Below are 230,686 nucleotides of genomic sequence, written 5' to 3'. Positions count from 1 at the left end.
GATCGCCGGCCCGGGCTTCATCAATTTCCACGTCGACGAATCGGCCTGGCGCCGCCTGCTGCGCGAAGCGCTGGCCGCCGGCGCGCACTACGGCCGCAACGACGGCGGCGCCGGCCACCGCGCCGGCGTCGAGTACGTGTCGGCCAATCCGACCGGCCCGCTGCACGTCGGCCATGGCCGCGCCGCGGTGATCGGCGACTGCATCGCGCGCGTGCTGGCCGCCAACGGCTGGAACGTGGCGCGCGAGTTCTACTACAACGATGCCGGCGTGCAGATCAACAACCTGGCGATTTCGACCCAGGCGCGCGCGCGCGGCATCGCGCCGGGCGACGAAGGCTGGCCGGAAGACGGCTACCGCGGCGACTACATCGCCGATGTCGCCCGCGCCTACCTCGACGGCGCCACGGTCGAGGTCGACGGCCACGCCGTGACCGGCGCCGGCGATGCCGACGACCTCGACGCGATCCGCCGCTTCGCCGTGGCCTACCTGCGCCGCGAGCAGAACGGCGACCTGGCCGCCTACGGCGTCGGTTTCGACGTGTATTTCCTGGAAAGCTCGCTGTACGCCGACGACAAGGTCGAGGAGACCGTGCGCGAGCTGATCGCGCACGGCCACACCTACGAGGAAGGCGGCGCGCTGTGGCTGCGCAGCACCGACTTCGGCGACGACAAGGACCGCGTGATGCGCAAGTCCGACGGCACCTACACCTACTTCGTGCCCGACGTCGCCTACCACCTCAGCAAGTGGCAGCGCGGCTACGAGCGCGCCATCACCGAACTGGGCGCGGACCACCACGGCTCGCTGGCGCGCGTGCGCGCCGGCCTGCAGGCGCTGGATGCGGGCATCCCGCAGGGCTGGCCGGAATACGTGCTGCACCAGATGGTCACGGTGATGCGTGGCGGCGAGGAAGTGAAGCTGTCCAAGCGCGCCGGCAGCTACCTGACCCTGCGCGACCTGATCGACGAGGCCGGTTGCGACGCGGTGCGCTGGTTCCTGATCGCGCGCAAGCCCGACTCGCAGCTCACCTTCGACATCGACCTGGCGCGTTCGCAGTCGATGGACAACCCGGTCTACTACGTGCAGGTCTCGCATGCGCGCATGTGCGGCCTGATGCGCCAGCTCAAGGAGCGCGGCCTGTCCTTCGATCTGGAGCAGGGCCTGGCCCAGCCGCTGGATCTGGACGACGACGCCCTGCGCGAGCTGGTCTCCACCCTGCTGCGCTACCCCGACGTGGTTGCCGCGGCCGGCCGCGATCTGGAACCGCACCAGATCGCTGCGTATCTGCTGGAGTTGGCGCAGACCTTCCAGACGTATTACAACGACCACCAGTTCCTGGTCGACGACGACGCCGTGCGCAACGCGCGCCTGGCGCTGGCGACGGCGACGCGCCAGGTGCTGGCGAACGGTCTGGATCTGTTGGGCGTCAGCGCCCCCGAGGTGATGTAAGTGGCAGCACGACGCGGTAAATCGCAAGCGAAGCGCAATCAGGGCAACAGCGGCGGCCTGCCCGGCTGGGCCTGGGGCGTCATCGGCGTCCTGCTGGGCGTGGTGCTGATCCTGTCGGCGCCGAAGTTCCTCAAGTCCGACGGCGACGGCTTCTTCCGGCCCAAGCCCAACCCCGACGCGCAGCCCGCGCCGGTGGCGGTGGCCGAGGACGAAACCGTCGCGCCCGACGGCGACGCCGCGCCCACCCAGGCCAAGCCCGCCGCGGACGCGCCCAAGCAGGGGCCCGAATACGACTTCTACACCCTGCTGCCGGGCAAGGAAGTGCCGCTGACCGACGCCGAGCTGGCCGCCACCGAGCGCGCCGAAGCCCAGCGTCTGGCCCAGCAACAGAAGCAGCAGGCCGCGCAGGCCGCCGCGCAGAACGCGACGACGCCGGCCAACCCCGCCACGCCCACCGCCGCCAACACCGCCGCCGCGTTGCCCAAGCCGGTCGATGCCGGCCCCGCCACGCCGGCCGCCTCCGCACCGGCTGCCAACACCGTGGCCACGGCGGCGCCCGCCGCCGCAGGCAACGCCAGCGCGGCAGCGGCGACGCCCGTGGACGACAACACCCGTTACCTGCTGCAGGCCGGTGCCTTCCAGGCGTCTGGCCAGGCCGAGGAAATGAAGGCCAAGATCGCGATGCTGGGCTTGGGCGCGCGCGTGGAAGAAGCGCAGATCGGCGGCAAGACCGTCTATCGCGTGCGCATGGGGCCCTACGGCACCGCCAGCGACCTCGCCGATGCCAAGCGCAAGCTCAGCAGCGGCGGCCTGCCGGGCCTGGCGATCAAGGTCAAGTAAGCGGCCTTCGAAGGATGCGGCGCGCTTTCGGCGTGCCGCGACATCGGCAAAGCGCCGCGCACCGCCTGCGACGCCTCGAGGGTGCGGTTGTCGCCGCACCTCACGACTGGAGCAGCGCGCGCGGCTGCAGACTTACGGACCCTGTGGCCATAGGGCCGTAGGATGCGCAGAGCCGCAGGCGAACCGCATCGCCGCCGCCCTCGGCACCGTGGACGCAACGCCGCGCCCCCTGCCGGACTCACCGCCTTCGCCGTTTAAACGCGAGCCACTAGCCCGCAAGCGCGAGCGCGGTCACAGCCCGCACCGCCGACGCTTTGCGATCCACGGCCTCGCGGTAGACTCGCCCGGTTCGCAGCAGGGTGAAGCATGGACAAACGCGTACTACTGGGCTGCATCGCCGCACTGTCGGTGCTGTTGCTGGGTGGACTGGCCGCGCAGCTGGCCGGCGCCAACAGCGACGGCGGGCAGATCTTCCACACGCCGCTGGGACGGGTGCCGCTGGGCGACGTGCTGATGGTGCTGCTGGCGATGACCGTAGGCGGCGCGATCGCGCGCAGGAAGTTCCGCGCGGTCGCCGTGCTGATGGTGCTGATCGTCTGGCTGGCGATCCTGACCGTGCTGGTGGCGATGATCGCCCCCGACAGCCCGCCGCCGATGGCGTCGCTGCCGGCGATGCTGAAGTACAACGGCGTCGCGATCGTGTTGAACCTGCTCGCAGCCTGGGCGGGTGCGAGCCTGGGGCAATTCCTGGCCGCGCGCCGCTCGCGCGGCGGCGACGCGGCTTCGGCCTGAGCGACGCGGCTTCGGCCCGAGTCGATCGCGGCTCACGCCGCTCCCACAGAAAGCGAAACATCGCGTTGTGCTTTCCCCCCATGAAACGCCGCGCCCGGGCCTGTCCCTGCGAAACGCCACACCTGGGCCTCCCCCTTTGAAAAAGGGGGATTGAGGGGGATTTGCTTTTGAAGTCGCGGCTACGGCGCATGCCGAAAACAGACCGCGGTATCGCACGGCGACGCGGTATCGCGACGATGCGATTATCGGCGCGGCCTCGGCCTGAGCCGATAGCCGCTACGGTCAGCTGCGCTTGATCGCGATCAGCGCCGAAGTATCCGACTCGCCCATGCCGCGTTCGATCAGTTCGGCGTAGTCGGCCAGGGCCTGGTCGATGGTGGTGGTGCGGATGCCGCTGTCGCGCGCGATCGCCTGCACGATGCGCAGATCCTTGAGCATGTGCGCGCACTTGAAGCCCGGCGCGAACTCGTCGCGCAGCATGGTCGCGCCGCGCTTGTCGAGGAACCAATTATTGGCCGCGCCGGCCAGCAGGGTCGGCAGCAGCCGCTCCGGATCCAGGCCGAGCTTCTCGCCCAGGGCCAGGCCTTCGCAGACCGCTTCGTTGATGCCGGCCACCAGCACCTGGTTGACCGCCTTGGTGGCCTGGCCGGCGCCGGTGCCGCCCATGTGGCTGATGCGGGCGGCGTAGGACTCGATCGCCGGGCGCGCGCGCTCCAGCACGTCGGCGTCGCCGCCGACCATCACCGACAGCTTGCCGTTGCGCGCGCCTTCGACGCCGCCGGACACCGGCGCGTCGAGGAAACCGATGTTGTGCGTGGCCAGCATCGCCGCGCAGCGGCGCGCGGTGTCCACCGCGACCGTCGAATGGTCGACCACCACCGCGCCGGCCTTGAGCACGTCGGCCAGCGCGGCGACGTTTTCCAGCACGTCCGCGTCCAACGACACGCACAGCGTAACCACGTCGCAGTCGGCGAAGTTGGCCGCCGAGCGCGCGGCGCGCACGTCCAGCTCCGCGGCCAGCGCGTCGGCCTTGGACTGGGTGCGGTTGCCGACCGCGGTGAGCAGGCCCTTGCCGTGCACGTAACGCACCATCGGCGCGCCCATCGCGCCCAGGCCTATGAATCCGACTTTCATTTCAACCTTCCGTCCCGTGAGGGTGTTCAGACCTGCCATTCGTAAATCGTCAGTCGCGACGCTCCGACCCGATGCAGCGGGTCGGCGTGGGCCAGCGCGGTCGCCGCGTCCAGGTCCGGGGCCAGCAGCACGTAGGCGCCGCCGCTCTTGTCCGAGAACGCGCCCGAGCGTTCCAGCCGGCCTTGCTCGCGCAGGGCGGCGATGAATTCGCGGTGCGGTCCGATCACGCTCTCGTCGAACGCGGGCTCGCGCATCGCCAGCACCAGGTACCGCTTCATGCTCGCGCCGTCGTCGCTCACGCCAGCGGCGCGTCGCTGAGATAGGTGTAACCGGTCAGACCGGTTTCCAGCGCCTCGTTCAGGCGTGCGGATTCCTCGTCCGACAGCCCGGCCGCGGCGACCTTGTCGCGGTAGGTCTGGCGCAGATCGGACAGGCGGTAGCCGACGTAGTCCAGCATCACGTCGGTGGTGTCGCCGCGGCGCTGCTGCGCGATCCGGTAGCCGTCGCCGTCCACGCGCACTTCCACCGCGTCGGTGTCGCCGAACAGGTTGTGGATGTCGCCCAGGATCTCCTGGTAGGCGCCGACCAGGAAGAAGCCCAGGCGGTAGCTCTGCCCGTGCTTGAGGCGGTGCAGCGGCAGCGAGCTATCCAGGCCTTCGTTCTCGACGTAGGTCTTGACCGTGCCGTCGGAATCGCAGGTCATGTCGGCCAGGATGCCGCGACGCTCCGGCGTCTCGTTCAAGCGCTCGATCGGCACGATCGGGAACACCTGGTCGATCGCCCACACGTCCGGAATCGACTCGAACACGCTGAAGTTGACGAAGTACTTGTCGACCAGGCGGTCGTTGAGTTCGTCCAGCAGCTCGCGGTGGCTCTTCTCATCGTAGTTCAGGCGCTGACGCACCGCGTGGGCGATCGCGTAGAACAGGTCGTCGATGCGCGCGCGGTGGACCAGATCGATCTGGCCCAGGGCGTACAGCGACAGGCCTTCGCTGTGATGGTGCTGGGCTTCGTGGAACAGTTCCACCGCCGGGCGCCGGTCGAGTTCGTCGTGGATCTCGCGCAGATGGCGCACCACCGTCGGCTCGTCGTCGTGCGGCTCGGGAATGCGGCCTTCCGGCGCTTCCTCGACCTCCGACACGTTGGCCACCAGCACCGCATGGTGCGCGGTCATCGCGCGGCCGCATTCGGTGACCACACGCGGCGGCGTCAGGCCGTGCTCGACGCAGGCCTCGGCCAGCGGCTGGACGATGCTGTTGGCGTATTGGCCGATGCCGTAGTTGATCGAGCAATAGCCGCGCGAACGCGTGCCCTCGTAGTCGATACCCAGGCCGCCGCCCACGTCCATGTAGCGCACCTGGGCGCCCAGCTTGGACAGCTCGACGAAGTAGCGCGTGGCCTCGCGCATGCCATTGGCGATGTCGCGCACGTTGGAAATCTGCGAGCCCATGTGGAAATGCAGCAGCTGCAGGCAATCGCCCATGCCGGCGTCGCGCAGCTTCTTCCACAGGTCCAGCACCTGGCGCGGCGACAGCCCGAACTTGGCCTTGTCGCCGCCGCTGTTCTGCCACTTGCCCGCGCCCAGCGAGGCCAGGCGCATGCGCACGCCCAGGCCCGGCTGCACGCCCAGGGCCTGCGCCTCTTCGATCACCAGGGCCAGCTCGGAGGGCTTCTCGACGACGATGAAGGTCTCCATGCCCAGCTTGCGGCCGATCAGGGCCAGGCGAATGTACTCGCGGTCCTTGTAGCCGTTGCAGACGATCAGGCCGCCGGGCCGGCTCAGCGCCAGCACCGCCATCAGCTCGGGCTTGCTGCCCGCTTCCAGGCCGAAGCCCTCGCCGCGGTGCGAGGCCAGCGTACCGGCCACGCCCTGATGCTGGTTGACCTTGATCGGATATACCGCGGTGTAGCCGCCGCTGTAGTCCCAGTCGGCCTGCGCCTGCGCGAACGCGGCCTGCAGCTTGCCCAGGCGGTCGCCGAGGATGTCGGGGAAGCGCACCAGCACCGGCAGCTTGGCGCCGTTGGCGCGCGCGGCGTCGACCACCTCGGGCAGCGGAATCGCCGGCCCGCGCTCGCCGTGCGGCCGCACCACGACGCGCCCGGCCGTATCGACGTCGAAGTAGCCTTCGGACCAATGCGGGATCGAGTAGGTCTTGCGGGCCTGATCGAGCGACCAGTCGGACATCGGCGTGGCACCAGTGGGGCGGAGGGGACGCGCATTCTACCGCCCCCATGCCTCCATCCCGGCCATCGCTGCCTGAACGGACCGCGGACGCAGCCGCAGCCGCTCCGGACGCCCGCCGGTTCAGCCGCGCACGTACACCCGTGCGCCCGGCACGGCCTTGATCCGCTTGGCCAGCGCGCGGTGGCTGGACGCGTGCAGGACCACGACGCTGCCCGGCAGCTCCAGGCCGTCGAGCACCTGCTGCAGCATGCCGCCCTCGGTCCAGGCCACACCGCGCAGCTCCAACAGCACCAGGTAATGCGGAATGCCGCTGTCGTCGCCCTCGATCTGCTTGCGCACGATCCAGGCCTGTTTGACCTTGCCGGAGGCCTGTAGCCCGGCGACCGCGCCGCGCAAGTCGTCGGCACCCAGGCCGTGTTCGAGCAGTCGATCCTTCTTGGCGTCGACCTGCTCGCGCGCGAGCAAGGCGCCGTCGCGGCGCTGATACAGCGCGGTCAGGCGCTGGACCGCGGCTTCGAACGCGGCCTCGTCGCCGACGCGCCGGTGGTGTCCCATCAGCATCGGCAGCGCCTGCTCGGCCAGGTCGGGGTCCAGCGCCAGCGCGCGCTCCAGGTGCTCCACGCCCTCGGCGTCCTCGCGATCCAGCAGCTTCGCGCCCAGCCGGGCACGCGTGAGCGCGTCGTCGGGCCGCTCGGCCAGGGCCGCGCGGTACAACGGCACCGCGTCGGCTTCCTCGCGCAGGCGATCGACCAGCATGGCGTACTCGCCCAGTTCGGCGCCGGCCAGCGCGTCCACGCGCGCCTCCAGCTCCGACAGGCGCGCCTGGTCCTGGCCGTGCGCGTCGTGACGCTGGCGCCAGGACTCGGCGACCTGCTCGCGCCACTGGCGGCTGAAGCGCTCCTCCAGCGTCGCCTGCAGCGGCCCCAGCAGCGCTTGCGCCGCCGTCTGCGCCGGCGCCGGCACCGCGGCGGGCGTCTGGCCCAGGGCTTGCAGGCGCTGGGCCAGGGTCGGGTGGGTGTCGTCCAGGCCCGGCTGCTCGTTGAGCAGTTCGTCCAGCCGCGCCGGCTCGTCGCTGTTGACCGCGGCGAAGCTGCCGGCCATATCGCGGTACAGCGCCTGCGGCGGCGCCGGCTGCGCGGTCACGCTGCGTTCCACGCCGGCCCAGAAATCGCGCTGTAGACGTAGGCCGCCCAGCCCCACGCGCTGCAACGCCTGCGCCATGGCCGGCGCGCCGGTCACGCGCGCGGCGGTGGCGTCGGCGTCGTACTCCTGCGCGCGCGCCAGCACGAAGCTGTAGGCGTCGAAGTACGGCGCATACCAGTTGAAGAAGCGCAGAAACACCGCGCCCATGCGCGAACGGCGTTGCGACAGCTCGCCCAGGAACCGGCACCAGCTCGCGCGCACCCGGTAGATCCAGCCCGAGAAGCGGCCGTGGCCGCCGCCGAAATGGCCGAATTCGTGCGCCACCACCGCGGCGAACTGTTCGCGGCTGAGCAACTGCATCAGCGGCAGGCCCAGCACCAGATAATGCGTGTGGCCCAACAGCCCCATCAGCCGCGGCACGCTGGCCGCGCCGGCGTTGAGGTTGGGATCGATCAGGATCTGCTTCAGCGGCGGCGCCCCGGTCTGCTCGCGCAGGCGCTCGATCTCGGCCCGCAGCGCCGGCGCCTCGTCGGCGCCCAGCACGTAGCCTTCCGGCGGCTCGAACTTCACCCACAACGCCTTCAGCACGAACCAGCCGAACGCGACCGGAATCCAGATCACCTTGATCAGCTTCAGCAGCAGCACCGGACTGATCGCCAGCAGCGCCACCACCAGCCCCACCGACATGCCCAGCGCCAGCAGCACCGTGCCGCCCAACACCGCGAACCCCAGGCCCGCCAACAGGGCCAGCTTGAACTTGTAACGTCCCGGCGCTTGCTGCGCTTCGCGCTCCAGGCGCTCGACCAACCCGCGATACCGTGCAACCGATGCCATCCCTGCCCCCTGATGCGCCCCCCGCGCCCGCCGCTATTTTAGGCCAGGCCGGGCGCCTCACGCCGGGTCCGCTACAATGCCGCCCCCCGTCCTGGCGCAGCGCCCGCACGCCGCGGCGCAACGCAAGCCGTCATCCACGCCGGTTATCTTGGACGGCGCGTCCCACCTTTCTGGAACCACCCGCATGAGCAGCTCCGACACCTGGCATTACGAGAATTTCGAGCGCGCCGGCTCGGCCATCGGCTACCGCATCACCCGCAAACTCGACGAGGTCCAGTCGCCGTTCCAGAAGATCGAGATCTTCGAGAGCACCGACTGGGGCAACCTGATGCTGATCGACGGCGCGATGATGCTGACCACGCGCGACAACTTCCTCTATCACGAGATGATGTCGCACCCGGCGCTGTTCACCCACGCCGCGCCCAAGAACGTGGTCATCATCGGCGGCGGCGACTGCGGCACGCTGCGCGAAGTGCTCAAGCACCCCGGCGTCGAAGAGGCCGTGCAGTGCGATATCGACGAGCAGGTCACGCGCATGGCCGAGAAGTGGTTCCCCGAGCTGTGCGAGCGCAACGGCGACGCGCGCGCGCAGCTGCTGTTCGACGACGGCATCGCCTACATGGCCAACCGCGCGCCGGGCAGCGTCGACATCATCATCGTCGACTCCACCGATCCGGTCGGTCCGGCCGAGGGCCTGTTCAACAAGGCCTTCTACGAAAGCTGCTTCCGCGCGCTGCGCGAGGACGGCATCCTGGTGCAGCAGTCGGAATCGCCGCTGGTGCTGCTGGACCTGATCAAGGAAATGCGCGGCGAGATGGGCAAGGCCGGTTTCGCCAGCTTCCAGACCCTGCCGTTCCCGCAGCCGTGCTACCCCACCGGCTGGTGGAGCGCGACGCTGGCGCGCAAGCGCGCCGGCGGCTTCGAGTTCCGCGACGCCGACGCGCGCGGCAAGGGCTTCGACACGCTGTATTACAGCGCCGACATCCACCGCGGCGCGCAGACGCTGCCGCCGTTCGTGGCCCAGGCGTTGGGCGAGGGCTAATCGCGCACGGAGCCCGGCTCGGCCCAGCTCCGTACACGAGTTGCACGTAGGAAATCGCGGGGGCCGGCATCGGCCCCCGCGTCGTTTCCGGCGCCTGAATCAGCGGAACGCCGCCATCGCCGCCGCGCGCTCGCGCATGACGCGCTCGTTGTTGCGGGTGCTGGTGCCCAGCGGCCGGCTCACGCCGCCCGACACGTAGTTCTGGTCGGTGGTCGAGAAATAGCCGATGCGCGGCTGCGGGTTCGAGTTCACCGCCATGATCGTGCGGAAGTTTCCGGCCGAGTTGACGTAGCCGTGACCGTACGAGAACGGCGTGGTGGTCGGGTCGTTGTCGTGACGCGCGCCGAACAGATGCGCTGCCTCGTGCACGAAGGTGAAGGTGCTGCAGGAATGGTTCTGCACGAAGAATCCGTTCGCCGCGCTCGCGCCGATCGCCGCAGCCTGGCCGCACAGCAGGCCGCTGGGGCTGCTCAGGCCGTCACGCACCACCAGCGTCACCAGGTCGGCGGCGGTGTTGTTGCGCTCGGTGGTCGAATAGGCGTCGTACCAGCCGTCGCTGGTGCCCTTGATACGCGACACCAGCGTGCTGGAATCGTTGGTGGCCTGGCCCTGCGTGGGGAAGCGGACGCCGGCGCTCTCGAACTTCACGGTCAGCGCGTTGTTGGCGAACGCGGTGTTCGATTGCGCGATGAAGAACGCGGCGCGGTCGTTGGCCGAGTTCTGCCCGCCCAGCTCGCTCACCGCTTCGGGCGTATAGACCTGCAGGACGCGGATGATGGTGTCGGCGAGCAGCGCGTTGGCCATCGGGCGCGCGACGGTGCCGCGATCGGGCTGCTGCGGCAGATCGGAATGGGCCGGCGTATCGTCGGCGCCTTCCAGGCTGGCCGGATCGCGCTTGACCAGGAACTGCTGCGCCCCGTCCTCGGAAGTCAGCACCTCGTAGACCTCGCCGGTACCGGTGGCGATCTGGCCGGTCACGCGCTGGCCGCGCACCACGAACAAGGCCGTGGAGGGCGGTACGCCGCCCAGCTTGAGCTGGCCGGTGGGCAGCAGCGCGTCGGCGCCCGACCAGACCACGTCGCCGGCGGACGTGCGATAGGACTTGGCCAGGCGCATGTGCAGACGCGCGCCCTCCGGCATGGTCAGCATCAGCTCGCGCTGCGCGCCGGTCAGCACCTTGCGGTCGATGGACACCGAGGCGGCCCACTGCGCGCTCTTGCCGTTGATCATGTGGTTGACGCTCGCGGGCACCGCGGCCGCGGCCGCCGCATGCGACGAATGCGCCTGGAACAGTTCCGGCACCGCCGCCGATTGCGCGCCCGCCACGTTGACCGTGGCCGCGACCAAGCCGGCGATGGACAAAGCCAAGATTGCCTTTTGCATGTGAGTCTCTCCCTAGAACACTGCGGTGATGGGTGGCATCGGCGGCGACGAAGCTGTCGCCCGACGTGTTCGTGGCCGGATCGGTGGTGGTATCGCGCGCGGTTTCGGAATCGCATCGACGCGATCGAATCGCCGAGAACGGCCAGAGCTTAGGCGTGCGTCTAGCGGCTATCTGCTCGGCGTCATGGGGGAATTCACCCGTAAAGCACGCTGCGAATCACAGATTTCAGTATTGAGTCGGCCGTCTGCGCGCGGCGGTGCCAAGGCCGTCCAGCGTCGGACGGTCACCGACCGCATGCGCTCTTTTTTCGGCAGTGCTATCGCGCCGAATCGATCGGCACTCTTTGTGCGCACTAGACGCACTCGTATTGCAGCCGCCCCTGCCCGGACCAAGCTAAAGCCCCAAGAGTCGAAGCCGCCGCAGGCTCCGCTACGTGCGTTTCTGGCTCAGTGGGCGCGCGGCTTGGCGGGTTTCGGTGGCGGAAGCCGCGGCGGCGGCGGCCATCTGCTTTCGACGAAAGCGCGTCCCGCGAACAAGGGGCTGCGTTCCAAGGCGATGCGACCGTCCAGAATCTTGCGCAGTTCGGCGATGGTCCCACCGCCCTGCGGCGACGCGCCGCCCAGATGGATGACCGTGCCGCTGTTGGCCCACCAACCCGGTTTGGCCTGCTCGACGAAGGCGGCGTAGTAGTGGCCGGTGTCCAACCGCGTTCCGCCGCATGGCCCGGTGTAGTAGCGAATACTCGGCGAGATCGGCGCGCTACCGCGCAGGACGTTCAGCACCCGGATATCGCCGTACACCGTACCTTCGACCTCCTTCGGCGGCGACGCCAGGCGGGTGGCCTTCAGTTGGAACACGAACACTTGCTTGGCGGCGTAGGCGGTGCCGCCGTCCAACGGCGCGGCAGGCGAACAGCACCATGCCGGCGTCGCGATCGCCGCCAACGGCCAGACCAGCCAACGCGCCAGCGATCGTAAAGCGTGGGTTCGATAGTTCGCGTTCATTCCGTCTCCACCGTGCGCGCCTGGGCGCTATCCTCGACGCTTCTCGGTCGCGGCAGCGGACTAACGGTACTACGGGCCAGCGCCGATCCAGTGCATCGCCGCCCGATTGAGCGCATAGCCGCCCACCGTCAGCAGTGCGAACAGCAGCCCGGCCAGTACCAGCGGCTTGGCGCCGGCTTGGCGGATCGCGCCGATCTGGGTGCGCAGGCCCAGCGCGGCCATCGCCATCGCCAGCAAGGCGGTGTCCAGGCGCACGATCGCATCCACCCAGGCCGGCGGCAGCGCCAACCAGGAGTGCACGGCGCTGACGGCGATGAACGCCAGCGCGAACCAAGGCACCGTCAGTTGGGCGCGCGCGCCCTCGCCGCGAGCGACGCGCGTGGACAGCAGCAACAGGAACGGCGCCAGCAGCATGACCCGCAGCATCTTTTCGACGACGGCGGTCGCGGCCGCGGTTTCGCCGATCGCGCGTCCGGCCACCACCACCTGCGCCACCTCGTGCACGGTCGAACCCACATACAGGCCGTAGGCGTGTTCGCTCAGGCCCAGGTAGGGGTACAGCCAGGGATACAGGAACATGCCGACGGTGCCGAACACGACCACCGTGGCCACGGCCACCGACACCTGGTGCGCACGCGCGCGCAGCACCGGTCCGGTCGCCATCACCGCCGCCGCGCCGCAGATCGCGCTGCCGGCGCCGATCAGCATCGCGGTCTCGCGGTCCAGTTTCAGCCAGCGCGTGCCCAGCCACACCGCCGTCGCGAACACGCCCGCCACCACCACCGCGTCCACCGCCAGGCCGGCGACGCCGACCGCGGCCAGGTCGTGCAGGCTCACGCGGAACCCGTACAGCACGATGCCCAGCCGCAGCAGGCGGCTGCGGCATAGGTCCACGCCGGGGCCGGCGACCGCAGCCACACGCGCGAAACCGGTGTTGCCCAAGGCGATGCCGAGCACGATCGCCAGGGTCAGCGCGCTCAAGCCCAGGTGCCGCAGCGGCGCCCATTCGGCCAGCCGCCAGGCCGCGGCGGCCAGCGCGGCCGCCAGCGCCAAGCCTGGCGCCCACACCTTCGCGCTGCGCCAGGCCTGCCACGAGCGGGCGGCGGGCGGGACGGCGGTTTTCGGTAGGGACGACACGGCTGTGCACTCCGGCGCGCGGCGCGCCTGGCGAAATCGGCGCCACCTTAGGCCGGCGCGGAACTAGCGTCCAATACATATAATTCAAGAATTCATGAATTGGACTCATGCCATGAACCTGCACCTGCTGCGCAGCTTCCTGACCGTGGTCGAGACGCAGAGCTACTCGCGCGCGGCGCAGGCGCTGTTCGTCAGCCAGTCGGCCGTGTCCAAGGCCGTGCGCGAGCTGGAACATCAGCTAGACCTGCCGTTGGTGGAGCGCGGCGCCGACGGCAAGACGCCGCGCGGCGTGGTGCTGACCGAACATGGCCGCGCCGTGTTCGAGCACGCGCGCGCGATCTTCGCCCTGGAGCGCGCCGCCAGCGAGGATGTGCGCGACCGCGTCGAACTGCGCCAGGGCCGCCTGCGCATCGGCGCCAGCACCACCGTGGCCGCGTACTGGCTGCCGCGCACGATCGCGGCGTTCGCGCGCCGCCACCCGTCGCTGGAACTGGAACTGGTGGTCGGCAACACCGACGACATCAGCCGCGCGCTGGTCGACTGCCGCATCGACGTGGGCTACGTCGAGGGCGAAGTGGACGATGCCCGCATCGCGGCCTCGCTGTGGCGGACCGAACCGCTGTGCCTGATCGGCGCGGTCGAAGGGGCGGCGACGCCCGCGCGCGCGAAGCGCATGTCGCCGGCCGCGCTGGCGCGGCAGACCTGGCTGCTGCGCGAGCCGGGATCGGGCACGCGTCAGGCCGCGCAGGCCTGGTTGGATGCGCAGGGCATCGCGCCCGCGCGCACGATCGAGATCGGCAGCAACGAAGCCATCGCGCGCGCCGTCGCAGCCGGCGCGGGCATCGCGCTGCTGCCGGAAACCGCGGTCGCCGATCTGTTGGCGATGGGCCGGCTGCGCGCGCTATCGCCCGCCGGCGGCGGCCAGGCCGCGAGCCGCCGGCTGTTCCGTCTGGAGCTGGCCAATCGGCCGCGAGCGCCGGCCTTGCGCGCGTTCCTGGCCTTGGATGCCGACGCGCCCCGGGCTGCGGACCGCCGCCGGGCGAACGGCTGAAGCCATCGCCCCAGCGACGATCAATCCGCGTGCAGCACCCGCATCGGGTGCACGCGCGCAGCACGCAACGCGGGCGGCAGGCTCGCCGCCAAGCCGGCCAACGACAGCGCCAGCAGCACCGCGCCTATCGCCAGCGGATCGGCGGCGCCGACGCCGAACAGGAAGCGCTGCAACACCTGCGACAAGGACACCGCGATCGCCACGCCGATCAGCGAACCGATCGCGACCTGCAAGGCGGCTTCCTTCAACACCAGCCGCAACAGACGCCGCGGCGGCGCGCCCAGGGCGGCGCGGATGCCGAACTCGTGCTGGCGCGCGGCCACCGCCACCGCCATCACCGCGTACAGGCCCACGCAGGCCAGCAGCAGCGCCATCGCCGCGAACACACCCACCAGCAGCAGGTTCAACTTCTGCGTGCTGGTGGTGGCCGCCACCACCGCCGCCATCGGCAGCACTTCGGCGATGGGCTGGGTGGATTCGACCTCGGCGACCGCGGCGCGGATGCCGGCCTCGAAGGCGCCGGGCTCGCCGCGCACGCGCAATGCGAACCGCAGCGGCGCGAAATCGCGCAGCAGGGTCCAGATCGCCGGCGGCATCTGCGCCAGCGGCACGTAGATCACCGGCGGCGCCGGCTGGTCCGGACCGAACTGACGCACGTCGCCGACCACGCCGACCACGCGCATCGCCAGCAAGGCGCCATCGGCGTCGGCCAGGCTGCGCACCACCGCACCGATCGGCTGCGCGCCCAGGTACTGGCGCGCGAACGCGGCGCTGACCACGCACACCGGCTCGGCACCGGCGCTGTCCTGCGCGGTGAGGCCGCGCCCGGACACCACCGGAATGCCGAACACCTGATCGAAGCCCGGGCTCACCGGCCGGTACTGGGGCGACACCGTCTGGCCGTCGGCCAGGGTCGCGGGCAGATTGAGTTGCGAACCGGTGGGTAGGTTGGTGGACACCGCCACGCGCTCGACGCCGGGCAGCTGTTGCAAGCGTTCGCTCAGGCGCCGGCTCAGATCCTCGACCGCGCGCAGATCGGGGTGGCTCTCGCGCACCGGCGACAGCGAGAACGTCGCCACCGACGCGCTCTGGAACCCCATCGGCACCGAGGCCAGCGCCAGCACGCTGCGCGCGAACAAGGCCGCACCGATCAGCAGCACCACCGCCACCGTGGTCTGGGCGATCACCAGCACCCGGCCCAGGCGGCTCGCGGCGCGGCTCCAGCCGGTGCGGCCGCCGCCGACCAGTTCGCGCCCGAGCTGCGCATAGCGGCCGCGCCACACGCTCAGCCCGGCCGCCAGCAAGGCCACCGCCGCGCCCGCTACCAGCGCGAACACCGCGCCCATTGCGGTGAAGCCGACATCGGCGCCGCGCAACCACTCCGGCGGCACCAGGCCGCCGAGCAGGCGCAGGCCCAGCCAGGCCAGCAGCATGCCGATCGCGCTGCCCAGCAAGCCGACCAGCGCGCCCTCGGCCAAGGCCGGCAGCGCCAGACGCAAAGCCGGCGCACCCATCGCCGCGCGCACCGCCATGTCGTGGCTGCGCGCGATCGAGCGCAGCACCATCAGATTGGTCAGGTTGATCGCCGCGATCAGCAGCACGCACAGGGCGGCGCCGAAGAACAACCACAGGGTCGAGCCGGAGGCGCCGGTGTACAGCCCGATCAGGGGTCGCGCGTCGTAGCTCTGCTGCTGCAGGTAGCGGAACCCGTCCTCGCCGATCTGCCCGCGCAGCGCCGGCAACGCGGCGCGGATGCGCGCGTCGACCTGATCGGCGAATGCACTTACCGCGACGCCGTCGTTCAGGCGCGCGACGATGTATTCGTTGGTGCCGGTGTTGCTGCTGTCGGCGGCCAGCTGCATCGGCGCAAGCAGGTCGAAGCGCTGCGGCCAGGCGAAGCGCTCGGGCAGCACGCCGACCACCGTCATCGGCTTGCCTTCCACACGCAGAGTCTGCCCCGCGATCGCCGGGTTGCCGCCGTAACGCGTCATCCAGAAAGCATGGCTGAGGATCACCGCCGGCACGCCGTCGACGCGGTCCTCCTGGGCGTTGAAGTTGCGGCCCACCGCCATCGGCAGCGCCAGCGTATCGAGGAAGCCGCGATCGGCGCTGAGCAAGGTGCCCACCACCGCTACGCCTTCGCCAGAGAGATTGGCGCTGCGCGGCTGCGCCGACACCAGGCCCAGCGCGGCCACGCCCTGCGCGCCCTGCAGACGCTGGTACAAGGCCGGCGCGCCGATGTTGCTGTCGCCGTCCTGCTTCATGCCGGCGGTGACCAGGCGATCGGCCTGCGCAAACGGCAGCGGCCGCAGCAAGGCCTGGTCGAGCAGGCTGAACACCGCCGCCGTGGTCGCGATGCCCAGCGCCAGCGTGCCCGCGGCCAGCAGCAGGAAGGCGGGCTTGCGGATCAGGTTGCGCCAGGCCTGCGCGACTTCGGCCAGCAGCACGTCGGGTTTGGTCGCCATGTGCGCCTCAGGCCTGGGCGAGCAGGCGCGCGGGCAGCTCGTCCTCGCGGCGCTGGCGCTCGAAGGTGTCGGCGTCGACGACGCGGCCGTCGAGCATGTGCACGATCTTCTGCGCGCGCCGCGCGAAGGCGACGTCGTGGGTCACCATGCACAGGGTCGACCCGTTGCGGTGCAGGTCTTCCAGCAGGCGCATCACCGCCTCGCCGTTGCGGCTGTCGAGGTTGCCGGTGGGCTCGTCGGCCAGCAGCACCGCCGGCTGGCCGACCAGCGCGCGCGCGACCGCCACGCGCTGCTGCTGGCCGCCGGACAGCTGGCCGGGGTAGTGGCGCAGGCGGTGGCTCATCTCCACCCGCTCCAAGGCTTCGCGCACACGGCGGCGGCGTTCGCCGCGGTCCAGGTCGTCGCGGTAGGTGAGCGGCAATTCGACGTTTTCCTCCACGCTCAAATCGGCGATCAGATTGAAGGCCTGGAAGATGAAACCGATCTGACTGTTGCGGATGCGCGCGCGCTGCACCGGCGCCAGCGCCGCCACGTCCTGGTTCTGCAGCCGGTATTCGCCCCCGCTGGGCGCGTCCAGCAGGCCCAACAGCGACAGCAGGGTCGATTTGCCGCAACCGGACGGGCCGGTGATGGCGACGAAATCGCCGGCGTGGATGTCCAGGGCGATGTCCGAGAGGGCATGGGTTTCCAGCTCGTCGGTGTGGAACACCTTGTTGAGGCCGCGCAGTCGGATCAACGGTGCGGCGTTAGTCAGCGGCGAGGTGTCCATGGTCCGTCCTGGGCTGTCGTGGAAACGGCGCGTCACTGCGCCGTGGGTCGCGGGCGCGGGCCCGCGGCGATGGGGTGATGGCGGGATGCGCGCCTCACTGCAGGCGCAGCTCGTCGTACTGCTGCCATTGCGCGGTGTCGGACAGGATCGCCTGATCGCCCGGGTTCAGGCCGCTGCGCACCTGGATGCGCTCGCTGGACGCGGCGCCGTAGGTCACCCGCACGCGCCGCGCGACGTCGTCGCCCGCGCGCAGCACGAACAACTCCGACGCGCCGTCGGGTATGGCCTGCGCGGGCCGGCCGATGCTGAGCACGTCCTGCAGCTTGTCCAACACGATGCGTCCGTCCACCGACAGGTCCGGGCGCGCGCCCTTGGGCAGGGCGCGGTCGAAATGCACGTCCACGGTGACCTTGCCGTTGCGCACCGCCGGATCGATGCGTGCGATGCGGCCCTGGACCACGCCGTTATGGGTATCGACGGCCGCGGCCAGGTCCAGGCTGAGATCCTTGGCCAGCACCTCGGGTACCTGCAGGCGCGCGATCAACTCGTCCGGACGCGCGACCCGCGCCAGCGCCGCGCCCGCCTCGACGCGCTGGCCGGGCTCGACGTTCAATTGCTGCAAGGTGCCGGCGATGCCCGCGCGCACTTCCAGCGCCTGCGCCTCCTGCTCGGCGATCGCCAGCGCGCTGGCGGCCTCGTCGCGACGCGCCTGCGCGGCCTGCATCTGCGCGGATTGATTCTGGCGGAACGCATCCACGCGCTGGCGCTCGATCTGCACCAGTCCGCGCTCCTGATCGGCGACGATGCGGCTCTGGCTGGCCTCCAGCTTCGACATCACGCCTGCGGCCTCGGCGCGTTCCTGCGCCTGCGCGCGCATCTGGCTGATCTGGTAAGTCGACTCGGCCTTGGCCAACGCGGCCTGCTGATCCAGCAGTTGCGAGGTCAGTGCATTGCGCTGCGCCGCCATCTCGGCCTGCGCGCCGGCCAGCGCCGCGCGCGCTTTCTCGCGCGTGGCCAGCACGGTGGGATTGCTCAGGCGCAGGATCACCGTGTCGGCTTCGACCTTGGCGCCGGCCTCGACCAGCACGTCCTGCACCACCGCGGTGGTGTCGGCGGCGATCCAGCGCAGGTTCTTGGGGATCAGCGTGCCGCTGGCGCGGATCTCGCGCAGCATGTCGCCGCGCTGGGCGGTGTCGATCCACAGCGCGTTGCGCTCCACCGACGGCGAGGCGCTGCCCAGGTTGAACACGCCCAGCACCGCGACCAGCAGTGCGGCGCCGCCCACGCCGAGGATCAGCTTGCGGCGCGGCGAGGGTTTGGGTTTGGGCTTCTGGATGTCCATGCGGTCTTGCCTTTACTCCACGTACGCGGGCGAGCGCATCGCCCCTTTCATTGCGCGGCCCGTCGGGGCGCGCATGCCCTCGCCCGGCGACCAACGGCGCAACGGCGGCGCGATGCGCGACATCGCCTAGGCCACCGCCGCGTCGACGTCCGGCGCCAGCACCATCGGCGCCGCGTGCCGGTTCAAATCCAGGATCTGGTCGAAATGCCGCGCCAGCTCGATGTCGCCGTGCATCACCGCCACCAGGGTCTTGCCCTGGGTATGGCGCAGGATCATCGAAAAGAAGCGTCCACGGCTCTCGTCGTCGAGGTTGGCCAGCGGCTCGTCGAACACGTAGTAGTCGACCTCGCGCGCCAGCGCCATCGCGATCTGCAGCTTGCGCTGCTGACCGGCCGACAGCAGGTACGGCTGCTGTTCGGCCACCGTGTCCAGGTCGCAACGCTGCAGCCATTCGTCGACGCGCTCGCCGGCCATGGCTTCCAGGTTGTCGCGCACGCTGCCGGGGAAGAAGCCGGCTTCGGTGAACTGGCAGCTGATCGCGCCGCGCGGCGGCAGCGAGACGATGCCGCTGCGCGGCGCGCGGAAGCCGCACAGCATGTCGATCAGGGTCGACTTGCCGCTGCCGTTGGCGCCGACGATCAGCAGGCGCTGGCCGCGCTGCAGGGTGAGGCTGAGGTTCGAAATCAGGCGGCGCTCGCCGATGTCGAGATCGACGCCGTCGAAACGCACCGGACCGTGCGGCCGCGCGGCCGCCGCTTCGTCCATCGGCGCGATCGCAGCCTGGGCGAACTCTTCCAGGCGCTGGGCCACGCCGTCCAGCCGCGCGAGCTGCGGCGCCAGATCGATCAGGCGCTGGATCGCGTTGACCGCGCGCCAGTACGCGCTCATGAAACTGAAAAGCCCGCCCACGGTGATGCGCTTGGCCATCACCGCCACGCCCGCGGCCAGCAGCACGGCCATCTCGGCGTAGGACAGCGAGATGCCGCTGGCCATCTGGAACAGCGACGAATGCCGCGCCACGCGCATGCGCGCATCGACGTTGTGCTGCAACGACGCGTCCAGCGCGCGGTGCGGCAACTGCACGCCGGGCACGGTGTTGACCTGGCGGTAGCTGCCGATCAGCTGGCCCAGCGTATCGCGCAGCTGCGCCTCGGTTTCCTGCACTTCCGCGCTGGATTGCGAGATGCGCTTGCTGTAACGGCGCGCCAGATACAGCAGCAGCGGCACGATCAGGCTGATCGCCAGCGCCAGCTGCCAGGACAGCCACAGACAGACCGCCAGCGCGCTGACGAATCCGACGATGGCGCGGTAGATGTCGATGGCCGTGTCCAGCACGCCGGCCATTTCCTTGGACTCGTCGAGAATGCGGCCGTGGTAGTAGCCGTTGTCGTGCTTGCGGATGTCGTCGTAAGGCTGACGGAAATACAACTGCGCCGAGTTGCGCATGTTGCCGCTCATCACCGCCAGCCGTACCCGCGTCTTGATGATGACGTAGACGTAGTCCAGTACGCGCGTGGCGGTGTAGAACGCCACCGCGCTGCAGCCGATGGTGATGAACAGGCGCAGGTTGCCGCCGTCCAGGCTGTCGATCAGCCATTTCATCAGCAAGGGATCGCCGGCGGTGGACACCACGGTCTGCAGCGTGGCGAACGCCAGCAGCACCAGCATCACGCGTCCGTGTTGGCGGAACAGCGCGACCAGCAGCGTGCGTACGCGCGGCGGCACGATCATGGGCGCGGTCCGTCGGCGCGTTTGGCGCGCAGCAGCGGCAGGTCGTGCAACAGGCGTTCGCCGCCGTGGCGCAGACGATGCAGGAAGCTGCCGACGCCGGCGGCGCCGTAGGCGTGGTCGCAGCTCAGCCGCAGCAGGCCGCGCCCCGGGAACGCGATGCTGCGCTGCCCGTGCACGCGGTAGTGGCCGATGCTGTGCGCCAGCGCGTTCGCGCGCGCCAAGTACACCGCCTCACCGGTCAACTGGTGCATATCCAGCATGAATTCGCCGATGCCGCTCATTCCTTCGACCTGGCCCGGTAGTACCGTGAATCGGCAGTAGCAGCCTTCGGCCGCCTGCCGCGCCCATCGTCCGTAGCCCTCATCCTGGCACAGGACGGCGAAGCGGATAAGGGCCGTGCCCACGCCGCTGCCGCCGTGCAGCCAGTAGGGCTCGTCGGTGCTGTGGCCGACGGCGCGCGCCCAGCGCAGCGGGCCGTCGCCGGCGATCGCGTGCAACACCTCGGTGTCCATGGCCCGGCGCGCGCAGTCGATGTAGCGCGCGTCGCCCAGGCTGTGGCCCAGGTACAGCAGGGCCAGGGCGGTGCCGCTGCCGCCGTAGGCATAGCCCAGCACGTGCTCGCCGCGCTGCATCTGCGAGGGCCAACGGGTGCCGGCCTCGTCGGTGATCGCCTGCGCGAGCAGGCCCTCGCCGAGGCGGTGCGCCCACTGCAGCGCCCGCTCGTCGCCGGTGCCCGCGTGCAGCTGCAGGCAGGCCATGGCCACGCCGGCATCGCCCTGGAAGATCGACGCGTCGGTGCCCAGCAGGGACGACTGGCAGGCCGATTCCAGCAGGTGCAGGGCGCGGCCGGGATCGCCCAGGCGCAGGTAAACGCAGGCCGCGCCAGCCAGCCCGGAGTACAGGCCCGGCGGCAGGCGCTCGGGCTGCTCGGTCTTGGCGTCGAACCAGGCGCGCTGTTCGGGCGTGCACTCGCGCCCGCGCAGGGCCCGGTACAGCAGCGGCCCGCCGGCGCCGTAGGCCAGGCTGATCGGATTGCGGTTGAACATCTCCGGATCGCCCGGCCACAGCTGGTCCTGACGCTGCGGGTGGCAGACCGCGTCGATGAAATCGTCGATGCCCTGCAGCAGCTCCTGCAGATCTTCCGCGGGCAGCTCGGCGGGCGGTGCCGGCACTCGCTCGGGATCGGCGCCCTCGCGTTCGCCGTAAGCGCGGATGCGCTCGAACGCGCCGCGCGCGGTCTCCGGTTCGGCCTCCCACAACGCGCGGATCGCCTGCGGCACCTGCGCCGGCAGCGAGGCCACGCCGCTCAGGCAGTCCAGCAGCGCATCGACGTTGCGCTTTTCCAGGTCGAACAGCGACTGCATCGGCAGGATCATGCTGTACAGCACCATGCCCAGCCCGAACCAGTCGTCGGCGGTGCTCAGCTTCAGCTCCTGCTGGCGGCGCTGATGGCGGAAGCCCGGCGTGGACCACTGCGCCGCGAACGCTTCCGGCAGATCCGCGTCGCGCGCGTGCGCGCCCTCGAAATCGATCAGGCACACCGCCAGCGTGTCCGGATCGACCAGGATGTTGTTGGGCGACAGATCGGCGACGATCACGTCGCGCGCATGGATCGCCTGCAGGATGTCGATCAGCTGCAAAGCGATGACGGCGAACTTGCGGCAGAAGGTGCGCGCGGTGTCCTCGCCGCCGTCGAACGGCAGCAGCGACACGTCGTGGCGCGCGCGGAACTGCGCCAGCGGCATGCCGACCACATGGCTTTCGACCATGTAGCGGTGTTCCCACTGGCCGAACATCTCGATCGCGGCGACCACGCCCGGGATGCCGTCCAGCCGGCGCAGCACGTTGTATTCGTGTTCGAGCAAATGGATGGCGTCGATATCGACCGAGTCGGCGCGGAAGTGCGCGGTATGCGGGCGCGCCTCCTTCAGCACCACGGTGTCGCCGGTCTGGCGATCGAGCGCGCGATAGACGCCGCCGGCGTTGGAGAACGTCAGCGCCTTCTCGACCTGGTAGCGGTCGTTGAGCAGATGCTCGCCCTGGTGGCGCGGCTCGTTGGCGAACGGATCGGTCACCCACGGCGGCAGGCGGAAGTACGGCAGGCGCTCCTCGCGATAAGGCTGCCCGTCCGGCGCGGTGAGATCGCTGGCGCTGCCGCCGTCGATGGTCAGGCGCGACTTGGACAGAATTTCGCCATAGCGGTAGTAGACGACGCCGCGGTCCTTGTAGCGCCGATCCGACAGGATGTAAGGCCCGTCGAATCCGTCGGTGGCCACGTGCAGCGCGTCGATCAGGCGCAGGAAGACGTCCTGGTCGCCCGGGTACACCGTCATCAGCTTGCCCGCATAGCCGCGCGGGTAGTGCTTGGAGCCCATCACCGACAGCATGCGCGGATCGCGCGCGGTCTTGAACGGCACGTCGTGCGCGTAACAAACCGGCGCGGCGGCGCGGATGATCTGGCTGGCCAACGCAGGCGTGCCGGAAAGATGGATCTTGAAACCCTGCTGCGGGAACACGTGCTGCGGCGAGGACACCGACAGCCAGACGCCGTTGCGGCGTGCGTTCCAGTGCTCGGGTAGGGCCTCGCTCACGGCTTGCTGGAAGGTGTCTTCCCATTCCAGGTTGACTACGTCTTCGAAGAAGCGCCGGTCGACGAGCGTGTAGAGCATGTGCGAGTCCTTTCGCGTGCAGTTGCTGAGCGTTCAACCGGCGATCCTCGCCGGCGAAAGGGCTGGCACCGGCGGAGCCGATGCCAGCCTGACCGCATTAGAACGCGGCTTCGACCTTCGTCTGCTGGCCGCCGCAGTGATTGCTCACCGAGCTGCCCGAGGTGCAGTTGACGCTGGCGCCGCTGTTGCCGGCGGCGGAATCGGTTTCGACTTCCATCGCCTGCAGAGACAGGATCATATCCATGTTCGACTCTCCTTGTGTATTGAACTTCCGCCGTCGGACGACGACGGATCCTGCCCACTTCGCATCCATGTGTGCGCGCGCGACGCTACGCGGGCCGATGGAACCTAATGAAGACGGATTCGCGATGTCAAGAGATCGTGAACGAAAATTTTTATCGCGTTGATCGACACGCGCATCGCGCGAATGCGTGCACGCATCTCAAATCGCTGAAAACAAGCGACATATCGCGCCATTCACGCAATTCCGCCTAGCGCGCTCGCCGCGCACCATGCGCACGCGAACGCGTTCGCGCTTGTTGCAATGCAAGATGAGAACTCACAGCCGAAGGTTGGATGCATTGCGCGAACGCGGATTTCTCGCGCGCGCGTTCGTGCGCGCGTACGTAAAACGAAGACGATCTCCCCACGCTTCGAACGCAGAAAAACGAACATCGCGACTGGATGCGCGCCCACAACGCCGATTGAAAAATGCATACGCTCGCAATCGCTGCGCGCACTCGCACCGGATCGCGCGCGCGCAGGTGATTGAATGGCTTGGCTCTGCGTTGCCGCACGGGATCACGGCGCCGCGGCGGACTGGCCCGCGGTCGTGCCAATCGAAAGCTGGCATTCGACGCCACGCGCGCGCATGCCTGTGCACGAGGCGGCGATCGCTGTCGCCTTCCATATATATAGGTGCGAACCGTCCGGGCTGCGGCCGCCGCGGTAACGCGGCGTCGTTACCGCGCGGCGGCGTATCGGTCGCTCAGGACAACGCGGCTGTCGCACGACCTCATGGCGGCGCGACAGGCAATCACGCGATGGCGGAATCGGGCGCCGCGGCACCCGAAGGCGCGAGCGGCCGACAGGCAAGCACCGTTTCCGAGATTCGGACGACGGCCTGAGGCAGGCCGCCGCGCAGCGAAGGTCCGCGCGTCGGTCCCGCGCACTCCGGCTTTACAACGCGTCGCCGTCCATCTCGCCGGTGCGGATGCGCACGGCGCGCTCCAGGTCCCAGACGAAGATCTTGCCGTCGCCGATCTTGCCGGTGCCGGCGGCCTTCATGATCGCCTCGACCACACCGTCGACCTGTTCGTCGGTCACCGCCACTTCCAGCTTGATCTTGGGCAGGAAGTCGACCACGTACTCGGCGCCGCGGTAGAGCTCGGTATGGCCCTTCTGGCGGCCGAAGCCCTTGACCTCGGTGGCGGTGATGCCGGCCACGCCCGCTTCGGCCAGCGCCTCGCGCACGTCGTCCAGCTTGAACGGCTTGATCACCGCCATGACCATCTTCATCGTCGCTCTCCGGTTTCTGATCCGCGCCCTGGGCGCGCCTCGTCTGGGCGGCAGCATAGCCGAGCCGCATCGCCGGCCGCGCGCCCGGCGGCATTCACGCCGTCTTCGCCCGGGCGCGTTCGAGGATGGGATACCTCGCGTCCACGACCACGACCGTGGTGTAATGCCTCACCGCAATGTCGGATTTTTCTGACAGCGCGGCGCGGCCCGCACCGACGGCGCCGTCCCGGCCACGAGGCCATGCTGGCCACGTCCCCCGGATAGAGTCCCGACCGATGATCGACCTGAACCATATCGACGACCTCGCCCGCCGCCTGGGCTCGCTGCTGCCGCCGGGCGTGCGCGACGGCCGCGAGGAAATTCAGCAGAACTTCAAGGCCGTGCTGCAGAGCGGGCTGGCCAAGCTCGACCTGGTCACGCGCGAGGAGTTCGAGGTGCAGCGCGCGGTGCTGCTGCGCACGCGCGAAAAACTGGACGAACTGCAGCGCACCGTGGCCGAGCTGGAAGCCCAGCTGGGCCAATCCGCCCCGCCCCAGCACTGAGCCGCCGCCATGAATCTGGCGATCGCGCACAGCCGTGCGCGTACGGGCGTGCGCGCGCCCGCGGTTCGGGTCGAAGTCCATCTGGCCGGCGGCCTACCGGCCATGTCCATCGTCGGCCTGCCCGAGGCCGCCGTGCGCGAGGCCAAGGACCGCGTGCGCGCGGCGATCCAATGCGCGCAGTTCGAGTTCCCGGCGCGGCGCATCACCGTCAACCTGGCGCCGGCCGACCTGCCCAAGGACGGCGGCCGCTACGACCTCGCGATCGCACTGGGCATCCTCGCCGCCAGCGGGCAAATTCCGCTGGAGGCGCTGGGCGAGTACGAATTCCTGGGCGAGCTCGCGCTCACCGGCGAGCTGCGCGCGATCGACGGCGTGCTGCCCGCCGCCCTGGCCGCGGCCGACGCCGGCCGCAAGCTGGTGGTGCCCGCCGACAACGGCGCCGAGGCCGCGCTGGCCAGCCGCGTCGAGGCCATGACCGCGCGCACCCTGCTGGAAGTCTGCGCCATGCTGTCGGCGCGCAAGGCGCTGCCCGCCGCGGTCGCCGTGCCCAGCGTCCGCACGCCGGGGCCGGACTTGGCCGACGTGCGCGGCCAGAACCAAGCGCGCCGCGCGCTGGAGATCGCCGCCGCCGGCGGTCACCACCTGCTGTTGATCGGCCCGCCCGGCAGCGGCAAGACTCTGCTGGCCACGCGGCTGTCCGGCCTGCTGCCGGAAGCCGACGAAGACGAAGCCCTTGAGGCCGCCGCGATCGCCTCGGTCAGCGGCCGCGGACTGGATCCGGCGCGCTGGCGCGAACGCCCGTTCCGCTCGCCGCACCACACCGCCAGCGCGGTCGCCCTGGTCGGCGGCGGCACCGAACCGCGTCCCGGCGAAATCTCGCTCGCGCATCAGGGCGTGCTGTTCCTGGACGAGTTGCCCGAATGGGACCGGCGCGCCCTGGAAGTGCTGCGCGAACCGCTGGAGTCGGGCGTGGTCACCATCTCGCGTGCCGCGCGCAGCAGCGAGTTCCCGGCGCGGTTCCAGTTGATCGCGGCCATGAATCCCTGCCCCTGCGGCTGGGCCGGCGACCGCAGCGGCCGCTGCCATTGTGGCATCGACGCGATCCGCCGCTACCGCGCGCGCGTGTCCGGCCCGATGCTGGACCGCATCGACCTGCACATCGAAGTGCCGCGGCTGATGCCCACCGAGCTGCGCACCGACGCGCCGCCCAACGAAACCAGCGCGCAAGTGCGCGAGCGCGTGGCACAGGCGCGCGAGTTGCAGCGCAGCCGCGCCGGCAAGGTCAATGCGCAGATGACCCAGGCCGAGACCTCGGCGACCTGCCGCCTCGAAGATCGCGACCATGCCCTGCTGGAGCGCGCGGTGGAAACCCTGCAGCTGTCGGCACGCTCCACCCATCGCATCCTGCGCGTCGCGCGCACCATCGCCGACCTGGCCGGCAGTCCGCGCATCCTCAGCACGCACCTGAGCGAGGCGATCGGCTATCGGCGTGCGGACAGAGGCGCGGCGATGCAGGCGGCGTAGCGCTACGGCGACCGCCGCGCTGGCGGCGCCACGCCGGCACGACAACGCCGCAACGAAAACGGGCGGCCACTGGCCGCCCGTCGGGTTCCGCATTCGCGGCGTATCAGTTGGTCTTGATGCCGCCGTGCGTGTCCATGCTCCTGCGCGCGGCTTCGCGCTCGTCGCGCATCTGCGCGACGGTCTTGCACACGCGCTCCTTGCGCGTGCTGCCCAGCACCGGGCGGCGCTCGCAGACCAGGCGTTCGTCGTCGGCCTTGTTGATCGCGGCCTCGATCCATTCCAGCGCGTTGAACACTTCGACCTTCTGGTTCTCGTCCAGCTCGTCGGTGGACTGCTTGCCGTCGATCATGCGCAGCACTTCGCTCTGCTTGGCCAGCAGCTCCGAACGCGTACCGGCGGGCAAGTCCTTGTAACGACCGGTGCGCGCTTCCACGCCCGCGCGGATCTCCGCCTGCTGGCTGCGAATCGACTCGGCCTGCAGCGCCTTGCGATCGGCCGAAGCGTACGCCGCGGGCGCGAGCAGGCAGGTCAGTACCGTGGCCAGAACTAGATGCTTCATCGACATTACAGCGGTCCGTGGATTTGGGACTGCCGAAAGTACTTTGCCGAATCGGCGCTGTCGACTGCCTGTAGGCACGGTTCGTACGCCCGTCTTATGCTTGCGGGCACCGCTTATCCGTGCGCTCGCGCGTTCAGGTTTCCGATCGGCCCGGACGGCGCCGGCGCCGTCCCGCGCGGGCGTGTCGCGTCCCGATCCGGCCTCAACGGCGATTCTGAATATCGCCCCGATCCAAGGCCCCGCGGGCCGCGTCGCGGGCCTCGCGCTCTTGCGCGGCGGTGCGACAGACCCGGGTCAGCCGCGTGCTGCCGATGGTTTTCTCGCGCCGACACACCATGCGCTCGTCCTCGGCGTCGTTGATCGCGGCCTCGATCCATTCCAGGCGATTGAACACCTCGACCTGCTCGTGCGGACTGAGCTCGGCGGAGGTGGTTTTCCCCTCCACCATCGCCAGCACCTCGGCCTGCTTGGCCAGCAGGTCGGCCCGGGTGGCGGCCGGCATGTCCTTGTAGCGGCCGCGCTGCGCGATCACATCCTCGCGGATCTGCGTTTGTTGGGCGGTGATATCCGAGATCGCCAACGGCGGACGGCCAGCGGCATCGGCCGCGCCTGCAGCCGTGGATGCCAGCCACAAGACGCCAAGCAACAACAAACCACGCATGAACTCGCCCCCTTCGCATCCGCTCATTCGGACCGGATCACGCTATCGGCGGCATGGGGTTCTGTCGATTGGCAAGTTTCGTGGAAAATTTGTCGACGCAAGGCACCAAAAATACGTCGACAATCTCAGCCCGCTGGAACGCGTCAGATTTCCCGCCCGCCGACCTGACGCGGGCGACGGTCCAGGCTGCGACCGGCGCGCTCTTTTTCCTTGCGCTCGTCGGCCACGGTGCGACAGGTGCGGACCATGCGGTTGCTGCCCAGGGTGCGCTCGATCCGACAGATCATGCGCTCGTCCTCAGTGTCGTTGACCGTGGCCTCGATCCATTCCAGGCGGTTGAACACTTCCACCTGCTCGCGCCGGCTCAGCTCGGCGGTGCTGGCCTTGTCCTCGACCAGGCTGAGGATTTCCACTTGCTTGGTCATCAGCTCGGCGCGGGTGGCCAGCGGCAGCTGGCCGTAACGGCCGCGGCGCGCGATGTCGTCGGCGCGGATCTGCTTTTGCTGTTCGACGATCGCCACGATCGGCAACGGCGGCGGTGCCGACGCGCGCTCGCGCGCGGCCGCGGCGGGTACCGCCAGCAACAAGGTCCCTATGGCCAACGAACGCATCGCCACCTCTCCAGCCCGCGCCCATTCCGGGCCCGATCACTCTAACGGCGAGGACGGCGGCGGTCGATGGCTGGATGGGATCGCGCGCGCGACGCCGACGCGGCACCGGCCGGTCGCGCGCTCGGACGCGGCGCGGATCTGGCGCTGTTCCTGCAGGATCTGGCCGAGAAGGCCGACATTGGCGGTAGCGGCGGAGGCGACGCACGGCATGAGCGCCGGCGTCCATACAAGCGACATTTTCACGATGCGCCTCCTAGCGGGCTCGACGCGCGGCATGCGCGCCGAGCCCGCCAGGCGTTACTGGCGCACGTCGCCGTTTTGCATGCGTTCGCGGGCCGATTCGCGCTCAGCGCGCAACTGACCGACGGTCTTGCACACGCGCTCCTTGCGCGTGCTGCCCAGCACCGGGCGGCGTTCGCAGACCATGCGCTCGTCGTCGGCCTTGTTGATCGCAGCCTCGATCCATTCCAGGGTGTTGAAGACGTCGGTCTTCTGCTCTTCGTTGAGCTCCTGGGTCGACTGCTTGCCCTGCATCAGCTGGAACAGGTGGTCCTGCTTGGCCAACAGCTCGCCGCGCGTGTTGGCCGACATTTCCCGGTAGCGGCCGCTGGCGGCCTGCACGGCGCTGCGGATTTCGGTCTGCTGGGAGCGGATCGATTCGAACTGCAGCACGCCGCGATCGACCGACGCGAACGTGACAGGGGCCACCAGCAACAGCGACAAGGCCCAAACGCGGAACTTCATAGTTCGACTCCTGGAGTGCGGACAGCCGGATTGCGGATGCCCGACGTTACGCCCGCGAAATGTGACCTTCAACCAATCCCGGGCGCGCGATCGGCGCCGCTGCCGGCCGCAGAGCGGGGAAATAAAGTCAATGGCAACAATCACTTGAGCGCAGAACACCCCGGCCTGCGGACGGACCGGCGGCCCTTGCACGATCCCGCCCCATTGCGATCAGCCGTGCCCGCCCTGCGCCGAACCGTGGCCGCCTGGCGGCCCCGCGCGCGTGGCGCCGGGGCCGGGCAGGACGGACGGCCGAGGTCCGCCGGCACCCCATTCATACAAGGACGGGCTTCGGCGTCGCGGACTAGCCCGCGGCCGGCGCCCACACCGCGCCGCCGGGGTCGAACTCGGCCGTGCGCAGGTCGGCGGCGCGCCAGCCGAAGCCGCACACCGCCAGCGGCCCCTCCTCCAGCGGGTCCAAGGCGAAGCCGCGTTCGATGTCGACCTCGTTGATGGCGCAGGTGACGAACGCGCCCAGGCCCAGCTCGGTCGCGCTCAGGTACAGGGTCTGCGAGAGGTGGCCGCTGTCCAGCACCAGCGCGCGGTAGGCCTTGGCGTGATGGCGGTACTTCCAGAAACAGCGCGCGTAGCGCGGCGCCAGCACCGCCAGCACCGGCGCGTCGGCGAACCAATGCTGGCCGGCCACCGCGGCCAACGCGAACGCGCCCAGGTCCGGCGGCGACGGCAGCGGTTCCAGCGCGTGGGCGACCGGGTGGTAGTGGTACAGCCCGGGCGCGACGCCCTCGACGCGCTGCACGATCAGGTAGGCCTCGGTCGCGTGCAGGCCGCCGGCCGACGGCGAATGCTTCTTGAGGAAGGCCGCGTCGTCGTGGGTCTGCAGCTGGGCCTGGGCGGCGAAGCTGCGCACCAGCATGTGCGCGAACAGCTCACGCGGCAGCGCGCGTTCGCGGTCGAAGTTGCGGCAGGTGGCGCGGCGCGCGAGCAGTGCGTCGAATTCGCCCGGCGCGATTTCCGGCAGGCCGATGCGTTGCGCGGCCGGCACGCGTTCGTGCACCGGCGGCGGCGGCGCGCCCAGCTTGTCGCGCAGGCCCGACACGGTGGTCAGCTCCTTGGCTTCCATGTCGGCCACGCCGTCCACGCCGTCCCAGCGCGCCAGCCGATGAAGCATCGCCGCGGCCGGCCACCAATGGCCGTCGCGCAGGCGTTGGTCGCGTTCGCGGTGGTGCGCGTGCGCGGGCGCGTCGCCGATCAACAGGCCGACCTCGAGCAGGCGTTGCGTCGTGCTCGCGGGCCAGGCATCCGCCGCGCTCCATTCGCCAGGACTGAGCTGCCCCAACAGTTCGCGCTCGTCGGCGTCGATCTCGATTTCGCCGTCCAGGTGCGGCGCCAGCGCCAGCCAGCGCCGCTGCCGGCGCAGTCCGGCGCCGCCGGCCAGCAGGGATCGCAGATCGAAACCGACCTCCTCGCGCGGCTCCATGAACACCACCGCGCAACGCCTCACCTGCATATTCCACTCCCGCGCTGCATTTTTTAAGGAGTTTGAGGTTGTCCCCTACGTGCGACAAGGATAGATTCGTCGCCTATCGGGGCCGCAACAGGCTCTGCTAGGGGGAGTACCGATGGGCAACGACAACACCAAGGGGCATCCGCCTCTGGATCCGAAGGTCGCCGACAAGCTGCTCGACAAGCTCGGCAACGACGATCATTTCCGCGAGCTGTTCGTTCAGGATCCGGCCGCGGCACTGGGACGGGTCGGTCTGGCGCCGGCGCAAACCAAGGCCGCGCTGTCGGATTCGAGCTGCATGATGGTGGCGAACATCGCCCCGAAGGAAGAAATCCAGGCGTCCCGGGATGAGCTACGCAGCTACCTGACGTCGCAAGACACCCACACCGTGGTTCACTGCTTCGAAGCGGGCAGCGTCGCGTCCAGCCTGCGCGCCAAGTAAGGCGGCAAGGTCTCGCTCGTCCAGGCGCGGCGGAAGGCCTCGGCTTCCCGTCGCGCTTCGTCCGGACGACCCAGACCCAGCAAACGTTCGGCCGCGTCCAGCGGCGCCAGGCTGGCGTCGGCCACGCTCATCGCCTGCAGGGCCTGGCCGCCCAAGGGCTCGATATAGGCCAGGCCGCGGTGCGCGGCCAGCCAACGGTCCTGCTTCAGCGCTTCCTCGGCCTTGCCGGCATCGCGCAGCGCATCGCGCAGGGCGACGCGCAGCTGGAACGGCTCGGTGCCGTCGATTTCGCGCGCCAGCAACGAAGCCGCTTCGGCCGGCTTGCCCGACAGGCGCAGCTGCTCGGCCTTGGCCACGCTCAGCAGCTTGATCGCGCCGGCATGGCCGGACTCTTCGGTCATCGTGCTCAGCTTGGGCAGCAGGCGTTCGCCGATGGCGCGGTCGCCGGCGCGCTGGCCCAGCCGCACCGCGGCCAGGGCCATCACCAGCAGGTCGTCGCGATCGGCTTCGCCGGCCGGGTTGGCGGCGTCGGCGACGATGGCGTCGGCCAGCGCAGCGATCTTGGCCGGCGGCACCGACTTGGGATCGCGCAGCAGGTCGGTCCAGTAGTCGGCAATCGCGAACGGGTAGCGCAGCAGCGGATTGGCGCCGCTGGCGGCCGCCGCGGCGCGGTCGGCGCTGCGCTGCGCGTCGCTCAGGCGGCCCTGGTCCAGCGGGATCGAGATGCGTTCGAACTCGTTGACCAGCGCGCCCAGGCTGCGGTCGTTGGCGGGCAGCGCGGCGAGGATCTTTTCCGCCTCGGGATAGCGGCGCAGGGTCGCCAGCGCGGCGGCGTGGCGGCGCGTGGGCGGGTACTGGCCGGCGGTTTCGGCCTGCTTGAAGCTTTCCAGCGCCTGCGCCGGACGCTCCTGCGCCAGGTAGACGCGGCCCTTGAGCTCCATGGCGATGTCGCGCAGCGCATTCTGCGGCGCCGAGAACGCCTGCGCGCCGCGCAGGGCGGCGTCGTAGCGGCCGGAGGTGAAATCGAACCAGGCCAGCCGGCTCTGGCCGGCGTAGTAATCGGGGTACAGGCCGGCCAGCAGCTTCCACTTCGGCGCCGCGCGCCGCGAGGGCTGCGGACCGAACTCGGCCGCCCACGCATCCAGGTACAGCGCGTCGCGCGCGGGCAGGTGCTCGCGCAGCGCCAGCGCGCGGGTCAGCGAGGGCTTGGCGGCGGCGTTGTCGGCGTTGCTCACGTACACGCGCATCACGCCCATGTGGGCGAGGGCGAAGTTCGGGTCCAGCTCCAGCGCGCGCTGGAAGTACTGCAGCGCCTCGGGGAACTGGCGCTTGGCGTAGGCCTTGGTGCCCAGCGCGTAGGCGCGCAGCGCGTCGAGGTTCTTGGTGGTCACCTGCGGCAGCGGCGCGGAGTCGTTGTCGATCGACTTCAGCGCTTCGCCCAGCTTGTTGCGCAGGCTGGCGGTGACCTGGTCGATCGAGGACAGCGCCGAGCCGGCGCCGACGCCGTCGACGGACTCGGCGTAGACCGTGGTCTGGGTGTGCGGGTCGATGACTTCCGCGCTCACCCGCACGCGCCCGCCGACTTCGGCCACGGTCGGCAGGATCACCGCGCGCGCGCCGTCGCGCAGCGCGATTTCGGAGGCGACGGTGCGGTCCAGGAAGGTGTCGGGCTTGCGCTGCATGCGCGCCAGGGTGTCGCGCGCCTTCAGGTCCGACAGCACGTTGACGTAGCGCGACTGCTCCAGGCTGATGCGGAACGCCTGCTCCAGCGAATCGTCCAGCACGCTCTGACCGGTGAGGTTGCGCAGGTCGCCGACCACCACCCAGTCGCGCTCGTTGAAGGCGATCGCCGGCTGCGGCTTGGTCACGAACCACACGCCCACGCCGATCACCGCCAGCACCGCGACCTCCGCCGCCAGCGCGGCCGGGCGCCGCCACAGCGGCACGTCGCGCCAGGCCTTGGGCGAATTCGGCGGCGCGCGCAGCGGCGCGATGCCGGGCTCGCCGACCTCGTAGATTTCCTGCGCGTCGGGCACGCCTTTGAAGCGCCAGCGGCCGTAGGACTTCCACAGCAGTTGTTGGCCGCGCTCGCCGAGTTCGCGCGCGGCGCGGTGCGCCAGCGGCTCGGCCACCGCCGACAGCAGGATCTGGCCCGGTCGCGCCATCGCCATCAATCGCCCGGCCATGGGCTTGGCCAGGCCTTCGACTTCCAGCGGCTTGGCGCCGACCTTGACCGCCTCGTCGCTGTTGCGCCAGGTCAGCACTTCGCCCACGTGCAGGCCGGCGCGCGCCAACAGGGTCTGCTTGCGCTCGCGTCCGATCTCGCGCAGGCCGCGCTCGTAATCCAGGGCGAAACCCAGGCCGTCGATCGGGCGTTCGAACAGCAGCAGCAGGCCGTCGGAACGATCGATCAGGCGGCCGCGCCATTGCTGCTGCAATTGCAGCACCAGGCGGTCGTGCTCGCGGAACAGCTCGGCCGCCGGGCCGTCGCCCAGGCGCTCGACCAGGGTGGTCGAATCGCACAGGTCGGTCAGCAGCAGGGTGCGCAGCTGCGGCGCTTCCGGATGGGGCCTATGGGCGTCGTTCATCGCGAGGGCATCCTTGTTCGCGTGTCCCGGTCAAACCGGTTCCAGTGCCGCGTCTTGCCAATGCACGCGGTTACCGCCCTTGCGCTTGGCTTGGTACAGCGCTTCGTCGGCGCGCGCGTACCAGTCGTTCCAGTCCGCGCGCGGGTCGACCATGCAGGCGCCGACGCTGACCGGACAGATGGTCGGCGGCGACTGCGGCATCAGCATCAGGTTCTGCGCGGTGGCGACGATGAACTCGGCGAAGCGCATCACGTCGTGCGCGTGCGCGGCCGAGACCAGCAGGCAGAATTCGTCGCCGCCGAGGCGGCAGGCGATGTCGTCGGGCCCGGCCACCGAGCGCATGATCGCGGCGATGCTCTGCAGCACGCGGTCGCCGGCCAGGTGGCCGTGATCGTCGTTGACCTGCTTGAAGCGGTCGCAGTCCACCAGCACCAGGCCCAGGGTCTGCGGCATGCCGCGCGTGCGCGCTTCCTGCAGGTGCAGGGTCAGGCCGCGGCGGTTGTACAAGCCGGTGAGCTCGTCGGTGCGGATCAGCTCTTCGGTCTGGTTGAGCTGGTGGGTGGTCGCGTACAGGCTGTCGAGCGCGGCCTCCAGATCCTGGTTGCGACGGCGCAGCCGCCGGATCAGGCCTTGCTCGTTGAGCACCACGCGCATGATCGCGCGGCGCAGGAAGTGGCAGACCAGGCCGGCGTTACGGTCGACTAGGCGCTGGAATTCCTCGTGGCGCAGTTCGATCAGCGCACCGGCGCTGGCGGCGATGGCGTCGGCGCTGCGCGCGTGGTCGCCGATCAGCAGGCCGAGTTCGCCGAAGAATTCGCGCGGGCCCAGGCGCTTGGTGACCAGGTCGTCGCCGAAATCCAGATCGATCGCGCCGCGCGCGACCACGAACATGGTGGTGCCCAGTTCGCCGCGGCGGAACAGCACTTGACCGGCCTCGACGTGACGCGGGCGGCCGAGTTCGGCGAACAGTTCGAATTCCGCTTGGCTAAGCGCTGCCGTCGCCGCTTCGTTAGGCGCCGCGATCGGATCCGAATTGAACTGACCGCCCGTCATGCTCGGCGCAGCACCATCGCGATTCATCCCACGACCCCCGGATCCCCGGCTCCTTCAGAGGCTGGAGAAGCAGGATAGCACCTCGCCTGAATAGCAAACGCCCCGGTCGGCGGAAGTCGGTCATCGGCATCGGCATCGCGCCGGTTCAGGCGGACGACGGACGGCGCGGACCGGGCGCCGTTCGCCCGGTTCGCGGTGGCGGCCCGCAGCCGCCGCCACGGCGCGCCCGGCCCCCTCGCCGGTCGCGCCGCGGGGCCGCATTCAGGCGGCGACCTTGTCGTGCTGGAACTGTTCCTCCTCGGTCGAGCCCTTGAGCGCGACGGTCGAGGACTGGCCACCCTGGATGGTCTGGGTGACCGCATCGAAGTAGCCGGTGCCGACCTCGCGCTGGTGCTTGACCGCGGTGAAGCCCTTCTCGGCGGCGGCGAACTCGGCCTCCTGCAGCTCGACGAAGGCGCTCATCTGCCGGCGCGCGTAGCCGTGGGCGAGGTTGAACATGCCGTAGTTCAGGCTGTGGAAGCCGGCCAGGGTGATGAACTGGAACTTGTAGCCGTAGCCGGCGATCTCCTTCTGGAACTTGGCGATCGTGGCGTCGTCCAGGTTCTTCTTCCAGTTGAAGCTGGGCGAGCAGTTGTAGGCCAGCAGCTTGCCCGGGAACTTGGCGTGGATGGCCTCGGCGAACTTGCGCGCGAACTCCAGGTCCGGCTTGCCGGTCTCGCACCACACCAGGTCGGCGTAGGGCGCGTAGGCCAAGCCGCGGCTGATCGCCTGGTCCAGGCCGTTGCGGGTCTTGTAGAAGCCCTCGTTGGTGCGCTCGCCGGTGGTGAAGGGCTGATCGTTGGGATCGATGTCGGCGGTGAGCAGGTCGGCGGCCTCGGCGTCGGTGCGCGCCACGATCAGGGTCGGCACGCCCATCACGTCGGCGGCCAGGCGCGCGGCGACCAGCTTCTCGACCGCTTCGCGCGTGGGCACCAGCACCTTGCCGCCCATGTGGCCGCACTTCTTGACCGAGGCCAGCTGGTCCTCGAAGTGCACGCCCGAGGCGCCGGCCTCGATCATGCCCTTCATCAGTTCGAAGGCGTTGAGCACGCCGCCGAAGCCGGCCTCGGCGTCGGCCACGATCGGCTGCAGGAAGTCGATGTCGCCGGTACCTTCCGCGCACTGGATCTGATCGGCGCGCAGCAGGGTGTTGTTGATGCGGCGCACGACCTGCGGCACCGAGTTGGCCGGGTACAACGACTGGTCGGGGTACATCTCGCCGGCGATGTTGGCGTCGGCGGCGACCTGCCAGCCCGACAGGTAGATCGCCTTGAGGCCGGCCTTGACCTGCTGCATGGCCTGGTTGCCGGTCAGCGCGCCCAGCGCGTTGACGAAGTCTTCGGTGTTGAGCGAGTTCCACAGCTTGGCCGCGCCGAGCTTGGCGATGCTGTGCTCGACCGGCACCGTGCCGCGCAGCCGCACCACGTCTTCGGCCGAATACGGACGGGTGATGCCGGCCCAGCGCGGATTGCTGGCCCAGTCGTTGCGGAGTTGCTCGGCGGTCGGCAGGGTCTGGCTCATGACTTCGTTCCTTGCGTGTGGGTCGTAACGACGTGGGGTGTGGGCGTGTTGCGGTGGATGGAGTGAGGCGTTGCTGCGACGGCAGATGAGGCTTTCTGTGGGAGCGACGTAAGTCGCGATTCGCTCCGCACGCGCCAGATCTTCGGTATGTGGAGGAAATCGCGACTTACGTCGCTCCCACAGGAATCACCGAAGCCGCGACGCGGGTCAGTCGATGCGTTCGTAAGCCGGCAGGGTCAGGAACTCTTCCAGCGTGTCGGCATGGGTGAGCTGGTCGAGCATCGCGATCGCCTCGCCCAGGCGCTCGCCGCCGGGCAGCTTCATGCGCTCGGCGAGCTTGCTGGGCAGGCCGATCAGGGCGCGCTCGAGCAGGGCGAAATCGACCGGCGTGCCGTCGTCCAGGTGCAGGCCCGACGCGTGCAGCCACTGCCACAGCTGGGTGCGCGCGATCTCGGCGGTGGCCGCGTCCTCCATCAGCCAATGGATCGGCACGCAGCCGTTGCCGTCCAGCCAGGCCGCGAGGTAACGCACGCAGACCTCGACGTTGCCCTCGAAACCGGCGCGCGTGATCGTGCCCAACGAGGGCTTGATCAAGTCGTCGCGGATCACCAGCACGTCGTCGCGCAGCACGTGCTGCTGGTGCGGGCCGGGCATGCGCTCGTCGAAGATGCGCATCGCCAGCGGGATCAGCGCCGGATGCGCGACCCAGGTGCCGTCGTGGCCGGCGGTGACCTCGCGCAACTTGTCGGCGCGCACCTTGGCCAGCGCGGCCTCGTTGGCGGCCTCGTCGCCGCTGATCGGAATCTGCGCGGCCATGCCGCCCATCGCGTGCGCGCCGCGCTTGTGGCAGGTCTGGATCAGCAGTTCCGAGTACGCGCGCAGGAACGGCTGCAGCATCGTCACTTGGCCGCGTTCGGGCAGGACCTTGTCGCGGTGCGCGCGGAAGGTCTTGAGGTAGGAGAACACGTAATCCCAGCGGCCGCAGTTGAGGCCGGCGATGCGCGTGCGCAGCGCATGCAGGATCTCGTCCATCTCGAACACCGCCGGCAGGGTCTCGATCAGCACGGTGACCTTGATCTGCCCCGCCTCCAGGCCCAGCGCCTGCTCGACGCGATCCAGCACTTCGTTCCACAGCTGCGCCTCTTCCATCGACTGCAGCTTGGGCAGGTAGAAGTAGGGGCCGCGGTCCTTGGCCGCGAGCGCCTGCGCGTTGTGGAACGCGAACAGGCCCAGATCGAACAGGCTGCCGGCGATCGGCGCGCCGTCGATCAGCAGGTGCTTCTCGTCCAGGTGCCAGCCGCGCGGGCGCACCATCAGCACCGCCTGTTGCTCGTAGGGCTTGAGGGTGTAGTGCTTGCAGCCGTCCTGCGCCATCCAGTCCAGGGTGCCGGCGACGGCCTTCTTCAGCGCGCGCTGGCCGGTCAGCAGGTTGGCCCAGGTCGGCGCGGTGCTGTCCTCGAAGTCGGCCATGAAGACCTTGGCGCCCGAGTTGAGGGCGTTGATGACCATCTTGGGATCGACCGGCCCGGTGATCTCGACGCGGCGGTCCAGCAGGGCGGCGGGCAGCGCGGCGACGCGCCACTGGCCGTTGCGGATCGCGGCGGTGTCGGCGCGGAAGTCCGGCAGGTGACCGGCGTCGAACCAGGCCTGGCGCTCGCGGCGCGCGGCCAGGCGGGCCTGGCGCGCGGGTTCGTAGCGGCGGTGCAGGTCGGCCAGGAAGGCCAGCGCGGCCGGCGTCAGCAACTGCTCCTGACCGGCCAGGGTGGCGGTCAGCTCGATCCCGTTCGACTCCTGCCGCTGCTGCATCACTGCCGACATGCCCGTGCTCCTACGCCTGTAGCGTGTTTCGTTAGGGCTCCGACCATGCGCCGGCGTCTAGTATTTGACAATCAAGTTTTTTCAATGCATATCATTTGAAAAACTTATATATGTCTCGAAAGTGACCGCCAGGCGCCCCGCCAGCCCCCGTTTTGCTTACAAAGGCGACCGCCTGAAGCCGCTGCGGGCGTTCTGCCAGACCGCCCGACTGGGCTCGGTCTCACGCGCCGCCGAGGCGCTGTACCTGAGCCAGCCGGCGGTGACCCTGCAGCTGCAGGCGCTGGAGCGCGACCTGGGCGTGCGCCTGCTCGAGCGCAGTGGGCGCCGGCTCAGCCTGACCCGCGAAGGCCAGGAGCTGTACGAACTGGCCCGGCCCCTGGTCGAGGGCCTGGACGGCCTGGACGGCGCCTTCCGCGAGCGCGTGCGCGGGCTGGACGCGGGCGAGTTGCACGTCGCCGCCGGCAGCTCGACCATCCTCTACCTGCTGCCCAAGATCGTCGAAGCCTTCCGCGCCGCCCACCCCGACGTGCGCCTGACCCTGCACAACGTCACCGGCGCCAGCGGCCTGGACCTGCTGCGCTCCGACGGCGTGGACCTGGCGGTGGGCTCGATGCTGGACGTGCCCGGCGACCTCAGCTACGCGCCGGTGTACCGCTTCGAACCGATGCTGATCGCGCCGCGCGATCATCCGTTGGCGCGCAAGCCCGATCTGAGCCTGCAGGATCTCTCGCCCTACGGCCTGATCCTGCCGCCGCAGCGCTTGACCACCTACCGCATGGTCGACCTGGTGTTCCAGCAGAACCGCGTGCCCTACACGGTGGCGCTGGAGGTCGGCGGCTGGGAGGTCATCAAGCAGTACGTGGCCATGGGCCTGGGCATCAGCATCGTCACCGCGATCTGCCTGACCGACGCCGACCGCACGCGGCTGGCGGCGCGCTCGCTGGCCGATTACTTCCCCTCGCGCAGCTACGGCGTGGTGGTGCGCAAGGGCAAGTACCTGTCCCCGCAAGCCAGAGCGTTCACCGAGCTGATCCAGCCGGATCTGTTTTTCCGCGGCGATTACTACGCGACCGGGCAGTCGGATCGATAAGCGCGCGCGGGGTGGCGCGACGATGCGGTTCGCCTGCGGCTCACCGCATCCTACGGGTGCGTGTCGCGAATGCCGTAGGGTGCGGTGACAACCGCACCAACGCCCTGCACCGATGAGCGAGACGATCCGGCGACGAACGCCTCAGCGCCGCTTCGGCGCGCGAAACCGCTGCGGCAGAAACACCGCCGCCGCGGCCAGGTCCACGAACGCCATCGCGTAGCGCACCGGCGCCACCAGCAAGGCCTTGCCGATGGTGGGCGCGCGCGCCGCGCGCGTGACCGCGGCCAGCACCAGCGCGGTGGCCGCGATTTCCGCCAGCACGATCGCGCCCAGCCACAGCCAATGGCCGGCGAACGCCAGCCACAACAGCAGCAACGGATAGGCCAGCCGCTCCAGCGCCATCAGGAACAGCGCCCAGCCGATCGGGCGCCCGTACTCGTGGGTGAGGCGTTCGCCGAACGGCTGCCGGTAGGCCTCGCGCACGCGCCGTTGCTCGCCGCCGGCTGGCGCGCGCGGCCGCAGCCAGCGCCGCCAGGCCTTGAACGGCGTCAGCAGCAAGGCGTTGAACTCGCGGCAACCGCGAAAGAACGCGCCGGCCTGACGGAAGCTCTGCCGCGGCAACCGGTCCAGCGGCAGCTGCTCGGCATGCGCCAGCGCCTCGGACAGCTGCACGTTGCGGTAGCCCTGCTGCGCCAGCGCCAGGGCGATGAACACGTCCTCGGCTTCGTCGAGCTGATCGCCGCACACCGGCTCGTAACGATCGAACAAGTCCTTGATGTAACGCCGCCGATACGCGATGGCATTGCCGCGCGGCACCACCACGCCGCCGAACAGGGCCATCTGGCCGCGGTTGATGAAGCGTTGCTGCAGCAGGCAGCTGGTTTCGCGATAGACGTCGCCCAGCCACTGCAGACTGCGCCGCACGCCCCCGCGGCGCGCGCGCGGATCGCGATAGGCCTCGCCGTGCAGCCAGCGCTGGAACGCCGGCGACCGCTCCAGCGCGCGCCGGTGCTCGCCGCGCATCGGCTGGACCACGCCGCAGACGCTGGCGATGCCGACGCCTTCGTACAGCTCGCGCACGCAGCGTTCGATGTAGTCGGCCGAATGCAGCAGCGTGTCGCCGTCGAGCACGAACTCGACATCGGCGTCGGACTCGCGCGCCTGGCGCTTGATCGTGGGCGCACGCCCGATCGACCACATGCGCTCGATCACGCGCAGCGACAAGCCGTTGGCGGCGGCGAACTCGCGCGCGATCGCGGCGGTGCCGTCGCGCTCGGTGCCGCCGTCGTCCACCAGCACCACGCTGCGCGGCTGCAGCGTCTGCGCCAGCAACGCGGCCAGGCAGTGGGCGATGTCGTGCTGCTGGCGGCGCGCGGTGATGACCACGTCGACCACCGCCTGGCGCCAGTCCTCGACCGGCGTGGGCACGGTTTCCTCGGCGCCCCGCCACAGGCCGACCGCGCTGAGCAGGCCGTTGGGACTAAGCGCGAACCAGGGCAACGCGGGCACGACCGACCTCCCGCCGGCAGGCGCCGACCCTATCCGACAGCTCCGCAGGTGCGGCGATCGTGGACTCCGCCACGTGTTTCAAGGACATCCTGCCCGGCACGACCGACCTCCTGCTCCGAACCGGGAACCTGCGCCACCCCCCGCGACGCATCGACCCCGTAATGAAGCGACACGTAAAGCGCGGCCAAAAGCGGTCGCCGTTCGCGGCACGGCCGCAAACACCGGTTTGGCGGGTCGGATCGGGCGGCCAGCGCCGGCGCATCCGGCCCGGCGCAGGCCCTCAGGTCGTGCCGTGGTGCTTGCCCTGCCAGGGCCGGTACCAGGCGCGGATGCGGGCGATGTCGGCGTTCATGTCCTCGCCCAGCCAGAACAGCTCGCCGATGCCGATGATCTTGTCGGGGTAGTGGAAATAGGCCGGCAGCACCGGCACGTCGGCGGCCTTGGCGATCTTCCAGAAGCCGGTTTTCCACCGCTCCACCGGCTTGCGCGTGCCTTCCGGCGCCAGCCCGAACCAGAACCGGTCGGCGTTGCGGATCATCGCCGCGGCCTGCTCGACCACGCCGTGGGAGGCGCTGCGGTCGACCGGAATCACGCCCAGGTGACGCAGCAGCCCGCCCAGCAGCGGCACCTTGAACAGCGAATCCTTGCCCAGCACTTTGATGTCCAGGCCCAGCGCCGCCTTGGCCGCGAAGCCCCAGACGCCGTCCCAGTTGGACGAGTGCGGCGCGCCGATCAGCACCAGCTTGGGGATGTCGGGAAACGCGCCGACCATGCGCCAGCCGCCCAGCCGCAGCACGCTGCGGCCGATCCAGCGGGTCAGGCGGCTGCCGCGCACGCGCGGCGCGTTGGGCGGCAGCGGCAGCACCACGTCGTCGGCGTCGGTCGGCATGCGCGCTCCTTCAGTCCCAATCGCGCGTCGCACGGCCGCGCTTGACCGTGCTGCGCTCGCGCTTGGCGCCCAGGCGCCGCTCCTTGGCGGCGCGGCTGGGGCGCGTGGCGATGCGCGGCTTGGGTGCGTGCAGGCCGCTTTCGATAAACGCCGCCAGGCGCTCGCGCGCGTCCTGGCGATTGCGGTCCTGGGTGCGGAACCGCTGCGCGCTGATCACCAGCACGCCGTCGCCGGTGACGCGACGGTCGCGCTTGGCCAGCAGGCGCTCGCGCACCGCCTCGGGCAGCGACGGCGATTGCGCCACGTCGAAGCGCAGCTCGACCGCGGTGGCGACCTTGTTGACGTTCTGCCCGCCGGGCCCGGTCGAGCGTACGAAGCGTTCGACCAGTTCCTGCTCGGGGATGTTGATGTCGGCCTCGGCCATTGCGCCCCTCCGGCCCCGATTGTAGACCGATGTGCTGTAGACCGAGTGTCGCCGTCCGGGCCGGCGCCCTGGCGTTGACGCCGCCGTCGTCGGCAACGACGATGCGCTGCTCATCACGGAGGATCGCCCCATGAAACGTTACGTCTTCGCCCTGGCCCTGATGCTGGCCGCACCGCTGGCGGCCCTGGCCGGCCCGCCCAACGACGCCCAGGTCGCGCGCCTGCTCGAGGTCATGCGCGCGCGCCAGACCGTGGACGCGCTGCTGCCGCAGATCGAGGCCTCGCAGAAGCAGATGGTCGAGCAGATGATGGCCGGCCGCGAACTGTCGGCCGACGAACGCGCGCGCCTGGACCGCATGATCGCCCGCTCCAGCGCGCAGATGCGCAAGGCCTTGGCCTGGGACAAGCTCGAGCCGGTCTATCGCGACATCTATCGCAACACCTTCAGCGCCGAGGACACCGATGCCCTGATCGCGTTCTACGGCAGCGCGGCCGGACAGCGCCTGCTCGAGAAGATGCCGGCGCTGATGCAGAACACCATGACCGCGATGCAGAAGCTGGTGGTGCCGATGATGCAGGAGCTGCAGCAGGACATCGAAGCCGAGGCGCGTCCGCCGGCGCCGTTCGTACCGCCGCCGGCACCGCCCGCACCGCCGTCGCGCGAGCAGAAGATCAAGGACAAGAGCGCGGGCGCGCAAACCAAGTAAGCGCACGTGCGCCGCGCCCTCATTCGACGGGCGCGGCGCCCTCGAACAAGGCCAGCGCCCGCGCCAGCTCGCGATCCGGCGGCGCGGTCGCGGTGACCCGCGCGCCGCTGACCGGATGCAGGAACGACAGCCGCTGCGCGTGCAGCAGCATGCGGTGGATGCCCATCATGCGGAACGCGCGGTTGTGGCGGCCGTCGCCGTGGCTGGTGTCGCCGATCAGGTGATGCGAGACGTGCTTGAGGTGGCGGCGGATCTGGCGAAAGCGCCCGGTCTCCGGCTGCGCCAGCAACAGCGCGTAGCGCGAGGTCTCGAAGCCGCCGGAGGGATGGGCCAGCTCGCAGGCGCCCAGACGGCGGAAACGTGTGATCGCCGGTTTCTTCTGCGGCTTGCCCGGCCCGCCGTCCAGGTCGTAGTCGATGGTGAACCGGTCCTCGGGCCAGCCGCGGCAGACCGCCAGGTAGTCCTTTTCGAACTCGCGCGACATCAGCACCTTGCCCAGCGCCGAAGCCGCCTCGCGCTCGAACGCCAGCAGCAGGCAGCCGCTGGTGGCGCGGTCCAGGCGGTGGACCAGGTACACCGGCCGGCCGAACTGGGCGCGCAGGCGGTCGGCGACGAAATCGGTCTCGCCGCGCGCGAGCGCGCTGTCGTGAACCATCAGGCCCGCCGGCTTGTCGATGATCGCAAGCCAGTCGTCGGCGTACAGCACCGGCAGCTCGGCGGGTTCGTCGGCAGGGCTGAATGTCTCGGTCATGCTCAATGGCACAGGCAGTAGGGGGCGCAGCGGGTATTTTCGTCTATAGCTGCGTCGGCCACACGCCGCCCCACTCTCCATCAGGATTCCGCATGCGATCGCACCCGCTCCGCCCGACCTTCTCCGCCCTGGCGCTGGCCCTGGCGCTGGCCCTGCCCGCGCAAGCAGCCGAATCCGCATTCGCGCCGCCCAAGGGCGTGGCCGCCGGTCCCTGCGTGGAAGGCATCTGCGAGTACACGCTGGGCAACGGCCTGCGCGTGCTGCTGTTTCCCGATGCCAGCAAGCCGACGGTGACGGTCAACCTGACCTACCAGGTCGGCTCCGTGCACGAGAACTACGGCGAGACCGGCATGGCCCACCTGCTCGAGCACCTGCTGTTCAAGGGCACGCCGACCCACAGCGACATCCCGGGCGAGATGAAGAAGCGCGGCATCGGCTTCAACGGCACCACCAACGTCGACCGCACCAACTATTACGCCTCGTTCCCGGCCAACGACGACACCCTGCGCTGGCTGCTGGGCCTGGAGGCCGACCGCATGGTCCATTCCAACGTCGCCCAGAAGGATCTCGACAGCGAGATGACCGTGGTGCGCAACGAAATGGAGCGCAACGAAAACAGCCCCGCCGGCATGCTGGGCCAGCGCGTGCGCGCGACCGCGTTTCTTTGGCACAACTACGGCAAGAGCACCATCGGCGCGCGCAGCGATGTCGAAGGCGTGCCGATCGAGCGCCTGCAGGCCTTCTACCGCAGCTGGTACCGGCCGGACAACGCGACCCTGATCGTCGCCGGCCGCATCGATCCGGCCAAGACCCTGGGCGAGATCGCGCAGGCCTTCGCGCCGGTCGCGCGCCCGCAGACGCCGCTGCGCACGTTCTACACCGCCGACCCCACCCAGGACGGCGAGCGCAGCGTGACCGTGCGCCGCAGCGGCGACATCCAGCTGGTGATGGCCGCTTATCACGTGCCCGCCGAAACCCATCCCGACAACGCCGCGCTGGGCGTGCTCGCCGACATCCTCGGCCATGTGCCCAGCGGCCGCCTGCACAAGCAACTGGTGGAGACCAAACTCGCCGCCGGCGCCAGCAGCGGCACCGACAGCCTGCGCGATCCGGGCCTGATGACGGTGGTGGCCGGTCTGCCGCGCGACGGCGACGCCGCCAAGGCCGAGACCGCGATGCTGGCGCTGATGGAGAACATCGCCGCCACGCCGATCACCCAGGCCGAGCTCGATGCGGCCAAGCAGCGCATCCGCAACGGCTACGAGCTGGGCTACACCGACGTCAACGCGGTGGCGCTGGGGTTGTCGGAAGCGATCGCAGCCGGCGACTGGCGTTTGTACTTCCTGCGCCGCGACGCCTTGGACCGCGTCGGCCTGGACGACGTCAACCGCGTCGCCCGCACCTACCTCAAGCCCAGCAACCGCACCCTGGGCCGGTTCGTGCCCACCGACGCGCCCGACCGCGTCGACATCGCCGCCGCGCCCGCGGCCGCGACCGTGCTGCAGGGTTACACCGGCAAGGCCGCGATCGCCGCCGGCGAGCAGTTCGATCCCACGCCGGCCAACATCCAGGCCCGCACCGAAACCTTCACCCTCGGCGACGGCCTGCGGGTGTCGCTGCTGCCGAAGAAAACCCGCGGCGGCACGGTGGTGCTCACCGCGCGTTTCCGTTTCGGCGACGCGGCTTCGCTCAAGGGTCGCGTGGCCGCGGGCAACGTCGCCGGCTCGCTGATCATGCGCGGCGCCGCCGGGCTCAGCCGCGAGCAGATCGATCAGCGCTTCGAGGCCCTGAAGACCGAGGTCGGCATCGGCGGCGGCCTACAGAGCGCGAACATCGGCATGACCACGCGCCGCGAGCAGCTGCCCGAGGCGCTGACGCTGGCGGCGCAGATCCTGCGCAAGCCCGAGTACCCGCAAAGCGAGTTCGAGCAGTTCCGACTGCAGAGCATCACCGGACTGGAAGCGGCGCGTAAGGAGCCCGGCACCGTCGCCGGCATGGCCCTGGCGCAGTACTTCGATCCCTGGCCGCAGGACCACCCGCTGCGCACGCGCGGCATCGACCAGTCCATCGCCGATCTGAAGTCGCTCAAGGTCGAGGACCTGCGCGCCTTCCACCGCGATTTCTACGGCAGCGCCGAGGGCGAGATCAGCGTGGTCGGCGACTTCGACCCGGTGGCCTTGAAGGCGCAGCTGCAAAGCCTGTTCACGGACTGGCGCACGCCGCGCGCGTTCGCGCCGATCGCGACCCGGTACAACGACGTCGCCGCGCGGCGCGAGCGCTTCGAGACTCCCGACAAGGCCAACGGCGTGCTGCTGGCGCGCAGCAATCTCTCGCTCAACGACCGCGATGCCGACTATCCGGCCCTGGTGGTGGCCAACCGCATCCTCGGCGGCGGCGGCGCCTCGCGCCTATACGACCGCATCCGCCAGAAGGACGGCCTCAGCTACGGCGTGTCCAGCAACCTCGACGCCGACGCCAGCCGCAGCGGCCGCGACGACGCCGGCAGCCTGCTGATCCAGGCGATCGCCGCGCCGCAGAATCTGGACAAGGCCGAAGCGGCGATGCGCGAGGAATACGCACGCTGGATCCGCGACGGCATCAGCGCCGACGAACTGCGCGACGCGGTCGCCGGCCTACTGACCCAGCGCGAACAAGGCCGCGCCTCCGACGGCGCGATCGCGGGCGTGCTGTCCAGCAACCTGTTCCTGGACCGCACCATGCAGTTCCAGGCCGACATCGACGCGCGCCTGAAGACGCTGACGGTGGAGGAAGTGAACGCGGCGATCCGCAAGCACTTCAAGCCCGAGAATTTGAGCGTGTACGTGGCCGGCGATTTCGCCAAGGCGGCATCGACGCCGCAAGCGGCTCCCGCACCGGCGGCCGGGGCGGCGACCAAGCCGTAGTCGATGCATAGGCCGCGATCGCAGCCTCGGGCCACCGGGCTGCAATCGCGGCTCACGCCGCTCCCACAGAGAGCAAACCGCAACAGCTACCACACCGCCATCGCTTTCGCTGTTGCCGTTGCCGTTGCCGTTGCCGTTGCCGTTGCCGTTGCCGTTGCCGTTGAGTCTGCTCCGGCATTGAAGTCCATAGAACCGAAGCCACACGAACCACCCCAGACCCGAAGGGCGGCGCGCAGGACGCGCGCCGTTTTTCGATAAGACAGGGATGTCTTATCGAAAAATCCCGGCGCAAGATCCGAAGCCACACGGGAGCTCTTGGCTCAGACCCTTCTCTTTGGTTACTTTCTCTTGGGTCAGCAAGAGAAAGTGACCCGCATGCGCAGCAGGCGGAAGCCTTTGACCTTCGGTCAGAAGAAGCAGAGCAAGAACAAAAGCAAATCCTCCCCAACCCTCCTTTGTCAAAGGAGGGAGCTAAAAGCGCAACGCCAGGATCTGGAGGCCATCGGAACCGGATAGGCGCGATAGCCGGGATTCGCGGTCGCGGCTCACGCCGCTCCTACAGGGGGCTGGCGAAAGTAACGGCGAGAGCGGAATCGAACTCGGTGGCCGGCAAGCACGGGCAAGCACGGGCAAGCACGGGCAAGCACGGGCAAGCAAAACAAACTACTTGCGCGGCAGCGCCGCCAGGAACGCCCACACACCGCCGATACCGGCGATCCAAGACGAAGCCGGGACCGACCAGAAGCGCGGACCGCCCGCCTCCAACCCGTACAGCACCGCCGCCACGATCAACAGACCCGTACCCAGAATCGCCGCCACCGTCCGCCGCTGCGCATCCTTCACCGTGCGCGTCAACTCCGCCAGATCCTGCGACCGCATACGCAACTCATGCTCGCCGCTGACCTGCTGCGTGAGCCAGGCGTGCAACAAACGCGGCATCTCCGGCGCGTGCGTGACCAATTCCGGCAACCGCTTGCGAAACTCCGAGGCCAGCCGCTGCGGACTGTAGCGCTCCACCAGGATGCGCTGCAGCACCGGCCGCGCCACCGCCCAGATATCCAGCTTGGGATCGAGCAGACGGCCCACGCCTTCGATGTTGAGCAAGGTCTTCTGCAACAGGATCAACTGCGGCTGCAAGGTCAGCTCGTAGCGCTGCGCGGTGCGGAACAGCTTGACCAATACCTCGGCCAGCGAAATCTCGCTCAAGGGTCGGGTGAAATACGGCTCGCACACCGCGCGCGTGGCCGCTTCCAACTCGTCGATTCTGATATGCGACGGCATCCAGCCGGCCTGCACGTGCAGCTCGGCGATGCGGCGATAGTCGCGGTTGAAGATCGCCATGAAATTCTCGGCGAGGTAGTACTGATCCTCGTCCGACAACTGCCCCATGATGCCGAAGTCCAACGCGATGAAACGCGGATTGCGCTTGCGCGCCGGATCGCTGTCGACCCAGATGTTGCCGGCGTGGGCGTCGGCGTGGAAGAAATTGTCGCGGAACACCTGGGTGTAGAACACCCGCACGCCCTTGGCCGCCAGCGCGCTGCGGTCGATGCCGGCCGCGTCCAGCGCGGCGATGTCGTCGGACGGAATGCCGTAGACGCGCTCCAGCGTCAGCGCACGCTCGGCGGTGTGCGACCAGATCACTTCCGGCACGTACAGGTCTTCGCTGTCCTTCCAGAACCGGCGCAGCACGCTGGCGTTGGCGCCCTCGCGCTGCAGGTCCAGTTCGGCGGCCAGGGTGCTTTCGATCTCGGCCACGATCTCGCGCGGACGGATCTTGTCGGCGCTGGGATGGGCGCGGTCGACCACGCTGGCGATGGTCTTGAGCAGGGCGATGTCGCCGGCGATCTGCTTTTCGATGTTCGGCCGCAGCACCTTGACCACGACCTCGCGTCCGCCGGGCAGGATCGCCGCGTGCACCTGCGCGATCGAGGCCGAAGCCAGCGGAGTGGTGTCGAAGGCTTCGAAGGCCTCGCCGATGCTGCGCTCCAGCGCGGTCTCGACGATGGCGCGCGCGGCTTCGCCGTCGAACGGCTTCACGCGGTCCTGCAGCAGCGCCAGTTCGATCGCCACATCCGGCGGCACCAGATCGCGGCGGGTGGACAGGATCTGACCGAACTTGACGAAGATCGGCCCCAGCTCCTGCAGCACCAGGCGCAGGCGCGCGCCGCGCGGCATCGCCGCGATCTCGGCCGAGGCGCGCGGCACGAACGGGCGCGCGAGCTTGAGCCAGCGCTCGGCCGGCGTGCCGTCGAGCAGCGCGTCGAGGCGGTAGCGCAACAGGACCCGGCCGATGCGCCAGGCGCGCAGCGCCGACTTCATGCGCCGCTCCGGGCGGCGACGCGCTCGCGCAAGCGCGCGACCCGCGCACTCGCGCGTTCGACGCCGTCGCGCAGCGCATCGACATCGTCGTGAAAGGCGTTGAGCTCGTCGCGGCCGACCACGTCGCGCGACTCCTCGGTGACGAACTCGGCGGCGTTGTGGGCGAAGGCGCCGGCCGCGTCGCGCGCATGGCGCACGGCGCCGGCCAGGCCGTTGGCGATCTGCACGCCGAGCACGTCGCCGAACACGCCGGTGAACGGCCGCTGCCAATCCGGATCGAACCGCTCGGCCAGGCGCTGCAGGCGGCGGGCGAGATCGGCATCGCCTTCGATACGCAGCTTGCCGACCGGCGGCGCGTCGTCGTTGCGCAGGAACGGCAGCTGCGAGACCAGTCCGGCCAGGGTGCTGCGCACCGACAGGTCCGGCTCGGCGTCCGCATCGGGCGGGCCGACGCGGAGCCGGTCGCCGTCCACGCGCACCTGCAAGGCCAGCGGCGGGGCGGCCAGATGCAGCTGCACGCGCCGGCCGTCGAGGCTACGCAGGGCCTCGCGGGTCTCCGGATCGAGCTCGAGCGCGCGGTTGAGCGCGATTTCGAGCGCGCCCCCAGCAGTGGACTTGGCCCAGGACGGGAACAGCACGTTGGCGGAGTCGGTCATGCCGTCATTGTAGCCCGCGCCCGGCAGCGGTCCGGTGGCGGTGGCGCCCGCCGCCGGGGCCTGGTTGCCAGGCAAGGCACCGACGCGGGGCCCAATACGCTTCCGGCCCGCAAGGCGGGCCGGAAGGCAGTGCATCCATATCCCACCGCGTCAGACTTTGCGGCCGCGCAGCAGCGAGATGATGGCCAGGATCACGAACACGACGAACAGGATCCAGGCGATGTTGGTGGCCGCGCCGGCGATGCCGCTGAAGCCCAGTACCGCGGCGACGATGGCGATGATGAAGAAGATAACGGCGTAACTGAGCATGGCGATCTCCTGACGATGGTCCGCGGCGGACAGTGGCCGGGGGTGTGGCTCGATCCTGTCCATGCCGCGGTAGTCGGAGAGTGATGAGGCGCGCTTACGTGCAGGCGGCCTTCAGTCGGGTGAGGCCTTCGTGAAAACTGACCCGCGGCACGTAGCCGAAATCGCGCGTCGCTGGCGCCATGTCGTACCAGTGCGAGGTCGCCAGTTGTTCGGCGAGGAAGCGCGTCATCAGCGGCTCGCCCTTCAGCGGCAAGGCATGCCACAGCCCCTCGCACACCGCGCCGATCGCGTAGGCGGCGCCGAACGGCAGGGTCTTGTCGACCTGCGGCGCGCCGACCGCGGCCAGCAAGCCGTTCAGCGTGTCGCGCATGGTCTTGGGTTCGCCGTTGCTGATGAAGTAGGCGCGGCCGGCGCAGGCCGCGCCCGGCGCCAGGTGCTCGAAGGCGTCGAAGTGCGCCTGCGCGGCGTTGTCGATGTAGGTGGTGTCGACCTTGTTGTAGCCGTCGCCGACGAAGCGCAGGCGCCCGGCCTTGGCGCGCGCGACCAGGCGCGGCAGCAACTGGTTGTCGCCCACGCCCCAGATCAGGCGCGGGCGCAGGGCCACGGTCGCCAACGTGGGCGCATTGGCCGCCAGCACGGCCTTTTCGGCGATGGTCTTGGTGGTCGCGTACGGCGCCTTGAAGCCTTCGCCGTAAGGCACGGTGTCGGCGGTGCCCCCCTCGACCGGATGGGTCGCGCGATGGGTGACGCTGGGCGTGGAGGTGTAGACCAATTTGCCGATGCCGTGCGTGCGGCAAGCGTCGAGCACGTTGTCGGTGCCGACCACGTTGGCCTGGTGGTAGCTGTCGTAGCTGCCCCAGGCGCCGGCCTTGGCGGCGTTGTGGAACACCGCCTCGCAGCCACGCGCGGCCGCGATCACCGCCTGGCGGTCGGCCAGATCGCCCTGGACCTGGCTCACGCCCATCGCGTCCAGTGCCGGGTAATGGCCGCGGTTGTAGCTCACCACATCGTGGCCGCGTTCGACCAGGCCGCGGCACAGCGCCTGGCCGAGAAAACCGCCGCCGCCGGTGACCAGGATCTTCATGCCCACGCTCCTTGCTTGGCCGCCCAGACCGCGAGCTTCTCGCGGCCGATCTTGGCGTTGTGACGGATATCGACCGGAAAGCGCGGGTGGCGCAGGAAATCGCCGATGCGCGCGGTGTGCGCATGCGCGGCGCCGAGCGCGCGCAGGGCGCGTTCGATCGCCGGCCAGTCGCGCGCACGCGCGCCTTCGGCCAGTTCCACGCACAGCACCGGCCGCTGCGCGCCGCTGCGGCCCACGCCGACCAGGGCGGTGCGCCGCACCTGCGGATGGGCGTTGAACACCGGCTCGACCTGTTCGGTGTACAGCGGGCCTTGCGCGGTCTCGACGCGGTGGGTCTTGCGGCCGCAGAACCACAGCCGGCCGTCGCCGTCGAAGTAACCCAGATCGCCCATGCGATGGACCACGCGCTCGCCGCCGTCGGCCAGGGTTTCGCGGATCTTGGCGATGCGCGTCGCGGCTTCGCGATTGAAGTAGCTGTCGGTGGCGGTGGGCCCGGCCACGGTGATCTCGCCGACTTCGCCGGCGGCCAGGGTGCGCGCGTCGGTCCATCGCGCGATCGGCGCATCGTCGATGGCGATGATGCGGATCTCGTTGGGCACCACCGCGCGGCCGACGCAGGTGCCGGCGCCGGCCTCGGTGGCGCTGCGCGTGGATTGCAATTCGCGGCCTTCGATCACCGCCACCGGCAGGCATTCGGTGGCGCCGTAGGGCGTCCACAGCTGGGCGTCGTCGGGCAGCAGCGCGCGCAGCGCCGCGACCGTGTCCGGCGGCACCGGCGCGCCGGCCGAGGTCACGCGCTTGAGGCCGGTCAGCGGCGCGCCGTGCTTCACCAGCACCGCCATCAGCGCCGGCGAGCCGAACAGCTGATCGATGCCGTAACGGGCGATCGCGTCGTGCAGCTTGCGTGGATCGGCCTGGGCCGGACGGGTCGGGTCCATGTCGGGGATGACCGAAGTCAGACCCAGCGCCGGATCGAACAGCGCGAACGGCGGAAACGTCGGCAGGTCGACGCCGCCGGGCACGATGCCGAAGGCCTGCCCCATCATCTCGATCTGGGCGACGAAATGACGGTGGCGGTAGACCACGCCCTTGGGCACGCCGGTGGAGCCGCTGGTGAACAGGATCGCGGCGACGTCGTCGGGTCGCGTGTCGGCGAGCTGGCTGCCCGCGCCGGCGCCGTCGCGCTCGACCTGGGCCAGGGTGGCGTCGGCCAGCCACGCGCGTGCGCCGGTGCTGATGCGGATGCGCGCGCTACGCGCCCAGCGCAACACCACGCGCGCGATGTGCGCCAGCGGGATGCCGATGAACGCCTCCGGTAGCGCCTCGTCCAGGCATTGGCGCAGCGCGCGCTTGTCGATGCCCGGGTCCACCAGCACCGGCACCGCGCCGGCCTTGAACAGGGCGAACATCAACAGGAAGAACTCCGGCGACGGCCGCACCATCACCACGGTGCGGGTGCCGCGCACGATGCCGCGCCGCGCCAGTCCGGCGGCGATCGCGTCGCTGCGCGCGTCGAGTTCGGCGTAGGTCAGCACCTGGTCGTAACGCGGCAGGCCGTCGGGGCCGCGCGTGCCGGGGCAGCGCATGGCGATGCGCTCGGGCGCTTCGGCGGCGCGCCGCGGCAAGGACGCGGCGATGTTGCAGGGCGCGGCGGGCGCGATCGAAGGGTCGTGGCTCATGCGCGGATTGTAGGGGGTTCGGGTGTGACGCAGCCCTGCGCCGCCCGCTGTAGTGGCGGCGACGCAAGTCGTGACGCTTCAACCGCGGCCGGATCGCGACTTACGTCGCTCCCACAGCAAAGCGGGCGGCCTCCCGCGATCGGCGGATCAGCCGATCGGATGTCCGTCGAGGAACGCGCGGATCTCCGGCACCAGCACCGCAGCCTTATCCTCCAGCACGTAGTGGCCGGCGTCCTCGAAGGCGCGCACCTGCGCCTGCGGCAGCGCGTCGGTGAAGCCCTTGAGGAAATGGTGGTCGAACACGAAATCGCGCAGGCCCCAGCCGATGTAGGCGGGACGGTCGGCGTACTCGGGCAGCTTGCGGCCCATGGCCTGCACCAGCGGCCAGGCGGCGTCGCCCTCGGCCAGCGGAATGTCCTGCACGAAGCGCGAGGTGGCGATGCGGTTGGCCCAGGAGTCGTAGGGCGCCAGATACGCGCGGCGCACCGCGCGCGGCATCGGCGAGACCACGCCCACGCGCGCGGCGCTGCCGGCGAAGGCGTTAAGGCCGCGGATCAGGCCGGTGCCGATCGCCGAGTCGCGGCCCAGGCGCAGGCGCTTGGGCAGCGGCTTGGCGGCGGGCAGCGGGAACGCGCCGGTGTTGGTGATCACCAGGCGCTTGATCTGATCCGAGTGCTTCAGGCCCCAGCCGAAACCGATGCCGCCGCCCCAGTCGTGCACGGCCAGGGTGATCGGGCCGTCGATGCGCAGGTATTGCAGCAGACGCTCGACGTCGTCGACGCGCGACTGCAGGGTGTAGGCGTAGCGGTCGTCGCCGGGCTTGTCGGACAGGCCCATGCCGACGTGGTCGGGGACGATGCAGCGGTAGCGGTCGCGCAGGCCCAGCACCAGCTTGCGCCAGTAATAGCTCCACGACGGATTGCCGTGCAGCATCACCACCACCTCGCCGTCCTTCGGCCCCTGGTCGAGGTAACTCATCGCGATGCCCGGACGGACCTCGAAACGCTGCGGCTGGAACGGGTAGTCGGGGAGATCGCGGGTCGACGTCATCGGTGGCTCGTGCGGCGCCCACGCGGGTGCGCGGGCCGGGCGGACAGGGCCGCCATTATCGGCGCATTGCGGCGGCGTGGGGGATTTTGGGGGGCGGAACCGGGGGGACGGGCTTGCAGAAGCCGCGATAACCGGCGGACCGCAAAGCTTGCGAGGGCGGGAACGCTCCCGCCGTCATTGCCACGCAGGCGGGAATCCTACCGCCGTTACTTCGGCGTGAGCCGAACATCCAGCGACTTCAGAGTCATGCCCCGGTGGAGCCCTGGATCCCCGCTTTCGCGGGGATGACGAACTGGGAGTTGCCCGCTTTAGCGGGGATGACGGCTTGGGGCAGCGCAGGCAGCTACGACTACCGCGACCGCCTCGGGCCATGCGGAACCCACCCACCGTCATTCCCGCGAAGGCGGGCCCCGCTTTACTTCGGCGTGAGCCGAACAGCCAGCGACTTCAGCGCCATACTTCGGTGGAGCCTTCGGTCCGCGCTTTCGCGGGGTAGCGGCTGGAAGTTGCCGCCTTTCCTACTAGCCCGCCAAGTCCGGAGCGAACTTGTCCCACAGGGTCTGGAACTGGCCGGCGAAGCTGCGCAGCAGCGACGGGTCGTCGGTGACCACCAGGTTTTCCTCGTTGACGGTGCTGGCGCTGCGGGTCCAGTTGAAGCTGCCGTTGGCGAGCACGCGGCCGTCGAAGACGGCGAACTTGTGGTGCATGTGGTAGGGGCCGTCGTCGATGCGCACCGCCACGCCCTGCTCGCGCAGGCGCGCGATGTCGCTGCCCTCGTCGTAGCGCTTGTCGTTGTCGGTCAGCACGCGCACCGCCACGCCGCGGCGGTGCGCGTCCAGGATCGCCTCGGTGATGCGGTCGTCGGAGATGGTGTAGACGCAGATGTCGACGCTGCGGCGCGCGCCCATGCACAGCCCGCGCAGCTTGCGCAGGCAGTCGTCGCCCGGGGTGAAGTGCGCGCTGGAATCGAGGCTGGGCGCCGCGCCCACCACATCCAGGGTGCGCACCACCTGCTCCAGCCAGCGCACGGCGTCCAGCACCTCGGCCGGGCGCTCGACGATCAGCTCGCGCGCCATGTCGAAGGCGCGGTTGCGCAGGTAGCGCACGCGTTCGGGGTCCAGGCGCGAGCCGAGCTCGCGCAGCTCGAACTTCTCGTCGTTGTCCAGGCGGCGGTCGGCCGCGCTCTTGCGCAGCGCACGGTCCAGTTCGCTGTAGTCGACCGTGGCCATCAGCGCGGCGTGCGTTCGTTGAGGCGGTCGGCGAAATCCGCCAACGCACGTTGCAGCTGCAATTGCTGCTCGGTCGCATGCTGCACGTGCGCGGTCGCGACGGCGCCGCGCTCGCCCATGTGCTGGATCGCCTCGACCAGGCGCGCCTGCCACTGCGCCTGCTGTTCGGCGCCGTCGCCGAGGCGGCCGATCAGCGGGCCCAGCGCCGCTTCCAATGCGGCGCGCAAACCGTCCAGCAACACCTGCGGATCGGGCTCGGCCACCGGCGCCGGCGCGGGCGGCTTGGCCGTCGCGCGCTCCAGCAGGGCGACGATCTGCGCCCACGGCGCTTCCACCGGCGCCGGCTTCGGCGCTTCCGGCGCGGGCGCAGGCACGTCCAACGCGCGCACGCCCTCGACCAGGTCGGCCAGCTGCGCGACCACCCGACCGCCGACATCGGCATCGGAGGCGCCCATGGCCTTGTTGCGCAGGAAGTCGCGCTTGATCTGCGCCCAGCGCTGCGACTGCGCTTCGTCCAGGGTGCCGCGCAGCTCGCCCAGCTTGAGCAGGTTCTCCTCGGCGCCGGCGGTCAGCAGCTGCGCCTCGCCCAGGTAGTGGTCGGCGATGAGCTGCTGCAGCTCGGTCTCGTTCATCACCGGCGAAATCTTCTCGGCCAGCTTGTTCATGTTGCGGTAGCTGCCCTGCAGCTTGAACGGCGGCTCCACGCGGTACTGCGCGGCCTGCGCGGCGCTGGCGATGTACTGCTGGTTGACGCGGTAGACCACGTCGCGCACCCGCATCAGCCGCTCCAGCGTGGCCACGATCTCGTTGATCTCGGCGCCGCCGTAGGCGTGGCTGAGCTCGTTGGCCGAGAACGCGCGGCCGGCGGCCTTGTCGACGAAGCGGTACAGGTCGGCCAGCTCGCGCGTGGCCAGCGGCGCCAGCACCGGGTTCGAGGTCAGGCTGTTCTCGAGGTAGCTGAGCTTGAACGCATCTTCCATGCCGCCCAGCACGTCGCCGAGGTTGTAGATGTCGGCGCGGTTGGCCAGCATGTCCGGAATCTTGAACACCTCGCCGGACTCGGTGTACGGGTTGCCGGCCATGACCACGCAGAACTTCTTGCCGCGCAGGTCGTAGGTGCGCGTGCGGCCCTTCCACACGCCTTCGATGCGGCGCGTGCCGTCGCACAGCGAGATGAACTTCTGCAGGAACTCGGGATGGGTGTGCTGGATGTCGTCGACATACAGCATCACGTTGTTGCCCATCTCCAGGGCCAGGTTGAGCTTTTCCAGTTCCTGGCGCGAGGTCGCATCCGGCGCGCGCGCCGGATCCAGCGAACGCACCTCGTGGCCCAGCGCCGGGCCGTTGATCTTCATGAAGATCAGGCCCAGCCGGTGCGCCACGTATTCCATCAGCGTGGTTTTGCCGTAGCCGGGCGGCGATATCATCATCAGCAGGCCCATCAGGTCGCTGCGCTTGCCCTCGCCGACGGTGCCCATCTGCTTGGCCAGGTTGTCGCCGATCACGCCCAGGTAGACGTCGTTGATGAGCTTGTTGCGCACGAACGAGCTCAGCGGACGCGCCTTGAATTCGCTCAGCCGCAGCGATTCGCGTTCGCGCGCGATGGTGTCCTGGCGCAGCGCCTGATACTGGCGCACGCCGGGCAGGAAGCGCTCGCGGTGCGCGCGCAGGCGGGCCTGGAAATCGTCCACGCCCAGGTCCATGCGCTGCGCGGCGATCCGCGGGTGCTCGCCCAGCAGGCCTTCGACCGCTGCGCGCAACTCGACCTCGCTGACCTTGTGCGGCACGCGTTCGTCCAGCAACAGCAGCGCCACCGCCTCGCGCGCGTAACCGGCCAGGGCCGCGTGCGCGGGTTCGCGGCACAGCGCGTCGAACCAGTTGGCGGCCAGTGACCAGCGCGCCGGCAGACGGTCGCCGAGGCGGCGCAGGGTCTGCACGAAACCGTCCCACATGCGCGCCGCGGTCAGCCGCTCCTGCAGGGTTTTCAGCAGCAGCTGGGCGTACTTGCTGAAGGCGAACTGCGGGTGTTCGGCCGACAGCTCGGCCACCAGGTACTCGGCCGCGTGCGCGCACAGCGCCGGGTCCACGTCCAGCGGTTGCGCCTGCAGGAATGCGCGCAACGCGGTTTCGATCTCGGCGCGCAGCGCCAGCAGGCCGGCGTCGCTGCCGAACAGGCGCTGGATGTCGCGCGCGGTACGCGCGCGCTCCGGCCATTGCGCGGCGTCCTCGCCCGCCATCGCCTGGCCCCAGTACACGCTGGCGAAGGCGCGCGCGTCGGCGCTGTAGGCCAGGGTGCCGGCGCTGTCGGCCAGCGGGATCAGCGCCTGCAGGATCAGCGCGGCATCGTGGTCGTGGATGCCCTTCTCGTAGCCTTCGCGGTAACGCGGCGCGGCGAAATCGCGCACGCTGCGCGCCAGCGTCTCCGGCTGCGCCAGCTGCTGGCGCAGGCCGTCCATGCTCAGGCCCTCGCGGTTGGCGGCCGCGGCTTCCAGCACCGATCCGGCCAGGTACTCGGCGCGGTACAGCGCGGGCGATTCGGAATCCAGCGTCACCTGCCAGTACTCGCGCAGCGCGTCGAAGGCCTCCTCGCGCAGCGGCTCCAGAAAGTCGGTGCCGGTGAGGTGCAGGCTCAGGCCGTCCTCGCGCGGCAGCAGGGTCAGGTCCAGTTCCTGGGTGTTGACGCTGAAGCGGTGGCGCGGGCCCAGCTTGATGACTTCGCCGCCGGCCTCGAACAGATCGCTGCGGTCGCGCAGGGCGCGCACGGCCTGGTCGCGCGCGCCCTTGAGGCGGGCCTCGACGTCGTCGGCCTTGACGCTGTCCTTGAGCGTGCGCAGGCGCTCGGCCAGTTCGCGCAGCTTGAGGATCAGCGGATCGCCGGCGAAGAAGGCGTTGAGCTCGTCGGCGTTCTCGAAGCGCGCGGTACGCCGGCCCAGCCCCTCCAGGATGCGTGCGGCCGCGTCCAGCACCGACTGCGCCTTGCGCTGGCGGTCGTCCAGCAGCGCCTGCTTGTGGGTCTCGAAGGTTTCCAGCAACTCCTCGCGCTTGCTGAGGATGTCGTTGAGGAAGTTCTCGTGCTCGCCGAACTGGCTCTCCAGCTCCTCCAACTGCACCATCAGCCGCGACAGCTGCTCGTCGCACTTTTCCGGATCGCGCGCCAGCGCCAGCGCGCTGGCCACGCCCTGCCCGAACAGGGTGAACTGCGCGCCGAACTGGGCCACGGTCTCGGCCGAGCCCAATCCTTTGCGACGCAGGTCGGCGCGCGCCTTGGCCTGGTTGAGGCGGGCGTAGATGCCGGAAATCGATTCGACGATGCGGGTGCGCTGGGTGGCGTCGTCCACGCGCAGCGTCGCCATCAGCTGCGACAGCATGTCCAGGTCGCCGGACATGGCCTGCATCTGCTTCAGCGGCTCGTCGAGCTGGGCCACGCTCGCGGCCTGCTGGGCCTGCGTGTCCAGCGCCTGCAGGCGCTCGGCGTAGGGCTGCAGCGCCTTGTCGCCGGCCAGGAACGCACCGGTCGCGGTGGCGATGCGCTCCTGCGCAGCCAGCAGCTCGGTCTCCATCGCGTCGATCGCGGCGACGTCGATGTAGCGGTACTCGCGGATGGTCAGCAGCTGGCCGCGCTGGGCGGCGATGCCGTTGAGCGCATCGACGTGCTGCTGCACCGTGTCCCAGCCGTCGGGCAGCAGCGAGTCCAGCAGCGCCTTGTGGCGGCTCTGGGCCTCGCGCATCGCGCGCTCGGACTGGCTGCGGATGCCCTCGACCTTTTCGTACTCGTCGATCACCGATTCGCTGGTCGCGGCGATCTCGCGCAGCACCGTGGCGGCGTCGCCGCTTTGCGCGTCGCCCAGCCAGTGGTGGATATCGAACAGACGGTGGGTGGCCTGGCTGAGCTGGGTGTAGCGCTGCACCGAGACTTCGGTGGCGTCGATCTCGCGGCACAGGCTGAGCAGGTCGGAGATGCCGCGCACCAGTTCGGCGTTGCCGATCCGGCCCATGAAACTGTTGCCCGCCGGCTGGCGCGCGGCGTGCTCGTCGCTGGAGAACGGCGTGCGCCAGACCTGCATCGGGTGGACGCGCGTGGGTTCCTCGCTTTCGGCGGTGAACACCACCATGCGGCCGTCTTCGTAACGGGCATGGCCATGCGCGTACACCGGCGTCTGCAGCCGGCGTTCGATCATGTTGTAGGTGAACAGGGCCGAGCGGCCGGCCTGCGGTTCGTAGAAGACGTACAGCACGTCCTCGCCGTTGGGCGAACGCACCGCGCGCTGGAAGCGCATGCCGTCCATGGCCGAATCGAAGGTCTTGTACTCGCCGTTCTGCAGGTAGTAGCCACCCGGAAACACGATGCCGTGGTCTTCCGGCAGCTGCACGCAGGCCAGGCCGATCGCGTCGATGCGCTGGACCTTGCGGGTCAGGGTGTTGAACACCAGGTGCCGCCACTGCTCCTCGCGGTAGGGCAGCACGCGCAGCAGGATCAGGCTGCCCACGCGCGCGAACTCGACCTGGGCGTCGTCCAGCGACTGGGTGCGGTCGGCCACAGGCTCGCGGTAGATGCCCAGACCGTCCTGGGTGTTGTTCTCGACTTTGATGGTGAGGTCGCCGCCCACCGTCTCCACGAACACGCTGTCGAGGATGTTCAGATGCGGGTGGCGGCCTTCCACCGCCATCTCGCGCGTGGCGCGGGTCCATTCGAAGTCGAACGGCGCCGGCAGCGCGATGTCGCGCTCGCCGCGGTTGTCGATGTAGCGCACCTGGCCGTCGGGCTCGATCGACCAGCGGAACACGCGCATGTCGTCCAGGCGCTCGCCGATCTGGAACGCGGCCAGCAGCTTGCCGTCGCGCGCCTCCAGCTGCAGCAGGCGGGTGTTCTTGTAGTAGGCGTAAAGCTCGCGGAAATCCTGCGGAAAGCTGCCGGTGGCGAGGAAACTGTTCGCCAGGTCCACCGCCTCGACGTCGTAGCCCTCGGCGGTTTCGACCAGCCGGTGCAGCGAGAACACGTCCTCGACGCGGGTTTCCTTCTTCAGACCGATGAAAACGTTGTAGCCGAACAGCAGGCAGTCGCCGACCTGGACGATGTCGCGGGCGACGCAGTTGTTCTCGGTGCGGATGCGCAGCCGGCCGGCCACGTCCATGCGGCTGCTGCCGAACTCGCCCAGGCGCTGCGCGTTGAGCGCGTCGGCGATCGCGCGCAGGCGCGCGCCCTGCTCGCCCAGGCGCTTGCGCAACACCTCGTAGGCGCCGCCCTGGGCGACGGCCTGGTCGAGCGCGCTGTTGGCGGCGTCCGCCTGCGGCGAGGCTGCTGTGTCCGACATCTTCTGCTTCCTTTTAGAACCTGTTGCGAACCGTGCTTCGAACTGCCGCCGCCGGTGCTCCTCGCCACCATCCCGTCATTCCGGCAAAAGCCGGAACCCATCTTGCCGTCGCTCCGTCTCCAAAGCCCGCATGCCGCTTGCGCGCTGTCGCTGTGCAGATGACGCCGCGAATCCAGCAACCGCAAGATCGAATGGGTTCCGGCTTTCGCCGGAATGACGGAGTGGGGAATGCGTCGCTACGCCTGAGGAGTACGTCGCTACGGGTGAGAGGATGCGCGGCTACGGGCGGTGGCGTCTGGTCCGGCGCCGCCAGAGCAGCGGGCAAGCCCGCCACCCTGGCCTTGCGCCGATCACGACGCCAGCGAGGCGCCGTCGGACTTGCCGGCCTTGTCGCCCTGCAGCGACAGCAGCTTCTGCAGCACGTCCTGCACGATCGGACTCTTGCCGGCCACGCCCTCGATGGCCTTGCCCACCGACAGCGCCTTGGCGAAGGAATTGAAGAACTCGCCTTCGCCGCCGACGATGTCGATGTTGGCCTTGCTGAGCGCGGCGGCCAGCACGTCGGCCTGCTCCTTGGCGACTTCCTTGTTGGCCTCGATCGAAGCGATCGCCTGCTCGAAGCTCTTCTCCAGCTGCATGCGGAACTCTTCGTGCGCGCGCGCATTGTCGCTGAGCGCATCCAGCGCGCCGAACTTCTGCGCCAGGCCCTCGGCTTCGGACTTGAACTTCTGCAGCAGCACCTCGGCTTCCGACAGGCCCAGGTCCTTGGTGGCCTTGGCCTTGGACGCGCCCAGTTGCTCCTCGCCGCGCGCCTGCGCGAACAGGTTTTCCTCCAGCACCTTGGCGTCGGCCAGGCCCTGCTTCTGCTTGGCGTCGGCCTGCGCCTCGATCACGCGCGCCTCGGCCAGACCTTCCTTCTCGATCGCGCCGGCGGTGACTTCGCGCACCCGCGCATCGGCCAGACCGGGCGCGGCGCGCTCGGCCTCGATGCCTTCGGCCAGGCGCTTCTTGGCCTCGGCCTGCTTGCCGGCGGCGTCCAGCTCGGCCTGCGCCAGCGTGGTGATTTCCACCGCCTTGTGCTTGGACGCGGCCTCGTCGGCCTCGGCCTGCTTGACCAGACGCACCAGCTCTTCCTCGGCCTGGGCTTGCGCGGCCAGCACCACGACCTGCTTGGCGCGGTCGGCCTCGGACACGGCGCGCACTTCCTTGATGCGCTCCTCTTCCTGGGCCACGGTCTTCTCGACCGCGATGCGCTCTCGGATCACGTTGGCGATGTCCTTGCGCTGCTCTTCCAGGGCCTTTTCCTTGTCGATCTTCTGCAGCTCGACTTCGCGCTCGCGCGAGACCACTTCCAGATCCTTGGCGCGGGTGACCTTCTCGACCTCGATCACCACCGCGCGCTGGCGGTTCTGCTGCGCGACTTCGACTTCGCGCATGCGGTTCTCCTCGCGGATGTCGAGCTGTTCCTGCACGGCGATGCGCGCCTGCTCGGCCTTGAGGCGTTCTTCCTCGCGCACCTTGGCGGTCTCGGCTTCCTCGCGCGCCTTGATGGTCTCGATCTCGCGCTTCTGGCGCGCCTCGGCGTCGGCCTGCTGGCGTTCCAGGGCCAGCATGGACTCGCGCGTTTCCACGTTCTTCTTGGTGATCGCCAGCTGCTCGTTGCGCTCGAGCTCGTTGGTGATCACGTTCTGGGTGGCGGTCAGCTCGGTGATCTTGCGGATGCCTTCGGCGTCGAGGATGTTGTTGGGATCCAGCGAGGCCTTCGGGGTCTGCTCCAGATAGTCGATCGCCACGTCCTCCAGCAGGTAGCCGTTGAGGTCGTTGCCGATGGTTTCCAGCACGCGGTCGCGGAAGTCCTGGCGGTTCTCGAACAGGTCGGTGAACTCGAACTTCTTGCCCACGGTCTTCAGCGACTCGGAGAACTTGGCGTTGAACAGCTCGTTGACCGCGGCGCGGTCGGACGCGCGCTCGGTGCCGACGGCCTTGGCCACCTTCAGCACGTCCTGCTGGGTCTCGTTGACGCGCAGGTAGAAGGCCACGGTGATGTCCGCGCGCATGTTGTCTTTGCAGATCAGGCCGTCCTTGCCGCGGCGGTCGACCTCCAGCGTGATCAAGGAGATCTGCATCAGCTCCTTCTTGTAGATCACCGGATAAACCAGCGCGCCGGTGAAATGCACCTTCGGGGTCGACGAAAGATCGTTGACGATCAGGGCCGTGCCCTGCGGCACCTTGATGTAGAAGGCCTTGAACAGACCGAAGAAGCCCACGATCACGGCGAAGAACACGCCGAGGCCGATCAGGAAGGGCAGGATGGTGGTGATCATCGAAACGTCTCCTATGACTCGATGGTGTTGCTTACCGGGCTCAGAGGCCCTGGAATTCGTCTTCGCCGACCACGCGGTAGGCGTTTTGCTCGGGCAGGTATTCGATCAGCACGACGCGGTCGCCGCGCTTGTAGCGGCCGCCCTCGTCGCGCACTTGCAGGATCAGGCCGGCGCCGCCGTCCTCGACGCTGGCCATGCCCAGGCTGGGCGTGATCTCGGGGCTGCGCACGATCGCGGTCTGGCCCAGCACCGACTTCTGCGGCGCGGGCTTGAGCTTGGCGAAGAAGCGGCGCGCGGGGCGCAAGGCGATTCCGGTGGCGAAGGCCGAGACCACCAGCGCGCCGACGGCCACCGCCACGCCCACCGCCCAGTGCAGCGCGCCGGGGAGATGGCGCAGCACCAGCAGTTCGGCGAAGTAGCACAGCAGCCAGGCGAAAAACACCAGCACCGTCAGCACCAACGTCAGCGGCACCCCGCCCAGGCCATAACGCATCAGCGGACCGGCCATGGCCTCGGCATCCACGTCGGCGCTGTCGCCGGCGAACCAGCCGTCGAGCACGTCGATTTCCAGCAGGCCCAGCGCGGCGACCAGCCAGTACAGGACCGCGGCGGCCAGCAGCAGGCTGAACACCACGGTCGGAAACGACAGCACGATTTGCAGGAACAAGAACATCGCGACCCCCTTCCCCTAATGTCGCGGCGCGCGGCCTCAGCCGGCGCTCTTTTGCTTCAGCCTTTCCAGTACCGCGTCGGCGCCGGCGGGATCGGCAATGATGCCGGCCTCGCGCAGCTTGGTGTCCAGTGCGTCCTGGCCTTCATCGCGGGCCAGTTCGGCGGCCGCGTTCATGCGCGCGCCGCGCTCGGCCTGACGGGCCTTGATGCGTTCCAGCGATTCCACCGCGGTCTGCAGCCGGGTCTGCGAGCCGCTGTAGCGGCTGGCGACGGTGGCCTGGGCGCGCTGCACGCTCTCGGTGGCCTTGACCGTGTCGACCTGCTGCTTGAGCCGGCGGATGTTGCCTTCGGCCTGGGCGATGGCGCGGCGCAGATCGGCGATGCTGGCGGCGAACTGCGCCACCTGCTGCTCGTCGCCGTCGCGGCTGCCTTCCAGTTGCGCGATCTTGGCCGCGACCTCGCGCGCCAGCGGCTCGTCGCCGCCTTCCAGCGCCTTGATCGCGTAGGCCTCGTACTCGGCCACCTTGGCGCTCGACTTGCCCGAGCGTTCCTCGGCCAGTTTGTGCTTGGCCATGATCTCGGCCAGCGCTTCCTTGGAGCGGCGCAGCTCCAGGTCGGCGTCGCGGATTTCCTGATCGAGGATGCGCAGCGCCTGGCCGTCCACCAGCGATTCGCCGACTTCGTTGGCGCCGCCGCGCAGGGCGGTCATCAGCTTGTTCCAGATGTTCATGCCTGCTCTCCTGGGCGCGCTTACGCGGCCTCGCGCAGATGGGTTTCGTAGGCCTCGGTGGCCTTGATCACGTTGTCCGACAGGGTCTCGATCTCGAACAGCACGTTGGACAGCGACGAGGCCGCGCTGAGCGCGCCGAACATGATGTAGACCGCCTCGCCGTCGGCCAGGGTCTCGATGCCGATGGTCGACAGCGGGAACAGCTTGTGCGCGTGCAGGACCAGCTCGTTGAAGGCGGCGCTGTCGTAGACCTGGGCCACCGGCCACAGCATGGCCTCGACCACGATCTGCTCGCCGACCACCGCCACGAACAACGGCAGGTCGCCGTACTCGGACATGACCACGTGCAGGCTGGGTTCGGCGCCCTCGATCAGCTCGACCTGGGACTCGCCGCTGCGGAACTGCTCGGTGGCCGCCAGCGCGTCGTACAGGGCCGCCGCAGTCCACATCTTGGCTTCGCTCATACCGCTCTCCTTCTCCGATCGCGCCGGCGGGGCACCCATCGCGCCCCGCGGCTGGCGCATGCGCTTCTCCACTGCCACGAGTTCGTCGCCGTACTCGGGCAGGATCCAGACCTCCTTCTTGACCAGCCCCTTCTGCCGCAGGCGATCGCGGTGCAGGCGCTGGTAGTGGGCGGAGGACTTGCGTTCCATGGAGCGCACATTACGGCATTACATGTAACAACTGCAACGGCTGACATGTGATAATCGACAAACGGCGAGCCCTTTGCGCCGAACCGGTGCGGCCGCTTAAAAAACAAGCACTTATTTAGCGCCACCTGGCACATCGAGCCCCTCCGCAAACGACCGCGGCCCGCCGGAGCGGGCCGCGGGAACGGGCGGCAGTGGATCGATCGCGGCCTGCCTAGCCCATGCGACGCGGCCCCAGGGCCTGCTGCTCCAACTGCGACTGATCGCGCTGCTGGGCCAGGGCCACGTCCTGCCCGGCCTGGTCCAGCCGCCGCTGCGAGTCGGCCAGCGGGGTGCGGGCGGCATCGTTGATGGCGGTGGCGCTGAAGCGGTGGCCGGGATCGTCCAGGCGGCCCTGCACCGCGATCAGGTTGCCGTTGAGGTCGGGGCCGCCGGTCTGCGGATCGCGGCTGAAGACCAGGTGGTCGACGCCGGTCATGCGCGCACGCGTGGCGTCGCCGGCCACGACCATCGCCGTGCGCTGCATTTCCTCGGGGCTGGCGCTCTTGCCGTGGCGGTCGTACAGCGCCTGCACCTGCTCCAGCGACTGCCGGTACAGGGGGTTGTCGCCGGCATCGGCGCGCGGGCCGCCCTGCGTGCGCTCCGCCGGCGTGCGTTCGGCCGGCACGCGCCCGTCTTCGGCCGGCGCGGTCACCGGCGCATCGCCGGTGCTGCGCGTGCCGCCGCCGGGGGTGGTGGCGCCCAGGGTGATGCCCAGGTTGCCGCTTTCGAACTCCTTGACCGTGACCGTGGCGCCGGCCTGGTCGGTGATGCGCAGGTCGGTGCCTTGCAGCTGGTAGGTGTAGCGGCCGTCGGCGCTACGGTAGGTGTTTTCGGGGTCGCCCTCGTTGCGCGTGCCGCCGGTGAGCTGCTGCCCGCCCCAGCGCACTTCGCCGATGCGGTCGCTGTCGAGCACGGTGTCGCCATCGCCGACCACGTAGGTGTCGCGGCCCTGGCCGCCCTCGAGACGGTCGCGGCCGGCGCCGCCGATCAGGATGTCGTCGCCGCGCGCGCCGCGCAGGGTGTCGTCGCCGCCCTCGCCGATCAGCAGGTCGTTGCTGGAGATCTCGGCGTTGTTGCGGGTGCGGCGCGCATCCAGGGTGGCGGCGTGCTCGGCGTCGACGGCGACGGTGGCGGCGTTGCGGCCCGGATCCAGATAGATCGCGCCGGCCTCGAAAGATTCGTTGGTGAGGCGGTCGGCGAGGTCGGGATGCTCGCGGCGCAGGTCGGTGAGCAAGGCGTTCTTGGCCGGCGTCAGCGCTTCGCGGATGGTCTGCACGTCGCCGTAGTCGGCGGTGATGTTGCTGTAGTCGCGGTTGGCCGCGTCGATCATGTTGCGGGCGGCGTCGCGGCCGTCGATGGACTCGCCCCAGTTGGCTTCGTCGCGGACGATGCGGTCGCGGTGCAGCTGGAAGCTGCGGTAGACGTCGCGCGCCTCGTCGGCGCCGACGTTGGCCGGATCGTCGTACAGGCCGAACAGCTGGCCTTCCATGTAGCGGCGCTTGCGCAGGCCGCCTTCGGACGGCGCGTGCGAGCCCCAGGAGTTGTAACGCAGTTCGAACCAGGCCTCGGCGCGATCGCCGGCCTCGACCGCGTCGCGGAACGGCTCCATGTTGCGGTTGTAGGAGCCGACGCCGCGGTTGTAGACCACCGACACCGCCGCCGCCTTTTCGCGCGACATCGGCATGTTCAGCGCATTGACCGGCGCCTCGTATTCGGGGATGGACGCCTCCAGCAGCCGGTCGGCCTGGGCCGCGTCCAGCGCGCGCGGGAAGGTCAGACCCAGACGGGTGCGGTCGGCGGCGGGCGCCTCGTCGATGCGCTGCAGCAGCGCGCGTTCGTCGCGGGTCAGCTCGATGCCGGAGCGGTCCCAGATCTCGACGTTGTTGGAACGGTTGAAGGTGTAGCCGTAGCCGATCGTGGCGCGGGCGTCGCCGACGTCCTGCGAACGCTCGTGCAGCGACTCGGTGATCTTGACCAGCCGTTTGATCAGTTCGTTGTATTGCTCTTGGGTCAGCTCGTTGTAATCCATGACGCTATCGCTCCTGGTGATCCGCCCTTCCTAGGGCGCGGGTACTGCGGGTGGTTCACATCAGATCGGCGTAATCTCCGATCTGATCGCATACGGGTTTGGGCGGGTCGCTCAGTTCGACCACACGCTGGGCATGCGGATCCCTGCCCTTGCTGGCGCCGACGATGCCGTAGACCAGGTAGTAGCGGTCCTCGACCAGGATCAGGCCGAAACGCGACAGCTCGGTGAAGGCGTAGCGGCCGCCGTCGGCGCGCTCGACCGCGAACTGGCATTCGGAATAGCTGCCGGCGCCGCATTCGGCCGACACCGACTTCAGGCCGTGGCGACCGGCCAGATCGAAACGGTAGTTCAAGCCGCCCTCGTCGGAGCCGCTGGGCGCGACCTGACGGCGCGCGTAGTCGCCGGACGCTTTCCAGGCCCGCACCTGTTGGCACAGGTCGGTGCCGCCGGCCTTGGACGCGGCCGGCGCCGCCGAGGCGCAGCCCGCGAGCAGCAACGGCAGGGCCAGACTGTAGACGGAACCACGCATGCATCGCTCCTTGATGGATTGGCACCACTCAGCGGCCAGCATGCACCCGCGTCGCCCCTGGCGACAACGCTGGCGGCACCCGAACGCGGTTCGGACGCCGCCAGGGCGCGGGCACCGCGCCGTCGGCTGGGCTTCAGGCGATGCCGTGCAGGCGCCGCGCCTCGGCGATGCGCGTCTTCACGTTCGCGTCCAGCTCGCCCAGTTCGGCCTGCTTGAAGATGTTGCCCAGCACGCGCTTCTCGTCGTCGTCGATGCTCTGGTCGCGCAGCGCCAGCGCGAGCAGCTTGTCGAATTCCTGCGCGTCCAGTTCGCCGTCGTTGGTGAACACCGGGATCGAGGCGAGGGCGATTTCGAGATGGCTCTTGGGGGTCGTCATGGGCGTCCTGTGCGGTGGGCGATCGGGGGTCCGATGCTAGCGCGACGCGGATGAAGATTCCTATCACTCGCCAGCGACTCGACGCTTCCGCGATGCGCGGCACGCGCCGCATGCGTTGCGGCGCTCGTGGCCACGGCATGCGCGCCCCGACGGAATAACGTGCCCGCCCCGCGCGCGATCCAAGCCTCGAACCGATCCTGACGGCAAGGACGACCGCCGCACGGCGGAGGCCGCACGCTCGTTCGCCATAAGGGCCAGAGGCACACGCGCGCCATGGAGCGTCAACACACCGGATGCGCATCCAGTACGCCATACAGATGCCAGCCGCCGCGGCGTCCAGCCGGCACCTCGGCCGCTGGGACGCACAGGCAATGAACTGGAACGCGCAGGCCTCGCGATCGCGCGCGCGCTGAGGAATGCTCGCCGTGCCATGCGCCGGCCGGCCGGCGTGCCGGCGATTCCGTCCTCTATCAAAAGGAAGTGATATGAAACTCACATTGGTCAGCCTGATCGCGGTATCGGTGCTGCTAGCCGCGGCGCCGACCCAAGCGCGTATCCCACCCGGCGGCGGTGGCGGTGTGATCGGCGGTGGCGGTGGCACCGAGCCGACGCAGAGGTATTGCTCGGTGCGGGGCAGACGCTACAACCCCGGCTACTACGGCACCTGGGAAGTGGGGTACTGGGTCTGGCCCGCCTCGGAGGGCGCCTGCGACGGGCCGATTCCGGCCACGGCCGGCTTCATGGTCGACGGACACGAGGGCGACGGCCCCTACAACGATTGACCGCGCCTAAGATGGTCGCAGCCGGCGCCGCGCACCGCGGCGCCGGTCTGCCATGGAGCGGCGCGTGGAACGGCACTATCGTTTCTCCACACAGGGACTGAGCGAGGCGCAGGCTTTCGATCGTTGGCATGCCGAGTTCGGCACGCTGTTCGACGTGCGCCTGGATCGCGACGCGCGCATCGACTGCCGCGTCGACGGATGGCGGGTGGGATCGACCCTGCTGCTACGCCAGCACTGGCCGCAGGAGAATCCGCCGCTGGCCCGCATCCATCGCGGCGCCGGCAAGCTGCGCCGCGACGGCTACGACTTCTGCTACCTGCGCATCGGCCTGGCGCGCCACGCGCGCTTCGCATCGAGCGCGCGCGAGGTCCGCGCCGAACGCGGCCGGCCGTTGCTGATCGATGCCGCGCAGGCGCTGAGCGGCGAACTGCCGCTGGGCGATGCGATCACCCTGGCGATTCCGCGCGATGCGCTGCCGCCGGCGTTCGCGCTGCGCCACGTCAGCCTGGCCGAGGGCGAACTGGGCCATCTCCTGGCCGATCACTTGCTATCGCTGAGCCGGGCCCTGCCGCGCCTGGGCGCGACCGAACTCGCGGCCGTGGCGCCGGCGACCGAGCGCCTGCTGGCGGCCTGCCTGGCGCCCGGCCGCGACACGCTCGAGCGCGCGCGCGGCGAACTGCTGCATGGCCGCTTCGAGCGCGTGCGCCGCTACATCGACCAGCATCTGGAGTCGCCGTCGCTGGGCCCTGAGCGCATCTGCGCCGCGCTGGGACTGTCGCGTTCCAGCCTGTACCGGCTGTTCTGCGGCCTCGGCGGCGTGGCCCGTTACGTGCAGCGCCGGCGCCTGCGCCGTATCCATTACCTGCTCAGCTCAGGTCGCGCCGACGCGCCGGCCAAGGCGCTGGCCTACCGCCACGGCTTCAGCAGCGACAGTCATTTCGCGCGCGCGTTCAAACAGGCCTTCGGCTGCACGCCGGCGCAGGCGCGCGAGCTGCCGCTGTCGCCGCCGCGCCATGTCGCGGTGGGCGATGGTGGCGCGTCGCTGCCGCTGGTCGCGCTGCTGGAACACTTTTAGCCCCGCACAAACGAAAAGCCCGCGCGGTGCGCGGGCTTTCGCAGGCACGGCGGTCCGCGCTTACCAGACCACTTCGGCCATCGAGCAGTTCAGGCCCGAACCGATGCCCAGCAGGGCCACGCGGTCGCCCTTCTTCAGGCGGCCCATCTCACGCAGCTTGCTCAGCACGATCGGCACCGAGGCCGGACCGATGTTGCCGTGCTCGTTGAAGATGGTCAGAACCTTCTTCGGGTCGATGCCGAAGGCCTTGATGAAGGCCTGGGTGTGGACCTGGCTGACCTGGTGGATCACGAACTCGTCGAGTTCGTCGGCGACCCAGCCCAGCGCGCCGATCGCGGCGATCCAGGTGCGCTGGGCGAGCTTGAGGCCCTCGGTCAGCAGCATCTTGGTGTCGGTGACCATGCGGTCCAGGTTGCCGCGGCACAGGCTGTTCCACTGCGTGGCGGCGCGGGTGACGCCGCCGCGGTAGCGCGGCGCGCCCGGCGCGAGTTCGGCGCGCGCCATGACCATGGCGGCGGCGCCGCAGCCCAGGGTCAGGGTGGCCAGCTCGTTGCGGAACTGCTCGGCGGTGGCGTCGGGCGAGGTCAGGCGCTCCAGGGTCTTCTCGTAGGCCAGACCGGCGGTCTCGCCGTCCACGACCAGGGCGTAGTCGATCTCGCCGCGCTCGATCATGCGCGCGGCGATGTCCATGCCGTTGATGAAGGCCAGGCAGGCGTTGGCGACGTCGAAGTTCTGGCAATGCTCGGACAGGCCGAGGTTGCCGCTGACGATGCTGGCGGTGGACGGCTCGAGGTAGTCGCGGCTGACCGAGGTGTTGACCAGCAGGCCGACGCGGTCGGGCTCGATGCCGGCGTCGGCCAGCGCCTTCACGCCGGCCAGGGTGGCGGCGTCGGAGGCGAGCATGTCGCCATCCCACAAGCGGCGCGCGTGGATGCCGGCGATGTCCTTGAGCACATCGGCCTTGATGCCGAGCCGGTCGAGGGTCGGCTTGAGGCGTTCGTTGATCTCGTCCGAGCTCAGACGACGCGGCGCGTCGATGTGGGCAAGACCGGCGATGGCGACATGTTGGAACAGCATGGGCGGCGAACCGTGAGCGGAAACACGAAAGATTAACGGGTTCCAGGCCGCCCTGCATTAAATGGTGTCGCCCGGGCCACTGAATGGGCGCCACGGGCTGAAGGATTCAGCCCGTGCCGAGGGGCACCGGAAGCGTGCCAGCCGGGTTCGCGACCCGCTGGAGGCCGCCTGGCGGGGCGCAACCCGCCGAAACGGCCTCAGCCGCCGACCGGGTAGGTCTTGGCCGACTCCGAGGGCGCCGCCGCCGGCCGGCCGGCGGCCGGGACCGCGCCGCCGCAGCGGTAGGCGGCGTAGCGCTGCTCGCCGTTGGCCGGCGGGGCCAGGGGCTGGATGGTGTCGGCCTGCAGGCCCGGGGCCTCGTTGCGGGCCAGGGTTTCCAGCTCCTCGGTCACGCGCAGGGCGTTGCGTTCGTAGAAGGCGACGCTGTCCTTGACCGACACCGCGACCTCACCGCGCTTCTCGCAGGCCGGCGCGGCGCCGCCGCTGAGCACGCGCACCGAGGAGGCGCCGGGCGCCATCTGCACCCAGGTGCAACCGCCGAGGACCACCATGGCGAACAGGGAAACGGCGAGCGAACGAGGCATGCGGAACTCCGGCGGAGGGCGTCGTGGGTGACGCGCATTCTGGCGGCAGTTGCGTGAATTTGGGAGGACTGGGCGCGGCGGCCGTCGCTAGGGGGCCGCGATGGCGGCGCGGGCGCGCAGCCTGGATACGCGCGACACCGCCGCTCGCGCGCGGCTCACCGCAGGCTGGGGCCGCCCCTGCGCAGCCGTCATTCGTGGGAACGCGGCGGACCGGACGGCGATCGGCGCGGATGCGCGAATCGGCCAGGCCGGCGAGCCCGGCTTGGCCGGACGGGGGCGACGTTCGCCGGGCCAGGACGGCCGGCATCGGTGCCCGGTTAACCGCCCTGGCGTTGGACGGATTGCTCCGAGTCCGCGAGCGCCGCGAATTCCTCGGTTTCCGCCGGGGCCTGGGCTACTTCGAACGCCTCCGGGACCGCGGACACTTCGGATTCCGGCAAGACCTGGACCGCGTCAGATTCTGTCGAGACCCCGGATTGCGTCGGGCCCTCGGTCGCCTCACCCTGGCATGCCGCGTCCAACTCCGACGGCTCAGGACTCGGCGGCGGCTTCAGCGACTCGGCCAACGCCGCGCAACGTTCGCGGAATTCAAGCAAGCGCGCTTCGCCATTGGGCACCAGCGCATAGCGGCGCATCACTTCTTCCCTCGCCTTCGCATACAGACGCAGGTCTTGCTCGTTCAAGGCGACGACCTGCGCATACAGGGCATCTCCCCACACTTGCCGGCACGCGGCGGCCAGACCATAGGCGCCCTCTTCGCGTCCGGGCTCCTGCGGCGACGAGACGTTCTGCGGTACATATTCCATCGAGAGGGCCGGGAACATCGGCCTGAGGTAGTGCTCGATCGACACCATGCTGATGTCGAACATATCGACGATACCCAAAGCGCACGCCCGATCGACGACCGCGCACGCGTCCTGCAAATCGGCCGCACCGGGCGGGCGCGCGTAGAAGCCGGCGCAGGCCAGCAGATTGACCTGCACATCGTTGATCGCATGCGGCGCATGCAGAACAAGATGCGCGACAAACCCCCGCTCATCGAACGACTGCGCAAGCCCGCCCAGCCAGGTCGTGGGTTCCAGCTTAAGGCCGTAGTGATAAAGCGATCGGATCCGATCCAGCGGATGACGGATGAAGCAGAAATCGATGAAGCGCGTGCCGCGCACCACTGGCTTGGGATAGCGCAAGTGGTGGCTGGTGAGCGCACGGATGGACAGATCGCTGCCCACCAGACCCGCAACATGGTCGGCGCCCAGCATCGCGTCGTCGTAGCCACCGTGAAACGCGACCAATCCTTCGCCGAAGTTGCGATGCAGCGCGTAGTCGATCGTGCTGCCCGCATTCTTGAACGTGTGGTAATGCAGGATGACGAAGCGTTCCGCCGCCACGAATGTCTGGATCTGCCTCACCATAAAACCAGTCACATACTGTTACATTGCTGAAACAATAGCAGACTTCACCGTGGCGGAACCCGGCATCGCCGGCATCGAACGCCGTTGATAACGGGCGTTTTCTGGCTACGTTTCCGGCAGCAGCCGGCAAGGCCGCGATCGCCGCGCGCAGAGGGCCGCAGCGGCCCAGCGCAACGGCACCCAATGCCACGCGTCGCTGCGGACAGCGGCGCAACACACCGAAGCCCGCGAGGCGGCGCTCGCCATGAGCGCGCGCGGCCATCCGACGAAAGGCGCGATGCGCAACGGACGGCGGCTGCAATTCGAAGGGCACGGTCCCCTGCCACCGCCAACGGCAGCAGGGGCCCCGCGTGGCCGCGTCCGCGCAGGCTGCGCGGCGCGGCACCTTGGCGCGCTTACTTCTTGACCGGCTTGCCGTCCGCGTCCAGCACCTGCACCTCGCCCAGCTTGAGCTCGCGGATCGGCTGTTCGATCTTGGACAGATCGCCGACCACCACCCAGGTGACCGCGGCCGGGTCGATGGTCTTGGCCGCGGCCTGCGCCAGCGCCGGGGTCATCGCGTCGTTGCGGGCCTTGTACTGGACGATGTAGTCGTCCGGACGGCCGTAGCGCAGGTTGCCGGCGATCTGGCCGAGCACGGCGTTGGCGGTCTCGTAGGCGCCCGGCAGGCTGAGGGTGTTGCTGGCGCGGATCTTGACCACTTCGGCCTCGGTGATCGGCGCCTGCGCGCTGACGAAGGACTCGATCTCGCGCTTGAGCTCCTTGATCGATTCGGCGGTCTTATCGCTCTGCACCGCCGCCGAGGCGATCCACGGCCGCTGGCCCTTGGTGTAGCTGGCGCCGCTGTAGGAACCGTAGGCCCAGTGCTTGTCCTCGCGCAGGTTCATGTTCAGGCGCGAGCTGAACTCGCCGCCGAGCACGCCGTTGGCGAAATCGAAGTCGATCGAACCGGCGTCGCCGGTGGGCGGCACCACTTCGCCGACATAGACGTTGGACTGGATCGCGCCGGGCTGGTCGACCAGGAACACGCGCGGCGCCTGCGGGCGCGACACCGTCGCCACCACCGGCAGGGCCGGCGCGTTCGCGGCCGGCTTCCAGTCGCCGAAGCGCTGCTCCAGGCGCGGCACGATGTCCTTGAGCGTGGTGTCGCCGACCACGACGATGCGCACCTTGTCCGGCTGCAGCCAGTCGCGGTGGAACGCGACCAGATCCTCGCGCGTGAGCGAGGCGATCGCGGCCTCGGTGCCGCTGCCGGTGAACGGAATCGAATAGGCGTGGCCTTCGCCGTACAGCAGCGGCGGCAGCACGCGCAGCGCGGCGGTCTGCGGACGCGCCTTCTCCTGCTTGATGCCGGCCAGCCAGGTCGCGCGCACGCGCTCGATCTCTGCCGCGTCGAAGCGCGGACGCCGGACCACGTCGGCGAACAGATCCAGCGACGGATCCAGCTTGTCCTTCAGCGCCGACAGGCTGATCGAAGCGCTGTCCAGGTTGGCGCCCGCGCCGAGTTCGGCGCCCAGGGCCTCCTTGCGCGCCGACAGCTGCAGCGCGCTGTAGTCGCCCGCGCCCTCGTCCAGCATCGACATGGCGAAGCTGGCCGTGCCCAGCTTGCGGCCCTGGTCGGCGGTGTAGCCGCCCGGGAATTCCATCAGCATCTGCACCACCGGAATCTCATGGCGCTCCACCAGCACCACTTCCATGCCGTTGGACAGCTTGCCGCGCTGCGGGGTCGGGAAGCTCAGCGCCGGGAAGGTCTTGGTGACCGGCACGCCGGCGCTGCGGTCGACGTCGGACTTGACCGTCTTGAACTTGGGGTCCGGCGCCGGCACCGCGGCCGGCGCGCTGGCCGGTGCGGCCTGCGCGGTTTCCGGCAGCGACGAGGCCGGCTTGTCGCTGGGCTGCACGACCAGGGTGTGCGAGCCCACGCCCAGCCACTTCTGGCCGGCCGCGCGCACGCTGTCGGGCGTGGCCGCCATCAGCGTGTCCAGTTCTTCGCGGTAGCAGTCGGGCTTGCCGCTGTAGACCGCGCACTCGGCCAGCACGTCGGACTTGCCGCCGAAGCCGCCGATGCGTTCGATGCCGCGCACGAAGTCGGCGCGGATCGCGGTCTTGGCCTGGTCGAGTTCCTCGGCGGTCGGGCCCTGGGTCAGCAGGCGCTGCAGTTCCTCGTCGACGATCTTCTCGACCTTGGCCGGGTCCACGCCTTCCTTGACCGTGGTGGTGATGAAGAAGGTGCCGCTGATCTCGCTGTTCCACAGCGAGGTGCCGACGTTGTCGGCCAGCTTGTCCTGATGGACCAGGCGCGAATCCAGGCGCGAGGACGCGCTGCCGCCCAGCACCTGGCTGAGCAGGGTCAGCAGGGTCGAATCCTTGCTGCCGTTCTCGGCCACCGGCCAAGCGCGGTACACGCGCACCTGCGGCACGCGGTCGGGCACGGTCTCACGGGTGTCCTGGGCGCGCTTGGGAATGTTGGCGGCCATGTCCTTGAGCGTGGCGCTGGCCGGAATGTCGCCGAAATAGCGCAGCGCCTTTTCCTTGGCCGTCTTCAGGTCGATGTCGCCGGCCAGCACCAGCACCGCGTTGTTGGGGCCGTACCAGCTCTTGAACCAGGTCTTGACGTCGTCCAGCGAGGCCGCGTCCAGGTCGGCCATCGAGCCGATGGTCTGCCAGTGGTACGGGTGACCGGCCGGATACAGCGCCTCGAACATCTTGGCGTTGATGCGGCGGCCGTAGGGCTGGTTCTCGCCCTGGCGCTTCTCGTTCTGGACCACGCCGCGCTGCTCGTCCAGGGTCTTCTGGTCGATCGCGCCGAGCAGGTGGCCCATGCGGTCGGATTCCATCCACAGCGCCATGTCCAGCGCGGTGGTGGGCACGTTCTGGAAGTAGTTGGTGCGGTCCTGGTTGGTGGTGCCGTTCTGGTCGGTCACGCCGACCAGCTCGAACGGAGCGAAGAACTCGCCCTTGTGGTTTTCCGAGCCCTGGAACATCAGGTGTTCGAACAGATGGGCGAAGCCGGTGCGGCCGGGCGCCTCGTTCTTGCTGCCGACGTGGTACCACAGGTTGACCGCGACGATCGGCGCCTTGCGGTCGGTGTGCACGATCACGCGCAGGCCGTTGGGCAGAGTGAACTCGTCGTACGGGATCGCGACCGAGGCCTTGGGCGCGGCGGCCGACGCGGGCGCCGGCGCGGCGAGCCCGGCGCCGAGCGCGACGGACAGGGCGAGAGCGAGGGCGGCGGCGCGCGGAACGGCGCGGGACGTCGGCGAGATCGGGGACATGGAGGCTCCTGAAGCGATGATTTGTAGCGACGGATAGAAACGGCGAATTTGGACGAACGCAGGCATAGCGGACGCGGGCCAGGCCCGGCATACGACCCTGCATCCTAGTCGCCGCGGCCGCCCCGGGGCACTAGGCCACAAGTTAGGTAGGGGGTCTGCGCCCAGGCGCGTTGCACATTTTCGGTGCCTACAGGCGTCAGGTCCGGCCCCGCATAATGGGCGCATGTTCGACGTCATCCTCTACCAGCCCGAGATTCCGCCCAACACCGGCAACGTGATCCGGCTGTGCGCCAACACCGGCGCGCGTCTGCACCTGATCGCGCCGCTGGGCTTTAGCCTGGAGGACAGGCAGCTCAAGCGCGCGGGCCTGGACTACCACGAGTACGCCACCCTGCGCGTGCACGAAGGCCTGGACGCGGCGCTGGCGGCGATCGCCCAGGACCAGGGCGCGCCGCCGCGGCTGTACGCGCTGAGCACGCGCGGCCGCATGCGCCACGACCGCCCGCAGTACCGGCCCGGCGACGCCTTCCTGTTCGGCCCGGAAACCCGCGGCCTGCCCGGCGAGGTGCTGGAGGCCGTGCCCGAGGCGCAGCGCCTGCGCCTGCCGATGCGGCCGGACAACCGCAGCCTCAACCTGTCCAATGCGGTGGCGGTGGTGGTGTTCGAGGCCTGGCGCCAGCTCGGTTACGCCGGCGGCGAATGAGGCGCAGCGGCGACGGCGCGGCCGCGCCGCGGGCCATCGCCCATGTGAACGCGGTCTTCGCATCGCTGAACCTGAGTAGAGGCGCGCAACGCGATCGGCGCAGGTCGCGTCCGCTTGCGCGGCGGCAACGCGATGTAGTGGGTAAGGCGAACGAATCCGGCGCCAACGCCGGGCCCGTCGCCGCAACCCGCAGCACAGCGAGTACCCGCATGACTCTTGCAGCTATCGATCCCGTCGCACCGCCCGGCCTGTGCATCCTGCGCAGCGCCTACACCGTCTCCAGCACCATCGACCGGCTGGTGGCGATGGTCGAACAACGCGGCCTGCGCGTGTACTCGCGCATCGACCACGCGCGCATCGCCGACGGCTGCGGCCTGCGCATGCCGCCGACGCAGTTGTTGTTGTTCGGCAATCCGCTGGCGGCCGCGGTGGCGATGCTGGAGCAGCCGACCATGGCGATCGACCTGCCGATGCGGGCGCTGGCCTGGCGCCACGACGACGGCCACACGCGCGTGGCCTATGTGGACCTGCAGTGGCTGGCGCAACGCCACGGTTTGCCGGATTCGCAGCGCGAGATGACCGAGGCGGTCAACGACAGCCTGCGCACGCTGGTGTGCGCGGCCGCGTCGCGGCAGGTGATTCTGGGGCTGCGCGGCGCGCCGGAGCCGCAAGCGCGGCGCGCCGAAGCGATCGGCGCGCGCCGCGGCTAGGCGCGGTCGCGCAGGTACGCTGCGCGCGGCGGCCGTCGCGCAGCGCGCTCAGGCGCCCAGCATCAGCCAGGCGCCGACCGCGGCCACCGCCAGCGCGCCGGCACCGGCGCCGACCAGGATGCGTTCCTGCCGGCGCGCGCGCGCCAACGCATCGCCGTACGGCATCGTGGTGTGCGCGATCATGGTGTACAGCGGCAGCCAGGTCTTGGGCAGCAGGCGGTTCAAGCTCACGTCCAGGCGTTTGCGCGCCAGGAACCACGGCGACTGCACCTTCTGCCGCAGCTCGACGAAGTTGGCCTTGGACAGCTCGGCCAGGGTGTCGGTGTGCGGGCGCCGCGAACGTTCGTAATCGGCGAACGCGTCCGCGCGCCGGCCCGGATGCCGCGCCAGCGCGGCCATCAGCGCCGAACAATCCTCGAACGCCGAGTTCATGCCCTGACCATAGAACGGATACACGGCGTGGCAGGCGTCGCCGACCAGCACCATCCAGTCTTCGCGGCTCCACGGCGCGGTGCGCGTGGTCACCAGCGCCCCGACCGGGTGCGCCATCCATTCCTCCACCAGCTGCGGCAGCAGCGGCAGCAGGTCGGGGAAATACTTGGTGAACAAGGCGCGCACGTCGTCTTCGTCGCGGGTGGTGGCGAAACTGTCGGGGCCCTCGAACGGCAGGAACAGGGTCAGCGTATGCGAGCCGTCGCGGTTGGGGTGCGAGACGAACAGGCCGTGGCTGCGCGGCCACACGTGCAGCGCTTCCAGCTCGATCGCCGAACTGCCGTCGGCCAGCGGCTTCAGGGTGAGTTCCTTGTAGCCCCACTCCAGGTATTCCTGGTGGTAGTCGGCGCGCTCGCCGCGCTGCATTTCCTGACGCGTGCGCGAGAACGCGCCGTCGGCGCCGACCACCCAGTCCGGGCGCACGCGCAGGCGCGCGCCGGCGTGCTCGAATTCCAGTTCGCGCGCGGTCTTGTCGACACCGACCAGGCGATGATCGAAGTGCAGGCGCACCTGCGGATGGCGTTCGGCGCGATCCAGCAGCAGGCGGTTGAGTTCGTTGCGGTCGATCGAGTGCAGGACTTCGCCGCGGTCCTTGCCGTACGGCTGGTAGCGCGTGCTGCCGTCGGGCGCATGGATCACGCGGCCGGCCATGGTCACGCAGGTCGGCATGACCTCGTCGATCAGTTGCGCTTCGGTCAGCGCCTGGATGCCGCGCTTGGACAGGCCCAGGTTGATCGAGCGGCCGCCTTCGGCGCCGCTGACGCGCGGATCGGGGCGGCGCTCGTAGACGTCGACGCCATGGCCCAGCGCGGCCAGGCGCAGCGCCAGCAGCGAGCCGGCGAGGCCGCCGCCGACGATGGCCACGCGCGCGGTTGCGGAGGCCTCAGTCATCGAGCGCGGTTCCGGCGGTGCTGCGGGCGCTGCGCGCGTTGGCGCGCGCGACCGGGCGCGACACCGCGCTCAGGCGCGGCGATTCGCTCTGCAGGCCGCGCAGGCGCAGCTGCAGTTCGGCCTCGACCAGGGCTTCGATCGCCTGTTCGAAATTGTTGCGGCGCAGGTTGGGACCGAGCCGGCGCAGGTAGGAACGCAGATACGCCGCGCGCACTTCCGGCGCATCGATGTCGCGGCGCAGGAACGGCAGGTCGGATTCGACCATATGCCGGATCGCCAGCATCGGCACCGGGCTGCGCAGCGGGAAGAAATCCGGATTGCGCAGGCCAGGGCTGGCGTTGCGCGCATGGAACTCGCCCAGCATCAGACCCAGCTCGACGAAGCCGCCCTTGTGTTCGGCCTGGATGCGGTCGACCACGCTGGCGCCGTCGGGCCCCAGGTTGGGGAACACGATCAGGATCGACTTGTTGACCGCCGCCGCGCCGGAACGCGGCTCGATCTCCAGGAACAGATCGCGGTAATGGGCGATCAGCTCGGCCATGCGCTCCGGATCGGGATCCGGGTCGACGACCTCGGTGAGCCAGATCGTGTCCAGGCCCAGCGCCAGCGGCGTGAACGGACACACCGGGCCGGTGCGTCCCAGGTTCGGATGCGGTTGCGCGAGAAACTCGCGCACCCAGCTCACGATGGTGGGCAGCGGCGCGCTGGCGTGCTGGTTGCGCTCGACGTCCGAGGCGCGCAGCAGCTGGCCGCGCGCGGCCGCGCCGGCGCTCTCGACATGGGTGCGGCCGGCCATCATCGCCGCATCCGGGTCGGGCAGTTGGAAGGAATCGTTGTCTGGGCTCATCGCCTTGCTCCTAGTCCCTGACTTATCCGCCGCTGGCCGGGTCGCGCACGCTGAGCGGGCGCATATCGGTCCATCGCCCACGGATGTGGGTCAGGCATTCGTCCTTCGATCCCTCGAAGCCGGCATCGCGCCAGCCCTGCGGAATCGCATACGCCACCGGCAGGATCGAGTACTGGTCTTCGTGATTGACCAGCACGCGATGCGCGCCGAGATCCGTCTCTTCTCCTTGCATGACGCCTCCCTCTGAAACTCAAGCCGCGGCACTGACCTGCGCCGCCGGACCCGTCGCCAGGATCGGCGCATCGGGCAATTCGTCCTCGACCCGGCGGATCGCGCGCACCGCATAGGCGCTGGCCGCGACCGCCGTCATCAGGACTCCCAAGACAATGAACATCAGGCCCAGCCCGCGGCCCGGACCGACGCCGATCCAGGCCCCGACCGATGCGGCCAGGGCGCCGCCGGGCGCCATCAAAGGCTCGAACACGCGTTCGGCCAGCGGACCGGCCAGGCAGTAGCCCAGCGGCATCGCCGCTTCCGACAGCACGCGCTGGATCGCGAAGCAGCGGCCCTGCAGATCGGCCGGGACTTTGCTTTGCCACAGCGCGGCGTTCGACGCGTTGAGCACAGGTAACGTCAGGAAGAAGCCGAAACCGGCCACCAGCACCAGCGCGAACGAAGGCGCCAGGCCGTGCACGGCCAGCAGCACGCCGGCGGCCAGCGAAAAACCGAGCACGCCGTGCACGCGCCGGCGCGGTCCGCCCCAGGTGCTCATGGCCAGGCCGCCCAGCAGCAGACCGCAACCGCCGACCGCCATCTGCACGCCCAGCAGGCCGGCGTCGGCGAAGGACAGCACCAGCGGCGTGATCGCGATGCTGGCGATGCCGAACAAAAAGTTGGTGGCGCCGAACACCAGCAGCAGGCCGTACAGGCCGGGGCGCTCGTGCACGTAGCGGAAGCCGGTGGCGGCCTCGCGCCACAGGCTGTCCTCGGCCGGCTCGCTGCGCTGCGGACGCGGCACGCGCGCGAACAGCAGCGCGACCACGCCCACCACGAAGGTCAGCGCGTCGACGATCAGCACGCCCTGCATCGAGATCGTGCTGACCAGCACGCCGGCCAGCAGGGGGCCACCGACCTGGGCCACGGCGAATCCGGTCTGCACCAGACCGTTCACGCGCGTGAGCTGTTCCTGGCTGGCCAGCAAGGGAATGCTGGCGGCGTAGGCCGGCTGCAGGAAAGCGTTGGCGATCGCCGAGATGCCGACGCCGGCGTAGACGTGCCACAGCGCCAGCGTGTCGGTCGCGTACAGCGCCGCCAGCGCGAACATGGTCAGTGCCGAAGCGGCGTCGCAGACGATCATGGTGCGGCGCCGGTCCCAGCGGTCGACCAGGGCGCCGGCGATCGGCGAGATCAGCAAGGCCGGCACCGCCATCGCGACGAAGATCAGCGCGAACTGCGTGGTCGAACCGGTGCTCTGGTACACCCAGATGCCCAGCGCGAACGAAGTCAGGCGCGAGCCCACGCCCGACACCAGCTGGCCGACCCAGATCAGCAGGAAATCGCGCAGGCCGGCGTAGCGGTTCACGCTTCCTCCTCGACCGCCAACGGCAGCGCGCCGCGGCTGCGCAGGAAATCCAGGTAGGTCGCGAACAGCACGCGATCGGCCGGTGGACACACCAGACCCAGCGCCGCCACCGCATCGGTGGTGGCGCTGCAGTCGAAGCGCGGCTCGCGCGGGTCCGGATGCTCGGGGAACAGGCCGGCGAACGGCGCCAGCGCGTTCTCGCGCGAGACCGCGGCGTCGGCGAGCAACGCGCGGCGCCAGGACGCGTAGTCGATCTCCTCCACCGCCAGCCCGGCGTCGCGCATGGTCGCCACCGCCTCGACGATGGGCAGGCGGCGTGCGTTGAAGAAGTGGTACTGGCCGTTGGCCTCGCCCGCGCCCAGCGCCAGACGCACGATCGCGCGCCCGACGTAATCCACCGGCGCCATGTCGAAGGACTCGTCGGGCAGGTGCGGCGCGTAGCCCAGCTGCACGCAGCCCTTGATCCAGGCGTTGAAGTAATCGCCCAGGTTGCTGGTGCCCAGACGGCTGTCGCCGGTGATGCGCGCCGGACGGTAGATCGCCACCGGCAGTCCGCGCTCGCGCGCGGCCAGCGCCAGCTGTTCGCCGACCCACTTGCTCTGGTTGTAGCCGCCCGACTGGCCCTCGGCGTCCGGCGGCGGGTCGGACTCGCGCACCGTGCGCTCGAGGTTCTGCTCGGTGAGATAGACGCCCAACGTGGACACCAGATGCACCGGCTTGATGCGGTGACGCGTGGCCAGGCGCAGCACTTCGACGGTGCCGCCGACGTTGGCCGCTTCCAGGTGCTCGTAAGGCGCGAGGAAGTTGACCTGTCCGCCGTTGTGGAAGATCAGCTCGGCGCGCTGGGCCAGCGCATCGAACGCGGCCTCGTCCAGACCCAGGCGCGGTGCGGCCAGATCGCCGCACACCGGCAGCAGCCGGCGTTCGTCGCCCGTGCGCCACAGCGCGTAGCTGTCCAGGTTGGCGCGGATGCGGCGCAGGCCTTCGGCCGGCGTGTCCGCACGCACCAGGCACAGCAGCTCGGCCGCGGTGGTGTCCAGCAGCTCGCGCACCAGGTAGGCGCCAAGGAAGCCGGTGGCGCCGGTGACCAGGGCGCAGGCCGGCTGCGAGCGCGCGGCCGCCGGCAAGGCACCGCGCGGATCGACGTCCGCCGGCAGCACCACGCGCGCGCGCAGATCGGTGCGTGCGCCGGTCTCGCCGGCGCGCTGGGCTTCGATCACGCGCGCCAGGCCGGCCACGGTGGGGCTGGCGAACACCGCCGCCAGCGGCAGCTCGACGCCGAACGCGGCGTGCAGCTTGAACACCAGCGGCAGGGTCGACAGCGAATCGCCGCCCAGCGCGAAGAAATCCTCGTCCGCGCCGATGTCCTCGCGGCCCAGCACCTCGCGCCAGACCGCCAGCACGCCCCGTTCGGTCTCGCCCTGCGCGGCGCGGATGCGGCGCGCCTGCGCGATCGCCGTCGGCGGCACCGGCAGCGCATGCCGATCGACCTTGCCGTTGCGGTTCAGCGGCAGCGCCGGCAAGGGCACGAACAAGGACGGCAGCAGCGCCTCGGGCAAGCGCTGGGCGAGGAATTCGCGCAGCGTGGCCAGCTCCAGCGCCGCGTCGGCGACCACATAGGCGACCAGGCGCTTGTCGCCGGGCCGGTCCTCGCGCAGCGCCGCGGCCGCGGCCTGCACCTGCGGGTGCGCGGCCAGCGCGGTTTCGATCTCGCCCAGCTCGATGCGCACGCCGCGCAGCTTGACCTGGTGGTCGCGGCGGCCGAGGAACTGCAGGCTGCCGTCGGTGTTCCAGCGCGCCAGATCGCCAGTGCGGTACAGGCGCGCGCCGGGCGCGTCGGCGTGCGGATCGGGCAGGAACGCGGCCTGCGTCAGCGCCGGCTGGCCCAGGTAACCGCGCGCGATGCCGGCGCCGCCGATGCACAGCTCGCCGACCACGCCGCGCGGCAGCAGGTTCAGTTCGGCGTCCAGCACGTACACGCGCACGCCCGGCAGCGGCGTACCGATCGGCAGCTCGCTGCCGGCGTATTCGCCGCCGTCGCGGGTCGACAGCATGGTCGCGCACACCGAGGCCTCGGTGGGGCCGTAGTGATTGCACAGCGCGACGCGGCCGCCGCTGACGCCGGCGTAGCGGCGCACCTGCTCCAGCGGCACGCTCTCGCCGCCGATCATCATCAGCCGCAGCGCCGGCAGCAGCGGCCGCGTGCGCGGGGCGGCGAACCAGCCCTCGCTCCAACGCCGCCACAGCGCGGCCGGCGCGTCGATCGCGGTCACGCCGTAATCGCGGCAGAAACTCTCCAGCTCGTACGGCCCCAGTTCGGCCGGCGCCGGATGCAGCACCAGCGCCGAACCGCTGGCCAGCGCCGGGAAGATGTCGCCCACAGACGCGTCGAACACCAGCGGCGGGATCATCAGCAGGCGCTGGGCGACGAAGTCGTGGCGCGCCATGAAGCCCAGGCTGAGGTTCACCGCGCCGCGATGCTCGACCACCACGCCCTTGGGCGCGCCGGTGGAGCCGGAGGTGTAGATCACGTAGGCGGCGTTGTCGGCGCCCGCCACCTCGGCCGGCGCCTGCTCCGACGGCGGCACCGAGTCGGTGATCACGCAGGGCAGGTCCACGCCGATCGCGTCGGCGCGCGCGACCAGCGCGGCAGGCGCGACCAGCGCCAGCGCGCCGGCGTCGGCGAGCAAAAAGGCGATGCGTTCGTCCGGATGCGCCGGATCGATCGGCACGTAGGCGCCGCCGGCGGCGAGCACGCCGAGCACGCCGATCAGCGCCTCGGCGGACCGGTCGGCCAGCACCGCCACCCGCGTCTCGGCACCGGTGCCGAGCGCGCGCAGGCGCCGGGCGATGCCGTTGGCGCGCTGGTGCAGCTCGCGGTAGCTCAACTCGCGGCCCGGTTCGACGATCGCGATCGCGTCGGGACTGCGCTGGACCTGGCGTTCGAACAGCGCGTACAGCGTCGGCGCCGGCGGCAGCGGCGCGGGACCGCCGTCGCCCAGCGCCAGCACTTCGTGGCGCGCGTCCTGGTCCAGCAGCGACACGCGCGACAGCGGCAGGTCGGGGTCGGCCAGCACGCGGTGCAGCAGCACGCCGTACTGGTCGGCCAGGCGCGCGATGGTGGCCGCGTCGTAGAGATCGCTGTCGTAGTCGAGCACGCCGTCCAGGCCGGCCTCGGAGGCGCCCAGCGACAAGGTGAGTTCGAAGCGCGCGGTGTGCACGTCCGGCTCGCGCCATTCGCTGCTCAGACCGCGCAGCGCCAGCGGCGCGGTGCCCGCGTTCTGCAGCACGAACAAACTTTGGAACAGCGGCGTGCGGCCGGGCACGCGTTCCAGCGTGAGCTGGTCGATCACGCGCTCCAGCGGCGCCTGGCCGTGCTCGAACGCGTCCAGGCAGTGCGCGCGCGTGCGTGCGAGCAGCGCGCGAAAACTCGGATCGCCGGACAGATCGCCGCGCAGGGCCAGCGTGTTGACGAACAGACCGATCATCGGCGCGACGCCGTCGATGCCGCGGTTGGCGACCGGCGAGCCCACGACCACATCGTCCTGGCCGGCGTGGCGGCCGAGCAGGGTCTGGAACGCGGCCAGCAAGGCCATGAACAAGGTCGCGTGTTCGCGCCGCGCCAGATCGGCCAGGCCGGCGGCGACGCTGAGCGGAATACGCAGGTGGTGGCGCGCGCCGCGGCCGGTCGGCACCGGCCGGCGCGGCCGGTCGGTGGGCAGTTCGAGTATGCCGCTGGCGCCGTCCAGGGTCTGGCGCCAATACGCCAGCTGGTCGGCGATCTGCTGCTCCTGCGCCGGCTCGCGCTGCCACAGCACCGCGTCGCCGAACTGCAGCGCCAGCGCCGGCAGCGCCGGCACCTGCCCGTCCAGGCGCGCTTCGTAACAGCGCGCGAGTTCGTCGAACAGCACACCGCAGGACCAGGCGTCGGTGACGATGTGGTGCATCACCACCAGCAGCAGATGCTCCTGGTCGTCCAGGCGCAGCAGCGTCGCGCGCAGCAAGGGCGCGCGCGCCAGATCGAACGGCCGCTCGGTTTCCTCGCTGGTGGTGCGGCGCGCCTGCGCCTCGCGTTCGATCAGGTCCAGGCCGCGCAGATCGATCAGCGGCAGACGCACTTCGACCTGTTCGGCGACCGTCTGGCGCGGCTCGCCGGCGACCTCGGCGAACGAGGTACGCAACGCGTCGTGGCGCTGGATCACGTCGGCCAGCGCCTGTTCCAACGCGACCGGATCGAGCTCGCCGCGCAGGGTGTGGTGGCCGTAGACGTGGTAGGCGCCGCTGCCGGGCTGCAGGCGCTCGAAGAACCACATGCGCTGCTGCGCGGCCGACAGCGGCAGCGATTCGCCGGGCCGGCTGCGGCGTTGGATGGCGTTGTCCTGCGCGTCGGCGTTGTCGGCCTCGCGCGCGGACAGGCGTCGGCGCAGCAGTTCGCGCTGCTGCGGCGTCAGCCGGGCCAGGCGCTCGGCCATGGCGCCGGGCGCGTTGTCGTCGGCTGCGCTCATGCGCACTCCCTTCCCTGGATGCGACGCTGGCTCACGATTCGGCGCCCTCGCCGGCCAGCAACAATTGGATGTCCTCGTCGGACAGACCTTCGAGTTGGTCGAGCATGCCGGCCAGCGCGTCGGCGTCGACGCCGTCCATGCGCTGGCGCAGCAACAGTTCGGCGAAGCCGGCCACGGTCGGCGCCTCGAACAAGGTGCGCAGCGCGATCTCGCCGCCGAAGGCCTTCTGCGCGCGCGTGATCAACTGCGTGGCCAGCAGCGAGTGGCCGCCCAGGTCGAAGAAGTCGTCGTGGATGCCGACCCGCTCCAGCCCCAGCACTTCGGCCCACAAGCGCGCCAGCGTTTCTTCCTCGCCGTTGCGCGGCGCGACGTAGGCGCGCGCCTCCAGCGCGTCGGCGTCCGGCGCCGGCAGCGCCTTGCGGTCGACCTTGCCGTTGGGCGTCAGCGGGTACTGCGCCAGGCTCACATAGGCCGAAGGCAGCATGTATTCGGGCAGGCGCTGGCGCGCGTGCGCGCGCAGCTGCGCGGCATCGGCCTCGCCGAGGGTGTAGGCGACCAGGCGCTTGTCGCCGGGCCGGTCCTCGCGGCAGATCACCACCGCCTGCCGCACCTGCGGATGATCGGCCAGCACGGATTCGATTTCGCCCAGCTCGATGCGGAAGCCGCGCAGCTTGACCTGATGATCGATGCGGCCGAGCACCTCGATGCGGCCGTCGCGCAGGCGCCGCGCCAGATCGCCGGTGCGGTACAGGCGCGCGCCGCGGTTCGGGCCGTAACGGTCGGGCACGAATTTTTCGGCGGTGAGGTCCGGCCGCGCCAGATAGCCGCGCGCCACACCCAAGCCGCCGATCAGCAGCTCGCCGGGCACGCCGACCGGCACCAGCTGGCCGCGTGCGTCGACGATGTGCAGCTGCGTGTTGGCCAGCGGCCGGCCGATGGTGATCGCGGCATCGCCGGCGCCGACGCGCTCGACCGCCGACCACACCGTGGTTTCGGTGGGACCGTAGAGATTCCACAGCTCCGCACCGCAGGGCAGCAGGCGCGTCGCCAGTTCGCGCGCCAGCGCTTCGCCGCCGCACAGCATGCGCAGCTGCGCACGGCCGGCCCAGCCGGCGTCCAGCAGCATGCGCCAGGTCGCGGGCGTGGCCTGCATCACCGTGGCGCCGCTGTGGTCCAGCAGGCGCGCCAGCGCGGCGCCGTCGGCGGCGGTGGCGCGGTCGGCCAGCACGATGCGCGCGCCGACCTGCAGCGGCAGCAGCAGTTCCAGCACGGCGATGTCGAACGACAGCGTGGTGACCGCGCACATCGTGTCGCGTTCGCTCAGGCCCGGTTCGCGCGCGACCGCGGCGAGGAAATTGACCACCGCGCGGTGCGGAATCTGCACGCCCTTGGGCCGGCCGGTAGAGCCGGAAGTGAAGATCACGTAGGCCAGGTCTTCCGGGCCGACGCCGCTGTCGACGCGCGTGCCGGGCGCGGCGTCCAGCTCGTCCAGCCACAGCAGCTCGCAATCGCTGGCCGGCAGCTGCGACTGCAGACCGCGCTCGCTCACGATCCAGCGCGCGCGCGCGTCTTCGAGCATGTAGCCCAGGCGTTCGGCCGGATAGCTGGGATCCATCGGCACATAGGCGGCGCCGGCCTTGAGGATGCCGAGCAGGCCGACCAGCATGCGCGGCGAACGTTCGACGAACAGGCCGACCAGATCGCCCGGTCCGGCGCCGCGCGCGGCCAGCGCACGCGCGAGCGCGTCGGCCTGGGCATCGAGTTCGGCGTAACTGAGACGTTGCGGGCCGCACTCGACCGCGATCGCATCGGGCCGGCGCTGCGCCTGCTGCTCGAACAGACGATGCAGCGGCAGGTTGAGCGGCACATCCAGATCGGTGGCGTTCCATTCCGCGATCAAGCGTTGACGCTGCGCCGGATCGAGGATGTCCAGCTCGCCCAATCGCGCATCCGGATCCTGCGCGATCGACGCCAGCAGTTGCTGGAAGTGCGCGGAGAAGGCCTCGACGGTGGCCGCGTCGAACAGGTCGCTGGCGTATTCGAGGAACAGCGCCAGGCTGCCGTCCTGCTCGCTGGCGAACAACGCCAGATCCGAACGCGCGGTACCCGGATTGATCTGGTCGAAGTCCACCGGCGCCAGGGTCAGGCCGGCCAGGTCGACTTCGTCGTTGGGGAAGTTCTGGAAGAACAGCATCGCCTGGAACAGCGGCGCATGGCTCAGCGAACGTTCCGGCTGCAGGTCTTCGATCAGGCGTTCGGCCGGCAGATCCTGATGCGAGTACGCGCCCAGGGTGCTGTCCTTGACCTGCGCCAGCAGCTCGCGGAAACGCGGATTGCCGGACAGGTCGTTGCGCAGGGCCAGGGTGTTGACGAAGAAGCCGGCCAGCGATTCGAGTTCCTCGCGGCGGCGGTTGGCCACGCCCACGCCGACCACCAGATCGTGCTGGCCGGAGTAACGCATCAGCAGCGTCTGGTACGCCGCCAGCACGGCCATGAACGGCGTCGCGCCTTCCTGCCGGCTCAGCCGCTTGATGCCTTCCCAGGTCGATGGCGCCAAGGTGCTGCGCAGCACGTCGCCGCCGTAGCTCTGCACCGGCGGGCGCGGGCGGTCGCCCGGCAGCTCCAGCACCGGCAGCGGGCCGGCCAGGCGTTGCCGCCAGTACGCCAGCTGCGCCTGCAGGGTCGGGCCTTCCATCAGCTCGCGCTGCCACAGCGCGTAATCGACGTATTGCACCGGCAGTTCCGCCAGCGGCGAGGGCTGGCCGGCGTGGTAGGCGCCGTAGAGTTGGCGCAATTCCTGATTCAACAGCCCCAGCGACCAGCCGTCGACGGCGATGTGGTGGGCGTTGAGGGTGAACAGATGGCGGTCGTCGTCCACCCGCACCAGCAGCGCGCGCAGCAAGGGACCGCGCGCCAGATCGAACGCGCGCGCGGCCTCGGCGCGCGCATGCGCGAACGCCGCCGCCTCGCGTTCCGATGCCGGCAGCGCACGCACGTCCTGGCGATCGATCGGCACCGGCGACGGCGGCTGCACCACTTGTTGCGGGCCCTGCTCGTCGCTGGCGATGGTGGTGCGCAGCACTTCGTGGCGACGCTGGATTTCGTCCAGCGCGCGCGCGAACGCGGCCTCGTCCAGCGGCCCCTGCAGCCACATCGTGGTCGGCACGTTGTACGCCGCCGATCCCGGATCGAGCTGATCGAGTATCCACAAGCGCTGCTGCGCGTACGACAGCGGAATCCGCGCCGGGCGCGCGCGCCGGCCGATCTCGCTGCGCGGCGCGGCCGGCGACTGCTTGGCCAGCTGTTGCAGCAGCAACGCGCGTTTCTCCGGCGACAAGCCGGCCAGACGTTGATTGAGTTCAGCCATGGCCGCCCCCCGGCAGCGTTGCGGCCAGGCGCGCGCTGGCTTCCTCATCGCTGAGGTGTTCCAGGCTCGCCAGCAGACTTTCCAGATCGTCCGGCGCCAGGTCGTTGCAGGCGTCGGCGACGCGCGCGGCCAGACGCTCCAGGGTCGCGTCCTCGAACAGCACACGCAGCGGCAGTTCCACGCCGTACTGCTGCTCGATGCGCGCCAGCAGGCGCGTGGCCAGCAGCGAATGGCCGCCGAGGTCGAAGAAGTTGTCGCCGCGGCCGATGCGCGGCGCACCCAGCAGCTGCTGCCAGATCGCCGCCAGGGACTGCTCTTCCGGCGTGACCGGCGCGTCGTAGGCCTCGTCGTCGCCGCCGGCGACGGCTTCCGGCGCCGGCAGCGCGCGCCGGTCGACCTTGCCGTTGGGCGTGAGCGGGAAGCGTTCCAGCACCACGAACGCGCTGGGCACCATGTAGTCGGGCAGCGCCGCCTTGAGATGATCGCGCAGCGCGGCCGTGGCCGGCGCCTGCCCGTTGGCGGTGACATAGGCGACCAGGCGCTTGTCGCCGGGCCGGTCCTCGCGGCAATGCACCACCGCCTGCGTCACGTCGGGGAATTGCGCGAGCACCGATTCGATTTCGCCCAGCTCGATGCGGAAACCGCGCAGCTTGATCTGGTGGTCGATGCGGCCGATCACCTCGATGGTGCCGTCGCGGCGCCACAGCGCGAGATCGCCGCTGCGGTAGAGACGGCCGCCGGGCGCGCCGAAGGGATCGGCGATGAACTTCTCCGCGGTCAGGTCCGGGCGGCCGCGGTAGCCGCTGGCCAGTCCGTCGCCGCCGATCAGCAGCTCGCCCGGCACGCCGGCCGGCAGCAGGTTCATGTGGCGGTCGACGATGTGGATCTGGGTGTTGTCGACGGGCTTGCCGACCAGGATCGGGCCGCTGCCGGCATGCACCCGGCACAGCGCCGAATACACCGTGGTCTCGGTGGGACCGTAGAGATTCCACAGCTCGTTCGCGCACGGCAGCAGGCGGTCGGCGAGCTCGCGCGGCAGCGCTTCGCCCGTGGAGATGATCTTGATGCCGGCCTTGCCGCTCCAGCCCAGCTCCAGCAGCATGCGCCAGGTCGCGGGCGTGGCCTGCATCACGTCGATCGCGGTGTCGTCGACCAGGCGGCGCAGGCGCAGGCCGTCGCGCGCGGTGTCGCGGTCGACCAGTAGGATGGTGGCGCCCACGGTCAGCGGCAGCACCAATTCGAACAGGGCGATGTCGAACGACAGCGTGCTGATCGCGCACAGCACCTGGCCGCGCGCCAGGCCCGGCTCGCGCGCGACCGAGCGCAGCAGATTGACCGCCGAGCGCTGCTGGATCTCCACGCCCTTGGGCTTGCCGGTGGAGCCGGAGGTGAAGATCACGTAGGCCGGATCGCGCGCCTGCGCGCCGCCGTCGGGCGCGCGTTCGGCGCGTGCGTCCAGCGCCGCATCGGCGTCGGCGTAGATCACCGTGGCGACAGCGCCGGGCAGGCTGTCGGCGAGTGCGCGCTGGCTGACCAGCACGCGCGCATCCGAGGCTTCCAGCATGTAGGCCAGACGGTCGGCGGGATAGGTCGGATCCAGCGGCACATAGGCGCCGCCGGCCTTGAGGATGCCGACCAGGCCGATCAGCATTTCCGGCGTGCGTTCCACGTACAGGCCGACCAGCTCGCCGCGGCCGACGCCGGCCGCGCGCAGCTCGTGCGCGAGCGCGTTGGCGCGACGGTCGAGTTCGCGATAGCTCACCTCGCGCGTGCCGCAGCGCAGCGCGATCGCGTCCGGCGTGCGCTCGACCTGGGCCTGGATCTGCGCGGCGATGGTGGGATCGGCCGGCAATTCGCGCGCGGTGTCGTTCCAGCGCGCGAGCTCCTCGCGCTCGCCGGGCGTCAGCAGCTCCAGCGAACTCAGCGGCGCGTCCGGCGTCGCCGCGGCCGCGGCCAGCAGGCGCAGCAGGTGCCCGCACAGGCGTTCGATGCGCGCGGCGTCGAACAGATCGGTGCTGTATTCCAACATCAGCTCGCGCGCGCTGTGCTGGTTCACGAACAGGCTCAGATCGCCCTGCGCGGTACCGTGCGCGACGTCCATCAGATGCGCCTGACGCAGCTGCAGACCGTCCATGGACAGCCGGTGCGCGGGATAGTTCTGGAAGAAGAACAGCGCCTGCGCGAACGGCGTGTGGCTGGCCGAACGCGGCAGGCGGCGACTTTCCAAGATGCGGTCCAGCGGCGCGTCGGCATGTTCCATCGCGCCCAGCACGCCCTCGCGCACCTGCGCCAGCAACTGCGCGAAGCTGGGATCGCCGTCGATGCGCGCGCGCATCGGCAGGGTGTTGACGAAGAAGCCGATCACCGGCTCCAGCTCGACCCGCGCGCGCCCGGCCACGCCCATGCCGACGGTGATGTCGTCCTGCGCGGTGTAGCGCGACAGCAGCGCCTGATAGGCGGCCAGGAACACCATCGACAGCGTCGCCTGACGCTCGCGCGCCAGCCGTTCCAGTTGTTCGTAGACCGCCGCCGGCACTTCGCTGCGGTACAGCGCGCCGCGGAAACTCTGCGCGGCCGGACGCGGCCGGTCGGCCGGCAGGTCCAGCGTGGTGAGCGCGCCGTCCAGGCGCTGGCTCCAGTAATCCAGTTGCGGCTGCAGCCCGTCGCCGCCCAAGGTTTCGTTCTGCCACAGCGCGACGTCGGCGATCTGCAGCGGCGGCGCGGCGGTGTCGGCCGCGCGGCCCGCACGCAACGCGTCGTAGCCGGCCTGCAGCTCTTCCAGCAGTGCATTGGTCGACCAGCCGTCGATGGCGATGTGATGGAAACCCAGCACCAGCAGATGGCGCTGCGGCGCCGTCGCGATCAGGCTGGCGCGCAGCATCGCGTCGCGGCTGAGATCGAAGCTGCGCGCGGTTTCCGCGCGCGCCAGACGCAGCGCATCGGCCTCGCGTTCGTCGGCGTTTTCGCCCTGCGCGTTCAATTCGCGCCACGGCAAATCGATGCGATCGAGGATGTGCTGGTACGGCTCGCCGTCCTGCGACAGGAACACCGTGCGCAGGGTTTCGTGGCGGTCCAGCAGCGCCTGCAGCGCCGCGCGCAACGCGCCGCGATCGAGCTCGCCGTCCAGCCACAGGCCGACCGGCAGGTTGTAGGCGGTCATGCCGGGCAGGAACCGGTCCAGCCACCACAGGCGGCGCTGGCCGAAGGTCAGCGGAATGCGCGCAGGCCGCGCACGCGCCTGAATCCGGTTCTGGCCGGCGCGCTGACGCGCGCTCAACTGACGCAGCAGTTCGCGTTTCGCAGGCGATAGCTCGGCGATACGCGGGTCGATATCACTCATCCCTGAACTTCCTTGACTTACGAGCATCCTCGGCCGACCGATTCCTGTCGGCACCCCTTTGGCATCCAGCACGCGTCGCTTCGGAGATGCTCTTGCACGCGAACGGCGTTCGCGATCATCCTTGGCGTTCCATCCGTGGTGCCCCCGTACGTATCCTATCCACATAACGTGGTCAGGGGGCAAAAGCGGACCACATCGGTTGCCGGGTCGTCCAGTGCCCGGCAGGGGAAACCGATGCGGACAGCGTTCGCCCGGCCGTAGGACGGCCGGTTGCGGGCCCAAACCGAGTATTAGGGGTTTCAGGAGCATCAGCAGCAGGGAGGGGAGCACATGGATCGGCAGTTCTCGCAGCAGCGTGGGGCACTTAATTTGCGCAGGGACGCCGCGCCGGCGGGGGCGTGATGGGCGCTATTGCGGCCGCGCTCGACGCCTTGATCGCATGGTCCGCGCGGATCGGCGCCGATCCTCTGCTGGTCCAGGGCGGCGGCGGTAACACGTCTGTCAAACAAGACGGCACCTTGTGGGTCAAGGCCTCCGGCACCTGGCTCGCGCAGGCGCGCGAGCGCGACATCTTCGTGCCCTTGCCGCTGGACGAGGCACGCGCCGCGCTGGGCCACGCCGACGGCGAGTCGCGTCTGGCGCGGCTGGGCGCCGCGCATGCGTTGCGGCCGTCGATCGAGACCTCGCTGCACGCCTTGTTGCCGCATCCGGTGGTCGCGCACGTGCATTCGGTCAACACCATCGCCTGGGCGGTACGCGCGGATGCGCGCACGCGTCTAAGTGTTTTGTTGCAGGGACTGAATTGGGCCTGGGTGCCGTACCGACGCCCGGGCTACCCGCTCACCCAGGCGGTGCGCGAGGCCTTGCGCGAGCGCGACGCCGACGTGTTGGTGCTGGCCAATCACGGCCTGGTGGTGGGCGCGCGCGACTGCGCCGCGGCCGAGGCCCTGCTGGGCGAGGTCGAACGCCGCCTGGCCCTGCCCGAACGCGCGAGCGCCGCGCCCGATCTAGCGCGCCTGTACGCAGTCAACGACCTGAATTGGGAGCTGCCGCGCGATCCGCGCGTGCACGCGCTGGCCACCGACGCGGCCGCGCTGGCGGTCGCGCGCGACGGCGCGCTGTATCCGGATCACGCGGTGTTCCTGGGCGCGCGCGCGGCGGTGCTGGACGGCGCGGACGCCTTGTCCGACGCGTTCGCGCGCTGCGTCGCGGCCGGCGGCGTCGCGCCCGCGTTCGCGCTGCTGCCCGGCGCCGGCGTGCTGGTCGCCCCCGGCCTGTCGGCCGGCGCGCAGGCCATGCTGTTGTGCCTGGTCCTGGTCGCCTTGCGCCTGCGCGGCGATGAAGCGTTGGTCTATCTGGGCGATGAGGATGTCGCCGCGCTGGTGGACTGGGAAGCCGAAGCCTATCGCCGCGCGCTGTCGCGGCCGGGGCACTGAACCGCATCACCGCCGCACGACGCCACGGAAGGAGCCCATGCAGATCGTCGTCCCCATGTCAGGTTTCGGAGAGCGCTTCCGCCGCGCCGGCTACCGCGTGCCCAAGCCGCTGATCGAGGTCGACGGCAAACCGATCATCGCCCATGTGGTCGACCTGTTTCCGGGCGAGACCGACTTCGTGTTCGTGTGCAACCGCGACCACCTGCAGCGCGACGACTACCGCATGGCCGAACAGCTGGCGCAGATCTGCCCAAGCGGCCGCGTGCTCGGCATCGAGCCGCACAAACTGGGGCCGGTGCACGCGGTGCTGCAGGCGGTCGATCTGCTGGACCCCAGCGCGCCCACCATCGTCAACTACTGCGATTTCTCCTGCGCCTGGGACTACCGCGACTTCAAGGCTTACGTGCGCGACAGCGGCTGCGACGGCGCGATCCCGTGCTACACCGGCTTCCATCCGCACATGATGGGCTCGACCAACTACGCCTACGTGCGCACCGACGGCGCGCGCGTGCTCGACATCCAGGAAAAGCAGCCCTACACCGACCAGCCCACGCGCGAGTACGCGTCCAGCGGCAGCTACTACTTCAAGTCCGCCGCGCTGATGCGCGCGGCCTTCGAGCGCTGCGTCGCACGCCCGGATCTGAGCCTGGGCGGCGAGTACTACGTGAGCCTGGCCTACAAGCCGCTGCTGGAAGACGGCGCCTGCGTGGCGGTCTACGAACTCAACCACTTCATGCAGTGGGGCACGCCGCAGGATCTGGAGGAATACCGCTACTGGTCCGACGCGTTCCGGCGCCTGGGCGATCCGGCGCGCGCGCAAACGCCGCCGCGCCAGCACGGCGCGGTGATGGTGCCGATGGCCGGATTGGGCGCGCGCTTCGCCAGCGAGGGCTACCGCGAACCCAAGCCGCTGATCGCGGTGTCGGGCGAGCCGATGGTGGTGCAGGCCGCGCGCGATCTGCCCGAACCGGCGCGGCGCGTGTTCGTGCAACGCCGCGACCTGGACGGCGCGCAGGGCATCGCCGAGGCCTTGCGCGCGCGCTTCCCCGGCTGCGCCCTGGTCGATCTGGAACGCGTGACCGACGGCCAGGCGCGCACCTGCCTGCTCGGGCTGGACGGCCTGGACCCCGCGCAGCCGCTGACCATCGGCGCCTGCGACAACGGCGCGGTGTTCGACGCGCAGGCGCTGTCGGCGCTGCTGGACGACGAGGACGTGGACGTGATCGTGTGGGTCGCGCGCGGCTATCCGGGCGCGGCGCGTCGGCCCACGCACTATGGCTGGGTCGACGAGGTCGACGGCCGCGTGCTGTCGGTGTCGGTGAAGCAGCCGCTGTCGGACCCGCTGCGCGACCCGATCGTGCTGGGCACCTTCACCTTCCGTCGCGCCGGCGATTTCGCCGCCGCCGCCGAGGCGATGATCGCGCGCGACGGCCGCGTCAACGGCGAGTTCTACGTCGACAGCTGCATCAACGACGCCGTCGCCGCCGGCCTCAACTGCCGCGTGTTCGAGGTCGACCACTACCTGTGCTGGGGCACGCCGGACGACCTGCGCACCTTCGAGTACTGGCAGTCCTGCTTCCACAAATGGGACGCCCACCCCTACCGCATCGAGCACGACCCGCGCGTGCCCGCCGACGCGCGACCGGCCCTGGCCGAGCGCTACCGCATGCGCGAACCGGAGCGCTTCCGATGCTGAGCCCGCAACCCGCGTCCGCCGCACCCCGTCTTGCCGGAGAGTCGTCCCATGGTCCTGCCTAGCACCTACTTCCCCACGCACGAGGAGAACCGCTTCGAGCACGAGGGCGAAGTCGGAATGGCGCGCGAGTTCTTCCTCAAGCACCGCCCGCGCAACCTCGAATTCCTGCTGCACAAGCGCTACGACTGGATGAACGCCTACCTCAAGCCCGGCCAGCGCGTGGTCGAGTTCGGCGCCGGTTCGGGTTTCAGCAAGGAATTCATCCGCCACGACAACTTCCGCATCACCGACGTGGAAGCGCGGCCGTGGATCGACGACGTCGCCGACGCCATGGACCCGCCGTACCCGGACGGGTCGATCGACGTGGCGGTGTTCAGCCACATGATCCACCACCTGCCCAACCCGCTGCGCTTCTTCCAGGTCATGCAGCGCAAGCTGGCGCCGGGCGGGCTGATCCTGATCCAGGATCTCAACACCTGTTTCCTGCTGCGCCTGGCCTTGCGCGCGATGCGCCACGAGGGCTGGTCCTACGACATCGACGTGTTCGACGACACGGTGGTGGCCAACGACCCGCGCGACCCCTGGTCGGCCAACTGCGCGATCCCCTTGCTGCTGTTCCGCGACGAGGACGCGTTCCGCCGCCATCTGCCCGGATTCGCGATCGAGCGCAACGAACTCAACGAGTGCTTCGTGTTCCTGGTCTCCGGCGGCGTGGTGGTGCAGGCCAAGACCGTCGAACTGCCGCGCGCGCTGCTCAAGCTGATCGACGCCACCGACCGCGCCCTGGTCAAGCTGCTGCCGTCGGTGTTCGCGATGGGCCGCTCGGTGGTGTTGAGGAAGATCGAAACGCCGTGAGCATTTCCCTGCGCCTGTCCCTGGTGATCCCCTGCTACAACGAAGCCCGCAACCTGCCGTTGCTGGTGGCGCGGCTGCGCGAGACCTTCGTGCGCGAAGACGTCGAGGCGATCCTGGTCGACAACGGCTCCACCGACGACACGCCGGCGGTGCTGGCCGAACTGCTGCGCGACGCGCCGCGCATCCGCAGCGTGCGCGTGGAACGCAACCAGGGCTACGGCTACGGCATCCTCGCCGGCCTGCGCGCCGCGCGCGGCCTGATCGTGGGCTGGACCCACGCCGATATGCAGACCGATCCGGCCGACGCGCTGGAGGGGCTGGCGCTGTTCGACGACCGCGATCCGGACACCGTGTTCGTCAAGGGCCGCCGCCACGGCCGCCCGGCCGGGGACGTGGCCTTCACCGTCGGCATGTCGCTGTTCGAGACCTTGCTGCTGCGGCGCCGGCTGTGGGACATCAACGCCCAGCCGACCCTGTTCGCGCGCGCGTTCTTCGAGCGCTGGCAGGCGCCGCCGCACGACTTCTCGCTGGATCTGTACGCCTATTACCAGGCGCGCCGCAGCGGCCTGCAGGTGCGCCGTTTTCCGGTGCGCTTCGGCGAACGCGCCCACGGCAGCTCGCACTGGAACGTGAACTGGCGCGCCAAGGCGCGCTTCATCCGCCGCACCGTGGATTTCAGCCTGCGCCTGCGCAAAGACCTGAGCCACCCCGCATGATCGTCGTCCGCCACCGTCGCAACACCCGCCAGGAACTGCGCGAGACTTCGCCCGAGTACGGCATCGAGCTGGACCTGCGCAGCCGCGGCGACGCCATCATCATCCACCACGACGCCTTCGCCGACGGCGAGGACTTCGAGGACTGGCTGGACGACTACCGCCATCGCCTGCTGATCCTCAACGTCAAGGAAGAGGGCCTGGAGGACCGCCTGATCGCGCTGATGCGCGAGCGCGGCATCCAGGACTGGTTCTTCCTCGATCAGTCCTTCCCGTTCCTGGTCCGCACCGCCGCGCGCGGCGAGTCGCGCTGCGCGGTGCGCGTGTCCGAGTACGAATCCATCGACACCGCCTTGAGCCTGGCGGGCAAGGTGCAATGGGTCTGGGTCGACTGCTTCACGCGCTTCCCGCTGGACCGCGAACAGGCGCAGCGCCTGCGCGCGGCCGGCTTCCGCCTGTGCCTGGTGTCGCCGGAGCTGCAGGGCCGCGACGCCGCGCAAGGCATCGCGCAGATGCGCGCCCTGCTGGAACGCGAAGGCATCGTGGTGGACGCGGTATGCACCAAGGAGACCGACCGTTGGCGATGAGTCTGGCGCGCTGGTGGCGGGACCCGATGTTGCGCACGGCGCAGTTCCGCGCCGGGCTGCTGCTGCGCGTGGCGCTGATCGTGCTGCTGGTGCCGAGGATCCAGCAGGAATGGTTCCTGCCGTTCCTGGATCACGCCATCGGCCATCCCGGGCTGGACCCGTGGTCGAGTTTCCTCGCCGCCGGCGGCAGCGCGCTGGCCTATCCCTACGGCCCGGTGATGCTGCTGGCGCACGCACCGGGCAGCGCGCTGGGCTGGCTGCTCGATGCCGCCACCGGCAGTCAGGCCTTCCTGGGCATCGGCTTCCGCCTGGGCCTGCTGAGCGCGGACCTGGCCTGCTTGCTGCTGCTGCGCCGCCTGCTGCCCACCGACCGGCCGCGCATGCTGCTGTGGCTGTACTGGTGGTCGCCGATCGTGCTGTTCGTGACGTATTGGAACGGTCAGACCGACATCGTGCCGATCGCGCTGCTGCTGCTGTCGCTGCTGCTGATCCGCCGCTACCGGCCGCGCGCCAGCGGCGCCGCACTGGGCCTGGCGCTGGCGGCCAAGCTCAGCATGGGCCTGGCCGCGCCGTTCATCGGCATCTACCTGTGGCGCAACAAGCGCCTACGCTCGATGCTGGCGCCGTTCGCGCTGGTCTGCGCCGGCGTGGCGGCGCTGCTGACCCTGCCGTGGCTGGCCTCGTCGGGTTTCGTGGCGATGGTGTTCGGCTCGCGCGAATTCGGCCGCGTGTTCGATCTGGCCTTGCCGCTGGGCGAGGAGCTCAAGCTCTATCTCACCCCTACGCTGTATCTGCTCGCCGCCTACGCGGCCTGGCGCTTCCGCCGCATCAGCTTCGAACTGCTGATCGCCAGCACCGGTCTGTCGTTCTTCCTGGTCGTGCTGGGCACGCCGGCGCCGCCGGGCTGGTACCTGTGGCTGGTGCCGTTCCTGGTCGCGCATCAGTTGCAGGGCGACCGCAGCGCGCGCGTGCTGGCCGGCGGCTTCTCGCTGCTGCTGATCGCGATGCACGTGTTCATTTCTTCCGGCGCCAGCGCGCCCTGGCTGGGCTGGGATCCGACGGCGGCGATCGCCGCCGTCGCTGTCCGCGTGACGCCGCACGTGCACTCGCTGTGGATGACCCTGGTGGTGGCGTCCGGTCTGGTGCTGATCGTGCAGATGCTGCGCGAACGCGTCGGCCGCAACGACTACTACCGCATCGCGCAGAAGCCGCTGGCGCTGGGCATCGCCGGCGATTCGGGCTCGGGCAAGGACACGCTCAGCCGCGCTCTGGCCGGCGTGTTCGGCGACCACTCGGTGGTGCACGTGTCGGGCGACGACTACCACATCTGGGACCGCTACGCGCCGATGTGGAAGGGCCTGACCCACCTCAATCCGCGCGCCAACGACCTGCAGCGCTTCAGCAGCGACGTGCTGGCGCTGATGGACGGCAAGGCCATCGTCTGCCGCCGCTACGACCACGCCGCCGGCCGCTTCGAGGCGCCGACGCTGCTGGCCAAGAACGACGTGGTCATCGCCTCGGGCCTGCACGCGCTGCACTTTCCGCGCCTGCGCCGGCGCTTCGACGTCAGCGTGTTCCTGGACGTGGACGAGTCGCTGCGCCGCGCCTGGAAGATCCACCGCGACGTGCACCAGCGCGGCCACGACCTGGCCGCGGTCGAGGGTTCGCTGCAACGGCGCGCGCCGGATTCGCAGCGCTACATCCATCCGCAGAAAGCCGTCGCCAGCCTGGTGCTGCGCCTGCAGCCGGTCAATCCGCAGCAGCTGGAACGCGGCATCCCGCCCGACCAGGTGCGCCTGAAGCTGGTCGCGCTGATCCGCAACGGCACCTACCACGAGCGCGTGGCGCGGATCCTGATCGGCGTCTGCGGCCTGCACCTGGACGTGCAGTTGGCCGAGGAGTCGGGCGAAGTCGAGATGACGATCGAGGGCGACGTGGTCGCCGAGGACATCGCCCTGGCCGCGCGCAATCTGGTGCCCGGCCTGCAGGAAATGCTGGATATCCGTCCCCAGTGGGAGGACGGCATGAGCGGGATCATGCAGTTGCTGGTCCTGGTGCACACCGAAGAAGCCTTGAAGAACCGCATCCAATGAGCCTGAGCATCCACAACACGGACACGGCCCTGCGCGCGCCGCAGGCGATCATCTTCGACACCGACAACACGCTGTACGCCTACAGCCATCCGCACGCCTGCGCGCTGGCGGCGGCAGAGGACAAGGCCGCGCGCCTACTGGGCTGCGGCGTCGGCGACGTGCGCCAGGCCTTCGCCCAGGCGCGCCAGGAGGTGAAGCAACGCCTGGGGCGCACCGCCAGTTCGCACAGCCGCCTGCTGTACTTCCAGCGCGGCATCGAACTGCTGGGGCGCAAGACCCAGCTGGTGATCACGCTGGACCTGGAGCAGACCTACTGGCGCACCTTCCTCTCGCATTGCGAGCTGTTCCCGGGCGTGCGCGAGTTCCTGATGAGCCTGCGCAGCCGCGGCATCGGCACGGCGATCATCACCGACCTCACCTCGCAGATCCAATTCCGCAAGATCATCTACTTCGGCCTGGACGATTGCTTCGATTACGTCGTGACCTCCGAGGAAGCCGGCGCCGACAAGCCGCAGGAGGCGCCGTTCCAGCTGGCGATCGACAAGCTGGGCATCGAACCGGACCGGATCTGGATGATCGGCGACGACCCAGCCAGCGACGTCGCCGGCGCGCGCCGCTTCGGCATCACCACCCTGCTGCGGGTGGACCGCGCGCACAACGGCAACGGCCACGAGGCCGCGCCGGATCTGGTGTTCGACGATTTCGAGGAACTCAGCCGCTATCTGTTCTCGGGCAAGGTCGAAGGCTGGGCCGCGCAATGAACGCCCGTCGCCGTCCGCGCCGCAACGCCTCACGGAGCCGCACCGCATGAACCTGTCCGCGCCTCGTATCGCCAGCGAACGCTGGATCGTCGCCGCCTTGATGAGCCTGCTGTTCGCGACCCTGCCCGCCGTGGCGATCGCGGCGTTCGTGCCCAGCGCACTCGCGCCGACGGTGGCGCTGGCCAGCGCGATCGTGTTGGCGGGCCTGGCCACGCCCTGGCTCGCGCGCCGCCTGCCGCACGAATGGGACGGCCTGAGCCGTGCGCATCCGGGCTGGAGCGCGCTGTGGCTGCTGATCGCCATCGCCGCGATCGCACGCACCGCCGGCATCGCCTTGTTCATGGTCGATGCCAACCAGGCGCAGGCCTCGGCGTACTGGTTCGACGAGTTCTACGTGCGCCACAACTGTTTTTCCGGCATGTGGAAAGCCGCCGGCCTGGCCGGCCAGGGCGTGCCCAACCTCTACGACCCCGAGCACTACGGCGGCATGGAAGGCCGCTTCAAGCTCGACGATTTCCTCTATCTGCCGCAGTTCCTGATCCTGCCGCGCGCCGGCATCGCGTTGGGCGGCGGCTTCCTGGAGCTGCGCGCGCTGTGGTTCGCCATCGAAGGCGCCCTGCTGGCGATGAGCGTGCTGATCCTGGGCCGCTGGATCGGCGGCGCGGCCGGCCGCCGCATCGCCCTGCTGTTGCCGGCGCTGTGGCTGAGCACGCCGGTGCTGCTGACCCTGCAGTTGGGCAACTTCCAGATCGCCGCGATCGCGATGTCGCTGCTGGCGATGATGCTGTTCTGGCGCGGGCGTCCGGTGCTGGGCGGCGCGGTGCTCGGCTTCGCCGTGTTCAAGTTGTTTCCGGGCTTGCTGGGCCTGTACCTGCTGGCCGCGCGGCGCTGGCGCGACGCGGCCTGGACGATCGCGTTCTCCGCGCTGTACAGCGTGATCGCGCTGGCCTGGCTGGGCACCGCGCCGTTCGAGGCCTTCTTCCAGTTCCAGGCGCCGCGCATCCTCAGTGGCGAGTCCTGGGCCTTCCTGTGGCTGGACGGCCTGGAGCCGGTGGTGGCGATCAACGACTCGGTACCGGGCCTGGCGGTGAAGCTGGACGCGCTGGGCGTGGGCGGCATGACGCCGGTGGTCGAGAAGGCCGTGTCGTGGGTGTGGACCCTGGTGGTGTTCGCGCTGGCGATTTTCGCCGCGCGCCGCGCCAGCGCGATGTCGCGGCTGGAACTGGTGTCGACCTGGCTGGCGCTGCTGGCGCTGGCCGCGTATCGCAGCCCCTTCGTGCCCGACCACAACGGCCTGTTCGCGCCGATCTGGCTGTGGCTGCTGGTCGCCGCCGGCAGTCGCCTGCAACCCTCGCGCGTGGCCGCGTTGGCGATCGCGTATCTGGGCTTGAGCGCCGTGCTGCCCTTCGGCGGCATGCCGCTGCCCGAACTGCACGGCCGCATGGCGTTGTCGACCTTCAGCCAGGCGATCGCGATCGGCCTGTGCCTGTGGGTGGTGCTGCGCCGGCCGCAGGGCGACACCGCGAACGCGCGCGCATCGGCAACGCCGTCGCCGACGTTGTCGATGGGCTGAGCGCACGCACGGCCGCCGGCCTCAGCCGGCGACCGTCACGCGCCAGTGGTCCGGCGCGATCGGCTGCCAGTCGATTTCCACCGGCAGGAACTTTTCGATCAGGCGCGCATTGCTGCTCAGGTGCTCGCTGATGACGGCGGTGGTGAACGCGCCGCCGCCGGCCAGCGCCATCGGCAGCAGCAACTGATCGGCCAGGTGTTCGCCGACGCAGGCCGGTGAGTCCAGATAGCCACGCACTTCGTCGGCCAGGCGAGCGGCGATCTGCTCGGCTTTCACCCCACGCTCGCCGTGGCCGGTGAAGGTCTCGCAGTGTTCGCTGTGACGCACCTGCACGCTGAGCGCGTTGCCCGGCCCGATCGCCGGACGCACGCTGCGCAGCTCCAACGCGCTTTCGTCCAGTCCCAGGCGCGCGCCCAGCACCTCCAGTTCGCGCTGGCCGATGCTGGCCGACAACGCCGACAGTAGGGCGGTCGCGCGTAGCGATTGCAGCTCGCCGCGCGACTCGAACACGCCGTGGCGCAGCCGCGCGCCGCCCGCCACCGTCGCATGCAGCACGCCGCCACCGGCCGGATAGAAGCCGTGACGCTCCAGGCGCAGCTGCGCGTCCACGCCGATGCGACGCAGCGCCGGCAGGTAGCTGTCGGCGATGAAGTCGGCGCTGGGCGCCAGCGGATTGTGGGTGCCGCCTTCCAGCACCAGTCGCGACGGCGCCTCGCAGCGCCACAGCGCCGGCAACACCGTCTGCAGCACCAGCGTGGTCGAGCCGGCGGTGCCGGTGGCGAAGCGATAGTCGCCCGCCGTCGGCTGCCCGGGCTCGAAGCGCAGGCTGGTCGCGCCCAGGTCGACGCCGTGCACGAAGGCGCGGCCGACCGCCGCGGCCGCATTGACCGCGGTGAGGTGCTGACGCATCAGGCCCGGGCGCGAACGCTTGGCGCGGATGTGCTGCATGGTGAAGCCGATGCCCGTGCACAGGCTCAGGCTCAAGGCGGTGCGCAGCAGTTGCCCGCCGCCTGCCGAGCCGTCGAGTTCGATCATGTCCATTGCGATATTTCCGATAACGAATGCGGACGGAGCCCGGCTCCGTCCGTTTGCTGTTTCCTTCGCGCCGCCCGCGGGCGGCGCATTCAACCCTTCACGCAGACCACCTGACGCAGCGTATGCACGATCTCGACCAAGTCGCTCTGCGCGGCCATCACGGCTTCGATCGGCTTGTACGCGGCCGGCGACTCGTCCACCACCTCCGCGTCCTTGCGGCATTCCACGTGCGCGGTGGCCTTGATGTGGTCGTCCACGCTGATCAGCTTGCGCGCCTGGGTACGGCTCATCACGCGGCCGGCGCCGTGGCTGCAGCTATGGAAGCTGTCGGCGTTGCCCAGGCCGCGCACGATAAAGCTTTTCGCGCCCATGCTGCCCGGAATGATGCCCAACTCGCCCTTGCGCGCGCTCACCGCGCCCTTGCGGGTCACGAACACGTCCTTGCCGAAGTGCTGCTCGCGGTTGACGTAGTTGTGGTGGCAGTTCACCGCCTCGGCCGCGGCCTCGAACGGCTTGGCGATCACCGTGCGCGCCGCCGCGACCACGTGCTGCATCATGATCTCGCGGTTGATGCGCGCGTAACGCTGCGCCCAGTCGACCGCGAACACGTAGTCGGCGTAGTGCTCGCTGCCCTCGGGCAGGTAGGCCAGGTCCTGATCGGGCAGGTTGATCATCCAGCGGCGCATGTCCTGCTTGGCCAGCTCGATGAAGTGGGTGCCGATCGCGTTGCCGACGCCGCGCGAACCCGAGTGCAGCATGAACCACACGCGCTGCTCCTCGTCCAGGCAGACCTCGACGAAATGGTTGCCCGTACCCAGGGTACCCAGATGGTTGAGGTTGTTGGTGTTCTTCAGGCGCGGATGGCGCTCGCAGATGCGCTGGAAGTCGGCGACCAACTGCGTCCAACCCTCGATCGCGCGCTCGGGCGGATTCTGCCAGGCGCCCTTGTCGCGCACGCCGCGGCCGGTGGTGCGGCCGTGCGGCACCGCGCGCTCGATCGCGCTGCGCAGCCCGGACAGATCGTCCGGCAGGTCGCTGGCGGTCAGCGTGGTGCGCGCGGCGATCATGCCGCAGCCGATGTCCACACCCACCGCCGCCGGCACGATCGCGCCGATGGTCGGCACCACCGAACCCACGGTCGCGCCCTTGCCCAGGTGCACGTCCGGCATCACCGCGATCCAGCGGTGGATGAAGGGCAGCTTGGCGATGTTCTGCAGCTGCTGGCGCGCTTCGTCCTCCAGCGGAACGCCGCGAGTCCACAGCTTGATAGGGGCGGAGCCGGGCTCCTGGATGACGTCGTAGTTGTGCGTGCTCATGGGATCACTCTATCGGTGTGGGTGTTGCGGTCTAGGTCGCCGCGACGCGGGAAAGCGATGCGGCGATGAAGTGCAGCGGATGACGGGCGATGCGTTCGCGGTGCCGGACCGAAGTCCGAGTACCTGCGCCTCCCCCCGCCCGGCTGGCCCTATTGCCAGCCGGGCACCACTGAGGGGTTGGTCCCGAACCGGCCTGCGCAGCGTGCGCAGGTGGCTCGGGGCCGCACTAGGCTTAGAGCAATCGCCGTGCCAACTTCGGGCGATGAATCTAAATCACTGATAAATAAGATGTTATCGAGATAGCAGCAGCACGACCGGTTCGAATGCTTCCATATTTCGTATATTGGAGGCGAAGTTTTTATAGGAACGGATATGCGCAAGCGCCAAGTCGTGATCGGCATGCTCGGCACCATGCTCGACAGCGGCACCGGCCCCGGACGCTGGGAGAAGTGGCGGCCGACGGTATCGCTGGGCATGCACCAGGACTTCCTGCTCGACCGGCTGGAGCTGCTGCTGGACCAGCGCCGCTACGGCAAACTGGCCCAGGTGGTGCAAGAGGATCTGGGCCAGGCCTCGCCGGAAACGCAGGTGCGCTTGCACGACACCTACCTGTCCGATCCCTGGGACTTCGAGGGCGTGTACGCGACGCTGCACGACTTCCTGGCCGGCTACGCGTTCAAGCCGGACGAGGAGGACTACTACGTCCACATCACCACCGGCACCCACGTCAGCCAGATCTGCTGGTTCCTGCTGACCGAGAGCCGGCACTTTCCCGGCCGCCTGCTGCAGACCTCGCCGCCGCGCAAGCAGGGCGGCGCCGATCCGGGCACCTACGCGGTGATCGACCTGGACCTGTCGCGCTACGACCTGATCGCGCAGCGCTTCCAGCAGCAGCAATTGCAGGACCGCGACCTACTCAAGAGCGGCATCGCCACCCGCAATCCCGCCTTCAACCGCATGATCGAGCAGATCGAAACCGTGGCCACGCGCTCGCGCGCGCCGATGCTGCTGATGGGGCCGACCGGAGCCGGCAAGAGCCAGCTGGCCAAGCGCGTGTTCGAGCTGAAGAAGCTCAAGCACCAGCTGCCAGGCCAGTTCGTCGAGGTCAACTGCGCCACCCTGCGCGGCGACGGCGCGATGAGCTCGCTGTTCGGCCACGTCAAGGGCGCCTACACCGGCGCCGCCGGCGACCGCGCCGGCCTGCTGCGCTCGGCGCACCGCGGCCTGCTGTTCCTGGACGAGATCGGCGAGCTGGGCCTGGACGAGCAGGCGATGCTGCTGCGCGCGCTGGAGGAAAAGCGTTTCCTGCCGGTGGGCAGCGACAAGGAGGTCGAGAGCGACTTCCAGCTGATCGCCGGCACCAACCGCGACCTGCACGAGGCCGTGCAGCAGGGGCGCTTCCGCGACGACCTGCTGGCGCGCCTGAACCTGTGGACCTACCGGCTGCCGGGCCTGGCCGAACGCCCCCAGGACATCGAGCCCAACCTGGATTTCGAACTCGAGCGCTGGTCGCGCGAGCAGCATCAGCGCGTGGCCTTCAACCGCGAGGCGCGCGAACGCTATCTGCGCTACGCCACCAGCGCCGAGGCCATCTGGAGCGGCAACTTCCGCGACCTGGGCGCGTCGGTGATGCGCATGGCCACCCTGGCCAACGCCGGACGCATCCAGACCGCGCAGGTCGAGGAGGAAATCGAGCGCCTGCGCCGGCTGTGGCGATCGGGCCGGCCGGCCTCGCCGCTGCAGGCGCTGCTGGGCGAGCGCTGGGAGCAGCTGGACCGTTTCGACCGCGTGCAACTGGAAGACGTGCTGCGCGCCTGCGCGCGCGCCAAGTCGCTGTCGCAGGCCGGGCGCGAGCTGTTCGCGGTCTCGCGCGGACAGCGCGCGAGCACCAACGACGCCGATCGCCTGCGCAAGTACCTGGCGCGTTTCGGGCTGGACTGGGACGCGATACGCGACAGCGCCACCGAGCTCGCCTGAGCGCGAGCGGCCGCGTTGGACGGCGATGCGCGCCAGGCAAAGCGGCGCAATCGCCGGCGTTGGCAGGCCTGCATGTAAACGGTGCCAATCCGCATTCATCCGCCGTTTTGTTCGGCGAATACTGTGCAAACCCTTTGTTTACAAGCATTTAACAGGCATGACTTTCGGCGCGACCGTGCACGAACAGCAGAGTTCCTAAACTTCCAGGTACAAAATTCAGCTTCGATTGAATCGGCGCTTGGATACTGCGCCACATCCGAATCACAAGAGCCGCCCCACCCCGAGGCGCCGCGATTCGGACGAACAAAACCAATAAGAGGCTGAGACCTTTATGAAGCGCACTTTGCTTGCCCTGACCCTGCTTGCCGCCCTGCCGTTCGCCGCCTCCGCGGCCGAGGGCGTGTCCTACAACTACGTCGAAGGCGGCTACGCCAAGACCAACACCGATGGCGGCGACGCCGACGGCTGGGCCCTGAACGGCTCGGGCGCGATCGCCGACAACTTCCACATCTTCGGCGGCTACAGCAAGCAGGAGATCGACAACACCAACATCGATTTCGACCAGTGGCGCGTCGGCCTGGGCTACAACCACGAGCTGAACTCGCGCGTCGACCTGCTGACCCGCGTGGCCTACGAGAAGTTCGACGCCGGCCAGGGTCTGGACTTCAACGGCTACAGCGTCGAAGCCGGCGTCAACGGCGTGCTGACCCCGAACATCCAGGGCTACGCGCTGGCCGGTTACGAGGACTACGAGAAGTCGGACGGCGAGTTCTACGGCCGCGTCGGCGCTCTGGTCAAGTTCAACGACACCTGGGGCGTGAACGGCGACGTCAAGTTCGTCGACGGCGATACCCAGTTCTTCGTTGGCCCGCGCATCAGCTTCTAAGCGCGAGCGCGGCACCCCGTACCAATCGCGATTTCTCTCTCTCCCCCGAACGTCGCGATCGAGCCCGGCCCCGGCCGGGCTCTTTTTTTGCGCCGAACCGGTGGAACCTGCGCTAGGCCGGCTCCAGGCAAAACCGTGTTGCCTTTGGCAGTTGTAGCGGTGTGAATTTTTCGTTAGTGTGCGCCCCGCCGCAATGCGGCATGGACGCAAACCACATATCAGGATTGAGAATTCATGAAGAAGCAACTCGTGCTGGCAGCGCTGCTGGCCTCCGCCCCGTTCGTCGCCTCGGCCGAGGGCCTGAGCTATTCCTACGTCGAAGGCGGCTACACCCGCGTCAACGCCGACACCGGCATCTCGGGCTTCGACCCGGAGCTGGACGGCGGCTACATCCGCGGTTCGGCTGAGCTGGGCGAAAACTTCACCATCTTCGGCGGCTACAGCAAGACGCAGGACGACGTGCGTTTCAGCGGCTTCAGCTTCGACACCGACTTCGAAACCGCCGAAATCGGTTTCGGCTACCACGCCGACATCAGCGACCGCGCCGACTTCATCGCCGAGCTGTCGTACCTGCGTCAGGAAATCGACATCGACGGCATCAGCGGCGAAGCCAAGGGCGGCAAGCTCAACCTCGGTATCCGCGGCGAGATGACCGACAACCTGGAAGGCTGGGTCAAGGCCGGTTACGTCGACGGCGGCGACTTCGAAGGCGACTTCGTCGGCACCCTCGGCGGCCAGTACAAGTTCAACCAGACCTGGGGCATCGTGGGCGAAGTCGAGTTCAACGACGAGACCACCCAGTACATGATCGGCGCTCGCGCCAGCTTCTGATTTTCCCGGAAGCGGTACGATCCTGAAAAAGCCCGGTTCGCCGGGCTTTTTCTTTGGGCGTTCCATTCGCGGCGGCGCCAGCGCGACCGCGCTTTCACGGACACAAGTTCGTAGGATGCGGCGAGCGCAGCGAACCGCATCGCCGCGACACGCCGCACGCGTATGACGGCGCGGTTTACGCCGCGGCCTACTCCTCGGGCGGCGCCTCGCCTTCGCCCTCGGCGGGCAGCTTCTCCAGCAGCTCGCGCAGCGATTGCTCGACCTCGCGCTCCAACTGCTTCTGGTTGACCGCCGCGGCGTTGGCCAGATCGAGTTCCTCGCAGGCAACCGAGCGCGGCTCGTCGTGGCAGACCTTGCGGATGCCGGTCAGCAGCTGCTCGTCGCCGGTGTTGTGGTAGGCCGTGACCACGTTGCCGCAACCTTCGCGCACGTGCATGGCGCAGACCTTGTCGTAGTACGCCGCCGCGCGCTTCCAGTCGCCGCTCAGCGCCGCGCCGTGGCCGGCGCCCATGCACGAGGACATGGAGCCACGCGCGCAGCAGGCCTCGTTGCCGCCCGGATCGGCGAGCGCGCATTGGTCGACGCGGTAGGGCGTTTCGATGATGCGGTCGCTGGCGACCGGCATCGGCACCGGCTTGCAGGTGGCCGGCTGGCCGCGCAGGTAGACGGTGAATCGGGTCCAGTCGTCCATGCCGACCAGAGTGTCCTCGCCCAGCCAGCGCAGCACGAAGTCGTCGCCCTTGTCGTGGCGTACCAGCACCTGGTCTTCGCGCAGGCGGTAGCGCATCGTCGGTTCGCCGTCGGCGGATGCGGCGACCGCGCGTTCGTCGCCGAAACGGAACACGTCGAACAATCCGCCCTCGCCGCTGGCATAAGTGCCGCAGGGCTGCTGCGGCTTGCGCCGCGGCGGACCGTCGGTCAGCTCGACCACCTTCAGGCCCTGCGCGTGCTTGCAGGCCTGCGCGCTCAGGCGCCATTCGCAGGCCTGCGCCAGCGTGTCGCGCGCGCTGGCGTAACGACCGGCGATCCAGTGCTGCTCGGCCAGCGAAGTGCAGGCCTTGGCCGAGCGCACCTCCTCGCAGCCCACGCGCAGCGCGGCCAGCTCCGGCGCGGTCACCGGCTTGGTGCGGAACAGATAGAGCACCGGGTTCGGATCCTCGGGCGCCAGCGCCTTGGTCCATTCCTCGCAGGCGTAGGGACTGGCGTCGCGGCGGCAGTAGGCCTCCAGGCGCGCGATGCGCTGCTCGGGCGGGGTTTGCTCGTCGTAGAGCAACCGGTCGACGCAGGCCTGGATATCGCCGGCGGCGCAGGCCAGGCGATCCTGATCGGCCTTGGGCGTGCCCTCCGGCGCGATCGCGACGCCGGCGCCGCCGGTGGGCACGCAGACGGCGGGATCGTGGCGGGTGTAGGTGATCGGCTCGCTGCGCAGCTCGCCGGGCAGCAGCACCAGACGCTCGCCGTCGGCTTCGATGCGGTAGCCGTCGAGCAGGGCGCTGTCGGCGTGGCGCATCCACAGGGTGTCGCCGTCGATGCGGTAGCGCCAGGCGTCGCTGGTGCGGAAGCCCTCGCGATCGTGGGCGCTCACGCTGTTGCCGGCGAAGTTCAGCAGCGGCGCGTAGTCGCTGTCCGGCCGGTACTCGCCGCAAGGCGGGACGGCGGACGGGGCGGCTTGAGCGGACGCGGAAAAACACAGCAGCAGCGGCAGGGCCGCGAGTAACGCGCGCATCGGAAGTCCGTTTCGTCGGGAGGCGCGCTAGTGTGGCGCCGACGCGGTCGCAGGCCAAGGCGCGCGATGCGCGCCGGGCTCAGCCGAACAGGTCGTGCGGGTACTCGGGCTTCTGTTCGCGCGCCAGCAACTGGCGCAGGCCGTCGGCGGGCGTGATCGTGCCGTGCAGCACGGCCTGGACCGCGCTGGAGATCGGCAGTTCGATGCCGTGGCGCTGCGCCTGGCGCATGACTTCGTCGGCGGTCTGCACCGACTCGACCACCTGGCCGATCTCGCGCACGGCGGCGTCGATGCTCTGGCCGCGGCCCAGCGCGAGGCCCAGGCGGCGGTTGCGCGACAGGTCGCCGGTGCAGGTCAGCACCAGATCGCCCAGGCCGGCCAGGCCCATCAGGGTTTCCGGCTGGCCGCCGATGGCGTGGTTGAGGCGCAGCATCTCGTTGAGGCCGCGCGTGATCAAACCGGCGCGCGCGTTGAGACCCAGCTGCATGCCGTCGGCGACGCCGGTGGCGACGGCGAGCACGTTCTTCATCGCGCCGCCGAGTTCGGCGCCGAGCATGTCGTCGCCGGTGTAGGCGCGGAAGCTGGGACCGTGCAGCACGCCGGCGACGGCGCGCGCGAACGCGGCATCGTCGGAATGCACGGTCAGCGCGGTGGGCAGGCCCTGCGCGACTTCCTTGGCGAAAGACGGGCCGGTGACCACGGCCAGCGGCACCGCTACGCCCAATACGTCGCCGGCGACCTCGTGCAGGAAGCGGCCGCTGCCGGGCTCGAAGCCCTTGGTCGCCCAGGCCACGCCCGCGTGCGCGGGACGGTGCGGCGCGAGCGCGCGCAGGGTTTGCGCGAAAGCGTGCGAGGGCACCACCACCAGCACCAGGTCGGCGCCGGCCAACGCGGCCGCCATGTCGGCGGTCGCGTGCAGCGATTCGGGTAGGGCGATGCCCGGCAGGTAGCGCGGGTTTTCGTGTTGCGATTCGATCGCCGCGACGCCGTCGGCGTCGCGGCCCCACAGCACGGTCGGATGACCGTGGCGGGCGATCAGGGCGGCGAGCGCGGTGCCCCAGGAGCCCGCGCCCAGCACCGCGACGCGCGGCGGGGTCTCACGTTCCTCGGGAGCGGGAGACGTCGCGTCCGTGCCCATGCGTGATCCGATCGCGGGCGGCCCTCAGGCGTTGCCCGCGGTCTCCGCGTCGGCCAGACCGCCCTGCTGCTGCGCGGCGCGCTGACGCAGGCCTTCGGCGTACAGGGCGTCGAAGTTGATCGGCTGCAGGAAGAACGGCGGGAAGCCGCCGGACTGGATCAGGTCGCTGACCAGCTGACGCGCGTACGGATACAGCACGTTCGGGCAGTGGGTGCCCAGCATGCCGTCCAGGGTGGCCTCGTCGAAGCCGGCCAGGCCGAACACGCCGGCCTGCTTCACTTCCACCAGGTACATCGGCTTGTCGGCGGCGGTGCAGGTCAGGGTGATGCCCAGCACGACTTCGAACGCGGCGTCGTTGAGGCGCTGCACGCTCTGGTTGAGGTTCATCTGCAGCTGCGGCTGCGTGGTCTCGTTGAACACCGCCGGCGCGCCGGGGACTTCGAAGGAGACGTCCTTCACGTAGATCTTTTCGACCGTGAACGCCGGACCGGCGGCTTCGACCGGCGCGACGGCGCCGTTGACGTTTTCTTCGGACATCGGATGACTCCAGCGGTGTTAAGTGTTTGATGGTGCGGCCGAAACCGCGGAAAGAGGCCGATTATGGCATGCGTGATGAAGCTCGCCCCGCGTTCAGGCGTGGGGGCGCCGCGGGCGGTGCGCAAGGGCCGCCGCGCACGGCGGCCGCGATCAGGCGCGGCCCTTGACCAGCGGCAGATCGGCCTGCTGCCAGGCCTGCACGCCGCCGTCGAGCCAATAGACCTTCTCGAAACCGGCCTTCTTCAGGCGCTTGGCGGCATCGGCCGAGGCCTGGCCGTTGCGGCAGACCATGACCACCGGCAGCGCCTTGGCGCTGGCCAGCAGCTTGTTCTCGGGATCGAACTGGCTGGGCGCGACCGAACGGCTGCCGGCGATGTGGCCCTTCTCGAAATCGTTGGTCGCCGACAGGTCGACCACCAGCGCGTTCTCGCGGTTGATCAGGCCGGTCAGCTCGGCCGGACGCAGGGCCTTGTAGCCGCGGAACAGGCGCGCGCTCTCGGTGTAGAGCAGTGCGACGGTCAGGCCGACCAGACCCATCGACAGGAACATGTGGCGGCTGCCGAAGGCGAGCAGTTCTTCTAAGGTCACAGGATCACGGGGGCGGACGGATGGGGGCGCGATTGTCGCCCAGCACGGCGGGCGGCGCAAAAAAGCCCGTCCCGGCCCGTCGCGACGGGCCCGGGGCGCGGCTTACAGGCCGTCCCAGAGGTCCGGCAGGCCGGAGACCAGCCACCAGGTCTTGGCGATCGGATCCCAGCGCCATTCCTCGCGGTAGCGCACGGTGCGCTCGGCCTGGGTGTGGCGGTTGATCACGCCGATCTCGATGTCGCGCACCGCCAGCCCGAGCTCCTTGTCCATGCTGGAGCCGATGTCGCGGTAGGAGGACACCTGGACCTGCTTGTAGCGCTCCAGCTCCAGCGCGGTGACCGGGTGCTCTTTGCGGTACTTGGGGTCGATCAGGTTCTGCGCCTGCTCGAACTCGCCCCAGCGGATCGCGCCGGACCAGGCGTACTGGTTGGTGTCCAGGCTGTTGGTCTTCTTGCTGGCCAGGGCGCCGCCGGCGACCGCGCACAGGCACAGCAGCAGCAGAACTTTGAACAGGCGCATCGCAACTCTCCGGCAAGGGACCGCGTCGGCCGACATGCTAGCCGGTTCCGCGCGCGCTGTCGGTGCCGGCGATCAGCTTCGCGCTATGGCGACGTAGCGGGCGGTGAAGTCGGTCGCCACGCCGCCTTCGGGCAGCCGCACCCGTGCCACCAGACCCGTGCGAGCCCGTCCGCGCTCGCGCAGCGTGCTCAGGAAGCCGTCCCAGTCGGCGTCGGCGGCAAGCTCGGCGTCGACGTCGATGTCGGCGAACAGGGGGGCGAGGTAGCGGATTTGGCTGTCGGCCACATAAACGTCGGCATCCAGGCCGGCCTGTTCCAGGCGCAGCGAGACCAGTCCCCACGAGGCCAGCGTCATCATCGAGGCCAGGCTGCCGCCGAAGGCGCAGCCCTTGTCGTTCACGTGTTGCGCCAGCGGCGCGTGCAGGCGCAGGCGCTGGCCGTCGTAGTCGGCGACGTCGATCTGCATGGCCGCCACCGGCGGCATCGACTGGTAGTGGTGACGCAAACGTTGCAAGGCTTCTTCGAGGCTCATGAGGCACGCGCTGGGGGAGGCGGATGGGATGCCGCGGCTCGCGCGGCTGTGCCAAGCTGCCGGCATGCATCCGCGCACACCGCCACAGCCGCCGCGATGGTACGTGATCTCGCTGCGGCCCAGCGGCGGACACGCGACCCTGCGCCGGGCGGCGGCGCGGTTGGGCGCGCAGACCATCGCGCTGTCGCCATGGCGCCTGCGCCGCTGCGACGACGAGGCCGCGCGCGACGCGCTGGCGGCCGCGCTGGCCGCACCGTACGCGGTCTTCACCAGCCCCGAGGCGGTGCGCGCCGCGCATGCGCTGCGGCCCTTGCGCGACGACGGCCGTCGCGAGTGGTTCGCGGTCGGCGCCGGCAGCGCCGCGGCCCTCCGCCGCGCCGGCATCGGCCGCGTACATGCGCCGCAGCGGATGGACAGCGAAGGCCTGCTGGCGCTGCTCGACAGCTACGACCTGGCCGGGCGCGAACTGGGCCTGATCACCGCGCCCGGCGGACGCGGCGCGCTGACCCCGGCGCTGCAGGCGCGCGGCGCGCGGGTGCTGCGCGCCGACGTCTACCTGCGGGTGCCGATCGCGCCCGCGCCGCGCGCGATCGCGCGCCTGCGCGCGCTGGACGCGCCCGCCGCACTGGCCCTGTCCAGCGGCGACGCGTTGCAACGCGTGCTGGAACTGCTGCCCGACGACGCCGCGCGGGCGCTGCGCGGCGCCACCGTCCTGGCCGCCAGCGAACGCCTGGCGACGCTGGCGCGGGAGCTGGGTTTCGCCCAGCTCCGGGTCGCCGCCGGACCGCGTCCGCGCGAGCTGCTGGCGGCGGCGCCGGCGGCACTGCGTCACGGTTCCTGATTGCAACGGCGAGGCTTCCGGTAGCATGGCGGTGTCATGAGCGACTCCCCCGAAGCTTCCGCCCCGGCCTCCCCCTCCTACCGGCCCGCCTCCGACGTGTCTGCACCCACGCCCACTCCCCGCCGTACCTCGTTCGCCTGGCTCTGGCTGCTGTTGCTCGTCCTGCTCGCGGGCGGCGGCTGGTACGGCTGGAAGCAATGGCAGATGCGCGAAGCGCGCGATCGCGCCGCGGTCGCCGACGCCGACCTGCGCCTGGATGCGCTGGACGAGCGCATCAACGCGCTGCGCAACGATCAGCGTTCGCAGAACCGGCGCCTGCAGCAGGCCGATGCGACCAACCGCGTGTTGCGCGACGAACTGCACGGCATCGGCACCCGCGCCAGCCTGATCGAGGACAGCGTGTCCAAGCTGGCCGATCCCGACCGCCACGGCGCCCAGGCCATGCGTCTGGACGAAACCGAATTGCTGCTGACCCTGGGCCAGCAACGCCTGCAGATCGCCGGCGACCTGGCCGGCGCGCGCCGCGCCTACGCGCTGGCCGGCGGCGTGCTCGACGGCATCGACGATCCGGCCTATCTCAGCCTGCGTCAGACCCTGATGCAGGAGCGTGCCGCGCTGGATGCGCTGGGCATCGATCCGCGCGTGCGCGCGGGCGCGCAGCTGGACGCGTTCGCGCGCACGCTGAGCCTGGCGCCGGTGCGCGACGCGCAGCAGGCCGCGCCGCAAGCGCCGTGGTGGCAGCGCGCGTTCGGCAACATCGTCGACGTCCAGCCCAGCGACGGCGCGGTCGCGCTGCGTCCGGCCGATCGCGCGATCGCGCTGGCCGGGCTGCAACTGGAAATCTCGCTCGCGCGCGCGGCGGCCGAACGCCGCGACGAGGCCGGCTACCGCAACGCGCTGACCCGCGCCGACGGTTGGCTGCAACGTCTGGCGCCGGCCTCGGCCGCGCAGACGCGCCAGCGCGACACCCTCAAATCGCTGGCCGCCTTGCCGCTTTCACTGTCGGTTCCCACCCTGGGCAGCACACTGCAGCAACTGCGCCAGTTGCGCACCACGCGTTGAGGCCTGGATGAATCTGTTCCGCAACCTGCTGTTCTGGATCGTGCTGGCCCTGGCCGGCGCCCTGGTCGCACAACTGTTGGTGCAGGACCCGGGCTATGTGCTGGTGCGCTACGGCGGCAACGACTACACCACCAACGTCCCCAAGGCGATCCTCATCGCCGGCGCGACCCTGATCGGCCTGTGGCTGGCCTGGAAGGTGCTGTCGCTGCCGTTCGCCGCCGTGCGCCGGCACCGCAAGAAGCAGGCACGCGCGCGTCTGATCGATGGTCTGGACGCCTTGCATCAGGGGCACTGGTCGCGCGCCGAGAAGTCGCTGGCCCTGGCCGCGCGCAGCGACGAGGTCGCGGCGATCGCGCACGTCGGCGCCGCCCAAGCCGCCGCCGCGCGCGGCGATGCCACCGCCAGCGCGCAGCACCTGGACACGCTGGGCAACAGCGGCCACCCGACCGCACGCGCGATCGCCGCGGCCGAACTGGCGCTGGCCGACGACCGCGCCGCCGATGCCCTGGCCGCGCTGGATGCGCCGGGCGCGCAACCGTTGCCGCCGCGCGGCCTGATCCTGCGCGCGCGCGCGTTGGCCGCGCTGGGCCGCGCCGGCGAGGCCTACGGTTTGCTGGGCGCGCTGCGTCAGCAACAGGCGGTGCCGGCCGAGCGCCTGGGCCGGCTGGAAGCGCAGTGGGCGGAAGCCTCTCTGCGCGAAGCCGCCGACGCCAACGTGCTCGCCGATCGTTGGGAAGCCTTGCCCAAGCCGCTCAAGAGCGAGCCCGCCGCCGTCGGCGCCTATGCCGAGCGCGCCGCCGCGCTGCGCTGGGAAGAAGCCGCGGCCAAGAGTCTGGAACAGGCCTTGGACACGCGCTGGGACGAGTCGCTGGCCGCGCTCTACGGACGCCTGCCGATCGGCCGCCTGGACGCGCGCCGCAGCAACGCCGAGCGCTGGCTGTCCGCGCACCCGGCCAGTCCGGCGCTGCTGGTGACGCTGGCGCAGCTGGCGCGCGCGCAGGGCCAGTGGCCGCAGGCCGAGGCCTATCTGCATCGCGCGCTGGCGCAGGGCGCCAACAGCGAAGCCTGGGAAGAGCTGGGCCACGGGTTCGCCGCCGCCGGCGACGATGCGCGCGCGCGCCTGAGTTATGCCAACGCCCTGCGCGCCGCGCGCGGCGAAGCGGCCGAGGAGCTGCCGGGCCGGGACCTGCGCCAGAAGATCTTCGATGAGGCCGTGGTCGAGGAACGCGACGAACACGGCATGCCGCGCCTGCGCGGCTGAACCCTCGCGCGCCTCAGCGCCCGCCCAGGTAGGTCGGCAGGCTCGCCAGGAACTGCGGGCCGCAGCCTTTGAAGCGTGTGTAGACCGGGCCGATGTGGCTGGGCGCGAGGATGCGCGCCATGCCCACGCCGACCAGCAGCAGCGTCAACAGGCTCACCGCGCCGGCCAGGATCACCCAACCGCGCTGCTGATCCACGCCGACGAACATCAGCGCGATGCCCAGCGGCGCGCTGAGCAGGGCCAGGCCCAGGCCGATCCGCCGCCGTTGCAGGTGGCGCGCGCACAACCCCGCGCTGACGCGCACCTGCTTGCGCACCAGCACCGCGACCAGCAGATAGATCAGCAGGTTGAACAGGATCAGCAGGTACCACGCCGGCGAATGCCAGTAGTAACGGCGGTGCTTGATCGGCTGCAGCGCAGGCGCATTGCACTTGATGCAGCGCTGCGGCAGCTTGCACTCCGCGCGCACCACCAGCACCGAGCCTTCGCGCCAGCAATCGCCGTCGAGCTCGAGCCGGGTCGGCGCGACGTACAGCGGCGCTTTCGGCGCCTGATACGGATTGAATGCGGTCATCGCTTCCCCTGTCCTTGGCGATCGCGGCCGCGTCCGTACGCCGTCGGGCCGATGGACGCGCCGCCTGCGCCCGCCATCCCCATGGCGGCGCGCCGCGCCTGTGCCGGCGAGGATACGGCGCGTCCGCGGCGCTTGCCTAGCCGCTTGCGAGCAATGCGCGATACACCGCCAGGTCGGCGGCGGAAAAACAGCAGAACCGTACGCGCGGCGGTCGCGCCTGCGCGACCAGTGCCGCGGACACGGTCGCGATCGCGATGCGCGCGGCGGCTTCGATCGGATAGCCGTAGATGCCGGTGCTGATCGACGGGAACGCGATCGATTCCAGCCCGTGCCGCTGCGCGATGGCCAGCGCGTTGCGATAGCACGCCGCCAGGGTCTGCGCCTCGCCGTGGTCGCCGCCGCGCCAGACCGGTCCGACGGTATGGATCACGTGGCGTGCCGGCAAGCGGTAGCCGCGCGTGAGCTTGGCCTCGCCAGGCTTGCAGCCGCCGAGCAAGCGGCATTCGGCGACCAGCTCCGGTCCGGCGGCACGGTGGATCGCCCCGTCGACGCCGCCACCGCCCAATAGGCTGCTGTTGGCGGCGTTGACGATGGCGTCGACCTCGAGGGTGACGATGTCGGCCTGCAGCGCGTCGGGATTCATGCGGGGCCTAAGTGGCGGCTGGGGCGCAATAGCTCTGGGGTAGGCGCGGCGCGAGCCGCGATGTTGCCGTAGCCGTGCAGGTTACGCCGCCGCTCGGACTTCCGGGTCGCGGCTTATGAACGAAGGAAATCCCTGTGGGACGCCGCTCTTACAGAGAGAGGTGTAGCTACGCGCTTTGGGGTAGGAGCGGCGTGAGCCGCGACCGTGATGCAGCCGAGGCCATGCAGGTCACGCCGCCGCGCGGTTCCGCAGGTCGCGGCTTACGAGCGAAGGAAATCCCTGCGGGACGCCGCTGCTACAGGGCCTAGTGCCGGCCCTGGCCTACCATCGCGCCTCAGCGCTCCAGGATCGCCACCACGCCCATGCCGCCGGCGGTGCAGATCGAGATCAGGCAACGGCCGCCGCCGCGCTGCTTCAGTTCCTTGGCGGCGGTGGCGACGATGCGCGCACCGGTCGCGGCGAACGGATGCCCGGCCGCCAGCGAGGAGCCGTTGGGGTTGATCTTGGCCGGATCGATGCGGCCCAGCGGCGCGTCCAGGCCGAGGCGGTTCTTGCAGTAGTCCTCGCTCTCCCAGGCGCGCAGCGTGCACAGCACCTGCGCGGCGAAAGCCTCATGGATCTCGTAGAAGTCGAAATCCTGCAGCGTCAGGCCGTTGCGCTTGAGCATCTCCGGCACCGCCACGGTCGGCGCCATCAGCAGGCCCTCGCCGTGCACGAAGTCGACCGCCGCCACCTGCGAATCGCGCAGGTAACACAGCACTTCGTGGTTGTGCGCGCGCGCCCACTCCTCCGACGCCAGCAGGCAGGCCGCGGCGCCGTCGGTGAGCGGGGTGGAGTTGGCCGCGGTCAGGGTGCCGCGGCCGGAGGTCTTGTCGAAGGCCGGCTTCAGCGTCGCCAGCTTTTCCAACGTGCTGTCGCCGCGCAGGTTGTTGTCGCGCGAGACGCCGCGGAAGCTGACCACCAGATCCTCGAAGAAGCCGCGCTCATAGGCGGCGGCCAGCTTCTGGTGCGAGGACAGCGCCCACTCGTCCTGCGAGTCGCGCGAGATGTTCCACTCCTTGGCCATGTCCTCGCAGTGGTCGCCCATGCTCTTGCCGGTGCGCGGCTCGGCCACGCCCGGGAACTCGGGCTTGAGCTCGCGCAGGTGGAAGCCCTTGAACGCGGCCAGCTTGCCCTTGGTGGTCTTGGCGCGCGCGGCCTGCAACAGACGGCTGCGCAGACGCTTGCCGTACACGATCGGCACGTCGGAGGTGGTGTCGGAACCGCCGCCGATGCCGACCTCGATCTGGCCGGTGGCGATCTTGTTGCCGATCGTCACGATCGAATCCAGCGAGGTGCCGCAGGCGCGCTGCAGGGTGATGCCCGGCGTCAGCGGCGACAGGCCCGAGGACAGCGCGGCCTCGCGGCCGAGGTTCCAGTCGCTGCTGTGCTTGATCACCGCGCCCATCGCGACCTCGCCCAGCTGCTGGCCGTGCAGGCCGAACTTCTCGACCAGAGCGCCGAGGGTCCGTACCGACATGCCGAGGTTGCCGACGTCCGCGTAGGCGGTGTTCTGGCGGCAGAACGGAATGCGAACGCCACCGAGCACGGCGACGGGACGGACAGGACGCATCGGAATACCTCGGCTGGCGGGATAAAGACCGGCCCGCAACATCATCGCGGGCATAATGGTGCAGTGTAGCGCCGCCTCCGCGCGCAACCAAACGCCAGCGTATCCAAGCCCGCCCATGACCTCAGACGCCAGCCCACGCCCCGCGCCGCCCGCCCCCCTGCACGTGCTCGGGGCGCTCGCGCTGGAGCTGCGCGGCGACGCCGCGGTGGCCCGCCAGGCCCTGTCCCAGGCCCAGGTCGGCGCCCTGGCGGACCTGATCGCACGCGATTTGGCCGGCTTTTCGCCGCAGGCCGCGGCGTTGGAGCTGGTCGTGGTCGGCGCCCATTACGACCCGATCGAGGTGCTGCGCCCCGGCTGGCCGCTGCATCACGAGCTCGACCAGCTGGCCGCACGCGCGCCCGGCCGGCGCGAGTCCGAGGGCCGGATCGTCGCCTTCGGCGCCCACGAGGACCGCCTGCCCGGCACGTTGGCGCCCTCGCCCGACTATGCCGGCGGCCCGCTGCGGCTGGTGCCGTTCCTGCTCGGCGGCGATCCCGACACCGCCGCGCGCGTCGGCGACGCCTTCGAAAGCACCCTGCTGGAACGCGGCATGGCCGGCGCCGACACCGCCCTGGCCGCGCAGGACGCGTTCGGCCTGCAGGTCGAGCACGCGCGCTATCTGACGGTGCACGATCTGGCCGCGATGATGGCCATGCAATACGAGCACGCCGGCCTGGCCCCGCTGTGGCCGATCCTGGAAACCGCGCTGCTGCAGCCCGACGGCGAGGAATGGCTGGACGCGCCGCCGGAGCCGCTGATCCGCTACGCGCAGGGCGAGGCGCGGATCGCGCTGTTCTCGCCGCCGGCCTGGCATGCGCGCTATGCGCCCGAGGCGCCGTGCGACAGCGACGAGTGCCGCGCCCAACTCAACCGCCGCTACCAGCATTTCGAGGCGCGCCTGCGCCAGATCGCCGCGGTGCTGGGCGCGCACGGCATCCCGGCCACGTTCGTGCATTGCGACGACGGCGTCGACGCGCGCGGGCAGCTTTAAGGCGGGCGGCGGCTCGCAATCCGCGGTTCACCGCGCTGCGTAATCGCGGCTCACGCCGCTCCCACAGAAGGCCGTGCCTAGCCCGCGCCTTGGGGTAAGTCGAATGCGTGGCGTACCCGGCTTTGGGGTAGGAGCGGCGTGAGCCGCGACCGTGATGTAGCCGAAGCCAGCGCAGGTCGCGCCGCCGTGCGAATTTCCGGGTCGCGGCTCACGCCACTCCTACCGTCGCAAGCACGACTGCTCCGGTCGACGCAGCGCCTGGGCAAGCGATATGGCTGTCTGTGGGAGCGGCGTGAGCCGCGATGTCCCCACGCGCCCGCGCTTCAGCCCTTGCCGAATTCGGTCTCGAAGATCGCGTAGCCCGCATCGTCCATGTCCAGCGCGCGGTAGGTGCTCTGCGCGGCGGTGTTGGCGCGCTCCACGTACAGGCGCAAGCCGATCACCCCCGGCGCGGCCTGCGCCAGCGCCGCGACATGGCCGTGCATGGCCTGGTACACGCCCTGGCGACGATGCTCGGGCGCGACGTAGACGCTCTGGATCCACCACCAATCGCCGTTGCGCCAGTCGCTCCACTCGTGGGTGAACATCAGCGTGCCCGCCGCCACCGCGATGGTCTCGCGACCGGCCACCTCGACCTCGCGCATCGCCACGAAGTAGCGCGCCTTGGCCGCATCGGCCAGGCCGGCCTCGACGCCGGCGCGCACGGTGTCGGGATCCAGCCGCTTGTGTTCGGTCTCCCAGGCCATCGCGATCATCCAGTCGGCGATCAGGTCGCGGTCGGCGGGTTCGGCGTCGCGGATGCGCAGGCGGGTCATGGGCGTGGGGTCGGCAAGTAATGGTTAACAGGATAAGCGCGCGATGCGGCGCGGTCGTGCTCGACTAGCGCGACATCGCAGCGCGTGGATAGGGCTCGCAAAAGCGATGGTGCGAGCCGACGCCGCGCATCGTGGCGCGCGACGCCGGCCGCCCGCTGCATCAATGCGAAATCGAGATCACGCCGCAAGCGATGCGCGCACCGGCATTGCCGGCCGGCTGGCTGGCGTAGTCGTCGGGCGCCGCATGCACCACCACCGCGCGACCGGCGACGTCGTTGCCCGCGCCGCCGCCCAAGGTCACCGCGCGCGCATGCGCATCGACCTTGGCCACGCCCTCGCCATCGGCGACCAGATTGTCCATGTCGCCGCCGTGGTGGGTGCCGCTGTCGACCTTGCCATGCGCGCTCATGCCCGGATTGAAATGCCCGCCCGCGCTGCTGGCGTCGACGGCGCTGCAATCGCCTTTCTCGTGGATATGGATCGCATGCACGCTGTTGGGCGCGAAACCGCCGACCACGCCGGTGAGGCGCACACCGTCGGCGGTGGGCACGATCTTCAGCTTGCCGCTGACCAGGCTGCCCGAGGCGGACGCCAGGATCGCCTGACCCGACTGCGCGGTGGACACCGGCTTGGGCGGCGGCGGCGCGGTCGTCTTCTTCGGCGCCGAACCGCAGGCGGTCAGGGCCGCGGCGGCGATGGCGGTCAGGGCGATACGGGCGGCGGTGTTCATGACGGCTCCTCAGTACGATGACGATGGAATACGAATTCGAATAGCGGCAGCGGCACGCTAGCGCGGCGCCGGTTCAGCGCCGGTGAAACTAACTGCGCTTGCGTCCGGAACCGAGCTTGCGGGTCAGCGTGTTGCGGCCCAGGCCCAGACGCGCCGCCGCTTCGGTGCGGCGCCCGCCGGTGTGCTCCAGCGCGGCCTCCAGCAGCGCGCGGTCGAAGCGCTCGCGCGCCTGCGCGTGGATGTCCTGCGCGCCTTCGGACAACTGCGCGCGCACCCATGCGGCCAGGCGCGCATCCCAGTCGTCGTCGCGGCGCGCGCTGGCGCCGGCGGATAACACCTCGTCCAGATCGGCGCGGCTGATGCTGTCGCCCGGCGCCAGCGCGGCCAGCCGCCAGCACACGTTCTCCAATTCGCGCACGTTGCCAGGCCAGTCGTGCGCCTGCAGCCGTTCCAGCGCGGACTTGGACAGGCGTTTGGGCGCGGCCGCGAACTTGGCGGCGGCCGCGGCTAGGAAACGCTCGGCCAGCTGGCCGATATCGGCGCGCCGTTCGCGCAGCGGCGGCAGGCGCAGCCGCACCACGTCGAGGCGGTGCAACAGATCGGCGCGGAAGCGGCCCGCGCCCACCAAAGCCTCCAGGTCCTGGTGCGTGGCCGCGATCACGCGCACGTCGACGCGGATCAGCTCGCGTCCGCCGACGCGGAAGAACTCGCCCTCGGCCAACACACGCAGCAGACGCGTCTGCAGCGGCAGCGGCATGTCGCCGATTTCGTCCAGGAACAGACTGCCGCCATCGGCCTGCTCGAAGCGGCCGATGTGGCGACGCTGGGCGCCGGTGAAGGCGCCGGCCTCGTGGCCGAACAATTCGCTTTCCAGCAGCTCGGCCGGAATCGCGGCGGTGTTGAGCGCCACGAACGGCCGCGACGCGCGCGGCGACTCGCGGTGCAGCGCGCGCGCGACCAACTCTTTGCCGGTGCCGGTCTCGCCGGTGATCAATACCGACAAGGGCGCTTGGGCAAGACGGCCGATGGCGCGGAACAGCGTGCGCATGGCCGGCGTGTCGCCGATCAGGGCGTCGGCCGCGCCGGCTTCGGCGCCGGCTTCGACGGTGTCGGCCGTGCCCTGTTCGGCGCCCAGCGCGCGCGCGGCCAGCGCGACCGCGTCGTCCAGATCGAACGGCTTGGACAGGAACTCGTGCGCGCCGCCGCGGAACGCGCCGGCGGTGCTGGCCACGTCGGTGTAGGCGCTCATCACGATCACCGGCAGGCGCGGCGCGGCGGCCTTGAGGCGGTCGAGCAGGACCAGGCCGTCGTCGCCGGGCATGCGCACATCGGTGAACAGCAAGTCCGGCGCGCCGCGCGCGGCCAGGGCATCGAGCACGTCGTGCGCGTTCTCGAAACCGTCGACGGCGTAACCGGCCTCGCGCAGGGCGGTGGCGAGCACGAAGCGCACGCTGCGGTCGTCGTCGACCACCCACACGCGGGCGGAGGCGGAGGTCGGACTCATGCGGGCGGCGCCTCCGGTTCTATCGGCATCGGCAACAACAGGGTGAACACGGTGTGGCCCGGACGCGAGCGATACGCGAGCGAGCCGCGATGTTCGCGCGCGACCTGCTGCGCCAGCGCCAAGCCCAGGCCGCTGCCTTCGGCGCGGCCGGACACCAGCGGCAGGAACAATTGCTCGGCCAACTCGTCCGGCACGCCGCGGCCGTCGTCGCCGATGTCCAGGCGCAGCGCGATCGCGTGCACCGCGTCGGCGATGCGCACGCTGTGCTCGGCGCGCGTGCGCAGGCTGACCTGGGTCGCGCCGGCCTCGATGGCGTTGCGCACCAGGTTCCACACCGCCTGCATCAGACGGTCGGCGTCGCCGGCGAATTCCGGCAGGCTGGGATCGTAATCGCGCACCAGGCGCACCGCCCAGCCGGCCTCGCTCTCGGCCAGGCGCAGCACGCGTTCGAGCACGGCATGGATGTTCAGCGCCGCGTGCGCGCGCGGCGGCGCCGGCGACAGCAACTGGTCGAGCAGCGCGGTCAGGCGATCGACTTCGCTGCCGATCAGCCCGACCAGCTCGCGCGAATCGCCGTTGCCGGCATGGCCCTGGTCCAGCCGGCGCGCCAGCAACTGCGCGGCGCCTTTCACGCCGGCCAACGGATTGCGCAGTTCGTGGGCCAGACCTTTCAACGAGGCCGACAGCGCCGACGGCAGCAGCAGCGCCGGATCGTCGCCGGGGAACTCGTCGACCGGATGCGCTTCCAGCAGCCAGCCGTCGTCGTCGAGCCGGCTCAGCCACAGATCGGCGAAGCGCTCCTCGCCGTCGGCGTAGCGCAGGCGCGCGCGGCGCAGGCGCAGCGAGCCGTCGGCGGTGGTGCGTTCCAACGCGGCGGTCAGGCGCCCGTCGCCCGCGTCCAGGCTGGCCAGCGGCCAGCCCAACAGGCGCCGCACGCCGACCCCGAGCCAACGCGAAAACGCCGCATTGCAGCCGACGATCGCCCCGCCCGCATCGCTCCAGGCGAGCGGGGTGGTGAGGCTGTCCAGGGCGGGCGCCGGGGCGGGATCGGTGGGCATTGCACCATATTAGTGCAAAGCGCGGTGGGTGCAGTATGCAGGTACGGGCCGTCGCAGGGCGGCTGCGCGGTGCCGCACGATCGTCGCGACCGGTGGCGATGGCCGCGCATCGGTCGGATGCGTGCACGACACGTGCATCGCTGCGGTTGCCACCGCACGGCACGCCTACGGGCGATTCCTCTCCTGCCGCGCGCTACGCGCTCGCCTTGTCTGGCGATGACGATCGTCGCATCCTGATGCGGTGAAGAAGCCGCCGCCCACCGCCGCCGAACTGGCCATCCTGCGCGCCCTGTGGCGCGACGGGCCGGCGACGGTGAAGCAAGTCCACGAGGCGGTCTATGCCGGCACCGACACCGGCTATACCAGCGCCCTGAAGATCCTGCAGAACATGCTGGCCAAGGGCTTGGTGTCGCGCGCCACCGACGCGCGCCAGCACGTCTACAAGGCCGCGGTGTCCGAGCGCCCCACCCTCAACACCCTGGTGCGGGGCTGGATGGACAGCGCGTTCTCGGGCTCGTCGCTGGCCCTGGCCATGCAGGCGCTGGACGCGCGCCCGATCGACCAGAAGGAACTGGCGGAGTTGAAAGCCGCCATCAAACGACTCGAAGCCGACGCGGACTGAGCATGGCGGCCACCACGCTGGCGTACGTGTTCGAGCTGCTGGCGTTCGCCCTGTTCGCGACCCTGTTGCAAGGCGGCCTGCTGTGGCTGTCGTGGCAGCTGTTGAGCCGCGCGATTCCCGCCGCCCAGCCGCAACGGCGCTACCGGATCGCCGGCGCGCACTTCGCGCTGCTGGCGGCGTTGCCCGTACTGACCGTTGCCGGCTTCCACCTGCTGTTCGTGGCCATGGGCGGCGAGATCTCCCGCGAGAAACCGGCCGCGGACCTGTGGCCGCTGGCGAACGGCACGCCGTATCTCGGCTTGCCGGCGGCGGTGGCGGCCTGCTGGCTGCTGGGTGCGGCGCTGCACTGCCTGCGGCTGGCGCGCGAGCTGGTCCGATTGGCGCGATGGCCGCTGCGCATGCCGTCGCCCGATCTGGTCGCGGCGGTCGAGCGTTTGCGCACCACGGTGCCGGGCCACCGCAGGTTGATCGCGCGCGTGGCGGAGGTCGCCTGCCCGCAGATCGTCGGGCTGCGGCGGCCGGTGCTGATGGTGCCTGCGGATTTCATGACGGCATCGCCGGCCGCCGAACGCGACGCTATCTTGCTGCACGAGCTGGCGCACGCGCGCCGCCGCGATTTCGCCTGGAACCTGCTGCAGCGGCTGGCATTGGCCGGGGTCTGGTTCCATCCGGCGGCGTGGGCGCTGCACCGGCGCATGGCGGCGGAACGCGAGGCCGTGTGCGATGCGTCGGCGGTGCGCCACGGCGCCACGCCGGCCGCGCTCGCGCGCGGCTTGCTGCGTTTGGCGCAGACGCGCGAGCCGTCGCGCATCGCGATGGCGTCTTCCGGCGGCGCCGCCTTGAGCGAACGCGTGCAGCGCCTGCTCATGCCCGCGGCGGCGCCGGTCGCGCCGCTGCGGCGGACGCTCACCGCTGCCGGCCTGCTGGCGCTGGCCGCGGTCGCGGCGGCGCTGGCCACACCGGGGTTCAACGCCGCGCGCATGCGCGAGCTGTACATCGCCAGCGGCTTCGGGCCGACGGTGGTCGTCAACGCGCGCGACCCCGCCGGCAGTTTCGCGCTGCGCATCCGCCAGGGTCGGGTCGTGCAGGCCTCGATCGAGCGCCAATCGGTGCCCAGCGAACGCATCGTGCAGAACGGCGATTCGGTGGTGCTGCTGGGCGCGAACCGTCGCCCGGCGCTGGCGCTGCAGGTGTTCGCCAATGGGCGCATTCGCTGGGATGCGCGCGACTGAGGCGGGCGCTTTATCGCGTTACTGCGAGTTGCGCCCTCAGGCCCAGGCCGCGTGCTGGCTGCCGCGGCTCTCTGTGGGAGCGACGTGAGTCGCGATCGTGACCTGGTCGGGCTCCGGCGCGTGACGTCGCCTTGCGCGCTGACGCATCGCGGCTCACGCCGCCCCCACAGAAGGCCGGACACGATCGCGGTAACGGAACGCGTAGGCCCCCTCCCCAAGGCAGTTGACATACGACGGGCGTCGTAGATAAATACGACAACCATCGTAGAGAACGCTCATGCGCCTGCCTTCCGCGCTTTCCCGCCCCGCCCTGGCCTTGGGCATGACCGCCCTGCTGCTGCCGGCCCTGGCCTCGGCCGCGCCCGACCAGGCCGGCGCGGCCGAGGTGTTCGCGCAGGCTCGCGCGATCTGCGAGAGCGACGGCGGCGCGCTGTGGGGGCAATCCCTGTGCGGCCCCATCCTGCTGGTCGACTACACCGATCGCTCGGTGGTGGCCAACGTCGCCGACGCACAGGGGCAGCTCACCGCAGCCGGCCCGGTGTTCGTCGGCACGCTGCCCGAGAGCGTGATCATCGCCAACACGCCCACGCAGTGGTCGGGCCTGCGCTGGACGCAGCTGCTGTGGCCTCTGCCCACGGACCCGGCCCAGCGCCAAGTGTTGATCGCGCACGAGCTGTTCCACCGCATCCAGCCTGAGCTCAAGCTCACCCGCAACGAAGTCGGCAACCGCCACCTGGATACCTTGGACGGCCGTTACCTGCTGCAACTGGAGTGGCGCGCGCTGGCGCGCGCGCTGCAGGCGCCGACGCCGGAACAACGACGGGCGGCGGTGGCGGACGCGATGCTGTTCCGTCACGAACGCCAGCGCCTGTTCCCCGACGCCGCGCGGGAAGAAGGTCAGTTGGAAATCAACGAAGGCGTGCCCGAATACACCGGCGTGCGACTGGGCCTGAGCGATCCGCGCGAACGCGTCGCCTACGCCGTCCACGACCTGTCGGCCTTCGTCGCCGCGCCCACCTTCGTGCGCTCTTTCGCCTACGCCAGCGGCCCCGCCTACGGCCTGCTGCTGGACGAGAGCGATCCGGCCTGGCGCGGCAAACTGCAGTCCGACCAGCGCCTGGACCAACTGCTGAGCGCCGCGATGGCGCTGCCGGCGCCGGACCCGGCTCAGCTCAAAGCGCGTGTCGCGCAGTACGACGACGGCGCGCTGCGCACGGCGGAGGAACTGCGCGACAACGCCAAGCGCAAGCGCCTGGCCGAGTTCAAGGCGCGCCTGGTGGACGGCCCGGTGCTGATCGTGCCGCTGAAGAAAACCAACCGCCAGTTCAATCCGCAAACGCTGCAACCCTTGGGCGAGCTGGGCATGGTCTATCCGACGATGCGCCTGACCGGCGAATGGGGCGCGCTGCAGGTCGACAGCGGCGGCGCCTTGCTCACGGATGCGCGCGCCACCGTATCCGCGGCGGGCATGAGTCCCGCGACGGTCGCGGGCGACGGCTGGAAGCTCGACCTTGCCCCGGGCTGGACCGTGCAGCCGGGCGAGCGCGCGGGCGATCTGATCGTGGTACCCAAGCCGAACGCACCATAATCCTCGCGCGCGGTCGGGGCGGCATCGCGCTCAGGCCACGTTGGCGGTCACCGCCCCGGTGCCGGTCTGGCGGATCAGCTCCTGCAAGGGGCAAGGCTCGTGGATGGCATAGCCCTGCGCCGCGTCCACGCCGATGTCGCGCAGGCGCTGCAGCACCGCCTCGTTCTCCGCCCACTCGGCCACGGTGCGCTTGCCCTGCGAGCGCGCGACTTCGGTGATGGCGCGCACCACGGCGTAGTCGAGATCGTTGCGGTCGATGTCGCGCACGAACAGTCCGTCGATCTTGAGGATGTCCACCGGCAGGCTTTTGAGATACGCGAACGAGGACAGTCCGCTGCCGAAATCGTCCAGCGCCACCAGGCAGCCGCGCGCATGCACGGCATCGATGAAAGCGCGCGCCTGCGACAGCCGGTCGATCGACGCGGTTTCGGTCAGTTCGAAACACAGCTTGCGCGCGACCTCGGGATGCGCCTCCAGCAAGGCCTCGGCGCGGCGGCAGAAGTCGCGCGAGGCGGCCGACTGACCCGACACGTTGACATGGCACAGCTCCAGCCGGTTCAGATGCGCGCGATGGCGCGACAGCGCCTGCACGGTGAGGATCAGCACCTGCAGGTCGATCATGCTGGCCTGACCGTAGCGCTCGGCCGCGGGCAGGAAGGCGCTGGGGTAGCACAGGTTGCCGCTGACATCGCGCAGGCGCACCAGGATTTCGTACTGCAGTCCGCCGCCGGCGTCGTTGAGCGGCACGATGCGCTGCGCGTACAACTGCAGGCGGTCCTCGGCGATCGCCGAGCGCGTCTGATCGACCCAATGCATCTCGCGCTGACGCTGAGCGACCTCGCTGTCGCTTTCGACGTACACCTGGATGCCGTTGCGGCCGCCGTCCTTGGCCAGGTAGCAGGCGGTATCGGCGGCGCGCAGCAACCAGGCCACGCTGGGGCTGTCGGCGTTGATCTCGACCAAGCCGATGCTGGCCGTCAGCGCCAGATGATGGCCCTCCCACAGCAGGCAGGTGTCGGCCAGCACCTGGTTGATGCGGCCGGCGAATTCGGTCGCGGCCTCCACCGGCGTGTCGTGCAACAGCACGGCGAACTCGTCGCCGCCCAGGCGTCCCATCCAGTCCTCGGGGCGCAGATGGCCCGGCAGCGTGGTCGCGATCAAGCGCAGCACTTCGTCGCCGGCGGCGTGGCTGCAGGTGTCGTTGATCAGCTTGAACTGGTCCAGATCGAGGAAGCACAGCGTGTGGCGGCGCCCGTCGCCATGCGCCTGCGTCAGCAATCCGTCCAGGCGCTGTTCGATCTCACGCCGGTTGATCAGGCCGGTCAGGCCGTCGTGGCTGGCCTGGAAGGTCAGGATCTGGGTCAGGTCGCGCGCTTCGGACACGTCCTCGACGATGAGGAAGATGCGGCCGTCGCCGCTCTCGATCTGCACCGTCGAAGGCGTCACCCGCCCCCAGAACTCGCTGCCGTCGGCGCGCCGCACGCGCCGTTCGACCGGCGTGGAGCCGTCCATCCAGCTCAGGCCGGCGGCGCCGCCGTCGGCCAGGTGATCGCCGAAGCGCGTGCCGACCAGATATTCCGACGAGTAGGACAGCATAGCCGCCAGCTCTTCGTTCGCGGCCAGCACCCGGCCTTCGTGATCGAGCTTGGCCATGCCCACGCTGGCCTGCTGGAAGGCGGCGCGGAACCGGCTTTCGGTGGCGCGGATGCGGCGCAGCGAGGAGTAGTAGGCCAGCACCGCGAGCGCGGCGATCACCACGAACAGCACGCCGCTGACCAGCAACAGCATCACCCGCACCTGCGCCACGCCGCCGAGCAGGGTGTCGGCGAACTGGCGTTCCATCGGTTTCAGCGTGCGGCTGATGCGGTCCAGCTCCGCGCGCAACTCGGTCCCGGCCGGGCCCGCGCCGGGTTGGCGCCAATGCGTTTCCAGCCGGTCGGCGATGGCCTGCAGGCGGAAGATGTGCGGTTCGGCCCGGCGCCAGATCGCCACCGCGTCGGCGAAGAACGGCGCATGCGAGAAGTTGCGGTACACCCAGATCAGACGCGGGATGTCGGCCTCGGCGTTGCGGCCGGCGCGAAAGCCGCGCCGCGCGGTGTCCAGGTCCGGCGGACTGCGCTCCAGCGCCAGACGCGCGGCGCGGTCGCCCATCGGCACTTCCAGCGCCTTGCGCGCCTGCGCCAGATCGTGCGGATCGCCGCGCGCGGCGTAACGGTCGAGGTGGTAGACGGTTTCCAGCCGCGCGCGCGACCAGTGGCCCTCGCCGACCAGATAGGCGGTGGCGCCGGCCTGGATCTCGATGACGGCGGCGGACACCACCGTGGCCAGCCCGGCGGCGAACACCAGGGCAACGAAGCCCAGCCAGATGCGTCGTTGCGCCTGCTTGATCCCCGGCGTCGCGTACCACGACAGGCTACGCGCGGCAGCTACATCCCTGTGCCGCATGTCCACTCCCCCGAGAGGCATGTACGCAGCGAATGTACGCCGTTGCCGACGAAACTCAACTGTCCGCCGGGAACCCCGTACCCGCCGGGTTCCCGGCGCCCGCGCGGCGTCGGGAGCCGGGAAAACGCGGGTCAAAGCGACATCGAGGCCTCGATCTCCGCGGTCTTGATGCGCGCCAGCGCCAGGCTGGATTTGGCCTTGTCCAGCACCAGGTAGATGAAGATGCCCGAACGCTCGGCCATCGGACGGATCACGTGGTACTGCTTGCCCAGGGTGATCAGGATGTCCTCGATGTTGTCCTTGAGGCCCAGCGATTTCATGGTCTTGAGCTTGGCGCGCACGACCTCGGTGTTGCCCGCGCCGGCCACGTCGAGATCGACGCCGCCGCCGGCCTTGCCCAGCACCATGCCGCTGTTGGAATCCACCACCGCGGCGGCGGCGGCGCCATCGATCTGCATCAGCTCTTCCAGCGATTGCGTCAGATTGCCCATGGCCGTACTCCTCGATTTCGCACCGGAAAGTGGACGGCTTCGGACCCGATGCGACGTCCGCAGCCGTTATGCGGATCAGATCGTCAGGCGCTGCCCCAGCGCGCGCGCGGTGTCGCGCGCGGCGTACAGCACCGAGCCCAGGCTGGCCGCGTCGCTGCAAAGCACGCTCATCAGCAGTTCGTGGCCCGACACCGGAACGCGCAAGGTGACCACCGCGCCGGTTTCGGTTTCGACGATGACGTTGCGGCAACCGCTCATGCGCAGCTCCAGCGCCACCGCCTCGCTCAACGCCAGCAGCGAGCTGACCATGGCCGCCAGCCGCTCGCCGGCGACGCCTTCGCGCAGCACCGCGGCGACTTCGAAGCCATCGCCGGTGACCACCGCCGCCGAGTCCACGCCCAGGGTCTGGCTGACCAGGACTTCCAGCATGTCGCGGCAGGGCAGCCGCAGTTCGTGCGCGCTCATGCGGTGGCTCCGGTCGGCTGGCGGGCGGCCTGGGCTTCGACCATCGCGATCAACGTGCCCAGCATGGTGCGCACCTGCGCGGCATTGCGCGCGTCCACGGAAAACACCGGCAGCACGCGGCCGAGTTGCGCCAGGCGCGCGTGATAGGCCTCCAGCGGCGGCATGCGGCCGAGGTCGCGGCGGGTGATGCCGACCACCAGCGCGCCGCGCGCGCCCAGCGCCTCGAAGCTGTGCAGGTAGCGCTCCAGCTCCGACAGCGGATCCGACGCGGTGTTGTCGACCAGCAGCATCATGCCCAGCGCGCGCTTTTCCAGGATGCGCCACATGAAATCGAAGCGGTCCTGACCGGGCACGCCGTACAGCCGGACCTTGTCGCCGTCGCCCAGCGAGATCTCGCCGTAGTCCAGGGCGACGGTGGTGGTCGCCTTGGCGTTGCGCGCCGGATCGGTGTTGAGCGCCTCGGTGCGCACCACCGGAATTTCGCTCAGCGCGGCGATGGCCGTGGTTTTTCCGGCGCCCATGGGGCCGGCCACCAGCACGATGTATTCGCGGGCCATCGATGCCTCCTATTTCACCCAGCGGCGCCACAGGCGGTCGAACAGGCCGCCGGCGGCGCGCTCCTGCGCGGGCGCGGGCGGCGGCGGATCAGCGCTGGCGGTTTCCAGCACGCCGCACAGCTGGCAGGCATGCAGGAAATGATCGGCCTCGACCGCACTCATGCCGGTGGCCGCGGCCAGTTCGTACGCGTCCATCGCCGCGGCCGCGAGTACCGCGCAGGCCTGCAGATGCCGCGGTTCGTGCGGCAGGCGCGCGAAGTCCGGCCACTGCCGCAGGCGCTGGCGGTCCTGCCGCGCCGCAGGTTCGCGCGGCGCCATCAGTCCGATCGGCCACAGCACTTCGTCCAGCGGCGAGCCGTGATCGCGCTCGGCGGCCAGCTCCGGCGAGTCCGGCGCGATCGCCGTCAGCACGAAGCGCTTGGTTTCCAGCGCCTTGCCCAGCTGTTCCTGGGCAAAGTCCATGCAGTACATGCGGCTGCGCATGCACAGGTAGATCGTGCCGTGGCCCAGCACGCGCACGCGCAGGGCGTGATCGACCGGACGCGCCAACAGGCGCGCGAGCGAGCAAGCCAGGGTTTTTTCGTCGTCGACGGTCTCGACCGTTGCCGCGGCATGGCCGTGGTCGGCCAGGTGTTCGTGCTGCAGGCGGTCGCTCGCACCGTCCAGCAATTCCAGCACCGCCATCACCCGGAACGGCGCCGTCAGCGTCAGCGTGCCGGCCGGCGCGCCCGCTTCGTGTTCGCGCAGCAGCAGGCCCGACACGCCGGCGCGCACGGACGCGCGGCGCGACGCGCGCGTATGCAGGTAGAGGTCGGTGTCGGTGCCCACGGCCCAGGTCCAGCCGCGCAGGGATTTGGGGCCGACCACCTTCAGGATCGCATCGAGGGTGGCGTACTCGTCGGGCTCCAGCCCGTCGACGAGCAAGCGCAGGGGTGCGGCATCGCGCTCGGACGCCACCGGATGCGGCGGCGGATCGTAAAGAGCGTCGGTGTTCATCGGCGCGCACCTCCCTGTCATCGCGGATGCGATCGGCGGGTGCGGGGCCGAGTGGAGCGGATGGCTCTGCCGGTTCGAGGCGGAGCGGAGGTCGCGGCGCGCGGTCGGGGCGCTGCGGCTGGGACAGACGCTAAGACCAAACGCCGGGCGGTGTCAACCCGACGAACCGCGACGGCAATCGCTAGTCGGCGCGGCCGCTATTCCGAGCGTTCGCCGCTCAGCGCGGACGCCGCCAGCGCGTCGGCGGCGAACACGATGCCCTCGGCCAGATCGGTCATCTTGCGCCGTTGCGAGCGGGCGGTGTCGCGCAGGCGCAGTTCGGCCTCGCTGCGCGACAGCCGATGCCGCTCCATAAGGATGCCGATCGCCACGCTGATGCCGCGCTGCTGATCCAGCGCCTGCTCCAGTTGGCGGCCGGTGCTGCGCAGACGCGCGAGATCGGCGGCGCGCTTCAGCGCCGCCTCCACCGCCGGCACGATCTGCGGAATGTCGATCGGCTTGACCAGAAACCCGACCGCGCCCAGCTCGGTGGCCTCCTCGACGGTGGCCTCGTCGCCGTAGGCGGACAGAAACATGAAGGGTATGCCGTCGCGCGCCTGCAGTTCGCGCGCGAGTTCGAAGCCGCCGCGCTCGCCCATGCGAATGTCCAGCAGGGCCAGGTCCGGGCGCACGCCGTCGAGCAGCGCGATCGCCTCGTCCACCGACTGCGCCGATTCGACGCGATAGCCGGCGGCCTGCAAGCCGCGGCTGATCGTGGCCAGCACCAGGCGGTCGTCGTCGACCACCAGCAGACAGCGGGGCGCGCTCATGCGATCGCCTCCTGATCCTTGCTGGCGCTCAGTACGTCGGGGGCCTGCAGCGTCAGCGTGGCGACGACGCGGCGGCCCTGTTCGGCCAGGCCGATGCTGGCGCCGCGCCGCGGCAACAGCGAACGGATCAGGCTCAGACCGTTGCCCAGACTGACGCCGGCGCCGAAGTCGAAATTGGCCGGCAGGAAGCCGGGATTGCTGATGCGGATTTCCGCGTGCTGCGCATGGGCGGTCGCGTCGATGGCGACGATGCCGTTGACGCCGGCGCGCGAGCGGTGCTTCGCGGCGTTCATGATGAGCTCGTTGAGTACCATCGCCACCGGCACGGACTCCTCTTCGTTGACGCTGAAGCGCTCCAGCACGGCGCAGCGCTCCGACACCGTGATCGGCACGTGCATGATGCCGGAAATCGAAGCGGCGACCCGCACCATCAGCATGCGCAGGTTGATCTGACCGTCCTTGGCCTCGCCGTGCAGGCCATGCACCGCCGCGATCGTCGACACCTGGGCCGACGCGGCTTCGAGCAAGGGTTTGAGCAGCGGCTTGTCGGACAGATGCTGGCGCAACAGTCCCGCCACGCCCTGCAGGCTGTTCTTGATGCGGTGATGCACCTCGCGGACCAGCGCGTCGCGTTGCGCGCGCGCGACGTCGGCCGAACGCGCGTCGGCGGCACCGGCGTCCGCGTCCTCAAGGGCCGCGACGATCAGGCCTTCGCCATCGGCGGCCAGCGCGACCGTCGCGTCCACGTTCGCGCCGTTGGCGGCGCGCAACGCCAGGCGCAGCGGCGCCCGCGCATCGTGCAAGCGCTCGGCCGCAAGCGGCAACGCCTGCAACTGCGCGGGCAAGGGCCGGCCCAGCACGCAAGCGGCTTCGAAACCCAACAGTCGCTCGGCACCGGCGCTCCACAACACCACGCCCTCGCGCGGTTGCCAGGCGACGAAGGCCACCGACGCGGGCGCGGACAGCGCCTCGACCATGGACAGCCAGTGCCGCGCGCGCTGGCGGCGCTCGCGACGCCGCCCCGCCAGCCAGGCCAGCGGCGCCAGCGCGACGCCAGCCAAGCCCAGCGCCAGCGCCCAGGCGTTCATGCGCGCTCCGCGAGCGGCGGCGAAATCCGCCGCGGCCGGCCGGCGCGCGGGCGCGATGCGGTACCGTCCTTGCGGCGTCCGCCCCGTGTCCGGTGTTGGCGCATGCGCGTAGTCGTCCTGACCATCCCCGGGCCAGTATGCGCCTAGTCGCGCCGGTGGGATCGGTGCGCCCTCACGCGCTCGGAACGCCGCGCCCAACGTCGCCGGATAGGATGCCCGGCGCGAGCGCGGATGCGACGCGGCAACGCGCGAACGCGGGCGAATCGCGGCGCCGGCTCAGCGCAAGCTGTCCCGCCACGCCAGCAGATCGGCGAACTCCGTCGCCAGCTCGGCATTGCGCCAACAGGCGCGATGGGCGGGCCCCAGCACCTGCGGCCCGGAGCTGGGCGCCACCGCTTCCAGCAGCACCGACATGGTGATGTCGGCGTAGCTGAAACGGTCCAGCACATAGCCGCTGCGCGCACGCGCCAGCGCCGCGCGCAAACTCACCAGCGCGTCGCGGTGCGCATGCGGCCAGGCCAGATGCGCGTACTTGCGGTCCAGGCGTTGGGCGACGCGGCGCGCGACCGGCCGCAGCAGGAAGCGCGCGCCGCTGGGCAGCAGCGGCACCGACTCGTCCAAGGCGCGGTCGTCGGCCAGCACCGCACGCACCACGCGCGTGCGCGCGGCCGCCAGACCGAGTTCGCTGATGTTGTCCCAGGTTTGGATGTCGGTCATATCGCCCAGGCGCGCATCGCCGGCGCGCTGCGCCGCGTACTGCGCGATCGCCCAGGAACCCAGCACTGCCTGGCGGCGCGTCAGCAGCACCGGCACCGACACGGGTTCGCGCCAGCGATTCAATTTCCAGCGCAGCCACGGTTCGCTGAGGCCCGGGGTGTACTCGCGGTAGAGGTAGTCGACGCCGCAATGGTCCAAGGCCCACCGGGCCTTGATGGTCCACGGCGAGAAGGCCTCGCCCACCAGTAGCGCCACGTCGCTCATCCCAAAGCCGGTCCCCTCCCGCCGTGCGCGTAGTAGGCCACGGAACGCGCCGCCGCGCCTTGGCGCAACGTGGCTATTGGGCACTGCGTCGCGGTCGCGGCGGCCTGCGGCGCGCTAGCCGGGGCTCAAGACCGCGGCGTCGAGCTCAGCCGCGGAGCGCAAGTGCGATTCACTGCGCCGGCCCGGTCGGCGCACCTTGCCCACGCCGCGCGGCGCGTCGCCCGTAGATCACCACCGCCGCCGCCGGCAGATACATCAGCATGCCGTACATCAGCGCCGGCACCGCGATCTGCTCCGACTTCATCAGGCTCAGGGCGATCAGCGCGGCCAGGGTGGCGTTCTGCACGCCGACCTCGATGCCGACCGTCAGCGCATCGGGCAGGTTCAGCCGCAACAACCGTCCCAGCACGACGCCGCCGGCGGTGGCGCCGCAGGCCAGGGCCAACGCAGGCAGGCCGACGCCGCGCAGCAGCGTGGGCAGGTTGGCCCACTGCTGGATCACCAGCGCGACGATGATCGCGAACAGCACCAGCATCGCGAACGCGCCGGTCCATTTCTCGATCCTCAATGCGAACGCCGGCGCGACCCGGCGCAGCCCCATGCCCAGCAGGATCGGGATCAGCACCAGCGCCGCCAGGTGCATCGCGGTGCTGCGGAACGGCACCTGCAGGTCGGCGCGTTCGCCGGCGAAGAACTGCAGCGCCAGATTGACCAGCAAGGGCACGCTGAGGAACGTGATCAGGCCGCTGATCACGGTCAGGCTGACGGCCAGCGCGACATTGCCGCGCGCCAGATAGGTGAGCGCATTCGACGAGGAACCGCTGGGGCAGGCCGCCACCAGCACCAGGCCGACCGCGAATTCCGGCGGCAGCGCGAACGCCCAGGCTATGAAGAAGCCCAGCGCCGGCAACCAGACGTAGTGACCGAGCACGCCGACCAGCACCGGCTTGGGCCGCTCGCCGATGCGCAGGAAATCGGCCGGCGTCAGCGACATGCCGATGCCGGTCATGATCAGGGCGATGGCGATCGGCAACAGCACCTGCAACAACTGGCTGTCCTGCATACCGGCGGATACCTGCGAGTAAGGAGGGGACGACGGGCGATGCCACGGCCGCCGTTACGCGATTGATGCCGCGAACCGGCGCGCAGGTCAACCGTCGGCGGCGATCACGCCATCACCATGCGCTCGCGCCGATCCAGCTGCGCCTGCACCAGGCGCGCCAGCTGCTCGGCATAACGCAGGTTGAGCATCAGCGCGTGCTCGCACGGCAGATCGTGCACGCGCAGCGCGCCGCGCACGTAAGGCGCCCAGTACTGCGGCGAGTGCGGCGCCGGCCCGCGCGGCGGCGCGGCGCGGACCAGCAGCAGGTCGCAGTTCAGGGGCGCGGGCCGGTAGCGGTCGGCGATGGCGAAGGTGTTGGCGCCGGTCTCGGGGTCGAACAGGATCGGCGAGATGTCGTAGTAGCCCTCGTCGATCTCGGCGATCACGCGCGGCGGCGCGCGGACGGCGCCGTCGTGCGCCTCGTCGGCGCTGCCTGCGTCGTCCTCGGTCTCCAGCTCCGGCACCAGCGCGGGCTGCGATTCGGCTTCGAACTGCCCCGGAAAGAAATCGACCACGCACAGCAGCGATACGCGCTCGCCCTGCGCCTCCAATAGCGCGGCGGCCGCGCTGGCGGTGGCGCCGCCCAGGCACCAGCCCAGCAGCCGGTACGGGCCGTCGGGCTGCAGCGCGCGAATCTCGCGCACGTAGTCGCTCGCCATCGCCTCCACCGATGCGGGCAGGTAGCCGGCCTCGCGCAGGCTGCGCGCCTGCAGACCGTAGATGGCGTAGTCGCCGCCCAGATGGCGCGCCAGTCGCCGGTACGGCCAGCTCAGTCCGCTGCCGGGATGGAAGCAGAACAAGGCCGGCTGCGTGCCCGCGCGGATGGGCAAGGCCGGCACCCGCAGCGCCGATGGAATCTCGCTGTGGATCGGCGTGTCGCCGTCGTCCCGATCCGCGGCCGCGCTCAGGCGCGCCACGCTGCGGTGCGCCAGCACCTGCCGCGCCGATACCGCTAGACCTTCGCGCGCGGCCAAGGCCGCGACCCGCACCGCGCTGAGGCTGTCGCCGCCCAGGGCGATGAAATCGTCGTCGGCGCCGATCGTCGCCGGGTCCAGGCCCAGCACGTCGGCGAACACGCCGGCCAGCACCTGTTCCTGCGGGCGCCATGCGCTGTGCGCGTCGGATTCGCCGGCACTGGGTGCGGGCGCCGGCAAGGCCGCCAGATCGATCTTGCCGTTTGCGGTCAGCGGCAGGCGCGGCAGCATCACCCAGGCCGCCGGGTGCATGTAATCGGGCAGCTGCGCGGCCAGCGCCGCGGCGGTGGCACGCAACCAGTCGGCATCGTGCTCGCCGGCGTCGGCGCGCGCCACGTACGCCACCAGGCGTTTGTGCCCCGCACGCTCGTCGATCGCCCGCACCGCCGCCTGCGCCACGCGCGGCAGGCGCGCCAGGCGCGTTTCGATCTCGCCCGGTTCCACGCGGAACCCGCGCAACTTGATCTGGCGGTCGGCGCGTCCGAGAAAGCACAGCGCGCCGTCGGCGCGACGCCACACGCGGTCGCCGCTGCGGTAGAGGCGATCGCCCGGTGCGCCGTACGGATCGGGCACGAAGCGCTGTGCGGTGAGTTCAGGACGCTGCAGATACCCGCGGGCCACGCCCGCGCCGCCGATCCACAGCTCGCCGGCGACACCTGCCGCCACTTCGCGCTGGGCGTCGTCGAGCACGCGTAGGTAAGCGCCGTCCAGCGGCAGTCCGATCGGCACCTCGTCCTCGTCGCTGCGCAATACCGGCAGCTCGCACAAGGTCGCGAACGTGGTGGTTTCGGTGGGCCCGTAGCCGTTGAGCACACGCAGCTCCGGGCAGGCGGCCTGCACCCGCCGCACCGCCGCGGCCGCGACCGCATCGCCGCCGGCGATGACCTGCCGCAGGCCGCGCAGACTGGACGCGGCGTCCGCCGCCAACGCATGGAACAGGCCCGCGGTCAGCCACAGGTCGGTGACGCCGTGTTCGGCGATCGCGCGCCGCAGGCCGGCGGCGTCCAAGGCGCCGGGCGGCGCCATCACCACCGTCGCGCCGTTGATCAACGGCGTCCACAGCTCGTAGGTGGACGCGTCGAATGCGGGCGAGGAATGCAGCAGCACGCGCGCATCGGCGGCGTCGCGCCAGTGGCGGTCGCGCGCGAACGCGGCGATGTTGCCGGCGGTGGTGCAAATGCCCTTGGGCTGGCCGCTGGAGCCGGAGGTGTACATCACATAGGCCAGCTGCGCCGGGTCGTCCTCGCGTTGCGGGGCGGCGTGCGCCATGGGCAGCGGCTCGTCGGCATCGACGGCGATGCATTGCAGATCCTGGGCGAACGCAGGCGGCGGCACGCCGCGCTCGTGCAGCAGTAAGCGCGCGCCGCTCTCGGCCAGCATCTGCCGCTGCTGCTCCGGCGCGGCGCCGACGTACAAGGGCAGGTAGGCGGCGCCGGCCTTGGCCACCGCCAGCAAGGCGATGGGCAAAGCCGCGCAGCGTTCCATCCACACCGCCACCAGCTGTTCGCGCGCCAGACCCAAGGCCTGCAGGCGCAGAGCCAAAGCGTTGGCGCGCGCATCGAGTTCGGCGTAGTCGTAGCGCCGGTCCGCGGCGATCAGGGCGATGCGCGCCGGCGCGAGCGCGGCTTGGCGCTCGAACGCCGCCGCGGGCGTCTGCGGCCGATCCGCCGCGTCTGCTTGCGCCTCTTGCCGACCGTCCATGCCGCTCTCCGCGCAGTCCTTGCGTCTGCGTCGGATGGTAGCGGCAAAGCCGCGCGCCCACTACCGGGCGCAGGCTCAGGCGGGCGCGCGGTCGGCCACGCCTTTCACGCCGGCGTGCTTGGCGCAATGCGCGCAGCAGTAGATCGCGTCGCCGCCCTCGATGCCGTGGCCGATGATCGGGCAGGCGCAGTGCGCGCAGCGTGGCGCCAGCGCGTGGATCGCGCATTCGAACGAATCGAAGGTGCCGCCGCGCCCGCCCATGTCGATCAGGAAGGCCTTGTCGTAGTCGTTGCCGCACACGTCGCAGATCGCCATGACGCACTCCCGGCGCTGAAGCCTGCCGACGAGGCTACGCGCCGGCGAGTTAAGCGCTGCTGCCGTTGGCGTTAGCCCGGTGTGTAGGCCGCGCCCGCGTTCAGGACTTGCGCGGCGCCGCCGGCGGCTTGATCCGCACCTTGTTGCCCTCGGCCAGCAGTGCGTTGGGCGCCTGCACCACGCGATCGCCGGCTGCCAGGCCGGACACGATCTCGATCTCGCTGCCCAGGTTGCGGCCCAACGCCACGCTGCGGAACTCCAGGGTCGAATCCTGGCGCAGCGCGGCCACGCGCGGACCGGCACCGCCCTGAATCACCGCCGACACCGGCACCAGTACCGCGGGCGCCGCACGCGGCACCTTCAATCGCACCTCGCCGACCATGCCGGCGGGAATGCGGCCATCGGCGTTGGGCAGGCGCAACTCCACGCGCATCGCGCCCAGATCGCGCGACAGGTTCTGCGCGCTGCGCGCGACCTCGGCCTGGAAGGTTTCGCCCGGCAACTCGGGGAAGCGCACCTCCGCCTGCAGGCCGGTGCGCACCTGCAAGGCGGCGCTTTGCGGCACGTCGATCACGATGCGCAGCGGGTCCAGCGCGTTGATCTCGAACATCGGCTGCGCCGAGGCCGCCGAGTCGGCGACCACGCGGTCGCCGCGCTCGATGTTGCGCGCCGCGACCACGCCGGCGAACGGCGCGCGCACGCTCTGGAATGCGCTGCGTTCGCGCGCGATGCTCAGGCGCGCCTGCGCGGCCGCGCGCGCGGCGACGGCGGCGTCGCGGTTGGATTTGCGGTCGCTGAACATTTCCTTGGAGATCGCACCGGAGCCCACCAGCACCTGGGCGCGGTCGAAATTGACCTGCGCCAGTTCCTGGTCGGCGCTGGCGCGGCCGAGTTCGGCGACGGCCTCGCGCACGCTCTGGTCGGCCTCGGGCGCGGAAATCGTCGCCAGCACCTGCCCTGCGATCACGCGATCGCCCAGGTCGACCTGACGCTCGCGCACGAAGCCGGTGGCGCGTGCGTAGATCTGCGCCGACTCGCCGGCGTAAGCGCGCGCGGGCAGGCGCAGTTCGAGTTCGCCATCGGCGGGCTTGGCGGCCACCGCCAGCACTTCCGGCGGGTCGGCGGCCGCTACGGTTTCGGCTTCGCTGCGCCCGCAACCGGCGGCCAGCGCCAGCGCGATCGCCAGGCCCAGCGCGCCGACGGCGCGGGTCGCGTAGGTCAGGGAACGGGGCGTGTGCGTGGACAGGTTCATGGCGTCGCTCCTGCGCCGGCGATGCCGGCGGCGGCGGTGGGTTCGGCCTGCGCGTGTCGCGCGGCGCGTCGTTTGATATGTCGGCCGAGCACGGCCAGGATCGAAGGCACCAGCACCAAGGTGGCCGGCGTGCCGAACAGCAGGCCGCCGATCACCGCGCGGCCCAGCGGCGCGTTCTGCTCGCCGCCCTCGCCCAGCCCGATCGCCATCGGCACGATGCCCAGCACCATCGCGCTGGCGGTCATCAGCACCGGACGCAGGCGCACGGCGGCGGACTCGTAGGCGGCCAGCTCGGGATCGTGGCCTTCGGCGATCAGACCGCGCGCGAAGCTGGTCACCAGCACGCTGTTGGCGGTGGATACGCCGATCACCATCATCACGCCCATCAACGCCGGCACGCTCAGCGGCGTGCCGGTGACGAACAGGCCGACCGCGGCGCCGGCGATCGCGATGGGCAGGCCCGACATCGCCACCAGCGGCTGGATCCAGGACTGGAAGTTCACCACCAGCACCAGGAACACCAGCACCGCCGACATCATCAGGCCGGCGGCGAGTTCGCCGTAGGCGCTTTGCATCTCGCCGGCCTGGCCGGCGATCTCGATGCGGTTGCCGGGCTTGAGCCGCGCTTCCATTTCCTTGGTGATCGCGCTCAGACGGTCGTAGACCGAGCCCAGGTCGGTGCCCTGCACATTGGCCAGCACGCTCATCGTCGGCGCCAGCGTGGTGCGGCCGATGCTGGCCGGCACCGTGCGCGGCGTGACCGTGGCGATGTTGCGCAGCAGGACGGCCTGGCCGTTGGGGCCGATGCGCAGCGGCATGTTCAACAAGGTGTCCATGTCGCCCAGGCGCGCCGGCGGCGCCTGCACCTGCACGGTGTAGGCGATCGCGTTGACGGTGTCGGTCCAGTACACCGGCGACACCGTGCCGGCCGAACCCAGCACCGCCAGCACCGCGCGGCTGGCCTGCTGCGTGTCCAGGCCGAGCTGGGCGGCGCGGGTGCGGTCGATCTTGACCTGGTACTCGGGCAGGTCCAGCACTTGGCGCAGGGCGACGTCGACCGCGCCCGGCACCTGCCGCAGGCGTTGTTCGATCTCGCGCGCCAAGGCGAGATTGCCGGGCACGTCGCGGCCGATCAGGCGCACCTCGAACGCGGCCGCGGCCGATCCGGCCAGGGTGCGGCTGGTCGCGTCCGGCGGGCGCTCGAACACTTTCACGTCGGGGAACTTCTGCGCGATGCGCTCGCGGATCCGCTGCAGGTAAACGCTGCTGGGGCCGTGCGGCGTGCGCAGCTGCAGCATCACCTCGGCCTCGAAGGAACCGACCACGGCGCTGTCGACCAGGGCCAGGTTGACCGCGTCGGGCACGCCGATCTGTTCGTAGACGGTTTCCAGTTCCTGCGCCGGCACGATGGCGCGGATTTCGCGCTGGACCTGGGTCAGGCGCGCGGCGGTCTCCTCCAGGCGCATGCCCGAAGGCATGCGCAGCTGCAGGCGCAACTGGCCGGCGTCGACCTGCGGGAAATACTCGCGGCCCAGCATCAGCGCCGACGCCGCGCCCACGCCAACGGTCAGCAGCGCCGCCAGCGCGAGCACGCCGCCGTGATGGCCCAGCCGCACCAGCAGGTCGTGGTGGCGCCCGCGCAGCGAGTCCAGGGTGTGTTCGACGCGATGGCTGATCGCCAGCAAGGCGCGCTCGGCGCGCCAGCGCGGCCGCGCGCGGCTTTCGATGTCGGCCGGCAGCAGCAGGTAGCACAGCACCGGGATCAGGGTGCGCGAGAGCAGGAACGACGCGGCCATGGCGAAGATCACCGCCAGCGCCAGCGGCGTGAACACCCAGGCCGACAGACCGGTCATCAGCAGGATCGGCGTGAGCACGATGCAGATCGCCACGGTCGATACGAATTCGGGGAACACCACTTCCCTGGCGCTGTCCAGGATCGCGGTGCGCACGTCCTTGCCCAGGGCGATGTTGCGGTTGGTGTTCTCCACGTCCACGACCGCGTTGTCGACCAGGATGCCGATCGCCAGCGCCAGACCGCCCAGGGTCATCACGTTGAAGGTGTAGCCCAGCAGATGCAGCATCGCCACCGACGACAGCAGCGCCAGCGGAATCGCCGACAGCACGATCAGGCTGGAACGCCAGGAGCCGATGAACACCAGCACCACCAGCGCCACCAGCAGGCCGACCAGCAGGGCCTCGTGCTGGATCGAACCGATCGCGTTGTCGACGAACACCGACTGGTCGAAGATCGGCTGGATGCGCATGCCCGGCGGCGCCGAGGCCTCGATCTCGGGCAGGCGCTCGCGCACCGCGCGCACGATCTCGACCGCCGACGCGCCGCCGAGCTTGATCAGCGCCACCGACACCGCGCTGGAACCGTCCATGCGCGCGACGTTGCTCTGCAGCGCGCCGCCGTCGCGCACCGAGGCGACGTCGCGCACGTAGATCACGCTGCCGTTGCGCGTGACCACCGGCAGGTCGAGGAACTCGGCCGCGGTGGCCGGGCTGGTGTCCAGCGAAATCTGCAGCTCGCGCGCGCCCTCGCGGATCGAGCCCGAGGGCAGGGTCGGGCTGCCGCGCTCCAGCGCCGTGGTGACGTCGCTGGAGGTCAGCCCGTAGGTCTGCAGCGCCGACGGGTCCAGGTCGACCATGATCTGCCGCGCCGCGCCGCCGTATGGCAGGGTCATGCGGATGCCGGGAATGGTTTGGATCTGCGATCGCAACTGCAGGCGCGCGTAGTCGTAGAGCTGCGCCTCGGTCAGCGAATCGGAGGACAGCACCAACTGCAGCACCGGCGTGCTGGACACGTTGTTGCGCACCACCAGTGGCGGCGAGGTGCCCGGCGGCATGCGCCGCAGGATGGTCTGCGAGACCGCGGTGATCTGGCCCAACGCGCGGTCCAGGCTGACCGTGGGCTGGAAGTCGATGCGCACGATGCTGGCGCCGTTGATCGACTCCGAGCGCACTTCCTTGAGGTCGTCGACGGTGTTCATGATCGCGACCTCGGAGAACGAGGTCAGCTTGGCCGCCATGTCCGCCGCCGGCAGGCCGTTGTAGGTCCAGACCAGGTTGATCGAGGGGATGCCGACCTCGGGCAGGATGTCGGTGGGCATGCGCCGCGCCGACAAGGTGCCGAACAACAGGATCAGGATGGCGAGCACGCCGATGGTGTAACGGCGGTCGAGCGCGTATTGGACGATCCACATCGCGACGGTTCCCGGTGCGAGGGGACCGCGGCCGGAACGTCGGGGCGGGGCGCGCGGGCGCCACGCCGGGGCGGGCCCGGTCGGGTCGGGGGGAGACGGCTACCTTAGGCGGCCGCCCCGTCGCAGGGTTAGTACGATGCTGTCGAATCGTTGCCCAATCCTGCAATTTCGCCGGTCGACCCCGCCTACCGACAGGATCTGCAAACATAATCCCGCCATCCCCGCCGGATGCTGGAAGCCATGAACGCCAATACTTCCGCCGAGTCGATCGCCCGCCAAGCGGCCTGCACCCCGCAGGCGGAGCTGGCCGACCGGATTGCCCGATTGACCCCCGAGGACGGCGTGCACGCCACCGCCGTGCCGCAGCTGTACCTGATGCGCTCCAGCACGCCGACGCCGTGCCGGCCGACGGTGTACGAGCCGCGCCTGTGCATCGTCGCCCAGGGCAGCAAGGTCGCGATGCTGGCCGGCGAGACCTACCACTACGATCCCCTGCACTACCTGGTGGTGTCGGTGACCCTGCCGATGATCGGCCAGGTCATCCAGGCCACGCCGGAGGAGCCCTATCTCTGCCTGCGCCTGGACATCGACCCGGAAGAGATCGCCGCGCTGATCCTGGACGCCGGCCCGCAGGCGCACTCCGGCGGCATCGACCGCGGCCTGTACGCCGCGCGCGTCAACGAACCCTTGCTGGATGCGGTGCTGCGGCTGATGCGCCTGCTGGAAACGCCGGCCGACCTGCCGGTGCTGGCGCCGATCGCCCTGCGCGAGATCTACTACCGCGTGCTGGTCGGCGACCTCGGCCACCGCCTGTGCGATCTGGCGGTGGCCGACACGCGCTCGCACCGCATCGCGCGTGCGGTGGAGCTGCTGCGCCAGCAGTACCTGCAACCGCTGAGCATCGACGATCTGGCGCAGTCGGTGCACATGAGCACCTCCTCGCTGCACCACCAGTTCAAGGCCGTGACCACGATGTCGCCGCTGCAGTTCCAGAAGCAGCTGCGCCTGCACGAGGCGCGCCGTCTGATGCTGATGGACGGCATCGAGGCGGTCGCGGCCGCGCACAAGGTCGGCTACGAGAGCCCCTCGCAATTCAGCCGCGAGTACAAGCGCCTGTTCGGCGCACCGCCGCGCTCGGAGATCGAACAGGTACGCGGCGCGCGACTGGCTTGAGCGCGCCCGCTCAGTCCATGCACACCGCCTCGACGTTGTGGCCGTCGGGGTCGATCAGGAACGCGGCGTAGTAACTCGGGCTGTAATCGGCGCGCAGGCCGGGCGCGCCGTTGTCGCGGCCGCCGCCCTGCAGGCCGGCGGCATGGAAGCGGTCGACGCTGGCGCGGTCGGGCGCGCGGAAGGCGACGTGTCCCTGGCCGGCCGCCTGCGCGTCCTCGTACAGCCACAGTGCCGGCGCGCCGTCGGGCCCCAGGCCGGCACCGCCGTCGTAGCGCGAATCCAGGCGATGCCCGAGCGCGCCCAGCGCGGCTTCGTAGAAACGCAGGCTGGCATCGAGATCGCGGACCTTCAGGCCGATATGGTCGTACATGGCGGAACCTCCTGGGATGGAGGCTCAGCTTGCGGCGTGAGCGCGGATGCGTTCTTGGAGAATCTTGCGGTCGCCGCGCGCGGCGCGACGGAACCCGCGCGGCGACACGCCGGCGGCGCGGTGGAAGGTGCGCACGAAGTTGGACAGATCGGCGAAGCCGCTGTCGTAGGCGACCTGGGTGATGCTGCGCTGTTCGTCGGCCAGCAACGGCACCGCCCGCCGCAGCCGCGCGCGCAGCAGGTACTGATGCGGGGTGACGCCGAGCACGGCCGAGAACAGGCGCAGGAAATGGAAGGCGCTCACACCCGCGCCGGCGGCGGTGCGCTGCAGATCCACCGCCTCGTGCGCATGCGCGTCCAGCCACAACGCGGCCTCGATCGCGCGACGGCGGTCGCGCGCCTGCGCGCGCATCGGCGCCGCATCGCGCCCGCCGACCAGGCGCAGGTAGCGCTGTGCGAACAGCAGGCCCAATTCGTCCAGCCCGAGTTCGCTGCGCCCTTCGGCCGCGGCCTGGGCCAGCTCGCCCAGCACCATCAGCTCCGGCAGCGGCGGCAGGCCGGCGGCGACCCAGGCGCCCGGCGGGCAACGGCAGGGGCCGGCCAGCTCCTCGGCCAGCGCGGGCGCGAAATGGAAGGACAGGCACTCGTCGCCGCACAGGTGATGATCGTGGCTGCAGCGGTACTCGTCGCCGGGACGCCCGATCAGCACCGAGCCGGCGACCAGTTCGTAACTGCGCCCGCGCGTCTGATAACCGAAGCTGCCGCGACGCACGTAAGCCAGCGAATGGCGCTCGTGCAGCTCCACGAACGCAACATCGCCCGGCCCGGAGTCGCAGCGGTAATCGACCACCGTAAGCGGACCTTGCAGCAGCGGGGTGACGTGCATGCGCCGATGCTAGCACCGCGCCAGCGACAGGGTTGGCCGCATCTTGCGAAGCCGCGTCGACCGGCGATAACCGTTGTTTTCTCACCCCGCACCCGCCCGCACGACGCGACGGTGCGGTTCGCATCCGCTCACCGCACCCCACACCCCATCCGGCCGTTGCCGTTGCCGTTGCCGTTGCCGTTGCCGTTGCCGTTGCCGTTGCCGTTGCCGTTGAGTTTGCTCCGGCATTGAAGTCCATTGACCCGAAGTCACACAACCATCCCCAGACCCGGAGGGCGGCGCGCAGGACGCGCGCCGTTTTTCGATAAGACAGGGATGTCTTATCGAAAAATCCCGGCGCAAGTTCCGAAGCCACACGGGAGCTTCTGGCTCAAGCCCTTCTCTTTGGTTACTTTCTCTTGGGCTAGCAAGAGAAAGTGACCCGCATGCGCAGCAGGCGGAAGCCTTTGACCTTCGGTCAGAAGAAACGAAGCAACATCAAAGGCAAATCCTCCCCAACCCTCCTTTGTTAAAGGAGGGAGCTAAAAGCGCGACGCTGGAGCTTGAAGGCCATCGGAGCCGGATAGGCGCGGCAACCGGGATTCGCGGTCGCGGCTCACGCCGCTCCTACAGAAAGCGCGAGCAAGAGAAAGTGACCCGCATGCGCAGCAGGCGGAAGCCGTTGACTTTCGGTCAGAAGAAGCGAAGACAACAGCAACAGCAAATCCTCCCCAACCCTCCTTTTCCAAAGGAGGGAGCTAAAAGCACAGCATCGGTTTCTGAAGGGCAATCAGAATCGGACAAGCGCGATCGCCGGAGTTCGCGGTCGCGGCTTGCGCCGCTCCTACAGGGGCTACGGCGACAACGCGACTAATCGACAACCCCTTGCAGCAGCGGCGCGGAACCGCGCAAGGCTACGGTTCGTGCCGCTACGGCGTTTGCAGAATCGCGCGGTCCGCGCCGCTGCTGCCAAGGGTCGGTCGATGACGGCTCATAAGCCGGGCCGGAGGCATGCCTCCGGCCCGTCACGATCAATGCTCGTACGCCGACTCGCCGTGCGACGTGATGTCCAGCCCCTCGCGTTCGGATTCCTCCGCCACGCGCAGCCCCAGCGCCCGCTTCACCACGCCGAAAGCCAGCACCGAGACCAGACCCGACCACACCACCGTGATGCCCACGCTCAACGCCTGCACCCCGACCTGCGCCGCGATCGAATCGTTGCCCGCGCCCAGCCCGAAACCGCCCAGCGACGGCGAACTGAACACGCCGGTGAGCAAAGCGCCGACGATGCCGCCCAGGCCGTGCACGCCGAACACGTCCAGCGCGTCGTCGGCGCGCAGCAGGCGCTTGAGCCCGTGCACGCCCCACACGCAGACCACGCCCGCGATCGCGCCGATCGCGATCGCGCCCATCGGCCCGACCGTGCCGCAGGCCGGCGTGATCGCGACCAAGCCGGCCACCACGCCCGAGGCGCCGCCCAACATCGACGGCTTGCCCTTCATCACCGCCTCCACCAGGCTCCACGCCAGGGCTGCGGCCGCGGTCGCGAGCAAGGTGTTGAGGAAAGCCAAGGCCGCGCCGGCCGTCGCCTCCAGGTTGGAGCCGGCGTTGAAACCGAACCAGCCCACCCACAGCAAAGACGCGCCGATCATGGTGAAGGTGACGTTGTGCGGCTTGATCGCCTCGCGCCCGTAGCCCACGCGCTTGCCGACGAAGTAGGCCCCGACCAGGCCGGCGACGCCGGCGTTGATGTGCACCACCGTGCCGCCGGCGAAGTCGATCGCGCCCTTGGCGAACAGATAGCCGTCGGGCCCGTACCAGACCATGTGCGCGATCGGCAGATAGGCGAAGGTGAACCACAGCGCCGAGAACAGCAGTACCGCCGAGAACTTGATGCGCTCGGCGAAGGCGCCGACGATCAGCGCGCCGGTGATGCCGGCGAAGGTCGACTGGAACGCGACGAACACGTATTCCGGCAACGACACGCCGGCGCTGAAGGTCGCCGCCAACGTGTCCTTGTTCACACCGGCCAGGAACAGCTTGTCGAAGCCGCCGATGAACGCGCCACCGCCGCCGAACGCCAGCGAATAGCCGTAGGCCACCCACAGCAGGACGATCAGCGAGAACACCGCCAGCACCTGCATCAGCACCGACAGCACGTTCTTGGAGCGCACCAGTCCGCCGTAGAACAAGGCCAGACCGGGCACGGTCATCAACAGCACCAACAGGGTCGAAGTCAGCATCCAGGCGACGTCGCCTTTGTCGACGACGGGTTCGGCCGCGGCGACGGCCTCCTGCGCGCGCGCCGCGAGCGGCGCCAGCAGGGCGGCCAGGGGCAGCGCGCCCGAGGCCAGGGTTCGCAACGACCGCTCGCGCGAGCGGGAATCCAATGCATGCGTCTTCATATCGGTTCTCGCGTCAGGGTCACAGGGCGTCGTCGTCGAGCTCGCCGGTGCGGATGCGCACCGCGCTGTCCACCGGTTGCACCAGGATCTTTCCGTCGCCGACCTTGCCGGTGCGCGCGGCGTTCTGGATCGCTTCCAGCGCGGCCTCGAGCAGGCTGTCGGGTACGGCGCATTCGATCTTTAGCTTGGGCAGGAAATCGACGACGTACTCGGCGCCGCGATACAGCTCGGTGTGGCCCTTCTGGCGGCCGAAGCCCTTGACTTCGGTGACGGTGATGCCCGAAACGCCGACTTCGGTCAGGGCTTCGCGCACTTCGTCGAGCTTGAACGGCCGGATGATGGCGGTGATCAGTTTCATCTCGCAGCTCCATGGGTGCGTGGGCGCATCAGAACGCCTTGCTGAGGGTGAGGGTGAACGCGTCGCCGGCGATGTCGTTGCCGTGCGCGTTGGTGTAGAGCGCCTCTTGCGCATCGGTGTCGGTGTAAGCGGCGGCGATCGAGAATCCGTTGTCGAAGGCCTTGGTCACGCCGAGCTTCCAGTCGGTGTATTCGAAGACTTCGTTGTTCTCGATCCACTGCTTGCCGCCGTGCAGGTTCAACGTCCAGCCCGGCTGGAACGTCCAGTTGACCGTGGCGTCCAGGTAGCCGCTGCCGTCGGAGTCGGCGTAGCCGAACAGATCGGTGAGGGCGTGGGAGTACTTCAATCCCAGCACCACGGTCTCCACCGGCGTGACGGTGGCGCCGAGGTAGAACTCGGCGGTGTTCGGGCTGTTGAAGCCGCCCGGGTAGTCGCCCGGATACCAGTAGTACAGCGCGCCCACGTCGTAGGCGAAGGTCTCGCCGACCTTGCCGCGGTAGCCGGCGTAGGCGTCCAGCTCCAGGCTGCTGGAGATGTCGTCGCCGACGACGACGGTATCGGACAGCCAGCTGATGTTGCTGCCCCAGGCGCCGGCGTAGAAGCCGTTATCGGCGGCGTATTCGATGCCGCCCTGCAGGGCCGGCTCCTGGTTGGTCTGCGACACTCCCCTGAAGACGTAATCGCTGGTCAAGCTCACCGAGCCCGAGGTACCGGCGTGCGCGGGCGCGCTCGCCGCCAGGGCGAACGCGAGAGCGAGCGCGGCGTGCGCGGTCGCGGTGGTGCAGGCGTTGGTACGAGTCGACATGACGCAGGCTCCTCATAAGCGGTGGCCCCTCCCCGGTCATTGCTTCGTGTGTTTTCGGCATGGGCATTTCGTCGTGGCCCAGGCTTTTTTCGGGACGCAGCTGCCTTGCGGCGGGCCGGGCCCGTCGTTGGGGTCTCCTGGTTGTGGTGGTGGGCGTTGCAGTGATGGCGCGGAAAAGCGAGCGGCCCGTAGCTTTCGCCACGGGCCGCCGGGTAGGTCTACAACTGTTTGCTCATGAAGACGCTATTGGGATCGTCGACGTAGTCGGCGAAGGGCCCGCAGGCGCCGAAGCCGTGGCGCGCATACAAGCTGCGCGCGGGCGCGAATCCTTCCATCGAGCCGGTTTCCAGGCTCAACCGCCGATAGGCGCGTCGCCCTGCCTCGTCGATCAGATGCCGCAGCATCGCGGCCGCCACGCCCTTGCGCAGATGCCGCGCGGCCGTGCGCATGGACTTGATCTCGCCGTGTTCGGCATCGAGCTGCTTGAGCGCGCCGCAGCCGAGCAGTTCATCGCCCTGCCACGCGCTCCAGAAACTGATCTCGGGCCGGCGCAAGCCGTCCAGGTCCAGCGCATGGATGCTCTCCGGCGGCGACAGCTGCGCCATGCCCTGCAGATGCTCGCGCAGCAGCGCGATCACCTCGGGATGGTCCAGCTGGCCTGCACGGATCTGCATCGGTGCTCCTGGCGGTGGCGCGATCGCGGACGCGACGACGGCGAGCGCCGCCGTCGCGCTGCGCGGTTTAGACGGCGTAGTACATCTGGTATTCGAGCGGGTGCGTCGCCGCGCGGAACTTGGTCACTTCCTGCATCTTCAGCGCGATGTAGCCGTCGATGAAGTCGTCGGTGAACACGCCGCCGGCCTTGAGGAAGTCGCGGTCCTTGTCCAGCGCTTCCAGGGCCTGGTCCAGCGAATGGCAGACGGTGGGAATGCCCTTCTCCTCTTCCGGCGGCAGGTCGTACAGGTCCTTGTCGCTGGGCGCGCCCGGGTCGATCTGGTTCTTGATGCCGTCCAGGCCGGCCATCATCAGCGCGGCGAAGGTCAGGTAGCCCGACTGGATCGGGTCGGGGAAGCGCATTTCGATGCGGCGCGCCTTCGGGTTGGCCACGTACGGAATGCGGCAGCTGGCCGAACGGTTGCGGGCCGAGTAGGCCAGCATCACCGGTGCCTCATAGCCCGGCACCAGGCGCTTGTAGCTGTTGGTGCCGGAGTTGGTGAAGGCGTTGATCGCGCGCGCGTGCTTGAACACGCCGCCGATGTACCACAGCGCCATCTGCGACAGGCCGCCGTAGCCGTCGCCCGAGAACAGGTTGACGCCGCCCTTGGCGAAGGACTGGTGCACGTGCATGCCGCTGCCGTTGTCGCCGACGATGGGCTTGGGCATGAAGGTCGCGGTCTTGCCGTTGCGGTGGGCGACGTTCTTGATGATGTACTTCATCGTCAGCAGCTCGTCGGCCTTGGCGACCAGCGAGTTGAACTTGGTGCCGATCTCGCACTGGCCGGCGTTGGCGACTTCGTGGTGGTGCACTTCGACTTCGATGCCGACCTGCTCCAGGGTCTTGCACATCTCGGCGCGGATGTCGTGCAGCGAATCCAGCGGCGCGACCGGGAAGTAGCCGCCCTTCACGCCCGGACGGTAACCGCTGTTGCCGCCTTCGTATTCCTTGCCCGAGTTCCACGCCGCCTCTTCCGAATCGATGTGGAAGAAGGTGTGGCCCATTTCATTGGCGTAACGCACCGAGTCGAAGATGAAGAACTCGGGCTCCGGGCCGAAGAAGGCCTGGTCGGCGATGCCGCTGGACTTGAGGAAGGCCTCGGCGCGCTTGGCGACGCCGCGCGGATCGCGCGAGTAGGCCTGCATGGTGGCCGGGTCGAGGATGTCGCAGGTCAGCACCAGGGTCGGATCGGCGGTGAACGGATCCAGGAAGGCGGTGGTCGAATCGGGCAGCAGGATCATGTCCGACTCGTTGATGCCCTTCCAGCCGCTGATCGACGAGCCGTCGAACATCTTGCCGTCCTCGAACAGCGCCGGCTCGACGATGGACTTGGGGAAGGTCACGTGATGCTGCACGCCGCGCATGTCGGTGAAGCGCAGATCGACGAATTCGACCTTGTGGTCCTTGATGAGCTTTTCGACGTGTTCGAGGGACATGGGCTGGATCCGGAAGAGGAGGGAAAGGGCGTGCGGTGCGCGGCGCTGGTGCCGCCTGAGCTTAGTAAAGCAAGCGGCGTGCCAAGCTTTGGCGTAAATTATGTCATTGATTTTATTGACAAATAATTCTGACGCAACGCAACATTGCGCTATATTGGTGCTGAATTTTCCGCGCATGCACCAATTTGGGTCATTGGCGCTTTAGGATATCCTGACGCGGTTTTCGTCCTGCTGTCCTGGCGATTTCGTCCTGTCGTCCTGCTGTTCGCAGCGCCCTCCTCCCGCTTCCGCACGTCTCCCCACTCAATGACCGATCTGCTCGCCGCGCTGCTGTTAGGCATCATCGAAGGCATCACCGAATTCCTGCCGATTTCCAGCACCGGGCACCTGCTGATCGCACAGCACTGGCTGGGCCATCGTTCGGACCTGTTCAACATCTCGATCCAGGCCGGCGCGATCCTGGCGGTGGTGCTGATCTACCGGCAGCGGCTGTGGCAGCTGGCGACCGGTTTCCTACCGCGCAACCGCGCAGCCCTGGCCCGCGACGTCGAAACCTACGGCATGGACCTGGCCGCGCAGCGCGTGGTCCGGCAACAGAACAATTTCGACTACCTGCTCAAGCTCGGCGTCGCCTTCGGCGTGACCGCGGTGCTGGGCATCGTGGTCAAGAAGCTGGGCTTCGAGCTGCCCGACAAGGTGCTGCCGATCGCCTGGGCGCTGGTGCTGGGCGGCATCTGGATGCTGGTGGCCGAGCACTATGCGGCCAAGCGCGCGCTCGCGTTGGGCGAGCGCAGCAGCATCACCTGGACGGTGGCGATCCTGGTTGGCGTGGCGCAGGTGATCGCCGGCGTGTTCCCGGGCACCTCGCGCTCGGGCGCGACCATCTTCGTCGCCCTGCTGGCCGGCACCACCAACCGCGCGGCGGCGACCGAGTTCGCGTTCCTGGTCGGCATCCCCACCATGTTCGCGGCCACCGCTTACGAATTGCTGGACGTGATCGGCACGCCGGCGGCGGCCAACGAGGACTGGACCGCGCTGGCGGTCGCGTTCGCGGCCTCGGCGGTGACCGCGTTCGTGGCGGTGAAGTGGCTGCTGCACTACATCCAGAGCCATCGCTTCACCGCGTTCGCGTATTACCGCTTCGCGTTGGGCGCGGCCTTGCTGCTGCTGATGCCGTCGGGCAGCTGACGGACGGGACTTAGCGCGTCGTTCACTCTTCCTATGCGGCGCCTGAACGATCATGAACAGGCGCAACCCCGCGCACCACGCCGATGCGTTGGTATCGGCTCGTTACTCGCAATGGAAGACCGAATCATGAAGACCCTCGCCCCCGCCCTGCTCGTTCTGGCCCTGGCCGCTTGCGCGTCCAACACCGCGCCCACCGGTGCCGGCACCGATGCCGCCACCGGCAAAACCGACGCCGCCCAGACCGACGTTCGCCTGGACGCCTACCACTGGCGCCTGATCGGCGCGCAGGACAAGAGCGGCCAGCCGGTCGCGGTGCTGACGCCCAGCACGCAGCGCCCGCTGCAGCTGGATTTCAACGGCAAGCGCGTGAGCATCAGCGGCGGCTGCAACGGCGCCGGCGGCAGCTATACGCACGACGCCGGCACGCTGAGCTTCGGCGATCTCGCATCGACCCTGATGGCCTGCGAGGACAAGCGCCTGATGGATCTGGACAGCGCCGTCGGCGAGCGCCTGCGCGGCGCGCTGCCGGCGCGGATCGAAGGCGGCGCCGATGCGCCGCGCCTGCAACTCACCGCCGCCAACGGCGACCGGCTCAGCTTCGAGGGCGTGCCGACGCCGGCCACGCGCTACGGCGGCGCGGGCACGACGGTGTTCTTCGAGGTCGCGCCGCAGCGCGCGGCCTGCTCGCATCCGCTGATCCCGAACATGCAGTGCCTGCAGGTGCGCGAGCGCCGCTACGAGGCCAACGGCGTGGCGATCAAGACCGACGCCGCCTGGCAGCCGCTGTACCAGGACATCGAGGGTTACACCCACGAGCCGGGCGTGCGCAACGTGATCCGGGTGAAGAAGTACGACATCAAGAACCCGCCGGCCGACGCCTCGTCGGTGGCGTACGTGCTCGACATGGTGGTCGAGTCGGAGCTGACGTCGAAGTAAGCCCAGGCGACATCTGCTTTGGGGTAGGAGCGGCGTAAGCCGCGGCCGCGATCCAGCCGTTGTCGCGCGTTTGCGCGGCCGCGCGCACTCCGGGTCGCGGCTTACGCCGCTCCTACCCCAGAGCGCTTCTGTCGCGTCAGCGACGCACGCAGCGCGCCTGCCGGGGAAACGGCATCAGGGCGCGGGGTCCACCACCGGCTTGGACTGCGGCAGCACCTGCTCGCCGAACTGGCCGCTGATCGAATGCCGCACCCGGCCCGCGGGCGCGCCGTTGCGCGGGCGGTCGATCACGTAGGTGCGCGGCAGGGAGTCGTGCCAGCCGCGCTCGTCGCCGAACAGCAGCGACAGCGGCTCGAACGGAATGAACCGCGCCAGCGTGCGCCACAGCGCGCGCACGAAGCCCGGCGGGCGCCCGTACTCGTCGACCACGCGCGTGTTGGTGATCAGCTTGCCGATGGTGAAGCCGAACGCGCCTTCCATGAAGACGTAATACAGCGCAAACAGTGCGTAGCTGATCGCCGACTCGGTCAGCTGATCCATCTGCTCGATCCAGATGCCGACGGCGTCGCCGCCGACCACCGCCGCGGCGAACGCGATCAGGAAGGTCAGCACCATGATCGCGACGATGTCGATCAGCCAGTTGAAAAAACGCCGCCACTTGCCGGTGGACTGGATGTCCAGCTTTTCCGGCGACGCAGCGATCGCAGCGCTGGATGCGCTGTAAGGATTGTGTTCGTCCATAGCTCCCCCTATCGGCCGACCCATAACCAAGTTCCGTCGACCGCAGACGGGTCGACGGGATGCATCCGAACCACGCACCGCTCCCCGGCGGTCGCGGCGCTTACTTTACCGCCGGATTCAGGCTGTAAGTGCCGTAGGTGGCGGCCTCGGCCAGGACGTGGCCGTGCATCGCGCGCAGCACGTCGGCGGCGCCGAAGCGCTGGGGCAGGTCGAGGCGTTCGACGTCGAGCGCGAACACGCGGAAGAAATAGCGATGCAGGCGCAGGTCGTTGGGCGGCGGGAACGGGCCGTCGTAGCCGCGCCAGTCGCCGGCCATGTCGGCGTTGCCCGCGAACCAGCCGGTGTAGTCGTTCAGGCCCTGGCGCGCGCCGCCGGGTCCGGCCGGATCGGCCTTGCCGTGCGCGACCACGCCGTCGCTGCAGCTGCCGGCCGCGATCTCGCGCAGCTCGGCCGGCAGGTCGGCCATCGCCCAATGGCAGAAGTCCGCGCGCGGCTGCTCGACCGGAATTTGCACGTCGTCGCGGCCGACCATCTCGGCCACGGTGGGCACGTCGGGGTCGATGCACAGCAGCGCGAACGAGCGCGTCGCCGCGGGCACCTCGCTCCAGGCCAGATGCGGATTGCGGTTGGGCGCGAAGCCGTAGCCGTCGGCCGTGGGCTGGCCGGCGGCGAACTGCGCGTCCAGCCGTTGGCCGCGCTCGAAACTGTCGCTGTGGATACGCATGTCGCCTCCTGACGAGAACCGCGCCGATGCGCGCGCGTCACGGCATCGATCGATGCCGACAAATTACACCAGGACGATGCGCAGGCCCATGTCCGCCTTCATGCTCAGCAGCGCCTCGGCATTGCCTTTGGCGTCGTCGACCGGGTGATGGGTATGGCGCGTGCGGCGCAAATGCTTGAAGGTCTTGCCGGTGTCGGCGACCAGGCCCTAGTACAGCGAGCCCAGATGGATCGAGCTGTGGCCGAACGGATTGGCGTCGAGGAAGATGCAACTCAATATCTTCGCCTCGCCTGCAGCCGCCGGAGCCCTCTCCGGCGACCCGACGCGGGATGCGAACATCCCGCGTCCGTAAAACGGTGAAACTCAGGCCTCGGGATAGCCCAGACGCTTGGCCACCGGCGTCAGCACCGCGAACGCCTCGGCCAGCGGCTCGGCGAACGCGCGCCAGTGGCCGGACGGGAAACGCTGCGCGCCCACGGCCTCCGGCGGCATCGGCGCGATGGTGATCTCCAGCGCCTGCGCGATCGCGTCGGCCATGCCCTGCGCATCCTGCGAGATCGCGTCGAGCTTGATCAGGCGGTGCGGGAACAGGTCTTGCTCGTGCAGCGCAGCGATCTGGTTGAGCACCATCGCCATCCAGCGCGCGCCGGCTTCCGGCGAGTCCAGCCTGAACGGCGCCGGCGAGCCGTAGGCCAGCCAATCCAGCAGCATGTCGCGCGGATCGCGCAGCACCACCATCAGCACCGCTTCGGGCAGGTGCGGGCGCAGCGCCATCAGCAGCGCGTTGTCCCACCACAGCAGCCAGTCGAAGATCGCGCCGTCGTTGATGCCGCGCGTCGGCAGCGCGGCGCGCCACAGGTTGATCAGATAGGCCGGGTCCATCGAGCCTTCGATCAGCGCCTCGGCGGTGCCGTAGCGCTGCAGCGGATCGTTGGGCGGATTGGAACCGAAGCGGTCGGCGCGCAGCGGGCCGCCGGTCAGGTCGAAGTTCAGCGCGATGCGCTCGACCAGCGAGCCCGGCGGGCCCCACAGCAGCAGCACGCCCGGCGCGTTGTCCGGCAGCGGCGACAGGTCCGGCCAGTTGGTGCGCGGCGTGGTCACCGGCGGCAGCGGCAGGCGCTGGGGGGCGGCTTCGGCCTGCAGCTCGGCCCAGGTCGCGGCGGCGGCGCCGGGCTGGCCGGCGTTGTCGAGGGTGCGGCCCAGCAGGTGGCGCAGGGTCATCCGGACCTGTTCGTCGGGCGCGCGCGCGAGCAGGCTTTCCACGCGCGTGACCGCGGCGTCGGGATCGGACTGCATCAGGCTGTCGATGATGCGCAATTCCGACCGCGTGTCGCCGGGATTGAGTTCGACGATGCGGTGGGCGATGGCGTCGGCCTGTTCGCGTTCGCCGGCATGGTCGTGGATGGTGGCGCGCGCTTCCAGCGCCGGAATATGGCCGGGCATGGCCGCCATCCAGCGCTCGACGATGACGCGCGCCTCGTCGCCGGCGAAGGCTTCGAACAGCAGGCGCGCGCGCCACAGGTCGTCGCTCTGCGGGTGGGTGGCCAGCGCCGCTTCCAGCGTCGCGCGCGCGTCGTCGGCGTCCTCGAGGCGGCGCCAGGCTTCGATCAGCGCCGACAGAGTGCGGCGGTCGCGCGGCTCGGCGGCCAGCGCGGCGCGCAGGCGCGGCAGGGCGCTGTCGGTGCGGCCGGCTTCCAGTTCGATCTCGCCCAGCCAACGCTGCATGCCCGGGCTGGGATCGGCGTCGGCCAACGCCGTCAGCTCGTCGGCGGCTTCGGTCACGCGGCCCTGGCGGCGCAGCAGTTCGACGATCAGCACGCGCAACGACGGCGACGGCGAGGAGCTGCGTTCCAGCAGGCCGCGGAAGGCCTGCTCGGCGAAGGCGTGATGGCCCTTGGCGAGGTAGGCGAAACCCAGCGCGTAGCGCAGCTGCGGTTCGTCGGGCGAGCGCTCGGCGGCGCTGCTGAGCATGGACAGCGCCGCGTCGACGTTGCCGCGACGCAGCAGCAGGCTGCCTTCGACCGCGGCCACCTGCGGGTGGTCCGGGGCGATGCGCGCGGCGGTGCGGATCAGGCGTTCGGCCTCGTCGAGATCGCCGCGCGATACCGCCAGCTGCGATTGCACGATGTAAGCCGGGAACTGGTTCGGGTCCAGGCCGATCGCCTGCGCGAGCGCGGCCTGGGCCTGGTCGAGCTGACGGCCGTCCAACAGCAGGCCGGCGCGCTCCAGGTGCAGGTTGGCGTCTTCCGGCGCGATCGAGATGGCCCGGTCGATCGCGGCGATGGCGGCGTCGTTGTGGCCATTGGAGCGCAGCGCAGCGGCATGCAAACGGTGCGCGTGCGGGTCTTGCGGCTGCGCCGCCACCAGTTCCTGGGCGGCGGACAGTGCCTCTGCCGCCGCGCCGCGGCGCAGGGCATCGAGGGTGGTCTCGTACATGGGATTCGCGACTTCAGGCCAAACCCGCATTGTAGCGGGGTGAGGGGCGGCGTATGGGCTGCCAGCCGCGAGCGCACCGGCTGAAACTTCCGCGTATCGAGCCCCTCTCCCAATGGGAGAGGGGTTGGGGTGAGGGTCCGACTCGGGCGCATCGCTCCCGCCTCGCCCCGAACCCTCATCCGGCGCTGCGCGCCACCTTCTCCCACGGGAGAAGGGAACATCAGGAGCCGGCGGCCGCTGCGCAGCGCCTCAGGCCGACGCGGCCGCCTCCAGGCAGTCCGCGATCCAGCGCTCGGCGAACCCGTCCAGGCGCGCGCTCTCCAAAAATCCGCAATGCCCGCCCCAGGGCGCGATCTCCAGGCGGGCGTTGGGCGGCAGCTTGAGCGCGCGGAAGCCTTCGACCGGGATCACCGGGTCGTCCTCGGCCATCAGGATGCTGACCGGCACCTGCAGCCGCGAGAGCCGGTCGGCGGCGACCGAATAGCCTTCGAAGTAGCGGTCCAGGGTGCCGTAGTCGGTGTGGCGCTCGACCATCCACTGGGTCAGCGGGCGCATGCGCAGGCCCAGGGTGCGGTCGTCGAAATCGTGGAACTGCGGGAACAGCTCGCGCTTGCGCGCCAGCGAGCCGCGCCATTTGCGCTCGAAGTACCACAGGTACAGCGGCAGTCCCTGCTCCATCGAATCCATGGTCCGCGCCGGATCCAGCACCGGGCAGACCGCCGCGGCGTGGGTCAGCGGCAGGCCGGCCTCGGGCGCCTGCAGGGCCAGGCGCAGGGCGAAGTTGCCGCCCAGCGAGTAGCCGGCCACCGACATCGGCCGGCGCGGAAAGCGGCGGGCGACGTCGCAGGCCGCGTGCAGCACTTCGCCGATGCGGTTGGAGTGGAACAGGCCTTCGTTGAGGTGGTGGGTGTCGCCGTGATCGCGGAAGTTGAGCCGGAACACCTCGAAGCCGCGGCCGAGCAACTGCGCCGCGGTCATGCGCATGTAGTTGGAATCGGCGCTGCCTTCCCAGCCGTGCAGCAGCAGCACCAGACCGCGCGGTTCGGCGCCGGGCACGACGCTGTGCAGGCCCTGCAGGCGCACGCCGTCGCCGCCGTCGATCAGGTGCGCGGTGGTGGTCGCGCCCAGCTCGGCCAGGCGGCGTTCGGCGCGGCGGCGGCGCAGCGGACTGGAGCCCAGCACCGACTGCAGGTGCGCGTTGCGCAACCAGCGCGGCGGACGGTAGTCGGCGGCGGTCAGCATCGGCGGGCGGCCCATGGCGGCATGCGCGTCCATCCTAAGGATCGGCGCGCCCGACGTTCAACGCTCCATCGCTTCGACGATGCGCTGGCGCGCGAGGTCGGCGATGCGGCGGCGGCCGTCGGTCTCGCCGGGCAGGATCGGCTGCAGGAAGTGGATCGTGGCGCTGCGCGAGGGCTCGCCGAGCAGGCGCACGAAGTTGGCGAAGAAACTCTCGCGGTGCTGGAACGCGACCACGGCCTGGGCGCTGCCGCCCTCGCCGTAGCACAGCGCGACCGGCTGCACCGGCACGCCGGCCTCGACCGCGGCCAGGAAGATGCGCGCATGGAAGGGGCCGATCTCGCCGCCGCCGCGGGTGCCGCCTTCGGGGAACACGCCCACCGAACGGCCCGCGCGTAGGCGCGCCAGCATCTCGTGCAGCACGCCGCCCAGCGATTCGGTGCTGCCGCGGTGATGGAAGATGGTCTCGCCGCGCGCGGCCAGCCAACCCACCACCGGCCAGCCGGAGATTTCGCGCTTGGCGACGAAGCCCATCATGCGCTGGCTGTGCAGCGCCTCGATGTCGATCCAGCTGACGTGGTTGGCGACGAACATCGCCGCGCCCGGCAGCGGCGTGCCGACCCGGCTCAGGCGGAAACCGAAGATGCGCATCAAACCGGCCGACCAGGCGCGGATCGCGCGGTGTTCCAGGCGCTCGTCTCCGACCCGGATGCCCGCGGTCAACGGGTTCATCACCAGCAACACCAGCGGCAGGTCGATCAGCAGGTGCCACGTCAGCAGCGGCACACGCAATAGGTAACGCAGCGCGCGCGCGGACGACGCGCCAGGGCGCGCGGCCGCGCCGGCGTGGGGAGACGGCGCATTCATCCTGTGCACGATACCGAAGCGCCGAGGGCGTGGCGAGCGCGGCGCGCGGATCGCCGCTGGCGCAGGTTCAGATCGCGATCACCGCCACGGTCAGGCGCGAGATGCAGACCAGGCGCGCGGCTTCGTCCTCGATCCGGATCTCCCAGACCTGGGTGCGGCCGCCCACGTGCAGCGGCCGCGCGGTGCCGGTGACCGTGCCCTCGCGCACGCCGCGCAGGTGGTTGGCGTTGATCTCGATGCCGACCACGCCCTGGCCCTCGCCCACCGCCATCATGCCGGCGGAGCTGCCCAGGGTTTCGGCCAGCAGCACCGAGGCGCCGCCGTGCAGCAGGCCGTAGGGCTGATGGGTGCGGGCGTCGACCGGCATGGTCGCGCGCAGGTAGTCGGGACCGATTTCGGTAAAGACGATGCCCAGCGGCTCCATCGCGGTGTTGCGCGAGCTGGCGTTGAGCTGCTCGAGGGTGCTGGGTTTGCGGAACACGGGGCGGTCGGCGGCGCTCATGCCGTCACGATAGCCCAGGCGCGGCGGTGGCCCAAAAAAAGAACGCAGGGTGCGCCGGGGATTCCTTAGCCTGGAATCGCGGCTGCCCTGCGTTTAGGGGGTGGGGTGGTGCGGTTGGGGCTTGCCGTCGGCGGGCTGGGCCGTTGGACCGGCGCACTGCGAGGAGAGGGGCGCAGTACGCCGGTCGCGGCACTAGGAAGCGGACCGACACTCGACCAAGACGTCACCGGGACTTACGCGAAGCGGAAGCGGGGCTGCGCCCAGTCGTTGGTGTAGCGACGGCTGCTGGCGTAACCGCTGCTGTTGCCGTAGCCGACGCCGAAGTCGCGTTCGCGGTGGACGTGGCGGGCGGGAGCGACCGGGGCCGTACGGGCCGGGGCGTTCGAGGAAGCGGCGTTGCGGTCGAAGAGCTTGGAGACGTTCATGGCGGTGTCCTGGGTCGGTGGGGGAGTGATAGTGCTTCGGTGTGTTGGTAGAGTACAACACCTGATCTCTTGTTCCATATGCCGGAAGTCACCCCACCGAAGACCTACTGTTTGGGCGGGGCCTGCAACACTGGAACTTGTTGATAGAGATGAGGTTTGCGGGCCGGTGGTTGCATTGGGTTGCCCATGACTGACGACCTATGCCGGGGGATGTGACGGGGCTGGAGGGGGGGCTGGAGGCTAAAAGCAAAGGCAAATCCCCCCTGACCCCCCTTTTTCAAAGGGGGGAATCGGCTTCGGGTAAGGGCGGCGGCGGTGGCAGGAGAAGTTGGTCCAGTCGCGGCGCGCTCTAAAAAGCGGCGGACAGGCTTGGCTCCCCCTTTTGAAAAAGGGGGGCTCGCGGGGATTCGCTTTTGCTCTCAGCGCCGCCAGCCGCGACGCCCGCGCTTACAAAATCGGCGCCAACCCCGCCCCGAACGCGGTGAACATGCGCGTGATCAGGCGCTTGGGCCCCAGGCTGACCTCGGGGAAGTCGCCGACCGGGCGGTAGCAGGCGCGGAAGCCCGGCTGATTGCGGTACAGCGGGTGCGGGCAGTTCGGCCCGGGCACGAATTCGTAGCTGGTCGCGTAGCGCACCGGCCACAGGTCGAACAGCGGCAGGTGTTCGGAGATCTTGGTGATCGAATACTCCAGGCCCGAGAACACCGGCGGCTTGTCGCGGCGCGCGATCACCCACGAATTGGCCGGCGCGATGTCGCGGCGGATGCTGGCGGCCAGCTCGGCGGCGAATTCGGCGTCGTCGATCACCACCGCGCTCTCGGTGTTGTAGCGGTCGCCGCGCGGATCGAAGTTGTGCGTGCCGACCACGCCGATGCGCTCGTCGATCACCATCGACTTGGCGTGCATGCCGATGCGTACGCCGGCGCGCTTGAGCGGCACCGGTTCGTTGGAACGCCGGCGCGCGTAGCGCATGGCCGCGTACTCGCGCGACAGCGGCGTGCGGTACTGGGTGCGCGAGACCACGCTGGAGCGGTCGGGGCGCTCGCGGCGCAGTTGCTCGGGATCGGGCTGCGGCGGCAGATCGTCCAGGCCCAGATCGGGCAGGCGCGCGCCGGTGGCGGCGATGTCGATCGGCGCGTCGGCCGGGAACGGCTTGTATTCGTAGATGTCGAAACCGAACTCGCGCAGGTAGCGGCGCTTGTACTTGTACGACAGCGCGTAGGCGATGAAGGCGTCGGTCGCGGCGAGGCTGTTGGTGGACACGATCACGCGCGGCGGCTCAGGGCGTTTGCGCAGTTCGCGGAACAGATCCTGCGCGGCGTCGGACAGCACCAGGTACGGCGTTTGCAGCAGCACCTCGCGCTGCGCCGATTCGATCAGCCCGCGCAGCGAATCCGAAGCCTGGGCGCCGTCGATGCCGTTACCGCGGTGCTTCTCCGGCGAGTCGGCGATGTAGCGCACCTCGCCCACCGGCAGCGCGCGCGCGACCAGGCGCTGGCGCACCAGCTCGGCGTCGCCGGCGTCGCGGCGCATGGCCTGCGCGCGCGCCGGGCGTTCGAACTGGGCCGGCGCCAGCGTGGGCACGCCGCCGCGGATCAGGAACGTGCCCACGTCCTTGAGCCGCTCCACCGGCACGCTGCGGCGGTCGTCCCAGAAGCGCACGAAGTCCTGGTCCATCACCTGCGCGGTCGGGCCGGCCACCAGCAAGTCGCGATCGCGGAAGTTGTACTCGTCGTCCCAGTCGTAATAGTCGTCCTGGTAGTTGCGCCCGCCGGTGATGCCGACCGCGCCGTCCACCAGCAGCAGCTTGGTGTGCATGCGCTGGTTGAGGCGGCGCCAGCAGCAGGCCGCGGCCAACAGGTACTGCGGATAAGTGATGCGCGCGCGCTTGAGCACCGGGTTGTACAGGCGCACTTCGAAATTCGCGTGCGCGCCGGACAGCGCGGCCAGGGTTTCGATGTGCTTGAGCGCGGCCAGTTGGTCCAGCAGCAGGCGCACGCGCACGCCGCGGCGCGCGGCCGCGACCAGTTCGTCCAGCACCAGCCGGCCGGCGTCGTCCTCGTCGTAGATGTAGGTCTGCAGATCGATCGCGGTGGTCGCGCTGCGGATCAGGTTGACGCGCGCGAGCAGGGCGTCCTGGCCGTGGTCGAGGATCAGGGCGTAATGGCGCGGCGCGTCGGGCGCCGATTCGGCCAGCGCCTGCGCGGCCAGGTCGCGCAAGGGCGAGGGCTGCGCGCAGGCGTTGGGCGCCGCGCAGTCGATCTGGGTGGAGCGCGCGGCCACCACGATCTGGGTGGCCTGATCGCGCTGCGCGCGCGACAGCCCGGCGCAGGCCGACAGGCTCAGCGCCAGCGCGGCGATGGCGATGCGTTGCCAGGATTTCACGGCGTCGCGCCCTCGCCCAGGTCCTTGAGCGTGCGCACGCGCATCGTGAAGCGCACGCGGTCGCCCAGGGCCAGGTTCCAGCCGTCCAGGCCGTAGTCGTCGCGGCTCACGCTGCCGTAGGCGAGCACGTCGCAATCCTTGCCGGGGCGTGAGCAGGTCGAGGGCGCGAGCACGAAGGTTTCCATCCGGCTGACGCCGTGCAGAGTAAGACGGCCGCGCAGCTTACCGCCTATGTGGACCAAGTCGGCAGGGTGCGGCTCGGACAGGAATTCGATGCGCGGGTAGCGCGCGGAATCGAAGAAGCGCCGGCCGCGCGCGAGTTCGGTGTAGCGCTTGGAATCGCCGACCTTGACCGCGCCGGTGGCCAGCGCGATGCGCACCTGATGGCGGCCGTCGGGCAGCACGGCGACCTCGCCCTCGTAACTGGGGAACGTGCCTTCGACTTTCTGGCCCCAGCGCGTGCGCAGCTCGAAACCGAAACGGGTGTAGAACGGATCGAAGCCCGACGACGCCGTCGCGGCGGCCGGCACCTGCGCGGCGACGGGCGCGCACGCGAGCCCGCAGGCCAGCGAGCAGACCAGCAAGCCGAGCGCGGCGAGGGAGCGTGCGGCTCTAGGTCGCTGCGGCCTCACGGCCACCAAAAGGCGCTGAGCTGGGCGACGCCCGGCTCCAGGCTGGTGTCGGCCGGCACGCTCAGCACCGCGACGCCGCCCGGCGGCATGCCGCGGTAGTCGCCGGACTGGCCGCTGTGCAGCAGCGCGGCCAGGCGTTCCAGGCCGGGGTTGTGGCCGACCAGCATCAGCCGCTCGGCGTCCACGTGCGTATCGGCCAGGGCGATCAGGGTGCCCGGCGTGGCTTCGTAGATCGACGGCTCGATGCGCTGGTCGACGTAGCCGATCGCCGCCAGCACCGCCTCCAGGGTTTCGCGGGTGCGGCGCGAAGGCGAGCACAGCACGCAGTCGGGCACCAGCTTGTTCTCGGCCAGCCAGCGGCCGGCGGCCTCGGCTTCGGCCAGCCCCTCGGCCGACAGCGGACGGTCGAGATCGGCCTGGCCGTTGGCGGCCGGCTCGGCATGGGCGTGGCGGAGCAGGATCAGTTCGCGCATGGATTAGGCCGCTGAGTAGGAAGGGGTGCGCGGCGCGCGTGGGCGCGACGCTTGGAAAGGAGGATGCCTGTCGGCGACGCAGAAAGGTAGCCGTGCGCTCGCGCCGGTGGCGTGAACGCCACGGCGCATGGCGGGTTTGCGGTGTCGATCCTCGCCACGCACGCTGCGCAGGCGACCGCGCTTACTTCTTCAGCCACTTCAGCAGCGGCTGCCAGTCGGCCTGGTGATCGCGGATCTGCGCCGAGTGGTAGTCGAACAGGCTCTTGCCCAGCGCGGTCATCACCACATAGGCCTGGCTGTCGCGCAGCTGCCCCACCACCGGATACGGCCATTCGCCGAGCAGCTCGACCGCCTGCTGGGAGGCGTTGGTCCAGGGCTTGAGCTTGTTGCCGACCAGGCCCACGCGCAGCTGCCCGCGGCGCACCCGCGGGTGCTTGGCCAGGGTGTCCAGGAACGGCACCGTGGCCTCGATGTCCAGGGTCGAGGGCTGTACCGGCACGATCACCGCGTCGGCGACTTCAAGGAAGGATTCCAGGTCTTCGGCCATCGCGCCGGCCGGGGCATCGATCACCACCCGCTGGGTGTCGTCGGGCAGGCCCTTGCGCCAGGCCTTGCGGCGCGTGCCGTCCAGCGGCAGCACCGCGCTTTCCAGCAGCGCGCGCCGTTGCGCCCAGCGCGTGGAAGAAGCCTGCGGATCGGCGTCGACCAGCGCGGTGCGCAAGCCTTCTAGCGCCGACTGCGCGGCGAGATGGGTGGCGATGGTCGTCTTGCCCACGCCCCCCTTGGAACTGGCCACCAGCACGGTCTTCATGCGAGCTCCCTCTAGGCGGAAGCCGCAGGGTACACCGGGGGTGGGGTCGGGGCTATCGCGCGGCGGGCGCTGAGGACGGCGGCGGGCGACCGGTGAGGATCAGGGCGCGCTGGCGGGGGTTGTCGGGCAGCCAGTTCGGCGGCGGCCGGGTGGGCAGGCCCTGTTCGGTCAGCCAGGCCTCCAACGCCGGCATCTCGCCCAGGCGGAACACCCGTTCGAACCAGTCCGGCGGAAGCGGCCGGCCGCGCATGCCGGGGAACTGGGCACTTAGCCAACTCAACTCGCGCACCCGTTCACGCCAGGCCAGCGCATCGGGGCCGTCGGCGGCCAGCGGGGTGCCGCCATGCTGACCCATGACCCGATCGATCAGGTCCGGGCTGCGCGCCATCAAGCCGAACACGCTCAGGCAGACGTCGCGCCGTTCGCGCGGCGGCGACCGGCACAACTCCATCAACGGTCCATACGAGGGCAGCGAGGTCACGACGGCCAAGTCCATCGCGCGGGCGCCCGCATACAGCTGCGGCTCCCACGAATCGATTTCGTTGCGAGCGGCGTACACGCGCATCGCGCACTCCGATGGCGGCGCCATCGGCACTCGCGACCATGCCGTCAGCGCCGCCTGACCGAAGTCGCCGAACGCGGTGCGGTAATGACGCGCCTGCGCGGCGCGGCGCAGCAGGGCGTCATTGGCCGCCAGCCGCTCGGCGTCTCCGTCGGCGCTGTAGCGCAAGCCCGCCAGCCACACCGCGGCGTTGTCGGGCTCCAGTGCCTGCAGGGCGGCCAGTGCCTCTGCGCGTCGGCAGTTCTCTTCTTCCTCGCACTCCGACACTTGCGCCCACAGCAACAACGGGTCTTCGCTGGGCAGGCGCAGCGCATCGGCGCGCGCCGATTCGCGCGCCGCCAGGGCGACCTCGTCGTCGCCCACGCCATCGAGCAGATACGCCGCGAACAGGCGGCTGCGCGCATCCGGCTGCCGCGCCATCGCCAATGCGCGCTCGCGATCGCTGGCGGCGAGTTCCTCGTCGGCGCGCTCGACATCGCAACCGGCGGGCCAGGGCCGCGACGGCGATGCGGCGGCCTCCATGCCCGCGCCGGCATTCGGGGTGTCGCCGCCCGCTACAGGGCGCGTGCGCGTGGCGTCCGTGCCCGCGACCTGCGTCGTGGTATCGACACCCGCCTGCCGTGCCTCGCGCCAGCCGAAACCCGCCGCCGTCGCGGCCAGCGCAAGAGCGGCCGCGATCCAAACCCGTGTGCGCATACGTTTCCGTTCGATCCTGTCCGCGGCCAGGATGCGGCGCGCCGTGCATCAGCATAGGCAATCGCCGCTGCGATCAGCCGCCTGACGCGGGCGAGTCGCGCTCGTGCGAGCTTTGCTGCCGATCCTGGGCGGTCGAGCGTCCCCTCATCTCGCGCCTCCCTGCATATTTTTCGTGCAGTTCGTGCGCACAAACACTTCGGAAAAGTAGCGACTCCGCCACAGTAATTTCAGAAAAAGAAAATTCGAGGTAGGGGCGCCTCACCTCGCCGCGTTAGAAAAAGTGTGCCGGATATCAGCATCGCCCTTCGATCGCGACGAAGGGCGGCGCATCGGCACCGACGATCGCCCACGCCTAACCGCCTGCTCCCTTATGTGCGCACTCACGTGCGGCGCAGCGATCCCTTACGCCCAATCATCAGGAACGCATCGCAATGAAGAAGGGTCTTACCACCAAGAACACCGTCATCGGACTCACCGCGGCCTGCGCCGCGGTGCTGCTGTGGTCGCAACGCGATACGACCACCGCGCAAGGCGCGAACGCGCAGGACGCGGACACCGTTGCCGCCGTCGCGGCCGCCATGGCCGACGCCGGCAACCCGCCCGCCGCCGCGCCGGCCTCGTTGAGCGTGGCCTACACCGCGCCGACGCCGCAGTCGCCGGCGCAGGCCAAGCTGGGCGCAGGCCAGCTGCTGCAAGCGCTGCAGGCGCTGCCGACGCAGCTGCGCACACCCGCCGGCGCGCCGGCCACGCAGGCGGCGCGAACCACGCAGGCCGCGTCGGTGCGCGCGCAGATCGCCGCGCTGGACCGCGCCGGCATTCCGCTGCGCTGGCGCGAGGGCGAGAAGGTCAAGGTCAACGTCGACTTGGGCCTGGACTACGCCACCATCCAAAACCCGAACTTGCTGGCGCAGGCCAACGCCGCCCTGGTCGGCGCCTTGCGCGCCGGCGGCATCCAGGCCCAGGACATCCCCGGTTCGCCCAGCCTGGAAGCGCTGGTGCCGGTGGCGCAGCTGGAATGGGTGGCCGGCCACGCCGGCGTGGCCCAGGTCGAGCTGATGAACATCGCCGAGACCGCGGTGTTCTCCGACGGCGCCACCGCCAGCGACATCGACCACCTGCGCAGCCTGGGCAACTACGCCGGCCTGTCGCAGGCCTTGCGCCGCAACCTGCAGGGCGAAGGCCTGACCATCGCGGTGATGGACCAGTTCGGCAACAACAACGGCGAAGTCGCCGCGCTGCAGGGCGCGCAGGAATGGCCCAGCAACACCGCGCAGCAAGCCGACAACATCGTGATGACCCCGCCCACCGGCCAGGCCTTCGGCGCCGGCGGCAGCGCGCACGGCAACGCCGTGACCGAGGTGGTCTACGACATCGCCCCGCTGGCGAAATTCCGCCTGTACGACGCCGGCCAGACCGCCGACTGGGTGCGCGGCATCCAGGACGCGGCCAACCTGGACGCGCAGAACCGCGTGCTGGGCGAACCGCGCGCGCAGGTCATCACCGCCTCGCAGGGCGGCCTGGCCGGCGCGCCCGGCGACGGCACGCCGGGCCTGGGCAGCTACAAGGGCTTGTACGAAGCGCTGGATGCGGCCAGCCGCAACGGCGTGCTGGTCGTGAACGCCGCCGGCAACTACGCGCAGGCGCACTGGGACGGCGACAGCGATGCCGGCGCCGCGGCCAACGTGGCGCAGGACTTCGACACCGCCACCGCCGGCGTGCAGGACGCCAACATCGTGTCCTACAGCGCCCAGTTCGGTCAGTGCATGCCGGTGGGCGTGTTCGACGCCAACCTGGCCAACCAGCTGCGCGTGGTCGCCGCGCTGAGCTGGAACGACTGGCCCTCGGCCAACAACACCGCCAACACCGACTACAAGCTGGAGTTGGTGTACTGGAAGGACGAAGTGCGCAGCCGCAGGTTCGACTGGGGCACGTTCCGCTGGGTGGAGACCGTGACCCCGGCCGCGTGGGCGCAGGCGCAGCAGTCCGACTACGCGCAAAACGGCGGCGCCGGCCAGGAACCGCTGGAAGTGGTGGCGTACACGCCGCCGGCCGCCACCGCCACCGCGCGCTGCGCCGGTGTGTTCAACAACCAGGTCGTGGGCGGCGGCGGCATCTTCGCCCTGCGCGTGGTGCGCAAGACCGCGCGCGCGGCCAACTTCCTGCGCATCACCACCGGCAAGCTGCCGCTGCAGTACGCCCAGCCCGAGCGTTCGCTGACCCACCCGGCCGACTCGGCCAGCGTGATCACGGTGGCGGCCTTGAACGCGGCCGATTCGGCACTGGAAGGCTACAGCTCGCGCGGCCCGGTGCTGGCCGCCGGCGGCGCGCGTCCGGCCGGTCAGGCGGTGGGCAATGCCAAGCCCGACCTGGGCAGCTTCGCCAACGTCGACACCGTGTCCTACGGCGATAACGGCTTCGGCGGCACCTCCGCCGCCGCGCCGCACGTGGCCGCGCTGGCCGCGCTGGGCCTGCAGCACCAGCGTCAGCTGACCAACGCCACCGTGCCCGCGGCGCTACCGGCCAACGCCACCGCGCAGCAGAAGGCCGACCGCGACACCCTGCTCAGCCAGCGCCGCAACCATCTGGCCAACGCGACCTACGACGCACTGGTGCAGATCGCCGGCACTCAGGGCAACGACCTGGGCGCGGCCGGCTTCGACAGCGGCTTCGGTACCGGCCGCCTGAAGTTCCATGCTCAGTCGCAGGCTTGCGTGCTGTCGGCGCTGTACGCGCCGGCCTACCGCTCGCTGCTGCCGGCACAGGCCTCGCCGCTGCCGGCCGGTCAGCAGAGCTACGACCAGTTGCAGGCCAGCAACAGCGCCAGCTGCTCGCAGGTGCAGTAAGTCGGCCAGTCCGCGGTCCGTGGCCGCGGATCGGGAACGGCGCCGGAGCGATCCGGCGCCGTTTTTTTTCGGGACGGTCGAGCGAATGCGCGAGCACAGCAGTCGCCGCGTACGGAACCGATCGCGCACGCATGGCGGATGCGGCCGCTAGCCCACCGCCACCCGCGCCCACAACGGCAGCGTCGCCAGCGACAACAGCAGGCCGTAGCCGACCATGGCCGCGGCCAGGCGCGGCGCGAGCTGGTGCGCGATCGCCAGCGCGCCGGCGGTGACCATGGGCGGCATCGCCGATTCCAGCACGGTCGCGCGCGCCATCTCGCCGTGCAGGCCCAACCAGGGCACCAGCAGCCAGGCCAGGGCCGGCATCAGCGCCAGCTTCAGCGTCAGGCCGGTCAGCAGCGGCTTGAGTTCGTCGCGCGGCAACGCCAGCTTCACCGACAAACCGATCGTCAGCATCGCCAGCGGCAGCAGCGCATCCGACAAACGCTGCTGGCCGCCGGCGATCCAGCTCGGCGGCTGCGCCGGCATCACGGTGAAGCCGATCAGCAGCGCCCACAGCGGCGGGAAGCGCAGCACCCGGCGCAGCATGTCGCGTGCGTTGGGCGCGCCGTCGCCGCCGTAACGCGCGAGCACCCACAAACCGAACGTGGACAGGATCAGGAACGCGCCGAACTGGTCGTAGACCACCGCATAGGGCAGCGCGTGTTCGCCGATCAGCGCGCGCGTGAGCGGATAACCGAGGAAGCTGGTGTTGCCCAGCGCGACGGTCAGCAGCAGCACCGCGTGTTCGTCGCGGCGGAACTTCAGCCAACGCGACAAGGCGCCGACCAGCACCACCGTGGCGGCCAACAGCAGCCACGGCACCGCGGCCACGCCCAGCAGCGCCGGTTCCAGATGCAGGCGCGGGGCGTAGCGCAGCACCGCCGCGGGCAGGCAGACGTACAGCACCACCAGGTTCAAAGTCTGCGCCGCGCTGTCGGGCAGTACCCGCAGGCGCTGGAACAGATAGCCCAAGGCCAGCATGGCCAGCACCAGGGCAAAGGCGTCGAAGGCCATCGCGGTCGCGGTCGGCGCGCCGCAGGGCGCGATCCGGCCATGGTCGCGGTTGCGGCGCGTGCGCTCAAGCGTTCTGCGGCGCGCGGCTCGGGTCGATATGATGGCGGCGACCTCGAAGACCGCTTCCATGACCGACCTGCAAGACCTGACCGCGCTGATCCGCGCCAACACCTCCCTGATCGTGATCGAGACCCGCGACGAAAGCCGCGTGGTCGAGCTGTTCCGGCAGGCGCTGATGCAGGTCTGGCGCGCGCTGTACCGCTGGTCGATCACCGAGGGCCTGCGCCGGGTCGATTTCGATCGCGACGACGAGGAAACGCGGGTCGCGCCCGACATCTCGGCGACCTTGCAGTCGATCCGCGACGCCGACCAGCGCGGCATCTATCTGCTGTTCGACGCCCACCCGTACCTGGGTTACGCCAGCACCCAGCGCCAGCTGCGCGAGATCGTGCAGCGCCGCGGCTGCCAGCCCCACGTGCTGGTGCTGATCGGCCACAAGGTCGAGCTGCCGCCGGACCTGGACTCGCTGGCGGTGCGCTACACGCCGCGCCTGCCCGACGCCAACGCCCTGCTCAAGCTGGTGCGCGAGGAAGCCGAGAACTACATGCGCGAGCACGGCGGCCGCCGCGTCGAGGCCGACGCCGAAGTGGTCAAGCAGATCGTGCGCAACCTGCAGGGCCTGGACCCGGTCGACGCGCGCCGGATCGCGCGCCATCTGATCTTCCGCGACGGCGCGATCGCCGCCGACGATTTGCCGGAACTGGCCAAGCTCAAGTTCGAGCTGCTCAATCGCTCCGGCCACCTGCATTACGAATACGACAGCGCGCGCATGGCCGACGTCGCCGGCGCGCGCCGCCTCAAGCGCTGGGTCGAGCAGCGCCGCGCGGTGTTCACCGGCGGCGAACCGCCGCCCGGTCTGGACCCGCCCAAGGGCATGTTGCTGCTGGGCGTGCAAGGCTGCGGCAAGTCGATGCTGGCCAAGGCGGTCGCGGCCGGGTTCGGCGTGCCGCTGGTGCGCCTGGATTTCGGCACCTTGTACGACAAGTTCCACGGCGAGACCGAGAAGAACCTGCGCGCGGCGCTGGCCTCGGCCGAACAGCTGGCACCGTGCGTGCTATGGATCGACGAGATCGAGAAGGGCCTGGCCGGCGACGGCGGCGACAGCGACGGCGGGGTGTCGCGGCGCGTGCTGGGCTATCTGCTGACCTGGATGGCCGAGCGCAAGTCGCGCGTGTTCCTGGTCGCCACCGCCAACCAGATCGACGCGCTACCGCCGGAGCTGCTGCGCAAGGGGCGCTTCGACGAGATCTTCTTCGTCGACCTGCCGGACGTGTCGGCGCGCATCGAGTTGTTCGCCCTGCACTTGCGCAAGCGCGCGCTGGACCCGGAAGGCTTCGACCTGCCGGCGCTGGGCGCGGCCAGCGAGGGCTTCTCGGGCGCGGAGATCGAACAGGCCATCGTCGCGGCGATGTACGCCGCGCACGCGGCCGGTACGCCGTTGTCGGATTTTCAGCTGCGCGCCGAGCTCAAGCAGACGCGGCCGCTGTCGGTGATGATGGCCGAGCAGGTGGAAGGGCTGCGCGAATGGGCGCGGTCGCGAACGGTGCCGGCGGATTAAGAGCAAATCCCCCTCAATCCCCCTTTTTCAAAGGGGGAAGACAAGCGCCCGACCTCCAAGCCCTGCCTTCGACTGTTCCCCCCTTTGGAAAAGGGGGGCTAGGGGGGATTTGCTTTTGCTGTTGCCTAGAAGCAAATCCTCTTCAATCCCCCTTTTTCAAAGGGGAGGCTAAGAACAAAGGGAGAAGCGGAGAGGGCGACTACGCGCGCGTCAGCTGCGCCTCGAAGCCGGCGATCAGGGCGCGCAGGCCGTATTCGTAGTCGGCGTCGACGTCGTTCTGGCTCAACACCGACTGCGCCTGCGCGAGCAGCGGATAAGCGTGCGGGTCCGGTGTCAGCGGTGCCTGTCCAGGGCCGCGTCCGGCCTCGGTCGCGGCCTGCTCTTCGAGCAGCCAGCCGATCGTGTAATAGCTCAGCGAGATCAGCGCGCGTAAGCCGTCGGCGGGCGTAAAGCCGGCCGCGACCAGATAGGCCAGGTCGGCTTCGCCATCGCCGAAATCGCCGCCCTCGGGGCGCGTGCCGATGTGCACGCGCGCGCCGTCGCGGTGCGCGCGCAGGCAGCGGCGGAACTCGCGCGCCTGCGCCGCCATCCACTCGCGCCAGTCGGGATAGGCCGCGCGATCGACCGGCCGCTGCTCGGCCAGCATCGCCTCGGCCAGGGCGTCGAGCAGGTCGCGCTTGCTCTTGAAATGCCAGTACAGGCTGGGCTGCTGCACGCCCAGGGCCTGCGCCAGGCGGCGCGTGGTCAGCCCGTCCATGCCGACCTCGTCCAGCAGGGCCATAGCGGCGGCGACCACCGTTTCGCGTTGCAGTTTCATGCCTTCCCGACCTCGGGCTTGCTTAATCTATCACCGATAGACTAGCATGCGAACTCAATCTATCGATGATAGGTGATGCGCCATGCGCACCCCTCACGCCTCCCCCGGCCGTCTGGCCCTGATCCTGATCCTCACCACCGTCGCCCTGGACGCCATCGGCATCGGGCTGATCGCGCCGGTGCTGCCGCAGCTGCTCGACGCCTTCGGCCTGCAGCACCACCTGGCCCTGCACGCCGGCGCCCTGACCGCGCTGTACGCGCTGATGCAGTTCGTCTGCGCGCCGGCGCTGGGCGCGCTCAGCGACCGCTACGGGCGCCGGCCGGTGCTGCTGTTCTCGTTGGCCGGCAGCGCCCTGGACTACCTGCTGATGGCTTGCGCGCCCTGGCTGTCGCTGCTGTACCTGGGCCGCGCCATCGCCGGCGTCAGCGGCGCCAGCGGGTCGGTCGCGGGCGCCTACATCGCCGACATTTCCGACGAGTCGCAGCGCGCGCGCCGCTACGGCTGGCTGGGCGCGAGCTTCGGCCTGGGCCTGGTGGCCGGGCCGGTGATCGGCGGCCTGCTCGGTGCGGTCTGGCTGCGCGCGCCGTTCGTGGCCGCAGCGGTGTTGGCCGCACTGAACTTCGGCCTGGCCTGGTGCGCGCTGCCCGAGCCGTCGCGCCAGCGCGCACCGGCGCCGGCCCTGGCCCTGCGCGAGTGGGTGCCCTGGCGCGGCCTGCGCGAACTGGGCCGGCTGCCGGACCTGGCGCCGCTGCTGTGGCTGTACCTGGCCATGCAGCTGGCCGGACAGGTGCCGGGCACGCTATGGGCGATCTACGGCCATGACCGCTACGGCTGGAACCCGACCGCGGTGGGCCTGTCGCTGGCCGCGTTCGGGGTGATGCACGCGCTGTTCCAGGCCTTCGCCACCGGCCGCATCAGCGAACGCTACGGTCCCGTGCGCACCCTGGTCGGCGGCGTGGTTTCCGACGTGCTGGGCTATCTGACCTTCGCCTTCGCGCGCAGCAGCGCCGGCATGGCGCCGGGCCTGTTGTTGGCCGCGGGCGGCAGCATCGGCCTGCCGGCGCTGCTGGCGATGACCAGTCAGCGCACCGACGAGGCGCGACAAGGCGCGCTGCAAGGCGTGCTGGCCAGCCTCGCCAGCCTGGCCGCGGTGCTGGGCCCGCTGCTGTTCGGCGCGATCTACGTCGCCGGCGCCGGACACTGGAACGGTTGGGCGTGGATCGTCGGCGCCGCCTTGTACCTGCCCTGCGTCCCGGCCTTGCGCGCGCTGCTGCGCGGCGCCCGCGCACGTGGCGGCGGCGCCGACGGCGCGGTGCCCGATCAGGCGCGCACGTAAACCCAGGCGCGTCCGCCCGAGGCCAGCGCGGCCTCGACGCGGCGGTAATCGTCGACTTCGTAGGCATCGGCGCGTGCCAGTTCCTCGGCGCTGATCGCGAACACCGTGCCGGCGACGCTGTCGGCGGCATCGTCGCTGCGCTCGACGATGGGGTGATAGGCCTGGCCGCTGGTGGCCACGACCTGCGCGTCCTCGATCTTGAGCAGACTGCGCCGGTAACCGACCAGCGCGTCGGCCTCGCCGTGCAACACGCGGCCGAACGTCGCGCGCTGCACGTCCGGGTTCTGCAAGGTGCCGTAGGAAAACAGGCGCTGATCGTGGGCGGGTTCGGTGGGCATGCGTGCGCGGATCGGTTGTCGGCTCAGACCGCGGCCAGGTCGAAGGAGATGCTGATGCGTTCGCCGCCGCCGCGGTACGGCAGGGTGCGATGGAACAGGTAGGACGGAAACAGCAACAGCTCGCCCACGCGCGGACGCACCTGGCGCAGGGCGTGTTCCGGCCAGCCCGGCAGGCCGGCGTAAGGGCGGCCGAACTCGATCCAGCCGGCGTGTTCGGCATCGTCGTCGGCGATGGCCGCGGGCAGCTCGACGTAGTAGGCGCCCGACAGCCACGAATCTTCGTGGATATGGGTGTCGATGTAGCCGCTCTCGGCGGCCTGGGTCGCCCACAGGTGCAGGCGGTAGCGCTGCGGCACGTTGCGCAGGAACAGATCGTCGCCGGTGGCGGCCGCGCGGCATTCGTCGAGGTAGCGATCGATCGCCTGGCGCAGGCCGCGTTCGAAACCGACGATGGCCCGCGTGCGGTCGGCGAGCAGATCGCCGCTGAGGTAGGCCTGACGCGCGGCCAGGCCGGCCGGTTCCCAGCGCTGCTGGCTGTGGCGGCGGATGTCGTCGGCGAGCGCGGCGTGGAACGCGGGCGCATCGGCGAAACCGTCGGGCGTCGCCAGTGCGATCGCGCGCACGTGGCGCTGCAGGCCGATCAGTTCGACAGCGCGGTCGATGCGCCCGTCGGCGGCCAGCGCCACGCCGAGGTGGGCGATGGTGCGTTGATCGTCGCCGCGCGCGCGCAGCGCCGCCTGCAGGCGTTCGTGCGCGGCCGGCGCCTGGCCCGCCCGCAGCAGCGCGATGCCGTGCTGGCGCGTGAGCACGGGTGTGTCCAGGCCGCGCGCGGTCGCGGCGGCGTAAGCGGCCACCGCATCGTCGGCGCGGCCGTTGAGCATCAGTTGATCGCCCAGGGTTTCGACGTTGTCCGCATCGTCCGGCGCCAGCTGCACGGCGCGCTGCGCATGCGCCTGCGCGCGCGCGGGCTCGCCGAGCTTGCGCAACAACACGGCGGCGTTGCGGTGCGCGGCGGCCAGATGGGGGTCCAGCTGCAACGCGCGTTCGGCCGAACGCAGGCCTTCCTGCAGCGAGGCGCGATCGAACAGGTTGGACAGCAGCACCGCCAGCGCCTGATGCGCCTCGGCGTCCTGCGGCGCCAGCCGCAAGGCGTTGCGCGCCGCCGCGATCGCCTGCGGATATTGCTGCAGGCGGCTGTGCGCGGCCGACAGGTTGTTCCAGGCTTCCGGCCAGTTCGGATCGCGCTGCGCGGCGGCGCCGAAGCCGGCGACGGCGGCCGCGTAGTCGTTCAACGCGAAGGCCGCATTCGCATAACGGAACGCCGCGCGCGCGTCCTGCGGCAGGCGCTGCATGGCCCGCTCCAGCACCGGCAAGGCGGCGGCGACCTGGCCGCCGTGCAGCAGGCGCGTGCCCAGGTCCAGCGCGGCCGCGCCGTCGTCGGGGCGCAAGGCGTGCGCGCGCGTGGCCGCGAGCAGGCCGCGCTCGCCGTCGCCCAGCGCCTGAGCGGCGATCGCCAGCATGCGCCAGGCATCGAACGAAGCCGGATCCTGCGCCAGCACCGCCTCGCAACGCGCGCGCGCCTGCGCGGCGTCGCCGCGCTGCAAGGCCGCGTAGGCCTCACGCAAGCCGGTCGCGCTCGCGCTCATCGCGCGCGCCTGCGTTGGAGCCCGGCGCACATCGCAACGCGCATCAGTACCCCGCCGCCTGGCCGTCCTTGCGCGATTCGCTGGCGCCGATGTAGCCGCCCTGCGGGTTGACCATGATCGCCTGGTAGCCGCCGTAGGGGCCGTTGGCGAAACGCACGCTGTGGCCTTTGCGCATCAGCTCGCGCACGGTTTCGTAGGAATAGCCGGTTTCCAGGTCGAGCTCGCCGCCGTCGCTCATCACCGTCGCCTGCCCGGCCGGTTCGGTCGAACCGTCGTGCTGGATGCGCGGCGCATCGCCGGCCTCCTGCAGGTTCATGCCGAAGTCGATCAGGTTCATCACGATCTGCGCATGCCCCTGCGGCTGCATCGCGCCGCCCATCACGCCGAACGACAGCCACGGCTTGCCGTCCTTGGTCACGAACGCGGGAATGATGGTGTGAAACGGCCGCTTGCCCGGCGCGAACGAGTTGGGATGACCTTCCTTCAGCACGAACTGCTCGCCGCGGTCCTGGAAGATGAAGCCCAGACCCGGCGCGGCCATGCCGCTGCCCATGCCGCGGTAGTTGGACTGGATCAGCGACACCATCATGCCGTCGGCGTCGGCGACGGTCATGTAGATGGTGTCGCCCTCGTCCAGCTCCTTGGGCGTGGCCGGCTGCACTTCGCGCGCGGCCTTGTCCATCGAGATCAGCTTGCGACGTTGCTGCGCGTAGGACTTGGAAATCAGCTGCGCCACCGGCTGCTTGCCGAACGCGGGATCGGCGTACCAGCGCGCGCGATCGGCGAAGGCGAGCTTCTTGGCCTCGGTGAACAGATGCACGTGTTCGACGCTGCCGAATCCGTAGCCCTTGAGGTCGTAGCCTTCCAGGATGTTGAGGATCTGCAGCGCGGCGATGCCCTGACCGTTGGGCGGCAGTTCCCAAACATCGTAGCCGCGGTAGTTGCTGCTCACCGGCTCCACCCACTCGCCCTGGTGCGAGGCCAGGTCGTCGTAGCTGAGATAGCCGTCGTTGGCCTTGAAGTAGGCGTCGATGGTGCGCGCGATGTCGCCCTTGTAGAACGCGTCGCGGCCGCCCTGGGCGATCTTCTCCAGGGTCGCGGCCAGGTTGGGGTTCTTCCAGGTCTCGCCGGTGAGCGGGGCGCGGCCGTCGATGGTGAACTGCTCCTTGAAGCCCGGCCATTTCGACAGGCGCGGCACCGAAGCGTTCCAGTAATAGGCGATCACCTCGTGCACCGGATGGCCGTCGCGCGCATAGCCGATCGCCGGGGCCAGATCCTCGGCCATGGTCTTGCGGCCGAAGCGGCCGTGCAGCGCGAACCAGGCGTCGACCGCGCCGGGCACGGTCACCGGCAGCGGTCCGTACGACGGCACGTCGGTCAGCCCGCGCTTGCGGAACTCGGCCAGGCTCAGCGATTTGGGCGAGCGGCCGGAGCCGTTGTAGCCGTAGAGCTTCTGCGTCTTGGGATCCCACACGATCGCGAACAGGTCGCCGCCGATGCCGCTGCCGGTGGGTTCCATCAGGCCCAGCGCGGCGTTGGCGGCGATCGCGGCGTCCACCGCGCTGCCGCCGCGCTTCATCACGTCCAGCGCGATCTGGGTGGCCAGCGGATGCGAGGTGGCGGCGATCGCGTGTGGCGCGTACACCTCGCTGCGCGTCGCGAAGGGTTTGCCGGTGACGCGGTCGGCGGCGGCGGCCGGCGCGGCGTGGCCGGCGGCGAGCAGGACGCCCAGCAGGACTAGCGACAAACGGTGTGGCACGAGGCGTGAGGTCATGGCGCGGCTCCGCGGATCGGACCGCGACGATAACGCAGAGCCGCGGCAAGTGCCGCATCGAGGGCGGGAATGAGCGTGCCCGGCTCAGCCGTACTCACCCCCGTCATTCCGGCGAAAGCCGGAACCCACGTTGCCGTTGCCGTTTGGGTTTGAGATCGCTGGCACAAGAGCGAAGGTCAAAATGGGTTCCGGCTTTCGCCGGAATGACGGGGACGGGAAAACCGCAAGGGAATTCTGCTGTCGCCGCAATGACTGGAGCGACGGCCCATCGATCCAGGCCGGCGACGCCTTCAAGCCGAGGCGGCCACGACCAGCCGCAGGCGCTGCAAGGCGGTGTCCAGATCCGCCGCCAGCGGCAGGATCGCCGGCCAGTCGCCGGCGCGGCCGGCCGCTTCCAGGGCGCCGCCGGCCTGAGCGAGCTCGGCGGCACCGACCATGCGCGCGGCGCCCTTGATTTTGTGTGCCTGGCGCGTCAGCGCGATGGTGTCGCCGTCCACGCGCGCGGCGTGCAGCGCCTGCAAGTCCTGCACGGTCGCGTCGAGAAACTCGGCGAGCAAGCTGCGCGCTTCGGCGTCCGATCCGCCGGTGAGCGCGTTCAAGACCTGCACGTCCAGCACCTGCGCCTGGGCCAGCTGCGGCAGCGGCGACGCGATGGGCGCGGCCACGTCGGCCGGGTCCGTGTCGGCTATGCCCATGGCGGAGGCATCCGCGTCGGGCACGGTATGCGGCAACCAGCGTTGCAGGCAGGTCACCAGCACCGGCACCGACACCGGTTTGGCCAGGTAGTCGTCCATGCCCGCGGCCAGGCAGCGCTCGGCCTCGCCCTTCAGCGCCGACGCGGTCAGGGCCACGATCGGTGTGCGCGCCAGACCTTGCGCCCGCTCGACCTCGCGGATCGCGCGCGTCAGGTCGTAGCCGTCCAGGCCGGGCATGTGCACGTCGGACAAGAGCAAGGCGTAGCGGCCGCTGCGCCAGCGCTCCAAGGCCTGCAGGCCGTCCTCGGCCGCCTCGCTGGCGTAGCCTGCCAGCGCCAGTTGGCGCGCGATCACCAGGCGGTTGGTCGGATGGTCGTCGGCCAGCAGCACCAGGCTGCGCTCGCGCTCGGCCTGCTCCAGGCTGGGCAAGGGACGCGGCGCGAGCACGGCCGGCACGTCGCCGTGCTCGGGATCGGCCGGCAATTCGGATTCCGGCGCGCGCGCCAGGGTCACGCGCAGGCGCATGCTGGTGCCCAGGCCGGGGCTGCTTTCCATGCTCACGTCGCCGCCCATCAGCTCGGCCAGGCGCCGACAGATCGCCAGCCCCAGGCCGGTACCGCCGTAACGGCGCGTGGTGTCGCCTTCGGCCTGGCTGAAGGGCTGGAACAAATGCCGCTGCTGCTCCGCGCCGACGCCGATGCCGGTGTCGGTGACGCGAAAGCACAGGGTGTCGCGCACGTGGCCGTCGGCGTCCTTGGCGCTCGACTCCCATTCCAGCGCGGCCTGCACCAGGCCTTCGCTGGTGAACTTGAGCGCGTTGGACAGGAAATTGCTCACGATCTGCCGCAGCCGCAACCCGTCGGCGCGATGCGCCGGCCCGATGCGCGCATCGACTTCGCACAACAGGTTCAGTCCCTTGCTCGACGCCGCGCCGGCGTAGTTGGCGACCGTGCTGCGCAACAGCGCCGGCAGCGCCACCGCGGTCGGCGACAGCTCCAGGCGGCCGGCCTCGATCTTCGAAAAATCCAGGATGTCGCCGATGATCTGCAGCAGCGACGCCGACGACTGCTGGATGACGTTGAGCGCGCGGCGCTGGTCGGCGTCCAGGCGCGAATGCGCGAGCACTTCGATCATGCCGGTCACACCGATCATCGGCGTGCGGATCTCGTGGCTCATCGCGGCCAGGAACGAGGACTTGGCGCGGCTGGCCTCCTGCGCGCGCGCCTCGCTGGCGCGCAGCTCGCGTTCGAGGCGGCGGATCGCGCTGAGGTCGGCGGCCACCAGCAGCAGTCCGCCGTCGCCGCCGCCGGGCTCGACCAGCGCCGACACCGCCAGCAGCGCCGGCACCCAGGTGCCGTTGCGATGGCGCAGCATCGCCTCGCGCGGCGCGGCGCGCATCGAGGCCAGCTCGCGCAGCGCGGTCCAGTCGGCCTGCACCGGCCGGCCCAGGCGGTCGCCCAGTTCGTAGGCCAGCGTCTGCAGCGCCTTGGATTCGAACAAGGCATGCAGGCGTTCGCGCGCGAGCAGTTCGGTGGCCTGCCAGCCCAGCAGGCGCTCGGCGAAAGGATTGACCAGGGTGAAGCGGCCCTGCGCGTCGACCGCGACGATCGCGGTCTGCGCCGCGTCCAGCAGCGAGCGCTGGAAGTGCTCGCGCCGCTCCAGCTCGGCGCGCGTGCGCTCGTTGCGAATCAGCTGGCCGGTCAGCTCGTTCTCGAAGCCCAGCACGTCGCGGCGCATCTCCATGAAGGACTGCATCACCAGCGCCAGCTCGCCGCGCGGCTCGTGCCTGGGCGTGGCGGTGTAGTCGTGCTCGCGCATGCGCCGCGCCAGCCAGGTCAGGCTTTCGACGCCGCGGTAGGCGTTGCGCAGCACCTGGCGCCCGATCGCGGCGACGATCAGCAGCGCCAGCACCGACAGACCGATGCGCAGCGCGCTGGCGCGCCGGCTGCGCACGATGTCGGCATGCACCACGCGGTCGGCTTCCACCAGCGCCAGATCGGACAACAGCTTCAGGCGCTGGGTCAGCGGATCGATGGACGGGTACAGGCGGGTGTCGGCGAATCGCCCCAGCGCCGGCATGTCCTCGCGCAGCAGGATCGCGCGCAACTCGGCGGTGGCGGCGTCGGCGGCCACGCGCGCCTGGCCCGCGGCGCGGAAATGCACCTCTTCCTCGGGCGTGCGCGGCAGCTTCGCCAGGATCGTCCAGCTCTCGTCGATGCGCTTGCGCGCGCCGTCGATGGTGGCCACGCCTTCGCGCCAGGGCACCAGGTGGTTACGTACGCGGAAGGTGGTGTCGACCACGTCCAGGCCGTAGGCGTCGGACACCATCTTGATCCGGCGCAGGCCGCGCAGCGAATCGTCGCGCAACGCCAGCAGCGATTCGCGCGCGCGGTACTGGGCGATCTCGTCGATGACCAGCACCGTCGCGCCGGTCAGCAGCAGCAGGCCGAACAGCGCCCACAGCTGGCGCCGGATGCTGAGCGTGCCCAACCAGGCGCGCATGCGCGGCGCTCTACTCCGGCCGCCGCCAGCGGCCCAGCGCGGTCGGCAGGTCCTCGCCGGGCACCGGCTCGGCGATCAGATGGCCCTGGGCCATGCCGCAGCCCAGTTCGGCCAGCATCTGCCAGTCGTCTACCGTTTCCACGCCCTCGGCGACCACGTCCAGGCCCAGCTTGCGCGCCAGGTCCAGGCTGGCCTCGATCACCGCGCGCTTGCGCGGCTGCTCCTTGGCGCCGGACACGAAGCCCTGATCGATCTTGAGCTCGGTGAATGGAATCTGCGACAGCTGCGACAACGAGGAATAGCCGGTGCCGAAGTCGTCGATCGACAGCCCGAAGCCCTTCAGACGCAGCCGCGCCAGCACGCCCAGGCCGCGCGCGGCGTCGGACATCAACGAGCTTTCGGTGATTTCCAGCACCACTTCCTCCGGCGACACGCCGGCCTCGCGCACCAGGTGCTGGAAACGGTCGGCGGCGCTGCTGTCGGCCAGCGTCGCCGGCGACACGTTGACCGACAGATTCAGGCGGATGCCCTGCTGGTCCCAACTGCGTTTCCAGCGGCAGCCCTCGACCAGCATGTGATCGGTGAGCAGATCGACCAGGCCCTCGCGCTCCATCATCGGCACGAAGTGCTGCGGACGCACGATGCGGCCGTCGGCGCGGCGCCAGCGCGCCAGCGCCTCCACGCCGACCGGCTTGCCGTTGCCGAACTCGACCTGCGGCTGGAACCACGGCCCGATCTCGCCCGCCGCCAGCGCCTCGCGGATCAGCAGCGGCGTGACCTCGACCGGCTCGTCGGCCTCGGCCGCGTGCAGCGCGTGTTCGTAGCCTTCCAGCGCCTGTTGCAGCTTGGCCAGGGTCAGCGGTTTTTCGACGTTGCCCAGCACGCGCAGACCGTAGGCGCGCGCCATGGTCTGCACGGTGTTGAGCAGCGCCGGATCCAGCGCGCTGACCACCGCCACCGAACGCGCGAGGCTGCGCTGGGCGACGTGATCGATGAACTCGATGCCATCCATGCCAGGCATGTCCAGATCGACCAGGATCACGTCCGGCGGCGTGCGTACTTCCTCCAGCAGGCGCAGCGCGCTTTCGCCGTCGGCCGCCTCGAACACCTGCGCGACCCCCAGCTCGAACAGCAGGCGCAGCGCCATGCGGCGCTGGAACCCATGATCCTCCACCACCATCACGCTGAGCGTCGTAATCGACATGCCGTTCCCTGGTGAGAGCCCTGCCAGCCGCGAACGCGGGGGCGGCGCGATCGCAAGGGCTCGACTCTAGCCGCGCATAGCGTTCAACGGGAATGGCGCCGACGAACGGTCGCGGCTGCCGCTGTACGGATAAGCCGGCGGCCGGGGAGCCAGGGCCGCGCCCTGATTTGCCAAGCCTCCGGCCTCGAGCACGTCTGGGGGGCCGAACCACCCTCTTATCAAGCTGAACCTCGCTAAGACCTGACGGCATGCGTTTGCGCCTAGAAGTCACACAAGCCGCGCATTGCACTGCCATTTCATACGTCAATCGGCATCAAAAATCGGGGCGTTGGCGTTGCGACTGTTTCCTGACGCTCCAGCGGTAAGAAAACGAGCTAGAGTCATTCTGCCGCGCCCACTCGCTGGGACATTTGTAACGATCAGGCAGGGGACATACGTGAAGAACTTTAGCTTGTCGACAGTTGGCGTTTTGCTGTGCGCCTTGGCGCTTCCGGCCGAAGCTCAGAATGCCATCCGCCCTGGGCAGGACTACCCCGAGCTCATCAAGCGCCGTACCGATGTGGCTGCACTCGATTCTTCAGCATTTGGCGACAAGACCGATCTATACACCGGATCGACTGAGTTCGTCGCAACCGATGTGGAGCTCCCTGGGAACAATGAGCTCGCCGTGAAGATTGGCAGGCGGTTTGCGGTAGCGGACGGCAGGCCGCCAGGATTGTTTGGGGACTGGGATATTGAGATCCCTCATTTGCATGGCGTCTTCGCACGCACTCCGGGAGCCAATGCTACTGGATGGCAGGTGTCGACACAGGGACAGCCGAACCAGCGATGCTCCATCGATACGTCCCAGCCTTCGACAGCAGGACCGCCAGCAGCGTACGGACAGCCGCAAAACCTTGCATTCCAGAGCTATGAGTTTTGGTATGGAAATAAGCTTTACATTCCAGGAACTGGCGACAAAAAGCTCATGGTCATTGGGACGTCCGCTCAACGGCCGTCCGATAGCGCTTCGTACAAATGGATCACGAATGACCAATGGGTGTTGAGTTGTCTCCCCGCGACCGCAAATGGAGTTCCCGGAGAAGCATTCCTCGCAACGTCACCAGATGGCACTAAGTACTGGTTTGACTGGTTCGCAAAGCGCATAACAAGGAGCGTCGAAAAAGAAGGCGGGCAGCCTCCTTTTACTTTGTGGACGCGACTCGAACGGGAAGAGGTTTGGATTCTTCCTACGAAAGTCCGAGATCGCTTCGGCAACCAGGTTACCTATACCTACGATTCGGCATCTCCGTCAAAGCTCCTTTCCATATCATCAAGCGATGGCAGGCAGATATCTGTCGTATACGACGGCCAGGGTCGGATCTCGAACCTGAACGCCCATGGGCGTACATGGACCTATCGTTACTCGACAGCTGGCCTTCTCGATCAAGTGACTCTTCCGGACGCCAGCAACTGGACAATCAGTCTTCAGAACGTTTTTGGTGCCTACACTGATGGCGCTAGAAGCTGCGCCGACATGGGCAATCTGGTGGCAGATGTTAAGAGTGGTTCTATCACCCATCCCTCGGGAGCTACTGGAACATTCTCCTTCTTGCGCCGCAGATACGGACGGTCTTACGTTCCAAATCAGTGCATGTGGTCAGGCAGCAACTCCTTTCATCTTGAGCATAAACTTGTACCCATCCAGTCGCTCTCATCGAAGCAGATAAGCGGACCAGGGATTGCGAGCCCGTTGAACTTTATTTTCGAATACAGCCCCACCAATGGAAGTTTCGACAGCGAATGCCAATCCCAATCTTGTCCTGAGACCAGCGCGACGAAGGTGACAAATCCAGATGGCACCTGGACTAGGTATACCTTCAGCAATAGGTTCAACCGATTAGAGGGCAAGGCGCTTTCCGTCGAGCGCGGCAAAGACTCAGCCGTCATGGAAAGCGAATCGACTACTTACCTGTTGAGTAGCGCCGGGCAACCCTTCCCATCAACACTTGGCAAGCTTCCTTGTTACATCTGCAGCAACGAAGAAGAATTTCTGCGACCGCTCAAGTCAAAAGCAACGAATCGCGAAGGCGTCGCATACACTTTAGACACCGTCACTTACGACGAATTCGCGCGCCCGAAGCAGGTCGTTCGCTCAAGCACTATGAATGGCGGTTACGCGCGCACGGATACCAGCGCGTACCACGATAATTTATCCAAATGGGTGCTAGGCCAACTGGCGTCGGTTTCGACCAACGGAGTGGTCCCGACGTCCGCCGCTTACGACCCGACCACCGCGGCACCCCTGAGTTTTTCCAGCTTCGGCTTCGTGCGCCAGACGTTGACCTACAACGCCGACGGCACCATCGCGACGGTCAAGGACGGCAACAACAACGTTACTATCTTGTCGAACTGGAAGCGTGGTATTCCACAAGCAATCCAGCATCCGGCCACGCCAGAATCACCCGCGGGCAGCACGGAGTCTGCGCTCGTCAACGACAACGGCTGGATCGATTGGACCGTAGACGAGAACGGCGACAAGACCAGCTACCAGTACGACATCATGGGCCGGCTGTCGCGGATCATCTACCCCATCGGCGACACGGCTCCTTGGGCCGATAAACTGTTCTCGTTCCAGCAGGTCCATCAGGAGGAAATGGGCATGCCCGCCGGTCATTGGCGGCAGATGGTGGTGCAGGGCAACTACGAAAAGCTGACCCTGTTCGATGGCCTTTGGCGTCCGGTACTGCAGTACGAGCGCGATATCGCCGACTCTAACGGCACGTACCGGATCGTCCGTAACGCCTTTGATCACGACGGGCGGAAGACCTTCGCCTCCTATCCGCGCAACCCATACGCGGACGGCAACTGGAACCTCAACACCGGCACCTGGACCACCTACGACGCGCTGGGCCGGACGACCAAGGTCGAGCAGGACTCGGAGCTGGGCAAACTGACCACGACCACCGCCTATTCGACTGGCGGCGACATCGTGGTCACCAACCCGCGCGGGCACCAGACCCATACGCGCTACGCAGCATGGGACGAGCCCACCACCGACTATCCGATCGAGATTATTGAGCCCGCGGGCATCACCACAACGATCGTCCGGGATGCGGGGTTCTTCCTACGCCCGAAGACGGTGCGACGCTCGGGTACTTATGCCAGCCAGGCCATTCAGGTCGAGCGCTCGTACTTCTACGATGTCGCCAATCGGGTCTGCCGCACTGATGAGCCTGAAACCGGCTCCACGGTCTTGGGTTACGACTACAACGACAACCTCCTTTGGTCGGCCGCTGGATTGTCGGGCCTCAGCGCCACGCATTGCGACCAGACCGTCGCCTATAACGCCGGCCGGACCGTCAATCGCAGTTACGACGCCAGGAACCGCCTGTACCAAATGGGCTTTCCGAACGGCCTGGGCGACCAAACGTGGACTTATACGAAGGACGGCCAACCGGCTTCGATCACCACCTATAACGGTTTGAACTACACCGCGGCGGTGGTGAACCGATATGAATACAACAAGCGCGGCATGCTGCTGGCCGAGCATGTCGAAGAGCCAGGTGCCTACAGTTGGCGCCTAGGCTACGAGTACGACATCAACGGCAATCTACGCTGGCAGTCCTACCCGACCGGGCTACTACTGGACTATGCGCCCAACGCTCTGGGCCAAGCCACAAAGGTGGTCACCGCACCAGGCAGCAGCACGACCGGCACGTACGCTTCCGCGGTCAGCTATCACCCCAACGGCGCCATCAAGCAATTCACCTACGGCAACGGCCTCGTGCATGAGATGTGGCAGAACGCACGGCAACTGCCGTGGACAGTCAACGATGGTGGGCTCTCTGGCTTCTCTTACACCTACGACCAGAACGGCAACACCACTCAGATCAACGACAACGCTCAAGGTGCCAATTTCCATCGCTACCTGGAATACGACGCGCTAGACCGCCTATTACGCGCGGGCTCGCTCATGTTCGGCGGCACCAACCACTGGATCGATTACGCATACGACCCGATCGACAACCTGCGTTCTGTCATCCATCCCGGCGTGCGTGAGCACACCTACTGGTACAACGCCAAGAATCAACTGACCAACGTCCTGAACAGCGGTGGCGCCAGCATCACCGCCCTTGGCTACGACCTGCAGGGTAACGTCAACGCCAAGAACAGCCAGCAGTACGGCTTCGACTATGGCAATCGCTTGCGTTGGGTGGCTGGCAAGGAGAACTATCGCTATGACGGGTTCGGCCGCCGCACCAAGATCGCCAAGGACAACGGCGACCAGCAGTGGCATCAGTACGGCCAGTCGGGACAATACCTGTTCAATTCGCTACTGAAAGCGAACGGCGTCCAGACTACGCAGGAGATCGTCTACCTCGGCGGCAGTCCAATCGCTACGGTCGACCATAACTGGCCCAGCAACACCATCATTGCGACCAAGTATCAGCACACCGACGCGTTGGGCAGCCCCGTAGGAATGACGAGTACGAGTGGCGCGCTTATTGAACGCACCAACTACGAGCCATACGGCAGTGCGATCAACAAAACGGTCGACGGCATCGGTTACACCGGTCATGTGATGGATGGGGCAACCGGGCTGACATATATGCAGCAGCGGTATTACGACTCTACGCTTGGGAAATTCTTGAGCACCGACCCGGCCAGGAGCGTCGCCAACACGGGGAACAACTTTAATCGCTACAAGTACGCCGCAAACAATCCATATCGATTTACGGACCCTGACGGCCGACAGGAAGCTGCATATGGCGGAAGCGCAAGCATGTTTCTTACGCCTGAACAGCGCCGGGTTTGGGAAAGCGGCGAACGTGCCGCGACCACCGAGGGTGGCGGTGCGCTCCGAGGCGCGGCCATAATGGATGGGCTGAAGCAATTTGCCTCCAAGCCTGAGCTGACAAAAGAGAACATCACTCAAATCGCAACTGTTGTTGTCCTTGCCACAGTGAGCCGCGGAAAAAACAGCGGGCTGGGACTAATGCATGGTCCATCGCCAAGAATCCATGCGGGCCAACAAGGTAAGCATCAGATGGGGCACAACAACTATCAACCGGGCAAAAGCATACTAACTGGAGATCCTGAAGTGCTCGGCAGGCGCGCTGGAACGGGCCAGTCAATCAATTCGATCGAAGTTGGTCGTCCCGGCTCGAAAGAACGCGTCAACTTTGGCGAAGAAATAGGTAACTATGTCGATCCAGCCGGCAATGCCACCCCGACGACCAACGGGATTATTCATTACGGCAAAAACGGCATACATATTGTCCCATCAAGGCCGGATCAATGAATCAGACGATCAACTCAGACATTTACTTAAGCCTAAAGCGCGCAGTACTCGGAGAGATTTTTCCTGAGCTGCTGGCTGTGGCTTATGAATCATTGTCTGATAAAAACTTTAAGCTATTATTTTTTTTAGATCAGCCCGCTTCAGATGAGCATGCTGAAACAATCTCCATCATTGAAACGGAGGTAATGGCAGATTTTGCCCCGGACATTAAAATATCGCATGAGATAATTTCAACGATCGCTGCGCACTTACCCGACAATGCACTCTACGTCTATCTGAGAGACACAGAAGACTATTAGTTATTTCGATTACATCCTGGAGGACCGGATCTAGAACTTGCTTCTGATAAAAAATTCTTAAGCATGCGTTGTCAGATCGTCACGGCCACTTCGGCGGATTCGCCGCCCAAGCCGCCTGCACTTCCGCCAGGGTCTTGCGCTCGTCCTCGGTCCAGGTCGGCAGCAGGCGCGCGTACTGGGCGCTGCTGTTCCACTGCATCGGCTCGGTGCGCACGGCGGCGGCGTACCACTGCACGGCTTCGTCCTTGCGGCCCATCGACCACAGCACCAGGGCGAAGGTCGGCGGCATCCAGCTGGCGGTGACGCCGCGCGAGGCGTGCAGCGTGCGCCACTGTTCGAACGCGCCCTTGTCGTCGCCGGCGCGGTACAGATCCCAGCCGTAGTTCCACACCACCGAACGCCAGATGCCGTCGGTGGCGTCCAGGCCGGACAGCGCGCGCGCGTACAGCTGACGGCCCAGGTCGACGCGGCCGGCTTCCATCGCCAGGTGCGCGAGCTGCGCGGCTTCGGCGTCGGCGCCGGCCTTGCGCTCGAGGATGCGGCTGAGCTTCTGCATCGCCACCTCGCCGGTCTCGCGCACCACGATCACCGGCTTGGCGGTGTTGGCGTCGGCGTCGAAGTAGAACTCGGCGGGCTTGGGCAGCTGCGGCGTGGCGGTCTGGGCCGCGGCGGTTCCGGACACGGCCAGCACGGCCGTCAACAACAGACTACGAATACGCATGATCGATGGATCCCCCTGATACCCCTACATGCTAACCCGAGCGGGGTCCGGAGCGGGCTGTCGATCACGGTTTCTGCGTTGAATCGTGCTGTTTCAGGCCCCGGCGCGCGCCGGGGCCTGCCTGGCGTGGCTTAACGCGGCTGCAGGGTCACGCGCTCGATCGCCCACAATGGGTCGTGGCTGCCGCTGGCGAAGACCAGGCACAGGTCGTGGGTGCCCGCGGTCGGGACGAGCTTGGCGCGCAGCGTGGTGAGACCGGCGGTGCGGCGCGCCGAGCCCAGCGGCAGGGTCGCCACCAGCGCGCCCTGGCAGTGGTCGGCGCGCACTTCCAGCGCGCCCTCGGCGCCGTTGGCGGCGCGCGTGACCACCTTGGGCGTGTCGTGCCACAGCTGGTAGTTGAACGGCACCTGCCCGACCCGCACTTCGATCGCGCCGACCTGATCCAGCGCCGCGCCTTCGTAGATCCAGCACGGATCGAACACGTCGGCCAGCAACACCGCGCGCGGCGAGCGGCCGCCGATGCCGTCGGCCGGCGCATCGTCTTCCATGCGCAGGTTCAGGCCGCCCTGGCATTGGCGCAGGCGGTTGCCGGTGCGCTGCGTGAGCGCGGCCAGATCGGCCGGCGCGTACCGGCGCGGCGCCGACAGCGCGCGGCCGTCGACGTAGGTCGCGGCCTGGAACACGGTCGGCGGACGCAGCGCCAGCGGCCCGGCGTAGGCGGCCGATTGCGCGTTCACCTCGCCCTTGCCTTCCAGGTAGCGGATCTGGCCGAAACCGACCTGATTGGACAACTTCAGCTGCGGCTGGCCCTGACCGTCGCGCTCGACCTGGAAACGCACCGCGAAAGCGGCGTCGGAGGCCTGCACGTTCTGCGCCTGATAGCGCGCCATCTGCGGCACCAGGCGGCGCAGGAAGCCGTCCCAATCGCGCGCGCCCTTGGGCGACCACACCGCCTCAGCCAGCGCCGCGGTACGCGGGAAGTAGGCGCGCTCGACGGCCTCGAAGGTGCGCTTGTGCTCGGTCCACAGATTGGCCTGCGCGCCCAGCACGTGCTTGCCCTGCTCGGGCGTGAGTTCGGCCGGCACCGGTTCGAAGCCGTACACGGACTTGAGCGTCATCGCCGCCATGCGGCCGGTGGCCTCGTCGTCGTTGTCGCTTTGCACGTGATCGAAATACAGGTCCGGCGCCGGCGCCAGCACCACGTCGTGGCCCGAACGCGCGGCTTCGACCGCGCCCTTGATGCCGCGCCAGGACATCACCGTCGCGCGCGGCGGCAAGCCGCCTTCGAGGATCTCGTCCCAGCCGATCAGGCTGCGGTTGTGGCTGCCCAGGTACTTCTCGATGCGCGCCACGAACCAGCTCTGCATCGCCATCTCGTCCTTCAGCCCCAACGCGGCCTTCTGCGCCTGGATGCTGGGCGAGGCCTGCCACTGGTCCTTGGCCGCCTCGTCGCCGCCGATGTGGATGTAGCGGCCGGGGAACAGCGCGGTGACTTCGGCCAGCACGTCCTCCAGGAACACGAAGGTGCTGTCCTGGGTGTTGAACAGATAGGTGTGCACGCCCCAGTCCGGCGACACCGGCGGCGGCGCCTTGAGCACGTCGCTCACGCCCAACTCGGGATAGGCGGCGATCGCGGCCTGGGCGTGGCCGGGCATTTCGATCTCCGGCACGATGGTCACGTAACGCTCGGCGGCGTAGCGCACCACGTCGCGGATCTGGTCCTGGGTGTAATAGCCGCAGTACGGGATCGGCGCGCCGGTGGCCGGGTCGTGACCGGACGCGCCGGCCGGGATGCGGCAGCTGCCGACTTGCGTGAGCTTGGGATACTTCTTGATCTCGATCCGCCAACCCTGGTCGTCGGTGAGATGCCAGTGGAAGGTGTTGAGCTTGTGCAGCGCCATCTGGTCGATCAACGCCTTGACCTGCTCGACGCTCTGGAAATGCCGCGCCGAATCCAGCATCAGGCCGCGCCAGCCGAAGCGCGGCGCGTCCTCGATGCGTTGCGCGGCGATGGTCGCCGCGCCGCGCGCACCGTCGGCGGTGGCCAACTGCCACAGCGTCACCGCGCCATAGAACAGACCGGCCGGCGCGCGCGCTTCGATGCGCGCGCCTTCGGGGCCGATCTCCAGCGTGTAGGCCTCGTCGCTGGGCAACGCGGCCTGCTTGTCGATCGCGAACACCACCGTGGCCTGGGCCTCGCCCTGGGCCGCACCGCTGGCGTCCACGTTGGGCGCGAAACCGCGCATGCGCTGCACGCGCGCGGCGAAGTCTCGCGCGATCCGCGCCGCGTCGGCGTTGCCGCCGGCGGCCTGCAGGCGCGTGGCCGCATCGAGCACGAAGCGGCCTTCGCGCGCGAGCACCTTGGCCGGCAGCGGAATCACCGGCGTGCGCTGCGAGGCCTGCGCGGCCGGCATTTCGGTCGTCGCCTCCTGGCCGCCGCGCTGGCAGGCCGGCAACACCAGCGTCAGCGTCACTACCGCGGCCAGCGCCGCCCCCATGCGTTTGCTGCTCATCGCTCCCCCCAAGGTCGTGCCCGTCCGGAATTTCAAACCGCCACTCTTACAACAACAAGGCCCGGCATAACCGGGCCCGCTGTCGCAGCTATGCGCGTCCGGCCCGCCTTGCGTCGGGCCGAATGCCGTCGAACCATGGGGTGCGGTGAGCCAACGGCGAACCGCACCATCGCCAGACCGGGGCCCGACGACGGTACGGCGCTTACCGCCCCCATCCGCCTCAGTAGTTGAAGCGGAAGTTCAGATAGTACTGGCGGCCGTTCTCGTAGACCGAGCGCGGACGGTCCTTCGTAGCGTAGTACGTAGTCTTGGGGTTGTTGAGGTTCATCGCATCCAGGCTCAAGGCCATGTGGTCGTTGATCTTGTAACCGAACGAGGCCGACACGGTGTCGATTTCGTCCTGATAGAAGGCCGAGTTGCGATCCAGGCCGCTGTAGAACTCGGAGCGGTAGGTGTAGTTGACGCGCGCATTGAAGCGATCGTTCTCGAACCACAGGCCGACGTTGTAGGTGTTCTCGGACGTGCCCAGCATCGGCGTGCCGTCGTCGGTGTCAGCCTCGGCATAAGTGTAGTTCGCGAACGCGCCGAAGTAGTCGCCGATCGGGCCTTCCCACGCCAGCTCGAAACCGTTGACCTTGGCACCGGAGTTGACCGGGATAGTGACGTCGTAATCGACCAGGACGCCGTTGGGTCGCAACGCGTCGATCGTGAGGTACTGACGACGCACATTGGCCAGCGAGACGTAGTTGTCGATGTTCATGCTGAACACGCCGAAGGAGAACAGCGCGCGCTCGCCGTAGTACCACTCCACGGTCGCGTCGAGGTTGGTCGACAGGATCGGGGCGAGGTTCGGGTTGCCGCCGGTGCCGTTGCCGACGCCACCGGCCGCGGACGGCGGAAGCAGCGAGACCGCGCCCGCGATGGCCGAGAAGTCCGGTCGGGTCAGGGTGCGCGAAGCCGCCAGGCGCAGGACCACGTCGTCGGTGATGTCGAGCTTGAGGTTCGCGCTCGGCAGCCAGTCCTTGTACGTGTTCTTGGTGACTTCGACCTGGTAGGGGCCAAAGGCCGAAGTCGTGATCACGCCGGGAGCGTTGGGATTGGTCGCCTGGACATAGTTGGTGACCTCCTCCTTGGTCTCCACGTAACGCAGGCCGACGTTGGCCGTCCAGCGCTCACCCTGGAAGTTGAGCTGGCCGTAAGCGGCGGTGCTTTGCTCTTCCAGGCCGTAGGCCCCGAGGAAGTAGAAACGCGAAACCGGATCGCGGTTGGCCAGACGGTTGAACGCGGCAAGACTTTCAGGCGAGAAGTACCAGATGTTGCGCGGGAAGTTGCCGCCGATGCCGTTGGCGAAATCGCCCGGGTAGTTGCTGAAGCCCTGTGGCCAGTTGGCCGGATTGAACGGGTCCTGCGGCAGGGCGAAGTTCGGGCCCTGCGCGGTGACCTGGTCGAGGTTGCGCTCGTGCTGCGCGTGGCGCACGCCGAAGTCGATCGAGCTGACCAGGCCGCCGTCGAAGAAGTAGGTGCCGTCGATCTGGCCCCAGTCTTCCTTGTCCTCCACATCGATGTCCTGGAAACCGAAGATCCAATCCAGGCGATAGTCGGTGTTGGGAATGCCAGGCGCGCCCGTGTTGGCGTTGCCCAGATGCCAGTCGGCCGCGCCGATGCCGTTGATGCCCCAACCGCCGCCGCTGTTGAGGCCCACGTCCCACTCGGCCACGTCCTGCACCGGGGTTTCGCCGTGGCCTTCGGAGGTGCCGGCCTGGGCCGATAGACGCAGCTTGTCACTGACGTCCCACTTGCCTTCCAGGCTGAAGAACTCGGTGCTGGACTTGGCGCCCGGACGCGAGATCTGATCGTAGATGCCGAAAGCGTTGGACGGGTTGGCACCTGGAGTCGGCGCGAAGTTGGCCGAGACCAGGGTGTTGTTGCGCACCACGTAGCCCGGCAGCGGCACCTGGCCGTTGGTTCCGGAGGTACCGTTAATGATGCGGCTGCCCCAGATCATGTAGTTGCGGTTGTAGTTGTCGGCCTTCATATCCGAGCGGAAGTAATTGGCTTCCAGTTCGAAGTTGTCGGCCGGCTTCCACTGTGCCGTGAACATGCCGCCGGTGCGCTTGCGTTCCTGCTCGAACAGCGCCGAGCCCAGGAGGGTCGGGAAGAACACGCCGACCAAATCCGGATGGGCGACGCCGGCGGCGGTGTTGGGGCCGATAGCCTCGTAGCCGAGCAACTCCTGGCCGTCGCGGCGCAGATGACGCTCTTCGCTGAAGGCCTGCACGGTGATGCCGAAGCTGCCGTCCTCATTCTTCCAGTTGCCCAGCACCGAGATCTGCGGATCGGTCTTGCTCGGTTGCTCGGCGTACACGCCGCCGACCGAGCCGAAGATGCTGAACCCCTTCTCGAAGTTGAGCGGGTTGCGGGTGACGATGTCGACACTACCGACCGCGCCGCCTTCGACCAGCTTGGCCTCGGACGACTTGCGCACGATCACCTTGTCGACCAGTTCCGCCGGCAGCAGCGAGTAGCTCACGCTGCGGCCCACCGTGCCGGTCTGGTTGAGCACGAACCAGTCGCCGGTGGCGATGTTGTGGCCGTCGATCAGGGTCTGGGTGAAGCTGGGGCTGGTGCCGCGCATGGACACGCGGTCGTTCTCGTCGAACGCGCCTTCGTTGGCGCTGGCCGCCGAGATGTTGACGCCGGGTACGCGCGCGAGCGAGTCGGCGACGTTCTTGTCCGGCATCTTGCCGATGTCTTCGGAGGTGATGACTTCGACGCGGGTGACGTCGTCGCGCTTGGTGTCCAGCGACTGCTCGATCGCGCCGCGGATGCCCTTGACGACGATGGTGTCCAGGTCCTTGGCGTCCGGCGTAGCGGGTGCGGCGTCCTGCGCCACGGCCTGACCGGCAAAGCCGAGGGCCGCGACGATACTGACGGACAGAATGGTCTTGCGAACTTTCATTGGGTTCTCTCCCTCGGGCTATGGTCCTCTCCGCCGCTCGATCTGCGTCGATTGGGCGAAGCCTGGTACGTCCTGTTCCAGCGCCGTTGGTGGCCGACGCCGGCAATACGACTGATGCTGCGTAGCGCGCTGCCGGCCTCAGGCCTGGCTGGCGTGTTCCAGATACCAACTGGCGGCGCCGATGACGCCGAGTTGTTCGTTCTCGATCAGGCGCACCGGCACGCGCTCCAACACCGGGCGCATCGCGCCCTTGTTGAGCAGGCGCTCGCGGAACGCGCTGGCGTCGAGGAAATCCTTGAGCTGCGGCAGGATGCCGCCGGCGATGAACACCGCCTTGGCGCCGCTGACCACGGTCAGGTCGCCGATCACGCTGCCCAGCAGCGCGCAGAAGGTCAGCACCGCCTCGCGCGCGATCGCATCGCCGCGGCGCGCGGCCTGGGTGATCGCGGCCGGCGCGCGCAGGCTGGGCTCGACGCCGTCGATCGCGCACAGCGCGTCGTACAGGTTGACCAGGCCGGGGCCGGACACCAGATGTTCGGTGGACACGTGCGCACCGCGCTGCTGCATCCAGCGCAGCACCTCGATCTCGCGCGCGCTGCCGGGCGCGAACGCGGTATGGCCGGCTTCGGTCGGCAGCACCGCGGTGGCGCCGCGGAACGGGATGCGCACCGCCGCGCCCAGGCCGGTGCCGGGGCCGATCACCAACACCGGACCCGGCGCCGAATCGCTGACACCCAGCGTGAGCAGGGTGGAATCGCCGGGCGCCATGCACTGGGCGGCATGGGCGGCGGCCTGGAAATCGTTGATGAACTGCACTTCGCGCAGGCCTAGCTCGCGGCGCAGCTCGGACAGCGAAATCCGCCAGGGCAGATTGGAATTGATGACCGCGTCGTCCAGGACCACGCCCGCACAGGCGATAGCGACCCGGTCGGCGCCGGCGCCGGCACCCGCGCCGGCCAGGAAGTCGGCCAGGATCGCCGACAGGCTGGGGGAGTCGGCGCAGACGTACTTGCGATGGGCCAGCACCGCCACGGCGCATTCGCCGGGGCCGCCGGCACGCACCAGGCCGACCCGGGTGTGGGTGCCGCCGACGTCGGCGGCGATGAACGGGGACGCGGCCGGGGCCAGCTTGCTGGCTGCGCTCATCCGCACCGCTCCGACCCGGCCGATGCCGCGGCGAGGTGCCGAGCGTTCGCCCTTCCGGCGCCCATGGGCTGCGCCGCGCGGGGCGAAACCGCCGTCCGCTTCGAATCCGACTGCATCGTTTCCCTCCATTGGTCCCGGCCAGCCCCCGCTGGCGGAGCCGAGAGTGCCCACCATTTGACAACGTTGTCAACTTGCGGTCACGAACGCCTAACGAACGCACGAAAACTGCGAACTGACGGCGTTTTCCTTGATGCAGCGCAACATTCGACCGCGCCGGACCGGCCCAGGTCGGGGCTGGGTTTGCGGGCGTTGGCTGGCTTGTCGGACAAAGTTGTGACACCTTGAGCCAACGGATGTCGTGCAGGTCATTGCGACAGGCCGTAACGCCGCGGGGCGCTCCCCGCTTCCTGGAGGGGAGTCCTGATCACATGTCCACGCCCAATACCGGCGGTCCGCCGCAGCGTTATCTCGGCTCGATCGCGATCGTCGGCGCGCTGTTCTTCATCTTCGGCTTCGTCACCTGGCTCAACGGCCCGCTGATCTCGTTCGCGCAGCTGGCGTTCGACGTCAGCGAATCGCTCGCCTTCCTCATCCCGAGCGCCTTCTACATCTCCTACTTCTGTCTCGCCCTGCCTTCTTCATCGATCCTCAAAAAGACCGGCATGAAGAAGGGCATGGCGCTGGGCCTGTTCCTCATGGCCGTCGGCGCGGCCGTATTCGGGCACTACACCACGCAGCGCATCTATCCGGGCGCGGTGACCGGCGTGTTCGTCATCGGCGCGGGCCTGGCGATCCTGCAGACCGCGGTGAACCCCTACATCAGCATCCTGGGACCGATCGAGGGCGCGGCGCAGCGCATCGCGGTCATGGGCATCTGCAACAAGCTCGCCGGCTGGGCGGCGCCGTTCGTCATCGGCACGCTGGTCATGCACGGCATGGGCGACGTCGCCAGCCAGGTCGCCGGCGCGGACCCCGCGACGAAGGCGGCGGTGCTCAACGAGTTCGCCGCGCGCATCCATACGCCCTACATGGTCATGGCCGGGCTGCTGGCGCTGCTCGCGGTGGGCATCCTGTTCTCGCCCCTGCCGGAAATCCGCGCCGAGGACGTCAATGCCGAAAGCGCGCAATCCGAATCCGGCGGCAAGCAGGCCGGCCTGCTGCAGTTTCCGCATGTCTGGCTGGGCGCGCTGTGCATCTTCGTCTACGTCGGCGCGGAGGTGATGGCCGGCGACGCGATCGGCACCTACGGCCACGGCTTCGGCCTGCCGCTGGACCAGACCAAGTTCTTCACCTCCTTCACGCTGGGCGCGATGCTGATCGGCTACCTGGTGGGCCTGGTCACGATCCCGCGCTTCATCTCGCAGGAGCGTTATCTGAGTATTTCGGCGGTGCTCGGCGTGGCCCTGACCATCGGCGCCTACCTGACCCACGGCATCGTCTCGGTCGGCTTCGTCGCTGCGCTGGGCTTCGCCAACGCGATGATGTGGCCGGCGATCTTCCCGCTCGCGATCCGCGGCCTGGGCCGCCTCACCGAGAAGGGCTCGGCGCTGCTGATCATGGGCATCGCGGGCGGCGCGGTGATCCCGCAGTTGTTCGTGCATTTCAAGCAGCACTACGACTTCCAGGCCGTGTTCGCGCTGCTGATGATCCCCTGCTACCTCTACATCCTGTACTTCGCCGTGCGCGGCCACCGCGCCGGCCTGCGCCGCAACGCACAGGTCGGCGCCGCGGCGGCGCAGCGCGGCTGATCGCGATGCGGCGGGCCGGGCACGCGTCCGGTCCGTCGCGCGTGCGCCACCGCGGGCCGCCGACGCCCGCCCTGTGCCGAAGCCGGCCGCCCACGCGCGGCGCTTGCGTCGCGTCGGCGCCCGAGTAGGCTAGACCCCAGGCCGCGTGTCCCGTATGCGCGGCATTCCCGAACGACTACCCCGAGGCCGCGGTGCGCCGACCCACGATCAAAGACGTCGCAGAACGCGCCCAGGTCTCGCTGAAAACCGTCTCGCGGGTCATCAACGACGAGCCCAGCGTGCGCGCCCGCACCCGCGCACGCGTGAACCAGGCCATCGCCGAACTCGACTACCGCCCCGACCCGTCGGCGCGCAGCCTGCGCAGCGCGCAGCCGTACGCGATCGGCGTGGTCTACGACAACCCCAACCCGTACTACATCATCAGCGTGCAGAACGGCGTGCTCGCCGCCTGCCGCGAGACCGGTTACGGGCTGCAGATCCATCCCTGCGATTCGTCCTCGCCGCTGCTGGCCGCCGACCTGATCGACCTGGTCCAGGGCGCGCGCCTGGCCGGCCTGGTGCTGGCGCCGCCGATGTCCGAGCGCATGGAGCTGGTCAGCGAACTGGTCGCGCACGGCATCCGCCTGGTGCGCATCGTCTCGGCCGCCGAAGACCCGAAGGACGGCGCGCCCTGCGTGTGGGTGGACGACCGCGACGCCGCCTACGACATCACCGAGCACATGATCCAACTCGGCCATCAGCGCATCGGCTTCCTCTGGGGCGGCAAATCGCACCGCTCCAGTTGGGAACGCTACAAGGGCTATGCGCAGGCGCTGAGCGACTACGGCATCGGCGAGGACGAGGACCTGGTGCTGCCCGGCGACTACTCCTTCGACGACGGCTTCCGCGGCGCGCGCCGCCTGTTCGCGCTGCCCAATCGGCCGACCGCGATCTTCGGCAGCAACGACGAAATCGCCGCCGGCGTGCTCGCCGCCGCCAAGTCCAGCGGGATGCACGTGCCCTACGACCTGTCGATCGCCGGCTTCGAGGACAGCCCGTTTTCCAAGCAGTCCTGGCCGACCCTGACCACCGCGCGCCAGGCCACCGAGGAAATCGCGCGCCACGCCGCATATCGCCTGATCGCCGACCTGCGCCGCGAAACCGACCAGCCGCTGCAGATGCCGGCCAACGAAGGCTTCAGCCCGACCCTGGTGGTGCGCGGCTCGACCGCGCCGCCGCGCCCGCCGCAGGTGTGAGTGGCGCACGCGCCGCGTTCCCGCTGCTTTGGGTAGGTGCGGCGCAAGCCGCGACCGTGATGCGGCAAGCGCGGCGTCAGCTCGATCGTCACGGGCACCATCGCCTTCTGTGGGAGCGGCGTAAGCCGCGATGAGGCTCCGCGTATCGCAGGACTTCCCGGCGTGGAGAAATCGCGGCTTACGCCGCTCCCACAGAATGCCGACGTCCGACCGCCCCTGTAAGAGCTGCGCGAACTGCAACCGCGAAACCACGGCTACCGCGCAATCTGCGGTGTTGTGGGTATCGCTGTGGTTCGTGTTGTCGCGGTCGCGGCTCATGCCGCTCCTACAGACAGCACGGATGTTTCGACCGCCCCTGTAGGAGCTGCGTGAGCTGCGACCGCGAAATCACGGCTACCGCGCAATCCTCGGTCGCTGCAGGTATCGCCGCGGGCGTGCCGGCTAGCCGCGCAGCTGCGCCGCCGCGCGCGCGAGGGATTCGATCTGCGCCCAATCGCCGGCCTTCACCGCCGCGGCGGGCGCCACCCAGGAGCCGCCCACGCAAGGCACGTTGGCCAGCGCCAGGTACTGGCGCGCATTGTCGATGCCGATGCCGCCGGTGGCGCAGAAACGCAGTTCCGGCAACGGGCCGCCGATGCCGCGCAGCGCGCCGGTGCCGCCGATCGATTCGGCGGGGAAGAACTTGAGATAGCGGTAGCCGTGCTCGGCCAGGGCCATGGCTTCCGATGCGGTCGCCGCGCCGGGCAGCCACGGCAGGTCGGTGCATTGCGCGGCCACGATCAGGCCGGCGGACGCGCCCGGCGACACCGCGAAGGTCGCGCCGGCCTTCTGCGCATCGGCGAAATCGATCGGCCGGCGCACGCTGCCCACGCCGACCCGCGCGCCCTCCACTTCGGCGGCGATCGCACGCACCGCGTCCAGCGCGACCGGCGTGCGCAGTGTCACCTCGATCGCGGGCAGGCCGCCGGCGACCAGGGCGCGCGCCAGCGGCACCGCCTGGGCGAGCTCGTCGATCACCAGCACCGGCACCACCGGCGCCAGCGCCAAGACGTCGGCGATGCGCTCCTGCAGATCGTGGATCGAATTCATCGCGGGCTCCGTGGGTTCGTTGCGAGCGAGGGCGCCAACCCTCGTGAGTGTTCGTCGTGGTGCAGGCTAACCGCCGGCATCGCGCGCGCTCAAGCGCGCGCGGCGACTTCGTCGATGTGCTTGAGCAGGTCGGCCGGATCCTCGTAAACGCGGAACGCGCCGGCGCGTTCGAGTTCGTCCTGCCCATAACCGCCCGACAGCAGGCCCACGCCCAAGGCGCGCGCGCGCCGCGCGGCCAACAGGTCCCAGATGCTGTCGCCGACCACGATCGAATGCTCGATATCGGCGCCGAGCCGGTCGGCCGCGGCCAGGAACAGGTCCGGATCGGGCTTGGCGTGACGCACCATGTCGCGCGTGATCACCGGCACGCGCTGCGGATCGACGCCGAGCGCCGCCAGGTTGTAACGCGCGGTTTCCATGCGCCCGCTGGTGGCGATGGACCACGGAATCTCGTTCTCGCTGAGGTAGGCCAGCAGCTCGACCGCGCCCGGCAACGGCCGGATCTGCGTGGCCTGATCGCCGTAGGCCTGCGCGTGCAGGCGATGCAGACGCTCGACGCGTTCGGGCGTGATGTCGATCCCGGTCTCGCGCAGCAGGATGTTGGTGAACAGCCCGCCGCTCATGCCGATCTTGCGGTGGATGCGCCACACCGACAACGGAATGCCGTCGGCGTCCAGCGCCTGCTTCCACGCCAGCACGTGCTGGTAAACGCTGTCGACCAGGGTGCCGTCCAGGTCGAACAGGAAGGCGGTGCGGACGGGGGCGGGCATGGGGGCTCCAGAGGTGGGCTGGTTGATGGGGGCTTTGGGTATTGCTGGTGCTGGTGCTGGTGCTGGTGCTGGTGCTGGTGCTGGTGCTGGTGCTGGTGCTGGTAGTTCAGATGGTGTTGTGGCGTTGCGGGTACTGCTTCTGCTTCGCGCTCTTCTTTTTTGCCGTCATTCCCGCGAAAGCGGGCTCTGCTTTACTTCGGCGCAGCCGAACATCCAGCGACTTCAGCGCCATGTCGCGTAGACGGCGAATGCCTGGGAGAACGGCGATGCAGCACGGCTCCGTTCGACTCCCTCACGATTGTCGCAACAACCAAGTCACTGGATGTTCGGCTGCGCCGAAGTAAAGCAGAGCCCACCTTCGCGGGAATGACGGATTGGGGCGACGACGGATCTGGGTTGCGATTGGCACGCGGAGTTCACGCATCAAAGCGCCGTGATGCATCGAAGCGCCTTCAAACCTCATCCCGCCCAAACACCCCCGCCCCCCGATCCGCCGGCGCGGCGTAATCGCGGAACGCGGCGAACAATTCGCGGCCCATGCCGACGTGGTGGGAAGACAAGTCCGCGCGCGCATGTTCGCGCTGCGTCCAATCGTCCTGCGTGCGCAGGCTGAGCGTGCCGGCGACCGCGTCCACGCGCACCACGTCGCCGTCGCGCAGCTGCGCCAACGGACCGCCGCACGCCGCTTCGGGGGTGACATGAATCGCCGCCGGCACCTGGCCGGACGCACCGGACATGCGGCCGTCGGTGACCAGGGCGACGCGATGGCCGCGCTTTTGCAGCACCGTCAGGGTCGGCGTGAGCTGGTGCAGTTCCGGCATGCCGTTGGCGCGTGGGCCCTGGAAACGCACCACCACGACCACGTCGCGGTCCAGCTCGCCACGCTCGAACGCCTGCTTGACCTCGTGCTGCTCGCTGAACACCCGGCACGGCGCCTCGACCACCCAGCGGTCTTCGGGCACGGCCGAGACCTTGATCGCGGCGGTGCCGAGTTCGCCGACCAGCACGCGCAGGCCGCCGTCGGCGCGAAACGGCTCGGCGACCGGACGCAGTACGGAGGGGTCGCCGCTGCGGCCGGTCGCCGGCACGTAGGCGATGCGCCCATCGCCTTCGAGCCGCGCTTCGACGCGGTAACGGTTGAGGCCGGGGCCGGCCACCGTCTCGACATCGCCATGCAGAAGACCGGCGTCGAGCAGCTCGCCTATCAGGAACGCCAGACCGCCGGCGGCGTGAAAATGATTCACGTCGGCGCTGCCGTTGGGGTACACGCGCGACAGCAGCGGGATCGCCGAGGACAGGGCGTCGAAGTCCTCCAGCCGCAGCTCGATCCCGGCCGCGGCCGCGATCGCGATCAGGTGCAGCAGGTGGTTGGTGGAGCCGCCGGTGGCGTGCAGGCCGATCACGCCGTTGACGATCGCGCGCTCGTCGACGATGCGGCCGATCGGGCGGTAGTCCTCGCCCAGCGCGGTGATCTGCGCCGCGCGCATCGCCGCCTGCGCGGTCAGTGCGTCGCGCAGCGGCGTGTTGGGATGGACGAAACTGGATCCGGGCAGGTGCAGGCCCATCAGTTCCATCAGCATCTGGTTGGAATTGGCGGTGCCGTAGAAGGTGCAGGTGCCCGGGCCGTGGTAGCTGCGCGCCTCGGCTTCGAGCAGTTCGTCGCGGCTGGCCTCGCCAGTGGCGTAGCGCTGGCGCACGCGCGACTTCTCGTCATTGGGCAGGCCCGAGGTCATCGGACCGGCGGGCACGAAGATGCCCGGCAGATGGCCGAAATGCAGCGCGCCGATCAGCAGGCCCGGCACGATCTTGTCGCAGACGCCCAGGTACAGCGCGGCATCGAACATGTCGTGCGAGAGCGCGATCGCGGTCGACATGGCGATCACGTCGCGCGAGAACAGCGACAGCTCCATGCCTTCGCGGCCCTGGGTCACGCCGTCGCACATCGCCGGCACGCCGCCGGCGACCTGCGCGGTCGCGCCGGCCTCGCGCGCGGCGGCCTTGAGCAGTTCGGGATAGCGCTCCAGCGGCTGATGCGCCGACAGCATGTCGTTGTAGGAGGTCACGATGCCCAGGTTGGGCGCATGACCCGAACGCAGCGCCTGCTTGTCGCCGGCGGCGCAGGCCGCGAAGCCGTGGGCGAGGTTGCCGCAGGACAGGCGCCGGCGCTGCGGACCCTGGCTTTGCGCGGCGTCGATGCGCGCCAGGTAGGCGTCGCGGCGGGCACGGCTGCGTTCGACGATGCGTTGGGTGACCTGAGCGACTACGGGATGCAATTGGACGTTCACGGGGACTCGATTCGTGCTGGGCGCCAACAACGGCGCCGACCGGTTCCCCCCTTTGGAAAAGGGGGGCTAGGGGGGATTTGCTTTTGCCTTACTTTCCAGCAGCAGCAACGACAAAAGCAAAAGAAAATCCCCCGTACCCGCTACGCGGGTCCTGCCCCCTTTTTCAAAGGGGGCGAGTGTGCGTTCCTTCGGCGCGGTGGCGTCACCATGTGCAAGCGCATCACGGACTCCAGTACAGCGTCGGCGGCGCGGACGCGCCGGCCAGCACCGAGCGGATCGGCAGCATGCTGCGCGGGTCGCGCTGCACCGCGTCGAGCAGCGCGCGCTTCTTCGCGCCTTCGATATGCAGGTATAGCGCCGGCGCGGTGAAGATCGCGCTCAGGGTCAGGCTCATGCGCGGCTCCGGCATGGCCTCGGTGCGCACCGCCATCACCGGCGCGCGCCCGCGCGGCTGCAGGCCGATGTCGCGCAGCGCCGGATTGTCGCGGCCCAGGTCCGGAAACAGCGAGGCGACGTGGCCGTCCTCGCCCATGCCCAGCACCGCCACGTCCAGCGGCAGACCTTCGTTGGCGATCTTGGTCAGCACCGGCATCAGCGCCGCTTCCGGCGTTTCGGTGGGACGGTACATCGGCAACAGGCGCGCGCTGGCGGCGTTGTGGCGCAGCAGATGATCGCGCAGCAGTCTTTCGTTGGAGCGCGGATGCTCCGGCGGCAGCCAGCGTTCGTCCACCGGCAGCACCGTCACCCGCGCCCAGTCCAGCGTCTGCGTCGACAGCGCCTCGAAGAAGCGCTTGGGCGTGTTGCCGCCGGACAGCGCGATGCAGGCTTCGCCATGACGCGTTAGCGCGCCGCGCAGGTCGGCCGCGACCTGCCGGGCCAGCGCCTGCGCGAGCTGTTCGGCGTCGTCGAAGTTGCGCTCGTGCAAGGGCAGCGGCAGCGGTTCGATCACGGTCAAGCGCTCAGCCTGCATCTTCATGCCAGGTCCTCCCGTCGCGTTCGATCAAGGCCACCGCGGCGCTGGGGCCCCAGCTGCCGGCGGTGTAGGGGCGCGGCGCCTCGGCGCCCGCGGCCCAGGCGGCGCGGATCGGGTCGATCCACTTCCAGGCCGCGTCGACTTCGTCGCGGCGCATGAACAGCATCGGGTTGCCGCGCACCACGTCCATCAGCAGGCGCTCGTAGGCGTCGGCCTGACGGCCGCCGAAGGCCGCGGCGAAACTCATGTCCAAGGGCACGTGGCGCAGGCGCAGGCCGCCGGGGCCGGGCACCTTGTTCATCAGCCACAGCTTCACGCCCTCGTCGGGCTGCAGGCGCAGCACCAGCTTGTTCGGCGCCAGCCGGCTGGACGGGTCCTGTTCGGTCAGATCCTCGAAGATCGAATGCGGCACCTGGCGGAAGGTGACCACGATTTCCGAGACGCGCTCGGCCAGGCGCTTGCCCGTGCGCAGGTAGAACGGCACGCCGGCCCAGCGCCAGTTCTTCACTTCGGCCTTGAGCGCGACGAAGGTTTCGGTGTGCGACTGCGCGCCCAGCTCCTGCGCGTAACCCGGCACCGCGCGGCCGTCGACCGCGCCGGCCTTGTACTGGCCGCGCACGGTGTACTGGCCGGCATTGCCGTTTTCGATCGGGCGCAGCGCGCGCAGCACCTTGAGCTTCTCGTCGCGGATCGCGTCGGCAGCCAGCGACGACGGCGGTTCCATCGCCACCAGGCACAGCAGCTGCAGCAGATGGTTCTGGACCATGTCGCGCAGCGCGCCGGACTTGTCGTAGTAGGGTGCGCGCGATTCCACGCCGACGGTTTCGGCGACGGTGATCTGCACGTGGTCGATGTGCTCGGCCTTCCACAGCGGTTCGAACAGCGCGTTGCCGAAGCGCAGCGCGGTCAGGTTCTGCACCGTTTCCTTGCCCAGGTAATGATCGATGCGGAAGATCTGCGTCTCGGCGAACACGCGGCCCAGCGCATCGTTGATCGCATCGGCGCTGGCACCGTCCTTGCCCAGCGGCTTTTCCACCACCACCCGCGTCTTCGGCCCGACCACACCGTGCGACTGCAGGCGGTCGCCGACGATGCCGAACAGGTCCGGCCCGACCGCGAGGTAGAACACGCGCACGCGCTCGTCGCCGGCGAACTCGGCCGCGAACTCCGGCCAACCCGCGTCCGAACTCAGGTCCAGGCGCCGGTACAGCAGCAGCGCCAGGAAGCCGTCGATCGCGTCGGATTCGCGCGCGTCGAGATTGGCGAACTTGGCCAGGGCCTCGCGCACCCGGCCGCGGTAGTCGTCGTCGCTCTGGCTGTCGCGCGCGATCGCGACGATGCGCGTGCCGGCGACGATCTGGCCGTCGGCGTAACGATGGAACAGCGCCGGCAGCAGCTTGCGCAGGGCCAGATCGCCGGTGCCGCCGAAGATCACCAGGTCGAACGGGGCCAGCGGCGCCGAATGCGGCGCCTGGGAAGGAGTGGGCACGGAATACACGCTCATGGACGGGCTCGGACTGGTATGGGCAAAACCATACCAGGAAAGATACCAGTCAGATACCAGTTAATCAAATAAGCCTGAAATCAACCATTTATGACAGGCGTCACGGCCCAGGTTGCCCCTAGTGGTCTGTGACTGGTATCTTTTACCCATGGAGCCCTACCTCGTCAGCGAGTTCCGCCGCCAGGCCCAGACGCGTCGCGCGCCGGCCTACCAACACCTGCGCCGAACCCTGCAGCACGCGATCGAGAACGGCGAGCTCACCGCCGGCCAGGCCCTGCCCGGCGAGCGCGAGCTCGGCAAATTGCTGGACCTGTCGCGGGTCACCGTGCGCAAGGCCATCGCCGGCCTGGTCGCCGACGGCCTGCTGGTGCAGCGCCAGGGCGCCGGCACCTTCGTCGCCGAACGCATCGTCAAATCCTTCTCGCGCCTGACCAGCTTCACCGACGATCTGCGCGCGCGCGGGCTGGACCCGCGCTCGACCTTCCTGGAACGCGGCGTCGGCGAGGTCACGCCCGAGGAAGCGATGGCGTTGAACCTGTCGCCTGGCGCGGCGGTGATCCGCTACTACCGACTGCGCACCGCCGACGGCGTGGCGCTGGCGCTGGAGCGCACGGTGGTGCCGCTGGCCGTGCTGCCCGATCCGGGCCTGGTCGAAAACTCGCTGTACGAAGCCTTCGCCAAGCTCGGCATCCGTCCCGCGCGCGCCTTGCAGCGGCTGCGCGCGATCGCCTTCGACGCCGAACAGGCGCGCCTGATGGGCCTGCCCGAAGGCGCGCCGGGCTTGTTCATCGAACGCCGCACCTTCCTCGACGACGGCCGCGTCGTCGAGTTCACCCGATCCTTCTATCGCGGCGACGCCTACGACTTCGTCGCCGAACTGCAGAGCGAAACCACACCGTGAGCACCGACCTGCCGCTGGACCCCACGAGCACGCGCATGTACGCCGAGGCCGAGGAGGCCGGCGACGCGGTCGCGCGCCAGTTCGCCGCCAACGCCGACGCCGTCGACGACCTCAGCGACTACCTGCGCCAGCGCCCGCCGCGCTTCATCGTCACCTGCGCGCGCGGCAGCTCCGATCACGCCGCCACCTACGGCAAGTACCTGTTCGAAACCCAGCTGGGCCTGGTGACCGCGTCGGCGTCGCCGTCGGTGGGCTCGGTGTACGCGATCCAGCCCAAGCTCGAGGACGCGCTGTTCGTGGCGATCTCGCAGTCGGGCAAAAGTCCGGACCTGGTGCGCAACGCCGAAATCGCCAAGGCCGCCGGCGCGCACGTGGTGGCGCTGGTCAACGTCACCGACTCGCCGCTGGCGCGCGTGGCCGACACCGTGCTCGGTTTGCACGCCGGCCCCGAGACCAGCGTGGCGGCGACCAAGAGCTACCTGTGTTCGCTGGCCGCGCTGCTGCAGCTGACCGCGCGCTGGAGCAACGACGCGGCGCTGTTCAACGCCGTGCACGCCCTGCCCGAATCGCTGCGCGCCGCGTTCGCGCAAGACTGGTCGCCGCTGGTCGAGGGCCTGAAGGACGCGCGCAACCTGTTCGTGGTCGGCCGCGGCCTGGGCCTGGGCGCGGCGCAGGAAGCCGCGCTCAAGTTCAAGGAAACCTGCGGCCTGCACGCCGAGGCATTCAGCAGCGCCGAGGTCAAGCACGGGCCGATGGCGATCGTCGGCCCCGGTTTTCCGGTGCTGGCCTTCGCCCAGGACGACGGCACCGGCGACGGCACGGTCGCGGTGGCCGAGGAATTCCGCGCGCGCGGCGCACCGGTGTGGCTGGCCGCGCCGGGCCGCGACGGCGCCGGCACCCTGCCGCTGGCGCGCTCGCGGCATCCGGCGATGACGCCCTTGCTGACCGTGGCCAGCTTCTACAAGGCCGCCAATGCGCTGTCGGTGGCGCGCGGGCACAATCCGGATCTGCCGCCGCATCTGAACAAGGTCACCGAGACGGTCTGATGTCCGCCAGCGCCGCCACCGCCTTCGTCAACGGCCGCGTGCTCAGCGAGCGCGGTTTCGAATCCGACCTGTGCGTGATCGTCGAAGACGGCCACATCGTCGCCGTGGTTCCGGGCGTCGCGCCTGCGGGCGCGCAGACGATCGATCTGCAGGGGCGCTACCTGGTGCCCGGCTTCATCGACACCCAGGTCAACGGCGGCGGCGACGTGCTGTTCAACGACGCGCCCGATGTCGAAGGCCTGCGCCGCATCGCGCAGGCGCACCGCCGCTACGGCACCACCGGCCTGATGCCGACCCTGATCAGCGACGACGTCGAGGTGATGCTGCGCGCGATCGCGGCCGTGCGCGAGGCGATCGCGCAGGGCCTGCCGGGCATCCTCGGCATTCATCTGGAAGGGCCGTACCTGGCCAGCGCGCGCAAGGGCGTGCACAACCCCGACAAGTTCCACACCCCGGACGCGGACGAACTGGACCGCATCGCCTCGCTGGGCACGGGCAAGACCATGCTGACACTGGCGCCGGAGCGCTTCGACAACGCCACCCTGCAGGCCCTGGCCGCGCGCGGCGTGCTGGTTTGCGCCGGCCACACCGCCGCGGACTACGAGCGCCTGCGCGCAGCCTTCGCCCACGGCGTGCGCGGCGTGACCCATCTGTACAACGCGATGACGCCGATGGGCAGCCGCGAACCCGGCGGCGTCGGCGCGGCGATCGAGGATGCGAACAGCTGGTGCGGCGTGATCGTCGATGGCGAGCACGTGCACGACGCCTCGCTGCGCATCGCCATCGCCGCCAAGCCGCGCGGCAAGATCATGCTGGTCACCGACGCGATGCCGCCGGTCGGCGGAGAACGCGAAGACTTCGTGCTCTACGGCCAGACCATGACCTGCCGCGACGGCAAGTGCAGCACCGCCGACGGCACCCTCGCCGGTTCCGCGCTGGACATGGCCACGGCGGTGCGCAACTCCGTGCAACGCCTGGGCCTGCCGCTGGACGAGGCCTGCCGCATGGCCTCGGCTTATCCGGCCGACTTCCTCGGCCTGGGCCACGAGCTGGGCCGCATCGCGCCGGGGTACCGCGCGGACCTGGTCGCGTTAGACGACGCGCTGCACGTCGCCGACAGCTGGATCGCCGGACAGCGCTGACGCCGGCCGGCGTTATGATCGATTCGCCCGACGATGGATCCGCGCGCGCTGTCGCGCGCTTCGCGCCGACGAAGGATTCGACATGAGCGACGACCGCACCGACCGCAACAGCTACGCCCCCTTCATCCTCATGGACCGCGGCGGCTATCGCGCGCTGCTGCTGGCCGAACCGGGCATGGAGGCCAAGCAGCACCTGTTTGCCGAGCGCGAAGACGCGGGCTGGAGCGGCAACGGTTACGACTGGAGTGCGCTGGCGCAGGCCGTGGTGGCCGAACGGCTGCCGCAATTGCAGGGCCGGCTGCGCTTCGATCCGGAGGCCGGCATGCTGTCGGTCGGCGGCGAACGCGCCGACCTGGAAACCCTGGGCACGGCGCTGCGCGCGCTGTATCGCGACGACGACGCGCTGCGCGATCTGCTCGCGCGCGCCGAACTCGATTGAGCCCGCAGCGAACGAGGTATCGCTCAAGACTGCGGGCCATCGACGCCGGGCGACCTCAGGGCTGGTCCAGATCCTTGATGTCGATGAAGTGCCGGCACACCGACGCGCGCCCGGTCATGTCCACGGAACGCACCAGGCCGTCGGTGCTGATCACGAACACGAACTGGCAGTTGTCGTTGGCCATGATCGCTTCGGGGCCGGTGACGTTGGCGCCCCAGATCGCCATGGTTCCGTCGTCCAGCGACTTCTCGCGGTGCGGACGGCCCATGCGCAGCTGCAGCGCCGAGTACGGCGTGCCCACGAAGTGCTGCAGCCGGTCCAGCGGATAGTCCTGCGGTGTGGTGGCGCAGGCGGCCAGCAGCGCGCAGCCGGCGAAGAGCGGGATCGTTTTCATGGCGCGAATGGTAGCGGCGCGGCGCGACACCTGCGCACCGGCCGATCGCATGGCGGCCGCACGCAGTCCGCAGGATGCGGTGGACGTCAGGAGTAACGCGCTCAAGCCGGCGGTTCGCGCGCGAGCAAGGGATGATGCACCGCCAGCACGGTCGCCACGCCGACATCGCGCGCACCTTCCGCGACCTTGAGCTCGCGCCCTACCCACAGCGTGCCGGGATACTGCTCCGGCGCCAGCAACCAGACCTCGGCGCGCGCACGCTCGCCGGTGTCCACGTGCGGTACGCCGATGAACTCGTGGTACGTGGACGTCCACAGGTCGGACGCGATGCCGTACAGCGGCCGATAACCGGACAGCACGCGCTTGACCTTGCCGCTGTGGGTGAGCGCGGTCAATTCGAACAGGACCGTGACGTGGGCGGGTGCGGGCGGGCGGTTCATGGCGACGCATCCGACGCGGACGCATCCAAACGCGCGGCCCAACGCGCGATCGCCGCTATCCCCGCCTCCATGCGCAGGCGCGCCGACGGGTTGGCCGAGTGCACCACGATGCGCGGCGGACGGAAACGCTCCAACGCCACCGCCTCCTCGATCCAGGCGATCACGTCGTAACCGGTGCCGCGCGCGTCGTCTCCCAGGTCGTGGTCCAGGCTGAGTTCGGTCACGCCGCCCTGGCGCAGCAACGCGATCGCCTCGTCGGGCCAGTACACCCGTACCCAGCCGTCCGGAGTCGTTCGTTCGTCGTCGAGATACACGCGCATGGCCGCGACCTTAGCGTCCGGCCGTGGCGAACGCGAATCGGGGCGGTAAGCGGTTTCAGGCGACGGCGGCGGCCACAACGCGTGTGTCCCCAGTGCTGGCGACGGGCCTTGCGCGGGCCGCCTGGCGGCCGCTTTCGCCACAAAGGCTATAATTCCGAGTCTTTGCTCGGGTCCGGCGCTCGCCGGCTCCGATCAGGACATCCCGTCCTGTCCCCCGCCAGCCCACCCGCGGCACCGCCGCGAGAGCCCGCCATGACCAGCACCGCAGAACTCAGCTCGCCCTCGTCGGCGAACACTTCCCTGACCAATTCCGTCCTCGATCCGGACTACGGACTGGAGCACAAGTACACGCGTCAGGAAGGCCGCATCTATCTGTCCGGCGTGCAGGCGCTGGTGCGCCTGCCGCTGATGCAGCGGTTGCGCGATCAGGCCGCCGGCTTGAACACGGGCGGTTTCATTTCCGGTTACCGCGGCTCGCCGCTGGGCGGCTTCGACCTGGAGCTGTGGCGCGCGCGCAAGCATCTGGAAGCGGCCGGCGTGAAGTTCACCCCCGGCCTCAACGAGGATCTGGGCGCGACCATGGTCTGGGGCACGCAGCAGACCAATCTGTTCCCGGGCGCCAAGGTCGAAGGCGTGTACGGCATGTGGTACGGCAAGGGCCCGGGCGTGGATCGCACCGGCGACGTGTTCAAGCACGCCAACGCCGCCGGCACCGGCAAGCACGGCGGCGTGCTGGCGCTGGCCGCCGACGACCACGCCTGCCGCTCCTCGACGCTGCCGCACGGCTCGGAAGGCGAGTTCGTCAGCGCGATGATGCCGATCCTCAACCCGGCCGGCGTACAGGACATCCTCGACATGGGCCTGGTCGGCTGGGCGATGTCGCGTTACACCGGCCGCTGGGTCGGCTTCAAGACCATCGCCGAAACGGTCGAGTCCTCGGCCTCGGTGGACGTCAATCCGCTGGCGCTGCAGATCGTCACCCCCGACGACTTCCAGCTGCCGCCGGGCGGCCTCAACATCCGTTGGCCGGATCCGCCGATGGATCAGGAAATGCGTTTGCACCAGTACGCGGTCAAGGCCGCGCAGGCGTTCGCGCGCGCCAACAAGATCGACCGCATGGTCATCGATTCGCCGAACGCGCGCCTGGGCATCATCACCACCGGCAAGAGCTACCTGGACGTGCTGCAGGCGCTGGAATACCTGGGCCTGGACGCGCGCGCGTGCTCGGAACTGGGCATCCGCGTGTACAAGGTCGGCATGACCTGGCCGCTGGAGCCGGTTGGTCTGCGCGCATTCGCGCGCGGCCTGCAGGACATCCTGGTGGTCGAGGAGAAGCACGCCTTCATCGAAAGCCAGATGAAGGAGTCGATGTACAACTGGGACGGTGGCCAGCGACCGTCCATCGTCGGCAAGTACGACGAGAACGGCGACTGGATCCTGCCGTCCACCGGCGAACTGACCCCTGCCCGCATCGCCGGCGTGATCGCGCGCCGCATCCAGCGCTTCCATGACAGCGAGCACATGCGCGACGTGCTGCGCTGGATGGAGGAGAAGGAATCCGAACTGGCCCTGCCGCGCGCCGCGTTCCCGCGCGTGCCGCACTACTGCTCGGGCTGCCCGCACAACACCTCCACCGTGGTGCCGGAAGGCTCGCGCGCGCTGGGCGGCATCGGTTGCCATTACATGGTGACCTGGATGGACCGCAGCACCGACACCTTCACCCACATGGGTGGCGAAGGCGTGACCTGGTCGGGCCAGGCCGCGTTCACCGAAACGCCGCACGTGTTCCAGAACCTGGGCGACGGCACCTACTTCCACTCCGGCTCGCTGGCGATCCGCCAGTCGGTCGCCACCGGCGTCAACATCACCTACAAGATCCTCTACAACGACGCGGTCGCGATGACCGGCGGCCAGCCCGTCGACGGCACCCTGTCGGTGCCGCAGATCGCGCACCAGGTCCGCAGCGAAGGCGTGCAGACCATCGTGCTGGTGTCCGACGACATCGCCAAGTGGAACAAGCGCGAGATCTTCCCGGGCGAGATGGAGTTCTACGACCGCAAGGAACTCGACGAGGTGCAAAAGCGCCTGCGCGAGACCAAGGGCGTGAGCGTGCTGATCTACGACCAGACCTGCGCCACCGAGAAGCGCCGCCGCCGCAAGCGCGGCAAGATGGTCGATCCGCAGAAGCGCGTGATGGTCAACAGCCTGGTCTGCGAAGGCTGCGGCGATTGCGGCAAGAAGTCGTTCTGCGTGTCGGTGCTGCCCAAGGAAACCGAGTTCGGCCGCAAGCGCGAGATCGACCAGTCCAACTGCAACAAGGACTATTCCTGCGTCAACGGCTTCTGCCCCAGCTTCGTCACCGTGCACGGCGGCGGCCTGAAGAAGAAGAAGGGCAGCAACGCCAAGGACCGTCTGTCCGATCTGCCGCTGCCGCAGCTGCCGGCGCTGGACCAGCCCTGGAACATCCTGATCACCGGCGTCGGCGGCACCGGCGTGGTCACCATCGGCGCGCTGCTGGGCATGGCCGGTCATCTGGAAGGCAAGGGCGCCTCGGTGCTCGACCAGACCGGTCTGGCGCAGAAGGGCGGCGCGGTCACCACCCACATCCGCATCGCCAAGACCCCGGCCGACATCCACGCCGTGCGCATCGCCGCCGGCGAGGCCGACCTGGTGCTGGGCTGCGACATGGTCGTGGTCAACGACTACTGGGCGCTGTCGAAGGTGCGTGCCGGCCGCAGCGCGGTCGTGCTCAACAGCTACGAAGCCATGCCGGGCACCTTCACCACGCGTCCGGACATGCAGTTCCCGGCCACCGACATCGTCGCCGCGGTCAAGGTCGCGCTGGGCGGCCAGGATCCGCACGTGGTCGATGCCACCCAGCTGGCCACCGCGCTGATGGGCGACGCGATCGCGACCAATTTGTTCATCCTGGGCTACGCCTGGCAGCGCGGCCTGGTGCCGATCGCGTTCGATGCGCTGATGCGCGCGGTCGAGCTCAACGGCGCCGCGATCGAAATGAACAAGACCGCGTTCGCCTGGGGCCGCCTGGCCGTGGTCGATCCGGCCGCCGTGGCCGAGGCCGCGGGCCTGGTGCGCAACGCGCCGACCCGTGCCGAAGCCACCCCACGCGACCTGCCGCACCTGGCGCCGGGCGAGTGGGAAGGCAACGAGTGGGGCGCGACCTCGGCGCCGCGCGCGACCCGCAAGGAAGACGAACTGCGCCACGTGCCGGCCCAGGCCGACAGCGACAACGTCGCCTTCCTGCCGCTGGACGACCTGCGCCTGTCGCGCTCGCTGGACGAACTGATTTCGCGCCGCGTCGCCTTCCTCACCGACTACCAGGACGCCGCCTACGCCAAGCGCTATGCGGACTTCGTCGCCCAGGTGCGCGCCGCCGAAACGGCCAAGGCGCCGGGTTCGACCGATCTGGCCGAAGCGGTCGCGCGTTACTTCTTCAAGCTCATGGCCTACAAGGACGAGTACGAAGTCGCGCGCCTGTACACCAGCGGCGAATTCCAGCGCAAGCTGGAGCAGCAGTTCGACGGCGACTACAAGCTCAAGTTCCACCTCGCCCCGCCGCTGCTGGCCAAGAAGGATGCGCAAGGCCGCCTGATCAAGCAGGAGTTCGGCCCCTGGGTGCTGACCGCGTTCAAGTGGATGGCCAAGCTGCGCAAGCTGCGCGGCGGCAAGCTCGACATCTTCGGCTATACCGAAGAGCGCAAGATGGAGCGCCAGCTGATCGCCGACTACGAGCGCACCGTCGCCGACCTGCTGGGCTCGCTGGACAACGGCAACGTCGACCTGGCCGCAGAAATCGCCTCGATCCCGGAGCACATCCGCGGCTACGGCCACGTCAAGGAAGCGCACCTGCACCAGGCCAAGGAGCGCGAGGCGGAGCTGATCAAGCAGTACCGCAATCCGCTGCGGATCGTGCAGGCGGCGTAAGCGCTGCGCAACACGGATGCAAGAAAACCCCGCGGCAGCGGGGTTTTTTTTGACGCGCGACGCCGACCCGGGTACTCCTTGAGCGTTTGACGATGGGCCGTGCTTGGTGCAGCCAAAAGTATCTATTCACGAAATTGCGGCTCTTCAAGCCTATAGCCTCGGTTTCGCGGTTTAAAGTCACTCAATTACTTGACTATCTATTCATAAATATATTCACTAAGGCATGAGCCGCCACACTGAGACCGCCGAGACCCTGCTGCGTCGCGGGCCGCTGACCGCCGCCGAGCTGGCTGCGGCGATGGGGCTGAGCCAGCCCACGGTGTCGCGCGCCCTGGCCGGGCTGGGCACGCGCCTGATCCGCATTGGTCGTGCGCGCTCGACCCGTTACGCGCTATCGCGTCCGCTGGGGCGGGCCGGAAGCGACTGGCCGCTGCATCGGATCACGCCCGATGGCCAACCCGATCGACTGGGCCGATTGCACGTCGTGCACGGCGGCTGGTTCCTGCAATCCGAACGACCGCTGCCGCTGTACCAGCACAGCGAATTCAGCGACGGCCTGTATCCGGATCTGCCTTGGTTTCTGGATGATCTGCGCCCGCAGGGCTTTCTGGGTCGCGCTTTCGCGCATCGCCATGCCGCCGAACTGGAGGCGCCCCCGGACGTTCTGCTTTGGCAGCCCGAAGACGTAGTGACCGCCCTGCTGCGCCGCGGCAGCGACCTGCCCGGCGACCTGGTGCTAGGCGAGCACGCCTTGGAGCAGGCGCTGCTGCACACGGTGCTGGATAACCTCGACACCCTCATCGCGCCAGGCGAATGCGCACGAGCCTATCCGCAACGCGCGCGTCAGGCGGAAGCGGGAGAGGCGCCCGGCTCCTCGGCCGGTGGCGAGCAGCCCAAGTTCACCGCCGAACTGGAACTGCCGACGGGCGAACGTCAATGCGTCATCGTGAAGTTCGCCCGTCACGACCCTGAAAACGCCACCGCGCGTCGCTGGGCCAACCTGTTGGCCTGCGAACATTTGGCGGGCCAAGTACTGTCCGAACGCGGCATCGAAGCGGCCCCGACCGAACTGATCGACAGCGACGGCTGGCGCTTTCTGCAATCCACGCGCTTCGACCGCACGGCGCAGCGCGGCCGTCGCGGCATGGTGTCGCTGCTTGCGCTCGATGCCGCCTACACGGGCAGCGACCCCGGCAACTGGCCGGTCGCGGCAGCCGCCTTGCAGCGCGAAGGTCTGATCGGCGACGACGATGCCGAACGCATCCGCCGTTTGCATCTGTTCGGCCGCTTCATCGGCAACACCGACATGCATTTCGGCAACCTCAGCTTCCTTTGCCAGCCCGATCGCCTGCGGGTCGAGCTGGCACCGGTCTACGACATGCTGCCCATGCACTACCGGCCCGGCGCCGGCGGTGCGGTACACGAACGCCCGTACCTGCTTCCGGTGCCGGTCGGCGCGATGGACAGCTGGCGCTGGGCCGGCGAGGCCGCGCTCGTGCTATGGCAGCGCGCGGCGGCGGACGAGCGCATCGGTCCGGCGTTCCGTGGGGTCGCGGCAGTCAATGCGCGGGGCATCGAACAGTTGCTGCAACGCTTCACCGGTTGAATACGCGAGGTCCGACGGTCTCATCGCCTGAACGCGGGCGTACGGCGGTTGCGTCGCGGCGAGTGTTCACCGGAGCGCCCTCTGCTTCGGGGCTCCGCACGTATGAAGCGCAGACGGACTCGCGCGTTAGGTTTGGCGATGCGGTTAGGATGCGGCTGCAGCTGACCGCCGCCATTGGGGCAGGTGGCAACGCCGCCGCGCAGCGCCGGCACCGGACTCATTTCGAGCACGCGCGTGCGTTCCCGTGCGGATTGACCCCAGGGAACGCGAGGACGGCCTCGCGCGCCCGGGGCCGGTCCCAGCCTCACTTCGGTGCGAGGATCTTCGACAAGCGATCCGGCGTGCCGGGAATGCGCTCCAAACTCGGGTACTTGAGTCCTTCGCGGTAGTCGATGCGCACCGTGCGCACCACGTCGCCCTGCTTCACCACCAGCTCGATCGGCTGGCCCTGGGTCTTGGCGGCGGTGATCGCGTCCTTGAGGCGCTCGCCTTCGTAGGCGTAGCCGTTGACCGCGATCAGATTGGAGCCCGGCGCCAGGCCGGCGTTGAAGGCGGGGCCGTCCCAGCGCACCGACGACACCGCCGCGTCCTTGTTGGCCACGATCACGCCCAGCGACGCGGTCAGGTCGACCACCTTGCGCTTGCCCTCGGTCTGCTTGAAGTAGTCGCTGGGCTTGTCGGTGTAGACCAGCTTCCAGCCGCTCGCGGCCAGGCCGTCCAGGGGCGCGGCGTTGGCGTCCAGACGCTGGCGCAGGAACGCGGCCCAGTCGTAGGGCGCGACGCCGTTCAAGGTCGTCACCACGTCGTCGTAGGTATAGGTCTTGACCGCGTAGCTGCCGTCGTCGACACCGAAGAAGGCGGCGGCGAAGTCGTCCAGTGAGCGCTTATCGCGGCTGAGTTCGCGCAGCTTGGCGTCGACCGCCAGCCAGATCAGCTGGCCGGCCGAGTAATAGTCCTCGCTGAGCTGCTGGCTGCGATACGCCTGCGGCCGACGCAGGCCGATGATGGGATCGTTGGTGGTGTCCTGCACGTTGCGCCAGCCGAAACCGGGGCGGTCGGTGGTGTAGGACGCGGCCGTCATCGCCAGCACCTCCATCGCAGTCTTGGGCTTCCACAAACCGGCGCGCGCGGTCAGCACATAGCCCCAGTACTGCGTCTGGCCCTCGTAGACCCACAGCAGGCTGTTCTGCATCGGCACGTTGAAGTTCGGCGTGGCCAGATCGGCCGGACGGCGGAACTTGCCGTTCCAGGAATGGGTGAACTCGTGCGCGAGCAGGTCGCGACCGAACGCGCTCTTGTCCCAGTCGGTGAAGTACTCCGGGTCCAGGCCGTTCTCGCTGGAGCGGTGGTGCTCCAGGCCGATGCCGCCGATCTGGTCGGACAGCGAGAACAGGAATTCGTAACGGTCGTAGTGCTGGGAACCGAACACGCGCAACGCCTGTTCGACCATGCGCCGGTGCGCGTCGATCTGTTCGGGCTTGGCGTCCAGATACTTGGCCTGATCGGCAACCACGTTCAGGCGCACCGGCACCTTGGCGCCCGGCGCCAGATCGATCTGCTTGTAATGGCGGCCGGCGAACAACGGCGAATCCACCAGCGTCTCGAACGAGACCGGCTTGTAGCGCAGCGTGTCGCCTTCGCGCGCCTCGACTTCCAGCGCGGTGGCGGCCTGCCAGCCGGCGGGCAGCTTCAGCGTCGGCGCGATCTGGATGCGGCCGGCATCGTGGCCGGCGGGATACAGCGCGACGGTATTCCACTGCAGGCTCAGCAGGTCCTGTCCCATCACCACGCGGCCCTGGTCGCCGCCGGTGGGCGAGAGGAAATCGAACGCGACCTCGATCGTGCTCACGCCCTCGGGCACGACCAGCTTGAACGCGTAGACGTCCAGCGGATCGCGCTGCCAGGCGATGCGCTGGCCGTTGCCCTGGATGCTCAGGCCGGCGAGCTTGTTGATCGGGCCGGTGGGCGAATGCGTGCCGGGCAGCCATTGCGGATACAACAGCGTCAGCGGCCCGGCCTGCACCGGGATGCGCTGCTTCGCGCGGAACACGCGATGGGCGATGTCGGTGGCGTCCACCTCCAGCGCCAGCGTGCCCGGATACGCGGCATCGGTCGGCGGCGCGGTCTGGGCGCGCGCGGACGACAGCGGCAGGCAGGCCGCGATCAGCAGCGGCAGCAGGGCGAGCGACGGACGAGGGGACATGCAACGGCTCCGGTGCGACGAGGACGAACCCGCATCCTACGTGCAACCCGCCGCCGCACCCCTGCCATAGGGCATGGAAATCGCGATGGCGCTCGCGATTGCCGGTTTGGGCACAGGCTTGGGCGCGGCCCGAAGCAGCCGCAGCCCGCAGGTCGGAGGGACGGGGCGAGTCGTGTGACTTCTGCCCCGTCCGATGCACCGACACGGTCGCGGCGATGCCCTCACGGCGCGCGCTGGAACTCCAGCACCGCGCCTCCCTGGCGCAGGGTCATCGTGCGCGCGGGGCCGGGCTCGGGCGCGAACTCCAGCGCGGCGCCGACCGAGTCGATCACGAAGCGCGTCGGCGAAGTCGCGGCCAGCGCGAACGCCGGCTGGCCGGCCATCTGCGCCATCAGCTGCTCGCCTTGCTGGAACACGTTGAGCACCATCGCCTCGCGCGTGTAGCGCCCGACCACGCGCTCGCGCGCGGCCGCGGGCAGCGCGACGGCCACCGTTTCGGCCGGCAACGGCTCGTCGGTGAGCGGCGAGACGACGCCCTCGCCCTCGCCGTCGGCGAAGAAGCGCGTGCCGGTGACCTTGCCGCGCGCGTCGCGTTCGAAACGCAGGCGGCTCAAACCGTCCTCGAACAGGAATTCGTCCGGCGCGATCGCCACCATCGGCACGCGCTGGCCGCCGATGCGCTGCGACACCAGACGCCCGTCCACCACGCGCATCGCGCGTGCGGTCCTGGCGTCGGTGCGGTACACGCCTTCCAGCGGCTTGAGCTGATCGATGCGCAACGCGGCCGACTTGAGTTCGGGGTACGGCTGGCCGATCGCGTAGGCGGCCAGCTTGCGCGCCAGCACTTCCGGCGCGCGCTTGCCGGGCGCGACGCTGTCGCTGTTCTGCACGATCGCCACCGTCACGTCGCTGGCGGGCAGATACAGCAGGAACGACATCGCGCCGAAGATGCCGCCGCCGTGCGCGAGCAGATCGCCGCCACGCAGCGTGGTGCGCTCCAGGCCGTAGCCGTAATGCTCTTTCTGCGCGGCGCCTTCGGGCTGGATCATGCGCGCGTAGGTGTCCTGGCGCAGCACCTTGCCTTCGTGCAGCGCACGGTTCCAGCGCAGCAGGTCGTCGACCGTGGACACCAGCGCGCCGGCCGCGTGCGGCTGGCTCATGCTGGCGTAGTTGGCCGGCGCCGGAGCGCCCTGGCTCAGCGTGTAGCCCTGCACCTGGCCCGGAATCAGCGCGTGGTCGTCGCCCCAGCGCGTGTGCGTCAGGCCCAACGGCTGGAACAGGGTCTGGCGCAGGTATTCGTGCCAGGGCTGGCCGCTGGCGGCTTCGATCACCGCGCCGACCAGCACATAGCCGGAATTGTTGTAGGCCCACTGCGCGCCGGGCGCGAAATCCACCGGTTGATTCTTGAAGGTGTCGATCAGCTGCGCGGTGGTCAGGTCCATGCGGATCGGACCGGCCATCACGCCGGGGATGCCGGTGTAGCTCTTCACGCCCGAGGTGTGGTTGAGCAGCTGGGCGATCGTGATCTTGGCCGCGTTGGGATAGTCGGGCAGGTACTTGGACAGCGGATCGTCCAGCGACACCTTGCCGGCCTCGACCAGTTTGAGCAGGCCGACGGCGGCGAACTGCTTGGTCACCGAACCGATCCGGAACACGCTGTCGGGCTTGAGCGGCACGCCCAGCTCGACGCTGGCCTCGCCGCGCGCGCCGCGGAACAGCACCTGATCGCCGCGCGCCACCAGCAACGCGGCGCCGGGGCCGTCGCTGGGATAGTTGTCTTGCAGTTGCTGCTGGGCGAAACCGGCGACATCGGCCGCAGTGGGCGGGTCACCCGCCAAACAGGGCAGCGCGACGGCGCTCAGCGCGAGGGACAGGATCCAAAGACGCATGCGGGAAAGCTCCGTGGGGGCGACGGCGTCCGGGCTGCGCCCGTGGATCGGGCGTCCCTGCCGTGGGGGCGACGATACGGGCTGGCGCCGGGAAAACGCCACCGTTTACGCGCCGCGGCAGCGAGCGCCATCGCATGCTGAACCGGCTAACCCAGCTTGGAACCGGTGTAGCCGATCGCTTACATTTGCTTTATGTCTACGATCGATTACATTGCGTGTGTTCTTACGCTGACATTCAGTGCATGTAAACGATCAATTACATTAGACTAATGTCACCATTCGATTACCTGGGATGCCAGGCATGCCGATCATCAAGACCCCCAAAGACCTGGGCACCGTCATCCGCAACCGGCGCAAGGAGCTGGCCTGGGATCAGGCCCGACTGGCGGCGGAGGTCGGCGCCAGCCGGCAATGGGTCATCGACATGGAGAAGGGCAAGCCGCGTGCCGAGTTGGATCTGGCTCTACGCGCGCTGCATGCCCTGGGTCTGTCGCTGCACACCGAATCGTCCGCGCGCAAGGCCCCGGCCACCGCTCCCGTCAACACGCCCTCGCCCGGCATCGACATCAACGACGTCCTGAATCGGCATGGACCGAATCGTGGCCTGGCACTCGGCCATACCACCGACTGGATGAAGACACTCGACGCGAACACCGCATCGTCGCAACTGGCGGCGCTGGCCAATCCCTTGCCAAGCAGCGCCGCCGACTGGATGAAGAAGCTCGACGCGAACACCGCATCGTCGCAACTGGCGGCACTGGCCAACCCCTTGCCGAGCAGCGCCACCGAGTGGATGAAGAGACTCGACGCGAACACCGCATCGTCGCAACTGGCGGCACTGGCCAACCCCTTGCCGAGCAGCGCCACCGAGTGGATGAAGAAGCTCGACGCGAACACCGCATCGTCGCAACTGGCGGCGCTGGCCAATCCCTTGCCAGGCAGCGCCGCCGACTGGCTGAAAAAGCTGGACGCGGCCGGCGCAGCATCTGCGTTGGCGCGAGCGACCCAAGCCCTGCCGGCTGCCAGCACGGCCACAACGATCGCAACACCGTCGGCAGGCGGGCCTGCCGACCGCACTGCGCCGGCTTCCGAACCGATCGCGAAACCTAAGCGCACCGGCAGGGTCCGAAACAAGCCCCTCAAAGACGACGAAGAACGCTGATGGAACTGTGGGCACTGCTCAACGAGACCTTCGTCGGGCGCTTTTTCGAGGATGCGCACGGCCGCCTGCGCTTCGAGTACGCCCCTGGCTGGCGCGGCTCCCTCACCGCCATGCCGCTTTCACTGAGCCTGCCGCTGGCCGAGGAACGCCATAACGATTCGGACACGGTCTCGGCGCTGCTGTGGGGGCTTCTGCCGGACAACGAACACACCCTGCAACGCTGGGCCACGAGGTTCCAGGTGTCGGCCCGCAATCCGCTGGCCCTGCTGTCGCATGTGGGCGAGGACTGCGCAGGCGCGATCCAACTCGTTCGCCCGGATCGCCTGGAGGCCCTGCTCGACGGCAGCGACGACCACAAGGAATGGCTGGACGACGCGCAGCTCGGCGAACGGCTGCGCAGGCTGAGGATGGACAGCGGCGCCGCCCGCCGTCCCGATGACATCGGACAATTCAGCCTGGCCGGCGCGCAGCCGAAAATCGCACTGCTCAACGAGGGCGGTCGCTGGGCGATTCCGAGCGGACGCATCCCCACCACGCACATCCTCAAACCGCCCAGCGGCGACCATGACGGCTACGTCGAGAACGAGCACTTCTGTCTGCGGCTGGCGGCCAGGATGGGCCTGCCCACGGCACGCTCCAGCATTCTGCATTTCGACGGCGAGATCGCTATTTCGGTCGAGCGCTACGACCGCCAGCGCACTCCGGAAGGCGTCTGGCAGCGCGTTCACCAAGAGGACTTCTGCCAGGCGCTGGGCATTCATCCGCAGCGCAAGTATCAGAACCGAGGCGGTCCGTCGCCTCGGACGATGGCGTCCCTGCTGCGCCAGCATTCGCTGATGCCGCGCACGGACGTGGAAACGCTGTTCCTGGCGCAGATGTTCAACTGGCTGATCGCCGGAACCGATGCCCACGGCAAGAACTATTCGATGTTGCTGGGCGAAGGCGGCGGAACGCGGCTTGCGCCGCTGTACGACATTTCCAGCGTCTGGCCCTACGCCCAAGGCAATGTGCACGGAATCCGCATGGCCATGAAGATGGGCAGGCACTATCACTGGCTGGAGATCAATCCGCGCGATTGGATTTCCCTGGCCAGAGAAATGAACCTGGAGGCCGATTTCGCCCGGGAGTCGTTGGCGGTCATGGCCCGGGTGCTTCCGGACGAAGCCGTCGCCGAAGCCCGGCAGCTGCAGGAAGCCGGCGTCACCCACGCGCTGATACCGCAATTGGTCGACGACATCGCCAACGCCTGCCGGCGCGCCCTGGCCTTGCTGGAGCTGGCCGCGGATGCGCAGGCCGCCGCGTCAGCGCCGCACTTGCCGACCGCATCGGACTAAGGCACAACCGGGTCCGACGCGATCCCGCAGTGGGCGCGGCGGCGCACGCGTAGCCGCTGCGCCATCACCACGCAGCGAGCGTCAGCGCCGCCAGATCAGGCAACGGTTGTTGGCCGGCATCTGCACATCGGCGATCAACGCCAGCCCGATGCCGCGCGCCAGCGCATCGACCGCTTCGAAATCGCGTATGCCCGAGGCCGGATCGCGCGCTTTCAACCAGCCGTCGAACTCGCGGTTGCTGTCGCTGGTGTAGGCGCCGGCGTAATTGAACGGGCCGTAGATCGCCAGCGTCGCGCGATCGGCCAGCACCGTGGCCAGTCCGGCGAACAGGCCCTGCACCTGCGGCCAGCCCATGATGTGCAGGGTGTTGGCGCTGAAGACGGCATCAAAGCCATGCGCGCCGCTCACCGGGTCGTGCGGTATCGGCGGGCGCGGCGCGAAACCGGGTGCGGGTTCGGCCACCGCCGCCAACTCGAACGGCGACGGCGTGTTGCGCAAACCCGCTTCGTCCAGCCAGGCACGGATGCCGGGCAGGTGTTCGGCGCGGTCGGCGCATTGCCAGCGCCAGCGCGGCATGGCCGCGGCGAAATGCACCGCGTGTTGGCCGGTGCCACTGCCGATTTCCAGCACCTCGGCCTGCGCCGGGAAATAGCCTCGCAGCACCTCGAGGATGGGATCGCGGTTGCGCTCGCAGGACGGCGAATGCGGCTTGCCGCTCATGCGCGGCTCAGGCGTTGGCGCCGGCGCGCGCGAGGTCGGCCATCAGGCTCAGCGCCACCGCTTCGGCGGTCTTGATGCCGTCCACGCCCGCCGACAGGATGCCGCCGGCGTAGCCCGCACCCTCGCCGGCCGGGAACAGACCGCGCGTGTTGAGGCTGTGGCCGTCGGCGCCGCGCGCGATGCGCACCGGCGACGAGGTGCGCGTCTCCACGCCGGTCAGGATCGCGTCGTGCATGGCGAAGCCACGCAGCTGCTTGTCGAACGCGGGCAGCGCCTCGCGGATCGCCTCGATCGCGTAGCCCGGCAGCGACGCGTCCAGGCTGCCCAGGCGTACGCCCGGCGTATACGACGGCCGCACCTCGCCGAACTGGCTGGACGCACGGTTGGCGATGAAGTCGCCGACCAGTTGCGCCGGCGCCTCGTACTCGCCGCCGCCCAGCTCGAACGCCAGCGCCTCCCAATGCCGCTGCAGCGCGATGCCTGCCAGTGGGCCTTCGCCGTAGGCGGCGTAGTCCTGCGGCTCGATGCCGCACACGATCGCCGCGTTGGCGTTGCGCTCGTTGCGCGAGTACTGGCTCATGCCGTTGGTGACCACGCGCCCCGGCTCGCTGGCCGCGGCCACCACCGTGCCGCCCGGGCACATGCAGAAGCTGTAGACCGAACGCCCGTTGCGGCAGTGGTGGACCAGCTTGTAGTCGGCCGCGCCCAGGATCGGATGCCCGGCCTGCGGGCCGAAACGCGCGCGGTCGATCAGCGACTGCGGATGCTCGACGCGGAAGCCGATCGAGAACGGCTTGGCCTCCACATACACGCCGCGCGCATGCAGCATGGCGAAGGTGTCGCGCGCGCTATGGCCCAGCGCCATCACCACGTGGTCGGCGCGCACTTGCTCGCCGCTGGCCAGGGTCACGCCGCGCACGCGGCGCTCGCCGGCGGCATCGGTTTCGATGACGACGTCGTCGACGCGCTGCGAGAACCGGATCTCGCCGCCCAGCGATTCGATGGTGGCGCGCATGTGCTCGACCATCGACACCAGACGGAAGGTGCCGATGTGCGGCTTGCTGACGTAAAGGATTTCCTCCGGTGCGCCCGCGGCCACGAATTCGGTCAGCACCTTGCGGCCGTGGTGCTGCTTGTCGCTGATCTGGCTGTAGAGCTTGCCGTCGGAGAAGGTGCCGGCGCCGCCCTCGCCGAACTGCACGTTCGACTCCGGGTTGAGCACCTTCTTGCGCCACAGCCCGAAGGTGTCGACGGTGCGTTCGCGCACCGCCTTGCCGCGTTCGAGCACGATCGGGCGGAAACCCATCTGCGCCAGCACCAGCGCCGCGAACAGGCCGCAGGGGCCCATGCCGATCACCAGCGGGCGCAGCGGCAGCTGCGCCGGCGCGCGGGCGACGAATTTGTACGTGGTGTCCGGCGAGGGACCGAGCTTGATCGGCGGCGCGGGCGCCGGGCCGGCCGCCTCGGCCTGCGCGCGCCGCAGCAGCGCGTCGGCGCGCGGCGTGTCCACGTCCACCGTATAGATCAGCACGATCGCGCCGCGGCGGCGTGCGTCGTAGCTGCGCTTGGCGACCGTGTAGCCGGTCAGCTCGCCGGCGCCGATGCCCAGCCGGGCCAGGATCGCGTCGGTCAGCGCGGACTCGGCATGGTCCAGCGGCAGCTTGATGTCGGTGAGTCGGAGCATGCGGCGCATTTTAGCGGTTCGCGAGCGCCGGCAGGCTGCTGATGCGCGGGGCACACGCCGCTGGCTGAACGTCTCACAGGATGAGACGGCCGCCGGCTTAACTGCCCCGATCACCTCGGCAGGAACGGACATGGGACAGGCACTGGCGCGCCACGACGACGACGAACGCGGCCTGGTGCCGGCGCAGGGCGCACGCGGCGACGGCGCCGTGCTGGTGCAGGCGCTGGCGCGGCGCTACGCCGACCGCATCACCGGCCACTACGTGCTGCCCGGCCGCGAGAGCCGCTACGCGCCCATGCCCGAGGACGTGCCGGCGCCGCTGCGGGCGGCGCTGCGCGCGCGCGGCATCGAGCGCCTGTACAGCCATCAGGCCGAGGCCTGGGCCGCCAGCCAGGCCGGCGAGCACATCGCCGTGGTCACGCCCACCGCCTCGGGCAAATCGCTGTGCTACACCCTGCCGGTGCTGTCGGCGGCGATGACGGCCGGCGCCAAGGCCCTGTACCTGTTCCCGACCAAGGCCCTGGCCCAGGACCAGGTCGCCGAATTGCTGGAGCTCAACCGCGCCGGCGAGCTGGGCGTGAAAGCCTTCACCTTCGACGGCGACACCCCGGGCGATGCGCGCCAGGCGATCCGCCTGCACGGCGACATCGTGGTGTCCAACCCGGACATGCTGCATCAGGCGATCCTGCCGCACCACACCAAGTGGGCGCAGTTCTTCGAGAACCTGCGCTACGTGGTGGTCGACGAGGTGCACACCTACCGCGGCGTGTTCGGCAGCCACGTCGCCAACGTGCTGCGGCGGCTGAAGCGGGTGTGCGCGTTCTATGGCGTGAGCCCGCAGTTCATCCTGTGCTCGGCCACCATCGGCAATCCGCAGGCGCATGCGCAGGCCCTGATCGAGGCGCCGGTGCGCGCGATCGTCGATTCCGGCGCGCCCAGCGGCGACAAACACGTGCTGTTGTGGAACCCGCCGGTGGTCAACGCCGACCTGGGCCTGCGCGCCTCGGCGCGCTCGCAGAGCAACCGCATCGCGCGCATCGCGATCAAGTCCGGGCTCAAGACCCTGGTGTTCGCGCAAACGCGGCTGATGGTCGAGGTGCTGACCAAGTACCTCAAGGACGTGTTCGACCACGACCCGCGCAAGCCGGCGCGCATCCGCGCCTACCGCGGCGGTTATCTGCCCGGCGAGCGCCGCGAGGCCGAGCGCGCGATGCGCGACGGCCGCGTCGACGGCATCGTCTCGACCTCGGCGCTGGAGTTGGGCGTGGACATCGGCAGCCTGGACGCGGTGGTGCTCAACGGCTATCCCGGCTCGGTGGCCGCGACCTGGCAGCGCTTCGGCCGCGCCGGCCGCCGCCAGAAACCCGCCCTGGGCGTGCTGGTCGCCAGCTCGCAGCCGCTGGACCAGTACGTGGTGCGGCACCCGGAATTCTTCGCCGACAGCCCGCCCGAACACGCGCGCATCGCGCCCGACCAGCCGCTGATCCTGTTCGACCACATCCGCTGCGCGTCCTTCGAGCTGCCGTTCCAGGTCGGCGAGGCCTACGGCCCGATCGACCCGCAGGTCTATCTGGAAGCGCTGGCCGAATCGGAGGTGCTGCACCGCGAGGGCGAGCGCTGGGAGTGGATCGCCGACAGCTACCCGGCCAACGCGGTCAGCCTGCGCTCGGTCGCCGACGGCAACTTCGTCGTGGTCGACCGCAGCGAGGGGCGCCAGACCATCATCGCCGAGGTCGATTACTCGGCCGCCGCGCTGACCTTGTACGAGGGCGCGATCCACATGATCCAGTCCACGCCCTATCAGGTCGAAAAACTCGACTGGGACGGGCGCAAGGCCTACGTCACCCGCACCCACGTCGACTACTACACCGACTCGATCGACTACACCAAGCTCAAGGTGCTGGAGCGTTTCGACAGCGGCGAGGCCGGCCTGGGCGACAGCCAGCACGGTGAGGTGCACGTGGTCCGGCGCGTGGCCGGCTATAAGAAAATCCGCTACTACACCCACGAGAACATCGGCTACGGCCCGGTCAATCTGCCCGACCAGGAGCTGCACACCACCGCGGTGTGGTGGCAGCTGCCGGCGGCGGTGCTGCGTTCGGCGTTCGCCTCGCGGCAGGACGCGCTGGACGGGTTCCTCGGCGCCGGCCACGCCTTGCACGTGGTGGCGACGGTGGCGGTGATGGCCGACGCGCGCGATCTGCAAAAAGCGGTCGGCAACGGCGACGGCGCCTGGTTCGCCTCGAGCGACCGCAACGGCCGCGGCCAGCTGCGCGGCATCGAAGGCGGCGAGGTGACGCTGACGGAAGTGCAGCAGTTCGTGCCCACGGTGTACCTGTACGACAACTTCCCCGGCGGCGTCGGCCTCAGCGAACCGCTGTGGACGCGTCAGGCCGAGTTGCTGGCGCGCGCGGCCGAACTGGTCGACCGCTGCGACTGCCGCGCCGGCTGCCCCGCCTGCGTCGGCCCGGCCCTGGCCGCGGACGAACGCGACGGCGTGGCCACGCCCAAGTCGCTGGCGCAGCGCGTGCTGGGCCTGCTGCGCGAAGACGCGTCGGCATGAGCGTCAGCGCCGAGAAACTGCGCCTGCTGCGCGGCCAGGCGCGCGGCGCGACCGCACCGCCGCCGGTAGCGCAACCGGTCGCGTCAGCGGCGGCGAACGATGCGCCCAGCGCGCAGCACAGCCTGGAGCAGCTGCGGCGCCTGCTCGGCGTGCGCGAACGCGCGCCGTTGCCGCGTCAGCCCGCGCGCGCCGCGGCCGACCGCGCCCTGCCGGGCGAGGAGATCGCGCCCGGCCTGCGCCTGATCCAGGACCACCTGCCCTGCGACCTGCCGACGCAGGCCTGGTCGCTGGCCTTCGCCAAGCGCCCCGACGACGCCGTCGACCCGCGCCGCCTGCTGTTCTTCGACACCGAGACCACCGGCCTGGCCGGCGGTACCGGCACACGTGCCTTCATGATCGGCGCGGCCGACTGGCATCACGACCCTGCGCTGGGGCCGGGCCTGCGCGTGCGCCAGTTGCTGATCGCCTCGCTGGCCGCCGAGCCGGCGATGCTGCACGCGTTCGCCGGCTGGCTGCGGCCGGACACGGTTTTGTCCAGCTACAACGGCCGCTGCTACGACGCGCCGCTGCTGAAGACGCGCTACCGCCTGGCCCGCATCGCCGATCCGCTGCTGGCGCTGGATCACGTCGACCTGTTGTTCCCGACCCGTCGCCGCTACCGCGGCACCTGGGAGAACTGCCGCCTGGCCACGGTGGAACGCGAACTGCTGCGCATCGTGCGCGAGGACGATCTGCCCGGGTCGCAGGCCCCGGCCGCCTGGCTGCAGTTCCTGCGCGGCGGCGGCGCCGGCCTGCTGCGGCGCGTGGCCGCGCATAACCACCAGGACGTGGTCACGCTGGCGCGGCTGATGCAGCGCCTGGTCGAGGTCGAAGCCGAGACCGCCGCGGCGCCGCACTGAGGCGCATCGCCTTCATGCGGCGCACACGCGCCGCGCCGCAGGCTGCGCGCACCCCTTTCCCGCGGAGCCGTGCCATGTCGCGCCTCGTCCTGCCCGTCGCGCTGCTGCTGTCGATGACCGCCTGCGCCACCGCACCGCCGCCGCCCGGCGCCGCGGTTCCTCCCAGCGGCCAATGCAATGCCGAAGGCGCGCGCTGGGCGATCGGCCGCGGCATCGACGACGACACCACCAACCGCATCCTGCGCGACACCGGCAGCCGCGACGCGCGCGTGCTCAAGCCGGGCATGGGCGCGACCATGGACTACCGCCCCGACCGCATCAACATTGACCTCAACGAACGCGGCGCGATCACCGGCTTGCGCTGCGGCTGAGCCGCGACTGCGCGCAGGTTCGAAACGACGGCGGCCGGCGCCGGGTTAATCTTCGGCACAGCCACGGGCGCGCACCCTGAGCGCGCCCACGAACCGGAGCCCCGTCATGACCCCGTCCCGCATCGCGCTCGCCGCCGGCGCCCTCGCCGTCGTCGCCCTCACCGCTTGCGCCAGCCAGGCCAATCCCCCGCAGATGTCGCGCCCCCTGCCCCCGGAAGTGATGAGCTGCAACGCCGACGCCGCCAAGGCCGCGGCGGTGGGCAAGACCGCGAGCGCGGACGTGGTGGAACGCGCGCGCACCGACGCCGGCGCGCAGGCCGCGCGCGTGCTCAAGCCGGGCCAGATGGTGACCATGGAGTACCAGGAAGGCCGCCTCAACATCGACGTCGACGAAAACAACGTCATCGTCGCGGTGCGCTGCGGCTGATCCGCGCGCCGGCGGCGGCGCGCGCTAGACTCGGCGGCGTACCCCGTCGGAGTTTCGCATGCGCCGCGCGCCCTGGCTGATTGTCGCCGTCGTTCTGCTGGGCCTGTGGCTGTGGTCGCAGCGGCAGGCGCCGCTGCCCGCGTCGGACGCGCCCGGCGCATCCGCGCTTCCTCTACCGGGTGCCGGCACGCCAACGCCGGCGCCGCGTGCGCCCGCCACGAGCTATCCCGATTTCCTGCCGGTCGAGGCCCACGACGTCCTGGGCCGGATCGCGCGCGGCGGCCCCTACGCGCACCGCCAGGACGGCGGTACCTTCCAGAACCGCGAACGCCGCCTGCCGAGCCGGCCGCGCGGCTATTACCGCGAGTACACGGTCGAGACCCCGGGCTCCGACGACCGCGGCGCACGCCGCATCGTCACCGGCGGCGATCCGCCCAGCGAGTACTACTACAGCGACGACCACTACCGCAGCTTCCGCCGCTTCTATCCCAGCGGTGCGGCGCGATGAACGCCGTGCAGCTGCGCGACCTGCTCGCCGATCCGTCCCAGGCCGGCGCCTACTTCGTCGACGCACGCGACACCGAGGCCCTGGCGCAGGCCGGCGCGGCGCTGGAGTTCGCGGTCGCGCGCATCGACCTGGACGGCTGCGACGACAAGACCGAACTGCTGCGGCGCGTGGCCGCGGCGTTGAATTTCCCGGACTGGTTCGGCCACAACTGGGACGCGCTGGCCGACGCACTGGAAGACCTGTCCTGGCTGCCGGCCGCGGGCTACGTGCTGTTGCTGGAACGCGCCCAGGACTGGCAGTCGCAGGCCGGCGACGATGCCGCGACGCTGCTGGACATCCTCAACGAAAGCTCGGCGCTGTGGGCCGAGCAACGCAAGCCGTTCTGGGCTTTGTTTCCGATGCCGGGCGAACGCTTGGACGCGATGGCGTAGTGCTCGTCGCCGGCGGTATCGACACGCCATTCCGACGTACGCCCGGGCGCTCTCAAATCCGTCACTCCGACGAAAGCCGGAACCCATTTTGACCTTCGTCGGCAGGCTTGGACGTCAGCGAAAGATCGAAAACCCAAAGCAAAATGGGTTCCGGCTTTCGCCGGAATGACGGTAATAGGAAATGGTCGGAGGGAGAGAAGCCCCTCCCCATGGAACGCAGGTCACGGACACGCGATCGCAGGATGCGGCAAGTCGAAGGCGTCACCCCATCGATATAGATTTCGCGAGCGAGTTAGCGATGGTGCGGTTACCACCGTATCTACGACTCCATCGCCATCGCTGTTGCCGTTGCCGTTGCCGTTGCCGTTGCCGTTGCCGTTGCCGTTGCCGTTGCCGTTGCCGTTGCCGTTGCCGTTGAGTGTGCTCCGGCATTGAAGTCCATAGAACCGAAGCCACACGACCATCCCCAGACCCGGAGGGCGGCGCGCAGGACGCGCGCCGTTTTTCGATAAGACAGGGATGTCTTATCGAAAAATCCCGGCGCAAGTTCCGAAGCCACACGGGAGCTTCTGGCTCAAGCCCTTCTCTTTGGTTACTTTCTCTTGGGCTAGCAAGAGAAAGTGACCCGCATGCGCAGCAGGCGGAAGCCTTTGACCTTCGGTCAGAAGAAGCGAAACAACGGCAAAAGCAAATCCTCCCCAACCCTCCTTTTCCAAAGGAGGGAGCTAAGAGCGCGACGCCGGAGCTTGAAGGCCATCGGAGCCGGGTAGGCGCAATAGCCGGAGTTCGCGGTCGCGGCTCACGCCGCTCCTACAGAGACTACAGAGAGCGCCGGCAAGAGAAAGTGACCCGCATGCGCAGCAGGCGGAAGCCTTTGACCTTCGGTCAGAAGCAACAGAGCAAGAACAAAAGCGAATCCTCCCCAACCCTCCTTTTCCAAAGGAGGGAGCTAAAAGCGCGACGCCGGAGCTTGAAGGCCATCGGAGCCGGGTAGGCGCAATAGCCGGAGTTCGCGGTCGCGGCTCACGCCGCTCCTACAGAGAGCGCCGGCAAGAGAAAGTGACCCGCATGCGCAGCAGGCGGGAGCCTTTGACCTTGGGTCAGAAGCAACAAAGCAAGAACAAAAGCGAATCCTCCCCAACCCTCCTTTTCCAAAGGAGGGAGCTAAAAGCGCGACGCCGGAGCTTGAAGGCCATCGGAGCCGGGTAGGCGCAATAGCCGGAGTTCGCGGTCGCGGCTCACGCCGCTCCTACAGAGAGCGCCGGCAAGAGAAAGTGACCCGCATGCGCAGCAGGCGGAAGCCTTTGACCTTCGGTCAGAAGCAGCGAAACAACGGCAAAAGCAAATCCTCCCCAACCCTCCTTTGTCAAAGGAGGGAGCTGAAAGCGCGACGCCGGGGTCAGGAGGCCATC

At 69.5% G+C, this 230,686-nt stretch carries 181 protein-coding genes and 2 pseudogenes (1 of these 183 cut by a window edge); 58 read left to right on the top strand and 125 right to left on the bottom strand.

Annotated elements, in window-relative coordinates:
- The 3 genes from argS to LVB77_RS02810 all read left to right on the top strand — a co-directional run.
- Positions 1-1,447, top strand: the 3' portion of a protein-coding gene (gene argS, locus LVB77_RS02820; protein ID WP_232908710.1) for an arginine--tRNA ligase. 242 nt of this gene lie to the left of the window's left edge; 1,447 of the gene's 1,689 nt are visible here — the last part of the coding sequence; its start codon lies off the left edge, out of view; its stop codon occupies positions 1,445-1,447.
- Positions 1,448-2,287, top strand: a complete 840-nt coding sequence (locus LVB77_RS02815; protein WP_232908709.1) for an SPOR domain-containing protein — start codon at positions 1,448-1,450, stop codon at positions 2,285-2,287.
- A 366-nt stretch (positions 2,288-2,653) separates the two neighbouring features.
- Positions 2,654-3,079, top strand: coding sequence for a hypothetical protein (locus LVB77_RS02810; protein ID WP_232908708.1), 426 nt, complete (start codon positions 2,654-2,656; stop codon positions 3,077-3,079).
- Positions 3,080-3,361: 282 nt separating this feature from the next.
- Here the strand turns inward: LVB77_RS02810 and LVB77_RS02805 are convergent, their stop codons facing one another.
- From LVB77_RS02805 to LVB77_RS02790, 4 genes are all read right to left on the bottom strand, one after another.
- A complete protein-coding gene (locus LVB77_RS02805) occupies positions 3,362-4,213 on the bottom strand; it encodes an NAD(P)-dependent oxidoreductase (RefSeq protein ID WP_232908707.1) in 852 nt (283 codons plus the stop codon).
- Positions 4,214-4,239: 26 nt separating this feature from the next.
- Positions 4,240-4,491, bottom strand: coding sequence for a YciI family protein (locus LVB77_RS02800; protein WP_232908706.1), 252 nt, complete (start codon positions 4,489-4,491; stop codon positions 4,240-4,242).
- A 17-nt stretch (positions 4,492-4,508) separates the two neighbouring features.
- Positions 4,509-6,398, bottom strand: coding sequence for an arginine decarboxylase (gene speA, locus LVB77_RS02795; protein WP_232908705.1), 1,890 nt, complete (start codon positions 6,396-6,398; stop codon positions 4,509-4,511).
- 120 nt (positions 6,399-6,518) lie between these two features.
- The gene (locus LVB77_RS02790) at positions 6,519-8,375 is read right to left on the bottom strand and encodes a M48 family metalloprotease (protein WP_232908704.1); all 1,857 of its coding nucleotides are present in this window, start codon (positions 8,373-8,375) and stop codon (positions 6,519-6,521) included.
- Positions 8,376-8,559: 184 nt separating this feature from the next.
- Between LVB77_RS02790 and speE the strand changes: the two genes are divergently transcribed.
- Positions 8,560-9,417: a polyamine aminopropyltransferase gene (gene speE / locus LVB77_RS02785; protein ID WP_232908703.1), complete on the top strand. Its 858-nt coding sequence runs from the start codon at positions 8,560-8,562 to the stop codon at positions 9,415-9,417.
- Between the two features lie 99 nt (positions 9,418-9,516).
- Here the strand turns inward: speE and LVB77_RS02780 are convergent, their stop codons facing one another.
- The 3 genes from LVB77_RS02780 to LVB77_RS02770 form a co-directional block, all read right to left on the bottom strand.
- The gene (locus LVB77_RS02780; protein WP_232908702.1) at positions 9,517-10,800 is read right to left on the bottom strand and encodes a M12 family metallo-peptidase; all 1,284 of its coding nucleotides are present in this window, start codon (positions 10,798-10,800) and stop codon (positions 9,517-9,519) included.
- Positions 10,801-11,247: 447 nt separating this feature from the next.
- Positions 11,248-11,805, bottom strand: a complete 558-nt coding sequence (locus tag LVB77_RS02775; RefSeq protein WP_232908701.1) for a hypothetical protein — start codon at positions 11,803-11,805, stop codon at positions 11,248-11,250.
- Between the two features lie 69 nt (positions 11,806-11,874).
- Positions 11,875-12,942, bottom strand: coding sequence for a YeiH family protein (locus LVB77_RS02770; RefSeq protein ID WP_232908700.1), 1,068 nt, complete (start codon positions 12,940-12,942; stop codon positions 11,875-11,877).
- A 94-nt stretch (positions 12,943-13,036) separates the two neighbouring features.
- On the opposite strand from LVB77_RS02770, the gene LVB77_RS02765 reads away from it, so the two are divergent.
- The gene (locus LVB77_RS02765) at positions 13,037-13,993 is read left to right on the top strand and encodes a LysR substrate-binding domain-containing protein (protein WP_232908699.1); all 957 of its coding nucleotides are present in this window, start codon (positions 13,037-13,039) and stop codon (positions 13,991-13,993) included.
- Positions 13,994-14,013: 20 nt separating this feature from the next.
- On the opposite strand, the gene LVB77_RS02760 is transcribed toward LVB77_RS02765, so the two are convergent.
- From LVB77_RS02760 to LVB77_RS02730, 7 genes are all read right to left on the bottom strand, one after another.
- Positions 14,014-16,458, bottom strand: coding sequence for an ABC transporter permease (locus LVB77_RS02760; protein ID WP_232908698.1), 2,445 nt, complete (start codon positions 16,456-16,458; stop codon positions 14,014-14,016).
- Positions 16,459-16,465: 7 nt separating this feature from the next.
- Complete coding sequence (locus tag LVB77_RS02755; protein ID WP_232908697.1) at positions 16,466-17,227, bottom strand: ABC transporter ATP-binding protein; 762 nt, start codon at positions 17,225-17,227, stop codon at positions 16,466-16,468.
- 94 nt (positions 17,228-17,321) lie between these two features.
- Positions 17,322-18,569: an HlyD family efflux transporter periplasmic adaptor subunit gene (locus LVB77_RS02750; RefSeq protein ID WP_232908696.1), complete on the bottom strand. Its 1,248-nt coding sequence runs from the start codon at positions 18,567-18,569 to the stop codon at positions 17,322-17,324.
- Between the two features lie 126 nt (positions 18,570-18,695).
- Positions 18,696-20,300: an ABC transporter ATP-binding protein gene (locus LVB77_RS02745; RefSeq protein ID WP_232908695.1), complete on the bottom strand. Its 1,605-nt coding sequence runs from the start codon at positions 20,298-20,300 to the stop codon at positions 18,696-18,698.
- The gene (gene lanKC / locus LVB77_RS02740) at positions 20,297-22,969 is read right to left on the bottom strand and encodes a class III lanthionine synthetase LanKC (protein WP_232908694.1); all 2,673 of its coding nucleotides are present in this window, start codon (positions 22,967-22,969) and stop codon (positions 20,297-20,299) included. The genes LVB77_RS02745 and lanKC overlap by 4 nt, the downstream gene beginning before the upstream one ends.
- 97 nt (positions 22,970-23,066) lie before the next feature.
- Positions 23,067-23,213 carry a class III lanthipeptide gene (locus LVB77_RS02735; protein ID WP_232908693.1) on the bottom strand — a complete coding sequence of 49 codons (147 nt, stop codon included), beginning with the start codon at positions 23,211-23,213 and terminating at the stop codon, positions 23,067-23,069.
- A gap of 935 nt (positions 23,214-24,148) precedes the next feature.
- Positions 24,149-24,487 (bottom strand): P-II family nitrogen regulator, encoded by a 339-nt coding sequence (locus tag LVB77_RS02730; protein WP_056176848.1) that lies wholly within the window; start codon positions 24,485-24,487, stop codon positions 24,149-24,151.
- Positions 24,488-24,762: 275 nt separating this feature from the next.
- Here LVB77_RS02730 and LVB77_RS02725 point away from each other — a divergent pair, with 275 nt between their 5' ends.
- Together LVB77_RS02725 and LVB77_RS02720 are read left to right on the top strand one after the other, a co-directional pair.
- On the top strand, positions 24,763-25,029 hold the full coding sequence (locus LVB77_RS02725) for an accessory factor UbiK family protein (protein WP_056176850.1): 267 nt from the start codon (positions 24,763-24,765) through the stop codon (positions 25,027-25,029).
- A 9-nt stretch (positions 25,030-25,038) separates the two neighbouring features.
- A complete protein-coding gene (locus LVB77_RS02720) occupies positions 25,039-26,553 on the top strand; it encodes a YifB family Mg chelatase-like AAA ATPase (protein WP_232908692.1) in 1,515 nt (504 codons plus the stop codon).
- A gap of 103 nt (positions 26,554-26,656) precedes the next feature.
- Here LVB77_RS02720 and LVB77_RS02715 read toward each other — a convergent pair whose 3' ends face one another.
- The 6 genes from LVB77_RS02715 to LVB77_RS02690 form a co-directional block, all read right to left on the bottom strand.
- Positions 26,657-27,112 (bottom strand): hypothetical protein, encoded by a 456-nt coding sequence (locus tag LVB77_RS02715; RefSeq protein ID WP_232908691.1) that lies wholly within the window; start codon positions 27,110-27,112, stop codon positions 26,657-26,659.
- 202 nt (positions 27,113-27,314) lie between these two features.
- Entirely contained in the window at positions 27,315-27,773 is a 459-nt protein-coding gene (locus LVB77_RS02710) for a hypothetical protein (protein ID WP_232908690.1), read from the bottom strand.
- A 143-nt stretch (positions 27,774-27,916) separates the two neighbouring features.
- On the bottom strand, positions 27,917-28,384 hold the full coding sequence (locus LVB77_RS02705) for a hypothetical protein (RefSeq protein ID WP_232908689.1): 468 nt from the start codon (positions 28,382-28,384) through the stop codon (positions 27,917-27,919).
- Positions 28,385-28,420: 36 nt separating this feature from the next.
- Positions 28,421-28,660 (bottom strand): hypothetical protein, encoded by a 240-nt coding sequence (locus tag LVB77_RS02700; protein ID WP_232908688.1) that lies wholly within the window; start codon positions 28,658-28,660, stop codon positions 28,421-28,423.
- Positions 28,661-28,681: 21 nt separating this feature from the next.
- Positions 28,682-29,128: a hypothetical protein gene (locus tag LVB77_RS02695; protein WP_232908687.1), complete on the bottom strand. Its 447-nt coding sequence runs from the start codon at positions 29,126-29,128 to the stop codon at positions 28,682-28,684.
- 343 nt (positions 29,129-29,471) lie between these two features.
- Entirely contained in the window at positions 29,472-30,635 is a 1,164-nt protein-coding gene (locus LVB77_RS02690) for a putative peptide maturation dehydrogenase (protein WP_232908686.1), read from the bottom strand.
- 112 nt (positions 30,636-30,747) lie between these two features.
- Between LVB77_RS02690 and LVB77_RS02685 the strand changes: the two genes are divergently transcribed.
- On the top strand, positions 30,748-31,074 hold the full coding sequence (locus tag LVB77_RS02685; protein ID WP_232908685.1) for an NHLP-related RiPP peptide: 327 nt from the start codon (positions 30,748-30,750) through the stop codon (positions 31,072-31,074).
- On the opposite strand, the gene LVB77_RS02680 is transcribed toward LVB77_RS02685, so the two are convergent.
- The 4 genes from LVB77_RS02680 to aceB form a co-directional block, all read right to left on the bottom strand.
- Positions 31,026-33,662, bottom strand: coding sequence for a putative peptide modification system cyclase (locus LVB77_RS02680; RefSeq protein ID WP_232908684.1), 2,637 nt, complete (start codon positions 33,660-33,662; stop codon positions 31,026-31,028). The genes LVB77_RS02685 and LVB77_RS02680 overlap by 49 nt on opposite strands.
- Before the next feature lie 30 nt (positions 33,663-33,692).
- Positions 33,693-34,715, bottom strand: coding sequence for a diguanylate cyclase (locus tag LVB77_RS02675; protein WP_232908683.1), 1,023 nt, complete (start codon positions 34,713-34,715; stop codon positions 33,693-33,695).
- 261 nt (positions 34,716-34,976) lie between these two features.
- Positions 34,977-36,275 carry an isocitrate lyase gene (gene aceA, locus LVB77_RS02670; protein ID WP_232908682.1) on the bottom strand — a complete coding sequence of 433 codons (1,299 nt, stop codon included), beginning with the start codon at positions 36,273-36,275 and terminating at the stop codon, positions 34,977-34,979.
- Positions 36,276-36,482: 207 nt separating this feature from the next.
- Entirely contained in the window at positions 36,483-38,093 is a 1,611-nt protein-coding gene (gene aceB, locus LVB77_RS02665) for a malate synthase A (protein ID WP_232908681.1), read from the bottom strand.
- Between the two features lie 121 nt (positions 38,094-38,214).
- Between aceB and LVB77_RS02660 the strand changes: the two genes are divergently transcribed.
- The gene (locus tag LVB77_RS02660; RefSeq protein WP_232908680.1) at positions 38,215-39,183 is read left to right on the top strand and encodes a LysR family transcriptional regulator; all 969 of its coding nucleotides are present in this window, start codon (positions 38,215-38,217) and stop codon (positions 39,181-39,183) included.
- 141 nt (positions 39,184-39,324) lie between these two features.
- On the opposite strand, the gene LVB77_RS02655 is transcribed toward LVB77_RS02660, so the two are convergent.
- The 3 genes from LVB77_RS02655 to arfB form a co-directional block, all read right to left on the bottom strand.
- The gene (locus LVB77_RS02655; RefSeq protein WP_232908679.1) at positions 39,325-40,692 is read right to left on the bottom strand and encodes a glycosyltransferase; all 1,368 of its coding nucleotides are present in this window, start codon (positions 40,690-40,692) and stop codon (positions 39,325-39,327) included.
- A 280-nt stretch (positions 40,693-40,972) separates the two neighbouring features.
- Positions 40,973-41,581, bottom strand: a complete 609-nt coding sequence (locus LVB77_RS02650; protein WP_232908678.1) for a 1-acyl-sn-glycerol-3-phosphate acyltransferase — start codon at positions 41,579-41,581, stop codon at positions 40,973-40,975.
- 10 nt (positions 41,582-41,591) lie between these two features.
- The gene (gene arfB / locus LVB77_RS02645) at positions 41,592-42,005 is read right to left on the bottom strand and encodes an alternative ribosome rescue aminoacyl-tRNA hydrolase ArfB (protein WP_232908677.1); all 414 of its coding nucleotides are present in this window, start codon (positions 42,003-42,005) and stop codon (positions 41,592-41,594) included.
- Between the two features lie 130 nt (positions 42,006-42,135).
- Between arfB and LVB77_RS02640 the strand changes: the two genes are divergently transcribed.
- Positions 42,136-42,711, top strand: a complete 576-nt coding sequence (locus tag LVB77_RS02640; RefSeq protein WP_232908676.1) for a DUF2059 domain-containing protein — start codon at positions 42,136-42,138, stop codon at positions 42,709-42,711.
- A gap of 19 nt (positions 42,712-42,730) precedes the next feature.
- Here the strand turns inward: LVB77_RS02640 and LVB77_RS02635 are convergent, their stop codons facing one another.
- Positions 42,731-43,462, bottom strand: coding sequence for a pseudouridine synthase (locus LVB77_RS02635; RefSeq protein ID WP_232908675.1), 732 nt, complete (start codon positions 43,460-43,462; stop codon positions 42,731-42,733).
- Between the two features lie 92 nt (positions 43,463-43,554).
- Between LVB77_RS02635 and LVB77_RS02630 the strand changes: the two genes are divergently transcribed.
- A complete protein-coding gene (locus LVB77_RS02630) occupies positions 43,555-46,365 on the top strand; it encodes a pitrilysin family protein (protein ID WP_232908674.1) in 2,811 nt (936 codons plus the stop codon).
- A gap of 663 nt (positions 46,366-47,028) precedes the next feature.
- Here LVB77_RS02630 and ubiB read toward each other — a convergent pair.
- The 15 genes from ubiB to LVB77_RS02555 all read right to left on the bottom strand — a co-directional run bounded on the left by ubiB (position 47,029) and on the right by LVB77_RS02555 (position 67,358).
- Positions 47,029-48,687 (bottom strand): ubiquinone biosynthesis regulatory protein kinase UbiB, encoded by a 1,659-nt coding sequence (ubiB, locus tag LVB77_RS02625; protein ID WP_232908673.1) that lies wholly within the window; start codon positions 48,685-48,687, stop codon positions 47,029-47,031.
- Positions 48,684-49,343: an SCP2 sterol-binding domain-containing protein gene (locus LVB77_RS02620; protein WP_232908672.1), complete on the bottom strand. Its 660-nt coding sequence runs from the start codon at positions 49,341-49,343 to the stop codon at positions 48,684-48,686. Before LVB77_RS02620 ends, ubiB begins: the two co-directional genes overlap by 4 nt.
- 150 nt (positions 49,344-49,493) lie before the next feature.
- Positions 49,494-49,652: a DUF1328 domain-containing protein gene (locus LVB77_RS02615; RefSeq protein WP_082576384.1), complete on the bottom strand. Its 159-nt coding sequence runs from the start codon at positions 49,650-49,652 to the stop codon at positions 49,494-49,496.
- A gap of 94 nt (positions 49,653-49,746) precedes the next feature.
- Positions 49,747-50,736 carry a 2-alkyl-3-oxoalkanoate reductase gene (gene oleD, locus LVB77_RS02610; RefSeq protein WP_232908671.1) on the bottom strand — a complete coding sequence of 330 codons (990 nt, stop codon included), beginning with the start codon at positions 50,734-50,736 and terminating at the stop codon, positions 49,747-49,749.
- Positions 50,733-52,415 carry an olefin beta-lactone synthetase gene (gene oleC, locus LVB77_RS02605; protein ID WP_232908670.1) on the bottom strand — a complete coding sequence of 561 codons (1,683 nt, stop codon included), beginning with the start codon at positions 52,413-52,415 and terminating at the stop codon, positions 50,733-50,735. Before oleC ends, oleD begins: the two co-directional genes overlap by 4 nt.
- A gap of 147 nt (positions 52,416-52,562) precedes the next feature.
- Entirely contained in the window at positions 52,563-53,465 is a 903-nt protein-coding gene (locus LVB77_RS02600; RefSeq protein WP_232908669.1) for an alpha/beta fold hydrolase, read from the bottom strand.
- Positions 53,466-53,986: 521 nt separating this feature from the next.
- The gene (locus tag LVB77_RS02595; RefSeq protein WP_232908668.1) at positions 53,987-54,694 is read right to left on the bottom strand and encodes a phospholipase D-like domain-containing protein; all 708 of its coding nucleotides are present in this window, start codon (positions 54,692-54,694) and stop codon (positions 53,987-53,989) included.
- Entirely contained in the window at positions 54,694-60,006 is a 5,313-nt protein-coding gene (locus LVB77_RS02590; RefSeq protein WP_232908667.1) for a DNA repair ATPase, read from the bottom strand. The genes LVB77_RS02595 and LVB77_RS02590 overlap by 1 nt, the downstream gene beginning before the upstream one ends.
- Positions 60,007-60,356: 350 nt before the next feature.
- Positions 60,357-62,330, bottom strand: a complete 1,974-nt coding sequence (locus LVB77_RS02585) for a flotillin family protein (protein ID WP_232908666.1) — start codon at positions 62,328-62,330, stop codon at positions 60,357-60,359.
- A gap of 40 nt (positions 62,331-62,370) precedes the next feature.
- Positions 62,371-63,003, bottom strand: a complete 633-nt coding sequence (locus LVB77_RS02580) for a hypothetical protein (RefSeq protein ID WP_232908665.1) — start codon at positions 63,001-63,003, stop codon at positions 62,371-62,373.
- A 36-nt stretch (positions 63,004-63,039) separates the two neighbouring features.
- Positions 63,040-63,732 (bottom strand): PspA/IM30 family protein, encoded by a 693-nt coding sequence (locus LVB77_RS02575; RefSeq protein WP_232908664.1) that lies wholly within the window; start codon positions 63,730-63,732, stop codon positions 63,040-63,042.
- Positions 63,733-63,752: 20 nt separating this feature from the next.
- The gene (locus LVB77_RS02570) at positions 63,753-64,385 is read right to left on the bottom strand and encodes a YjfI family protein (RefSeq protein WP_115861097.1); all 633 of its coding nucleotides are present in this window, start codon (positions 64,383-64,385) and stop codon (positions 63,753-63,755) included.
- 211 nt (positions 64,386-64,596) lie between these two features.
- The gene (locus LVB77_RS02565; protein ID WP_232908663.1) at positions 64,597-66,453 is read right to left on the bottom strand and encodes an XVIPCD domain-containing protein; all 1,857 of its coding nucleotides are present in this window, start codon (positions 66,451-66,453) and stop codon (positions 64,597-64,599) included.
- Between the two features lie 55 nt (positions 66,454-66,508).
- Entirely contained in the window at positions 66,509-66,982 is a 474-nt protein-coding gene (locus tag LVB77_RS02560; RefSeq protein WP_232908662.1) for a hypothetical protein, read from the bottom strand.
- A gap of 133 nt (positions 66,983-67,115) precedes the next feature.
- On the bottom strand, positions 67,116-67,358 hold the full coding sequence (locus LVB77_RS02555; protein ID WP_232908661.1) for a hypothetical protein: 243 nt from the start codon (positions 67,356-67,358) through the stop codon (positions 67,116-67,118).
- A gap of 485 nt (positions 67,359-67,843) precedes the next feature.
- Between LVB77_RS02555 and LVB77_RS02550 the strand changes: the two genes are divergently transcribed.
- Positions 67,844-68,140 carry a hypothetical protein gene (locus tag LVB77_RS02550; RefSeq protein ID WP_232908660.1) on the top strand — a complete coding sequence of 99 codons (297 nt, stop codon included), beginning with the start codon at positions 67,844-67,846 and terminating at the stop codon, positions 68,138-68,140.
- A gap of 64 nt (positions 68,141-68,204) precedes the next feature.
- Positions 68,205-69,215: a helix-turn-helix domain-containing protein gene (locus tag LVB77_RS02545; protein WP_232908659.1), complete on the top strand. Its 1,011-nt coding sequence runs from the start codon at positions 68,205-68,207 to the stop codon at positions 69,213-69,215.
- Positions 69,216-69,275: 60 nt separating this feature from the next.
- Here the strand turns inward: LVB77_RS02545 and LVB77_RS02540 are convergent, their stop codons facing one another.
- The 4 genes and pseudogenes from LVB77_RS02540 to LVB77_RS02525 all read right to left on the bottom strand — a co-directional run bounded on the left by LVB77_RS02540 (position 69,276) and on the right by LVB77_RS02525 (position 75,563).
- On the bottom strand, positions 69,276-70,292 hold the full coding sequence (locus tag LVB77_RS02540; protein WP_232908658.1) for a 3-oxoacyl-ACP synthase III: 1,017 nt from the start codon (positions 70,290-70,292) through the stop codon (positions 69,276-69,278).
- Positions 70,293-70,567: 275 nt separating this feature from the next.
- Positions 70,568-70,843, bottom strand: a pseudogene (locus tag LVB77_RS02535) (DUF4156 domain-containing protein); the annotation flags it as partial.
- Between the two features lie 350 nt (positions 70,844-71,193).
- A complete protein-coding gene (locus LVB77_RS02530; RefSeq protein ID WP_232908657.1) occupies positions 71,194-72,288 on the bottom strand; it encodes a hypothetical protein in 1,095 nt (364 codons plus the stop codon).
- Positions 72,289-72,683: 395 nt separating this feature from the next.
- Positions 72,684-75,563: a pitrilysin family protein gene (locus tag LVB77_RS02525; RefSeq protein ID WP_232908656.1), complete on the bottom strand. Its 2,880-nt coding sequence runs from the start codon at positions 75,561-75,563 to the stop codon at positions 72,684-72,686.
- Between the two features lie 223 nt (positions 75,564-75,786).
- Between LVB77_RS02525 and LVB77_RS02520 the strand changes: the two genes are divergently transcribed.
- Positions 75,787-76,266, top strand: coding sequence for a tRNA (cytidine(34)-2'-O)-methyltransferase (locus tag LVB77_RS02520; protein ID WP_232908655.1), 480 nt, complete (start codon positions 75,787-75,789; stop codon positions 76,264-76,266).
- Positions 76,267-76,475: 209 nt separating this feature from the next.
- Positions 76,476-76,976 carry a DUF302 domain-containing protein gene (locus tag LVB77_RS02515; protein WP_232908654.1) on the top strand — a complete coding sequence of 167 codons (501 nt, stop codon included), beginning with the start codon at positions 76,476-76,478 and terminating at the stop codon, positions 76,974-76,976.
- Positions 76,977-77,024: 48 nt separating this feature from the next.
- On the opposite strand, the gene LVB77_RS02510 is transcribed toward LVB77_RS02515, so the two are convergent.
- Genes LVB77_RS02510 through LVB77_RS02480 form a run of 7 tightly spaced genes read right to left on the bottom strand, consistent with a single transcriptional unit; the run spans position 77,025 to position 92,000 of the window.
- A complete protein-coding gene (locus LVB77_RS02510; protein ID WP_232908653.1) occupies positions 77,025-78,359 on the bottom strand; it encodes an NAD(P)/FAD-dependent oxidoreductase in 1,335 nt (444 codons plus the stop codon).
- Positions 78,352-79,206, bottom strand: coding sequence for a DUF6875 domain-containing protein (locus LVB77_RS02505; RefSeq protein ID WP_232908652.1), 855 nt, complete (start codon positions 79,204-79,206; stop codon positions 78,352-78,354). Before LVB77_RS02505 ends, LVB77_RS02510 begins: the two co-directional genes overlap by 8 nt.
- A gap of 22 nt (positions 79,207-79,228) precedes the next feature.
- Complete coding sequence (locus tag LVB77_RS02500) at positions 79,229-79,438, bottom strand: MbtH family NRPS accessory protein (RefSeq protein WP_232908651.1); 210 nt, start codon at positions 79,436-79,438, stop codon at positions 79,229-79,231.
- Positions 79,439-79,456: 18 nt separating this feature from the next.
- Positions 79,457-80,788: an MFS transporter gene (locus LVB77_RS02495; RefSeq protein WP_232908650.1), complete on the bottom strand. Its 1,332-nt coding sequence runs from the start codon at positions 80,786-80,788 to the stop codon at positions 79,457-79,459.
- Positions 80,785-85,293 (bottom strand): non-ribosomal peptide synthetase, encoded by a 4,509-nt coding sequence (locus tag LVB77_RS02490; protein ID WP_232908649.1) that lies wholly within the window; start codon positions 85,291-85,293, stop codon positions 80,785-80,787. The genes LVB77_RS02495 and LVB77_RS02490 overlap by 4 nt, the downstream gene beginning before the upstream one ends.
- 31 nt (positions 85,294-85,324) lie before the next feature.
- Positions 85,325-88,660, bottom strand: a complete 3,336-nt coding sequence (locus LVB77_RS02485) for a non-ribosomal peptide synthetase (RefSeq protein WP_232908648.1) — start codon at positions 88,658-88,660, stop codon at positions 85,325-85,327.
- On the bottom strand, positions 88,653-92,000 hold the full coding sequence (locus LVB77_RS02480) for a non-ribosomal peptide synthetase (RefSeq protein ID WP_232908647.1): 3,348 nt from the start codon (positions 91,998-92,000) through the stop codon (positions 88,653-88,655). Before LVB77_RS02480 ends, LVB77_RS02485 begins: the two co-directional genes overlap by 8 nt.
- A 431-nt stretch (positions 92,001-92,431) precedes the next feature.
- On the opposite strand from LVB77_RS02480, the gene LVB77_RS02475 reads away from it, so the two are divergent.
- From LVB77_RS02475 to LVB77_RS02440, 8 genes are read left to right on the top strand one after another with little or no spacing between them, the layout of a single operon-like run.
- The gene (locus tag LVB77_RS02475; protein ID WP_232908646.1) at positions 92,432-93,436 is read left to right on the top strand and encodes a class II aldolase/adducin family protein; all 1,005 of its coding nucleotides are present in this window, start codon (positions 92,432-92,434) and stop codon (positions 93,434-93,436) included.
- A 55-nt stretch (positions 93,437-93,491) separates the two neighbouring features.
- On the top strand, positions 93,492-95,132 hold the full coding sequence (locus tag LVB77_RS02470) for an NTP transferase domain-containing protein (RefSeq protein WP_232908645.1): 1,641 nt from the start codon (positions 93,492-93,494) through the stop codon (positions 95,130-95,132).
- A 48-nt stretch (positions 95,133-95,180) separates the two neighbouring features.
- The gene (locus LVB77_RS02465) at positions 95,181-95,987 is read left to right on the top strand and encodes a class I SAM-dependent methyltransferase (RefSeq protein WP_232908644.1); all 807 of its coding nucleotides are present in this window, start codon (positions 95,181-95,183) and stop codon (positions 95,985-95,987) included.
- A complete protein-coding gene (locus tag LVB77_RS02460; protein ID WP_232908643.1) occupies positions 95,984-96,703 on the top strand; it encodes a glycosyltransferase family 2 protein in 720 nt (239 codons plus the stop codon). The genes LVB77_RS02465 and LVB77_RS02460 overlap by 4 nt, the downstream gene beginning before the upstream one ends.
- Positions 96,700-97,287, top strand: coding sequence for a phosphatidylinositol-specific phospholipase C/glycerophosphodiester phosphodiesterase family protein (locus LVB77_RS02455; protein ID WP_232908642.1), 588 nt, complete (start codon positions 96,700-96,702; stop codon positions 97,285-97,287). The genes LVB77_RS02460 and LVB77_RS02455 overlap by 4 nt, the downstream gene beginning before the upstream one ends.
- Positions 97,284-99,380 (top strand): glycosyltransferase 87 family protein, encoded by a 2,097-nt coding sequence (locus LVB77_RS02450; RefSeq protein WP_232910431.1) that lies wholly within the window; start codon positions 97,284-97,286, stop codon positions 99,378-99,380. The genes LVB77_RS02455 and LVB77_RS02450 overlap by 4 nt, the downstream gene beginning before the upstream one ends.
- The gene (locus LVB77_RS02445) at positions 99,377-100,141 is read left to right on the top strand and encodes an HAD family hydrolase (protein WP_232908641.1); all 765 of its coding nucleotides are present in this window, start codon (positions 99,377-99,379) and stop codon (positions 100,139-100,141) included. Before LVB77_RS02450 ends, LVB77_RS02445 begins: the two co-directional genes overlap by 4 nt.
- Positions 100,142-100,187: 46 nt before the next feature.
- Positions 100,188-101,714, top strand: coding sequence for a glycosyltransferase family 87 protein (locus tag LVB77_RS02440; protein WP_232908640.1), 1,527 nt, complete (start codon positions 100,188-100,190; stop codon positions 101,712-101,714).
- A gap of 21 nt (positions 101,715-101,735) precedes the next feature.
- On the opposite strand, the gene rtcA is transcribed toward LVB77_RS02440, so the two are convergent.
- Both rtcA and LVB77_RS02430 read right to left on the bottom strand, forming a co-directional pair.
- Entirely contained in the window at positions 101,736-102,755 is a 1,020-nt protein-coding gene (gene rtcA, locus LVB77_RS02435) for an RNA 3'-terminal phosphate cyclase (RefSeq protein WP_232908639.1), read from the bottom strand.
- A gap of 83 nt (positions 102,756-102,838) precedes the next feature.
- Positions 102,839-104,065, bottom strand: a complete 1,227-nt coding sequence (locus LVB77_RS02430; RefSeq protein WP_232908638.1) for an RtcB family protein — start codon at positions 104,063-104,065, stop codon at positions 102,839-102,841.
- 372 nt (positions 104,066-104,437) lie between these two features.
- Here LVB77_RS02430 and rtcR point away from each other — a divergent pair, with 372 nt between their 5' ends.
- From rtcR to LVB77_RS02415, 3 genes are all read left to right on the top strand, one after another.
- Complete coding sequence (gene rtcR, locus LVB77_RS02425; RefSeq protein WP_232908637.1) at positions 104,438-106,042, top strand: RNA repair transcriptional activator RtcR; 1,605 nt, start codon at positions 104,438-104,440, stop codon at positions 106,040-106,042.
- 331 nt (positions 106,043-106,373) lie between these two features.
- Positions 106,374-106,928, top strand: coding sequence for an Ax21 family protein (locus LVB77_RS02420; protein WP_232908636.1), 555 nt, complete (start codon positions 106,374-106,376; stop codon positions 106,926-106,928).
- A gap of 234 nt (positions 106,929-107,162) precedes the next feature.
- Entirely contained in the window at positions 107,163-107,759 is a 597-nt protein-coding gene (locus LVB77_RS02415) for an outer membrane beta-barrel protein (RefSeq protein ID WP_232908635.1), read from the top strand.
- Between the two features lie 187 nt (positions 107,760-107,946).
- On the opposite strand, the gene LVB77_RS02410 is transcribed toward LVB77_RS02415, so the two are convergent.
- The 6 genes from LVB77_RS02410 to LVB77_RS02385 all read right to left on the bottom strand — a co-directional run bounded on the left by LVB77_RS02410 (position 107,947) and on the right by LVB77_RS02385 (position 112,798).
- A complete protein-coding gene (locus tag LVB77_RS02410; protein ID WP_232908634.1) occupies positions 107,947-109,485 on the bottom strand; it encodes a hypothetical protein in 1,539 nt (512 codons plus the stop codon).
- Between the two features lie 79 nt (positions 109,486-109,564).
- Complete coding sequence (locus LVB77_RS02405) at positions 109,565-110,623, bottom strand: NAD(P)H-dependent glycerol-3-phosphate dehydrogenase (protein ID WP_232908633.1); 1,059 nt, start codon at positions 110,621-110,623, stop codon at positions 109,565-109,567.
- 24 nt (positions 110,624-110,647) lie between these two features.
- The gene (gene secB, locus LVB77_RS02400; protein WP_232908632.1) at positions 110,648-111,160 is read right to left on the bottom strand and encodes a protein-export chaperone SecB; all 513 of its coding nucleotides are present in this window, start codon (positions 111,158-111,160) and stop codon (positions 110,648-110,650) included.
- 150 nt (positions 111,161-111,310) lie between these two features.
- Positions 111,311-111,748, bottom strand: a complete 438-nt coding sequence (locus LVB77_RS02395; RefSeq protein ID WP_232908631.1) for a rhodanese-like domain-containing protein — start codon at positions 111,746-111,748, stop codon at positions 111,311-111,313.
- Positions 111,749-111,850: 102 nt separating this feature from the next.
- Positions 111,851-112,267 (bottom strand): hypothetical protein, encoded by a 417-nt coding sequence (locus LVB77_RS02390; protein ID WP_232908630.1) that lies wholly within the window; start codon positions 112,265-112,267, stop codon positions 111,851-111,853.
- Positions 112,268-112,339: 72 nt separating this feature from the next.
- The gene (locus LVB77_RS02385; protein WP_232908629.1) at positions 112,340-112,798 is read right to left on the bottom strand and encodes a YiiD C-terminal domain-containing protein; all 459 of its coding nucleotides are present in this window, start codon (positions 112,796-112,798) and stop codon (positions 112,340-112,342) included.
- 64 nt (positions 112,799-112,862) lie between these two features.
- Between LVB77_RS02385 and LVB77_RS02380 the strand changes: the two genes are divergently transcribed.
- From LVB77_RS02380 to LVB77_RS02370, 3 genes are read left to right on the top strand one after another with little or no spacing between them, the layout of a single operon-like run.
- Positions 112,863-113,639: a uroporphyrinogen-III synthase gene (locus LVB77_RS02380; RefSeq protein WP_232908628.1), complete on the top strand. Its 777-nt coding sequence runs from the start codon at positions 112,863-112,865 to the stop codon at positions 113,637-113,639.
- Between the two features lie 36 nt (positions 113,640-113,675).
- Positions 113,676-114,701 (top strand): uroporphyrinogen-III C-methyltransferase, encoded by a 1,026-nt coding sequence (locus LVB77_RS02375; protein ID WP_232908627.1) that lies wholly within the window; start codon positions 113,676-113,678, stop codon positions 114,699-114,701.
- Between the two features lie 7 nt (positions 114,702-114,708).
- Positions 114,709-115,962 (top strand): heme biosynthesis HemY N-terminal domain-containing protein, encoded by a 1,254-nt coding sequence (locus tag LVB77_RS02370; RefSeq protein ID WP_232908626.1) that lies wholly within the window; start codon positions 114,709-114,711, stop codon positions 115,960-115,962.
- A gap of 13 nt (positions 115,963-115,975) precedes the next feature.
- Here LVB77_RS02370 and LVB77_RS02365 read toward each other — a convergent pair whose 3' ends face one another.
- The 3 genes from LVB77_RS02365 to LVB77_RS02355 form a co-directional block, all read right to left on the bottom strand.
- Positions 115,976-116,536 (bottom strand): hypothetical protein, encoded by a 561-nt coding sequence (locus LVB77_RS02365; RefSeq protein ID WP_232908625.1) that lies wholly within the window; start codon positions 116,534-116,536, stop codon positions 115,976-115,978.
- 136 nt (positions 116,537-116,672) lie between these two features.
- Entirely contained in the window at positions 116,673-117,179 is a 507-nt protein-coding gene (locus LVB77_RS02360) for an O-acetyl-ADP-ribose deacetylase (protein WP_232908624.1), read from the bottom strand.
- Positions 117,180-117,513: 334 nt separating this feature from the next.
- Positions 117,514-118,791, bottom strand: a complete 1,278-nt coding sequence (locus LVB77_RS02355) for an acetyl-CoA C-acetyltransferase (protein WP_232908623.1) — start codon at positions 118,789-118,791, stop codon at positions 117,514-117,516.
- A 115-nt stretch (positions 118,792-118,906) separates the two neighbouring features.
- Here LVB77_RS02355 and LVB77_RS02350 point away from each other — a divergent pair, with 115 nt between their 5' ends.
- Complete coding sequence (locus LVB77_RS02350; RefSeq protein WP_232908622.1) at positions 118,907-119,821, top strand: hypothetical protein; 915 nt, start codon at positions 118,907-118,909, stop codon at positions 119,819-119,821.
- Between the two features lie 323 nt (positions 119,822-120,144).
- Here the strand turns inward: LVB77_RS02350 and LVB77_RS02345 are convergent, their stop codons facing one another.
- The 4 genes from LVB77_RS02345 to LVB77_RS02330 all read right to left on the bottom strand — a co-directional run bounded on the left by LVB77_RS02345 (position 120,145) and on the right by LVB77_RS02330 (position 123,928).
- Positions 120,145-120,636: a GNAT family N-acetyltransferase gene (locus LVB77_RS02345; RefSeq protein ID WP_232908621.1), complete on the bottom strand. Its 492-nt coding sequence runs from the start codon at positions 120,634-120,636 to the stop codon at positions 120,145-120,147.
- A 160-nt stretch (positions 120,637-120,796) separates the two neighbouring features.
- Positions 120,797-121,366 (bottom strand): superoxide dismutase family protein, encoded by a 570-nt coding sequence (locus LVB77_RS02340; protein WP_232908620.1) that lies wholly within the window; start codon positions 121,364-121,366, stop codon positions 120,797-120,799.
- A gap of 88 nt (positions 121,367-121,454) precedes the next feature.
- On the bottom strand, positions 121,455-122,870 hold the full coding sequence (ntrC, locus tag LVB77_RS02335; protein WP_232908619.1) for a nitrogen regulation protein NR(I): 1,416 nt from the start codon (positions 122,868-122,870) through the stop codon (positions 121,455-121,457).
- Positions 122,867-123,928: an ATP-binding protein gene (locus tag LVB77_RS02330; RefSeq protein ID WP_232908618.1), complete on the bottom strand. Its 1,062-nt coding sequence runs from the start codon at positions 123,926-123,928 to the stop codon at positions 122,867-122,869. Before LVB77_RS02330 ends, ntrC begins: the two co-directional genes overlap by 4 nt.
- Before the next feature lie 241 nt (positions 123,929-124,169).
- Here LVB77_RS02330 and LVB77_RS02325 point away from each other — a divergent pair, with 241 nt between their 5' ends.
- The 3 genes from LVB77_RS02325 (at position 124,170) to LVB77_RS02315 (ending at position 127,370) form a co-directional block, all read left to right on the top strand.
- Positions 124,170-124,550 carry a BlaI/MecI/CopY family transcriptional regulator gene (locus LVB77_RS02325; protein WP_232908617.1) on the top strand — a complete coding sequence of 127 codons (381 nt, stop codon included), beginning with the start codon at positions 124,170-124,172 and terminating at the stop codon, positions 124,548-124,550.
- Between the two features lie 2 nt (positions 124,551-124,552).
- On the top strand, positions 124,553-125,782 hold the full coding sequence (locus LVB77_RS02320) for a M56 family metallopeptidase (protein WP_232908616.1): 1,230 nt from the start codon (positions 124,553-124,555) through the stop codon (positions 125,780-125,782).
- Between the two features lie 277 nt (positions 125,783-126,059).
- The gene (locus LVB77_RS02315; RefSeq protein WP_232908615.1) at positions 126,060-127,370 is read left to right on the top strand and encodes a hypothetical protein; all 1,311 of its coding nucleotides are present in this window, start codon (positions 126,060-126,062) and stop codon (positions 127,368-127,370) included.
- Positions 127,371-127,400: 30 nt separating this feature from the next.
- On the opposite strand, the gene LVB77_RS02310 is transcribed toward LVB77_RS02315, so the two are convergent.
- From LVB77_RS02310 to LVB77_RS02250, 13 genes are all read right to left on the bottom strand, one after another.
- Complete coding sequence (locus tag LVB77_RS02310) at positions 127,401-129,815, bottom strand: EAL domain-containing protein (protein WP_232908614.1); 2,415 nt, start codon at positions 129,813-129,815, stop codon at positions 127,401-127,403.
- A 131-nt stretch (positions 129,816-129,946) separates the two neighbouring features.
- Positions 129,947-130,306: a hypothetical protein gene (locus tag LVB77_RS02305; protein ID WP_232908613.1), complete on the bottom strand. Its 360-nt coding sequence runs from the start codon at positions 130,304-130,306 to the stop codon at positions 129,947-129,949.
- A gap of 75 nt (positions 130,307-130,381) precedes the next feature.
- A complete protein-coding gene (locus LVB77_RS02300) occupies positions 130,382-130,771 on the bottom strand; it encodes a roadblock/LC7 domain-containing protein (protein ID WP_232908612.1) in 390 nt (129 codons plus the stop codon).
- Entirely contained in the window at positions 130,768-131,328 is a 561-nt protein-coding gene (locus tag LVB77_RS02295) for an ATP/GTP-binding protein (protein WP_232908611.1), read from the bottom strand. The genes LVB77_RS02300 and LVB77_RS02295 overlap by 4 nt, the downstream gene beginning before the upstream one ends.
- Before the next feature lie 9 nt (positions 131,329-131,337).
- On the bottom strand, positions 131,338-132,324 hold the full coding sequence (locus LVB77_RS02290; RefSeq protein ID WP_232908610.1) for a hypothetical protein: 987 nt from the start codon (positions 132,322-132,324) through the stop codon (positions 131,338-131,340).
- A gap of 197 nt (positions 132,325-132,521) precedes the next feature.
- Entirely contained in the window at positions 132,522-133,133 is a 612-nt protein-coding gene (locus LVB77_RS02285; RefSeq protein ID WP_232908609.1) for a response regulator, read from the bottom strand.
- The gene (locus LVB77_RS02280) at positions 133,130-134,221 is read right to left on the bottom strand and encodes a sensor histidine kinase (protein WP_232908608.1); all 1,092 of its coding nucleotides are present in this window, start codon (positions 134,219-134,221) and stop codon (positions 133,130-133,132) included. The genes LVB77_RS02285 and LVB77_RS02280 overlap by 4 nt, the downstream gene beginning before the upstream one ends.
- A 276-nt stretch (positions 134,222-134,497) precedes the next feature.
- Positions 134,498-135,202: a glutathione S-transferase N-terminal domain-containing protein gene (locus LVB77_RS02275; protein WP_232908607.1), complete on the bottom strand. Its 705-nt coding sequence runs from the start codon at positions 135,200-135,202 to the stop codon at positions 134,498-134,500.
- Between the two features lie 169 nt (positions 135,203-135,371).
- Complete coding sequence (locus LVB77_RS02270) at positions 135,372-136,265, bottom strand: bile acid:sodium symporter family protein (protein ID WP_232908606.1); 894 nt, start codon at positions 136,263-136,265, stop codon at positions 135,372-135,374.
- A gap of 104 nt (positions 136,266-136,369) precedes the next feature.
- Positions 136,370-138,979: an amino acid adenylation domain-containing protein gene (locus LVB77_RS02265; protein WP_232908605.1), complete on the bottom strand. Its 2,610-nt coding sequence runs from the start codon at positions 138,977-138,979 to the stop codon at positions 136,370-136,372.
- Positions 138,980-139,054: 75 nt separating this feature from the next.
- On the bottom strand, positions 139,055-139,294 hold the full coding sequence (locus LVB77_RS02260; RefSeq protein WP_232908604.1) for a hypothetical protein: 240 nt from the start codon (positions 139,292-139,294) through the stop codon (positions 139,055-139,057).
- Between the two features lie 100 nt (positions 139,295-139,394).
- Positions 139,395-140,546 (bottom strand): efflux RND transporter periplasmic adaptor subunit, encoded by a 1,152-nt coding sequence (locus tag LVB77_RS02255; RefSeq protein WP_232908603.1) that lies wholly within the window; start codon positions 140,544-140,546, stop codon positions 139,395-139,397.
- Positions 140,543-143,752 (bottom strand): efflux RND transporter permease subunit, encoded by a 3,210-nt coding sequence (locus tag LVB77_RS02250; RefSeq protein WP_232908602.1) that lies wholly within the window; start codon positions 143,750-143,752, stop codon positions 140,543-140,545. The genes LVB77_RS02255 and LVB77_RS02250 overlap by 4 nt, the downstream gene beginning before the upstream one ends.
- Before the next feature lie 240 nt (positions 143,753-143,992).
- Between LVB77_RS02250 and LVB77_RS02245 the strand changes: the two genes are divergently transcribed.
- Positions 143,993-144,925 carry an AraC family transcriptional regulator gene (locus LVB77_RS02245; RefSeq protein WP_232908601.1) on the top strand — a complete coding sequence of 311 codons (933 nt, stop codon included), beginning with the start codon at positions 143,993-143,995 and terminating at the stop codon, positions 144,923-144,925.
- Positions 144,926-144,935: 10 nt separating this feature from the next.
- Here LVB77_RS02245 and LVB77_RS02240 read toward each other — a convergent pair whose 3' ends face one another.
- The 7 genes from LVB77_RS02240 to glnA form a co-directional block, all read right to left on the bottom strand.
- Positions 144,936-145,295, bottom strand: a complete 360-nt coding sequence (locus LVB77_RS02240) for a VOC family protein (protein ID WP_232908600.1) — start codon at positions 145,293-145,295, stop codon at positions 144,936-144,938.
- A gap of 24 nt (positions 145,296-145,319) precedes the next feature.
- Positions 145,320-146,180, bottom strand: coding sequence for an AraC family transcriptional regulator (locus tag LVB77_RS02235; protein ID WP_232908599.1), 861 nt, complete (start codon positions 146,178-146,180; stop codon positions 145,320-145,322).
- A gap of 1,010 nt (positions 146,181-147,190) precedes the next feature.
- Entirely contained in the window at positions 147,191-148,564 is a 1,374-nt protein-coding gene (locus LVB77_RS02230; RefSeq protein WP_232908598.1) for an ammonium transporter, read from the bottom strand.
- 19 nt (positions 148,565-148,583) lie between these two features.
- Positions 148,584-148,922 carry a P-II family nitrogen regulator gene (locus LVB77_RS02225; RefSeq protein WP_232908597.1) on the bottom strand — a complete coding sequence of 113 codons (339 nt, stop codon included), beginning with the start codon at positions 148,920-148,922 and terminating at the stop codon, positions 148,584-148,586.
- A gap of 28 nt (positions 148,923-148,950) precedes the next feature.
- Positions 148,951-149,727 carry a TorF family putative porin gene (locus tag LVB77_RS02220; RefSeq protein ID WP_232908596.1) on the bottom strand — a complete coding sequence of 259 codons (777 nt, stop codon included), beginning with the start codon at positions 149,725-149,727 and terminating at the stop codon, positions 148,951-148,953.
- 218 nt (positions 149,728-149,945) lie between these two features.
- On the bottom strand, positions 149,946-150,401 hold the full coding sequence (locus tag LVB77_RS02215) for a GNAT family N-acetyltransferase (RefSeq protein WP_232908595.1): 456 nt from the start codon (positions 150,399-150,401) through the stop codon (positions 149,946-149,948).
- Between the two features lie 67 nt (positions 150,402-150,468).
- A complete protein-coding gene (glnA, locus tag LVB77_RS02210; protein ID WP_232908594.1) occupies positions 150,469-151,878 on the bottom strand; it encodes a type I glutamate--ammonia ligase in 1,410 nt (469 codons plus the stop codon).
- A gap of 306 nt (positions 151,879-152,184) precedes the next feature.
- Between glnA and LVB77_RS02205 the strand changes: the two genes are divergently transcribed.
- Both LVB77_RS02205 and LVB77_RS02200 read left to right on the top strand, forming a co-directional pair.
- Positions 152,185-153,066 (top strand): undecaprenyl-diphosphate phosphatase, encoded by an 882-nt coding sequence (locus LVB77_RS02205; RefSeq protein WP_232908593.1) that lies wholly within the window; start codon positions 152,185-152,187, stop codon positions 153,064-153,066.
- A gap of 126 nt (positions 153,067-153,192) precedes the next feature.
- The gene (locus LVB77_RS02200) at positions 153,193-154,002 is read left to right on the top strand and encodes an META and DUF4377 domain-containing protein (RefSeq protein WP_232908592.1); all 810 of its coding nucleotides are present in this window, start codon (positions 153,193-153,195) and stop codon (positions 154,000-154,002) included.
- A gap of 174 nt (positions 154,003-154,176) precedes the next feature.
- On the opposite strand, the gene LVB77_RS02195 is transcribed toward LVB77_RS02200, so the two are convergent.
- The 12 genes from LVB77_RS02195 to LVB77_RS02140 all read right to left on the bottom strand — a co-directional run bounded on the left by LVB77_RS02195 (position 154,177) and on the right by LVB77_RS02140 (position 166,495).
- A complete protein-coding gene (locus tag LVB77_RS02195; protein ID WP_232908591.1) occupies positions 154,177-154,743 on the bottom strand; it encodes an RDD family protein in 567 nt (188 codons plus the stop codon).
- A gap of 100 nt (positions 154,744-154,843) precedes the next feature.
- The gene (locus tag LVB77_RS02190) at positions 154,844-155,467 is read right to left on the bottom strand and encodes a YbhB/YbcL family Raf kinase inhibitor-like protein (protein WP_232908590.1); all 624 of its coding nucleotides are present in this window, start codon (positions 155,465-155,467) and stop codon (positions 154,844-154,846) included.
- A 363-nt stretch (positions 155,468-155,830) separates the two neighbouring features.
- Complete coding sequence (locus LVB77_RS02185; protein WP_232908589.1) at positions 155,831-157,903, bottom strand: tetratricopeptide repeat protein; 2,073 nt, start codon at positions 157,901-157,903, stop codon at positions 155,831-155,833.
- Between the two features lie 249 nt (positions 157,904-158,152).
- Complete coding sequence (locus tag LVB77_RS02180) at positions 158,153-159,142, bottom strand: alpha/beta fold hydrolase (RefSeq protein ID WP_232910429.1); 990 nt, start codon at positions 159,140-159,142, stop codon at positions 158,153-158,155.
- A 60-nt stretch (positions 159,143-159,202) separates the two neighbouring features.
- Positions 159,203-160,009 (bottom strand): lysophospholipid acyltransferase family protein, encoded by an 807-nt coding sequence (locus LVB77_RS02175; RefSeq protein ID WP_232908588.1) that lies wholly within the window; start codon positions 160,007-160,009, stop codon positions 159,203-159,205.
- A gap of 67 nt (positions 160,010-160,076) precedes the next feature.
- Positions 160,077-160,511, bottom strand: a complete 435-nt coding sequence (locus LVB77_RS02170; protein ID WP_232908587.1) for a hotdog fold thioesterase — start codon at positions 160,509-160,511, stop codon at positions 160,077-160,079.
- A 233-nt stretch (positions 160,512-160,744) separates the two neighbouring features.
- Entirely contained in the window at positions 160,745-160,936 is a 192-nt protein-coding gene (locus LVB77_RS02165) for a hypothetical protein (protein ID WP_232908586.1), read from the bottom strand.
- Between the two features lie 447 nt (positions 160,937-161,383).
- On the bottom strand, positions 161,384-163,321 hold the full coding sequence (locus tag LVB77_RS02160; RefSeq protein ID WP_232908585.1) for a phospholipase D family protein: 1,938 nt from the start codon (positions 163,319-163,321) through the stop codon (positions 161,384-161,386).
- Positions 163,318-163,905, bottom strand: a complete 588-nt coding sequence (locus LVB77_RS02155) for a YceI family protein (RefSeq protein WP_232908584.1) — start codon at positions 163,903-163,905, stop codon at positions 163,318-163,320. The genes LVB77_RS02160 and LVB77_RS02155 overlap by 4 nt, the downstream gene beginning before the upstream one ends.
- A 44-nt stretch (positions 163,906-163,949) precedes the next feature.
- On the bottom strand, positions 163,950-164,426 hold the full coding sequence (locus tag LVB77_RS02150) for a histidine phosphatase family protein (RefSeq protein WP_232908583.1): 477 nt from the start codon (positions 164,424-164,426) through the stop codon (positions 163,950-163,952).
- Between the two features lie 181 nt (positions 164,427-164,607).
- Complete coding sequence (locus LVB77_RS02145) at positions 164,608-165,237, bottom strand: ParA family protein (protein ID WP_232908582.1); 630 nt, start codon at positions 165,235-165,237, stop codon at positions 164,608-164,610.
- A gap of 52 nt (positions 165,238-165,289) precedes the next feature.
- On the bottom strand, positions 165,290-166,495 hold the full coding sequence (locus tag LVB77_RS02140; RefSeq protein ID WP_232908581.1) for a hypothetical protein: 1,206 nt from the start codon (positions 166,493-166,495) through the stop codon (positions 165,290-165,292).
- Positions 166,496-166,926: 431 nt separating this feature from the next.
- Here LVB77_RS02140 and LVB77_RS02135 point away from each other — a divergent pair, with 431 nt between their 5' ends.
- Complete coding sequence (locus LVB77_RS02135; RefSeq protein WP_232908580.1) at positions 166,927-169,338, top strand: S8 family serine peptidase; 2,412 nt, start codon at positions 166,927-166,929, stop codon at positions 169,336-169,338.
- A 147-nt stretch (positions 169,339-169,485) separates the two neighbouring features.
- Here LVB77_RS02135 and LVB77_RS02130 read toward each other — a convergent pair whose 3' ends face one another.
- On the bottom strand, positions 169,486-170,394 hold the full coding sequence (locus LVB77_RS02130) for an AEC family transporter (protein ID WP_232908579.1): 909 nt from the start codon (positions 170,392-170,394) through the stop codon (positions 169,486-169,488).
- Between the two features lie 127 nt (positions 170,395-170,521).
- Here LVB77_RS02130 and LVB77_RS02125 point away from each other — a divergent pair, with 127 nt between their 5' ends.
- Complete coding sequence (locus tag LVB77_RS02125) at positions 170,522-172,012, top strand: AAA family ATPase (RefSeq protein WP_232908578.1); 1,491 nt, start codon at positions 170,522-170,524, stop codon at positions 172,010-172,012.
- A gap of 199 nt (positions 172,013-172,211) precedes the next feature.
- Here the strand turns inward: LVB77_RS02125 and LVB77_RS02120 are convergent, their stop codons facing one another.
- Positions 172,212-172,829, bottom strand: coding sequence for a TetR/AcrR family transcriptional regulator C-terminal domain-containing protein (locus LVB77_RS02120; RefSeq protein ID WP_232908577.1), 618 nt, complete (start codon positions 172,827-172,829; stop codon positions 172,212-172,214).
- Positions 172,830-172,911: 82 nt separating this feature from the next.
- On the opposite strand from LVB77_RS02120, the gene LVB77_RS02115 reads away from it, so the two are divergent.
- Entirely contained in the window at positions 172,912-174,165 is a 1,254-nt protein-coding gene (locus LVB77_RS02115; protein WP_232908576.1) for a TCR/Tet family MFS transporter, read from the top strand.
- Here the strand turns inward: LVB77_RS02115 and LVB77_RS02110 are convergent.
- The 5 genes from LVB77_RS02110 to LVB77_RS02090 form a co-directional block, all read right to left on the bottom strand.
- The gene (locus LVB77_RS02110) at positions 174,150-174,503 is read right to left on the bottom strand and encodes a gamma-glutamylcyclotransferase family protein (protein WP_232908575.1); all 354 of its coding nucleotides are present in this window, start codon (positions 174,501-174,503) and stop codon (positions 174,150-174,152) included. The two genes, LVB77_RS02115 and LVB77_RS02110, sit on opposite strands and share 16 nt — an antisense overlap.
- A 23-nt stretch (positions 174,504-174,526) precedes the next feature.
- Positions 174,527-176,149, bottom strand: coding sequence for a putative 2OG-Fe(II) oxygenase (locus LVB77_RS02105; protein WP_232908574.1), 1,623 nt, complete (start codon positions 176,147-176,149; stop codon positions 174,527-174,529).
- 43 nt (positions 176,150-176,192) lie between these two features.
- A complete protein-coding gene (gene ggt / locus LVB77_RS02100) occupies positions 176,193-177,923 on the bottom strand; it encodes a gamma-glutamyltransferase (protein ID WP_232908573.1) in 1,731 nt (576 codons plus the stop codon).
- A 290-nt stretch (positions 177,924-178,213) separates the two neighbouring features.
- Complete coding sequence (locus LVB77_RS02095; protein WP_232908572.1) at positions 178,214-181,120, bottom strand: ATP-binding protein; 2,907 nt, start codon at positions 181,118-181,120, stop codon at positions 178,214-178,216.
- A gap of 10 nt (positions 181,121-181,130) precedes the next feature.
- Positions 181,131-182,324 carry an EAL domain-containing response regulator gene (locus tag LVB77_RS02090; RefSeq protein ID WP_232908571.1) on the bottom strand — a complete coding sequence of 398 codons (1,194 nt, stop codon included), beginning with the start codon at positions 182,322-182,324 and terminating at the stop codon, positions 181,131-181,133.
- A gap of 436 nt (positions 182,325-182,760) precedes the next feature.
- On the opposite strand from LVB77_RS02090, the gene LVB77_RS02085 reads away from it, so the two are divergent.
- Together LVB77_RS02085 and LVB77_RS02080 are read left to right on the top strand one after the other, a co-directional pair.
- Positions 182,761-187,608 carry a polymorphic toxin type 50 domain-containing protein gene (locus tag LVB77_RS02085; protein ID WP_232908570.1) on the top strand — a complete coding sequence of 1,616 codons (4,848 nt, stop codon included), beginning with the start codon at positions 182,761-182,763 and terminating at the stop codon, positions 187,606-187,608.
- Positions 187,605-187,907 (top strand): hypothetical protein, encoded by a 303-nt coding sequence (locus tag LVB77_RS02080; RefSeq protein WP_232908569.1) that lies wholly within the window; start codon positions 187,605-187,607, stop codon positions 187,905-187,907. Before LVB77_RS02085 ends, LVB77_RS02080 begins: the two co-directional genes overlap by 4 nt.
- A gap of 79 nt (positions 187,908-187,986) precedes the next feature.
- Here LVB77_RS02080 and LVB77_RS02075 read toward each other — a convergent pair whose 3' ends face one another.
- The 4 genes from LVB77_RS02075 to LVB77_RS02060 all read right to left on the bottom strand — a co-directional run bounded on the left by LVB77_RS02075 (position 187,987) and on the right by LVB77_RS02060 (position 195,246).
- Positions 187,987-188,628 (bottom strand): tetratricopeptide repeat protein, encoded by a 642-nt coding sequence (locus LVB77_RS02075; RefSeq protein WP_232908568.1) that lies wholly within the window; start codon positions 188,626-188,628, stop codon positions 187,987-187,989.
- Between the two features lie 131 nt (positions 188,629-188,759).
- Positions 188,760-191,141: a family 20 glycosylhydrolase gene (locus LVB77_RS02070; RefSeq protein ID WP_232908567.1), complete on the bottom strand. Its 2,382-nt coding sequence runs from the start codon at positions 191,139-191,141 to the stop codon at positions 188,760-188,762.
- A gap of 220 nt (positions 191,142-191,361) precedes the next feature.
- Positions 191,362-194,100, bottom strand: a complete 2,739-nt coding sequence (locus tag LVB77_RS02065; RefSeq protein WP_232908566.1) for a TonB-dependent receptor — start codon at positions 194,098-194,100, stop codon at positions 191,362-191,364.
- 138 nt (positions 194,101-194,238) lie between these two features.
- Positions 194,239-195,246 carry a glucokinase gene (locus LVB77_RS02060; RefSeq protein ID WP_232908565.1) on the bottom strand — a complete coding sequence of 336 codons (1,008 nt, stop codon included), beginning with the start codon at positions 195,244-195,246 and terminating at the stop codon, positions 194,239-194,241.
- Positions 195,247-195,674: 428 nt separating this feature from the next.
- Here LVB77_RS02060 and LVB77_RS02055 point away from each other — a divergent pair, with 428 nt between their 5' ends.
- Positions 195,675-196,994 (top strand): sugar MFS transporter, encoded by a 1,320-nt coding sequence (locus LVB77_RS02055; RefSeq protein ID WP_232908564.1) that lies wholly within the window; start codon positions 195,675-195,677, stop codon positions 196,992-196,994.
- A 191-nt stretch (positions 196,995-197,185) separates the two neighbouring features.
- Positions 197,186-198,229, top strand: coding sequence for a LacI family DNA-binding transcriptional regulator (locus tag LVB77_RS02050; protein WP_232908563.1), 1,044 nt, complete (start codon positions 197,186-197,188; stop codon positions 198,227-198,229).
- Between the two features lie 441 nt (positions 198,230-198,670).
- On the opposite strand, the gene eda is transcribed toward LVB77_RS02050, so the two are convergent.
- Entirely contained in the window at positions 198,671-199,318 is a 648-nt protein-coding gene (eda, locus tag LVB77_RS02045) for a bifunctional 4-hydroxy-2-oxoglutarate aldolase/2-dehydro-3-deoxy-phosphogluconate aldolase (protein WP_232908562.1), read from the bottom strand.
- 89 nt (positions 199,319-199,407) lie between these two features.
- Positions 199,408-200,088, bottom strand: a complete 681-nt coding sequence (locus tag LVB77_RS02040) for an HAD family hydrolase (RefSeq protein ID WP_232908561.1) — start codon at positions 200,086-200,088, stop codon at positions 199,408-199,410.
- Positions 200,089-200,129: 41 nt separating this feature from the next.
- Between LVB77_RS02040 and LVB77_RS02035 the strand changes: the two genes are divergently transcribed.
- Positions 200,130-200,432, top strand: a complete 303-nt coding sequence (locus LVB77_RS02035) for a hypothetical protein (protein ID WP_232908560.1) — start codon at positions 200,130-200,132, stop codon at positions 200,430-200,432.
- A gap of 108 nt (positions 200,433-200,540) precedes the next feature.
- On the opposite strand, the gene edd is transcribed toward LVB77_RS02035, so the two are convergent.
- The 3 genes from edd to zwf all read right to left on the bottom strand — a co-directional run bounded on the left by edd (position 200,541) and on the right by zwf (position 204,850).
- A complete protein-coding gene (edd, locus tag LVB77_RS02030) occupies positions 200,541-202,373 on the bottom strand; it encodes a phosphogluconate dehydratase (RefSeq protein ID WP_232908559.1) in 1,833 nt (610 codons plus the stop codon).
- A gap of 220 nt (positions 202,374-202,593) precedes the next feature.
- Positions 202,594-203,349: a 6-phosphogluconolactonase gene (gene pgl, locus LVB77_RS02025; RefSeq protein WP_232908558.1), complete on the bottom strand. Its 756-nt coding sequence runs from the start codon at positions 203,347-203,349 to the stop codon at positions 202,594-202,596.
- Positions 203,333-204,850 carry a glucose-6-phosphate dehydrogenase gene (gene zwf / locus LVB77_RS02020; protein ID WP_232908557.1) on the bottom strand — a complete coding sequence of 506 codons (1,518 nt, stop codon included), beginning with the start codon at positions 204,848-204,850 and terminating at the stop codon, positions 203,333-203,335. The genes pgl and zwf overlap by 17 nt, the downstream gene beginning before the upstream one ends.
- 148 nt (positions 204,851-204,998) lie before the next feature.
- On the opposite strand from zwf, the gene LVB77_RS02015 reads away from it, so the two are divergent.
- From LVB77_RS02015 to LVB77_RS02000, 4 genes are all read left to right on the top strand, one after another.
- Complete coding sequence (locus LVB77_RS02015; RefSeq protein WP_232908556.1) at positions 204,999-205,751, top strand: GntR family transcriptional regulator; 753 nt, start codon at positions 204,999-205,001, stop codon at positions 205,749-205,751.
- A gap of 35 nt (positions 205,752-205,786) precedes the next feature.
- The gene (locus LVB77_RS02010; protein WP_232910428.1) at positions 205,787-206,797 is read left to right on the top strand and encodes an SIS domain-containing protein; all 1,011 of its coding nucleotides are present in this window, start codon (positions 205,787-205,789) and stop codon (positions 206,795-206,797) included.
- On the top strand, positions 206,797-207,939 hold the full coding sequence (gene nagA / locus LVB77_RS02005) for an N-acetylglucosamine-6-phosphate deacetylase (protein ID WP_232908555.1): 1,143 nt from the start codon (positions 206,797-206,799) through the stop codon (positions 207,937-207,939). The genes LVB77_RS02010 and nagA overlap by 1 nt, the downstream gene beginning before the upstream one ends.
- 82 nt (positions 207,940-208,021) lie before the next feature.
- On the top strand, positions 208,022-208,378 hold the full coding sequence (locus LVB77_RS02000; RefSeq protein ID WP_232908554.1) for an Imm51 family immunity protein: 357 nt from the start codon (positions 208,022-208,024) through the stop codon (positions 208,376-208,378).
- A gap of 55 nt (positions 208,379-208,433) precedes the next feature.
- Here LVB77_RS02000 and LVB77_RS01995 read toward each other — a convergent pair whose 3' ends face one another.
- From LVB77_RS01995 to LVB77_RS01985, 3 genes are all read right to left on the bottom strand, one after another.
- A complete protein-coding gene (locus LVB77_RS01995; RefSeq protein WP_232908553.1) occupies positions 208,434-208,772 on the bottom strand; it encodes a hypothetical protein in 339 nt (112 codons plus the stop codon).
- A 101-nt stretch (positions 208,773-208,873) separates the two neighbouring features.
- Positions 208,874-209,212, bottom strand: a complete 339-nt coding sequence (locus LVB77_RS01990) for a hypothetical protein (protein ID WP_232908552.1) — start codon at positions 209,210-209,212, stop codon at positions 208,874-208,876.
- Complete coding sequence (locus LVB77_RS01985; RefSeq protein WP_232908551.1) at positions 209,209-209,532, bottom strand: cyclic-phosphate processing receiver domain-containing protein; 324 nt, start codon at positions 209,530-209,532, stop codon at positions 209,209-209,211. The genes LVB77_RS01990 and LVB77_RS01985 overlap by 4 nt, the downstream gene beginning before the upstream one ends.
- 252 nt (positions 209,533-209,784) lie before the next feature.
- Here LVB77_RS01985 and LVB77_RS01980 point away from each other — a divergent pair, with 252 nt between their 5' ends.
- Together LVB77_RS01980 and yjjJ are read left to right on the top strand one after the other, a co-directional pair.
- Positions 209,785-213,477 carry an indolepyruvate ferredoxin oxidoreductase family protein gene (locus LVB77_RS01980; RefSeq protein ID WP_232908550.1) on the top strand — a complete coding sequence of 1,231 codons (3,693 nt, stop codon included), beginning with the start codon at positions 209,785-209,787 and terminating at the stop codon, positions 213,475-213,477.
- Positions 213,478-213,700: 223 nt separating this feature from the next.
- Positions 213,701-215,083, top strand: a complete 1,383-nt coding sequence (yjjJ, locus tag LVB77_RS01975) for a type II toxin-antitoxin system HipA family toxin YjjJ (protein WP_232908549.1) — start codon at positions 213,701-213,703, stop codon at positions 215,081-215,083.
- Between the two features lie 304 nt (positions 215,084-215,387).
- Here yjjJ and LVB77_RS01970 read toward each other — a convergent pair whose 3' ends face one another.
- Together LVB77_RS01970 and LVB77_RS01965 are read right to left on the bottom strand one after the other, a co-directional pair.
- Positions 215,388-217,286: a peptidase M61 gene (locus LVB77_RS01970; protein WP_232908548.1), complete on the bottom strand. Its 1,899-nt coding sequence runs from the start codon at positions 217,284-217,286 to the stop codon at positions 215,388-215,390.
- 221 nt (positions 217,287-217,507) lie between these two features.
- Positions 217,508-219,175, bottom strand: a complete 1,668-nt coding sequence (locus tag LVB77_RS01965; RefSeq protein ID WP_232908547.1) for a serine hydrolase domain-containing protein — start codon at positions 219,173-219,175, stop codon at positions 217,508-217,510.
- Between the two features lie 301 nt (positions 219,176-219,476).
- Between LVB77_RS01965 and LVB77_RS01960 the strand changes: the two genes are divergently transcribed.
- Positions 219,477-220,337: a helix-turn-helix transcriptional regulator gene (locus LVB77_RS01960; RefSeq protein WP_232908546.1), complete on the top strand. Its 861-nt coding sequence runs from the start codon at positions 219,477-219,479 to the stop codon at positions 220,335-220,337.
- Positions 220,337-221,671: a type II toxin-antitoxin system HipA family toxin gene (locus LVB77_RS01955; RefSeq protein WP_232908545.1), complete on the top strand. Its 1,335-nt coding sequence runs from the start codon at positions 220,337-220,339 to the stop codon at positions 221,669-221,671. Before LVB77_RS01960 ends, LVB77_RS01955 begins: the two co-directional genes overlap by 1 nt.
- An 81-nt stretch (positions 221,672-221,752) precedes the next feature.
- Here LVB77_RS01955 and LVB77_RS01950 read toward each other — a convergent pair whose 3' ends face one another.
- Positions 221,753-222,391 carry a DUF938 domain-containing protein gene (locus tag LVB77_RS01950; RefSeq protein ID WP_232908544.1) on the bottom strand — a complete coding sequence of 213 codons (639 nt, stop codon included), beginning with the start codon at positions 222,389-222,391 and terminating at the stop codon, positions 221,753-221,755.
- Between the two features lie 7 nt (positions 222,392-222,398).
- The gene (locus tag LVB77_RS01945; protein ID WP_232908543.1) at positions 222,399-224,075 is read right to left on the bottom strand and encodes an NAD(P)/FAD-dependent oxidoreductase; all 1,677 of its coding nucleotides are present in this window, start codon (positions 224,073-224,075) and stop codon (positions 222,399-222,401) included.
- 130 nt (positions 224,076-224,205) lie between these two features.
- On the opposite strand from LVB77_RS01945, the gene LVB77_RS01940 reads away from it, so the two are divergent.
- From LVB77_RS01940 to LVB77_RS01915, 6 genes and pseudogenes are all read left to right on the top strand, one after another.
- Positions 224,206-226,638 carry a DEAD/DEAH box helicase gene (locus tag LVB77_RS01940; protein WP_343226217.1) on the top strand — a complete coding sequence of 811 codons (2,433 nt, stop codon included), beginning with the start codon at positions 224,206-224,208 and terminating at the stop codon, positions 226,636-226,638.
- A gap of 131 nt (positions 226,639-226,769) precedes the next feature.
- Positions 226,770-227,537: pseudogene (locus LVB77_RS01935) on the top strand (ribonuclease H-like domain-containing protein); the annotation flags it as partial.
- A 74-nt stretch (positions 227,538-227,611) separates the two neighbouring features.
- Positions 227,612-227,908 carry an I78 family peptidase inhibitor gene (locus LVB77_RS01930; protein ID WP_232908542.1) on the top strand — a complete coding sequence of 99 codons (297 nt, stop codon included), beginning with the start codon at positions 227,612-227,614 and terminating at the stop codon, positions 227,906-227,908.
- Between the two features lie 106 nt (positions 227,909-228,014).
- On the top strand, positions 228,015-228,335 hold the full coding sequence (locus LVB77_RS01925; protein ID WP_232908541.1) for an I78 family peptidase inhibitor: 321 nt from the start codon (positions 228,015-228,017) through the stop codon (positions 228,333-228,335).
- 58 nt (positions 228,336-228,393) lie between these two features.
- Positions 228,394-228,843 carry a ribonuclease domain-containing protein gene (locus tag LVB77_RS01920; RefSeq protein ID WP_232908540.1) on the top strand — a complete coding sequence of 150 codons (450 nt, stop codon included), beginning with the start codon at positions 228,394-228,396 and terminating at the stop codon, positions 228,841-228,843.
- Entirely contained in the window at positions 228,840-229,274 is a 435-nt protein-coding gene (locus LVB77_RS01915; RefSeq protein ID WP_232908539.1) for a barstar family protein, read from the top strand. Before LVB77_RS01920 ends, LVB77_RS01915 begins: the two co-directional genes overlap by 4 nt.
- A gap of 221 nt (positions 229,275-229,495) precedes the next feature.
- Here LVB77_RS01915 and LVB77_RS01910 read toward each other — a convergent pair whose 3' ends face one another.
- A complete protein-coding gene (locus LVB77_RS01910; protein WP_232908538.1) occupies positions 229,496-229,738 on the bottom strand; it encodes a hypothetical protein in 243 nt (80 codons plus the stop codon).
- Positions 229,739-230,686 lie beyond the last annotated feature (948 nt).

Origin of the sequence: Lysobacter sp. 5GHs7-4 (genome assembly GCF_021284765.1) — a bacterium.
Taxonomy (GTDB): Bacteria; Pseudomonadota; Gammaproteobacteria; order Xanthomonadales; family Xanthomonadaceae; genus Lysobacter.
The sequence above is the reverse complement of the archived record's forward strand: the minus strand, read 5'-3'. Positions and strand labels throughout refer to the sequence as shown.

Coding starts and splice junctions, on each gene's coding strand:
- LVB77_RS02810 (WP_232908708.1), top strand. CDS start 2,654: ATGGACAAACGCGTACTACTGGGCTGCATCGCCGCACTGTCGGTGCTG.
- LVB77_RS02805 (WP_232908707.1), bottom strand. CDS start 4,213: ATGAAAGTCGGATTCATAGGCCTGGGCGCGATGGGCGCGCCGATGGTG.
- LVB77_RS02800 (WP_232908706.1), bottom strand. CDS start 4,491: ATGAAGCGGTACCTGGTGCTGGCGATGCGCGAGCCCGCGTTCGACGAG.
- speA (WP_232908705.1), bottom strand. CDS start 6,398: ATGTCCGACTGGTCGCTCGATCAGGCCCGCAAGACCTACTCGATCCCG.
- LVB77_RS02790 (WP_232908704.1), bottom strand. CDS start 8,375: ATGGCATCGGTTGCACGGTATCGCGGGTTGGTCGAGCGCCTGGAGCGC.
- speE (WP_232908703.1), top strand. CDS start 8,560: ATGAGCAGCTCCGACACCTGGCATTACGAGAATTTCGAGCGCGCCGGC.
- LVB77_RS02780 (WP_232908702.1), bottom strand. CDS start 10,800: ATGCAAAAGGCAATCTTGGCTTTGTCCATCGCCGGCTTGGTCGCGGCC.
- LVB77_RS02775 (WP_232908701.1), bottom strand. CDS start 11,805: ATGAACGCGAACTATCGAACCCACGCTTTACGATCGCTGGCGCGTTGG.
- LVB77_RS02765 (WP_232908699.1), top strand. CDS start 13,037: ATGAATTGGACTCATGCCATGAACCTGCACCTGCTGCGCAGCTTCCTG.
- LVB77_RS02760 (WP_232908698.1), bottom strand. CDS start 16,458: ATGGCGACCAAACCCGACGTGCTGCTGGCCGAAGTCGCGCAGGCCTGG.
- LVB77_RS02755 (WP_232908697.1), bottom strand. CDS start 17,227: ATGGACACCTCGCCGCTGACTAACGCCGCACCGTTGATCCGACTGCGC.
- LVB77_RS02750 (WP_232908696.1), bottom strand. CDS start 18,569: ATGGACATCCAGAAGCCCAAACCCAAACCCTCGCCGCGCCGCAAGCTG.
- LVB77_RS02745 (WP_232908695.1), bottom strand. CDS start 20,300: ATGATCGTGCCGCCGCGCGTACGCACGCTGCTGGTCGCGCTGTTCCGC.
- lanKC (WP_232908694.1), bottom strand. CDS start 22,969: ATGCTCTACACGCTCGTCGACCGGCGCTTCTTCGAAGACGTAGTCAAC.
- LVB77_RS02735 (WP_232908693.1), bottom strand. CDS start 23,213: ATGGATATGATCCTGTCTCTGCAGGCGATGGAAGTCGAAACCGATTCC.
- LVB77_RS02730 (WP_056176848.1), bottom strand. CDS start 24,487: ATGAAGATGGTCATGGCGGTGATCAAGCCGTTCAAGCTGGACGACGTG.
- LVB77_RS02725 (WP_056176850.1), top strand. CDS start 24,763: ATGATCGACCTGAACCATATCGACGACCTCGCCCGCCGCCTGGGCTCG.
- LVB77_RS02720 (WP_232908692.1), top strand. CDS start 25,039: ATGAATCTGGCGATCGCGCACAGCCGTGCGCGTACGGGCGTGCGCGCG.
- LVB77_RS02715 (WP_232908691.1), bottom strand. CDS start 27,112: ATGAAGCATCTAGTTCTGGCCACGGTACTGACCTGCCTGCTCGCGCCC.
- LVB77_RS02710 (WP_232908690.1), bottom strand. CDS start 27,773: ATGCGTGGTTTGTTGTTGCTTGGCGTCTTGTGGCTGGCATCCACGGCT.
- LVB77_RS02705 (WP_232908689.1), bottom strand. CDS start 28,384: ATGCGTTCGTTGGCCATAGGGACCTTGTTGCTGGCGGTACCCGCCGCG.
- LVB77_RS02700 (WP_232908688.1), bottom strand. CDS start 28,660: ATGCCGCGCGTCGAGCCCGCTAGGAGGCGCATCGTGAAAATGTCGCTT.
- LVB77_RS02695 (WP_232908687.1), bottom strand. CDS start 29,128: ATGAAGTTCCGCGTTTGGGCCTTGTCGCTGTTGCTGGTGGCCCCTGTC.
- LVB77_RS02690 (WP_232908686.1), bottom strand. CDS start 30,635: ATGCAGGTGAGGCGTTGCGCGGTGGTGTTCATGGAGCCGCGCGAGGAG.
- LVB77_RS02685 (WP_232908685.1), top strand. CDS start 30,748: ATGGGCAACGACAACACCAAGGGGCATCCGCCTCTGGATCCGAAGGTC.
- LVB77_RS02680 (WP_232908684.1), bottom strand. CDS start 33,662: ATGAACGACGCCCATAGGCCCCATCCGGAAGCGCCGCAGCTGCGCACC.
- LVB77_RS02675 (WP_232908683.1), bottom strand. CDS start 34,715: ATGACGGGCGGTCAGTTCAATTCGGATCCGATCGCGGCGCCTAACGAA.
- aceA (WP_232908682.1), bottom strand. CDS start 36,275: ATGAGCCAGACCCTGCCGACCGCCGAGCAACTCCGCAACGACTGGGCC.
- aceB (WP_232908681.1), bottom strand. CDS start 38,093: ATGTCGGCAGTGATGCAGCAGCGGCAGGAGTCGAACGGGATCGAGCTG.
- LVB77_RS02650 (WP_232908678.1), bottom strand. CDS start 41,581: ATGCCGACCGACGCCGACGACGTGGTGCTGCCGCTGCCGCCCAACGCG.
- arfB (WP_232908677.1), bottom strand. CDS start 42,005: ATGGCCGAGGCCGACATCAACATCCCCGAGCAGGAACTGGTCGAACGC.
- LVB77_RS02640 (WP_232908676.1), top strand. CDS start 42,136: ATGAAACGTTACGTCTTCGCCCTGGCCCTGATGCTGGCCGCACCGCTG.
- LVB77_RS02635 (WP_232908675.1), bottom strand. CDS start 43,462: ATGACCGAGACATTCAGCCCTGCCGACGAACCCGCCGAGCTGCCGGTG.
- LVB77_RS02630 (WP_232908674.1), top strand. CDS start 43,555: ATGCGATCGCACCCGCTCCGCCCGACCTTCTCCGCCCTGGCGCTGGCC.
- ubiB (WP_232908673.1), bottom strand. CDS start 48,687: ATGAAGTCGGCGCTGCGCGCCTGGCGCATCGGCCGGGTCCTGTTGCGC.
- LVB77_RS02620 (WP_232908672.1), bottom strand. CDS start 49,343: ATGACCGACTCCGCCAACGTGCTGTTCCCGTCCTGGGCCAAGTCCACT.
- LVB77_RS02615 (WP_082576384.1), bottom strand. CDS start 49,652: ATGCTCAGTTACGCCGTTATCTTCTTCATCATCGCCATCGTCGCCGCG.
- oleD (WP_232908671.1), bottom strand. CDS start 50,736: ATGAAGATCCTGGTCACCGGCGGCGGCGGTTTTCTCGGCCAGGCGCTG.
- oleC (WP_232908670.1), bottom strand. CDS start 52,415: ATGAGCCACGACCCTTCGATCGCGCCCGCCGCGCCCTGCAACATCGCC.
- LVB77_RS02600 (WP_232908669.1), bottom strand. CDS start 53,465: ATGACGTCGACCCGCGATCTCCCCGACTACCCGTTCCAGCCGCAGCGT.
- LVB77_RS02595 (WP_232908668.1), bottom strand. CDS start 54,694: ATGGCCACGGTCGACTACAGCGAACTGGACCGTGCGCTGCGCAAGAGC.
- LVB77_RS02590 (WP_232908667.1), bottom strand. CDS start 60,006: ATGTCGGACACAGCAGCCTCGCCGCAGGCGGACGCCGCCAACAGCGCG.
- LVB77_RS02585 (WP_232908666.1), bottom strand. CDS start 62,330: ATGATCACCACCATCCTGCCCTTCCTGATCGGCCTCGGCGTGTTCTTC.
- LVB77_RS02580 (WP_232908665.1), bottom strand. CDS start 63,003: ATGTTCTTGTTCCTGCAAATCGTGCTGTCGTTTCCGACCGTGGTGTTC.
- LVB77_RS02575 (WP_232908664.1), bottom strand. CDS start 63,732: ATGAACATCTGGAACAAGCTGATGACCGCCCTGCGCGGCGGCGCCAAC.
- LVB77_RS02570 (WP_115861097.1), bottom strand. CDS start 64,385: ATGGAACGCAAGTCCTCCGCCCACTACCAGCGCCTGCACCGCGATCGC.
- LVB77_RS02565 (WP_232908663.1), bottom strand. CDS start 66,453: ATGGATTACAACGAGCTGACCCAAGAGCAATACAACGAACTGATCAAA.
- LVB77_RS02560 (WP_232908662.1), bottom strand. CDS start 66,982: ATGCGTGGTTCCGTCTACAGTCTGGCCCTGCCGTTGCTGCTCGCGGGC.
- LVB77_RS02555 (WP_232908661.1), bottom strand. CDS start 67,358: ATGACGACCCCCAAGAGCCATCTCGAAATCGCCCTCGCCTCGATCCCG.
- LVB77_RS02550 (WP_232908660.1), top strand. CDS start 67,844: ATGAAACTCACATTGGTCAGCCTGATCGCGGTATCGGTGCTGCTAGCC.
- LVB77_RS02540 (WP_232908658.1), bottom strand. CDS start 70,292: ATGCTGTTCCAACATGTCGCCATCGCCGGTCTTGCCCACATCGACGCG.
- LVB77_RS02530 (WP_232908657.1), bottom strand. CDS start 72,288: ATGGTGAGGCAGATCCAGACATTCGTGGCGGCGGAACGCTTCGTCATC.
- LVB77_RS02525 (WP_232908656.1), bottom strand. CDS start 75,563: ATGTCCCCGATCTCGCCGACGTCCCGCGCCGTTCCGCGCGCCGCCGCC.
- LVB77_RS02520 (WP_232908655.1), top strand. CDS start 75,787: ATGTTCGACGTCATCCTCTACCAGCCCGAGATTCCGCCCAACACCGGC.
- LVB77_RS02515 (WP_232908654.1), top strand. CDS start 76,476: ATGACTCTTGCAGCTATCGATCCCGTCGCACCGCCCGGCCTGTGCATC.
- LVB77_RS02510 (WP_232908653.1), bottom strand. CDS start 78,359: ATGACTGAGGCCTCCGCAACCGCGCGCGTGGCCATCGTCGGCGGCGGC.
- LVB77_RS02505 (WP_232908652.1), bottom strand. CDS start 79,206: ATGAGCCCAGACAACGATTCCTTCCAACTGCCCGACCCGGATGCGGCG.
- LVB77_RS02500 (WP_232908651.1), bottom strand. CDS start 79,438: ATGCAAGGAGAAGAGACGGATCTCGGCGCGCATCGCGTGCTGGTCAAT.
- LVB77_RS02490 (WP_232908649.1), bottom strand. CDS start 85,293: ATGAGCGCAGCCGACGACAACGCGCCCGGCGCCATGGCCGAGCGCCTG.
- LVB77_RS02485 (WP_232908648.1), bottom strand. CDS start 88,660: ATGGCTGAACTCAATCAACGTCTGGCCGGCTTGTCGCCGGAGAAACGC.
- LVB77_RS02480 (WP_232908647.1), bottom strand. CDS start 92,000: ATGAGTGATATCGACCCGCGTATCGCCGAGCTATCGCCTGCGAAACGC.
- LVB77_RS02470 (WP_232908645.1), top strand. CDS start 93,492: ATGTCAGGTTTCGGAGAGCGCTTCCGCCGCGCCGGCTACCGCGTGCCC.
- LVB77_RS02465 (WP_232908644.1), top strand. CDS start 95,181: ATGGTCCTGCCTAGCACCTACTTCCCCACGCACGAGGAGAACCGCTTC.
- LVB77_RS02455 (WP_232908642.1), top strand. CDS start 96,700: ATGATCGTCGTCCGCCACCGTCGCAACACCCGCCAGGAACTGCGCGAG.
- LVB77_RS02450 (WP_232910431.1), top strand. CDS start 97,284: ATGAGTCTGGCGCGCTGGTGGCGGGACCCGATGTTGCGCACGGCGCAG.
- LVB77_RS02445 (WP_232908641.1), top strand. CDS start 99,377: ATGAGCCTGAGCATCCACAACACGGACACGGCCCTGCGCGCGCCGCAG.
- LVB77_RS02440 (WP_232908640.1), top strand. CDS start 100,188: ATGAACCTGTCCGCGCCTCGTATCGCCAGCGAACGCTGGATCGTCGCC.
- rtcA (WP_232908639.1), bottom strand. CDS start 102,755: ATGGACATGATCGAACTCGACGGCTCGGCAGGCGGCGGGCAACTGCTG.
- LVB77_RS02430 (WP_232908638.1), bottom strand. CDS start 104,065: ATGAGCACGCACAACTACGACGTCATCCAGGAGCCCGGCTCCGCCCCT.
- rtcR (WP_232908637.1), top strand. CDS start 104,438: ATGCGCAAGCGCCAAGTCGTGATCGGCATGCTCGGCACCATGCTCGAC.
- LVB77_RS02420 (WP_232908636.1), top strand. CDS start 106,374: ATGAAGCGCACTTTGCTTGCCCTGACCCTGCTTGCCGCCCTGCCGTTC.
- LVB77_RS02415 (WP_232908635.1), top strand. CDS start 107,163: ATGAAGAAGCAACTCGTGCTGGCAGCGCTGCTGGCCTCCGCCCCGTTC.
- LVB77_RS02410 (WP_232908634.1), bottom strand. CDS start 109,485: ATGCGCGCGTTACTCGCGGCCCTGCCGCTGCTGCTGTGTTTTTCCGCG.
- LVB77_RS02405 (WP_232908633.1), bottom strand. CDS start 110,623: ATGGGCACGGACGCGACGTCTCCCGCTCCCGAGGAACGTGAGACCCCG.
- secB (WP_232908632.1), bottom strand. CDS start 111,160: ATGTCCGAAGAAAACGTCAACGGCGCCGTCGCGCCGGTCGAAGCCGCC.
- LVB77_RS02390 (WP_232908630.1), bottom strand. CDS start 112,267: ATGCGCCTGTTCAAAGTTCTGCTGCTGCTGTGCCTGTGCGCGGTCGCC.
- LVB77_RS02385 (WP_232908629.1), bottom strand. CDS start 112,798: ATGAGCCTCGAAGAAGCCTTGCAACGTTTGCGTCACCACTACCAGTCG.
- LVB77_RS02380 (WP_232908628.1), top strand. CDS start 112,863: ATGCATCCGCGCACACCGCCACAGCCGCCGCGATGGTACGTGATCTCG.
- LVB77_RS02375 (WP_232908627.1), top strand. CDS start 113,676: ATGAGCGACTCCCCCGAAGCTTCCGCCCCGGCCTCCCCCTCCTACCGG.
- LVB77_RS02370 (WP_232908626.1), top strand. CDS start 114,709: ATGAATCTGTTCCGCAACCTGCTGTTCTGGATCGTGCTGGCCCTGGCC.
- LVB77_RS02365 (WP_232908625.1), bottom strand. CDS start 116,536: ATGACCGCATTCAATCCGTATCAGGCGCCGAAAGCGCCGCTGTACGTC.
- LVB77_RS02360 (WP_232908624.1), bottom strand. CDS start 117,179: ATGAATCCCGACGCGCTGCAGGCCGACATCGTCACCCTCGAGGTCGAC.
- LVB77_RS02355 (WP_232908623.1), bottom strand. CDS start 118,791: ATGCGTCCTGTCCGTCCCGTCGCCGTGCTCGGTGGCGTTCGCATTCCG.
- LVB77_RS02350 (WP_232908622.1), top strand. CDS start 118,907: ATGACCTCAGACGCCAGCCCACGCCCCGCGCCGCCCGCCCCCCTGCAC.
- LVB77_RS02345 (WP_232908621.1), bottom strand. CDS start 120,636: ATGACCCGCCTGCGCATCCGCGACGCCGAACCCGCCGACCGCGACCTG.
- LVB77_RS02340 (WP_232908620.1), bottom strand. CDS start 121,366: ATGAACACCGCCGCCCGTATCGCCCTGACCGCCATCGCCGCCGCGGCC.
- ntrC (WP_232908619.1), bottom strand. CDS start 122,870: ATGAGTCCGACCTCCGCCTCCGCCCGCGTGTGGGTGGTCGACGACGAC.
- LVB77_RS02330 (WP_232908618.1), bottom strand. CDS start 123,928: ATGCCCACCGATCCCGCCCCGGCGCCCGCCCTGGACAGCCTCACCACC.
- LVB77_RS02320 (WP_232908616.1), top strand. CDS start 124,553: ATGGCGGCCACCACGCTGGCGTACGTGTTCGAGCTGCTGGCGTTCGCC.
- LVB77_RS02315 (WP_232908615.1), top strand. CDS start 126,060: ATGCGCCTGCCTTCCGCGCTTTCCCGCCCCGCCCTGGCCTTGGGCATG.
- LVB77_RS02310 (WP_232908614.1), bottom strand. CDS start 129,815: ATGCGGCACAGGGATGTAGCTGCCGCGCGTAGCCTGTCGTGGTACGCG.
- LVB77_RS02305 (WP_232908613.1), bottom strand. CDS start 130,306: ATGGGCAATCTGACGCAATCGCTGGAAGAGCTGATGCAGATCGATGGC.
- LVB77_RS02300 (WP_232908612.1), bottom strand. CDS start 130,771: ATGAGCGCGCACGAACTGCGGCTGCCCTGCCGCGACATGCTGGAAGTC.
- LVB77_RS02295 (WP_232908611.1), bottom strand. CDS start 131,328: ATGGCCCGCGAATACATCGTGCTGGTGGCCGGCCCCATGGGCGCCGGA.
- LVB77_RS02290 (WP_232908610.1), bottom strand. CDS start 132,324: ATGAACACCGACGCTCTTTACGATCCGCCGCCGCATCCGGTGGCGTCC.
- LVB77_RS02285 (WP_232908609.1), bottom strand. CDS start 133,133: ATGAGCGCGCCCCGCTGTCTGCTGGTGGTCGACGACGACCGCCTGGTG.
- LVB77_RS02280 (WP_232908608.1), bottom strand. CDS start 134,221: ATGAACGCCTGGGCGCTGGCGCTGGGCTTGGCTGGCGTCGCGCTGGCG.
- LVB77_RS02275 (WP_232908607.1), bottom strand. CDS start 135,202: ATGAGCGACGTGGCGCTACTGGTGGGCGAGGCCTTCTCGCCGTGGACC.
- LVB77_RS02270 (WP_232908606.1), bottom strand. CDS start 136,265: ATGCAGGACAGCCAGTTGTTGCAGGTGCTGTTGCCGATCGCCATCGCC.
- LVB77_RS02265 (WP_232908605.1), bottom strand. CDS start 138,979: ATGGACGGTCGGCAAGAGGCGCAAGCAGACGCGGCGGATCGGCCGCAG.
- LVB77_RS02260 (WP_232908604.1), bottom strand. CDS start 139,294: ATGGCGATCTGCGACGTGTGCGGCAACGACTACGACAAGGCCTTCCTG.
- LVB77_RS02255 (WP_232908603.1), bottom strand. CDS start 140,546: ATGAACCTGTCCACGCACACGCCCCGTTCCCTGACCTACGCGACCCGC.
- LVB77_RS02250 (WP_232908602.1), bottom strand. CDS start 143,752: ATGTGGATCGTCCAATACGCGCTCGACCGCCGTTACACCATCGGCGTG.
- LVB77_RS02245 (WP_232908601.1), top strand. CDS start 143,993: ATGAACGCCAATACTTCCGCCGAGTCGATCGCCCGCCAAGCGGCCTGC.
- LVB77_RS02240 (WP_232908600.1), bottom strand. CDS start 145,295: ATGTACGACCATATCGGCCTGAAGGTCCGCGATCTCGATGCCAGCCTG.
- LVB77_RS02235 (WP_232908599.1), bottom strand. CDS start 146,180: ATGCACGTCACCCCGCTGCTGCAAGGTCCGCTTACGGTGGTCGATTAC.
- LVB77_RS02230 (WP_232908598.1), bottom strand. CDS start 148,564: ATGAAGACGCATGCATTGGATTCCCGCTCGCGCGAGCGGTCGTTGCGA.
- LVB77_RS02225 (WP_232908597.1), bottom strand. CDS start 148,922: ATGAAACTGATCACCGCCATCATCCGGCCGTTCAAGCTCGACGAAGTG.
- LVB77_RS02220 (WP_232908596.1), bottom strand. CDS start 149,727: ATGTCGACTCGTACCAACGCCTGCACCACCGCGACCGCGCACGCCGCG.
- LVB77_RS02215 (WP_232908595.1), bottom strand. CDS start 150,401: ATGCAGATCCGTGCAGGCCAGCTGGACCATCCCGAGGTGATCGCGCTG.
- glnA (WP_232908594.1), bottom strand. CDS start 151,878: ATGTCCCTCGAACACGTCGAAAAGCTCATCAAGGACCACAAGGTCGAA.
- LVB77_RS02205 (WP_232908593.1), top strand. CDS start 152,185: ATGACCGATCTGCTCGCCGCGCTGCTGTTAGGCATCATCGAAGGCATC.
- LVB77_RS02200 (WP_232908592.1), top strand. CDS start 153,193: ATGAAGACCCTCGCCCCCGCCCTGCTCGTTCTGGCCCTGGCCGCTTGC.
- LVB77_RS02195 (WP_232908591.1), bottom strand. CDS start 154,743: ATGGACGAACACAATCCTTACAGCGCATCCAGCGCTGCGATCGCTGCG.
- LVB77_RS02190 (WP_232908590.1), bottom strand. CDS start 155,467: ATGCGTATCCACAGCGACAGTTTCGAGCGCGGCCAACGGCTGGACGCG.
- LVB77_RS02185 (WP_232908589.1), bottom strand. CDS start 157,903: ATGTACGAGACCACCCTCGATGCCCTGCGCCGCGGCGCGGCGGCAGAG.
- LVB77_RS02175 (WP_232908588.1), bottom strand. CDS start 160,009: ATGAATGCGCCGTCTCCCCACGCCGGCGCGGCCGCGCGCCCTGGCGCG.
- LVB77_RS02170 (WP_232908587.1), bottom strand. CDS start 160,511: ATGAGCGCCGCCGACCGCCCCGTGTTCCGCAAACCCAGCACCCTCGAG.
- LVB77_RS02165 (WP_232908586.1), bottom strand. CDS start 160,936: ATGAACGTCTCCAAGCTCTTCGACCGCAACGCCGCTTCCTCGAACGCC.
- LVB77_RS02150 (WP_232908583.1), bottom strand. CDS start 164,426: ATGCGCGAACTGATCCTGCTCCGCCACGCCCATGCCGAGCCGGCCGCC.
- LVB77_RS02145 (WP_232908582.1), bottom strand. CDS start 165,237: ATGAAGACCGTGCTGGTGGCCAGTTCCAAGGGGGGCGTGGGCAAGACG.
- LVB77_RS02140 (WP_232908581.1), bottom strand. CDS start 166,495: ATGCGCACACGGGTTTGGATCGCGGCCGCTCTTGCGCTGGCCGCGACG.
- LVB77_RS02135 (WP_232908580.1), top strand. CDS start 166,927: ATGAAGAAGGGTCTTACCACCAAGAACACCGTCATCGGACTCACCGCG.
- LVB77_RS02130 (WP_232908579.1), bottom strand. CDS start 170,394: ATGGCCTTCGACGCCTTTGCCCTGGTGCTGGCCATGCTGGCCTTGGGC.
- LVB77_RS02125 (WP_232908578.1), top strand. CDS start 170,522: ATGACCGACCTGCAAGACCTGACCGCGCTGATCCGCGCCAACACCTCC.
- LVB77_RS02120 (WP_232908577.1), bottom strand. CDS start 172,829: ATGAAACTGCAACGCGAAACGGTGGTCGCCGCCGCTATGGCCCTGCTG.
- LVB77_RS02115 (WP_232908576.1), top strand. CDS start 172,912: ATGCGCACCCCTCACGCCTCCCCCGGCCGTCTGGCCCTGATCCTGATC.
- LVB77_RS02110 (WP_232908575.1), bottom strand. CDS start 174,503: ATGCCCACCGAACCCGCCCACGATCAGCGCCTGTTTTCCTACGGCACC.
- LVB77_RS02105 (WP_232908574.1), bottom strand. CDS start 176,149: ATGAGCGCGAGCGCGACCGGCTTGCGTGAGGCCTACGCGGCCTTGCAG.
- ggt (WP_232908573.1), bottom strand. CDS start 177,923: ATGACCTCACGCCTCGTGCCACACCGTTTGTCGCTAGTCCTGCTGGGC.
- LVB77_RS02095 (WP_232908572.1), bottom strand. CDS start 181,120: ATGCGCGCCTGGTTGGGCACGCTCAGCATCCGGCGCCAGCTGTGGGCG.
- LVB77_RS02090 (WP_232908571.1), bottom strand. CDS start 182,324: ATGTCGATTACGACGCTCAGCGTGATGGTGGTGGAGGATCATGGGTTC.
- LVB77_RS02080 (WP_232908569.1), top strand. CDS start 187,605: ATGAATCAGACGATCAACTCAGACATTTACTTAAGCCTAAAGCGCGCA.
- LVB77_RS02075 (WP_232908568.1), bottom strand. CDS start 188,628: ATGCGTATTCGTAGTCTGTTGTTGACGGCCGTGCTGGCCGTGTCCGGA.
- LVB77_RS02070 (WP_232908567.1), bottom strand. CDS start 191,141: ATGAGCAGCAAACGCATGGGGGCGGCGCTGGCCGCGGTAGTGACGCTG.
- LVB77_RS02065 (WP_232908566.1), bottom strand. CDS start 194,100: ATGAAAGTTCGCAAGACCATTCTGTCCGTCAGTATCGTCGCGGCCCTC.
- LVB77_RS02060 (WP_232908565.1), bottom strand. CDS start 195,246: ATGAGCGCAGCCAGCAAGCTGGCCCCGGCCGCGTCCCCGTTCATCGCC.
- LVB77_RS02055 (WP_232908564.1), top strand. CDS start 195,675: ATGTCCACGCCCAATACCGGCGGTCCGCCGCAGCGTTATCTCGGCTCG.
- eda (WP_232908562.1), bottom strand. CDS start 199,318: ATGAATTCGATCCACGATCTGCAGGAGCGCATCGCCGACGTCTTGGCG.
- LVB77_RS02040 (WP_232908561.1), bottom strand. CDS start 200,088: ATGCCCGCCCCCGTCCGCACCGCCTTCCTGTTCGACCTGGACGGCACC.
- pgl (WP_232908558.1), bottom strand. CDS start 203,349: ATGAAGATGCAGGCTGAGCGCTTGACCGTGATCGAACCGCTGCCGCTG.
- zwf (WP_232908557.1), bottom strand. CDS start 204,850: ATGAGCGTGTATTCCGTGCCCACTCCTTCCCAGGCGCCGCATTCGGCG.
- LVB77_RS02015 (WP_232908556.1), top strand. CDS start 204,999: ATGGAGCCCTACCTCGTCAGCGAGTTCCGCCGCCAGGCCCAGACGCGT.
- LVB77_RS02010 (WP_232910428.1), top strand. CDS start 205,787: ATGTACGCCGAGGCCGAGGAGGCCGGCGACGCGGTCGCGCGCCAGTTC.
- nagA (WP_232908555.1), top strand. CDS start 206,797: ATGTCCGCCAGCGCCGCCACCGCCTTCGTCAACGGCCGCGTGCTCAGC.
- LVB77_RS02000 (WP_232908554.1), top strand. CDS start 208,022: ATGAGCGACGACCGCACCGACCGCAACAGCTACGCCCCCTTCATCCTC.
- LVB77_RS01995 (WP_232908553.1), bottom strand. CDS start 208,772: ATGAAAACGATCCCGCTCTTCGCCGGCTGCGCGCTGCTGGCCGCCTGC.
- LVB77_RS01990 (WP_232908552.1), bottom strand. CDS start 209,212: ATGAACCGCCCGCCCGCACCCGCCCACGTCACGGTCCTGTTCGAATTG.
- LVB77_RS01985 (WP_232908551.1), bottom strand. CDS start 209,532: ATGCGCGTGTATCTCGACGACGAACGAACGACTCCGGACGGCTGGGTA.
- LVB77_RS01980 (WP_232908550.1), top strand. CDS start 209,785: ATGACCAGCACCGCAGAACTCAGCTCGCCCTCGTCGGCGAACACTTCC.
- yjjJ (WP_232908549.1), top strand. CDS start 213,701: ATGAGCCGCCACACTGAGACCGCCGAGACCCTGCTGCGTCGCGGGCCG.
- LVB77_RS01970 (WP_232908548.1), bottom strand. CDS start 217,286: ATGTCCCCTCGTCCGTCGCTCGCCCTGCTGCCGCTGCTGATCGCGGCC.
- LVB77_RS01965 (WP_232908547.1), bottom strand. CDS start 219,175: ATGCGTCTTTGGATCCTGTCCCTCGCGCTGAGCGCCGTCGCGCTGCCC.
- LVB77_RS01960 (WP_232908546.1), top strand. CDS start 219,477: ATGCCGATCATCAAGACCCCCAAAGACCTGGGCACCGTCATCCGCAAC.
- LVB77_RS01955 (WP_232908545.1), top strand. CDS start 220,337: ATGGAACTGTGGGCACTGCTCAACGAGACCTTCGTCGGGCGCTTTTTC.
- LVB77_RS01950 (WP_232908544.1), bottom strand. CDS start 222,391: ATGAGCGGCAAGCCGCATTCGCCGTCCTGCGAGCGCAACCGCGATCCC.
- LVB77_RS01945 (WP_232908543.1), bottom strand. CDS start 224,075: ATGCTCCGACTCACCGACATCAAGCTGCCGCTGGACCATGCCGAGTCC.
- LVB77_RS01940 (WP_343226217.1), top strand. CDS start 224,206: ATGGGACAGGCACTGGCGCGCCACGACGACGACGAACGCGGCCTGGTG.
- LVB77_RS01930 (WP_232908542.1), top strand. CDS start 227,612: ATGTCGCGCCTCGTCCTGCCCGTCGCGCTGCTGCTGTCGATGACCGCC.
- LVB77_RS01925 (WP_232908541.1), top strand. CDS start 228,015: ATGACCCCGTCCCGCATCGCGCTCGCCGCCGGCGCCCTCGCCGTCGTC.
- LVB77_RS01920 (WP_232908540.1), top strand. CDS start 228,394: ATGCGCCGCGCGCCCTGGCTGATTGTCGCCGTCGTTCTGCTGGGCCTG.
- LVB77_RS01915 (WP_232908539.1), top strand. CDS start 228,840: ATGAACGCCGTGCAGCTGCGCGACCTGCTCGCCGATCCGTCCCAGGCC.
- LVB77_RS01910 (WP_232908538.1), bottom strand. CDS start 229,738: ATGGTCGTGTGGCTTCGGTTCTATGGACTTCAATGCCGGAGCACACTC.